This is a genomic window from Roseateles sp. 22389, assembly GCF_052044995.1.
In the GTDB taxonomy this organism is placed as follows: Bacteria; Pseudomonadota; Gammaproteobacteria; order Burkholderiales; family Burkholderiaceae_C; genus Roseateles.
Window position 1 is genome coordinate 57,672 of record NZ_JBQEOF010000005.1, and the last position, 226,538, is coordinate 284,209.

At 69.2% G+C, this 226,538-nt stretch carries 191 protein-coding genes, 1 pseudogene and 1 riboswitch (2 of these 193 cut by a window edge); of the genes and pseudogenes, 81 read left to right on the top strand and 111 right to left on the bottom strand.

All coding sequences use genetic code 11. The features are described from left to right. The 3 genes from ACTJKJ_RS08760 to ACTJKJ_RS08770 form a co-directional block, all read left to right on the top strand. On the top strand, positions 1–156 hold the end of the coding sequence (locus tag ACTJKJ_RS08760; protein ID WP_440820207.1) for a helix-turn-helix domain-containing protein. Its footprint begins 168 nt before the window's first position; only the last 156 of its 324 coding nucleotides appear in the window; its start codon lies beyond the left edge, outside the window; the stop codon is at positions 154–156. A gap of 2 nt (positions 157–158) precedes the next feature. Next, a complete protein-coding gene (locus ACTJKJ_RS08765; RefSeq protein ID WP_440820208.1) occupies positions 159–1,028 on the top strand; it encodes an ImmA/IrrE family metallo-endopeptidase in 870 nt (289 codons plus the stop codon). A 694-nt stretch (positions 1,029–1,722) separates the two neighbouring features. Then, entirely contained in the window at positions 1,723–1,902 is a 180-nt protein-coding gene (locus ACTJKJ_RS08770; RefSeq protein ID WP_440820209.1) for a hypothetical protein, read from the top strand. Between the two features lie 583 nt (positions 1,903–2,485). On the opposite strand, the gene ACTJKJ_RS08775 is transcribed toward ACTJKJ_RS08770, so the two are convergent. Together ACTJKJ_RS08775 and ACTJKJ_RS08780 are read right to left on the bottom strand one after the other, a co-directional pair. Beyond that, on the bottom strand, positions 2,486–3,037 hold the full coding sequence (locus tag ACTJKJ_RS08775) for a single-stranded DNA-binding protein (RefSeq protein ID WP_440820210.1): 552 nt from the start codon (positions 3,035–3,037) through the stop codon (positions 2,486–2,488). A gap of 223 nt (positions 3,038–3,260) precedes the next feature. Continuing rightward, positions 3,261–4,229, bottom strand: coding sequence for a GGDEF domain-containing protein (locus ACTJKJ_RS08780; protein WP_147241577.1), 969 nt, complete (start codon positions 4,227–4,229; stop codon positions 3,261–3,263). Between the two features lie 111 nt (positions 4,230–4,340). On the opposite strand from ACTJKJ_RS08780, the gene recQ reads away from it, so the two are divergent. After that, the gene (gene recQ, locus ACTJKJ_RS08785) at positions 4,341–6,209 is read left to right on the top strand and encodes a DNA helicase RecQ (RefSeq protein ID WP_147241881.1); all 1,869 of its coding nucleotides are present in this window, start codon (positions 4,341–4,343) and stop codon (positions 6,207–6,209) included. Positions 6,210–6,360: 151 nt separating this feature from the next. Here the strand turns inward: recQ and ACTJKJ_RS08790 are convergent, their stop codons facing one another. From ACTJKJ_RS08790 to ACTJKJ_RS08800, 3 genes are all read right to left on the bottom strand, one after another. Further along, positions 6,361–6,630, bottom strand: coding sequence for a hypothetical protein (locus ACTJKJ_RS08790; RefSeq protein ID WP_147241882.1), 270 nt, complete (start codon positions 6,628–6,630; stop codon positions 6,361–6,363). Between the two features lie 270 nt (positions 6,631–6,900). Continuing rightward, a complete protein-coding gene (locus ACTJKJ_RS08795) occupies positions 6,901–7,083 on the bottom strand; it encodes a hypothetical protein (protein WP_091730383.1) in 183 nt (60 codons plus the stop codon). 164 nt (positions 7,084–7,247) lie between these two features. Next, complete coding sequence (locus ACTJKJ_RS08800) at positions 7,248–9,257, bottom strand: putative bifunctional diguanylate cyclase/phosphodiesterase (RefSeq protein WP_141225399.1); 2,010 nt, start codon at positions 9,255–9,257, stop codon at positions 7,248–7,250. 292 nt (positions 9,258–9,549) lie between these two features. On the opposite strand from ACTJKJ_RS08800, the gene uvrA reads away from it, so the two are divergent. Beyond that, the gene (uvrA, locus tag ACTJKJ_RS08805) at positions 9,550–12,444 is read left to right on the top strand and encodes an excinuclease ABC subunit UvrA (protein ID WP_440820344.1); all 2,895 of its coding nucleotides are present in this window, start codon (positions 9,550–9,552) and stop codon (positions 12,442–12,444) included. A gap of 53 nt (positions 12,445–12,497) precedes the next feature. Here uvrA and ACTJKJ_RS08810 read toward each other — a convergent pair whose 3' ends face one another. Then, a complete protein-coding gene (locus tag ACTJKJ_RS08810; protein ID WP_440820211.1) occupies positions 12,498–13,286 on the bottom strand; it encodes an MHFG family PEP-CTERM protein in 789 nt (262 codons plus the stop codon). 305 nt (positions 13,287–13,591) lie between these two features. Between ACTJKJ_RS08810 and ACTJKJ_RS08815 the strand changes: the two genes are divergently transcribed. Then, a complete protein-coding gene (locus tag ACTJKJ_RS08815) occupies positions 13,592–13,969 on the top strand; it encodes a response regulator (RefSeq protein WP_175538417.1) in 378 nt (125 codons plus the stop codon). Between the two features lie 102 nt (positions 13,970–14,071). Here ACTJKJ_RS08815 and ACTJKJ_RS08820 read toward each other — a convergent pair whose 3' ends face one another. The 9 genes from ACTJKJ_RS08820 to ACTJKJ_RS08860 form a co-directional block, all read right to left on the bottom strand. Then, complete coding sequence (locus ACTJKJ_RS08820; protein WP_091730363.1) at positions 14,072–14,491, bottom strand: SWIB/MDM2 domain-containing protein; 420 nt, start codon at positions 14,489–14,491, stop codon at positions 14,072–14,074. A 296-nt stretch (positions 14,492–14,787) separates the two neighbouring features. Beyond that, the gene (locus ACTJKJ_RS08825) at positions 14,788–16,242 is read right to left on the bottom strand and encodes a sulfite reductase subunit alpha (RefSeq protein WP_440820212.1); all 1,455 of its coding nucleotides are present in this window, start codon (positions 16,240–16,242) and stop codon (positions 14,788–14,790) included. Next, positions 16,242–17,327: an FAD:protein FMN transferase gene (locus ACTJKJ_RS08830; protein ID WP_440820213.1), complete on the bottom strand. Its 1,086-nt coding sequence runs from the start codon at positions 17,325–17,327 to the stop codon at positions 16,242–16,244. The genes ACTJKJ_RS08825 and ACTJKJ_RS08830 overlap by 1 nt, the downstream gene beginning before the upstream one ends. After that, on the bottom strand, positions 17,324–18,160 hold the full coding sequence (locus ACTJKJ_RS08835) for a DUF4198 domain-containing protein (RefSeq protein ID WP_183493397.1): 837 nt from the start codon (positions 18,158–18,160) through the stop codon (positions 17,324–17,326). The genes ACTJKJ_RS08830 and ACTJKJ_RS08835 overlap by 4 nt, the downstream gene beginning before the upstream one ends. Positions 18,161–18,200: 40 nt before the next feature. Further along, the gene (locus ACTJKJ_RS08840; protein ID WP_091730350.1) at positions 18,201–18,737 is read right to left on the bottom strand and encodes a DUF2271 domain-containing protein; all 537 of its coding nucleotides are present in this window, start codon (positions 18,735–18,737) and stop codon (positions 18,201–18,203) included. Positions 18,738–18,872: 135 nt separating this feature from the next. After that, on the bottom strand, positions 18,873–19,541 hold the full coding sequence (locus tag ACTJKJ_RS08845) for a PepSY-associated TM helix domain-containing protein (protein ID WP_343602015.1): 669 nt from the start codon (positions 19,539–19,541) through the stop codon (positions 18,873–18,875). 18 nt (positions 19,542–19,559) lie between these two features. Then, positions 19,560–20,240 carry a Fe2+-dependent dioxygenase gene (locus ACTJKJ_RS08850; protein WP_297381101.1) on the bottom strand — a complete coding sequence of 227 codons (681 nt, stop codon included), beginning with the start codon at positions 20,238–20,240 and terminating at the stop codon, positions 19,560–19,562. 91 nt (positions 20,241–20,331) lie between these two features. After that, positions 20,332–22,605, bottom strand: coding sequence for a catecholate siderophore receptor Fiu (locus ACTJKJ_RS08855; RefSeq protein ID WP_297381097.1), 2,274 nt, complete (start codon positions 22,603–22,605; stop codon positions 20,332–20,334). A gap of 354 nt (positions 22,606–22,959) precedes the next feature. Continuing rightward, complete coding sequence (locus ACTJKJ_RS08860; RefSeq protein WP_297381094.1) at positions 22,960–23,949, bottom strand: TerC family protein; 990 nt, start codon at positions 23,947–23,949, stop codon at positions 22,960–22,962. A gap of 293 nt (positions 23,950–24,242) precedes the next feature. Here ACTJKJ_RS08860 and ACTJKJ_RS08865 point away from each other — a divergent pair, with 293 nt between their 5' ends. Beyond that, the gene (locus tag ACTJKJ_RS08865) at positions 24,243–24,599 is read left to right on the top strand and encodes a phage holin family protein (protein WP_091731857.1); all 357 of its coding nucleotides are present in this window, start codon (positions 24,243–24,245) and stop codon (positions 24,597–24,599) included. Between the two features lie 84 nt (positions 24,600–24,683). On the opposite strand, the gene ACTJKJ_RS08870 is transcribed toward ACTJKJ_RS08865, so the two are convergent. Continuing rightward, positions 24,684–26,255 carry a M48 family metalloprotease gene (locus ACTJKJ_RS08870; RefSeq protein ID WP_183483833.1) on the bottom strand — a complete coding sequence of 524 codons (1,572 nt, stop codon included), beginning with the start codon at positions 26,253–26,255 and terminating at the stop codon, positions 24,684–24,686. 61 nt (positions 26,256–26,316) lie between these two features. Here ACTJKJ_RS08870 and moaC point away from each other — a divergent pair, with 61 nt between their 5' ends. Further along, positions 26,317–26,799 carry a cyclic pyranopterin monophosphate synthase MoaC gene (gene moaC / locus ACTJKJ_RS08875; protein ID WP_147240520.1) on the top strand — a complete coding sequence of 161 codons (483 nt, stop codon included), beginning with the start codon at positions 26,317–26,319 and terminating at the stop codon, positions 26,797–26,799. Between the two features lie 32 nt (positions 26,800–26,831). Here moaC and ACTJKJ_RS08880 read toward each other — a convergent pair whose 3' ends face one another. The 13 genes from ACTJKJ_RS08880 to recA all read right to left on the bottom strand — a co-directional run bounded on the left by ACTJKJ_RS08880 (position 26,832) and on the right by recA (position 42,857). Then, the gene (locus ACTJKJ_RS08880) at positions 26,832–28,631 is read right to left on the bottom strand and encodes a Wzy polymerase domain-containing protein (protein WP_440820214.1); all 1,800 of its coding nucleotides are present in this window, start codon (positions 28,629–28,631) and stop codon (positions 26,832–26,834) included. Positions 28,632–28,701: 70 nt separating this feature from the next. Continuing rightward, positions 28,702–32,463, bottom strand: coding sequence for a fused MFS/spermidine synthase (locus ACTJKJ_RS08885; RefSeq protein ID WP_440820215.1), 3,762 nt, complete (start codon positions 32,461–32,463; stop codon positions 28,702–28,704). Between the two features lie 49 nt (positions 32,464–32,512). Beyond that, the gene (locus tag ACTJKJ_RS08890) at positions 32,513–33,301 is read right to left on the bottom strand and encodes a TfpX/TfpZ family type IV pilin accessory protein (RefSeq protein ID WP_440820216.1); all 789 of its coding nucleotides are present in this window, start codon (positions 33,299–33,301) and stop codon (positions 32,513–32,515) included. Between the two features lie 207 nt (positions 33,302–33,508). Continuing rightward, positions 33,509–33,931, bottom strand: coding sequence for a pilin (locus tag ACTJKJ_RS08895; RefSeq protein WP_440820217.1), 423 nt, complete (start codon positions 33,929–33,931; stop codon positions 33,509–33,511). Positions 33,932–34,198: 267 nt separating this feature from the next. Continuing rightward, positions 34,199–34,981: an MBL fold metallo-hydrolase gene (locus ACTJKJ_RS08900; protein WP_147240525.1), complete on the bottom strand. Its 783-nt coding sequence runs from the start codon at positions 34,979–34,981 to the stop codon at positions 34,199–34,201. A gap of 227 nt (positions 34,982–35,208) precedes the next feature. Continuing rightward, positions 35,209–35,865, bottom strand: a complete 657-nt coding sequence (locus tag ACTJKJ_RS08905) for an FHA domain-containing protein (protein ID WP_091730306.1) — start codon at positions 35,863–35,865, stop codon at positions 35,209–35,211. Positions 35,866–35,904: 39 nt separating this feature from the next. After that, on the bottom strand, positions 35,905–36,699 hold the full coding sequence (locus tag ACTJKJ_RS08910) for a Stp1/IreP family PP2C-type Ser/Thr phosphatase (protein ID WP_297381071.1): 795 nt from the start codon (positions 36,697–36,699) through the stop codon (positions 35,905–35,907). Next, a complete protein-coding gene (locus tag ACTJKJ_RS08915; RefSeq protein ID WP_440820218.1) occupies positions 36,696–37,652 on the bottom strand; it encodes a serine/threonine-protein kinase in 957 nt (318 codons plus the stop codon). The genes ACTJKJ_RS08910 and ACTJKJ_RS08915 overlap by 4 nt, the downstream gene beginning before the upstream one ends. A gap of 132 nt (positions 37,653–37,784) precedes the next feature. After that, the gene (locus ACTJKJ_RS08920; protein WP_091730296.1) at positions 37,785–38,516 is read right to left on the bottom strand and encodes a TerC family protein; all 732 of its coding nucleotides are present in this window, start codon (positions 38,514–38,516) and stop codon (positions 37,785–37,787) included. Positions 38,517–38,710: 194 nt separating this feature from the next. Further along, complete coding sequence (sucD, locus tag ACTJKJ_RS08925) at positions 38,711–39,604, bottom strand: succinate--CoA ligase subunit alpha (RefSeq protein WP_091730292.1); 894 nt, start codon at positions 39,602–39,604, stop codon at positions 38,711–38,713. Between the two features lie 27 nt (positions 39,605–39,631). Then, positions 39,632–40,792: an ADP-forming succinate--CoA ligase subunit beta gene (gene sucC, locus ACTJKJ_RS08930; RefSeq protein ID WP_091730289.1), complete on the bottom strand. Its 1,161-nt coding sequence runs from the start codon at positions 40,790–40,792 to the stop codon at positions 39,632–39,634. 400 nt (positions 40,793–41,192) lie between these two features. Continuing rightward, entirely contained in the window at positions 41,193–41,735 is a 543-nt protein-coding gene (locus tag ACTJKJ_RS08935; protein ID WP_440820219.1) for a regulatory protein RecX, read from the bottom strand. 78 nt (positions 41,736–41,813) lie between these two features. After that, the gene (gene recA, locus ACTJKJ_RS08940; RefSeq protein WP_091730281.1) at positions 41,814–42,857 is read right to left on the bottom strand and encodes a recombinase RecA; all 1,044 of its coding nucleotides are present in this window, start codon (positions 42,855–42,857) and stop codon (positions 41,814–41,816) included. Between the two features lie 312 nt (positions 42,858–43,169). Between recA and ACTJKJ_RS08945 the strand changes: the two genes are divergently transcribed. From ACTJKJ_RS08945 to ACTJKJ_RS08955, 3 genes are all read left to right on the top strand, one after another. After that, on the top strand, positions 43,170–43,841 hold the full coding sequence (locus ACTJKJ_RS08945; protein WP_091730277.1) for a response regulator: 672 nt from the start codon (positions 43,170–43,172) through the stop codon (positions 43,839–43,841). 53 nt (positions 43,842–43,894) lie between these two features. After that, a complete protein-coding gene (locus ACTJKJ_RS08950; protein ID WP_091730271.1) occupies positions 43,895–45,400 on the top strand; it encodes a sensor histidine kinase in 1,506 nt (501 codons plus the stop codon). 151 nt (positions 45,401–45,551) lie between these two features. Then, the gene (locus ACTJKJ_RS08955; protein WP_183483819.1) at positions 45,552–46,118 is read left to right on the top strand and encodes a Uma2 family endonuclease; all 567 of its coding nucleotides are present in this window, start codon (positions 45,552–45,554) and stop codon (positions 46,116–46,118) included. A gap of 15 nt (positions 46,119–46,133) precedes the next feature. On the opposite strand, the gene rodA is transcribed toward ACTJKJ_RS08955, so the two are convergent. From rodA to ACTJKJ_RS08980, 5 genes are read right to left on the bottom strand one after another with little or no spacing between them, the layout of a single operon-like run. Then, on the bottom strand, positions 46,134–47,288 hold the full coding sequence (rodA, locus tag ACTJKJ_RS08960; protein ID WP_091730263.1) for a rod shape-determining protein RodA: 1,155 nt from the start codon (positions 47,286–47,288) through the stop codon (positions 46,134–46,136). Further along, entirely contained in the window at positions 47,285–49,417 is a 2,133-nt protein-coding gene (gene mrdA, locus ACTJKJ_RS08965; protein WP_440820220.1) for a penicillin-binding protein 2, read from the bottom strand. The genes rodA and mrdA overlap by 4 nt, the downstream gene beginning before the upstream one ends. Before the next feature lie 22 nt (positions 49,418–49,439). Next, positions 49,440–49,961 (bottom strand): rod shape-determining protein MreD, encoded by a 522-nt coding sequence (gene mreD, locus ACTJKJ_RS08970; protein ID WP_091730257.1) that lies wholly within the window; start codon positions 49,959–49,961, stop codon positions 49,440–49,442. Beyond that, positions 49,958–50,923 (bottom strand): rod shape-determining protein MreC, encoded by a 966-nt coding sequence (gene mreC, locus ACTJKJ_RS08975; protein ID WP_297381046.1) that lies wholly within the window; start codon positions 50,921–50,923, stop codon positions 49,958–49,960. The genes mreD and mreC overlap by 4 nt, the downstream gene beginning before the upstream one ends. A 53-nt stretch (positions 50,924–50,976) precedes the next feature. After that, the gene (locus ACTJKJ_RS08980; RefSeq protein ID WP_091731851.1) at positions 50,977–52,020 is read right to left on the bottom strand and encodes a rod shape-determining protein; all 1,044 of its coding nucleotides are present in this window, start codon (positions 52,018–52,020) and stop codon (positions 50,977–50,979) included. Positions 52,021–52,381: 361 nt separating this feature from the next. Here ACTJKJ_RS08980 and gatC point away from each other — a divergent pair, with 361 nt between their 5' ends. The 3 genes and pseudogenes from gatC to gatB all read left to right on the top strand — a co-directional run bounded on the left by gatC (position 52,382) and on the right by gatB (position 55,644). Next, positions 52,382–52,681, top strand: a complete 300-nt coding sequence (gene gatC, locus ACTJKJ_RS08985; RefSeq protein WP_091730250.1) for an Asp-tRNA(Asn)/Glu-tRNA(Gln) amidotransferase subunit GatC — start codon at positions 52,382–52,384, stop codon at positions 52,679–52,681. After that, positions 52,678–54,173, top strand: a pseudogene (gene gatA, locus ACTJKJ_RS08990) (Asp-tRNA(Asn)/Glu-tRNA(Gln) amidotransferase subunit GatA). The gene gatC and the pseudogene gatA overlap by 4 nt, the downstream one beginning before the upstream one ends. A gap of 16 nt (positions 54,174–54,189) precedes the next feature. Beyond that, positions 54,190–55,644, top strand: a complete 1,455-nt coding sequence (gene gatB, locus ACTJKJ_RS08995) for an Asp-tRNA(Asn)/Glu-tRNA(Gln) amidotransferase subunit GatB (RefSeq protein WP_091730242.1) — start codon at positions 54,190–54,192, stop codon at positions 55,642–55,644. A 67-nt stretch (positions 55,645–55,711) separates the two neighbouring features. Here gatB and ACTJKJ_RS09000 read toward each other — a convergent pair whose 3' ends face one another. The 3 genes from ACTJKJ_RS09000 to ACTJKJ_RS09010 all read right to left on the bottom strand — a co-directional run bounded on the left by ACTJKJ_RS09000 (position 55,712) and on the right by ACTJKJ_RS09010 (position 59,576). Further along, positions 55,712–56,437: a hypothetical protein gene (locus tag ACTJKJ_RS09000; RefSeq protein WP_440820221.1), complete on the bottom strand. Its 726-nt coding sequence runs from the start codon at positions 56,435–56,437 to the stop codon at positions 55,712–55,714. Continuing rightward, the gene (gene pyrE / locus ACTJKJ_RS09005) at positions 56,437–57,114 is read right to left on the bottom strand and encodes an orotate phosphoribosyltransferase (RefSeq protein WP_297381033.1); all 678 of its coding nucleotides are present in this window, start codon (positions 57,112–57,114) and stop codon (positions 56,437–56,439) included. Before pyrE ends, ACTJKJ_RS09000 begins: the two co-directional genes overlap by 1 nt. Positions 57,115–57,317: 203 nt before the next feature. Further along, the gene (locus ACTJKJ_RS09010) at positions 57,318–59,576 is read right to left on the bottom strand and encodes a TonB-dependent receptor (protein WP_440820222.1); all 2,259 of its coding nucleotides are present in this window, start codon (positions 59,574–59,576) and stop codon (positions 57,318–57,320) included. Between the two features lie 341 nt (positions 59,577–59,917). Here ACTJKJ_RS09010 and ACTJKJ_RS09015 point away from each other — a divergent pair, with 341 nt between their 5' ends. Next, positions 59,918–60,703 (top strand): exodeoxyribonuclease III, encoded by a 786-nt coding sequence (locus tag ACTJKJ_RS09015; protein WP_440820223.1) that lies wholly within the window; start codon positions 59,918–59,920, stop codon positions 60,701–60,703. A gap of 64 nt (positions 60,704–60,767) precedes the next feature. Here ACTJKJ_RS09015 and ACTJKJ_RS09020 read toward each other — a convergent pair whose 3' ends face one another. From ACTJKJ_RS09020 to argS, 10 genes are all read right to left on the bottom strand, one after another. After that, positions 60,768–61,760: a Bug family tripartite tricarboxylate transporter substrate binding protein gene (locus ACTJKJ_RS09020; RefSeq protein WP_440820224.1), complete on the bottom strand. Its 993-nt coding sequence runs from the start codon at positions 61,758–61,760 to the stop codon at positions 60,768–60,770. An 82-nt stretch (positions 61,761–61,842) separates the two neighbouring features. Further along, complete coding sequence (locus ACTJKJ_RS09025) at positions 61,843–63,900, bottom strand: diguanylate cyclase domain-containing protein (RefSeq protein ID WP_440820225.1); 2,058 nt, start codon at positions 63,898–63,900, stop codon at positions 61,843–61,845. Beyond that, complete coding sequence (locus ACTJKJ_RS09030) at positions 63,897–65,927, bottom strand: diguanylate cyclase domain-containing protein (RefSeq protein WP_440820226.1); 2,031 nt, start codon at positions 65,925–65,927, stop codon at positions 63,897–63,899. The genes ACTJKJ_RS09025 and ACTJKJ_RS09030 overlap by 4 nt, the downstream gene beginning before the upstream one ends. Positions 65,928–66,141: 214 nt before the next feature. Next, positions 66,142–67,428: a solute carrier family 23 protein gene (locus tag ACTJKJ_RS09035; RefSeq protein ID WP_440820227.1), complete on the bottom strand. Its 1,287-nt coding sequence runs from the start codon at positions 67,426–67,428 to the stop codon at positions 66,142–66,144. 353 nt (positions 67,429–67,781) lie between these two features. Further along, positions 67,782–68,411: a TetR/AcrR family transcriptional regulator gene (locus ACTJKJ_RS09040; protein WP_183483796.1), complete on the bottom strand. Its 630-nt coding sequence runs from the start codon at positions 68,409–68,411 to the stop codon at positions 67,782–67,784. A gap of 67 nt (positions 68,412–68,478) precedes the next feature. After that, positions 68,479–68,739, bottom strand: a complete 261-nt coding sequence (locus tag ACTJKJ_RS09045; RefSeq protein WP_147242057.1) for a toxin-antitoxin system HicB family antitoxin — start codon at positions 68,737–68,739, stop codon at positions 68,479–68,481. 13 nt (positions 68,740–68,752) lie between these two features. Beyond that, complete coding sequence (locus ACTJKJ_RS09050; RefSeq protein WP_091730196.1) at positions 68,753–69,676, bottom strand: SPFH domain-containing protein; 924 nt, start codon at positions 69,674–69,676, stop codon at positions 68,753–68,755. A 196-nt stretch (positions 69,677–69,872) separates the two neighbouring features. Then, a complete protein-coding gene (locus tag ACTJKJ_RS09055; protein WP_175538413.1) occupies positions 69,873–70,550 on the bottom strand; it encodes a thiol:disulfide interchange protein DsbA/DsbL in 678 nt (225 codons plus the stop codon). 95 nt (positions 70,551–70,645) lie between these two features. Further along, on the bottom strand, positions 70,646–71,323 hold the full coding sequence (locus ACTJKJ_RS09060) for an SPOR domain-containing protein (RefSeq protein WP_440820228.1): 678 nt from the start codon (positions 71,321–71,323) through the stop codon (positions 70,646–70,648). Continuing rightward, complete coding sequence (argS, locus tag ACTJKJ_RS09065) at positions 71,320–73,074, bottom strand: arginine--tRNA ligase (RefSeq protein ID WP_440820229.1); 1,755 nt, start codon at positions 73,072–73,074, stop codon at positions 71,320–71,322. The genes ACTJKJ_RS09060 and argS overlap by 4 nt, the downstream gene beginning before the upstream one ends. An 85-nt stretch (positions 73,075–73,159) precedes the next feature. On the opposite strand from argS, the gene ACTJKJ_RS09070 reads away from it, so the two are divergent. Both ACTJKJ_RS09070 and ACTJKJ_RS09075 read left to right on the top strand, forming a co-directional pair. Beyond that, positions 73,160–74,542, top strand: coding sequence for a serine/threonine-protein kinase (locus ACTJKJ_RS09070; protein ID WP_297380997.1), 1,383 nt, complete (start codon positions 73,160–73,162; stop codon positions 74,540–74,542). Positions 74,543–74,707: 165 nt separating this feature from the next. Then, entirely contained in the window at positions 74,708–75,031 is a 324-nt protein-coding gene (locus ACTJKJ_RS09075; RefSeq protein WP_440820230.1) for a PsiF family protein, read from the top strand. Between the two features lie 190 nt (positions 75,032–75,221). Here ACTJKJ_RS09075 and ACTJKJ_RS09080 read toward each other — a convergent pair whose 3' ends face one another. Next, on the bottom strand, positions 75,222–75,677 hold the full coding sequence (locus ACTJKJ_RS09080; protein ID WP_183483785.1) for a DUF2214 family protein: 456 nt from the start codon (positions 75,675–75,677) through the stop codon (positions 75,222–75,224). Beyond that, positions 75,674–76,600 (bottom strand): LysR family transcriptional regulator, encoded by a 927-nt coding sequence (locus ACTJKJ_RS09085; RefSeq protein ID WP_091730169.1) that lies wholly within the window; start codon positions 76,598–76,600, stop codon positions 75,674–75,676. Before ACTJKJ_RS09085 ends, ACTJKJ_RS09080 begins: the two co-directional genes overlap by 4 nt. A gap of 221 nt (positions 76,601–76,821) precedes the next feature. Between ACTJKJ_RS09085 and ACTJKJ_RS09090 the strand changes: the two genes are divergently transcribed. Together ACTJKJ_RS09090 and ACTJKJ_RS09095 are read left to right on the top strand one after the other, a co-directional pair. Further along, on the top strand, positions 76,822–79,020 hold the full coding sequence (locus tag ACTJKJ_RS09090; protein ID WP_440820231.1) for a malate synthase G: 2,199 nt from the start codon (positions 76,822–76,824) through the stop codon (positions 79,018–79,020). A 338-nt stretch (positions 79,021–79,358) separates the two neighbouring features. Further along, on the top strand, positions 79,359–82,154 hold the full coding sequence (locus ACTJKJ_RS09095) for a TonB-dependent receptor (protein ID WP_440820232.1): 2,796 nt from the start codon (positions 79,359–79,361) through the stop codon (positions 82,152–82,154). A gap of 156 nt (positions 82,155–82,310) precedes the next feature. Here the strand turns inward: ACTJKJ_RS09095 and ACTJKJ_RS09100 are convergent, their stop codons facing one another. Both ACTJKJ_RS09100 and ACTJKJ_RS09105 read right to left on the bottom strand, forming a co-directional pair. Next, positions 82,311–84,311, bottom strand: a complete 2,001-nt coding sequence (locus ACTJKJ_RS09100) for an alpha/beta hydrolase family protein (protein WP_440820233.1) — start codon at positions 84,309–84,311, stop codon at positions 82,311–82,313. A 73-nt stretch (positions 84,312–84,384) separates the two neighbouring features. Continuing rightward, complete coding sequence (locus ACTJKJ_RS09105; protein WP_147240650.1) at positions 84,385–86,994, bottom strand: TonB-dependent receptor; 2,610 nt, start codon at positions 86,992–86,994, stop codon at positions 84,385–84,387. A gap of 623 nt (positions 86,995–87,617) precedes the next feature. Here ACTJKJ_RS09105 and ACTJKJ_RS09110 point away from each other — a divergent pair. From ACTJKJ_RS09110 to ACTJKJ_RS09135, 6 genes are all read left to right on the top strand, one after another. Then, positions 87,618–90,296 (top strand): TonB-dependent receptor plug domain-containing protein, encoded by a 2,679-nt coding sequence (locus ACTJKJ_RS09110; RefSeq protein WP_297380977.1) that lies wholly within the window; start codon positions 87,618–87,620, stop codon positions 90,294–90,296. Between the two features lie 183 nt (positions 90,297–90,479). Continuing rightward, positions 90,480–91,721: a geranylgeranyl reductase family protein gene (locus tag ACTJKJ_RS09115; protein ID WP_440820234.1), complete on the top strand. Its 1,242-nt coding sequence runs from the start codon at positions 90,480–90,482 to the stop codon at positions 91,719–91,721. A 30-nt stretch (positions 91,722–91,751) separates the two neighbouring features. Further along, the gene (locus tag ACTJKJ_RS09120; protein WP_091730145.1) at positions 91,752–92,507 is read left to right on the top strand and encodes a class II glutamine amidotransferase; all 756 of its coding nucleotides are present in this window, start codon (positions 91,752–91,754) and stop codon (positions 92,505–92,507) included. An 86-nt stretch (positions 92,508–92,593) separates the two neighbouring features. Then, a complete protein-coding gene (locus tag ACTJKJ_RS09125) occupies positions 92,594–93,733 on the top strand; it encodes a sensor histidine kinase (protein WP_440820235.1) in 1,140 nt (379 codons plus the stop codon). 66 nt (positions 93,734–93,799) lie between these two features. Continuing rightward, positions 93,800–94,612, top strand: coding sequence for a LytR/AlgR family response regulator transcription factor (locus tag ACTJKJ_RS09130; RefSeq protein ID WP_091730137.1), 813 nt, complete (start codon positions 93,800–93,802; stop codon positions 94,610–94,612). A gap of 96 nt (positions 94,613–94,708) precedes the next feature. Next, positions 94,709–96,865: an alpha/beta hydrolase domain-containing protein gene (locus ACTJKJ_RS09135; protein ID WP_440820236.1), complete on the top strand. Its 2,157-nt coding sequence runs from the start codon at positions 94,709–94,711 to the stop codon at positions 96,863–96,865. Positions 96,866–96,952: 87 nt separating this feature from the next. Here ACTJKJ_RS09135 and ACTJKJ_RS09140 read toward each other — a convergent pair whose 3' ends face one another. The 7 genes from ACTJKJ_RS09140 to ACTJKJ_RS09170 form a co-directional block, all read right to left on the bottom strand. After that, positions 96,953–98,245: an efflux transporter outer membrane subunit gene (locus ACTJKJ_RS09140; protein WP_440820237.1), complete on the bottom strand. Its 1,293-nt coding sequence runs from the start codon at positions 98,243–98,245 to the stop codon at positions 96,953–96,955. Between the two features lie 109 nt (positions 98,246–98,354). Next, a complete protein-coding gene (locus ACTJKJ_RS09145) occupies positions 98,355–101,651 on the bottom strand; it encodes an efflux RND transporter permease subunit (RefSeq protein ID WP_297380956.1) in 3,297 nt (1,098 codons plus the stop codon). 18 nt (positions 101,652–101,669) lie between these two features. Continuing rightward, a complete protein-coding gene (locus tag ACTJKJ_RS09150; RefSeq protein WP_147242349.1) occupies positions 101,670–102,863 on the bottom strand; it encodes an efflux RND transporter periplasmic adaptor subunit in 1,194 nt (397 codons plus the stop codon). Positions 102,864–103,317: 454 nt separating this feature from the next. Continuing rightward, positions 103,318–103,737, bottom strand: a complete 420-nt coding sequence (locus tag ACTJKJ_RS09155) for a type II toxin-antitoxin system PemK/MazF family toxin (RefSeq protein WP_183493363.1) — start codon at positions 103,735–103,737, stop codon at positions 103,318–103,320. 6 nt (positions 103,738–103,743) lie between these two features. After that, positions 103,744–104,013 carry a hypothetical protein gene (locus tag ACTJKJ_RS09160; protein WP_147242347.1) on the bottom strand — a complete coding sequence of 90 codons (270 nt, stop codon included), beginning with the start codon at positions 104,011–104,013 and terminating at the stop codon, positions 103,744–103,746. Between the two features lie 157 nt (positions 104,014–104,170). Next, a complete protein-coding gene (locus tag ACTJKJ_RS09165) occupies positions 104,171–105,712 on the bottom strand; it encodes a peptide MFS transporter (protein ID WP_440820238.1) in 1,542 nt (513 codons plus the stop codon). A 267-nt stretch (positions 105,713–105,979) separates the two neighbouring features. Then, positions 105,980–108,376 (bottom strand): heavy metal translocating P-type ATPase, encoded by a 2,397-nt coding sequence (locus tag ACTJKJ_RS09170; protein WP_440820239.1) that lies wholly within the window; start codon positions 108,374–108,376, stop codon positions 105,980–105,982. Positions 108,377–108,433: 57 nt separating this feature from the next. Between ACTJKJ_RS09170 and ACTJKJ_RS09175 the strand changes: the two genes are divergently transcribed. Next, positions 108,434–108,928: a Cd(II)/Pb(II)-responsive transcriptional regulator gene (locus tag ACTJKJ_RS09175; protein ID WP_440820240.1), complete on the top strand. Its 495-nt coding sequence runs from the start codon at positions 108,434–108,436 to the stop codon at positions 108,926–108,928. Here ACTJKJ_RS09175 and ACTJKJ_RS09180 read toward each other — a convergent pair. Beyond that, positions 108,861–109,778 carry a LysR family transcriptional regulator gene (locus ACTJKJ_RS09180; RefSeq protein ID WP_440820241.1) on the bottom strand — a complete coding sequence of 306 codons (918 nt, stop codon included), beginning with the start codon at positions 109,776–109,778 and terminating at the stop codon, positions 108,861–108,863. The genes ACTJKJ_RS09175 and ACTJKJ_RS09180 overlap by 68 nt on opposite strands. Before the next feature lie 146 nt (positions 109,779–109,924). On the opposite strand from ACTJKJ_RS09180, the gene ACTJKJ_RS09185 reads away from it, so the two are divergent. Further along, complete coding sequence (locus ACTJKJ_RS09185; protein WP_091730098.1) at positions 109,925–110,860, top strand: alpha/beta fold hydrolase; 936 nt, start codon at positions 109,925–109,927, stop codon at positions 110,858–110,860. A gap of 3 nt (positions 110,861–110,863) precedes the next feature. Here ACTJKJ_RS09185 and ACTJKJ_RS09190 read toward each other — a convergent pair whose 3' ends face one another. After that, positions 110,864–111,775, bottom strand: a complete 912-nt coding sequence (locus ACTJKJ_RS09190) for a LysR family transcriptional regulator (protein ID WP_343607999.1) — start codon at positions 111,773–111,775, stop codon at positions 110,864–110,866. 96 nt (positions 111,776–111,871) lie between these two features. Here ACTJKJ_RS09190 and ACTJKJ_RS09195 point away from each other — a divergent pair, with 96 nt between their 5' ends. From ACTJKJ_RS09195 to ACTJKJ_RS09210, 4 genes are all read left to right on the top strand, one after another. Next, positions 111,872–112,987 (top strand): alkene reductase, encoded by a 1,116-nt coding sequence (locus ACTJKJ_RS09195; protein WP_440820242.1) that lies wholly within the window; start codon positions 111,872–111,874, stop codon positions 112,985–112,987. Positions 112,988–113,164: 177 nt separating this feature from the next. Next, positions 113,165–114,301 carry an HD-GYP domain-containing protein gene (locus tag ACTJKJ_RS09200; protein ID WP_440820243.1) on the top strand — a complete coding sequence of 379 codons (1,137 nt, stop codon included), beginning with the start codon at positions 113,165–113,167 and terminating at the stop codon, positions 114,299–114,301. A gap of 140 nt (positions 114,302–114,441) precedes the next feature. Beyond that, on the top strand, positions 114,442–115,227 hold the full coding sequence (locus ACTJKJ_RS09205; RefSeq protein WP_440820244.1) for a hypothetical protein: 786 nt from the start codon (positions 114,442–114,444) through the stop codon (positions 115,225–115,227). 71 nt (positions 115,228–115,298) lie between these two features. Beyond that, positions 115,299–116,948 (top strand): SulP family inorganic anion transporter, encoded by a 1,650-nt coding sequence (locus tag ACTJKJ_RS09210; RefSeq protein ID WP_440820245.1) that lies wholly within the window; start codon positions 115,299–115,301, stop codon positions 116,946–116,948. 19 nt (positions 116,949–116,967) lie between these two features. On the opposite strand, the gene ACTJKJ_RS09215 is transcribed toward ACTJKJ_RS09210, so the two are convergent. Further along, positions 116,968–118,314 carry an MFS family transporter gene (locus tag ACTJKJ_RS09215; protein WP_440820246.1) on the bottom strand — a complete coding sequence of 449 codons (1,347 nt, stop codon included), beginning with the start codon at positions 118,312–118,314 and terminating at the stop codon, positions 116,968–116,970. A 78-nt stretch (positions 118,315–118,392) separates the two neighbouring features. Further along, positions 118,393–119,061, bottom strand: coding sequence for a LysE family translocator (locus tag ACTJKJ_RS09220; protein WP_297380925.1), 669 nt, complete (start codon positions 119,059–119,061; stop codon positions 118,393–118,395). A 399-nt stretch (positions 119,062–119,460) separates the two neighbouring features. On the opposite strand from ACTJKJ_RS09220, the gene ACTJKJ_RS09225 reads away from it, so the two are divergent. Both ACTJKJ_RS09225 and ACTJKJ_RS09230 read left to right on the top strand, forming a co-directional pair. Continuing rightward, positions 119,461–119,784: a DUF4148 domain-containing protein gene (locus ACTJKJ_RS09225; RefSeq protein WP_221211165.1), complete on the top strand. Its 324-nt coding sequence runs from the start codon at positions 119,461–119,463 to the stop codon at positions 119,782–119,784. Positions 119,785–120,210: 426 nt separating this feature from the next. Continuing rightward, positions 120,211–121,107: a LysR family transcriptional regulator gene (locus ACTJKJ_RS09230; RefSeq protein ID WP_440820247.1), complete on the top strand. Its 897-nt coding sequence runs from the start codon at positions 120,211–120,213 to the stop codon at positions 121,105–121,107. Between the two features lie 7 nt (positions 121,108–121,114). Here ACTJKJ_RS09230 and ACTJKJ_RS09235 read toward each other — a convergent pair whose 3' ends face one another. The 4 genes from ACTJKJ_RS09235 to asd form a co-directional block, all read right to left on the bottom strand. After that, a complete protein-coding gene (locus tag ACTJKJ_RS09235) occupies positions 121,115–121,519 on the bottom strand; it encodes a YkvA family protein (RefSeq protein ID WP_440820248.1) in 405 nt (134 codons plus the stop codon). A gap of 33 nt (positions 121,520–121,552) precedes the next feature. Continuing rightward, a complete protein-coding gene (locus tag ACTJKJ_RS09240) occupies positions 121,553–123,256 on the bottom strand; it encodes an AMP-binding protein (RefSeq protein WP_091730058.1) in 1,704 nt (567 codons plus the stop codon). A gap of 154 nt (positions 123,257–123,410) precedes the next feature. After that, positions 123,411–124,724, bottom strand: coding sequence for a tryptophan--tRNA ligase (locus ACTJKJ_RS09245; protein WP_440820249.1), 1,314 nt, complete (start codon positions 124,722–124,724; stop codon positions 123,411–123,413). 144 nt (positions 124,725–124,868) lie between these two features. Next, on the bottom strand, positions 124,869–125,717 hold the full coding sequence (gene asd, locus ACTJKJ_RS09250; RefSeq protein WP_440820250.1) for an archaetidylserine decarboxylase: 849 nt from the start codon (positions 125,715–125,717) through the stop codon (positions 124,869–124,871). 145 nt (positions 125,718–125,862) lie between these two features. Between asd and trhO the strand changes: the two genes are divergently transcribed. Next, positions 125,863–126,687 (top strand): oxygen-dependent tRNA uridine(34) hydroxylase TrhO, encoded by an 825-nt coding sequence (gene trhO, locus ACTJKJ_RS09255; protein WP_440820251.1) that lies wholly within the window; start codon positions 125,863–125,865, stop codon positions 126,685–126,687. A 200-nt stretch (positions 126,688–126,887) separates the two neighbouring features. Here the strand turns inward: trhO and ACTJKJ_RS09260 are convergent, their stop codons facing one another. Then, a complete protein-coding gene (locus ACTJKJ_RS09260) occupies positions 126,888–128,018 on the bottom strand; it encodes an RDD family protein (RefSeq protein WP_440820252.1) in 1,131 nt (376 codons plus the stop codon). A gap of 233 nt (positions 128,019–128,251) precedes the next feature. On the opposite strand from ACTJKJ_RS09260, the gene ACTJKJ_RS09265 reads away from it, so the two are divergent. The 3 genes from ACTJKJ_RS09265 to ACTJKJ_RS09275 all read left to right on the top strand — a co-directional run bounded on the left by ACTJKJ_RS09265 (position 128,252) and on the right by ACTJKJ_RS09275 (position 131,544). Next, positions 128,252–129,553: a UDP-N-acetylglucosamine 1-carboxyvinyltransferase gene (locus tag ACTJKJ_RS09265; RefSeq protein ID WP_091730040.1), complete on the top strand. Its 1,302-nt coding sequence runs from the start codon at positions 128,252–128,254 to the stop codon at positions 129,551–129,553. Beyond that, positions 129,535–130,497, top strand: coding sequence for a TIGR02285 family protein (locus ACTJKJ_RS09270; RefSeq protein WP_440820253.1), 963 nt, complete (start codon positions 129,535–129,537; stop codon positions 130,495–130,497). The genes ACTJKJ_RS09265 and ACTJKJ_RS09270 overlap by 19 nt, the downstream gene beginning before the upstream one ends. A 114-nt stretch (positions 130,498–130,611) precedes the next feature. Continuing rightward, on the top strand, positions 130,612–131,544 hold the full coding sequence (locus ACTJKJ_RS09275; protein WP_297380896.1) for a pseudouridine synthase: 933 nt from the start codon (positions 130,612–130,614) through the stop codon (positions 131,542–131,544). A gap of 199 nt (positions 131,545–131,743) precedes the next feature. Here ACTJKJ_RS09275 and ACTJKJ_RS09280 read toward each other — a convergent pair whose 3' ends face one another. Next, a complete protein-coding gene (locus tag ACTJKJ_RS09280) occupies positions 131,744–132,226 on the bottom strand; it encodes a 6,7-dimethyl-8-ribityllumazine synthase (protein ID WP_091731838.1) in 483 nt (160 codons plus the stop codon). A 107-nt stretch (positions 132,227–132,333) separates the two neighbouring features. After that, positions 132,334–132,506: riboswitch (FMN riboswitch) on the bottom strand. Positions 132,507–132,782: 276 nt separating this feature from the next. On the opposite strand from ACTJKJ_RS09280, the gene ACTJKJ_RS09285 reads away from it, so the two are divergent. Then, on the top strand, positions 132,783–134,081 hold the full coding sequence (locus ACTJKJ_RS09285; RefSeq protein ID WP_297380893.1) for a GGDEF domain-containing protein: 1,299 nt from the start codon (positions 132,783–132,785) through the stop codon (positions 134,079–134,081). Between the two features lie 89 nt (positions 134,082–134,170). Here ACTJKJ_RS09285 and ACTJKJ_RS09290 read toward each other — a convergent pair whose 3' ends face one another. Continuing rightward, complete coding sequence (locus ACTJKJ_RS09290; protein ID WP_297380890.1) at positions 134,171–134,989, bottom strand: HDOD domain-containing protein; 819 nt, start codon at positions 134,987–134,989, stop codon at positions 134,171–134,173. 155 nt (positions 134,990–135,144) lie between these two features. Continuing rightward, positions 135,145–135,906, bottom strand: a complete 762-nt coding sequence (locus tag ACTJKJ_RS09295; RefSeq protein WP_091730025.1) for a sulfite exporter TauE/SafE family protein — start codon at positions 135,904–135,906, stop codon at positions 135,145–135,147. Positions 135,907–136,523: 617 nt separating this feature from the next. Here ACTJKJ_RS09295 and ACTJKJ_RS09300 point away from each other — a divergent pair. The 4 genes from ACTJKJ_RS09300 (at position 136,524) to ACTJKJ_RS09315 (ending at position 141,302) form a co-directional block, all read left to right on the top strand. Next, positions 136,524–137,189, top strand: coding sequence for an RNA polymerase sigma factor (locus ACTJKJ_RS09300; protein ID WP_297380885.1), 666 nt, complete (start codon positions 136,524–136,526; stop codon positions 137,187–137,189). Then, positions 137,186–137,689 carry a hypothetical protein gene (locus ACTJKJ_RS09305; RefSeq protein WP_297380882.1) on the top strand — a complete coding sequence of 168 codons (504 nt, stop codon included), beginning with the start codon at positions 137,186–137,188 and terminating at the stop codon, positions 137,687–137,689. Before ACTJKJ_RS09300 ends, ACTJKJ_RS09305 begins: the two co-directional genes overlap by 4 nt. A gap of 600 nt (positions 137,690–138,289) precedes the next feature. Continuing rightward, positions 138,290–138,922 carry a hypothetical protein gene (locus ACTJKJ_RS09310; RefSeq protein ID WP_440820254.1) on the top strand — a complete coding sequence of 211 codons (633 nt, stop codon included), beginning with the start codon at positions 138,290–138,292 and terminating at the stop codon, positions 138,920–138,922. A gap of 88 nt (positions 138,923–139,010) precedes the next feature. Further along, entirely contained in the window at positions 139,011–141,302 is a 2,292-nt protein-coding gene (locus ACTJKJ_RS09315) for a DEAD/DEAH box helicase (RefSeq protein WP_440820255.1), read from the top strand. A 56-nt stretch (positions 141,303–141,358) separates the two neighbouring features. On the opposite strand, the gene ACTJKJ_RS09320 is transcribed toward ACTJKJ_RS09315, so the two are convergent. Then, on the bottom strand, positions 141,359–141,523 hold the full coding sequence (locus ACTJKJ_RS09320) for a hypothetical protein (protein WP_158238893.1): 165 nt from the start codon (positions 141,521–141,523) through the stop codon (positions 141,359–141,361). A gap of 207 nt (positions 141,524–141,730) precedes the next feature. On the opposite strand from ACTJKJ_RS09320, the gene ACTJKJ_RS09325 reads away from it, so the two are divergent. Both ACTJKJ_RS09325 and ACTJKJ_RS09330 read left to right on the top strand, forming a co-directional pair. After that, complete coding sequence (locus ACTJKJ_RS09325) at positions 141,731–142,135, top strand: thioredoxin family protein (RefSeq protein ID WP_147240300.1); 405 nt, start codon at positions 141,731–141,733, stop codon at positions 142,133–142,135. Between the two features lie 177 nt (positions 142,136–142,312). Beyond that, the gene (locus ACTJKJ_RS09330) at positions 142,313–143,689 is read left to right on the top strand and encodes a leucyl aminopeptidase family protein (RefSeq protein WP_440820256.1); all 1,377 of its coding nucleotides are present in this window, start codon (positions 142,313–142,315) and stop codon (positions 143,687–143,689) included. A 21-nt stretch (positions 143,690–143,710) separates the two neighbouring features. Here the strand turns inward: ACTJKJ_RS09330 and ACTJKJ_RS09335 are convergent, their stop codons facing one another. The 5 genes from ACTJKJ_RS09335 to ACTJKJ_RS09355 all read right to left on the bottom strand — a co-directional run bounded on the left by ACTJKJ_RS09335 (position 143,711) and on the right by ACTJKJ_RS09355 (position 150,171). Further along, entirely contained in the window at positions 143,711–145,414 is a 1,704-nt protein-coding gene (locus tag ACTJKJ_RS09335) for a GMC family oxidoreductase (RefSeq protein WP_440820257.1), read from the bottom strand. Between the two features lie 70 nt (positions 145,415–145,484). After that, on the bottom strand, positions 145,485–146,912 hold the full coding sequence (creD, locus tag ACTJKJ_RS09340; protein WP_440820258.1) for a cell envelope integrity protein CreD: 1,428 nt from the start codon (positions 146,910–146,912) through the stop codon (positions 145,485–145,487). Between the two features lie 62 nt (positions 146,913–146,974). Then, positions 146,975–148,492, bottom strand: a complete 1,518-nt coding sequence (gene creC / locus ACTJKJ_RS09345) for a two-component system sensor histidine kinase CreC (protein ID WP_343605632.1) — start codon at positions 148,490–148,492, stop codon at positions 146,975–146,977. A gap of 6 nt (positions 148,493–148,498) precedes the next feature. Further along, complete coding sequence (gene creB, locus ACTJKJ_RS09350; RefSeq protein ID WP_440820259.1) at positions 148,499–149,230, bottom strand: two-component system response regulator CreB; 732 nt, start codon at positions 149,228–149,230, stop codon at positions 148,499–148,501. An 8-nt stretch (positions 149,231–149,238) separates the two neighbouring features. Beyond that, positions 149,239–150,171, bottom strand: a complete 933-nt coding sequence (locus tag ACTJKJ_RS09355; protein WP_440820260.1) for a helical backbone metal receptor — start codon at positions 150,169–150,171, stop codon at positions 149,239–149,241. A 296-nt stretch (positions 150,172–150,467) separates the two neighbouring features. On the opposite strand from ACTJKJ_RS09355, the gene ACTJKJ_RS09360 reads away from it, so the two are divergent. Next, entirely contained in the window at positions 150,468–150,968 is a 501-nt protein-coding gene (locus ACTJKJ_RS09360) for an RNA recognition motif domain-containing protein (protein ID WP_183493338.1), read from the top strand. A gap of 140 nt (positions 150,969–151,108) precedes the next feature. On the opposite strand, the gene ACTJKJ_RS09365 is transcribed toward ACTJKJ_RS09360, so the two are convergent. Genes ACTJKJ_RS09365 through ACTJKJ_RS09390 form a run of 6 tightly spaced genes read right to left on the bottom strand, consistent with a single transcriptional unit; the run spans position 151,109 to position 156,210 of the window. Further along, positions 151,109–151,885: an SDR family oxidoreductase gene (locus ACTJKJ_RS09365; RefSeq protein WP_091729957.1), complete on the bottom strand. Its 777-nt coding sequence runs from the start codon at positions 151,883–151,885 to the stop codon at positions 151,109–151,111. Next, positions 151,882–152,589: an LPS export ABC transporter periplasmic protein LptC gene (gene lptC / locus ACTJKJ_RS09370; protein ID WP_440820261.1), complete on the bottom strand. Its 708-nt coding sequence runs from the start codon at positions 152,587–152,589 to the stop codon at positions 151,882–151,884. Before lptC ends, ACTJKJ_RS09365 begins: the two co-directional genes overlap by 4 nt. After that, entirely contained in the window at positions 152,589–153,221 is a 633-nt protein-coding gene (locus ACTJKJ_RS09375; protein ID WP_297380844.1) for a KdsC family phosphatase, read from the bottom strand. The genes lptC and ACTJKJ_RS09375 overlap by 1 nt, the downstream gene beginning before the upstream one ends. Then, positions 153,221–154,210 (bottom strand): KpsF/GutQ family sugar-phosphate isomerase, encoded by a 990-nt coding sequence (locus ACTJKJ_RS09380; RefSeq protein WP_440820262.1) that lies wholly within the window; start codon positions 154,208–154,210, stop codon positions 153,221–153,223. The genes ACTJKJ_RS09375 and ACTJKJ_RS09380 overlap by 1 nt, the downstream gene beginning before the upstream one ends. Before the next feature lie 30 nt (positions 154,211–154,240). After that, positions 154,241–155,551 (bottom strand): ATP-binding protein, encoded by a 1,311-nt coding sequence (locus tag ACTJKJ_RS09385; RefSeq protein ID WP_440820263.1) that lies wholly within the window; start codon positions 155,549–155,551, stop codon positions 154,241–154,243. Continuing rightward, a complete protein-coding gene (locus tag ACTJKJ_RS09390; protein ID WP_440820264.1) occupies positions 155,548–156,210 on the bottom strand; it encodes a response regulator transcription factor in 663 nt (220 codons plus the stop codon). Before ACTJKJ_RS09390 ends, ACTJKJ_RS09385 begins: the two co-directional genes overlap by 4 nt. A gap of 170 nt (positions 156,211–156,380) precedes the next feature. On the opposite strand from ACTJKJ_RS09390, the gene ACTJKJ_RS09395 reads away from it, so the two are divergent. Together ACTJKJ_RS09395 and ACTJKJ_RS09400 are read left to right on the top strand one after the other, a co-directional pair. Further along, the gene (locus ACTJKJ_RS09395; RefSeq protein ID WP_297380835.1) at positions 156,381–157,130 is read left to right on the top strand and encodes a phosphatase PAP2 family protein; all 750 of its coding nucleotides are present in this window, start codon (positions 156,381–156,383) and stop codon (positions 157,128–157,130) included. Between the two features lie 70 nt (positions 157,131–157,200). Then, complete coding sequence (locus tag ACTJKJ_RS09400; RefSeq protein ID WP_091729937.1) at positions 157,201–157,779, top strand: DJ-1/PfpI family protein; 579 nt, start codon at positions 157,201–157,203, stop codon at positions 157,777–157,779. A 232-nt stretch (positions 157,780–158,011) separates the two neighbouring features. On the opposite strand, the gene ACTJKJ_RS09405 is transcribed toward ACTJKJ_RS09400, so the two are convergent. After that, positions 158,012–159,283, bottom strand: coding sequence for a Glu/Leu/Phe/Val family dehydrogenase (locus tag ACTJKJ_RS09405; RefSeq protein ID WP_297380831.1), 1,272 nt, complete (start codon positions 159,281–159,283; stop codon positions 158,012–158,014). 281 nt (positions 159,284–159,564) lie between these two features. Here ACTJKJ_RS09405 and ACTJKJ_RS09410 point away from each other — a divergent pair, with 281 nt between their 5' ends. Continuing rightward, positions 159,565–161,559: a cation:proton antiporter domain-containing protein gene (locus ACTJKJ_RS09410; protein WP_440820265.1), complete on the top strand. Its 1,995-nt coding sequence runs from the start codon at positions 159,565–159,567 to the stop codon at positions 161,557–161,559. Positions 161,560–161,645: 86 nt separating this feature from the next. Here the strand turns inward: ACTJKJ_RS09410 and ACTJKJ_RS09415 are convergent, their stop codons facing one another. After that, positions 161,646–163,841 (bottom strand): acyltransferase family protein, encoded by a 2,196-nt coding sequence (locus tag ACTJKJ_RS09415; protein WP_440820266.1) that lies wholly within the window; start codon positions 163,839–163,841, stop codon positions 161,646–161,648. 189 nt (positions 163,842–164,030) lie between these two features. On the opposite strand from ACTJKJ_RS09415, the gene ACTJKJ_RS09420 reads away from it, so the two are divergent. From ACTJKJ_RS09420 to ACTJKJ_RS09435, 4 genes are all read left to right on the top strand, one after another. Next, on the top strand, positions 164,031–164,777 hold the full coding sequence (locus tag ACTJKJ_RS09420) for a histidine phosphatase family protein (protein ID WP_297380824.1): 747 nt from the start codon (positions 164,031–164,033) through the stop codon (positions 164,775–164,777). A gap of 76 nt (positions 164,778–164,853) precedes the next feature. Next, positions 164,854–166,113: an acyl-CoA dehydrogenase family protein gene (locus ACTJKJ_RS09425; RefSeq protein ID WP_297380821.1), complete on the top strand. Its 1,260-nt coding sequence runs from the start codon at positions 164,854–164,856 to the stop codon at positions 166,111–166,113. Between the two features lie 162 nt (positions 166,114–166,275). Further along, the gene (locus ACTJKJ_RS09430; protein ID WP_440820267.1) at positions 166,276–167,790 is read left to right on the top strand and encodes a diguanylate cyclase domain-containing protein; all 1,515 of its coding nucleotides are present in this window, start codon (positions 166,276–166,278) and stop codon (positions 167,788–167,790) included. 35 nt (positions 167,791–167,825) lie between these two features. Beyond that, complete coding sequence (locus tag ACTJKJ_RS09435) at positions 167,826–168,386, top strand: adenine phosphoribosyltransferase (protein WP_440820268.1); 561 nt, start codon at positions 167,826–167,828, stop codon at positions 168,384–168,386. Positions 168,387–168,398: 12 nt separating this feature from the next. Here ACTJKJ_RS09435 and mnmE read toward each other — a convergent pair whose 3' ends face one another. From mnmE to rpmH, 5 genes are all read right to left on the bottom strand, one after another. Then, positions 168,399–169,775: a tRNA uridine-5-carboxymethylaminomethyl(34) synthesis GTPase MnmE gene (gene mnmE / locus ACTJKJ_RS09440; protein ID WP_440820269.1), complete on the bottom strand. Its 1,377-nt coding sequence runs from the start codon at positions 169,773–169,775 to the stop codon at positions 168,399–168,401. Positions 169,776–170,052: 277 nt separating this feature from the next. After that, entirely contained in the window at positions 170,053–171,735 is a 1,683-nt protein-coding gene (yidC, locus tag ACTJKJ_RS09445) for a membrane protein insertase YidC (protein ID WP_440820270.1), read from the bottom strand. Continuing rightward, a complete protein-coding gene (yidD, locus tag ACTJKJ_RS09450; RefSeq protein WP_091729896.1) occupies positions 171,728–172,057 on the bottom strand; it encodes a membrane protein insertion efficiency factor YidD in 330 nt (109 codons plus the stop codon). Before yidD ends, yidC begins: the two co-directional genes overlap by 8 nt. A gap of 26 nt (positions 172,058–172,083) precedes the next feature. Then, positions 172,084–172,386, bottom strand: coding sequence for a ribonuclease P protein component (locus ACTJKJ_RS09455; RefSeq protein WP_440820271.1), 303 nt, complete (start codon positions 172,384–172,386; stop codon positions 172,084–172,086). Positions 172,387–172,619: 233 nt separating this feature from the next. Further along, complete coding sequence (gene rpmH, locus ACTJKJ_RS09460) at positions 172,620–172,754, bottom strand: 50S ribosomal protein L34 (protein WP_067065970.1); 135 nt, start codon at positions 172,752–172,754, stop codon at positions 172,620–172,622. 305 nt (positions 172,755–173,059) lie between these two features. Here rpmH and dnaA point away from each other — a divergent pair, with 305 nt between their 5' ends. The 9 genes from dnaA to ACTJKJ_RS09505 all read left to right on the top strand — a co-directional run bounded on the left by dnaA (position 173,060) and on the right by ACTJKJ_RS09505 (position 185,648). Then, the gene (gene dnaA, locus ACTJKJ_RS09465; protein WP_440820272.1) at positions 173,060–174,595 is read left to right on the top strand and encodes a chromosomal replication initiator protein DnaA; all 1,536 of its coding nucleotides are present in this window, start codon (positions 173,060–173,062) and stop codon (positions 174,593–174,595) included. A 70-nt stretch (positions 174,596–174,665) separates the two neighbouring features. Then, positions 174,666–175,790, top strand: a complete 1,125-nt coding sequence (gene dnaN, locus ACTJKJ_RS09470) for a DNA polymerase III subunit beta (protein ID WP_091729890.1) — start codon at positions 174,666–174,668, stop codon at positions 175,788–175,790. A gap of 118 nt (positions 175,791–175,908) precedes the next feature. Continuing rightward, positions 175,909–178,437 (top strand): DNA topoisomerase (ATP-hydrolyzing) subunit B, encoded by a 2,529-nt coding sequence (gene gyrB / locus ACTJKJ_RS09475; RefSeq protein ID WP_440820273.1) that lies wholly within the window; start codon positions 175,909–175,911, stop codon positions 178,435–178,437. After that, complete coding sequence (locus ACTJKJ_RS09480) at positions 178,434–178,946, top strand: hypothetical protein (protein ID WP_440820274.1); 513 nt, start codon at positions 178,434–178,436, stop codon at positions 178,944–178,946. Before gyrB ends, ACTJKJ_RS09480 begins: the two co-directional genes overlap by 4 nt. Positions 178,947–178,996: 50 nt before the next feature. Further along, the gene (locus ACTJKJ_RS09485) at positions 178,997–179,581 is read left to right on the top strand and encodes a DUF3617 domain-containing protein (RefSeq protein ID WP_183483676.1); all 585 of its coding nucleotides are present in this window, start codon (positions 178,997–178,999) and stop codon (positions 179,579–179,581) included. 112 nt (positions 179,582–179,693) lie between these two features. Next, on the top strand, positions 179,694–181,463 hold the full coding sequence (locus tag ACTJKJ_RS09490; RefSeq protein WP_440820275.1) for a hypothetical protein: 1,770 nt from the start codon (positions 179,694–179,696) through the stop codon (positions 181,461–181,463). 8 nt (positions 181,464–181,471) lie between these two features. Further along, positions 181,472–182,977, top strand: a complete 1,506-nt coding sequence (locus ACTJKJ_RS09495; RefSeq protein WP_440820276.1) for a cell wall hydrolase — start codon at positions 181,472–181,474, stop codon at positions 182,975–182,977. A gap of 9 nt (positions 182,978–182,986) precedes the next feature. Then, positions 182,987–184,843 (top strand): hypothetical protein, encoded by a 1,857-nt coding sequence (locus ACTJKJ_RS09500; RefSeq protein WP_440820277.1) that lies wholly within the window; start codon positions 182,987–182,989, stop codon positions 184,841–184,843. Then, positions 184,827–185,648, top strand: a complete 822-nt coding sequence (locus ACTJKJ_RS09505) for a M15 family metallopeptidase (protein WP_440820278.1) — start codon at positions 184,827–184,829, stop codon at positions 185,646–185,648. The genes ACTJKJ_RS09500 and ACTJKJ_RS09505 overlap by 17 nt, the downstream gene beginning before the upstream one ends. Before the next feature lie 7 nt (positions 185,649–185,655). Here ACTJKJ_RS09505 and pcaC read toward each other — a convergent pair whose 3' ends face one another. Further along, positions 185,656–186,054: a 4-carboxymuconolactone decarboxylase gene (gene pcaC, locus ACTJKJ_RS09510; protein ID WP_297380776.1), complete on the bottom strand. Its 399-nt coding sequence runs from the start codon at positions 186,052–186,054 to the stop codon at positions 185,656–185,658. A 203-nt stretch (positions 186,055–186,257) separates the two neighbouring features. On the opposite strand from pcaC, the gene ACTJKJ_RS09515 reads away from it, so the two are divergent. Together ACTJKJ_RS09515 and ACTJKJ_RS09520 are read left to right on the top strand one after the other, a co-directional pair. Next, complete coding sequence (locus ACTJKJ_RS09515) at positions 186,258–186,587, top strand: type II toxin-antitoxin system RelE/ParE family toxin (RefSeq protein ID WP_440820279.1); 330 nt, start codon at positions 186,258–186,260, stop codon at positions 186,585–186,587. Between the two features lie 4 nt (positions 186,588–186,591). Further along, entirely contained in the window at positions 186,592–187,689 is a 1,098-nt protein-coding gene (locus tag ACTJKJ_RS09520; RefSeq protein WP_440820280.1) for a helix-turn-helix domain-containing protein, read from the top strand. Between the two features lie 60 nt (positions 187,690–187,749). On the opposite strand, the gene ilvB is transcribed toward ACTJKJ_RS09520, so the two are convergent. Beyond that, on the bottom strand, positions 187,750–189,597 hold the full coding sequence (gene ilvB / locus ACTJKJ_RS09525) for a biosynthetic-type acetolactate synthase large subunit (RefSeq protein ID WP_440820281.1): 1,848 nt from the start codon (positions 189,595–189,597) through the stop codon (positions 187,750–187,752). An 89-nt stretch (positions 189,598–189,686) separates the two neighbouring features. Between ilvB and ACTJKJ_RS09530 the strand changes: the two genes are divergently transcribed. Continuing rightward, complete coding sequence (locus ACTJKJ_RS09530) at positions 189,687–190,154, top strand: Lrp/AsnC family transcriptional regulator (protein ID WP_221211160.1); 468 nt, start codon at positions 189,687–189,689, stop codon at positions 190,152–190,154. Positions 190,155–190,226: 72 nt separating this feature from the next. On the opposite strand, the gene ACTJKJ_RS09535 is transcribed toward ACTJKJ_RS09530, so the two are convergent. Further along, positions 190,227–190,973: a GntR family transcriptional regulator gene (locus ACTJKJ_RS09535; RefSeq protein WP_297380763.1), complete on the bottom strand. Its 747-nt coding sequence runs from the start codon at positions 190,971–190,973 to the stop codon at positions 190,227–190,229. Between the two features lie 332 nt (positions 190,974–191,305). Between ACTJKJ_RS09535 and ACTJKJ_RS09540 the strand changes: the two genes are divergently transcribed. Then, the gene (locus tag ACTJKJ_RS09540) at positions 191,306–191,656 is read left to right on the top strand and encodes an H-NS histone family protein (RefSeq protein WP_310732154.1); all 351 of its coding nucleotides are present in this window, start codon (positions 191,306–191,308) and stop codon (positions 191,654–191,656) included. A gap of 52 nt (positions 191,657–191,708) precedes the next feature. Here ACTJKJ_RS09540 and ACTJKJ_RS09545 read toward each other — a convergent pair whose 3' ends face one another. The 4 genes from ACTJKJ_RS09545 to ACTJKJ_RS09560 all read right to left on the bottom strand — a co-directional run bounded on the left by ACTJKJ_RS09545 (position 191,709) and on the right by ACTJKJ_RS09560 (position 198,501). Continuing rightward, positions 191,709–193,832 carry a M13 family metallopeptidase gene (locus ACTJKJ_RS09545; protein WP_440820282.1) on the bottom strand — a complete coding sequence of 708 codons (2,124 nt, stop codon included), beginning with the start codon at positions 193,830–193,832 and terminating at the stop codon, positions 191,709–191,711. 116 nt (positions 193,833–193,948) lie between these two features. Beyond that, positions 193,949–196,096, bottom strand: a complete 2,148-nt coding sequence (locus ACTJKJ_RS09550; RefSeq protein ID WP_440820283.1) for an esterase-like activity of phytase family protein — start codon at positions 196,094–196,096, stop codon at positions 193,949–193,951. Between the two features lie 235 nt (positions 196,097–196,331). After that, a complete protein-coding gene (locus ACTJKJ_RS09555) occupies positions 196,332–196,778 on the bottom strand; it encodes a BON domain-containing protein (protein WP_183483664.1) in 447 nt (148 codons plus the stop codon). A 268-nt stretch (positions 196,779–197,046) separates the two neighbouring features. Continuing rightward, entirely contained in the window at positions 197,047–198,501 is a 1,455-nt protein-coding gene (locus ACTJKJ_RS09560; RefSeq protein WP_297380749.1) for a CHASE3 domain-containing protein, read from the bottom strand. Positions 198,502–198,548: 47 nt separating this feature from the next. Here ACTJKJ_RS09560 and ACTJKJ_RS09565 point away from each other — a divergent pair, with 47 nt between their 5' ends. Beyond that, positions 198,549–199,181 (top strand): response regulator, encoded by a 633-nt coding sequence (locus ACTJKJ_RS09565; protein ID WP_091729829.1) that lies wholly within the window; start codon positions 198,549–198,551, stop codon positions 199,179–199,181. Here the strand turns inward: ACTJKJ_RS09565 and ACTJKJ_RS09570 are convergent. The 3 genes from ACTJKJ_RS09570 to ACTJKJ_RS09580 all read right to left on the bottom strand — a co-directional run bounded on the left by ACTJKJ_RS09570 (position 199,159) and on the right by ACTJKJ_RS09580 (position 200,289). Next, positions 199,159–199,590 (bottom strand): response regulator transcription factor, encoded by a 432-nt coding sequence (locus ACTJKJ_RS09570; protein WP_297380744.1) that lies wholly within the window; start codon positions 199,588–199,590, stop codon positions 199,159–199,161. The two genes, ACTJKJ_RS09565 and ACTJKJ_RS09570, sit on opposite strands and share 23 nt — an antisense overlap. Positions 199,591–199,742: 152 nt before the next feature. Continuing rightward, positions 199,743–200,060 carry a BON domain-containing protein gene (locus tag ACTJKJ_RS09575; RefSeq protein WP_091729824.1) on the bottom strand — a complete coding sequence of 106 codons (318 nt, stop codon included), beginning with the start codon at positions 200,058–200,060 and terminating at the stop codon, positions 199,743–199,745. Positions 200,061–200,094: 34 nt separating this feature from the next. After that, entirely contained in the window at positions 200,095–200,289 is a 195-nt protein-coding gene (locus tag ACTJKJ_RS09580; protein WP_091729820.1) for a hypothetical protein, read from the bottom strand. Positions 200,290–200,534: 245 nt separating this feature from the next. On the opposite strand from ACTJKJ_RS09580, the gene ACTJKJ_RS09585 reads away from it, so the two are divergent. Beyond that, positions 200,535–200,819 (top strand): hypothetical protein, encoded by a 285-nt coding sequence (locus ACTJKJ_RS09585; protein ID WP_091729815.1) that lies wholly within the window; start codon positions 200,535–200,537, stop codon positions 200,817–200,819. Positions 200,820–200,909: 90 nt separating this feature from the next. Then, the gene (locus ACTJKJ_RS09590; protein ID WP_297380740.1) at positions 200,910–201,512 is read left to right on the top strand and encodes a DUF2242 domain-containing protein; all 603 of its coding nucleotides are present in this window, start codon (positions 200,910–200,912) and stop codon (positions 201,510–201,512) included. Positions 201,513–201,548: 36 nt separating this feature from the next. On the opposite strand, the gene ACTJKJ_RS09595 is transcribed toward ACTJKJ_RS09590, so the two are convergent. Further along, positions 201,549–203,771 carry a M3 family metallopeptidase gene (locus ACTJKJ_RS09595; RefSeq protein ID WP_440820284.1) on the bottom strand — a complete coding sequence of 741 codons (2,223 nt, stop codon included), beginning with the start codon at positions 203,769–203,771 and terminating at the stop codon, positions 201,549–201,551. Positions 203,772–203,998: 227 nt separating this feature from the next. On the opposite strand from ACTJKJ_RS09595, the gene ACTJKJ_RS09600 reads away from it, so the two are divergent. From ACTJKJ_RS09600 to ACTJKJ_RS09610, 3 genes are read left to right on the top strand one after another with little or no spacing between them, the layout of a single operon-like run. Beyond that, the gene (locus tag ACTJKJ_RS09600) at positions 203,999–205,042 is read left to right on the top strand and encodes a Gfo/Idh/MocA family protein (RefSeq protein ID WP_440820285.1); all 1,044 of its coding nucleotides are present in this window, start codon (positions 203,999–204,001) and stop codon (positions 205,040–205,042) included. Between the two features lie 41 nt (positions 205,043–205,083). Further along, positions 205,084–205,644, top strand: a complete 561-nt coding sequence (locus ACTJKJ_RS09605; protein ID WP_183493317.1) for a GNAT family N-acetyltransferase — start codon at positions 205,084–205,086, stop codon at positions 205,642–205,644. A 30-nt stretch (positions 205,645–205,674) separates the two neighbouring features. After that, the gene (locus ACTJKJ_RS09610; protein WP_091729797.1) at positions 205,675–206,316 is read left to right on the top strand and encodes a glutathione S-transferase family protein; all 642 of its coding nucleotides are present in this window, start codon (positions 205,675–205,677) and stop codon (positions 206,314–206,316) included. A gap of 17 nt (positions 206,317–206,333) precedes the next feature. On the opposite strand, the gene ACTJKJ_RS09615 is transcribed toward ACTJKJ_RS09610, so the two are convergent. From ACTJKJ_RS09615 to ACTJKJ_RS09635, 5 genes are all read right to left on the bottom strand, one after another. Then, complete coding sequence (locus ACTJKJ_RS09615; RefSeq protein WP_440820286.1) at positions 206,334–206,735, bottom strand: hypothetical protein; 402 nt, start codon at positions 206,733–206,735, stop codon at positions 206,334–206,336. Between the two features lie 10 nt (positions 206,736–206,745). After that, positions 206,746–207,459, bottom strand: coding sequence for a Bax inhibitor-1/YccA family protein (locus ACTJKJ_RS09620; protein ID WP_440820287.1), 714 nt, complete (start codon positions 207,457–207,459; stop codon positions 206,746–206,748). A gap of 108 nt (positions 207,460–207,567) precedes the next feature. After that, positions 207,568–208,506, bottom strand: coding sequence for a LysR family transcriptional regulator (locus tag ACTJKJ_RS09625; RefSeq protein ID WP_297380721.1), 939 nt, complete (start codon positions 208,504–208,506; stop codon positions 207,568–207,570). Positions 208,507–208,793: 287 nt separating this feature from the next. Then, entirely contained in the window at positions 208,794–209,999 is a 1,206-nt protein-coding gene (locus tag ACTJKJ_RS09630) for a trans-sulfuration enzyme family protein (protein ID WP_297380718.1), read from the bottom strand. Beyond that, the gene (locus ACTJKJ_RS09635) at positions 209,996–211,411 is read right to left on the bottom strand and encodes a pyridoxal-phosphate dependent enzyme (RefSeq protein WP_091729777.1); all 1,416 of its coding nucleotides are present in this window, start codon (positions 211,409–211,411) and stop codon (positions 209,996–209,998) included. Before ACTJKJ_RS09635 ends, ACTJKJ_RS09630 begins: the two co-directional genes overlap by 4 nt. A 448-nt stretch (positions 211,412–211,859) precedes the next feature. Between ACTJKJ_RS09635 and ACTJKJ_RS09640 the strand changes: the two genes are divergently transcribed. Together ACTJKJ_RS09640 and ACTJKJ_RS09645 are read left to right on the top strand one after the other, a co-directional pair. Continuing rightward, a complete protein-coding gene (locus ACTJKJ_RS09640) occupies positions 211,860–212,054 on the top strand; it encodes a type II toxin-antitoxin system VapB family antitoxin (protein ID WP_221213919.1) in 195 nt (64 codons plus the stop codon). Then, on the top strand, positions 212,051–212,488 hold the full coding sequence (locus ACTJKJ_RS09645) for a type II toxin-antitoxin system VapC family toxin (RefSeq protein ID WP_440820288.1): 438 nt from the start codon (positions 212,051–212,053) through the stop codon (positions 212,486–212,488). The genes ACTJKJ_RS09640 and ACTJKJ_RS09645 overlap by 4 nt, the downstream gene beginning before the upstream one ends. Here the strand turns inward: ACTJKJ_RS09645 and ACTJKJ_RS09650 are convergent. The 4 genes from ACTJKJ_RS09650 to ACTJKJ_RS09665 all read right to left on the bottom strand — a co-directional run bounded on the left by ACTJKJ_RS09650 (position 212,463) and on the right by ACTJKJ_RS09665 (position 216,249). Further along, entirely contained in the window at positions 212,463–213,353 is an 891-nt protein-coding gene (locus ACTJKJ_RS09650; RefSeq protein WP_440820289.1) for an ABC transporter permease, read from the bottom strand. The genes ACTJKJ_RS09645 and ACTJKJ_RS09650 overlap by 26 nt on opposite strands. Positions 213,354–213,362: 9 nt before the next feature. Next, positions 213,363–214,259 (bottom strand): ABC transporter ATP-binding protein, encoded by an 897-nt coding sequence (locus ACTJKJ_RS09655; protein ID WP_440820290.1) that lies wholly within the window; start codon positions 214,257–214,259, stop codon positions 213,363–213,365. 2 nt (positions 214,260–214,261) lie between these two features. Then, a complete protein-coding gene (locus ACTJKJ_RS09660; RefSeq protein ID WP_222617131.1) occupies positions 214,262–215,245 on the bottom strand; it encodes an ABC transporter substrate-binding protein in 984 nt (327 codons plus the stop codon). A 68-nt stretch (positions 215,246–215,313) separates the two neighbouring features. Further along, positions 215,314–216,249: a TauD/TfdA dioxygenase family protein gene (locus ACTJKJ_RS09665; protein ID WP_440820291.1), complete on the bottom strand. Its 936-nt coding sequence runs from the start codon at positions 216,247–216,249 to the stop codon at positions 215,314–215,316. A 241-nt stretch (positions 216,250–216,490) separates the two neighbouring features. On the opposite strand from ACTJKJ_RS09665, the gene ACTJKJ_RS09670 reads away from it, so the two are divergent. Beyond that, entirely contained in the window at positions 216,491–217,303 is an 813-nt protein-coding gene (locus ACTJKJ_RS09670; RefSeq protein WP_091729754.1) for a glycosyl transferase, read from the top strand. Positions 217,304–217,330: 27 nt separating this feature from the next. Here ACTJKJ_RS09670 and ACTJKJ_RS09675 read toward each other — a convergent pair whose 3' ends face one another. Then, the gene (locus ACTJKJ_RS09675) at positions 217,331–217,729 is read right to left on the bottom strand and encodes a response regulator (protein ID WP_440820292.1); all 399 of its coding nucleotides are present in this window, start codon (positions 217,727–217,729) and stop codon (positions 217,331–217,333) included. Further along, positions 217,726–218,229: a GAF domain-containing protein gene (locus ACTJKJ_RS09680; RefSeq protein ID WP_147241230.1), complete on the bottom strand. Its 504-nt coding sequence runs from the start codon at positions 218,227–218,229 to the stop codon at positions 217,726–217,728. Before ACTJKJ_RS09680 ends, ACTJKJ_RS09675 begins: the two co-directional genes overlap by 4 nt. Positions 218,230–218,711: 482 nt before the next feature. On the opposite strand from ACTJKJ_RS09680, the gene ACTJKJ_RS09685 reads away from it, so the two are divergent. From ACTJKJ_RS09685 to ACTJKJ_RS09715, 7 genes are all read left to right on the top strand, one after another. Then, positions 218,712–219,764: a sulfate ABC transporter substrate-binding protein gene (locus tag ACTJKJ_RS09685; RefSeq protein ID WP_440820293.1), complete on the top strand. Its 1,053-nt coding sequence runs from the start codon at positions 218,712–218,714 to the stop codon at positions 219,762–219,764. A 64-nt stretch (positions 219,765–219,828) separates the two neighbouring features. Next, positions 219,829–220,710, top strand: coding sequence for a sulfate ABC transporter permease subunit CysT (gene cysT / locus ACTJKJ_RS09690; protein WP_091729746.1), 882 nt, complete (start codon positions 219,829–219,831; stop codon positions 220,708–220,710). A 1-nt stretch (position 220,711) separates the two neighbouring features. Then, complete coding sequence (gene cysW / locus ACTJKJ_RS09695) at positions 220,712–221,602, top strand: sulfate ABC transporter permease subunit CysW (RefSeq protein WP_297380690.1); 891 nt, start codon at positions 220,712–220,714, stop codon at positions 221,600–221,602. Then, positions 221,599–222,672: a sulfate/molybdate ABC transporter ATP-binding protein gene (locus ACTJKJ_RS09700; RefSeq protein ID WP_091729738.1), complete on the top strand. Its 1,074-nt coding sequence runs from the start codon at positions 221,599–221,601 to the stop codon at positions 222,670–222,672. Before cysW ends, ACTJKJ_RS09700 begins: the two co-directional genes overlap by 4 nt. 52 nt (positions 222,673–222,724) lie before the next feature. Then, the gene (locus ACTJKJ_RS09705) at positions 222,725–223,648 is read left to right on the top strand and encodes a CysB family HTH-type transcriptional regulator (RefSeq protein WP_297380683.1); all 924 of its coding nucleotides are present in this window, start codon (positions 222,725–222,727) and stop codon (positions 223,646–223,648) included. A gap of 187 nt (positions 223,649–223,835) precedes the next feature. Next, a complete protein-coding gene (locus ACTJKJ_RS09710; RefSeq protein WP_091729729.1) occupies positions 223,836–224,783 on the top strand; it encodes a CysB family HTH-type transcriptional regulator in 948 nt (315 codons plus the stop codon). A gap of 142 nt (positions 224,784–224,925) precedes the next feature. Further along, a protein-coding gene (locus ACTJKJ_RS09715) for a TonB-dependent receptor plug domain-containing protein (RefSeq protein ID WP_440820294.1) crosses the window boundary here: on the top strand, positions 224,926–226,538 show its 5' portion. Its footprint extends 1,201 nt past the window's final position; the window shows 1,613 of its 2,814 coding nt (coding positions 1–1,613); it begins with the start codon at positions 224,926–224,928; its stop codon lies off the right edge, out of view.

The following is a 226,538-nucleotide window of genomic DNA, read 5'->3' on the forward strand; positions in this document are numbered from 1 at the left end:
AACATCGACGTCGCGTTCTTCATGGATGACAGCATCGAGGACCTGCAAGAGGACTTGAAGGACCGTCAGTTCTTCCGGAACTACACCAAGCTCAAGCCCGAGACCAAGGAGCAGCTTCGGGTGATGATTGAGGCGTTGAAGAAGACTGGCGGCTGACAGTGGCGCCGTTGGAGCAGGTCACACCGTCGAAAGCAGCAATTCGCCTGACCCATCTTCTGGATGTGGCCTTCGATGAGTCGAGCCGCTTCCCGGTGGATGTGCCCAGCATCGCGACCGCCGTCGGGAGTCAGTTCAAGTTGGACGACGAAATCACGGTCGTGGAGGCTGCCAATCTGGAGAACTTTGAGGGCGGCCTCTTCCGCCTCGAGCCCGGTCGCTGGGCCATGCTGTACAACGAGCAGCTCAAGTCACCCGGTCGGGTTCGGTTTACGCAGGCGCACGAGCTAGGTCACTTCTTGGTTCACCGCCTCCTGCAGGACGAGTTCCATTGCTCGCAGGCAGAGGTTGCGGGCTATGAGGCGCAGCGCAAGGCAATGGAGGCCGAGGCTGATGAGTTCGCCTCGACGCTTCTGATGCCGGTGAAGCAGTTCAAGGCAAGCCTCGCCGGACAGGCCATCGACCTGGACATGCTGTCGACGGCATCAAAGAAGTTCGGCGTCTCGCTGACCTCTGCGGCACTACGGTGGATTCGGTCCACCGAGGACAGTGCTGTCCTGGTGCTGTCGTCTGATGGCTTCATGAACTGGAGCGTCTCCTCGGACAGGGCGTTAAAGAACGGCGCGTACTTCAAGACCCGCGGCCGGGTCGTTGCGGTGCCCGACGGCACCCTGACTGCTGACCAGGAGAAGGCCTCCTGTCGACTGGGCGAGAGACTGCCGTTGAAGATGTGGTTCGAGAACGCCCACCCAGACGCCGTGGTGCGCGAGATGAAACTCCACTGCGACAACTACGGCTACACGCTGTCGCTGCTGCACCTGGGGAACGGCGACAAGGTATGGGCTCCGCGCGATTGGAACAACGGTCCGTAGCTGCGGCGAATGAACCGTGCCGACCATAAGCATTGCCCAGTCTTGAAGGCATAGCAGTTGTAGAGGGCCGCGCGAGGTGAATGACAGGTGATGGCCGCTGCCGACGTTCAGGCGGTTGAAGGCGAATGACTCACCTCAGCCGAGGCTGTGTGAAAACGCTGCTCCATTGAACATGGGCGAAAAGTCGACCTCTCAGATCGGCTCAGGATCGACGATCGCACGGGCGCCAATGCTGTCGAGACCCCAGAAACAGCACGCGCGCCGAGTTTTCACACAGCCTCAGCCTGAAGCCGTCCTCAGTCAATCGGCATCAAGCGAGGCGCCAACGCTGCTGCCAGCCTCAGTCGCTCGGGTCCGGAATCTGGATGTGTTAGACCTTTGTGCGGTCACCTTCGCTGCTTAGGGGCCCAGTTCGCTGCTGGCATTGCCGAACATTGGTGTTCACGTCGTCGAACTGAGCGTTCAGCTTCGCCGAAATACGCATCAGTACCAACCATATAGGCGTAGTCGTGCTTGGCGAAGATGGCACGCACTTGAAGGCGATGTTGAAATGCGCCGACGCACGCACGTACGAGGACAAGCGGATGCGAAAATCCAGTGTCGCGCGTCCGTGACTTCGGGAGTCGGCTCCGCAGCCTTCCGCGTAAGCTTGGGGGTGACTGAACTCGTTCAAGGCACGTATTGAGAGGCCGTCATGAAACGTGTCCGTGTGGCGCCAGGAAAGTTCGTGATGATCAGCGACGAACTAGCCAAGAAGGCTGCGGAGATTCGGATGCCTACGAAGGAGGAATTCCGCGCCTTGCCGGCCGAGCCAGAAGTTGGCACTGGACTGCTGGCAGGTTCCAAGCGCCTGCACCGCCGCCGTCCGAAGTGATCCGTGGGCCTTAGCACGGTTCCCCCGCAGGGCCGCAGTTTGAATGTTGCACTGTCGGCGGCGGACCCAAGTCCGTCTTCTTTGTCAGCCCGAAGTTGTGACGGCGTCTACTCAGTGCTTTCACACGGCCTCAGCCTGAACCGGCCGTCCGGGACTTGTGACCAGGGCACGCACCCGCTACCGTCACTGGGTCGTGTTCCGTGTTTAATGGCACCATCCCAAACGCGACCTTGCCCGGCCTAGTGCCGGGCTCTTTCTTGGTTCTTCGCCGATGCGCGGGGAAGAACGAGACGCGGCCAGGTGCATTTCGACGGACGTTGAGGTTCTATGAACTCCCTCAGCTTGGCGAAACGCCAGTGTGCGGGGCCGGGNCAGGTCCGTGGACAACGCGCTGCGTTGCCCACCGACAAATTGGGAAGCTCCCTCGACTCCGAATTCGAGCCTTTTCGCTACCCACAAACACACCTAAGTGATCGAGGAGCTTCTCGGCCACAAGTGCTCGATTTGCGTGTGGGTAGAGGAAGAAGGGCCCGCTCCCTGTAAGAGGCGGGCCCCTACCCACAGAATGTGGGTCTATTGACACTCAAAACGGAATATCGTCATCCATGTCATCGAAGCCGGTCGCCGGCTTCGGCGCGGGGGCCGGGGCGCGAGGTGCCGCGGCGCGCGGGGCCGGCGCGCGCGGTGCGTCGAAGTCGCCGCTGTCGCGACCGCTGCCGCCACTGCCGCCACTGCCGCGCTCCGACGAGCGCTCACGGCTGTAGCCACCGCCGCCGCCGCCCATGTCGTCGCCGCCGCCTTCACGGCCGCCCAGCAGCTGCATCTGCTCGGCGATGATTTCCGTCGTGTAGTTGTCCTTGCCTTCCTTGTCCTGCCACTTGCGGGTCTTCAGGCGACCCTCGACATAGACCGGACGGCCCTTCTTCAGGTACTCGCCGGCGATCTCGGCCAGGCGGTCGTAGAACACCACGCGGTGCCATTCGGTCTCCTCCTGGCGTTCCCCGCCTTCACGGCTCTTCCAGTTGCGCGTCGTCGCGATGCTGACGTTGCACACCGCGCTGCCGCTGGGCGTGTAGCGGAGTTCGGGATCACGGCCCAGGTTGCCGAGGATGATGACTTTGTTGACCGAGGCCATGAGGGTTGCCTTCGCTTGCGTGTCGTTGAATGTTCGGAATGGGAAACTCGGCGCCGCCCATCGCCCGGGACATCGGGTCGGAAACAGCGGCGCAGGGGGCGGATTATGCCGTCCGCCCATTCCGCCGACGATCCCCGGGAAACGCCGATCCGCTGCCTGCTTCGCGTCAGCCGATCACCGGATTCAGGGCCGCCGTTGCCGCCGCGCCCGCCCGGGCGGGCCGTCATCCCATGCGGCGCCGGCTCTGCTTGTGCGCGTACATCGCCGCGTCGGCCTGCTGCATCAGCTCCTCCAGCGTCAGCGGTCGGTCGGCGGCCATCGCGGCGTCGCCGACGCTGAAATCCAGCGCGTAACCCCGCTGCGCACGCAGGTTGAGCGCCCCGACCTGCGTGCGCACCCGCTCCAGCGCGGGCGACATCTGCTCGGTCGCCGTGCCGCTGAGCAGCACCACGAACTCGTCGCCGCCGGTGCGCGCGATCACGTCCGAGGCACGCAGGCAGAAACGCAGGATGTCCGCAAAGGACTTCAGCGCCCAGTCGCCCTCCGCATGGCCATAGCGGTCGTTGACATGCTTGAAGTGGTCGAGGTCGAAGTACAGCATCGTCGCCGGCCACTGCTTGCGCCGGCACAGCGCCAGCACATGTCCGGCCTGCGATTCGAAGCCACGCCGGTTCGCCAGCCCGGTGAGCTCGTCCACCATCGCCATGTACATCGCCGCGAACTGCTGCTCGACCATGAAGGCCAGGTCGCGCAGCGTCGCCTGGTCGTCCGCGTCGAAGCCGCGCGGCACCCGGTCGATCAGGCACAGCGTGCCGAGGCGGTGGCCACTCGGCGCCCGCACCGGGCAGCCGGCGTAGAAGCGGATGTGCGGCGCCCCGGTCACCAGCGGGTTGTCGACGAAGCGCGGATCGGCATGGGTGTCGGGGATCAGCAGGATGTCGTCCGACAGGATGGCGTGGCCGCAGAAGCTGACGTCGCGCGGGGTCTCCGGCACGTCCAGGCCCTGCGCCGACTTGAACCACTGCCGGTCGGCGTCGACCAGGCTGACCAGCGCGATCGGCACCTCGAACAGGCGCCGCGCCATGCGCGTCAGGCGGTCGAAGCGTTCCTCGGGGTCGGTGTCCAGCACCTGCAGCACGCGCAGCGTGGCCAGCCGGGCATTCTCGTCGTCAGGCAACGGCGCAGCGATCATGAGCAGGTCTGTTCGGTGCGGAGGAGCAAGGCGCTCGGAAAGCGCCGTCCACGACGGATCGGGACCGGGTGAACGGCGGGCCCGTCGATGTGCAGGACAATCGAGGGCTCCATGAGTTCGTCCAAGCATCATCCCGTCCCGCTAGCCATCCTGCAAGAGGTGTTCGGTTACAGCGCCTTTCGCGGCCAGCAGGCGGCGATCGTCGACCACGTGAGCGCCGGCGGCGACGCGCTGGTGCTGATGCCCACCGGGGGCGGCAAGTCGCTCTGTTACCAGATCCCCGCGATCGCCCGGCAGCGCGCCGGCCATGGCGTCACCGTGGTCGTCAGTCCGCTGATCGCCCTGATGCACGACCAGGTCGGCGCGCTCGAGGAAGCGGGCGTCGAGGCCGCCTTCCTGAACTCCACGCAGACGCTCGAGGAAACCCAGCGCATCGAGCGCGAGATGCTCGCCGGGCGCCTGACGCTGCTGTACGCGGCGCCGGAGCGGGTCAACACGCCGCGCTTCATCGCGCAGATGCAATCGTTGTACGAGCGCGGCCTGCTCGCGCTGTTCGCGATCGACGAGGCGCACTGCGTGAGCCAGTGGGGCCACGACTTCCGCAGCGAATACCTGTCGCTGAGCCTGCTCCACGAGCGCTTCCCCGACATCCCGCGCATCGCGCTGACCGCGACCGCCGACGACATCACCCGCGCCGACATCATCGAGCGGCTGCAGCTCGACAGCGCGCGGATCTTCGTCGCCTCGTTCGACCGGCCCAACATCCGCTACCTGATCGTCGAGAAGGACAGCCCGCGCGAGCAGCTGCTGCGCTTCATCCAGGACGAGCACGAGGACGAGGCGGGCGTCGTCTACTGCCAGAGCCGCAAGAAGGTCGACGAGACGGCGGAGTGGCTGCGCGCGAAGGGCATCAACGCGCTGCCGTACCACGCCGGCATGGAGCAGGAGCAGCGCAAGCGCCACCAGGACCGCTTCCTGCGCGAGGACGGCATCGTGATGGTCGCCACCATCGCCTTCGGCATGGGCATCGACAAGCCCGACGTGCGTTTCGTCGCCCACCTGGACCTGCCCAAGAACATCGAGGGCTACTACCAGGAGACCGGTCGCGCCGGCCGCGACGGCGAACCGGCCCAGGCCTGGATGGCCTACGGCCTGGCGGACGTGGTGCAGCAGCGCCGCATGATCGACGAGAGCCCGTCGTCCGACGAATTCAAGCAGGTGCAGCGCGGCAAGCTCGACGCGCTGCTCGCGCTGGCCGAGGCCATCGACTGCCGCCGCGTGCGGCTGCTGGCCTACTTCGGCGAGGACAGCCAGCCCTGCGGCAACTGCGACAACTGCCTGAATCCGCCCGCGACCTGGGACGCGACCGAGGCGGCCCGCATGGCGCTGTCGTGCATCTACCGCTTCCACCAGGTCACCGGTTTCAGCTTCGGCTCCGGCCACCTCATCGACGTGCTGCGCGGCAAGGAGACCGACAAGGTCGCCCAGTACCGGCATCACGAACTGTCGACCTGGGGCGTCGGCGCCGCGCTCAGCGAGCAGCAGTGGCGCGCGGTGATCCGCCAGCTGATCGCGCTGGGCTATGCGGTGACCGAAGGCGAATACAACACGCTGTCGCTGGGCGGCGATGCCAAGGCTGTGCTGCGCGGCGAGGTGCGCATGCTGCTGCGCCAGCCCGCGGTGCCGACGCGCAAGAGCAAGTCGAGCCGCGGTGGGTCGTCGTCCAGCCGGCGCTCGGAGGCCGAGGCCGACCTGGACGCCGCGGCGCAGGCGCGCTTCGATGCGCTCAAGGCCTGGCGCGCCGAGGTGGCGCGCGAGCACGGCCTGCCGGCCTACGTGATCTTCCAGAACGTCACCCTGGCCGAGCTGGCGCGGGCGCAGCCGCGCTCGCTCGACGAGATGTCCGGCATCAGCGGCATCGGCGCGAAGAAGCTCGAGGCCTATGGCGAGGCGCTGCTGCGGGTCCTGGCCGAGGACTGAGCCGCTTGGGCCCTCGATCGCGTCACGCGATCGTCACCAGGAAAACTCACCGACAAAAAGAAGAACGCCCGGCAACTGCCGGGCGTTCTCGTGGGCGATCGCTACAGCTGGACCGTCGCGGTCGCCGCCTTGACAGCGCAACCGCCGGAGCTCAGCAGAGCTGGGTCGTGCAGCCGGCCGGCGCGGCCGAAGCCAGCTGCTGGCCGTCGGCCGCGGTGTCGCGGCGGCCGGTGATGTAGACGGTGGGCAGCTGTTCGCGCTTGGCGGTGATGACCACCGGATCCAGCGTGATGACGGCCGCGCGTTGCTCGCGCTGGTCCTGCACGTGCAGCAGGCTGACGGCGATCGCCAGCGTGGCGCCGATGCCGAAGGCAAAGGCCTTGAAGCTGGTGCGGGCGGTCTTGAAAGAGGGGGTGCTCATGTCGATCTCCTTGATGGGGTTGCGTGTGTCAGTGAAGTCAGTGTCGTCATCGCGCCCCCGTTCCGCGAGCCGCAAGCGACGAATGCGCGCGGCGACGGAGTGAACTGCGCGGAACCGCGACGAATGGATGAGCCCAAACGGTCGATCGCCGGGATGCCCCATTCCATCGGTGTTTCAAGCGATCGAGCCGTAAAAAAAGAAGCCCGCTGGTCAGGCGGGCTTCGAAATGCCGGGGGAAGCGTGGCGTCTATCGGAGCGCAAGCCGCGGGGTCATCCGCGCGGCTTGCTGGCCTGGTCGGCCTGAGGTCCCGGCATGGTCTGCTCGGCCCAGTGCAGGGGCAGGGGATGGGACGGACGCGCGGCCTCGTTCGTGTCCGCCAGCCACAAGGCGATGACGGCGGCGCTGGCCACGGCGGCCAGGGCGGTGAGGAAGGTCTTGGCGGCGTCGTTCATGGTGGTCCCCTGCGGTGCGATCCCCGTCCTGGCATTTCAACGAGGATGCACTGTGCGCCGCCACCGGCGGCAAGACCACGACGACGCGACGAATTGCCGCTATCGCGCGCCGAAATGCCGGTCGGCCGGGCGAATGGGTCCTGGGGGGCGATCCTGGCGGGGCTTCAGCCGCGCGCTGCCCGTGCTGCCCCAACCTGGGGCGGCCAGACGGCCAGGCGCGCCGCCAGCGCGGCGGCCGGCTGCGGCCGGCAATAGAAATAGCCCTGCTGCTGCCAGCAGCCCAGCGCCAGCAGCGCGTCGCGCTGCGCTTCGGTCTCGACGCCCTCCGCCACCACGTCGATGCCCAGCGCCTCGGCCATGCCCATCATGGCGCGCACCAGCGCCCGGTCGTCGGCGCTGCTGGGCAGGTCCCGGACGAAGGCCCGGTCGATCTTCAGCCGCGCCGGGCGCAGCAGCTTCAGGTAGGCGAGCGAGGAATACCCGGTCCCGAAGTCGTCCACCGACAGGCTCAGCCCCAGCTCGGACAGGCGCGCCAGGGTCTGGAGCACCGTGTCGGTGTCGGTCAGCAGCGAGCTTTCGGTCAGCTCGATCGCCAGCTCGCCGGGCGCGACCGCGTGGCGGCCCATCGCCTCAGCGATCCGCTCCGCCAGCCGGGGCTCGCGGAACTGCAGGGCGGACAGGTTGATCGAGATCGGCCCCGGATGCCGCCCCGAGGCCTTCCAGCGCGCCAGCTGCGCGCAGGCCTGCTCGATGGTGCTCCAGCCCAGGTCCAGGATCTGCCCGGTCTCCTCGGCCAGCTCGATGAACTGGCCCGGCATCACCAGCCCGCGCTGCGGATGCTGCCAGCGCATCAGCGCCTCCAGCCCCGACCAGGCGCCGGTGCGGGCATCCACGACGGCCTGGTAATGGAGCAGCAGTTCGTCGCGTTCCAGCGCCAGCTTCAATTCGCGCTCGAGCTCCATCCGCTGCACCGCCGCCGCATCCATGTCCTGCTGGAAGAAGCTGTAGCGCGAGCGCCCCAGCTGCTTGGCGCGGTACATCGCCAGGTCGGCATGGCGGACCAAGGTGTCGAAGTCGTCGCCATCGCGCGGGAACAGCGCGATGCCGACGCTGGCCGACACGCTGGCCACGCCGCCCTCGAGCTGCAGCGGCGCGTTCAGCGCCTCGATCAGGCGCTGCGCCGCGGAGGCGACGTGCTCGCTGGAATCGCGCATCAGCAGCAGGAACTCGTCGCCGCTGACGCGGCAGGCCAGGTCGGACTCGCGCACCGCCTGGCGCAGCCGCTCGCTGGCCTGCAGCAGCATGCGGTCGCCGGCGGCATGACCGAGCGAATCGTTGATCGCCTTGAACCGGTCCAGGTCGACGAACAGCAGCGCCAGATGGCTCTGCTCGCGCCGCGCGACCGCCGCCTCGTGCAGGAAGACTTCCCGGAACAGCGTCCGGTTGGGCAGGCCGGTGAGGTGGTCGTACATCGCGAGCTGATGCAGCTGCGCGTTCTTGCTCTCCATGTCCGCCAGCAGGCCGGCGATCTGCTGCCCCATCTGGTCCAGGTGCACGCCCAGCTGGCCCAGCTCGTCCTTGCGGTTCCAGCGCAGCCGCGGCACCGGCTGGCGCTCGGCGATCGCGTTGGCCAGGCGCTTGAGCCGGTCGATCGGGCGGACCATCCTCAGATAGAAGACCATCAGCACGATGCCCACGCCCACCGCCACCTGCGCGGCAACGATCAGCGCCGTCTGCCGGCGCCCCTCCTCGAGCATGCGTTCCTGCGCGGCGTCGTCGAACTGCACCCGCAGGCTGCCCAGCACCTGGCCCTCGCGCTGGATGGTCGCGGCGAGCGTGACCGTCGGCCAGCCAGGGCTGCACTTGGCGCGCACGATGTCGCGGGTGTCGACGCGCTCCTCGTTGAGCTCCACCGCGCAGACGTTGACGTCCGACAGCAGCTGGTCGAGCGCCCGCTGCACCGCCGGGCTGTCCACCGTCCACAGCGGCTCGACCAGGCCATTGGCGGCCAGCGTCAGCACGGCCGCGCGCTGGCCCTCCAGCACCGGCTCGAGACTGCGGCGGATGAACGCATCGCTGTAGGCGAGCAGCGCCAGGGCCGGCGCCGCGATCCCGACCACCACCGCGAGCAGGATCACACTGCGCAGCGACAGCGACGGCGCTTTGAACTTCATCGAGGGGGGAAGGGCAGGAGGGGGATGCGGCGATTCTGCACCCCCATGTGGCCGGAGAGCCCCCGCAAAGGCGGGGTCGCGGGGAAGGATTTCGGCATTCCTCCCGCTGCCATGCGGTGTCAGCAGGGATCGGCGCTGGAACGGGGCTGGCCCTATCATGGCGAGTTCGCCTCCAGCTGTGTCCGGCCCCATGTCCACGAAAGTCCCGCCCGCCGTCCCCGCCCCGTCCGAGCCCACGGCCGCGCCGCAGCCGGGCCCGGGCGGCCGGTATCTGGGCCAGGTGCTGGGGCGGATGGGGGACGAGCCGCCGATGATCCGCGTCCGCGGCGCCCGCACCCACAACCTCAAGAACATCGACGTCGACCTGCCGCGCAACCAGCTGGTCGTCATCACCGGGCTGTCGGGCTCGGGCAAGTCCTCGCTCGCCTTCGACACGCTGTACGCCGAGGGCCAGCGCCGCTACGTCGAGAGCCTGTCGGCCTACGCGCGCCAGTTCCTGCAGCTGATGGACAAGCCCGAGGTCGACGTGATCGAGGGCCTGTCGCCGGCGATCTCGATCGAGCAGAAGGCCACCAGCCACAACCCGCGCTCGACGGTGGGCACGGTCACCGAGATCCACGACTACCTGCGCCTGCTCTACGCGCGCGCCGGCACGCCCTTCTGCCCCGACCACCACCTGCCGCTGGAGGCCTCGAGCGTCGGCCAGATGGTCGACGCGGTGCTGGCCATGCCGGACGACTCGCGCCTGATGGTGCTGGCGCCGGTCGTGCGCGACCGCAAGGGCGAGTTCATCGAGCTCTTCCAGGACCTGCAGGCGCAGGGATATGTGCGCTTCCGCGTCGACGGGCAGACCGTCGAGGTGCCGGACCTGCCCGCGCTGAAGAAGGCGGAGAAGCACGACATCGATGTGGTCGTCGACCGCATCAAGCTGCGCCACGACAGCGCCGACCAGCTGCGCCAGCGCCTGGCGGAAAGCTTCGAGGCCGCGCTGCGCCTGGCCGACGGCCGCGCGCTGGTGCTCGACATGGACCGCGGCACCGAGTCGATCTACTCCAGCAAGTTCGCGTGCCCGATCTGCAGCTATTCGCTGCCGGAACTGGAGCCCCGGCTGTTCTCGTTCAATTCACCGGTGGGCGCCTGCCCCTCCTGCGAGGGCCTGGGCCTGGTGACCGTCTTCGATCCGGAACGCGTCGTCGCCTTCCCGACGCTGAGCCTGGCCAGCGGCGCGGTCAAGGGCTGGGACCGGCGCAACGCCTACACCTTCTCGATGCTGGAATCGGTCGCGAAGCATTACGACTTCGACATCGAACAGCCCTTCGAGGAACTGCCCGAGCTGGCGCGCCAGGTCCTGCTGCAGGGCTCCGGCGAGGACGAGATCACCTTCACCTACCAGGCCGAAGGCGCCAACGGCCGCAAGCGCAGTGTCAGGCGCTCCCATCCGTTCGAGGGCATCCTCCCCACCCTGCAGCGGCGCTTCCGCGAGACCGATTCCGCCGCGGTGCGCGAGGAACTCGCGCGCTACCAGAGCGCCAAGCCCTGCCCCCATTGCGAGGGCTCGCGCCTGAGACGCGAGGCGCGCCACGTGCTGCTGCAGCCGGCCGACGCCGCCGAGGGCGAGCGCGGCAAGCCGATCTATGAGGTCGAGCACGCGACGCTGCGCGAGGCGCTGGCCTATTTCGAATCGCTGAAGCTCAAGGGCGCGAAGGCGGAGATCGCCGACAAGGTGATCCGCGAGATCGCCTCGCGGCTGCACTTCCTCAACGACGTGGGGCTGAACTACCTGAGCCTGGACCGCAGCGCCGACACGCTGTCCGGCGGCGAGGCGCAGCGCATCCGGCTGGCGTCGCAGATCGGCTCCGGGCTGACCGGCGTGATGTACGTGCTGGACGAGCCCAGCATCGGCCTGCACCAGCGCGACAACGACCGGCTGATCGCCACGCTGCGGCGCCTGCGCGACCTGGGCAACTCGGTACTGGTCGTCGAGCACGACGAGGACGCGATCCGCGCCGCGGACCATGTGCTGGACCTGGGCCCCGGCGCCGGCGTGCATGGCGGCCGGATCATGGCGCAGGGCACGCCGGAGGAGGTCGCGGCGAATCTCGAATCGTCCACCGGCCGTTATCTCAGCGGCGTGGAGCGCATCGAGGTGCCCAAGCAGCGTCACGCGCTCAGCGACAGCGCCGATCCGCGCACGCTGAAGATCGTCAACGCGCGCGGCAACAACCTCAAGGGCGTGACCGCCGAATTCCCGGTCGGCCTGCTGACCTGCGTGACCGGCGTGTCCGGCTCGGGCAAGAGCACGCTGGTCAACGACACGCTGTACGCCGCCGTCTCGCGCAAGCTCTACCAGAGCCATGCCGAACCGGCCGAGCATGACGAGATCGAAGGCATGGACGCCTTCGACAAGGTGATCAACGTCGACCAGTCGCCGATCGGCCGCACGCCGCGCTCCAACCCGGCGACCTACACCGGCCTGTTCACCCCGATCCGCGAGCTCTTCGCCGAGATGCCGACCGCGCGCGAGCGCGGCTACGGCGCGGGCCGCTTCAGCTTCAACGTGGCCGGCGGCCGCTGCGAGTCCTGCCAGGGTGACGGCGTGCTGAAGGTGGAGATGCACTTCCTGCCCGACGTCTACGTTCCCTGCGACACCTGCGGCGGCAAGCGCTACAACCGCGAGACGCTGGAGGTGCTCTACAAGGGCAAGAACATCTCCGAGGTGCTGGGGCTGACGGTGGAAGACGCGCTCGCGTTCTTCAGCGCGGTGCCGACGCTGGCGCGCAAGCTGCAGACGCTGATGGACGTGGGCCTGGGCTACGTGAAGCTCGGCCAGAGCGCGACGACGCTGTCCGGCGGCGAGGCGCAGCGCGTCAAGCTGGCGCTGGAGCTCTCCAAGCGCGACACCGGCCGGACGCTGTACATCCTCGACGAGCCAACCACCGGCCTGCACTTCGCCGACATCGCGCTGCTGCTCAAGGTCGTGCACCAGCTGCGCGACGCGGGCAACACGATCGTGATCATCGAGCACAACCTGGACGTCATCAAAACCGCCGACTGGCTGATCGACATGGGTCCGGAGGGCGGCTCCGGTGGCGGGCGGCTGCTGGTCGCGGGCACACCCGAGGACGTCGCCGCCTGCGAGGCGAGCCACACCGGCCGCTACCTCAAGCCGCTGCTCGCGCGCGGCTGAAGCGCGCGGCTCAGGGGCGCAGTTGAGGGGGCGCGGCTGAGTCGCGCGCCAGTTCAGGCGGCGCGGCGCTTCGCCGCGATGGCCAGGGCACCCAGTCCCAGCGCGAAGAGCACCCAGGTCTGCGGTTCCGGCACCCCCGGCACGACGGGCAGGTTGCCGCCACCACCGTTGCCCGCCGGCAGCTGCGGCAGCGTGATGACGCCCGGTCCGCCGACGCCGGTGGGCGGCGGCGCCACCGGCGCCCCGCCGCCGCTGCCGCCCGGCGTGGGCGCGATCAGGCTGGTGTCCGAGGTGGCCGTGGGTGGCAGCGCGGCGGTGCGCGCGAAGCTGCCCGGATCGCCGGCACCGCCGTCGGCGGCCGCACCGGCCGCCGGGGGCTCGAACATCAGCGGTTCGTCCTCGGCCTTGGCGGTCGGGCCACCGGCCGCGGCCGGCTTCAGCGGTCCGCGCGCGATGCGGCTGACATTGCGGCACACGGTCGGGACGAGGATGCATTGGCCGTCCTCGCAATAGACCAGGCCGCGCTCCAGCGTCTGCGCCGTCCACTTCGTCCGCGTGACCGTGCGGCAGACCGAGCCGGCGCCGAAATGCATGTCGCGGATCTCGCTGCCGTACTCGTAGCGGCCGACGATGCTGTCGCGGTGGATGTCGACGATCTCGTCGTACTGGCGCGCGGCCATGCGCGCCTTGAGCTTGGCGCGGGTCGCCGCCGGGATGTCCTTGTACCGGTCCACGGCCGCGACGAGGTCGCCCATGAAGGGATTGACCCCCGGCTTGTCCCAGGAACAGTTGGGCAGCGTCACCGTGGACGCGGCCAACGCGAATGCGGCCACCAACGACATGACAGTTCTCTTTTTCGGCGGCCGCCTCCGCGAGACATCTCGTCGGGGTCAAGCCTTGCCGTTTGTGGCTCCTGTTTCCATCCGTCGCTTTGCATCACCGGATGTGACAGGAGTTGCCGCGAGTGTAGGGAGCGAAGGCCCCTCGCATCGGGCCGTCCCCCTCAGCCGGGGGTATGGCCGCGCGTGGTTTTTGTCACGGTGCTCCCGCAGATCGCACGGGCGGTGAAGAAGCGGTGACGGCATGGACAAGACGGGCCGTCCAGCCAATCGCTGGTATCGTGCGTTGTCCCCTGCCTGTCCTCGCCATGTCCTCCCCCACCGCCGCCCGCCACGTCCTCTACGTCGAGGACGACCGCATCAACATCGTGCTGATGGAGGAGGTGTTCCGCCTGATGCCCGGCTGGACGCTGGACGTGGCCGAGACCGGCGCCCAGGCGATGGAGATGCTGCCGCGCGTCATGCCCTCGCTGGTGCTGATGGACATGAACCTGCCGGACATGAATGGCCTGGAACTGATGGCGCTGGTGCGCGCGGATGCACGCCTGGCCCAGTTGCGCTGCATCGCGCTGTCGGCCGACGTGATGGACGACCAGCGCCAACGCGCTCGCGCCGCGGGCTTCCAGGATTACTGGCTCAAGCCGATCGACGTGCGCCAGCTGCGCGCCGCGCTCGAGCGGCTCTGAGGCGATCGCGCCGCGCCTCCCAACGGACCGGCGCGGACGCAAAAAAGCCCGCGCGAGGCGGGCCTTGTCCTGAACGCGGAAGAGGCCTTGCGGCCTCGGCGCTCAATCCTTCAGGTGGCTGTTGATCAGGCGGGTCATCTCGAACATGTCGGCCTTGGCCTTGCCGAAGATTTCCTTCAGCTTGGCGTCGGCGTTGATGACGCGCTTCTGCGCAGCGTCCTGCAGGTTGTGCTTCTTGATGTATTCCCAGACCTTCTTCACCACGTCGGTACGCGGCAGCGGCTTGTCGCCGACGATCGCGGCCAGCGCGGGGCTGGGGGTCAGGGCCTTCATGAAGGCGGCGTTGGGGGTGCGCTTCTTGGCGGGAGCGGCAGCCTTCTTCGCAGGAGCTGCCTTCTTCGCGGGCGCGGCCTTCTTCGCAGGTGCCGCCTTCTTCGCGGGCGCGGCGGCCTTCTTCGCCGGTGCCGCCTTCTTGGCCGGTGCCGCCTTCTTGGCGGGCGCGGCCTTCTTCGCAGTTGCCATTTCGATTCTCTCCATCAAGGGTTGTTGATGTGCCGGGCCCTGGTGAAGGTCTGACGCCTTCGGTACTCGTTGGCACCCTGCGCGGGCAATGGTACTGCGCACCTCCTGCATTGAGAAGGCTCTGGCAGGGGGAAAACGGCCTCGAAGTCAACGCCGTCCCCCGTGTTTGTCGCGAGCGCGCATCAATCTCCGCATGTCCGACACGCGCGATGCCTGCGCGCCTACGGGGTTCCCCGTGGTCGCCGTGGTCCGCGCGACGCGCGCCTCACGGCGCCGACAGCACCGGCGCGGACCGCTCAGTACACGTCGCGCCGGTAGCGCCCTTCGCGGATGAGCGCGTCGACATCGGCCTCGCCGAGCGTCTCGCGCAGCACCGCGTCGACGGCACCGGCCATGCCTTGCAGGCTGCCGCAGACGTAGATCGCCGCGCCGTCCGCGATCCATTCGCGCAGACGCGGCGCCTCGCGAGCGAGCAGGTGCTGCACATGGACGCGTTCCGCCTGGTCGCGCGAGAAGGCCCAGTCCACGCGGGCCAGCACGCCGTCGCGCTGCCAGGCCTCGATCTCGTCGCGGTAATGCGCGTCGTGCGCCGATTGCCGTTCACCAAAGAGCAACCAAGCCCTCACGGCGCCGTTCCCCGTGTTCATGCGGGTTTGCGCGCGGACCTTCAAGTGCGCCCGCAACCCCGCCAGCCCGGTGCCGTTGCCGACGAGGATCAGCGGCCGGTCGGCGTTGGCGCCGATGCGGAAGCTCGCATGCGGTCGCAGGCGCAGCGCGACGCCGCCACCGACGGCCAGGCGCTCCGTCAACCATCCCGACGCCAGGCCCGGCGAGCCGTCCTCGCGCTCGGTGCGACGCACCATCAGTTCGACGCGGCCGTCCGCGGGCAGCGAGGCGATCGTGTACTCGCGCGGTCGCCGCGCGTCGTCATCGATCGCATCGGCCGCGCCGGCCGCACGGACCGCTTCCCCGGCCACGCTCACCTGCACGAGATCGCCAGCCTCCCAGGCGGGCAGCGGCGATCCGTCCGCCGGCACCAGCTCGAGGTGGAACACCGGTCCGCCCTGGCTCCCTGGATTCAGATGGCGGCGCGCCGCCAGCCGCCAGTCGATGAACACCGGCGCCTCCCACTCGGCCAGGTCGGCGGTGCCGGCCAGGTGGCTCAAGCGCTGCCGCCACTGCGACAGCGCGTGTTCATCGGCCCGGTCGGCCTCGATGCGATCGAACATCGACCGCGCGCCGCGCTCGCGCAACCAGACGTCGAGCGCGCGGCCGAAGCCGCAGAAGTGGGTGTAGGTCGCATCGCCCAGCGCGAGCACGCCCACCTGCAGCGACGACAGGTCCAGGCCGGTAGCCGCGTCCGAGGACTGTGCCGCCATCAGGTCGCGCGCGAACGGCGCCGCGCTGTCGGGGGCGTCGCCCTCGCCGTAGGTGCTGGCGATGAAGAGCGCATGCCGCGCGCCGCGCAGCGCCTCGCGGTCCACCTCGCCGAGCGCGGCGACGCGCACCGGCATGCCGGCCAGGTGCAGCGCCCTAGCGGTCTGCCAGGCGATCTCCTCGGCCTGGCCGGTCTGGCTCGCATGCAGCACCAGCACCGGTGGGCCGGCATCGGCGGCCGGCAGCAGCGCGGCGGATTCCGCGGCCGCTTGACGTTGACGGCGGCGATGCCGCCACCACACCGCGGCGCACATCAGCAGGTAGAGCGCGAGCAGCAGCAGCGCCGCCGCGGGACGGGACAGGATCGCAGTCATCAGAGCATCAGCGCGCGCATCGCCGCGGAGAAGCGCTCCTCGAAACCACCGCCTTCGGCCGGCGGGCGGCGCCGCACGAGCCGCGCGGCCAGGCCGAGCCGGTCGGCCAGCGCGAGGCCCTCGTCGGGCCCGAGCACCATCAGCGCGGTCGACCAGCCATCGGCCGCCATCGCGCTGTCATGCACCACGGTGACCGATGCCAGGCCGTGCTCGACCGGCCGCCGCGTGCGCGGATCGATGGTGTGGGAGCGCCACTGGCCGGTGGCATCGACGAAGCACTTGCGGTAGTCGCCGGAGGTCGCGACCGACAGGCCGTGGAGCGCGATGCGCAGCGGCGCCAGGGCGCAGTCGGCGGCGGGCGGCTCGAGGTCCACCCACCAGGGTTGCCCGTCGGGCTTCAAGCCGGCGCCCCGCAGCTCCCCGCCGATCTCGACGAGGTGATCGCGCAGGCCGAGCGCGCCCAGCAGCTCCGACACGCGGTCGACGGCGAAACCCTTGGCGATCGCCGACAGATCCAGCGCGACACCGCCGGTCTGCGTCAGCGTGCGACGCGCGCCGTCCCACGGCAGCGCGTCCCAGCCGCAGTGGACGCGGGCGCAGTCCTGCGGCGACGGGGCGCGGAACGCGGGATCGTTGTGGCGCGGCGCGAGCGCCGTCTCGCCCGACGGACCGAAGCCCCACAGCGCCACGAGCGCGCCGGCGCTGGGGTCGTAGGCACCGCCGCTCGCGGCGGCGATCTTCAGCGCCGCATCGAGCACCGTCGCGAAATCGTCCGGCAAGGGACACACCGTGCCGGCGGGCGCGCGGTTGAAGCGGCTCAGGTCGGAGGCGGCGTCCCAGCCGCTCATCTGCGCGATGACCTCATCGCAGGCGCGGACGATGGCTGCCTCGATCGCGGCGAGCCGCAGCCCGCTCGGCCCGATGAAACGCACCGACCAGGTCGTGCCCATCGTCTCGCCGTCCAGCGCGTGCAGCACCTGCCCCAGCGCCGGCGGCTCGCCATCGATGCGCAGCGGGATCAGCACGCGCGGCTCGGGCGCGAGGCCCGGCGTCCGCGCGTGGGTCGTCCCGCTCGCCGGGCTCACTTGGGCAGCACCTCGAAGGTGGCGCTGACGCCGGCGCGCTGAACCGGCGCCTGGCGCGTGCCGGCCGGCGCGTTGGGGCCGCGCGCCGGGCCGGTGCTCGCGCCGAGGAAGTAGCGGCCCGGCTCGGTCCACTCGACGGTGAACTCGCCCTGGGCGTCGGTCTTGAGCTCGACCTCGCCGAACTTGTAGCGGTAGCGGTTGCCTTCACGCACCAGCTTCAGCTGCACGTCGGCGGCCGGTTTGCCGTCCAGCAGGAGACGGAAGCGCGTCTTGTCGCCATGGCTCAGGTCGGTGACCGGGCCCAGCGGCAGCAGCTCCAGGCCATCGCCCTCGGGCTTGAAGTCGACCTTGCCGGCCTCCTCCCTGCTGACGAAGGTCTGCTGGCGATTGGTCATCACCGTCAGCGCGGTGATCTCGGCGTCGGCCGGCACGTCCTTGGCGAAGCTCGCCGGCGTGCCGCGGAAGCGCTTGGTCTCGCCGCCCTGCTTGTAGCTGCCCATCATGGACTGGCTGACGTTGCTGATGCGCCAGGTGCCGTCCTGCGTCAGCTTCACGTCGAAGCTCTCGCGGTGGCGGGCGGTGCTGCGGTTCTCGGCCTCGACGGTCTTGCCGTCCGGCGCGGTGATGCGCAGCGTGTCGAGCTTGAGCGCGCGCTCGAAGTTGAAGAGGTCTTCCGAGACCGCCGCGTCGAAGGAGGCCACCGGCTCCTTGCCGTCGAAGGCGGACTTGTTGGGCAGCAGCCAGGTCATGTGGGCGTGCGCGGCCAGCGGTAGCAGCGCGGCGACGGCCAGGGCGACGGGGGCGAGGCGGGATGCGATCGAAGTCTTCGTCATGGTGGAGTGCTCCGTGTCGTGTCGGGGGACGGGATGCCGCTCAGGGCTTGACGTTCAGTTCCAGCGCGCCGAGCTCGTGCTCGCCCTGCGCCTTGGCGGTGGCCGCGGCCTTGACCGGCCAGGTCAGCGGCAGGCGCTGCACCTCGCGGCCGCCGGCCTCGCGGCTGGACTCCACGACGATGTCGTACTTGCCCGGAGGCAGCGCGGCCAGCGCCGGATGCGTGTCCAGCGAGATCGCATGCTCGCCGGGCGCGCGCGTGGCGGCGCTCACGCCGTCGGCGGGCACCGTCAGGTTGCGGCCGCCCTGGCGCCACCACTGGCGCATGTCCTTGAGCCACTTGGTGCCGGCGTTGTTCTGCTTCTTGATGTCGTACCAGACCGCCAGCTGCGCGACGGCCGGGCCGGACTCGCCGGCCTTCTCGACCCAGACGGCGATGTAGGGACGGTGGTACTCGGCCACGTTCAGGCGCGGCAGCTCGAGCTTGAGCTGGACGGTGGCAGCCCAGGCGGACGAGCCCGTGGCCAGGGTGCCCAGGGCACCGATCGTGAGGAGGGTACGACTTGCGGAGCGATTCATGGTCGATGTCTCGGTGGAGGTCGGGAGGATCCTGGCGATGGCTCGGAACGGGAAGAAGGGTGGGAAGGACAGCGGGAAGGACGGGACCGGCGCCGCGCCGTGGCGGGCGCCGGTCGGGGTCGTGTGGGGATCAGGTCAGTGGATCAGCAGCAGCGCCAGCAGCGCGGGAATGACGAGGCCCAGGCCGACCAGCGGCCAGGTGCTGGGCCGGCTGACCGCATGGAACTTCAGGATCAGCAGGCCGGTGACGGAGAACAGCAGGCAGGCGACGGCGAAGAGGTCGATGAACCAGCTCCAGGCCACGCCGGCATGGCGGCCCTTGTGCAGGTCGTTGAAGTAGGAGATCCAGCCGCGGTCGGTGTCCTCGTACTCGACCTCGCCGCTGTCCCGCGCGATACGGACCCAGGCGTCACCGCCGGGGCGCGGCATCGCGAGGTAGACCTCGTCGCGGTTCCATTCGGCCTCGCGGGCATCGATGGGCCGGCCGAGTTCCTTCGCCAGCCAGGCGCGCACGGGCGCGGGCACGGCGGCCTTGCTGTCGGCTTCTTCGGCCGAGCGCGGCTTGAGCGTCGCGGCGAGCTCGGCGGGCAGCTGCGCCGTCTTGCCGACGATCGCGGGTTTGGACTCGATGTCGGCCGCGTGGTTCAGCGTGATGCCGGTGACGGCGAACAGGATCATGCCGATCAGGCAGATCGCCGAGCTGATCCAGTGCCACTGGTGCAGCTGCTTGAGCCAGGCCGCGCGCGCGGCGGGGCCCTTGCCGGGCTTGGCGGCGGAGGAAGGGGAAGTGTCGGCCGGCGTCATCGGAACGGTCTCGCGCGCTCAGGTCTCGGCCCAGAGCCGCAGCAGGTTGTGATAGTGGCCGGTGAGGGCGGTGGTCTCGGCGTCGTCGCCGAGCCGGGCGCGCAGCTTCTGGACGGTCTGGTCGAGCTCGAACAGCATCGCCCGCTGCCAGTCCTGGCGGATCAGGCTCTGCGTCCAGAAGAAGGAGCACACCCGCGCGCCGCGCGTCACCGGCGTGACGCGATGCAGGCTGGTGCTGGCATAGACGATCAGGTCGCCCGCGGGCAGCTTGACCTCGTGGGTGCCGTAGGTGTCGACGACCTCCAGCTCGCCGCCCTCGTACTCGTCGGGCTCGCTGAGGAAGAGCGTCGAGGACACGTCGCTGCGCAGCGGCTGGTCGCTGCCCTGCTGGCGCATGATCGCGCCGTCGATGTGGAAGCCGTACTGCTCGCCGCCCTCGTAGCGGTTGAACAGCGGCGCCAGGGTGCGCAGCGGCAGCGCGGCCGAGATGAACAGCGGATGCCGCGCCAGCACCTGGCGGATGTGGGCGCCGATCTCGCGCGCGACCGGATGGTCCACCGGCAGCTGGCGGTTCTGCTTGACCTTCGCGCCCTGCTCGCCCACGGTCGCGCGGCCGTCGGTCCAGTCGGCGGCATCCAGGAGCTTGCGCATCTCGCGCACGTCCTGCTTGCTGAGCACTTCGGGGATGTGAAGCAACATGTCCGGATCGATTCGGTTCGGGGGCGGGACGGACGAACGGCCCGCCCCCGCCAAAACGGGAACGGGCCGCGCGTACGCTACCTCAATCGGCTCAGAAGCCGATGTTGGCCATCAACGTCACCGCACGCGGAGCGCCCAGCACCAGACGGCTGCCGCCGTTGTTCAGCGAGGACATGTATTCCTTGTCGAACAGGTTGGTGACGTTCAGCTGCAGGCTGAGGTTCTTGTTGACGCGGTAGGCGCCCATCACGTCCACGACGGTGAAGGCCGGCAGCGCCGCCAGGCCGTTGGCCGGCGCGGCGTTGACGGTGACGATGCGCTTCTGCTCCGCCGTGTGGCGCACGCCGCCACCGATGGTGAAGTCGTTCCACTGGTACGAGTTCCACAGCGTGGCCGACCACTTCGGCGTCCAGCGCACGCCATCGGTGGTGGTCTGCACGCCGGTGGTCGAGTTGAAGCTGCGCTGGCTCAGCGCCTTGGCGTCCATGGTCTGGAAGCCGGCGGTGATCTGCCAGAAGTTGGTGATCTGGCCGACGGCCGCCAGCTCGATGCCCTGGACGCGGGTCTTGCCGCTCTGCGTGGCGACGTTGGTCACCGCGTCGACGCTGACCTGGCCGTCGTTCTCGCTGCGGTACAGCGCGGCCGTCAGGTTCAGGCGCTTGTGCAGCAGGTCCCACTTCGTGCCGACCTCGTAGTTCTTGGTCTCCTGCGCGTCGGCGGCGGTGCCGTTCTGGCCCGAGGCGGACAGCGTCGAGTTGGCGCCCCCCGGCGGCGTCAGCGAGTTGGCGGCGGCGGCGTAGACCGTGCCGTTCTCGGACAGCTTGTACAGCGCGGCGACGTTCCAGCTGGTCACCCACTTGCCGGTGTCCAGCGCGCCGGTGGCGGCGCTGCTGTACTTGACCTTGTAGTGCTCGGTGCGCAGGCCGGCGGTGAGCTTGAGCGCGTCGGTGACCGAGATCGTGTCCAGCGCGTAGATCGCGGTGGTGGTCGTGCTGCCCGAGGTGTCGGCGGCGGCATTGCGCACCGAGCCGCCCAGGTCGACGTTCGGGTTCGGGTTGTACAGGTTGGCGACGTTGGTGCCGGCCGGGACCACGGCGGTGAAGCCGCGGTTGTCCTGGCTTTCGTACATCAGTTCGATGCCGGTGGACAGGTCATGCTTGAGGCCGCCGGTGGCCAGCGTGGTGTTGAGGCTGGTCTGGTTGGCCAGGATCTCGTTGGTCTGGTTGACGCGCTGGCGCGAGCGGCTGATCGTCCAGGTGCTGCGGTCGGCCGGATCGACCGCGACGATCGAGTTGATGCCGGTGACCAGGCGATCCATGTAGGTGCGGCCGTAGCGCGAGACGTTGCGCACCGTCATCTGGTTACCGATGTCCATCTCGAGCTTGGCGGTGACCATGTCGGCCTTGACGTCCTCGTAGTCGTGGACGCTGCCGTAGAAATTCTTGCGGTCGACCTTGGGCGCGGCCATCAGCGCGGCGGCCTGGGCGGGCGTCACCGTCGCGGACGACACCGCCGTGTAGCCGGGCCAGCCGATGGTCGGCACGCCGCCGTCCGGGCGGTTGTTCTGGCGCAGGTGCTGCGAGTACAGGAAGAAGCGGGTCGGCGTGTTCAGGCCGAACGCGATCGAGGGCGCGATGCCGTAGTTCTTGCGCTTGACCTCGTCGCGGCCGGGGACACCGTAGTCCTGCCACACCGCGTTCAGGCGCACGGCGCTGTTGTCGAAGATCTTCTGGTTGACGTCGACCGAGGCCCGCTTGCGGCTGGCGTCGCCGATCGTCACCGAGCCGTCGATGAAGTCGTCGATCTGCGGCAGCTTGGTGATCAGGTTGATGTAGCCGGCGCTGGCGGCACGGCCGGTGTCGGCGCCCGCCGGGCCCTTCACGACCTCGATCTGCTCGACGTTGAACACGTCGCGGGTCACCGCGCCCAGGTCACGGATGCCGTCGACGAAGGTCGAGGTGCTGGCGCTGAAACCGCGCATCTGGAAGGTGTCGCCGGCAGAGGTGTTGCCGTTCTCGCCCAGCTGCATCGTGATGCCGGGGGTGTTCTGCAGCGCTTCGATCAGCGAGACCGCGCCCTGCTCGCGCAGCACTTCCTTCTTGATCACCGAGATCGTCTTGGGCGTCTCCAGCAGCGGCTGGGTCAGCTTGGAGGAGGCGCTCTTGTCGGCCTTGTAGGCGGACTGGGCGGTGCCTTCGATCTTCACCTGGGGCAGGTAGGGCGCGGCGGAGGAGGACGCGGCGGTCGAGCCGGCGTCGGCGGGGGCGGGGGCTTCGGCGGCGTGGGCCAGCGGGAGGGTCAGGGAGGCGGCCAGTGCGGCCAGCGGGGCCACCGCGTGCTTGCGGCTCTTGATGTAGCGGGACATGGGGATCGAGCTCCGGGGGGAGAAGTTCTTATGGAAATCGGCTCGGCTGGCTGCGCGCTGGCGGCGTCGTCCCGACGCTTCACGGCGCACGGTGGCGGGCCCCTCCCTGATCGCGACTGGCTGGCGGTGGCGGGTGATTGAGGCCGGTTCTGGACTCAAAGGCCGCAAATGCTAAGCATTCTCATTTGTACATGTCAAAGATTTGCTGGTGAATAGCGCTTCCGCGTGGCGAACGCGCGACGCCTGGGCCTGCTCGGAATCTGCTCGGAAATGCAAAAACCCGCGAGACGCTGGCGCGTCACGCGGGTCGGAGGGGATGGCGGGCGGGGAAGCGCCCTGCCCGTCAGCGGGTCGTCAGTTCAGCGCGTCCGGCGACTCGTTCGAGCGATGCTCGGGCAGCTTGGGCGCGGTGCGCAGGCTCCAGATCATCGTGATCGCGAGGATCGCCACCACCACGCCCAGCGACAGCAGCACCGGGATCTTGATGACGTCGATCAGCATCATCTTGGCGCCGATGAACACCAGCACGACGGCCAGGCCGTAGCTCAGGAGGTGGAACTTGGACGCCATCGCCGCAAGCAGGAAGTACATCGCGCGCAAGCCGAGGATCGCGAAGATGTTGGAGCTCAGCACGATGAAGGGATCGCTGGTGATCGCGAAAATCGCCGGGATCGAGTCCACCGCGAAGATCACATCGGTCATGCCCACCAGCGCGATCACCAGCAGCATCGGCGTGGCGATGCGCTTGCCGTTCTCGAGGGTGAAGAAGCGTTCGCCGTCGAAGTTCTTGCTGACCGGCAGCACGCGACGCAGCAGCTTCAGCGCGGGGTTGTCCTCGAGGTCCGGTTCCTTGCCGGCCGCCCACCACATCTTGATGCCGGTGATCAGCAGGAAGGCGCCGAAGAGATAGAGGATCCAGTGGAACTGTGCGATCAGCCAGCCGCCGACCAGGATCATCACCGTGCGCAGCACGATGGCGCCGATGATGCCCATCATCAGCACCCGCTTCTGGTAGGCCGAAGGCACCGCGAAGTAGGTGAAGATCATCAGGAAGACAAAGATGTTGTCGACCGCCAGCGATTTCTCGATGAGATAGCCGGTGATGAACTCCAGCGCCTTGGTGTTGGCGAGCGCCGTGTCGCCGGTGCCGTCCTTGACGGCCCACCACAGCAGGCCCATGAAGGCGACGCTCAACGCCACCCACACCAGCGACCAGTTGATCGCTTCCTTGACCCCCACCTCGTGCGCGCCCTGCTTGCGCAGGACAACGAAGTCGAGAAACAGCGACACCACGACGATGCCGACGAAAACCACCCACAACCAGGTGGGCACGATCGTGCTCATGAAGACTCCTTGCAAGAACGGGGCGGACTGTACCGATCCCCAAGACACTCGCGGCGATCGAGCGACCGCCGTCCGGCCAAAAGGTCTTGCAAGACTGGCGCCAGGCCGCGTCGTTGACGGCGGTCCGGTGTCAGGTGCAGAGCCCGGCTGCCAACAAGGCAACGTACTGACGGGCGTCTGCCGCGGCCTGGGCCGCGTGGCTACTCCCCTTTCGGAAGGTTCGGATTATCTTGTGTTGTTGGCGATTTCAAGTTCGTATTTTTCTGATGATGCCTGCCGGTATGCTGAGCGGCATGAAAACGCTGACCCGTTGGCTGCTTCTGGCGGCCGCGCTGCTGCTGGTGGCGCATCTCTACCCTGGCGTCCAGGTGAAGGGCTTCGGCACCGCGCTGATCGCGGCCTTCGTGCTGGGCTTGTTCAACACGATCCTGCGACCGGTGCTGGTGCTGCTGACGCTGCCAGTCACGCTGTTGACGCTGGGGCTGTTCCTCTTCGTCATCAATGCGCTGCTCTTCTGGGCCACCGCCACCGTGCTGGACGGCTTCACCGTCGCAGGATTCGGCGCGGCGCTGATCGGCTCGCTGATCTACTCGCTGTGCGGCATGGCCATCGACGTGCTGATCGAACGGCTGTTCCCCGACAGCGAATGAGCCCACCTCGCTGGCTAAGGCACCTCCCGTCATGAAAAAGGCCGCTCATCGAGCGGCCTTCGTTCTGGCGCCTGCGAGATGCGCTCAAGGCTCCGCGCCAGGCGGCACCCCACGCGGATACATCTCCATCAGCATCTGGCGGCGCTCATAACGAAGATCGCGCAGCCTGGAGTCGATCACCGACGCCTCGAACTGGTCCGCCGAACGGGCGCGGCCCTGGCGTTCCGCCGACGCGAGGCGGTCGATCGCGCCGGTGATGTCGCCGAGTGCCGCGCGGTTCTCGCCCTGAGCCCGCAGCGAGCGCAGCGGTTGGCCGAGCTGCTGCCACAAGGTGCCGCTTTCCTGCCAGGCCAGCGCGTCCTGCGCGTGCAGCGCCAGGTGGGTCTGCAACGCCTCGGCGGCTTCCCGCTTCACTTCCGGCCGCGGGTCCGCCTGCGCCAGATCCGCGCGGATCATCAGCATCGGGCGCGAGCGCTCGTTCTTGAGCGGCTCCAGCGCCGCGAAACCAGCATCCGGCCTGCCGCGGGCGACTTCCAGTTCGGCATGCGCGTAGACGAGCAGCCGCTTCGCGCCTGGGTCGGCGCCGAGCAGGCCCGCCAGCGCGTCGGCCGTCTTCAGCGTGGCTTCGGCGCGGGAGAAGTCCCTCAGCTTGATCGACGCCAGCGCGCTGGTGTAGCGCGCGGCGAGCTGATCGATGTTCTTCTCGCCGGCTCTCGAGCCAGCGTCCAGGCCCTGGAGCACGCGCCAGGGATCGGTGCGCTGGTCCATCAGCACACGGGCGCGCGCGGCCATCAAGACATGCTCCGAGGTGCCGACCAGCTTGGTCTGCGCGGCCGTGCCCAGTCGCGCGCGCGCCTCGCCGATGCGCTCGCTGGTCAGCGGGTGACTGCGCAGGTAGGGATAAGCCCCCGAATCCATCAGGTGATAAGCCTGCTCCATGCGCTCGAACATGCTGGCCATGCCGGCGGGCTGGTAGCCCGCCTGCGTCATGACCTGGAAGCCCACCCGGTCCGCCTCGCGCTCCATGTCGCGCGAGAAGTTCAGTTGCGCTTGCGCCGCTGCCGCCTGGCTGGTGACGATCGCGGCCTGGGCGCCGTCGACGCTGCGGCTCTTCGCGGCGGCGAGGATGCCCAGCAAGAGCCCCACCGTCGCGAGCGCACTGGTCCGGGCATCGCCGACGATGCTCCGCGCGATGTGCCGCTGCGTGACGTGCGACAACTCGTGCCCCAGCACCGAGGCCAATTCGTCACGCGCCCCCGTCATGGCGATCAGCCCGAGGTGTACGCCCACGTAGCCGCCGGGCAGCGCGAACGCGTTCACCGAGCGGTCGCGCACCAGGAAGAGTTCCCAGGCGAAACGGTCGCTGGTGTCGTCGCTGATGTTGCCGAGCCGGCGCGCCGCGTTCACCAGCGGCTGCCAGGTGTTCTGCGCGTACTCGAGCAGCAGCGGATCGTCGATGTAGTCGGGGTCCGGCCGGATCTGCCGCATGACCTGGTCGCCGAGCTTCTTCTCGGCGCCGATGCTGACGTCCGCGGACACCGAGTCGCCCAGGGCGGGCAGGTTCACCTGCGCAGCGGCGCCCTGGCCGAGCAGCATCGCGCTGAGCAGCACCGCCAGGCAACGACGGCTGAAGGGAATGGGGTTCGGTCGCTTCAAGGGATCTCCAGGGCGGGAACTATGATGACGCCTCTTCGGTTTCGCGATTGTTGCCGCGCCCATGAGCTCGCCTCTGACCCATTTTGACGCCGACGGACAAGCCCACATGGTGGACGTCTCCGGCAAGGATGTCACGCACCGCGTGGCGCGCGCGGCGGGGCGCATCCGGATGAAGCCGGCGACGCTGGCTCTGATCCGCGATGGGAACGCAAAGAAGGGCGATGTGATCGGCGTCGCGCGCATTGCCGCGATCCAGGCCGCGAAGCGGACGTCGGATCTGATTCCGCTGTGCCATCCGCTGCCGATCACGCGGGTGGCTGTCGAGTTCGAACTCGATGAGGCGGCGAACGCGGTGGTCTGCACCGCGCAGGTCGAGACGCTGGGGCGCACCGGCGTCGAGATGGAGGCGCTGACCGCCGTGCAGGTGGGACTGCTGACCGTCTACGACATGTGCAAAGCCGCTGATCGGGGCATGGTCATGGAGCAGATCCGCGTGCTGGAGAAGCACGGCGGGAAGTCGGGCGACTGGACCGCCGAGGTCTGACTCCCCAGCCCCTATCCGCTTGGCTCGCCCGATCAGCGTAGTTCGCGGAAGCTGTACTCGCGCTTCGGCGCTTCGCATTGGAAGGGCTTGGCTGCGGCGCCCAGTTGCGCGACCTCGTCGCATTCGTTGAGCCACTCCTCGCTGGCGACGTTGCGGAACTCGCGCAGGCGCTGGACCAGGTAGCGCGCCTTGTCGGTCTCGCCGACCGCGTTGAGCGATTTCGCCCAGGCCATCAGCAGGCGCGTGTCGATCAGGTGATGCCCGGTCTGCCGGGCTGCGGCGAGAGCCACGGCTCCCGGCGGTTGCACCGTGGCTTCGGCGTAATCGGCTTGGAGCGCGAACAGCGGCGAACGCTGGCCAGCGGCGATGCGGTCGTCGAGCGAAGCCGCACCGGCCGGCGGCGCGTAGATGTGCACGATGCGCAGGTAGTCGATCACGACCAGCGGCACGGCGGCCGCAACCACAAGCCCGAGCGCCGCCAGCCATGGTCGGCGCTGACCGGTCGCCGGCGTCGACTCGGCGACATCCCCCCCCGCCAGACAGAGCCCATAGGCGAATGCAGCCGGAAGGAGGAAATAGGCATACCAGAGGGGGTACTCGAACTGGCTGTGGAGGCCGATCATCGCGACCAGCATGGCCGCGCAACGCGTGGCCGCGCTTCCGCGCACGGCGCGGGCGAAGCCCTTCCACAGACCCAAGGCGAGCAGGGCTAGCGTGAGCAGGCCCAGGGGCAGCCCCATCTCGACGAGCAATTGCAGTTCGAGGTTGTGGGTGTGATCGAAGAACGCGACCGGGCGGTCCGGGAACGGCGTCATCGTCCAAGCGAAGTTGAAGTCTCCCCAACCGGAGCCGGTCAGCGGGTAGCGCTGCAACAGGCCGATCGCGTTTTTCATGATCGCGATGCGCGACGGAGAACCCGCGCCTTCCTCAGACACGCGGGACTGGGCGCCGAAGGCGTGATGGCTCAGGGCGGTGTAAGCCTCGAGCAGCCCCCAGCCGATGGCGAACATGATCAGCGTCGATCCCAGCGCGATGCGCACGCGCGGGGCGAGTCGGGCATCGACCGCGCCCCAGAGGGCGAGCATCGCCACGCCGATCATGCCGGTGCGGGAGGCGCTGAGCAGCACGCAGAAGACGAAGAGAAAGAGCAGCACGTGCAGCGCGACGGTGCCGCGCAGCGCCCCCCCCAGACGACGGGCAAGCCAGCCGCCTTGCGCCAGCCACACGGACGCGACGCACGCCCACATCAGCAGGCTCGCGAGGTGATTGGGCTGGCGCATGTTGCCGACCGCGCGACCGACGAGCCCCGAGCGTGCGATGACGTTGCCGTCGGCCAGCGACGGGAAGAACATCTGGACGAGGCTGACGGCAACGCTCAGCACACCAGCGCCGACGAGGGCGACGCAGAAGAGCGTCAGCACTTGGTCTCTCTGGTTGGCCACCACGGCGCGACCGGTTTGCACGGCGAGCAACGCGCCGAGCAGCATCGCAATGCTGGTCAGCGACATGGACCAGGGGAGCCCATGGGTGAACGGTGCCGCCAAGGCGACGGCGGTCATCAGCAGCAGGGAGAGGGACACGCCGTCGTTGCGCCAGCCTGCGCGCAGGGAGCGCCCCCACGCCAGACCGGCGACCAGCAGCCCGAGACCTGCAAAGGCCATCAGCTGGTTGTAAAGCGTGGCCGACGGCGTCTGGTTGAAGGCGATCAGCGGGGCGAGCGTGACGCCAACGAGCAGGCCCAGGAGGATAAGCGGCCGGCGGGGCGGTACGACCGACTGCCCCGGATCAAAGGTGGACATATCGGCGGTACGAGTCGTCGCGGCGGGCGTCATGGGCAATTTGCGTCTTGCGGACTGACTACTTTACTGTCCTGGCGCATCAACGCCGCCGACGCCTCACTCATCAGCGGGTAGCGGCGGAAGCCGGAGCCGTCGGTATCGAAGGTGACGCGCTGAAGCGTTGCAGCACCGCCAGATTCTGTTGTTGTGAGGCCAGCGGGTCACGAACATTGGCTCGTGGCGTGCTGTACTCGAGTCGCACATTGTCGTCGGTGCTAACCCACACGGCGGGCGCTACGCCTGAACTGGCCACAAAGCGATCCACCCCATCGGGTGCGAGCAACCGGTCTCCGATCAGCGCTCGGAGTGGCCGGCCAAGGATTGTCCGAACCTCCTCAAGCTCCGCAAAGGACTCCAGCGTCTGCACCGCTTGCAGTCGAGGCATCGCGCGAGCGGGATCGTTGGTGGCGACCAAGACGCCCTGCCCACCCAACACATACAGGCTCACGAAGTGGAACGAGCTGCGCAGGCTGGCCACGACGGTTAGGATGTCCTCAGGCGTCAACCGGTGCAATTGCACCCACTGCTGTAGCACACCGTCCTCCGTCATCCTGCGCTTTGCCAGTTCATAGAACTCATGGTTGTAGAGCGAGGCGGCGCCCGCGAACCAGATAGAAGTCAGCTCGATGCTGACTACATCGTATTGATCTCGCGACAGCAACAGTAGATTGCGGCCGTCGGTCACACTGAGGTGCACGCCTGGCTGCGACGAAACCTGACGGTTGATCGCCGGAAAATGCTGGTCAGCGAGCCGCACGATATCGGCGCTGAGTTCCGCAATATCCACTCGCTTGAAACCCGCCTCGTGAAAAACGCGGCTGGTTGCCCCGGTTCCGTAGCCGATCACAAGCGCCCGCTCCCGACGCTCCTGATGCATTAGCGGCGCCATCGCGAAGCCGATCTGTGCCTGCATCTCTCCGGTGAGCCAGTCATTGCCTTGGAATTTTCCGTTGGTCAGCAGCGTCTTCAGAGGCCGGCCTTGAAGGTCGCCTTGCGCCACTGCGGTTAGGCCACCGTCAATGCTTTCTGCGTGGTCCACCACACGCCCCCAGTCCTGCGCCGCGAAATACACATTGGCACCTGAACTGAGAGTGCGGTAATCCAGCGTGGCGTCGCGGTGTTGCCAAAGGAGCCCGAGTGTTGCGACGGCGAATAGAGCGACCCAGCGTCGCGATCGTCCAGCAATGGAGGTTGTGAGCAGGATGAGTCCGAGCGCTATCGCGCAGAAAGCGATCAACAGAGCCGCATCCAAGCCGCCCCAGCGCGGCAACACAACGAATCCAAACAGCAGCACACCGACGATATTGCCCAGGGTATTGATTGCCGCCGCGGCACCGAGTCGCTTGACAGTAGCGCCAGAGGTCGCGATTTCCATCGCGAAAACGTAGGCCGCGCCGATGCACAGGGTCGGTGGCACCATGATCAGCATGCATACCATGCCGCGGATCGCTTCGCGGCTGCCGAAGCTTCGTACCGCCCCGTACTGTTGAAAACTGGCGAAATAGTCTGGGATAGCGTTCCATCCGCCAGTAGTGAGAACAATCGACGCGGCAAGGCACAGCAGGGCTGCGGCCAGGCCGGCCACAGGGGACAGTCGTCCGAGGAGTCGGCGCGCGCCTTCGCCCCCGAGCGATAGGCCCATGAGGAACGCGGCCAGCATCAACCCAAATGCATAGACGCTGTTGCCCGCCACGATCGACAGCAGGTGCACGTAGGTGACCTCCAGGCCAAGCGACAGCATGCCACCGATGCCCAGCGCCGCCATGGCCAACGTCACCTGCCGGCTGCCGAACGGCGTCTGGCTGGAGCCGGCCAGAGCGGCCGGCACGGCAGCACGGTCTGCGGCCGGCTGCTTGAGCAATTCAAGCGCGCCGAGCGCCACCATGAGGTTGAGCAAAGCGGCGATAAGCACAGTGCGCTGGATACCCACCGCCGGAATCACGAAGTAGGCCGTCAGGAGTGCGCCGAGCGCCGCGCCAATGGTGTTGCAGAAGTAGAGCCAAGCCACCCGATTGCCCAGCGAGCCGGCGGTGGCACCGAGCGCCTGAGCGAGCAACGGCAGCGTCATACCCATCAGTACCGTCGGCACGGAGAGTACTGCAGCGCCGAGCGCGATCCGCAGCACCAGCAGCTGTGGCGCGTCGGGTGGCACGCCCGCAGCCAAGGCCACGTATGCGGCCTGCGCGAGATCGAACAAGAAGGGCGATAGCACGCAGTAGCCTGCGATCGCAAGTTCGACGATGGCGTAATCGCGCAGCGGTCGATGCGAGCGTGTCGCTAGTACGCCGCCAATCAGTGCGCCGATCGACATGCCGCCGAGGAATGTCGCCAACACCGTGAAGGTCGCAGTGGCCGTGCTGCCGAAAACCAGAGCCAGCTTTTTCGCGAAGACGACCTGATACACCAATGCCGCAGCACCGGAAGTTACGAACATCAGACCGAAGCGATGCAGCCATCGACGCTGCACTTCAAGCTCCGCAGTGGCTTGGGGGCTTGGTGCTGGTTCGATGGGGGTGATCGCGTGCGCCTCGAATTGGCGTCGCCACGAGATCTGCAAGACCACGACCGCGATCGTGACGAGGAGCATACCGAAGGCGATCCATTGATGCTCCTGCAAGAAGGGCATCGCAAAGCGCATGCACAGCACCCAGACCAGCCACTGGCCAAAGCCGGCGATAACGACCCGCCGCTTGGCTGCCGACGTCCACGGAACTCCAGTCGTGACCATTGCCATTGCGCCAAGCACGAATGGGATGGCCACTATCAAGTCAATCAGATAGTGCTCGCCCAGGGCGATTGTTGCCGAGGCAACGCCCAAGGTCGCCAAGGCGCCAACAAGGCGCGGCAGCCAATGCCGCACGGTCTGCCATAACACGATGCACGCCGCCAAGGCCCAGCCGAAGTGCATCGACGGCATGCCGTTACGGGGATAAGGGGCAAGCACAAGGACCTGCTGAAGAGCAACGGGCTTGGCGATTGCAGTCGCGAAATCCACGTCACCAAAGACGTAGCGCGGGCCTGTGATGGGAAACAGGTGATAAGCGACGCAGGCGGACATCGTCATCAACAGCCATATCAGCGTCACGCTCGGCACATGGGCCCGCTTGCCTCGCAGTTGCAAGGCCACAGCGGCCAGCATCAGCGCCGGGGTGTACGTGTAGAGCGACTTGTTCAGTTCGAGCAGCCACGGCAATCCGCGGACTGTCTGCGCGATCCACGCCACGAAACTAAAACCCAGTAGTTGGTCCATGGCTAGCGCGTGCGTGTCCAAGACCTCGGGATGGGCCGCCGCGCTCAACTGGAGCGCGGAATCAGGCAAGACGATGTTGAGCAACAGCAGAATCAAGACTGCACGCAAGCGATGCCCGATCAAGTCTGCCGGCACGGAACGACCGGCGACCAGCGCACGGTGAAGGAGTAGCCCGATACATGGCACGCTGTAGGCCACCAACATATGCTCAGGTTGGGTCAGCCGGAACACCTCGGGTAGCAGGAACGCAAGCAGCGTCCCGATCACGGCGCCTCCCGCCAGCGACACCGCCATCGTGATACGGCTGGGCACCGTTCCCCAGAAGAGGATTACAAACAGCACCGCAACGCTGTTCATGACGTAGAAACGCTGGACAGCGGTGCCGAAGAGCATGTTCGGGACGATCGAGGCACCAGGCCAGCGGCAAAGTCCCAGGCTGGCCGCCAACGCGACAATCAGCAACGCGATCAATGCGGCCTTGATGGCCAGCTTTGTGTCTCGCTGGCTCGGATCGCTCACGAACGCGGCGGAGGAGAGCACCGGAGGCAACGACGCAGCGGGAAGGGAATCAGTCATTGGGACGTACAGGATCCGCGAGATCGATATCGAGCGATGGAACGGAGCTTCAGAATGCGTCGATCGGCGCGAATCCGACCGGATCGCCTGTTGTCTTGTCGATCAGCACCGACCAGTCCAAGCGGCGCGCGATCACCGGGATCGCTAACAACTGATCCGCAGAGCGGCCCGTGCGCGCGATCGCCGCGTCCACATCGGAGCGGTCTGCCAGCGACGTCAGCATCGGACCAATTGGCTTGCCCGCCTTCAGGGTCTCGCGGCGGGCGTCTGCACCCCAGGCCCGCCAGAACAACGGCCGGGCACCCAGGTCCGCCCCGGCCATCGCCATGAAAATTGCGTCGCCGCGTTCCTCCGCTGAGGGTTCGACCGTCGCCACCAACCGCGGCCCGTCCAGCGGCAAGGACCGCAAACCTTCCGGCGCGCGCGGCAACTCTTCGCTCACGACCTGCACCGCAGTGGTGACTCGGAAACGCGTCCCCTCGAGCGCCAGCGCGACCGGGCGCGCGATGTAAACCGTATGTAGGCCGTAAAAAAGCGCGGCCAATTGCAGGGCGACGATGACCGCGAGGTCTCGTTTGAGCACTTGCATCGGCTTGCGAAGATCGAAGATCGCCAGCGTGATCAATGGCCCCATGATGATGTCGACTCCCATCACAAGGAAGAGCAGTTGCTCGCCGCCGGAGATCACTCGATAGGGCCACGGGTACCAGATTAACAATACCAACGCTGCGACAATCATCGCCACTGTGATGCAACTGACCATGTGGATGGCACTGGCGCGGACACGTTGGCGCCATGCGAGGCGGGCGTCATAGGGTGGCGTCGACGACGTAGGCATGGGCAGATCCAAGAGGCGGAGGCAGAGGGCGTGACCGTCAGGTGCTCGTGTACCTCTGCGAGACGGGCGTACTGGCGGCGGCAGGATGGTAACGCGACCGTCCGGCGAGACGGTCCCGGTCGAACGCTCGCCTCCAAACGGCGAAAGGAGCCCGAAGGCTCCTTCCTCAAGGCGCTCGAGGCGCCCTCCACAGTCTACCGGGCTGGATTACTTGCAGCTGGCGGGCAGATACTTCTTGTCGACGGTACCGCCGCTGCAGGTCCAGACGACAGTTTCGGCTCCAGCAGCCAGCGGGGCCGCATTGACGATCACGGTCTTGCCCGACAGAGCGGCTTCAACAGCGCTCGCGGTCACGGTGATCTTGCTGCCATCCCAGGTCGTGCCGCCAACCACAGAGCCGGAAGTCGCCGCAGGGATGGCGATATCGTTCGTGCCGGGCATGACACCCTTGACCGACACCCATTCTTGGATGTTGGCCTTCGGCTGACCTGCTGCTGCATACAGCTCCGAAGCCTTCGCCTTAATGATGTAGTCACGATAAGCCGGCAGAGCCACGGCAGCCAGAATGCCGATGATCGCCACGACGATCATCAGTTCGATCAGGGTGAAACCTTGTTGAACGCGCTTCATAAACACTCCAAAGAGAGATTAGGGGTAGAGACGACCCCCATGAACGCAGGGGCCGTGCCAGCCGCTTTCCTTCTCCGTTCCGTGACCCACTTCACAGCCTGTCGGCCGCGGCCTGACTTCAAGTGACCATTTTTGTCAGCCACCCTGCCACGATTTGTCAGTCGCCGAGGTGCTGCCAAAGTTTGTCGGCCAAGGTACGGGACCACCCGAAACAAAGCCGCCCGCAGCGAAGATCGGTGCGGGCGGCAAGTGTGGCGGCAGCGAACGTTAGGCCAGTGTGAACTCCTGGAAGTTCTCCAGGGCAGACAAGCGATGCGTCGTACGAAGCGCCATGACTGCCTCCATCACCGCCTCCCGTTCACCGGGTTTGATGTGGGTGATGTGTACATCAATCGAACCGTCTAGCTTCGCCAGTTCATCCCGCAATGTTGTCGGGCATAGGTGCTTGCTGATGCCGGCGAGCCCGCATTCGTCGTCGCCAAACGCGCATTCGATGACCAGATGCGCGACCTTGATCTCCGACAGCCGCTGCCAGAGCGCCGGATTCGGGCCGGTGTCTCCGGTGAAGACCCAGTGACCAAGCGCTCCGCCATCCACGGCAAAACCCACCGCGGGAACCGTATGCGCAGCGCTCAGCACCTCGATGCGGCGACCATCGCCGAGATCCAACCGATCGCCCACGGCGAACTCATGGAAGGTCAACGCGGGCCGATCCGTTGACGGCAAACGGGTGAAGTCCGGCCAGATGACGCCGTTGAATACGTGGGCCCGGAGGGCTTCCAGCGTTTCTCGAAGCGCATGGACCTTCACCGGCGGGCGGCCTGCCTGGGCGCGTCGGCGTTGGACGGTGTCAGCCAGCAGGCCGATCGCCAGGACGTGGTCGAGATGCGAATGCGTGACCAGGATATGGTCGACCTTGGCCATCGCCTCCACAGTGAGCTCGGCCACGCCGCTGCCGGCGTCGATGAGCACATCGTCGTCCAGCAGGAAGGAGGTGGTCCTGTAGCCGGCCGCCAGGGCGCCGGCGCAACCGAGCACGCGAATCTTCATGCCGGGGACTGTAGAGGCAGCCTTGCGCGGCGCTAAGCGCCGAATCCGCGAATCGGGGACTTATTGCCGTCGCTTACGCGACGCCGCCGGTGTGCCGTGAAAACCTGCACGCGTGTCAGTCATCGACCGACAGTGCTGAATCATCTGGATACAGGATTGGCGGCGATCCAACGCCTGATTTGGCCGAAACGCACGTGAAAAAGGGGCTCGCGAGCCCCTTTGACGCGTCAGACCTGCACGAATTGCATCTGCGTGCCGGCCAACTCGATCACGTCTCCGTTTTTCAGCGGGACCGACTCGGCGGTCAGAGGCGCGCCGTTGACCACCGGTCTGGCGCCCCCCTCGACGTGCGCGAAGACATAACCGCTGGGCCGCTTGGTGATCGACGCCACCTGCACGCCGGGCTTGCCGACCGTCGTGACCACCTTGGTCAGCGTGACCTCACGGCCGGCTGCCGGCCCGTTGAGCACCTTGATGGCGGCGGGCGCGGTCGACACCGGCGCCGGGCCCAGGCCACCGAACGAGGACGGCAATCCAAAACCGCTGCTCGGGGCCGTGCCCGGGCGCAGGATCATCGTCTTCTCGTAGTCGGCGTTGTCCTCGACCAGATACTTGATCTTGTACTTCCCGACTTCGATCACGTCGCTGTGCGAGAGCAGCTGCTTCTTGATCGCCTTGCCGTTGATGTACGTGCCGTTGGTCGAGTTCAGATCCTCGATGAAGACATCCGCGCCAACCATCTGCAGCACGGCGTGCTCGCCGCTGACCGCCAGGTTGTCGATGACGATGTCGTTGTACGGCCGACGGCCGAGCGTGGTCTTGTCCTTGGTGACCTGCACTTCCTTGATCACCACGCCGTCGAGCGACACCACCAGCTTGCCCATGCTTGACCTCGAGTCCTGTCTTATTTGTAGCGGGCCGCCTCAACGGCGCCCATTGTTACGACTGAATGGCCACCACGCCCATGGCTTGGTGCGACTTTCCGCGCGAACCAGAACGATCGCAATATTATCCTTGCCGCCCATGTCATTGGCCGCGTCCACCAGCGCCTGCGCCGCCTCGGGCAGGTCTTCGTGGCTTTGCAACACCTGTGCCACGCTGACGTCATCGACCATGTCGGACAACCCATCGCTGCACAGCAGGATCTGGTCACCCGGCAGCAGCTCGTGTTGATGGACTTCCAGCATCACCGTGTCCTCGACACCCACGGCCCGCGTCACCAGATTCTTGTTGCTGCTGAAGACGGCTTCCTCAGGCGTCAGTAGGCCTGCATCGATCTGTTCCTGCAGCAACGAATGGTCACGCGTCAACTGAACGAGTTGCCCTTCCCGCAAGCGGTAGGCGCGCGAGTCACCGACGTGTCCAAGCAGCAGACTCTGTTCTCTGAAGACTGCCAGAACCAGCGTCGTGCCCATGCCGGCGTAGCGCGGATTCGTGTTGGCGGCATTGAAGATCGCCCGGTTGGCGTTGTCGACGCAGATGTCCATCGCACGCCGCACATCGATGTCGGTCGCATGCTGCCCGCTCTCGGCCAGCCAGCGCCCCAGTTCCGACTTGATGAAGGTCGTCAGCATCTGGCTGGCGACTTCCCCGGCGTTGTAGCCCCCCATGCCGTCGGCGAGGACCGCCAGCCCGACGCCCGGCTCCAGGGCGACCGAGTCTTCATTGTTGTCGCGCACGCGTCCGGTGTCGGTGGCGCTGAAGAACTCCAGGGTCATGTCTTGCTGGCGGGATCGGCTGGGGGAAGGGGATTGTGCACTGCGCCCTGGGACTGTAGCCGCAAAGTTCGCTCGAATGCCTGTCCCGCTGGCGGGGGGGGTGTGGCGCCCGTGCTATTGGCCAATTCGACCGGAATCTGGCTCAACACCGCCTCCAGATCCTGCGCCATCAGGTCACCGCGCTGGTAGCGCAGCTCGGGGCGTTTCTCCAGCGCGAGAGCGACGATCAGCGCCAGCGATTCCGGGATCTCCGGACGCAGGCGCCGGATGTCGGGCGCCGGCTGGTTGGTGATCTGATGCATCAGCGTGGCCATCGACTCGGACTGGTGGGGCAGATGGCCGGTCAGCAGCTGGAACAGCATCGCACCCAGCGAATACAAGTCGCTGCGCCCGTCCACCTGCAGGCCGGCCAGCTGTTCCGGCGACATGTAGGACGGCGTGCCCAGCACCAGGCCGGTCCGCGTGCGGCTGCCGTCGGCGACGCGCGCGATGCCGAAGTCCATGATCTTCACGCTGCCGGACTCGCGCTCCAGCATCACGTTCGCCGGCTTGATGTCGCGGTGCACGACGCCGTGTCCATGGGCGTAAGACAAAGCCCGCGCCAGCCGGGCGCCGAGCAGCAGCACCTCCCGCAGGGGCAGCAGCTGCCCCGCTCGCGTGTGGTGGCTGAGATCCTGCCCGACGACGTACTCCATCGCGATCCAGGTGTCGCCGGCGCATTCGCCGGCGTCCAGGACGCGAAGGATGTCGGGGTGATCCAGGTGCCGCGCCGCGCTGGCTTCCCGCATGAAGCGGTCGCGGACGTCGATCAGGTCCTCGGGCGCGAATTCGCGCTGCAAGGCCAGCCGCTTGATCGCGACCGTTGCGCCGCTGCGCCGGTCGATCGCACGGTTGACCACCGCCATCGCCCCGCGACCGAGTTCCTCGCCGATCTCGTAGTCGTCGAGCGCCACGCCTGCCGCGCGCGGCATCGGCTGCGTCGTCGGCAGGGTGTCAGGTGCGCCATGCCCGTCCTCGTCGGACGCGCCCCGGCCCAGCAATCGCTTCAGGAAGCCGGAGGCGCTCATGGCATGGCGGGCATTTCGTCAGGCTTCGGCCGGCTTGCGCGCAGCCAGCAGCTTGCCGACGATCAGCACGAACAGTGCGCCACCCACGCCCAGCGCGTAATAGACCTGCGGCAGCACTTCCGTGGTCCCGGGCTTGTCGCCCGGTTGCATCGGCACCCAGCTGTTCAGCGCCGGATCGGTGACCAGCATCGTGCCGGCGATCCAGCCCAGGAGCATCGCGCCCAGCGTGATCACGATGGGGAACTTGTCCATCAGCTTGATCACCAGCTGGCTGCCCCAGACGATGATGGGGATCGAGACCAGCAGACCGAAGATCACCAGCGGCATCTGGTGATGGGAGCCCGCGCCTTCCGCGGCACCGGCGATCGCGATGACGTTGTCCAGGCTCATCACGAAGTCCGCGATGATGACGGTCTTCACCGCGCCCCAGAGCTTGTCACTCGCTTCCATCTTCGAGTGGTCATCCTCCGCTTCCGGCATCAGCAGCTTGATGCCGATCCACAGCAGCAGCGCGCCGCCGACCAGCTTCAGGAACGGCAGCTTGAGCAGCGTGAGCGCGAAAAAGATCAGCACGACGCGCAGCACGATCGCGCCGGCGGTGCCCCACATGATGCCCTTCGTGCGAAGGTTGGGCGGCAGCTTGCGGCAGGCAAGCGCGATGACGACGGCGTTGTCGCCACCCAGCAGGATGTCGATCAGGATGATCTGGCCGACGGCGAGCCAGAACTCGGGGCTGGTGAACATGTCCATGGAGGGGAACCCGCGCCGGGCCTCGCGCAACGAGGGCCCAGTCTAAAGCGTTGGAGGGATGAACGAGAGAAGGGGCCCACTGGGCCCCTTCCTTGGTTCAGGGGGTGCGCGCGGATTGTCCCCGCCCTACCCCTGGGATCGCAGTGCGTGAAATTACGCACCAACGATCTTCCTCATCAGGTTTTTCCTGCTGCTTACAGCAGGCCCTTCAGCAGCTTGCCCATTTCAGACGGGTTGCGGGTCACGGTGAAGCCGCACTCTTCCATGATGGCCAGCTTGGCATCGGCCGTGTCGGCGCCGCCCGAGATCAGCGCGCCGGCGTGGCCCATGCGCTTTCCGGGAGGGGCGGTGACGCCGGCGATGAAGCCGACGACCGGCTTCTTCATGTTGGCCTTGCACCAGCGCGCGGCTTCCGCCTCATCCGGGCCGCCGATCTCGCCGATCATGATCACGGCGTCGGTGTCGGGGTCGTCGTTGAAGGCCTTCATCACGTCGATGTGCTTCAGGCCGTTGATCGGGTCGCCACCGATGCCGACGGCCGAGGACTGGCCCAGGCCGATCTCGGTCAGCTGCGCGACCGCTTCATAGGTCAGCGTGCCGGAGCGCGAGACCACGCCGATGCGGCCCTTGCGGTGGATGTGGCCGGGCATGATGCCGATCTTGATCTCGTCGGGCGTGATCAGGCCGGGGCAGTTCGGGCCCAGCAGCAGCGTCTTCTTGCCGCCAGCCAGTTCCTTGGCCTTCATCTTGTTGCGCACTTCCAGCATGTCGCGGACGGGGATGCCTTCCGTGATGCAGATCGCCAGGTCCAGGTCAGCCTCGACGGCTTCCCAGATCGCGGCGGCGGCGCCCGCGGGCGGCACGTAGATCACCGACACGGTCGCGCCGGTCTGGGCGGCGGCTTCCTTCACGGTGCCGTAGATGGGGATGTCCGAGAACTTCTCGCCCGCCTTCTTCGGGTTCACGCCGGCGACGAACGCGTTCTTGCCGTTGGCGTAGGCCTGGCAGCCCAGGGTGTGGAACTGACCGGTCTTGCCCGTGATGCCCTGGGTGATGACCTTGGTGTCCTTGTTGATGTAGATGCTCATGTCGTATTCCTTGGCTGGGTCTGCGGCTTACTTGACGGCGGCGACGATCTTGGTCGCGGCTTCGGCCATGGTGTCGGCGGCGATGATGGGCAGGCCGGACTCGGCCAGCATCTTCTTGCCCAGCTCCTCGTTGGTGCCCTTCATGCGGACGACCAGCGGCACATTCAGGTTGACGGCCTTGCAGGCGGTGATCACGCCTTCGGCGATGGTGTCGCACTTCATGATGCCGCCGAAGATGTTGACGAGGATGCCCTTCACCTCGGGGTTCTTCAGCATGATCTTGAAGGCCTCGGTGACCTTTTCGGCGGTGGCGCCGCCGCCGACGTCCAGGAAGTTGGCCGGCTCGCCGCCGAACAGCTTGATGGTGTCCATCGTGGCCATGGCCAGGCCGGCGCCGTTCACCAGGCAACCGATGTTGCCGTCCAGCGAGATGTAGGCCAGGTCGAACTTGGAGGCTTCGATCTCAGCCGGATCCTCTTCGTCCAGATCGCGGTAGGCGACGATTTCCGGATGACGGAACAGCGCGTTGGCGTCGAAGTTGAACTTGGCGTCCAGCGCGATCAGGTTGCCCTTGGAGTCGCAGTTCAGCGGGTTGATTTCCACCAGCGACGCGTCGGTGTCCATGTAGCACTTGTAGAGCTTGGCGAACAGGTCGACGGCCTGGTCCACCGAAGCGCCGGTCAGGCCGATGGCCGCGGCGATCTTCTTCGACTGCTCCGCGGTGATGCCGGTCAGCGGGTCGATGTACTCGGTGATGATCTTCTCGGGGGTCGAGTGGGCGACTTCCTCGATGTCCATGCCACCCTCGCTCGACGCGATGAAGGCCACCTTCTGGGTGCCGCGGTCGGTCACCAGCGAGACATACAGCTCATTCTTGATGTCCGCGCCTTCCTCGATGTACAGGCGGCGGACCTTCTGGCCGGCCGGGCCGGTCTGGTGCGTGACCAGCTGCATGCCCAGGATCTGCTCGGACAGCGCCTTCACGTCGTCCAGGCTCTTGCCCAGCTTGACGCCGCCGCCCTTGCCGCGACCGCCGGCGTGGATCTGCGCCTTGACCACCCAGACCGGGCCGCCCAGCTTCTGCGCGGCTTCGACCGCTTCTTGCACCGTGAACGCGGGAATGCCGCGCGGCACCGGCACGCCGAACTGGCGCAGGATTTCCTTGCCCTGGTACTCGTGAATCTTCATAGGGAGGTCTCGCTTGATGGATGAATCAGGAAGAGGCCGCCGATGCCGCGGACGCTCCGCGATGCCGGCGTTGAGATGGGGTTTGCAGCGCCGGATTCAGCCGGGCCTCCGCGACAAGGATCCCGTCGTCGCGGCCATAGGACCTCGCGTCGACGGTTCGGCGACGTTGCGGCGGATGGCGCTCGGGGGAGGCGGTGAAAGACATAAACCGATGCAAACACGCAAAAACACGCCCGCGGACGAACGCCGGCGGGCTGGTTTGCGAAGCCGAAAATGTAGCATGCTGCGTTGCATCAAGCCCTTGGCGCGGTTGTGCCGCGCACTGGCGTGGGCTTGTCAGCGGCTCGAAAGGTGCTCGTGACGCACGAAGTTTCAGGCGGTTTCGGCGCCTGTCACCGCTTCAAGCGTCAGGGCCGGCGGCGACGCGGCGCACCGCCTTGCGGGCGAGTTCGGATCCAAAGCCTCGCCCCATCAGGAAGCGCAGCCGTTTGGCCTCCGCCGACGCGTCCACCGGCGCTCCTTCGCCGAACTTGCGACGCAGCAACTCACAAGCGCGGTCCAGCTCTCCAGCCGCCAGCGCCGATCGCTGCTCCGCGTCGAGCGCCAACCCATGCTGGGCGAGCTCCTGCTCGATGCGGCGCTGTCCGAAGCGCTGGGAGCGCGCGTGGATGCGCGACTCGACGAATCGCGATTCGTCGAGATAGCCGTTCGCCTTGAGCCAGTCGAGGACCGCGTCCACTTCCTGGGTCAGCGTGACCGCCTGGGCTTCGGAGCCGTCTGGATCCTCGGCCTCGGAACGCCCGGCCCCCGGCCCTGGGCTCGAAGAGAGATTGCCCTCGCCGGCGGCGGCCTCGATCAGCGCAGCTTGTCGATCACGAGCAATGCGCAGCAGCTTGCGGCGCAGCTCCATCGCGCTGTGCTCACGCTGCGCGAGCAGGGCCACGGCTCTGGCCTTGAGCGACAGCGGCTGCGAGGCCGAGCCCCGCCGGCATCCGGACGGAGTCATGCCGTCGCCCGGTGCTTACTCGGCGTCGCCAGGCGCGGCGCCCAGCAGGGGGATACCCAGCGATTCGCGGATCTTGTTCTCGATCTCGACCGCCAGGTCGGGGTTCTCGCGCAGGAACTCGCGCGCGTTGTCCTTGCCCTGACCGATCTTCTCGCCGCTGTAGGCGTACCAGGCCCCCGACTTGTCGACGATCTTCGCGGTCACGCCCATGTCGATGATCTCGCCCTCGCGGCTGATGCCCTCGCCGTAGAGGATGTCGAACTCCGCCGTCTTGAACGGGGGCGCCACCTTGTTCTTCACGACCTTGACCTTGGTCTCGGAGCCGATGACTTCCTCGCCCTTCTTGATCGAGCCGATGCGACGGATGTCCAGGCGCACCGAGGCGTAGAACTTCAGCGCATTGCCGCCGGTGGTCGTTTCGGGCGAACCGAACATCACGCCGATCTTCATCCGGATCTGGTTGATGAAGATGACGGTGCAGTTGGTCTTCTTGATGGTGGCGGTCAGCTTGCGCAGCGCCTGGCTCATCAGGCGGGCCTGCAGGCCAGGCAGCGCGTCGCCCATCTCGCCTTCAAGCTCGGCCTTCGGCGTCAGCGCGGCGACCGAGTCCACGATGATCAGGTCCACCGAACCCGAACGCACCAGCGAGTCCACGATCTCCAGCGCCTGTTCGCCGGTGTCGGGCTGGCTGATCAGCAGCTCCTGCAGGTTGACGCCCAGCTTCTGCGCGTACTGCACGTCCAGGGCATGCTCGGCGTCGATGAAGGCGCACACGCCGTCCAGCTTCTGCATCTGGGCGATGACCTGCAGCGTCAGCGTGGTCTTGCCGGACGATTCCGGACCGTAGATCTCGATCACGCGGCCGCGGGGCAGGCCACCGACGCCCAGCGCGATGTCCAGGCCCAGCGAGCCGGTGGAGACGACCTGGATGTCCTCGATCTTCTCGCCTTCGGCCAGCCGCATGATCGAGCCCTTGCCGAACTGCTTTTCGATCTGGGCGAGGGCGGCCTGCAGGGCCTTGGCTTTTTCGGTGTTGGCGTTCTTCACGGGGGCGTCCATGCAATCTTCTCCTGTTGGCTGCGGCGGATTATGGCGCAATCTGTATATCTGTACAGTACTTTGTCGACCCGTGCCGCCCGTCGGTGCGGCTTCGGCGCTGTCGATGGCGGGATGTTAGGCCGCAGGTGGCTCACAGGATGAGCCAGCCGCACAACTCCCCCCGTTTTCGCCAAAGAGGGGGAAGAGCCGCCTCCCAAGCTGTCGCCCACCTGACTGGTGCCCCGCTCATCGACCTGAGGACGGCTCGGAAACGCCTAGGGAAGCGCCCCGGACCGCTCCCTAGAATGTCTCCATAACCAGAGGGGACGACACATGCGCATCTTGATCGCCGAAGACGACCAGGTCCTGGCCGATGGCCTGCTGCGCTCGTTGCGAGCCTCGGGTTGCGCCGTCGACCAGGTCGGCAGCGGCAGCGAGGCCGACGCCGCGCTGGCCTCGCATGAGTTCGACCTGCTGATCCTCGACCTGGGATTACCGAAGCTGCATGGGCTGGAAGTGCTGCGTCGGCTGCGGGCGCGCGGATCGTCCGTGCCGGTGCTGATCCTGACCGCGGCGGACAGCATCGAGGAACGCGTCAAGGGCCTGGACCTTGGCGCCGACGACTACATGGCCAAGCCCTTCTCGCTGCAGGAACTCGAGGCGCGTGTGCGCGCGTTGACGCGCCGCGGCCTGGGCACCGCCTCCAGCGTGATCCGCCATGGCCCGTTGACGTTCGACGCCACCGGCCGCGTCGCTTACATCAACGATCAGATGGTGGAACTGTCGGCGCGGGAGCTGTCGCTGCTCGAGGTGCTGCTGCAGCGCGCGGGACGGCTGGTCAGCAAGGACCAGTTGGTCGAGCGCCTGTGCGAGTGGGGCGAAGAAGTCAGCAACAACGCGATCGAGGTCTACATCCATCGGCTGCGCAAGAAGATCGAGCAGGGGCCGATCCGCATCGCGACGGTGCGCGGGCTCGGCTACTGCCTTGAAAAGATTCCGGGCTGAGGCGCGGGGCGTCCCGGAGCCCCTGGGCGCACGCTTGATCGAGGACGCGCGGCATGGCGGGTGAATCGTCCGGCCATCGCTCGCTGTTCGGCGAGATCCTGGACTGGATGCTTGCCCCGCTGCTGGTCATCTGGCCGATCAGCGTCGCGCTGACGTGGCTGGTGGCGCAGGGCATCGCGAACAAGCCCTACGACCGCGAGCTCGACGAGATGGCGCGCACGCTCGGCCTGCAGGTCGCAACGGAGCCGGGGCCCGGCGACGCCTCCACGCGACGTGGGCGGTCGCGCTACGCGCTGGCCCCAGAGGCCGCGGCGCTGCTCCGGGCGGACGAGTCCGACACGGTCTACTACCAGGTGCTGGGCCTGCGCGGCGAATTGCTAAGCGGCGACGCCCAGTTGCCGGTGCCCGAAGTCGAACCGCCCATCGTGCCGTGGGAGGTCAACCGCCGTTTCGACGAGGTCAACAACGAGGCGGTGCGGGTGTCCTACCTGTGGGTGGTGCCGGAGGGGATGGCCGGTGGCGACAAGATGATGCTGGTCCAGGTCGCGGAGACGCTGGGCAAGCGCTCGCGGCTGACCAACGAGATCATCAAAGGCGTGATCCTGCCGCAGTTCGTGATCCTGCCGCTGGCGGTGCTGCTGGTGTGGCTGGCGCTGGCGCGCGGCATCGCGCCGCTCAACGACCTGCAGCGCCGCATCCGCTCGCGGGACAGCTCCGACCTGAGCCCCATCGACGAGCAGCGCATCCCCGACGAGGTGGCCCCGCTGGTGCAGGCGATCAACGACCTGCTCGAGCGGCTCGATCAATCGATCCGCGCGCAGAAGCACTTCCTGGCCGACGCCGCGCATCAGCTCAAGACGCCGCTGGCGGGGCTGCGGACGCAGGCCGAGCTCGCCCAGCGCGAGATCGACGAGGGTCGCAGCTCGCCGTCGGAGCTGCGGCGTTCGCTCAAGCAGATCGCGGTCTCCAGCCAGCGAGCGGCCCACATGGTGAACCAGCTGCTGGCGATGGCCCGCGCCGAGGACCAGGAGCACGCCGCGCGCCGCAGCGAGGTGAACCTGGCGGTGCTGGCGATCGAGACGGTGCGCGACTTCGTGCCGCGCGCGATGGAGAAGCGGCTGGACCTCGGTTATGAGGGGCCGGAGGCCAGCCAGGCGGGCCTGCGCATCCACGGCCATCCCCTGCTGATCCGCGAGCTGATCCGCAATCTGGTGGACAACGCCTTGCTGTACACCCCCAGTGGAGGGACGGTGACCGTGCGGGTGGTCGAGGATCCGTTCGGCCAGGTCTGCGTGCTGCAGGTGGAGGACTCGGGGCCGGGCATCGCGGAGGCGGAGCGCGAGCAGGTCTTCCAGCCGTTCTACCGCGCGCTGGGCACCAATGTCGACGGCTCGGGGCTGGGCCTGGCGATCGTGCGCGAGATCGTCCAGCAGCACGACGCGGAGATCGCGGTCGACGACACGCGGGCACGCCGTCAGGCGGAGGCGGAAGGTGTGGGCCCTGGCGCGCGGTTCACGGTGCGCTTCGCCGCCCATCCGCTTGCCCAGGGCGAACGTTGAACCCGGCGGCGACGCATCCTCCACCCATCCGTCATTCGGTGCCCTGAACCTGGAGCCGGCGAGCGATCCCGCCTCAGTTCGAGCTAGCGACAACCCTTCCGGGCTTTCGAAGAATCACCGCCTCCTTCCTACTGAAGCGCAGGTGACTCCGATGGCATACCGACTTCCGGCGGCAACGACGATGCAGATGACGAGCGACGATTTCCTGGCCTGGGACTCTGGCGATGGCAGCCGATATGAATTGATCGATGGCCAGCCGGTCGTCATGGAAAGCGCGAGCGAGGGCCATCAGATCGTGGCCTGCAATCTCTATGTCGCGATGCGCCAGCATCTCCACGGCGCGCCCTGCCGGGCCATCCTGTCGCTGGAGGTGCGGTGCGACGACGGCAACTGCCTGGTCCCCGACGTGATGGTGTATTGCGACAAGGACAAGCGCCCGCGCGGCATGGAAGCCTGCCCGCTGATCGTCGAGGTGCTTTCCCGGAGTTCCGCCCGTGACGACAGGACCCGGAAGTTCGCGCGCTACCGCCGGCTGGCCGCGCTGCGCGAGTACCTGGTCGTCGACTGGGAGCAGCGCGCGACGGAAGTCCACCGCCTGGCCATCGACGGCTCCTGGCAGGTGACCCGCTACGCCGGCGGCGAGGTGGTGTACCTGGCCTCGATCGATCTCGCCCTGCCGGGCGACGTCATCTTCGCCGACCTGGAAGCGGCCGCCTGATGGCCGCCGGTCGACTCAGCGCTGCGTGCCGCCGCGACTCTTGGCGATCGACATCAGCATCCCCAGCGACAGCCCCAGCGTCACCATCGCCGTGCCGCCGTACGAGATGAACGGCAGCGGCACGCCGACCACGGGCAGGATGCCGGTCACCATGCCCATGTTCACGAAGACGTAGGTGAAGAAGCTCAGCGTGATCGCCCCGGCGAGCAAGCGGGAGAACAAGGTCGGCGCCTCGTGCGCGATGGCCAGGCCCCGCAGGATCAACGCGGTGAAGCCGAGCAGCAGCCCCAGCGCCCCGATCAAGCCGAATTCCTCGCCATAGGCGGCGAAGATGAAGTCGGTGGTCCGCTCTGGGATGAACTCGAGGTGCGTCTGCGTTCCCTTCATGAAGCCCTTGCCGGTCACGCCGCCCGAACCGATCGCGATCTCGCCCTGGATGATGTGGAAGCCCTTGCCCAGCGGATCCTTGGTCGGGTCCAGCAGCGTGCAGACCCGGTCCTTCTGGTAATCCTTCAGCACCACCCACTTCACGTCGGGCTGGCAGATCTGGTCCTCGCTGAAGACCAGCGCGGTGATGCCCGCGCCGGCCAGCACCAGCGCCGGAATGATCAGCTTCCACGACAGCCCGGCGAAGAAGATCACGTACAGGCCCGCGCCCAACACCAGCAGCGAGGTGCCCAGGTCCGGCTGCTTCGCGATCAGGCCGACCGGCACCACCAGCAGCACGAAGGCGGCGACGAAATCGGGCAGGCGCAGCTGGCCCTCGCGCTTCTGGAACCACCAGGCGAGCATCAGCGGCACCGCGATCTTCAGCATCTCGGAGGGCTGGATCACGACGCCGACGTTCAGCCAGCGCGTCGCGCCCTTCTTGCTGATGCCGAACAGCGCGACCGCCACCAGCAGCGTGACACCAACGGCGTAGAGCGGCAGCGCGAGCTGCATCAAGCGCTGCGGCGGCACCTGCGCGGTCACGAACAGCACGCCCATCGCCAGCACCATGTTCCGCGCGTGATCGACGAAACGCGTGCCATGGTCGTAGCCGGCCGAGTACATGCACATCAGCCCCAGCCCCATCAGCCAGCCCATGGCCAGCAGCAACGGGATGTCGAAACCCTGGAACAGCGGCTTCACGCGCTGCAGCAGGCTGGGTTTGCTGAAGACGGCGCTCATCGTGAGGCTCCCGGGTTGGGGCGCGGCGCGACCGGTGCGAGGCGGCGTTCCGCCGCGGAGCCCGGTATCGCGGCGGGCACGGCTGACGCCGGAGCGGCGGGTCTGGGTGTCGGTCCCGCTGGACCCGAGGCCGCCACCGGCGCGGACGCCGCGGAGGCCGAAGCGTCCGGCGCGCTGGCCGCGGCGCCCGGCAGCGGGATGTCCTCGACGCGGCGCGGCGTGCCGATCGGCGCGCCCACCTGGCCGACCCGCACCTTGGCGATGTCCTCTTCGCTCGGGTACGTGCCGGTCAACACGTAATCAAAGACGCGCCGCGCGATCGGCGCCGCGGACTCGGAGCCGAAGCCGGCGTTCTCCACGATCAGCGCCAGCGCGATCGTCGGTGCCTGGTACGGCGCGAAGGAGATGTACAGCGAGTGGTCGCGCTTGCGCTCGTCCGCCTTGATGCTGCTGTAGGTCTGTCCGGCGCGCAGGCCCACCGCCTGCGCCGTGCCGGTCTTGCCGGCGCTCTGGTACTGCGCGCCGGCGAACACCATCCGCGAGGTACCTTCCATCGTCACGTCGTGCATCGCGTTGCGGATCACGTCGACGTCGGCCTTGCGCAGCGCGAGTGGCGACAGCGCGTCGCTGGCGGTGCGCCGCTGCACGTGCTTGACCACGTCCTCGATCTCCCGCACCAGCCGCGGCCGGTAGCGTTCGCCGCCGCTGGCCAGCGTCGACATCGCGGTGGCCAGCTGCAGCATCGTGAAGTTGTTGTAGCCCTGGCCGATGCCCAGCGAGATCGTCTCGCCGGCGTACCACTTCTGCTGCTCGGGCCGCTTGTAGGCGCGGCGCTTCCACTCGGTGCTGGGCAGGATGCCGGTGACCTCGCCCAGCAGGTCGATCTCGGTCTTGCGGCCGAAGCCGAAGGGCTCCAGCTGGTCGTGGATCATGTCCACGCCCATCTCGTTGGCCAGCGAGTAGAAGTAGACGTTGGACGAGGTCACGATCGCCAGCCGCATGTCCTTCGGGCCGGCGCGGTCGCCGGTCGCGCTGCCGAAGGTCCGCCCACCGAAGCTGTAGGTCAGGTTGTCCTGCACCACCACGTTGGCCGCGCGCTTGCCGGTGTTGAGCGCCGCCATCGCCATGTAGGGCTTGAAGGTCGACCCCGGCGGATAGGTACCGCGCAGCGCCCGGTTCAGCAGCGGCTTGTCGATGTCCTCGTTGAGCTCCTTCCAGCTGTCGGCGTCGATGCCGTCGACGAACAGGTTGGGATCGAAGGTCGGCTTGGACACGAAGGCCAGCACCTCGCCGTTGCGCGGGTCCATCGCCACCAGCGCGCCGCGCCGGTCGCCATAAAGGCGCTCGACCAGCGCCTGCAGCTTGATGTCGATCGACAGGTGCAGCGTGTTGCCCGGCGTCGGCGGGCGGTTGCGCAGCCGGCGCACGGCGCGGCCGCCGGCGCTGGTCTCCATCTCCTCGAAGCCGGTCTGGCCGTGCAGCTCGCGCTCATAGGCCTGCTCCAGGCCCAGCTTGCCGATGTATTCGGTGCCGCGGTAGTTGGCGATGTCCTCTTCGGACCAGTCCTCCATCGCCTTCTTCTCGACCTGGTTGATGCGGCCGATGTAGCCCAGCAGGTGCGCGCCGACATCGCCCAGCGGATAGTTGCGGAACAGCCGCGCCTTGATGTCCACGCCGGGGAAGCGGAAGCGCTGCGCGGCGAAGCGCGCGACCTCGGTGTCGGTCAGCTTGGTGCGGATGGGCAGCGACTCGAAGTTCTTGCTCTCCTCCATCAGCCGCTTGAAGCGGCGACGGTCGCGCGGCTGGATGTCGATGACGGCGGACAGCACATCGATCGTGGCCTCCAGGTCCGGCACCTTGGACGGCGTGATCTCCAGCGTGTAGGCGGAATAGTTGCTCGCCAGCACGATGCCGTTGCGGTCGACGATCAGGCCGCGGTTCGGCACGATCGGCAGCACGGTGACGCGGTTGGTCTCGGCGCGCTCGAGCAGCGAGTCGTGCTGCGTGATCTGCAGGTAGACGAGGCGGGCGACCAGCAGGCCGAAGCAGAACAGCACGAACACCGCCGCGGCGACCAGCCGCAGCCGGAACCGGCTCAGCTCCGCCTGGAGGTTCTTGATGACCGTCATCGCGGGCCCGTCCTCGGCGCGCTCAGAGCGGGCGGTGCGCGTCGGGATCCGGCGCGCGACGCTGGGGCGCGAGCAGCAGCGCCGCGGCGATCGGCCACAGCGCCGCCTGCAGCACCGGCGCCAGCACCAGGCTCCAGCCGGGCCACATGCCGCCGACGACCAGTCGCACGATCACCGCGATCGCGGTGGCCAGCACGAACAGCGGCAGCACGTGGAGCGCCTGCGCGCCGAGCGTGAACCAGAGCAGCCGGCGATGCAGCGCGACCGCGCCGAAGGCCAGCAGGCTGTAGGCCAGCGCATGCTGGCCGAGCAGCGCGCCATGGTGGACGTCGATCATCAGGCCGAAGACGAAGGCCCAGCCCACGCCGACACGCCGGGGCTGGTGGACATTCCAGAACACCAGCACGATCGCCAGCACGTCCGGCATCCAGGGCTGGCGACCGACGGGCACCATGTCGATCAGCAGGCCGACGACCAGGCTGAAGGCGATGAACAGGGGATTGGCGGGCAGCAGCAGCTGGCTCGCGCCACGCGGCATGATCATCGGTGGCCTCCCTTGGGCGCGGACGCGGCGCGGCGCGGCCTGGCGCCGGATTCGGCGGCGGCGGCGCTCGCGGCGCTGGCCGCTTCCTGCGCGGCTTCGATGCGGGCGTCCTCCTGGCCCTGCAGCGGCTCCAGCACCAGCACGTGCCGGGCGCTGTCCGGCTGCGCGACCGGCGCCAGGCCGACGCGGGCGAAGCTGGTGTCGCCGCGGCGCTCCACCTCGGCGACCTTCGCCACCGGCAGGCCCGGCGGGTAGAGACCGTCCAGGCCGGAGGTCGCAAGCGCGTCGCCGGGCTTGATGTCGGCGTTGGCGGCGATGAAGCGCAGCTCCATCACGCCGCGTTCGCCGCCGTAGGCGACGCCGCGCTGCTGGGTGCGCGTGTTGAGGACGGGGATGGTGGCTTCGCGGTCGGTCAGCAGCGTGACCTCGGCCGACAGCGGATAGACCCGCGTCACCTGGCCGAGCACGCCCGCGTCGTTGACCACCGGCGCGCCCAGGCGCACGCCACGGTGGCTGCCGCGGTCGATGACGATGCGGCGCGAGAAGGGATCCGGCGCCTCGTAGAGCACTTCAGCGGCGAGGCCTTTCACCGGCAGCGCCTCGCGCAGGTCGAGCAGGGCGCGCAGCCGCGTGTTCTCGGCCTGCAGCTGCGCCGCGCGGCTCAGGATCACCGCCTGCGAGGCCAGTTGCTGGCGTGCCTGGTTCTCGGCCTCGGTGGCCTTTTCCATGCCGCGGGCGTAGTCGCCGGCCTGTTCCCAGGCGTCGACGGGCGCGAGCAGAGCGCGCTGCAGCGGATGCAGCGCGAGCGCGAGGCCGGCCCGTGCGGGTGCGGTCAACTGGAAGCGGGAGTCCGCCACCATGAGGAACACTGCCAGCGCGGCGCAGAAGGCCAGCTTCGTCAGCGCGGACGGGCCTTCACGGAACAGCGGTGGCGGATTGCGATCCAAGGTGCCGAGAGGCATGAAGATCTCAGCAAAGGAGATTCAACGCAAAGCGGCCCGAAGGCCGCATCGATTTACTCGTTCGTGAAGATCGAACCGAGGCGTTCCATGCGCTCCAGGGCCATGCCACAGCCGCGCACGACGCAGGTCAGCGGGTCCTCGGCCACGAGCACCGGCAGGCCGGTTTCCTCGGCCAGCAGGCGGTCCAGGTCGCGCAGCAGCGCGCCGCCGCCGGTCAGCATCATGCCGCGCTCGGCGATGTCGGCGCCCAGTTCCGGCGGGGTCTGCTCCAGCGCGTTCTTCACCGCCGAAACGATCTGGTTGAGCGGATCGGTCAGCGCTTCCAGGATCTCGTTGCTCGAGATCGTGAAGCTGCGCGGCACGCCTTCGCTCAGGTTGCGGCCCTTGACCTCCATCTCCTTGACCTCGGAGCCCGGGAAGGCCGAGCCGATGTTCTTCTTGATCGCTTCCGCGGTCGGCTCGCCGATCAACATGCCGTAGTTGCGGCGGATGTAGTTGATGATGGCCTCGTCGAACTTGTCGCCGCCGACGCGGACCGAGCCCTTGTAGACCATGCCGCCCAGCGAGATCACGCCCACTTCGGTCGTGCCGCCACCGATGTCGATGACCATCGAGCCCGACGCTTCCGACACCGGCAGGCCGGCGCCGATCGCGGCGGCCATCGGTTCCTCGATCAGGTAGACCTCCGAGGCGCCGGCGCCCAGCGCGGCGTCGCGGATCGCGCGCTTCTCGACCTGCGTGGAGCCGCAGGGGACGCAGATGATGATCCGGGGCGAGGGACGCAGCAGCTTGGTGTCGTGCACCATCTTGATGAACTGCTTGATCATCTGCTCGGTGACCACGAAGTCGGCGATCACGCCGTCCTTCATCGGGCGGATCGCCTCGATGTTGCCGGGCACCTTGCCCAGCATGGCCTTGGCTTCGTGGCCGACGGCCTGGATCGTCTTCTTGCCATTGGGACCGCCTTCATGACGGATGGCGACGACGGACGGTTCGTCCAGCACGACGCCTTTTCCGCGGACATAGATCAGCGTGTTGGCGGTGCCCAGGTCGATGGCGAGGTCGGTGGAGAAGTAGCGGCGCAGGGAGGCGAGCATGTGTGTGGGCAAGGCCAGGACAGGACGCTTCGGCACCTGGAGCCGCCAGTCCATGTCGAACCACACGCAATCGGCGGCATTCGACGGCATCAGGCGGCGTTCGTCTGCGTTCTGTCCGGGCGGCTGCGATTCGGGGCGGTTCTTGTCGGGTAACCGCGCGGACCGGCGGCGTCCGCGCGAGCGAGATTCCTTGCCATAAGCAACGAGGCTGCAGAAGCAGCCCCGGCGCCATGGAGATAAGCGGGGATAATAACTGATCACCCCTTGGTTTGGCCCGTCTGCAAGGCTTCCGTCAGCGTTCGGCGAATGTTTCGCGCGCCCGGCGGACCGCTGGTCCGGACCGGCCCTCGAGCACATTCCCATGGCACTCACCCACGACGATGTCAGCCGGATCGCCAAACTGGCCCGGCTGGAACTTTCCGGCGACGAACAGGCCGCGCTGCTGCCCCAGCTCAATGGCTTCTTCTCGATCGTCGAGCAGATGAGCGCGGTCGACACCAGCGGCGTCGATCCCCTCTACACGCCGCTGTCGGCGGTCCAGGAAGTGGCCCTGCGGCTGCGCGAGGACCGCGTCACCGAAACCGACCAGCGCGCGCTCAACCAGCGCAGCGCTCCCGCCGTCGAGGACGGCCTGTTCCTGGTCCCGAAAGTCATCGAATGACCGCCCCCCTGCATCAACTCGGCGTCGCCGAGCTCGGCCGCGCCTTGCGCGCCAAGACGGTCTCCAGCACCGAACTGACGCAACATCTGCTTGCGCGTGTTGCCGCGGCGAAGGATCTCGGCGCCTTCCTGCATGTGGACCCGGACTACGCCCTGGCCCGCGCCAAGGACGCCGACGCGCGCTTGGCCGCCGGCGAGGCCGGCGCGCTGATCGGCGTGCCGCTGGCGCACAAGGACATCTTCGTCACCCGCGACATGCCGACCACGGCCGGCTCGAAGATGCTGGCCGGCTACCTGAGCCCGTTCGACGCCACCGTGGTCGAGCGACTCAACGCCGCGGGCACCGTGTCGCTGGGCAAGCTCAACTGCGACGAGTTCGCGATGGGCTCGGCCACCGAGAACAGCGCCTACTTCAAGGCGTTGAACCCCTGGGACCGCACGCGCGTGCCGGGCGGCTCCTCGGGCGGCTCCGCGGTCGCGGTGGCCGCCGGCCTGGTGCCGGCCACGNCACGACCGGCACCGACACCGGCGGCTCGATCCGCCAGCCGGCCAGCTTCTCCGGCATCACCGGCATCAAGCCGACCTACGGCGTGTGCTCGCGCTACGGGATGATCGCGTTCGCGTCCAGCCTGGACCAGGCCGGCGTGATGGCGCGCTCCGCCGAGGACTGCGCGCTGCTGCTCTCGGCGATGAGCGGCTTCGACGAGCGCGACGCTACCAGCGTCCAGCAGCCGCCGCAGGACTTCCATGCGCGCATGCTGGCCGCGCGCGAGGGCGCGAGCGCCGCCCAGCCGCTCAAGGGCCTGCGCATCGGCCTGCCGCGGGAGTTCTTCCCGGCCGCCCTCTCGTCCGACGTGAACGGCGCCGTGCGCGCCGGCCTGGCGGAGCTGGAGAAGCTGGGCGCGACGCTGGTCGACGTCTCGCTGCCGCGCACCGAGCTGGCCATCCCGGTCTACTACATCATTGCCCCGGCCGAGGCGAGCTCCAACCTCTCTCGCTTCGACGGTGTGAAGTTCGGGCACCGCGCCAAGGACTACGGCAACCTGATCGACATGTACGAGAAGACCCGCGCCGAGGGCTTCGGCGCCGAGGTCAAGCGCCGGATCATGATCGGCAGCTACGTGCTCTCGCATGGCTACTACGACGCCTACTACCTGCAGGCGCAGAAGCTGCGTCGCATGATCGCGGACGACTTCCAGCAGGCCTTCCAGCACTGCGACCTGATCGCCGGGCCGGTGGCGCCGACGGTGGCCTGGAAGCAGGGCGAGGGCGCGGACGATCCGGTCAAGGTCTACCTGGCCGACATCTTCACGCTGCCGGGCTCGCTGGCCGGCCTGCCCGGCATGAGCGTGCCGGTGGGGCTGGGCGAGGGCGGCATGCCCGTGGGCCTGCAGCTGCTGGGCAACTACTTCCAGGAAGGCACGCTGCTGCACGCCGCCCATGCGCTGCAGCAGGCCACCGACTGGCACCGCCAGACCCCGGCGGGCGTGTAAGGACAACGAGCAAGCGATGAGCAAGAACAGCCAACTGGTGCGGGGCTACGAGGTCGTCATCGGCCTGGAGAACCACGTCCAACTCTCGACCGTCTCGAAGATCTTCAGCGGTTCGTCGACCGCCTTCGGCGCGGCGCCCAACACGCAGGCCAGCGCGGTGGACCTGGCGCTGCCGGGCACGCTGCCGGTGCTGAACCGCGGCGCCGTCGAGCGCGCGATCCGCTTCGGCCTGGCGGTCGGCGCGAAGGTGGCGCCGCTGTCCATCTTCGCCCGCAAGAACTACTTCTATCCGGACCTGCCCAAGGGCTACCAGATCAGCCAGTACGAGATCCCCGTCGTGCAGGGCGGCCAGATCGAGTTCTTCGTCGGTGACGAGAAGAAGGTCGTGAAGCTGACGCGCGCCCACCTCGAGGAGGACGCCGGCAAGAGCCTGCACGAGGACTATCACGGCCAGTCGGGCATCGACCTGAACCGCGCCGGCACACCGCTGCTGGAGATCGTGTCCGAGCCCGAGATGCGCTCCGGCGCCGAAGCCGTCGAGTACGCCAAGACGCTGCACGCGCTGGTGATGTGGCTGGGCATCTGCGACGGCAACATGCAGGAGGGCTCGTTCCGCTGCGACGTCAACGTCTCGGTCCGCAAGCCCGGCGAGCCCTTCGGCACGCGGCGCGAGATCAAGAACCTGAACAGCTTCCGCTACCTGGTCGACGCGGTGAACTACGAGGTCAACTGGCAGATCGACCAGATCGAGGACGGCCTGGAGATCCAGCAGGCAACGGTGCTCTACAACCCGGACACCGGCGAGACCCGCGCGATGCGCACCAAGGAGGACGCGGCCGACTACCGTTACTTCCCGGACCCGGACCTGCCGCCGCTGATGATCGGCGCCGACTGGGTGGAGCGCGTGCGCGGCGAGATGCCGGAGCTGCCGTCGGTGATGGCCGCGCGCTTCCAGGAGGTCGACGGCCTGCCGGCCTACGACGCGACGATGATGACGCAGAGCCTGGCGACGGCCCGCTTCTACGAGGCCGCGCGGGAGGCGTGCGGCGCGCCGAAGCTGGTCGCCAACTGGGTGATGGGCGAGATCTCGCGGCGCCTCAACACCGAGGAGCGCGCCATCGACGACGCCCCGGTGACGCCGGCGCTGCTGGCCGCGCTGATCAAGCGCATCCAGGACGGCACGATCTCCAACAACGCGGCGAAGCAGGTCTTCGAGGCGCTGTGGACCGGCGAAGGCCAGGACGTCGACGCGCTGATCGAAGCCAAGGGCCTCAAGCAGATGAGCGACACCGGCGAGCTCGAGCGCATCCTGGACGAGGTGCTGGCGGCCAACGCCAAGTCGGTCGAGGAATTCCGCGCCGGCAAGGAGAAGGCGTTCAACGCGCTGGTCGGCCAGGCGATGAAGGCGACCAAGGGCAAGGCCAATCCGGCCGCCGTGAACGAGCTGCTGAAGAAGAAGCTCGGCGCCTGATCAAGCCCCTGAAAGGCAGAACGCCGGTGGAGCGATCCACCGGCGTTCTTTTTTGGCGTCGACGCTGTCAGCGACCGCTGGCGGACGGCGCCTGCGGCGCCGCTTTTTCCAGCGAGCCCGGCGCGGCGCCGGCCCACAGCCGCTTCAGGCGGGACAGTTCATCGTCATAGAACTTGTTCACGCGGCCGATCTCGGCTTTCTGGTTCTCGATCGATTCGCGCTGCGCGGCCGCCGCGGCTTCGTTGGCCTCGAGCTGATGCTGCAGCTTGAACGGCACCCGCTTGCCCTTGTAGAACTCGGCCTCGTCCAGCAGCGGCTTGCGCTCGATGGCGAGTGCCTGCAGGCGCTTCTCGGACTGCCGCATCGCCTCGCGGACGTCGTCGAGCGCGGCCTCGCGTGCCTTCTGGTGCGCGGCCTGGTCGGCGTAGCGCTGCAGCAGGTTGCGATCGCGCCGGACCGCGTCCTGCTGCGCGGAGCGCTGCACTTCCTCGGCGCGTCGGCGCTGCTCGGCGGAGGCCTGCTCCTCGGGCGACATCGCCGGCGGCACCATCCGCCGCACCGAGCCGTCGGAATTCAGCAGGCGCTGCTCGCGCGTCTGGCACTCGGGGATCGGCCGGTCGGAGGTCAGCCGGCGGCCATCGGGCGTCGTGCAGGTGTAGATGGTCGGCGACGACGGCGCCTTGGTCTGCGCCAGGACCGGACCCGCGAGGTTACCGCCCAGCATCAGGGCGCCAACGAGCGCCGCGGGCGCGGCCGGTCGGGACAGCAGGCGGCGTGAGATGGAAGGACGCATCAGACTCCGTAGCGATCGCGGTAGGCATGGACCGCCGCCGCGTGCGCGGAGACGGCGGTACTGCTGGTCGTCTGCAGATACTGGAGCAGGTCGGACAGCCCTGCAATCGCGACCACCGGCAGCTTCAGCTGGTCGCGCACGTACTGTACCGCCGACCATGGCAGGTCCTGCCCGTTCTCGGCGGCCTTCTCCTGGCGGTCCAGCGCGATCGTCACGCCGCAGGGCGTGGCGCCCGCCGCCTGGATCATCGCGATGGATTCGCGCACCGAGGTGCCGGCCGAGATCACGTCGTCGATGATCAGCACGCGGCCCTGCACCTTGGCGCCGACCAGCGTGCCGCCCTCGCCATGGTCCTTGGCTTCCTTGCGGTTGTAGGCGAAGGGCTTGTTGTGGCCCAGGCGCGCCAGCTCGATGGCGACGGCCGCGGCCAGCGTGATGCCCTTGTAGGCGGGGCCGAAGATCATGTCGAAGGCCAGGCCCGAGTCCAGCAGCCGCTGCGCGTAGAACTGGGCCAGGCGGCCGATTTTCAGGCCGTCGTCGAACAGGCCGGCGTTGAAGAAATACGGGCTGAGGCGGCCCGCCTTGGTCTTGAACTCGCCGAAGCGCAGCACGCCGGTGTCCACGGCGAAGGCGACGAATTCCTGGGCCAGGGCGTCCTGGGGAGCGGCGGTGGTCATGGCGGGCGCGACGTCGAGACGTGACAGTGAAAGTGGGGCGGAATTGTAGGACCGGGGTCTGGCGCGGCCCGGGCGCTTCACAGGACACACTGTCGCTGGAATCCAGGCATACCAAGCAAAAAGAAGGCCCGCTCCGTCGCCAGAGCGGGCCTGCTTCTTGCAAGGCGCGCGGCCGAAGCCGCTGCGCCGCGTCGTTCAGCCGATCAGAAGATCGCCTTGAACTGCACGCCGTAGGTCCGCGGGTCGTTGATGAAGCCCGTCAGGTTGTTGAAGTCGATCACGCCGGTCACGCGGACCTGGTTCGTGATGTTGCGGACGAAGGACGCCACCTCGTACTTGCCGTTGTTCCAGACGTAGCCGACGCGCAGACCGCCTTCGGTCAGCGGCTTGCCGGTGAACTCCTTGGCTTCGTACAGCAGGAAGTTGACCTTCGAGCGATAGGCCCAGTCGGTATAGATGTAGAACTCGTTGCCCGCTGCGGTCGGGATGGAGTAACGGGCGGTCAGGTTGGCCACCCACTTCGGCGCGTTCGGCAGCACGTTGCCGTCGATGCTGTAGTTGGTCGTCGAGCCAGCCGCCAGCGGGTCCACCATCGTGCAGCCGCCGCCGCAGGCCGGCAGCGTCAGGCTCGGGTCCTTGATCTTGGTGTTGTTCAGGCTGCCGCCGACGGTGATCAGCAGCTGGTCGATCGGCAGGACTTCCAGGTTGAGCTCGACACCATTGCCTTCGGCCTTCTTCGCGTTGAGCAGGCGGTTGGCATTGCTCTGGCCGCCGACGGCGGTCAGCTGCAGGTCCTTGACCGTGTAGGTGAAGGCGCTGGCCGACAGGCGGGCGCGGCGATCCCAGAAGTCCGACTTCACGCCCACCTCGTAGGACGTGATGTTCTCCGGCGTCGCCTGCGACTGGCCGGCGAAGCGCGAGGCGCCCTGCACCGACGACGCGCGGAAGCCGGTGGCCACGCGGGCGTACAGGTTGGTTTCCTTGGTCAGCGCATAGGTGCCCGAGACGTCCCAGTTCCACTTCTTGTCGGCGGTGTTGGCCGACACGCCGGTGCTGGTGTTCAGGTCGCTGTAGCTGCTGGTGACGTTGACGTCCTTCTTGTCATGCGTGTAGCGCAGGCCGCCACGCAGCGAGAAGTCCTGGGTCACCGCGTAGTTCACCGAGCCGAACGCCGCCCACGCGGTGTTCTTCTGGTAGGTGTCGACGTAGCCGGCGGCCAGGCCGGTCGAGGTCGTGTAGTCGGTGCTGCGCGCGGTGTAGCGCTCGTCGAAGAAGTACAGGCCGCCTTGCCAGCGCAGCGGACCGGCCGCGGCGGATTCGACGCGGAACTCCTGCGTGATCTGACGGTGGCCGCTCATCGAGCTGGACGACTCGGCCGGGAAGCTGGCCTGGCCTTCCTGCGTGAACGGCTTGGTGCCGCCATAGAGGTAGCCGCCGTCCACGTCGCCGCGGCTGAACGGGCGCACCGACTCGTAGCCGGTGATCGAGTACAGGTTGATCTGGCCCAGGCCCCAGCGCAGGCGCGCGCTGCCGCCGGTGGCATGCAGGGTCTGCTCGTTGACGCCGTCGGTGTAGGACTTCTCGGGATCGAAGCCGTCGACCAGGTCGTTGGTGCCGGGCTTGATGATCGAGGCGCGGAACACGCGCGCGCTGCCCTTCAGGTCGCGGCCGTGGAAGTTGAACAGCGCGCTGAAGTCCTTGTGCGGCTGGTACAGCGCCTGCACGCGCAGGGCGCGGTCGTCATAACCTTCCATCTCGCCGGTCTTGCCGGTCGGGACCTGGTTCTTGACCCAGTCGTCGCGGTGCTGGATCTGCGCCGAGATGCGGGCGGCCCAGTCGCCGGTCAGCGGCACGTTGGCGGCGCCTTCCAGGCTCATCGTGCCGTAGTTGCCGTAGGAGACGTTCAGGTAGCCTTCCTGGCGCTGCGAGGGCTTCACCGAATCGAACTTGACCACGCCGGCCGGCGTGTTGCGGCCGTAGAGCGTGCCCTGCGGACCGGCCACCACTTCGACGGCGGCCAGGTCGAAGGCGGGGAAGCCCTTGAGGATCGGGTTCTCCTGGACCACGTCGTCATAGACCAGCGAGACCGGCTGCGAGGCGTTCAGGCGGAAGTCGGTGTTGCCGTAGCCGCGGATGTAGAAGCGCGGGAAGGCGCGGCCGAACGAGGATTCGATGTTCAGGCTGGGCACGCGGCCCGACAGGAAACGGATGTCCTGGCCGCCGGAGTTCAGCACGTCCAGCTTCTCGCCGGAAATCTTGCTGACCGCGTTCGGCACTTCCTTGATGTTCTCGACCCGGCGCTCGGCGGTGATGGTCACCGTCTCCAGCTGGCCCTTCTCCTTGGCCGGCGCGTCGGTGGCGTCCTGGGCCAGCGCGGGCCAGGCGAGCAGGGCCAGCGACACGGCCGCGGCGGCCTCGCGCAGGGCCGGGACGGCAGCGCGCTGGGTGGCGAATCGATTCATGGATGGAACTCCGGGGGAAGGATGGGGGAAACCGGGGGGAGGCCGGCGGTGTCCCGAGGGGTACTCCGGGTTCACAGCTGGCAAAAATGTGGGTGCGGGGTAGCGCGGTGGACGCGAATCTAGCAAGTTCGTCATAAACACGTCACCCCACGCACCTTGGTGGTGCGTTTTCTGTTGTCCAAAGACTGCACCCGCTCGCGTGTCGCCCGAATGGGCGTGGACGGCGCACGCCCACCGCGCCATGTGGTGCGGCCCCGAGCCTCGCGAATACGTGGGGCGGCTGCTGTCATCTTTGGCAGGCGGCTTTGCGATACTGCCGCCCTCTTCCAGGGGCCCCTTCCATGCGCTTCATCACCCTCAACCTCAATGGCATCCGCTCCGCCGCCACCAAGGGCGTGTTCGACTGGCTGCCGCCGCAGCAGGCCGACGTGGTCGGCGTCCAGGAACTGAAGGCGCAAGCCGACGTCGTCGAGTCGCAGTTCGCCGGCTACGACACCCTCAGCGGCCACTTCCATTACGCCCAGAAGAAGGGCTACTCCGGGGTGGGGCTCTACACGAAGGAAACGCCCAGCGACGTCATCGTCGGCTTCGGCAGCTCGGAGTTCGACCTGGAAGGCCGCTGGGTCGAGAAGCGCTTCGACAAGCCCGGCCGCAAGCTGAGCCTGATCAGCTGCTATTTCCCGAGCGGCTCCAGCGGCGAGGAACGCCAGGCCGCGAAGTTCCGCTTCCTCGCGGAGATGTATCCCTACCTGATGGCGCTGCGCGCCGAGCGCGAGTTCATCCTGGTGGCCGACGTCAACATCGCCCACAAGGAGATCGACCTCAGGAACTGGAAGGGCAACCAGAAGAACAGCGGCTTCCTGCCCGAGGAACGGGCCTGGATGACCAAGCTGCTAGAGCAGGACGTCGGGCTGGTGGACGTCTTCCGCGTGCTCAACGACAAGCCCGACCAATACACCTGGTGGAGCAACCGCGGCCAGGCCTGGGCGAAGAATGTGGGCTGGCGCCTGGACTACCACCTCGCCACGCCCGGCATGGCCCACCTGGCCACCCGCGAGGCCATCTACCTCGACCAGCGCTTCAGCGACCACGCGCCGCTGACGATCGATTACGACTTCAAGATCTGAAGCTCGGATCACTCCCTCTCCCCGCGCCGCGGGGAGAGGGGATGAAACCCGACATCGATAGGCGTCAATCCACTTTGGCGCCCGAGGCCTTCACCACCTTGGCCCACTTGGCGGTCTCGCTCGCGATGAGCGCGGCGAACTCCGCGCTGGTGCCGCCGCCCGGCACGGCGCCCTGCGACGCCAGGCGCTCCCGGATCGCCGGCGTCGCCAGCGCCTTCGCGGCCTCGCGCTGCACCCGCGCGACCTGATCCACCGGCTGCGCCGCCGGCGCCAGCAAGCCGAACCAGGACGAGGCCTCGAAGGCCTTGAGCTCCGGCACGCCGCTCTCCGCGATCGTGGGCAGCTCGGGCAGCGCCTCGCTGCGGCGCGCGCTCGCGACCGCGAGCGCCTTGAGCTTCCCGGACCGGATGTGCGGCAACGCCGAAGGCAGGTTGTCGAACATCAGGTCCATGTTCCCGCCCATCAGGTCCAGCAGCGCCGGCCCCGAGCCGCGATACGGGAAATGGATCATGTAGGTGGCCGTCAGGCTCTTGAACAGCTCACCCGCCAGATGGATCGACGTGCCGTTGCCGCTCGAGCACATGTTGAGCTTGCCCGGCTGGGCCCTGGCCACGCGCACCAGGTCGGCGACGCTCTGGATGCCGTATTTCTGCGCGTTGGCCGGATTCAGCACCAGCACGTTGGGCACCGCAGCGACCAGCGTGACCGGCGCGAAATCCTTGACCGGGTCGAAGGGCATCTTGGGATAGAGCGAGGCATTGATCGCGTGCGTGCCCACGGTGCCCATCAGCAGCGTGTGCCCGTCGGTCGCATGCGCCACCTCGGCCGAGCCGGTGTTGCCACCCGCGCCGGGCTTGTTCTCGACGATCACCGGCTGGCCCAGCGCCTTCTGCAGCTCGGGCGCCATCGCGCGGGCCAGCAGGTCGGTGGTGCCGGCCGGCGGAAAGGGCACGACGATGCGCAGCGGCCGCACAGGCCAGCCCTGCTGCGCGCGGGCCAGGCCCGGCAGGCAGGCCGCGGAGGACAGCGCGAGCAACGCGCGACGGTTCAGGCTCATGGAACGTCTCCTCGTGGTGATCTCGATGCGGGTCGTCGGCGGCGATGCGATCGTGATGCGGCGGGATGCCCGTCCCGCCCGGCTAGTCGGCCGACTCCACCGACGCCGTCGACTCCGGCAACCCGGGCGGCTCCGGGCCGAGGATGGTCTGCAGCTGCACCCGCTCGGAGCTGCAGGCGGCATCGAAGTCGGCCTCGATCTGGATCAGCGCCTGCGCGTCGCCGGCCTCGACGGTCACGATGCCGCGCGCGCGGTTGCGGCCCTGCGACTTGGCCGTGTAGAGCGCCATGTCCGCCCAGTTGACGGCCTGTTCCCAATGCAGGGCGAGCTGGGCCGGCGGCAGCGGGAAATGCGCGAAGCCGATCGAGCAGGTCACCCGCAGCGCGCCGGCCGCGGTCTGCACCGGCTGCTCGCCGACGATGAAGAGGATGCGCTCGGCCAGCAGCTGGAGCTGGTCCGGCGCCACGTTGCGGGCGAAGACCAGGAATTCCTCGCCCCCCCAGCGCACCACCAGGTCCTCCGCCCGCACCGCCTGCGCGATGCGCCGCGAGACCTCGACGATCACCGCGTCGCCGGCCGCGTGGCCATGGCGGTCGTTGACATGCTTGAAGTGATCGATGTCGATCATCAGCAGCGCGCCGGTGAACACGTCCTTGGCATGGCGGTCCATGACCGCGAGGAAGTGGCGCCGGTTGGCCAGGTCCGTCAGCGGGTCGCGCTCGCTCTGGGCGCGCAGCAGGCTCTGGTTGGCCTTGAGCCTGCGGTTGGCCTCGCGCACGCGCGCCAGCATCACGCCCATCAGGATCAGCGACAGCCCCAGCAGCGCCGCCAGCCCGACGCCGACGTACTGCGCCAGCCGCCGGTTGCCGAGCTCGCGGTCCTTGAGCGTCTGCTCGCGGCGCAGCAACTCCAGGTCGCGCTGCCTGGCCTCGCTGTCGTACTTGAGCCGCAGCTGCTGCAGCGCGGAGTCGCGGTTGCGCCGGGCCGTCTCCGCGCTCAGCGCGCGTTCCTCGTGATAGAGCCGCAGCGCCTCCTTCCACTGCCCGACCTTGGCGTAGGCCTCGCCGAGCTCGCGCAGCTGCAGCGCGCGGCGCACCGGATCGAAGTCGCCCTGCGCCAGCTCGAGCACCCGCGCGACCTCGCGCCGCGCCGGCTCGAACTGGCGCTGCAGCACCAGCGCGACCGACAGGTTGTGGCGCAGCGTGCGCTCGACCGTCTGGTCGTTGTAGGACTGCACCACCGGCAGCGCCAGCCGCGCCAGCTGCACCGCCTTGGCGGCCTGGTCGGTGTGGATGTAGGCGTCGAGCAGGTTGTTCTGCAGCAGCGCGACGTCGCGCCGTCCGCCCGACTGCTGGGCCAGCCGCAGCGCGTCCTCGAGCGCCGCCAGCTGCTGGTTGCGATCGCCGCGTCGCGACGCGACCATGGACTCGACCATCTTCGCCCGGCTCATCGCGGACGCATCGCCCTGCGCCATCTGCCAGGCCTGCGTCATCCACTGCTGCGCGGCCGCGGTCTCGTCGCGGACCTGGCTGTTCACCGCGAGCGAGCCCATCATCGCGCCGGTCGCGGTGTGGTCCTGCAGCGCCTGGGCCAGCGCCAGCGCGCGGCGCAGCGAGGTGTCGGCGAAGGCGTACTCGCCCCGCGCGCCCTGCGCGCGCGCGATCAGCCGCAGGGCCTGCAGCGCGACGCGCGCGTCGCAGTTGGGTGGCACCGCCTGCGCCGCCTGCGACGGGCAGGGCGGCGACAGGGCCTCGAGCGCCTGCCGCGCCATGTCGCCCGAGCGGCCGGTCTGGCCCTGTCTGTCCTGCAGCTCGGCCAGCAGCATGCGCGCCAGCGGCTGGCCGCCGGGCCGCTGCTCCAGGTCCGCCGCGATCCGCCGCACCGTCTCCGGATGCCCGGCGTAGACGGCGTTGCGGCCGAGCGCGTAGTCGAGGTGCAGGCGTTGCCCGGCATGCGCCGGATCCGCCGCCAGCGCGCGCAGCTGCTGGGCGGCCTTCTCCGGCTCGTTGTAGCCGTAGCGGTCCAGTTGCACGAGCTGCGCGTCCAGCGCGCGGTCGGGGATCGCCGCCCGCGCGGCCGCGCCGCTCAACAGCATGGCCAGCAGCGTGGCCTTCACGACGGCGGCGAGCGGGCGGATCATGCGCGCCCCTCCTGCACCGGGCCGAGCAGGCTGACCAGCTGCACCTGGCCCTGGTGCCAGGCGGCCTCGATGCGGCCGGCCAGGGCCAGCAGCTGGTCGCGGTCGCGGGCCTGCATCGCCGCCACGCCGTAGGCCTTGTTGCGACCATGCGCCTTGGCCATGTACATCACGGTATCGACCAGGTCGATCGCCCGCTCCCATTCGAGCGTCAGGTCCTGCGGCGCCATCGGGAAGCTGGCGAAGCCGATCGACGCGCTGATCGGGATGCGCAGCGGCCCGTGGTCGACCGGCTGCCCGCCGATCTGGTCGAGCAGGCGCTGGCCGAGCTGGCGCGCATCCTCGGTGGCCTCGGAGTTCACCAGGATCAGGAACTCCTCGCCGCCCCAGCGCACGACCAGGTCCTGCTCGCGCAGCACGCTGCTCAGGCGCCGCGCGACCTCGACCAGCACGGTGTCGCCGGCCGCATGGCCCCACTGGTCGTTGATGCGCTTGAAGTGGTCGATGTCGATCAGGAACAGGCTACCGCGCAGGCCGCCTTCGCGCGTGCGCTGCGCGATGGCCTGCTGGAAATGGCGCCGGTTCGCGAGGCCGGTCAGCGGGTCGCGCTCGCTCTGCACGCGCAGCGATTCGTTGGTCTGCGCGAGCGCGGCGTTGGTGCGCCGGATGCGCCGGTAGGCCAGCGCCAGCAAGGCGCCCGAGAGCAGCACGCAGCCACCGACCTCCGCCCAGAGCTTGAGCTGCAGGTCGCGGGTGCGGATCTGCTCGGCCTTGAGGCTGTTGTCCTGGTTGAGCAGCCGGATCTCGCGCTGGCGCTGCTGGTCCTCGAAGCGCGCCTGCGCCTCGAGCACCGCCTTGCGGGTCTCGTCGCGCAGCACCGCGTCGAACTCCTTGCGCGCGCGGTGGTAGGCGTCGACCGCGCCGGGCAGGTCGTCGACCTTCTCCAGGTAGCCGCCCAGCTCCAGCCAGGCCTCGGCGGTGTAGCTGCCGGCCTCGCGCTGCGCGTCCATCGTGATGGCCTGCAGCACGTCGCGCTTGCCCTCGTCCAGCCGCTTCAGCCCGATCTTGGCGATGCCCATGTTGTGGCGCGCCAGGATCTCGGTCGAGATCTCGCCGCCCTCATGCGCCAGCGCCAGGCTTTGCGTCGACAGCTCCAGCGCCCGGGCGTAGTTGCCGCTGCGCAGTTCGTAGTCGGCCAGGTTGCCCAGCGCGAGCGCCTGCAGGCCGGGCGCCTGCGCCTCGCGGGCGTATTGCAGCGCCTGCTCGCGGGCCTGCTGGCTCAGCCGCGGGTCCTCGTCCTGCGAGTGGACGATGCCCAGGATGGTGTAGACCGAGTACATCAGCACCGGATCCGGGTCCTGCTGCGCCGTCTCGAGCGCCTCGCGCGCGGCACTCAGGGCATGGTCGAACTGCTGACTGCGGAAGTAGTTGAAGGCGAGCGTGGCGTCGTTGGTGGCGGCCCGCCAGCGCGAGCCCATCGCGCGCGCCTGCTCCAGCGCCTTCAGGCCGCTTTCGACCGCCGCGTCGACCTCGCCGTAGTCCCCCTGCATGTAGGCGCGCAGCTCGGTCGCGCGCCACAGCATCCGGCGGTCGGCCTGGGCCGCGTCCATGTCGGCGAGGCCGCCCAGCAGGCGCACGCCGGCGCCCAGTTCGCCATTGGCCTTGAGCCATTGCGCCCGCGCCAGCATCAGGGCCAGTGGAATCTGCGCGCGCACCGGCGAGCTTTCCGGCCAGGCCTTCAGCGCTTCCACCGCGGCCTCGTGGCCGCTGCGGTCCCGCAGCTGGGCGAGCAGCGCGGCGCGCTGGCTCAGGGCTTCCAGCCGCTCGGCGCTGCCCGGCGCGGCACGGGATTCGATCGCCTGCAGCTCGCGCAGGTGCTCGCGCGGGTGCGCCGAGGCGATGCGTTCCTGCTGCTCGAGCTCGGCCTGCAGCGCCCGGTCCTGGACGCCGGTGGCGGAGGCCGCCGCGTCGCGGGTGTCGACGCCGCCCTGCGGCCCACAGCCGCTCAGCAGCGGCATCGCCAGGCTCAAGGCGAGCGCCAGGAGCGCGGCGGCCCATTCTGGCGCGCGCGCGCGTGGGCGTGCGCCGGCCCGGCCGGTGGCCGTCCTCGCTTGCTCCGTTGCTCGCAACACCCCAAGCATGCTCATCGTGCTGATGTCGAGTGGTAGGTCTCGTGACTTGAGCGCCGATCCCCGGGTTCCCGTGAAGCCTGCACGAGTCGGCGCCCGCGCACGCGGCGTGGGGTCAGTCCGTGCGGCCTCGCCGCAGCAGCGCATGCAGCAGGATCGCGCCGAAGGTGGCAGTTCCGATGCCACCCAGGGTAAACCCGCCCATTTTCAAGGTGAAGTCGCCGGTGCCGATCACCAGCGTGATGGCCGCCACCATCAGGTTGCGGGGGTCGCGGAAATCGACCTGGTGGTCGACCCAGATGCGGGCGCCCGCGATCGCGATCAGGCCGAACACGACGATGCTGACGCCGCCCATCACCGCGAGCGGGATGGCCTGGATCAGCGCGCCGAACTTCGGCGAGAAACCCAGCACCAGCGCCATCAGCGCGGCGAAGACGAAGACGGCGGTCGAGTAGATGCGGGTCGCGGCCATGACGCCGATGTTCTCGGCGTAGGTGGTGACGCCGGTGCCGCCGACCGCGCCGCTGGCGATGGTCGCCAGGCCGTCGCCGACGAAGGCGCGGCCCAGGAAGGGCGACATGTCGCGCCCGGTCATCGCGCCCACGGCCTTCAGGTGGCCCAGGTTCTCGGCCACCAGGATCAGCGCCACCGGCGCGATCATCAGCATCGCCGCGCCGTCGAAGACCGGCGCATGGAAGCTCGGCAGCCCGAACCACGGCGCGGCCGCGACCTTGCTGAGGTCGATGGGCGTGCCCAGCCCGAAGCCGTTGGTCAGCAGCGCGTAGATCAGGCTGGCCTGGATCAGGCCGGCCAGGATCAGCAGCCGCTGCAGCATGCCGCGCGCATGCACCGCCACCAGCGCGACGCTGAGGAAGGTCGCGGCCTGCATCCAGGCGTCGAAGGGCGTCGGCGCCATGTTCTTGATCGGGACCGCCGCCAGGTTCAGGCCGATCACCGCCACCACCGCGCCGGTCACCACCGGCGGCATCAGTCGCTCGACCCAGCCGCTGCCGGTGGCCGAGACCAGCAGGCCGATCGCCGTGTACAGCACGCCGCAGGCGACGATGCCGCCCAGCGCCAGGGGCAGGTTGGGATTGGGGCCGCTGCCGGCATACCCGGTCGCGGCGATGACGACGCCGATGAACGCGAAGCTCGAGCCCAGGTAGCTCGGCACCCGGCCACCGGTCAGGAAGAAGAACAGCAGCGTGCCCACGCCGCTCATCAGCACGGCGACGTTGGGATCGAAGCCCATCAGCAGCGGCGCCAGCACGGTGGCACCGAACATGGCGATCACATGTTGCAGGCCGAGCGCCGCGGTCTGCGGCCAGGACAGGCGTTCATCGGGGGCAATCGCCTTCTCGGGGCCGACGGTCACGGGCCGCCAGCGCATCAACCACGCCATGGACTTTCCTCAACGGGACAAGCCAGGGAGTGTAAGGAGGCCCCATCACATCGCCACTCCGGGCATATCCCGTGACCAGGCGGCCCGGCGGAGGCTTGACGGGATGGCGCATGCGATGCACGCGCCGCCGCTCAGAACAGCACCATGTCGCGGTTGTGGCGCGGCAGCATGCGCAGCAGCCGGCGCCACGACACCCAGGCGCGCCACAGCGCGCCGCCGGTCAGCAGGCTCAGGATCAGCAGGATGGTCATGGCAAGGCTCCTCGGGCTCAGGGAAGGGGAAAACGGGGCAGTTCGCACGAGCGTGCGAAATTGAGGCAGCGATTGGGCGCAGGCGGGGGCATGGCGTGTGGGTCAGCGGGAGGCTTCGACGGCCGAGGTGGGCGGCGCCGTCAGCATCGGGGCCATCAGGCGCCGATAGCTGGTCCAGGCCCGCTCGACCGCATCCGGCGTGCGCAGGAAGCGCACTTCGCGGACCAGCGCGGTGAAGAGGCCGTCCAGCTCGAAGATCAGTTGATCGAGATCCGCGTCCTCGCGCAGCTGGCCCGCGTCCTGCGCCTGGACCAGCGTGCGGCGCAGCGTCGAGCGCCAGCGCCGGACACCGTCGAGCAGGCGTTCGCGCATGGCGTCATCGCGGTCGTCGTATTCGAAGGCGCCTGCCACGTACAGGCAGTTGCCGTGCGGCCCGCCGACGCGCCCCAACCAGGCGCGCACCATCGCGTCCATGCGGGGCAGGCCGCGCGGCTCGCGCAGCGCCGGCAGGATGACCTCCTGCTGGAAGGTCTTCTCGAAGGCATCCAGCACCGCGGCCTGCAGCGCCTCCCGCGAGCCGATGCGCGAGAAGACACCGCTCTTGGACAGGTTCAGGCGCTTGGCGACCTCACCGATCGAGAGGCTGTCCAGGCCGTCGAGGCGGGCCATCTCCAGCGCGACATCGACGATGGCGCTCTGCGTCAGTTCGCTGCGGGCGGTCTTGGCTTCCATGACGCGCAAGTTAGCACGGTCGTGCGAAACCCGCCGCAGGCCCCGAATGCCACGGATGACGGCCGGGTTATTCGTCGCTGGAGTCGGCTTGTGGCGCCGTGTCGTCCATCGCCTGCCCGGTGTCCTCGGCAGCGCCGGCCGGAGGGCGTCCGCGACGCGCCGCCGGGGAAGGCGCCGGCTTGATGCCGCGGCGCTTGAGCGCCTCCCGCAGCAACAACTCGATCTGGGCGTTGGACGAGCGCAGCTCGATCGCGGCCAGCCGCTCGATCTCCTCCCATAGCGCGGGATCGAGGCGCAGCGGGAATTGCTTCTTCGCGGGACTGGCCATCTGCGCCCGCCGCTCAGTTGTAGAGCGTCCCAGCGTTCACGATGGGCTGCGTGTCCTTGTCGGAGCACAGCACCACCAGCAGGTTGGACACCATCGCCGCCTTGCGTTCGTCGTCGAGCTGGACGATCTCCCGCTCGCTCAGGCCCTTGAGCGCCTCCTCGACCATGCTGACCGCGCCGTGCACGATCTTCTTGCGGGCGCTGATGATGGCCTCGGCCTGCTGCCGGCGCAGCATCACCTGGGCGATCTCGGGGGCGTAGGCCAGGTGCGTGAGCATCGCCGTCTCGACGCTGACCCCCGCCGGCTGCAGGCGCGCCTGCAACTCCGCGATCATCGCGGCCATCACCTCGTCGGCGCCGGCGCGCAGGGTGATCTCGCGGCTGTCGAGGTCATCGCCCTCGTCGTAGGCGAATTGCGAGGCGACATGCCGGATCGCCGCCTCCGCCTGGATGCTGACGTACTGCTCGAAGTCGTCGACCTCGAACACGGCGCGGGCCGTGTCCTCGACCCGCCAGACCACGGCGGCGCTGATCTCGACCGGGTTGCCGCGCTTGTCGTTGACCTTCAGCGTCGGCGCGTCGAGGTTGCGGGCGCGCAGCGACAGGCGGCGCTTCATCATGAACAGCGGGATCGTCCAGCGCAGGCCGGGCGTGCGGTCGGTGCCGACGTAGCGGCCGAAGAGCGTCAGCACGCGGGCCTCGTTGGGCTGCTGGATGTACAGGCCGGTCAGCAAGATGACGCCGGTCACCACCAAGGCCAGCTGCGGCAGGCCGACCGCGTCATGGCCGAGCGCGGCGAAGCGCCAGATCGCGAAGGCCAGCAGGCCCAGGCCGATGAGCAGCGCGGCATAACCGTTGGCCGTGCCGGCGCGCCGCTCCAGCGGCGTCGGCGCCGCGCCGGGCGAGGGCTTGTTCTTCGGGACTGCGGTCGTGCTCATCAACAGCTCCTCCAAAAAGGTGATATCACTTTAAGCGCAACCGCCCCCGGCGCGCAAGGGCCGACGCGGAGCCACCCCCAAGAGAGGGGCCGGGCGAAGGGCCCGCAGAAAGCAGAAAGCGCCCGCGAGGGGCGCTTTCGAGAGGCGCTTCGGAGGGAGCGCAGAGCGTCCGCGCTGGCGCGGCGCCCGTGGACGCTCAGCCCTTGCGGGCCAGCGGCAGCAGGAAGTTGGCCACGGCGATGCAGCGCTGGCCCAGTTCTTCCTCGCTGACGCGCAGGCCGAAACCGGCCATCGCCGGCGAGGTCAGGAAGCGCCCGCCGATCGCGACAGTGGGCACGCCGTCGATGTTGTACTGGTCCTGCAGCTTCGTCGCCTGCTGCACGCGGGTCTGCACGGTGAAGGAGTTGTAGGTCTCCTTGAACTTGGCCGGGTCCACGCCCAGCGGCGCCAGGAACTTGGCCATCGCGTCCACGTCGGTCAGGCTCTGGCCGCCGCGATGGATGGCGTTGAAGATGGCCGGGCGCACCTGCGCCTCCTTGCCCATCGCCTCCAGCGTCACGAACATCTGCTGGTGGATCTTCACGTTCGCGCGGAAGGCCACGTGGACCTTGCGGTAGACGACATCGGCGGGCAGCTGCTTGGCCCAGGCCTCGATCGTCGGTTCGAAGACGTAGCAGTGCGGGCAGCCGTACCAGAAGAACTCGATCACCTCGATCTTGCCGGGCGTCGAGCCGGGCACCGGCTTGGCCAGGCGCTGGTACTGGCGGCCTTCGATCGGGCCGCCCTGCGCCTGGGCGGGCGCGCCGCTCAGCAGCAGGCCACCGCCCGCGGCGGTCGACAGGACCGTGAGGGTGTTGAATTCGCGACGCTTCATCTTCGATTCCTTGGTAGTTCCGCGGCGACCGGCAGCGCGGCGGCCGGCCATCCTAGAAAGTCAAACTTAGGGTGGCATTAACCACCGCCGGCGGCTCAGCGCTGGATCGCGACGAGGTTGGCCTCGACGCCGGCCCCTTCGAGCTTCTTCTGCTGCGCTTCGGCCTCGTCGCGGGTGTCGAACGGTCCCAGGCGCACGCGGAAGACGGTGCGGCCCGCCTGTTCGCGTTCCATCACCTTGGCCGAGAACCCCTGGATGGCCAGCTTGGCGCGCTGCTGCTCGGCGTCCTCCATGCGGGTGTAGGCGCCGGCCTGGACGAAGAAGCTGCCGCGCGACCCGTCGGCGCGGGCGCCGTCGGCCGTGCGCGTCTCGGCGGGACGCTGCTCGGGCCTGGCGGCCGGCGTGGGCGTCGTCTGGGCCTGCGGCTGCGCGGCGGGCGCGCGCTCGGCGGGACGGCCCTCGACGGCCGGCGCGGCCGTCGGACCGGCGGTGACCTGCGGCGCCTGCGCGGGCGGCGGCACGACCGCCGGCGTCACCACGCCCGAAGCGGCCTTCGCGCCGGCGCGGCCGGCCAGCGGCGCATTCGGATCCCAGTTGCGGTTGCGTTCGGCTTCCTGGGCGTCCTGCTCCGCGGTGCGTTGCGGCAGCTTGTTGACGAACGGCACCGGCGCCTTCGTCACGTACAGGGCCACGCCCAGCGCGATCCCAAGCCCCAGCAGCAGGCCCACGATCAGGCCCATGGCGAATCCGCCACGCTGCTTTTCTTTGCTCATTGCTGCTCCTGCGAGTCACGTTCCATCGCGTCCGGGGCCGACACCCCCAGCACCGCCAGCGCGTTGCGCATCACCTGCCGCGTCGCGGCCAGCAGCGCCAGGCGCGCGCGCGTCAGGGCCGGGTCGTCGCCCAGCACGCGTTCGGCGCCATAGTAGCTGTGCAGCGCGCCGGCCAGGTCGCGCAAGTAGAACGCCACGTCGTGCGGGGCCAGGTCTTGTGCCGCCGAGGCCAGCATGCGCGGGTAGTCCGCCAGCTTGAGCATCAGCGCGTACTCGGTCGGCGCGGTCAGCAGCGAGAGGTCGGCGCCGGCGAGCGAGGCCGCGTCGTGGCCCTGCTCCACGCCCTTGCGCAGCACCGAGCAGATCCGCGCATGCGCGTACTGCACGTAGAACACCGGGTTCTCGTCATTGGCCTTGAGCGCGAGGTCGACGTCGAAGACGAACTCGGTGTCGGCCTTGCGGCTGATGAGGAAGAAGCGCACCGCGTCGCGGCTGGTCCATTCGATCAGGTCGCGCAGCGTGACGTAGCTGCCGGCGCGCTTGGAGATCTTGACCTCCTCGCCGCCCTTCATGACCGTGACCATCTTGTGCAGCACGTAGTCCGGGAAGCCCTCGGGGATGCCCACGCCGGTGGCCTGCAGGCCGCCGCGCACCCGGGCGATCGTGCCGTGGTGGTCGGTGCCCTGGATGTTGATGCACTTGGAGAAACCACGCTTGAACTTGTTCACGTGGTAGGCGACGTCCGGCACGAAGTAGGTGTAGGTGCCATCGGACTTGCGCATCACGCGGTCCTTGTCGTCGCCGTACTCGGTGGAGCGCAGCCACAGCGCGCCGCCCTCCTCGTAGGTCTTGCCGTTGGCGATCATGCGCGCGACCGCATCCTCGACCTGGCCGCCGGTGTACAGCGAGGACTCGAGGAAGTAGTTGTCGAAGCGCAGACCGAAGGCCTGCAGGTCCAGGTCCTGCTCGTGGCGCAGGAACGCGACGGCGAACTGGCGGATCGAATCGAGGTCCTCGGCATCGCCCGACGCGGTGAACTCGCGATCGTCGGCCTTCACCGTCTCCTTGCGCAGGAAGGCGTCGGCGATGTCCTGGATGTAGTCGCCGTTGTAGAAGTTCTTGCTCTCGGGATTCTCGGGATCGGTCGGCCAGACCGGATCGCCTGGCTTGACCCCCTGGGCGCGCAGCTGCGTGCTGCGTGCGAGGGTGCCGATCTGCACGCCCGCGTCGTTGTAATAGAACTCGCGACTGACGTTCCAGCCCTGGGTCGCGAACAGCTGGCACAGCGAATCGCCCAGCGCCGCCTGGCGGGCATGGCCGACGTGCAGCGGCCCGGTCGGGTTGGCGGAGACGAACTCGACCAGCGCCGAGGTGTCGCGCCGGGGCTGGTGCCCGAAGCGCTCGGCCGCGGCGAAGACTTCGCTCACCACGGCCTGCTTGGCCACGGGCTTGAGGCGGATGTTGATGAAGCCCGGGCCGGCGATCTCCAGCGCGTCGACCCAGCGCTCGAAGGCCGGTTGCGCCTGCAGCTGGGCGATCAGCGTCGTCGCCAGTTCGCGCGGGTTCTTCTTCAGCGCCTTGGACAGCTGCATCGCGGCCGTGCAGGCGAAATCGCCATGGGAGGCTTGCTTGGGGGTCTCGAATGCGGCCACCGGCGCGGCGGCGACGAGGCCGGCGTCGACGGCCTCCTGGCTCAGGCCCTGGAGCACGGTGCCGAGGGCGGCGAGCAATTCCTGCTTGGCTTGGATCATGGCGCCGCATTTTAGGGGACCTCCCCCGTAAGAGGCCGCACGCCCCCTTGCCGGCGCCCTCCTCGTGGGGCAGGATGCCCCTCCGATGAGCGCCCCCGTCGATCCACGCCCCGCCAGCTTCACCGATTCGACGCTCGGCGGTCTGGCCGACCTGCCGGAGCAGATCGGCAAGTACCGCGTGCTGCGCCGGCTGGGCGAGGGCGCGACCAGCGATGTCTTCCTGGCGATGGACGACTTCAAGGGCCAGGAAGTCGCGATCAAGCGCATGCGCGCCTGGTCCGGCGGCGGCCCGGCCGAGGAGGACACGCTCAGCATCCGCTTCTTCGCCGCCGAGGCCGCGCTGGCCGGCCGGCTCCAGCATCCGAACGTGGTGCAGATCCTGGACGCGGTGCAGGACGGCGACCTGCCCTACCTCGTCATGGAGTACGTCCATGGCGTGACGCTCAAGCACTTCTGCCGCAACGACCGGCTGCTGCCGCTGGACCAGATCGTCGAGCTCGGCTTCAAGTGCGCGATGGCGCTGTCCTACGTGTTCCGCCAGGGCGTGGTCCACCGCGACATCAAGCCCGCCAACCTGCTGGCGGTGCTCGACAGCCAGGGCCAGGTGACCGACGTGAAGGTCAGCGACTTCGGCAGCGCGCTCAACCTCAATGCCGACATGACGCAGGTGCACCGGGTCGGCTCGCTGGCCTACATGCCGCCGGAGCAGATCGAGGGTGGCGACGTGGGCGCGCAGGCGGACATCTATTCGCTGGGCGCGGTGCTGTACCACATGGTCTGCGGCCGCCCGCCCTTCGACGCGCCCAACCAGATGGCGCTGATGCATCAGATCTACCACCAGGCGCCCCAGCCGCTGCTGGGCCAGCGCGGAGGCGTGACGCCGGAGCTGGACGCGGTCATCCAGAAGGCGCTGGCCAAGCATCCGCACGAACGCCATGCCGACTGGGAGTCCTTCGGCCAGGCGCTGTCGGAGCTGGTGGCGCGGCAGCTGGTGCCGCTGGCGCGCCTCAACGAGGTCAAGGACTCGGAGCGCTTCAACCTCCTGCGCGACCTGGAGTTCTTCGCCGGCTTCGGCGACGTCGAGCTGTGGGAAGTGGTGCGACGCGCGCGCTGGCGGCGTTATCCGCTGGACCATCTGCTGTTCAAGAAGGGCCAGGAGGGCAACACCTTCCACATCATCACGCAGGGCGAGGTGGAGGTCTGGCGCGACGGCGCGCTGGTCGCGACGCTGGGCACCGGCACCTCGGTGGGCGAGATGGCCTACCTCGCGCCAAATCCCGACCTGCGGCGCCACAGCACCGACATCCGGGTGACCCAACTTTGTACAACCGTGTCCTTCACGCCGGATTCGCTGGGACAGCTCAGCCCCGAGTGCCAGCACCGGTTCGACCGCGCATTCATCCAGGTCCTGGTCAGGCGACTCCATCTCGCGCATGAGGCGCTGGCATCTCCGCGCCGAATCATGTGAGTCAGGCGCCGACCGGTTCTTCCAGGCCGGGCTCGCATCCGCGTCAACCGACCCGAGTCAGCGCGGCTCTTGACCGGCATCAACCGCTATTGAGGGCCGCTCGCCGGTGTGCTCCACTGCCCCCAGGTCCTTCCCCAACCCCCTGTAGCCCCGTAGGAGAGAGTGATGAAACGCCTGACCCCGACCTCGCTGTTCGCCGGCGCGCTGCTGGCGCTAGCCGCCCTGGGCGCGCACGCCGCGGACGATGCCAAGAAGCCGCCATCCGAGAAGCAGCTCAAGCAGCAGCAGCTGATGAAGTCCTGCAACGCCGACGCCAAGGACAAGACTGGCGACGAACGCAAGGCCTTCATGAGCAGCTGCCTCAAGGGCGAAACCGCGCCGGCCAAGACCGCCCAGCAAACCAAGATGACGACCTGCAACGCCGAGGCCAAGGGCAAGACCGGCGACGAGCGCAAGACATTCATGAAGGAATGCCTCTCGGCCAAGTGACGCAGCGCCGCATCGGGCGCTCCGCGTTGTTGCAAATCCTCGCCATAGCGCCGCTATGGCTGCGGTTTGCGCCTAGCGGAGCATCCCGATGCGGCGTCGCGTCACTCGGCCGATTTCGCAGTTCACTTGGCCGCTTGCGGTGCGTTCATTCGGCCGATTTCAGCGGTTCTCTCGGGCGGTTGCGGTGCGTTCACTTGGTCAGCACGCCGCGCGCGAGCATCACCGCCGCGATCGGAATCAGCATCAGCAAGTGGGCCTGGATCATGACCAGGCGTCGCGTGGCGCGCACCTCGGTGTCGCTCGGCAGACCACCACCGCCGTCCAAGGCCTTGAGCCAGCGGCGGTAGGTCAAGGTCGGCTTGATGGAGATCAGGCCGATCACCACGAAGAGCCCGAACTTGAGGTGCAGCAGCGGCTGGCCCCAGTACCAGCCCAGCCCCTTCATGCCCCACCATGTCCGCGCGAAGCCCGTCAGCAGCACCGCAACCGCGGTCATGCCGTAGATCATGTCCAGCCGCGACAGCCGCCGCACCACCGCCGCGTTCATCCATTCGGTACGGCACAGCGCCGCCTGGCTCGACAGGAATACGACCAGGCTGAGGATCGCCAGGATGTGCAGGCCGGCGAGCAGGGCTTCGAGCGTCATGAGGTCTCCCAGGTGGCGGCACGCGTCCAGTAGTCGACGCTGCCGTAGTGTTCCTTCAGGAAGTCTATCCAGAGCCTCACCCGCAGCGGCAGGTGCTTGCGCTGGGGCAGCACGGCAAAGATGCCGTTCGGCGGCGCCGCGAAATCGTCCAGCACGCTGACCAGTTCACCGGCGCGCAAGGCCGCGGCCACCTCCCAGGTGCTGCGCCACGCCAGCCCGAGGCCTTGCCGACACCAGTCGTGCAACACCTGGCCGTCGCTGCAATCGAGCCGGCCGCTCGGCCGAAGATGCTGCACCTGCCCGTCCACCCGGAAGGCCCAGCCGCGCGTCTGGCTGGCATCGGAACTCAAGGTCAGGCACTCGTGCCGCATCAACTCGGACGGATGCCGCGGCGTGCCGGCACGCCGCAGGTAGGACGGCGCGGCCACGCACAGCCGTCGGTTGTCGGCCAGCCGCGTGCTGATCAGGCTGGAATCGCTGAGGTCGCCCACGCGGACGGCGCAGTCGAAACCCTCGTTGACGATGTCGACCACCCGGTCGCTGAGGTTCAGCGAGACGCTGACCTCTGGATGCCGCGCAAGAAAGGCCGGGACCAGCGGCGCGACGTGACGACGGCCAAAACCCGCCGGCGCGGTGATGCGCAGATGACCGCTGGCCTTCACGCCGCCAGCGCTGACGCTGGCTTCGGCGCTGGCGAACTCGACCAGCAGGCGCTGGCAGTCCTCCAGGAAGGCGATGCCCTCATGCGTCAGCGTCAGCTTGCGGGTCGTGCGCAGCAGCAGCTTCACGCCCAGCCGCGCCTCCAGCGCGTCGAGGCGGCGGCCCATCACCGCGGGTGCCACGCCCTCGGCCTGCGCCGCGGCCGTCAGGCTGCCCTTGGTCGCGACCAGCACGAAGGACTCGATCTGTTTGAGGCGGTCCATGGCCGGCGATTGTTGGGCCGTTGCACCGCCCCAAGCAATGAATGCTGACCCGATGCGTTGTTATTTGTGCAAAAAAGTCAGGGATCTCCGACCGGCGTCGACATGAATCGGTGCCGTGCCGCAGCCTACAGTCGGTGCGTTCCGATGGGGGACGACCGCGCGCCGGCCCGTGTCTTGCCCCCGCCTTCCGGTCGCCATTCCTTCGCATCTTGGGAGCCGCCATGAGCGCACGCAGCCAACACCACCGCCTCCAGGTCGACACCGCCCTGGCCCTTTTCATCGAGACCGAGGCGCTGCCCGGCACCGGTATCGAGCCCGCCGCGTTCTGGCAGGGCTTCGATGCGCTGGCCCATGACCTGGCGCCGAAGAACGCCGCCCTGTTGGCGGAGCGCGATCGGCTGCAGTCCGAGCTGGACGGCTGGCATCGCGCCCACCCCGGTCCGATCCGCGACATGGCGGCGTATCAGGCCTTCCTCCAGCAGATCGGCTACTTGGCGCCGCTGCCCGCCGATCCGAAGGCGACGACCGCCGACGTGGACGCGGAACTGGCGATCCAGGCCGGCCCGCAGCTGGTGGTCCCCATCCTGAACGCGCGTTACGCGCTGAACGCGGCCAACGCGCGCTGGGGCTCGCTGTACGACGCGCTCTACGGGACCGACGTCATTCCCGAAACCGACGGCGCCGAACGCGCCGGCGGCTACAACCCGGCCCGCGGCGCCAAGGTCATTGCCTTCGCGCGCCAGGTGCTGGACCAGGCCGCGCCGCTCGCGGGCGCCTCGCACGCCGACGCCACCGGCTATCGCGTCCATGGCGGCGCGCTCGCCGTCGCGCTGAAGGACGGTCGCGACGTCGGCCTGGCGGACGCGTCGCAGTTCGTCGGCTACCTGGGCGACGCCGCGTCGCCGACAGCGATCCTGCTGCGCCATCACGGCCTGCACATCGAAGTGCAGATCGATCGCGCCTCGCCGATCGGCAAGACCGACGCGGCCGGCGTGTCCGACCTGCTGATGGAGTCGGCGCTGTCGACCATCCTCGACCTGGAGGACTCGATCGCCGCCGTCGATGCCGAGGACAAGCTGCTCGCCTACCGCAACTGGCTGGGCATCCTGCGGGGCTCGCTGACCGAGGAAGTCAGCAAGGGCGGCCGCAGTTTCGTGCGCCGCCTCAACCCGGACCGCGTCTACAAGGCGGCGGACGCTGGCCAGGACGTCGTGCTGCCGGGACGTTCGCTGCTGTTCGTGCGCAATGTCGGCCACCTGATGACCAATCCGGCCATCCTGCTGGACGGCGGGCGCGAGATCCCGGAAGGGATCATGGACGCCGTCATCACGACGCTGATCGCGTTGCATGACTTGAAGCAGCTGTCGGGCTCGGGCCTGCGCAACTCGCGCCGCGGCTCGATCTACATCGTCAAGCCCAAGATGCATGGACCGGCCGAGGTCGGCTTCGCCAACGAGCTGTTCGGCCGCGTCGAGCAGTTGCTGGGCCTGCCGGCATCGACGGTGAAGCTGGGCATCATGGACGAGGAGCGCCGCACCAGCGTCAACCTCGCCGCCTGCATCGCCGCGGCGCCGAGCCGTGTCGCCTTCATCAACACCGGCTTCCTCGACCGCACCGGCGACGAGATGCACACCGCGATGCTGGCCGGTCCGATGCTGCGCAAGGGCGACATGAAGACCAGCGCCTGGATCCAGGCCTACGAGCGCAACAACGTGCTGGTGGGCCTGAGCGCCGGCTTGCGTGGGCGCGCGCAGATCGGCAAGGGCATGTGGGCGATGCCCGACCTGATGGCCGCAATGCTCGAGCAGAAGATCGCGCACCCGAAGGCCGGCGCCAACACCGCCTGGGTGCCGAGCCCGACCGCCGCCACGCTGCACGCGCTGCATTACCACCAGGTCAGCGTGGCGCAGGTGCAGCAGCAGATCGAGGCGGAAGCCGCCGGCGTCGACCGCGCCGAACTGCTGCAGCGCCTGCTCACCATCCCGGTGACGGACGCGCCGAATTGGTCCGAGGCCGAGAAGCAGCAGGAGCTGGACAACAACATCCAGGGCATCCTGGGCTACGTGGTGCGCTGGATCGACCAGGGGGTCGGCTGCTCCAAGGTGCCGGACATCAACGGTGTCGGTTTGATGGAAGACCGCGCCACGCTGCGCATCTCCAGCCAGCACGTGGCGAACTGGCTTTATCACGGCGTCGTCACGGAACAACAAGTTCGGGCGACATTCGAACGGATGGCGGCCGTGGTGGATGCGCAGAACGCCGCGGACCCGCTGTACGAGCCGATGGCCGGCCGTCCGCAGAGCATGGCGTACCAGGCGGCACTGGATCTGGTGTTCCAGGGACGGGAACAGCCCAGCGGGTACACGGAACCGCTGCTGCATGCGTGGCGGCAGCGGCGCAAGGCGGGAACGCGCGACTGACGACATAACACCGACCCAATCGTCGACTAATGCCGCGAAACGCGGTCAACGTGCGTCGTACGATAAAGTTTTTAAGCGGCCCGCGGGCCGCTTTTGCATTTTGGGTTATCGATTTCAGCAGTGAAGGGTCGCCCTGGTCCCGTGCTTTCCACCTCATTGCGATTTAGGAAAGTACTCCGCCCAAGCCACTTCAAAGCTTCAACCGTGGAAAACCCTTAGGGGCGCGACCCGGGGGTGCCTCATGTCGGGAGAAATTTAAAGTTTCTTTACCGACGCGCAGTGTTGGCCGACCACGAGTTGCCTTCACTGGAATCACTTTTGTCAATTTTGTTTCGAAGATGACCCCGAAGCCTCAACTCCGTCATGTGAGCCTCGCCGCCGCATTGCTGGCCGCCGCGATTGGCGCCGCCCATGCCCAGGAAGCCCAGCAACTCGAACGTATCGAGATTACTGGCTCCAGCATCAAACGAGTCGCTAACGAGGGCGCCCTGCCGGTGCAACTGATCACGCAGGAGGAGATCAAGGCCTCCGGTGCCAACAACGTCGCCGACCTCATCCAGCGCATCCCTGCAATGGGCGGCAACCTGACGGTAGGCGATGTCTCGATTGGATCGAACTCTGGCGGGATCGCCACGGCGTCCATCCACGGCGTCGGCGAGAGCTACACGCTGGTGCTGTTGAACGGCCGCCGCATCGCCCCCACGGGGTCGGGCAGCCGCATCAACCTGAACTCGATCCCGATGAGCGCCATCGAGCGCATCGAAGTGCTGACCGACGGCGCCTCCGCGTTGTACGGCTCCGACGCGATCGCCGGCGTCGTGAACTTCGTGCTGAAGAAGAACGTCCAGGGCGGCAACCTCACCGCCAACTACAGCAATCCCGCCGGCGCAGGCGGCACCGCCTACAACATCAGCGCCACCTATGGCCTGGGCGACCTGCAGCGCGACGGCTTCAACGTGGTTGCCACGTATCGCCGCGACGAGCAGAAGCAGATGAAGTCTGGCGATCGCAAGTTCTCCAGCACCGCCTATCTGCCGTTCTCCTTCAACGGCAAGAACTACGCGTACGACCGTACCAGCACCTCTGCCGACCCGGCGAACGCCGCCGTCGTGTTCAAGAGACTGGACGGCGAAACCACGACCTTGCCCGCTTACTCGTTCAACCCGTACCGCATGGCCAACAACGGCCAGTGCGCGCCGAACAACGTGTACAGCCTGGGAAATACGATCCCCGCCAACTCAAACGCCAAGGCGGGCACGGCGCAGTGCGCATTCGACTTCGTCAGCACCATCGACGTGTATCCCGAGTCGACTCGCGACTCGCTGTTCGTCACTGGCGAACTGAAGATCAACGACAAGGTCAAGCTGTTCTCCGACGCGGCATACAGCCGCCTGGACCTGACCGCCCGCATCGCGCCGAATCCGGTGCCGATCGCCATCGCGGCCAACTCGCCCTTGTTCACCAAGTACGTCGCTCCGTACCTGACGCCCACTCAACTGGCCCACGTCGACACCGTCACAGCGAACTACCGCGCAACTGACTTCGGCACTCGCAACTCGCAGACCATCACCGACGCCAAGCATTTCGTGGTCGGCGCGGACGCCGAGGTGGGTGCCTGGAGCGTCACCGGCGCGCTGACCTGGTCGCAGAATGCGCTCGACGAGAAGTACGTCGGTGGCTACTTCAAGGCCAAGGAGTTCGGCGACATCCTGGCCAACGGTGCCCTCGATCCGTTCGTGCCGTCCGGCAACCAGAGCGCCAGCACGCAGCAGCTGATCAAGGACTCCATCTACCACGGCACGATTCGCGAAGCATCGACGACGCTCAAGGGTGCCGACATGCGCGCTTCCGGCGAGATCTTCCAGTTGCCTGCCGGCCCGGTGCAGCTAGGTGTCGGCGCGGACTTCCGCAACTACCACTACAAGCAGACGCCGTCAGCCGACGCGGTCGCTGGTGTGATCTACAACTTCGCAGCCAACCCGCGCTATGACATGGAGCGTGACAACGTCGGCGCCTTTGCCGAGTTCGTTATCCCGGTCATCAAGAACCTCGAACTGACGGCCGCGCTGCGCTACGACAGCATCAGCAAGATCAAGGACGCCATCAACAAGCGCGACTTCGGCAAGACCGAATCGGCCACGACCTACAAGCTGTCGGCCAGCTACAAACCGACCAAGACGGTGGTGTTGCGCGGCTCGTATGGCACCGGCTTCAAGGCTCCGGACATGCTGGACATTGCCCAGCCGCTTGTGACCAATGGAGTGACTGCATCGCAGTACGACTGCCCGTTCCCCGGTGACGGTAGCGGCGCCGCGCCCTGCAAGCCGGGCAAGGCGCAGTACACGCAGTTGTCGGGCGGCAACGAGAACCTGAAGCCCGAGAAGTCCAAGCAAGCCACCCTGGGCATCCGGTTCGACCCGACGCGCAACTTCGGCGCCAGCCTGGACTATTGGCAGATCGACCTGCGCGACGCCGTGAGTGCGGTGTCCGCCAACCAGGCGTTTGCCGATCCGCAGCAGTACAGCAGCCTGTTCACGACATACAAGCTCCCGGCCGAGACCAACGCGTACTACGCCTTCATGTCGATGTCGACCAACATCGGCAAGTCGAAGTATCGCGGGCTGGACTGGCAGCTGGATGGCCGCCTGAACATCGAGGGCCTGGGCCGCCTGACCACCACGGTCAATGGCACCTACATGATTGAGGCCCAGTACACGAAGCCCGGCACGGCCAACGACTTCACCGACAGCCTCGGCAAGTACGGCGTGGATGCGCAGGTCATCTTCCGCAACACGGCACAGGCCCGCTTCGCGCTGGAGACCGGCAACGCCACCAACGCGCTGACGGTGAAATACCGCTCGGGCTACACCGACATCCTTCAGACGGTGCGAGACCTGCAGACCGGCCAGAACGTGAAGATCCAGCTGAACGTGCCGAACTACATCACGTTCGATTACCAGGGCACGTACCGCTACAACAAGGCGCTGGAGTTCCGTCTGGGCATCCAGAACCTGACCAACGAGACGCCGCCGTTCACGCTGCGCGATTCGTCCGGCCACCAAGTCGGCTATGACCCGCGCTATGCGAGCCCGCTGGGCCGCACCGTCTACGTGACGGGTAGCTACAACTTCTGATGTGATTCCGTCAGGGCCGCGCCTCTCGCTCCCTGACTGCACCATCGCCCGTCCGGTTTGCCGGGCGGGCGCCTTTTTTTGGGTTGTCCAACGCCGCCCCGCGCCCATTAAAAAGGCGCCCCGGAGGGCGCCGTCGAAAAAAGCTCAGGAGTAGGTTCAGGCCAAGTTCTTAGCCAGGAACCTCTCCACGCGGGTCCAGAAGTCGACGTTGTTGGCCTCGCGGCGCCAGCCATGAGCTTCGTCGGGATAGACGACCCATTCGACGTTCTTGTTGTGCCCTTTGAGAGCGTCGCGCATCTTCTCCCCGTTGATCAGCGGCACACGCACGTCCAACGCACCGTAGCCCATCAGCACGGGCTGCTTGATCTCGGCGGCTCGCTGCAGCGGTGACGTCTGCTTGAACTGCTCCGCATCCTTCTCCGGATCGCCGATCAGCCGTCGGCGACCAGTGTCGGGTCCGCCGTAGCGGTTGAAGTCAGTCCAGGTGACCGTGAACATGAAGTTCGGATCCGTCACCCCTACCCAATTAATCCCGCAGCGGAAGAGTTCCGGCTCCTTGGCCAAGCCCATCATCGTCAAATAGCCACCGTAGCTGGCGCCAGCGATGCAAACACGCTTGGGGTCGACCTTGCCCTGTTGGATCAACAGCCTGACGCCGTCGGTGACGTCGTCCTGCATCGCAAGACCCCACTGCTTCCAACCTGCGCGGAACAACTTGTCGCCAAATCCAGTGGATGCGCGCGGCGCGGGCATGAAGACCGCGTAGCCGCGCGACGCGAGGAACTGCACGACCGGATCCCAGTGCATATGGATCGGGCGCACCCAGGGGCCGCCGTAATGCAACACGATCAGCGGCGGCTTTCCATCACCCGCGGGCATCGTCAGTTGCGCCGGGATCTGCATGCCGTCGCGAGCGGCATAGCGAAAGAAAGTCGTTGGACGCATCTCCGGAACCTTCACCCAAGGCCGCGTGGCGCCCAGGCCCTGGAACTTGTCCTGCTTGACTTGGTAAAGGTAGTAGCGGCCCGGATCCCGATCAGAAGACGAACTGATCAACACCACGCGGTCATCCCCCGCCCCCCCCACTTGGATGGCATTGACGGTTTCTGGCAGAGCCTTGTCCACAGTCGCCTGCAGCGCCGCGCGCTCTTCATCGATCCAATAAGTCCCTGGCTCGATCGCCTCGTAGGAGATGCCTAGCAGCTTGCCTTCGCTGCGATCCCAGAGCAGGTCGATGTCGTCCGCGTCGAAGCCCTTGACCGCAAATACCGGCGTTGGATCGAGCTTTCGTGTCTTGGGATCAAAGGCGTAGAGCCCGCTGGTGTCGTTGCCGTTGTTGGCCACGACGTAGATCCGGCCGTCCGGCGCGATCGACTGCGGCTTGATGGCCTCGGCGGTGTCGTCGTCCCGATAGCTGTAGATCGCCGTCCAGGGGGCGTCTTCGGCGGCGCGGAAATGGACCGTGAAGGTCTCGTCGGTGTAGCTGACGCAGCAGCGCGGCACGCCCTTGCTGTCGATCAGCCACTGCTGGGCATTACCCGGACCTCCGACCGTCATCGGCGAGAAGCGGCCGGTGCGCGTGTTGACCCGGTACATCGTCGAGGACGACTTCCCCTTGGCTTGGTAGGAGTACGCCACCACGCGGATGTCGTCGGTCAGCTCGCCGTTTTCCACGACCCGGGAATGTACCGTCGAGCCGACGGGTAGCAGTTTGCCGCCTTCCGTCATGAAGGCGCGCTCAGCCAGAGTGACGAAACCGCTGGCATCGGCGTCGATCGCGAACAGCCCGGTGGCACCAAGCTGGTCCGCGCCGCGCTGGCGGTCGGAAATGCTGAAAAAGAGCCGAGTGTTGTTCACCCAGCCCAGACGGCCGACGTCGCCGTCGGTGAAGTCCGTGATGATCTTGACCTTGCGGGTTGCCACGTCGACGACGACGATGTTGGCGCGGCCTTTGGCCGTGATGCGGGTTCCGGCAACGAGTCGACCGTCCGGCGACAGTCGGGCGCCACTCAGCACTGGATTGCGAAAGAAGTCCTCGACCTTCATCGAGGACGCCGGCGCCTGGGCCGAGACGGCGCCCGGCAGGCCGGCCAGCGGCGCCAGCGTGACCGCCGTCACCAGGGCGCGGCGCCGGGTATTAGGTTGCATGCTTTTCATGGATCGATGAATTTGAAACGGAAAAGGGCACCGTCGCCGGTGCCCTTCGAGTGTCGGGTACGGATACCTCGGATCAGCGGAAGGTGTACTTCGCGCCCAGTTGGAAGTAACGGCCGCGGTTCGTGTACAGCTCCGCGAAGCCCATCTGCGTGTAGGTGTTGCTCAGCGCATTGGTCAAGCTCAGCGGAGGCATACGGTCGAAGATGTTCTTGACCGTGAAGCTCAGCTCCAGGCTCTTCACGCCGGAGTACACCACCTGCACGTCACCTTCCTCGTGATTACCCACCTTGCGGGTGTTCTGAGCGATCGGGAACGGACGGTCGGTATCCCAGAAGCCACCCACGGTGCGCCACTGCAGGTTGGCCGCCCAAGGCCCCATTTCGCTCTGGATGATGAAGTTGTTGCGGAAGCGCGGCGTCGCGTAGGTGCCCGAGTACTCCGCCCAGTCATCACCCGCCGAGTCGCGAGTCTTGTTGGTGAAGTAATAGGACAGGAGGTTGCGCAGCGTCACGTTGCCGACGGGCGTGGCGCCCAGGCGCCAGCGCGCATCCACGTCAACACCCGATGTCTGGCGCGCAGCGATGTTCTGCAGGTTGGTGAAGATGTTGAAGCGCGGGCCTTCCTTGTTGAACAGGCCTTGGTCGATCGCGGAGGCAATCGTCGGCGAGCTGATGTCGTTCGTCTTTTCGATCTTCCACCAGTCGATGCTGGCGTTGAAGTCCTTGGACAGCTCGAAGACAGCGCCGATGTTGAAGGTCTTGCCCTTCTCAGGCTGCAGGTTGGGGTTGGCCCCGTTTACCTGGAAGGCGTTCACCAGGCAGCTCTCCTCGCCGGTGGCCGGGTCGACGTTGACCGTCACGCCGAGCTTGCGGCACGACTCCGGATCGGTGATCGTCGTTGCGCCCTGTTCCTGCGCGCCATACAGCTGCTTCAACACCGGGGCGCGGAAGCTTCGAGTGAACGAGCCACGGAAGGCCAGCTGAGGAGACACGGTCCACTTCACGCCAAGTCGCGGGCTGGTGGCGTCGGCATTGGGGTACTTGTCATAGCGGACTGCGGCCTGCGCTTCGAGCGACTTGAAGACCGGGATCACCAGCTCGGTGTAGACAGCCTTGTAGGTACGGCTGGCGTCGACGGCAGCCTGGGCGATGCCGCCGACAACCTTGCCTGCTTGCTGCAGCGCGTCAGGCTCGTCGGACAGTTTCTCGTGGTTCAGGTTCACGCCCAGTGCGAACTGCAGTGGGCCGGCCGGCAGCGGGTACAGCTCGCCCGCGATTTGGGCATTGAAGGTCTCGAGGGTCGATTTGCCGACGCGCCGCGGGTTGACCTTCAGGCTTTCAACGAACGCAGGATCGTTGGTGGTGATCGTCGGATTCAGCAGGCCGCCACCGGTCGCATCCGCCCACAGGTCCGCGTCATAGTAGTTGTGATCCTGGTTGGTGACCTTGCTCTCGCCGCGAGACAGCGCGACCTTCCAGTCGTACTTGCGCCAGGTGCCTTCCAGACCCGTCGCCACGTTCAGGAAGTCGGACTTGCGATCGGTGATACGGGGTCCGCCCTGCATGAAGCGGCCGGCGATATACACCTTGCCGGTGCCATTGCCGTTCGCGTCCTTGATCTCATAGGGCTGCTGGTTCGCGTTGGTGATCGGAACGATGAAGTAGTCCGGCACCGGGTGTGCCTCGAAGTGGTCCTTCGAGGTCGAGAACGTCGCTTCCAGGAACGCGCGAGTGTCGTTGTTGATCTGCAGGTTGCCGATGGCCATCGCGCTGACGCGGTCCGCACCGTTATAGGCGGTCAGCAACGACTTGTTGAAGTCGTAACGGCAGATGTTGTTGGCACCAAGCGAATCGGCAGGGCAAGCCGTGTAGGGCACGCCGACAAGCGCGCCGGTGTCCGGATTGATCACGTTGCCGTAGGGCGAGAACGAGCTACGCGCGTCGGACGAGCCGAAGCGACGGAAGTCCACCGAGCTCGACAGCGAGCGATCGGCACGCAGGATCGGGTCGCGCTTGAGGATATCCAGGCCGAACAGCACGTTGTAGCGGTCGCTGCCCAGGTCACCGAAGCCGGCCGACAGGCCGGCACGCTTCTCCGCGCCGTCACCACGGCTGGAGCGGCCATAGCTGCCGCTCAGCTCGATGCCCTGGTAGTCGGTCTTGGTAATGAAGTTGATGACACCCGCGACCGCGTCAGCGCCGTACAGCGCGGAGCCGCCGTCCTTCAGGATCTGGACCTGCTCGATGGCGCCGATAGGCAACGAGTTGATGTCGAACGCAGCGCCCGCGCCCGACGAGTCGTAGAGCGCGTTGACTGGCAGGCGGCGCCCATTCAACAGAATCAAGACTTGGCTTGTGCTCAGTCCGCGCATGCCGATGTTGGCAGTCCCGGAACCGGCTGGGGAGTTCGACGCCAGTTCGCCTTGGTCGAAGATGTCGATCGAAGGGATCGACCGCAACAGTTCGTTGACCGTGGTGGCTCCGGTGCGCTCAATCTGCTTGCGCGAAAGCACTTCCACCGGCGAAACGCCTTCGACGTTCGTGCGCTTGATCGCGGAACCGACAACTTCGACGCGTTCCAGTTGTTGCGCGGCTTGATTCTCGGCCTGTTGCGCTTGCGCGAGACCAGCGAGCCCGCTCAGGAGGAGCAGAGCGGCCGCAGAGAGAGTAGTACGTTGATGCATGTGTGCTTCCCGATGTGAGCTGTGGAACCTTTGCGATCCACTGCAGACAGCACGGCGGTTGGGTCCCCGGTTGGGAGCACTCGCCGAAAGCTGTTTGAGCCAGCAATTTTTTGGCAGTCCACCTTTTCGCCCGTCGGGGAACTCTCTAGGTCACAAGCGACTTGATGTCGATTTATGCGCGGCCTCGTTGACATGACCCATGCCGTAAGTCATTGACTTTCAAAGGCTTCTCCACCGCAAAGCTAAGTAGACCCCAGCGCACGTAAAGATAAATTGCTAGAAGTTCCATCTCAGCTCGTTGGAATCAGGCAACGAAATGTGGCCAAACGCTTCGGGTTCACCCGCAGCTGAACTGACTGCAACTTCGGTGTTGCGAACGACTCGCGTCGCGGTCCAGTACGGAACGTCTCACTGAAGCAACGGTTTTTATGCAAAGTGGCTAGGGTTTTCCTGCATTTATCGCCGTTGGTAAATGCCCCTCGCCCCACCCTATTACTAAGCGCACCCCAGCAACAAAAGTACATGGAGCCTTCTGCACACTGCCTAGAGCCAGGGATACCCCCTGGCCATTTTTTGTTACGCCGCTCTGACAAGGACCGGGTAACTCATCAGGAGTTGCAGAGATGTACAAGCTAAACGCGGTGAGCCTGGCAGTAGCCGCCACCATCGCGGCCGCGACCTTCCCGGCGCTGGCCCAAAGCGACAGTTCCACGCTGGAGAAGGTCGTGGTGACGGGCTCGGCGATCAAGCGCATCGACGCTGAAACCGCCGTGCCGGTCACCGTGGTCAAGATGGACGACCTCCGCAAGTCGGGCGTGACCTCGGTCGAACAGATCATGGCCAACCTGACCTCGGTCCAGTCGTCCACCAACACGGCTCAGTCCATCGGTTCCAGCAGCGGTGGCGCGAGCTTCGCCGACATGCGCGGCATCGGCGCGGACAAGACGCTGGTGCTGCTGAACGGCCAGCGCATCGCCAACAACGCGGTCGACGGCTCGGCGCCCGACCTGAACATGATCCCGTTCGCCGCCATCGAGCGCATCGAAGTCCTGCGCGACGGCGCCTCGTCGCTGTACGGCACGGACGCGATCGGCGGCGTGATCAACTTCATCACGAAGACCAGCTTCCAGGGCATCACCGTCACCGGCGGCTATGACTCCCCGCAACACGCTGGCGGCAAGACCCGCAGCGTGAACGCCGGCTTCGGCTACGGCGACCTGGAGTCGCAGGGCTTCAACGTCTTCGGCTTCGCCAGCTACAAGAAGACCGACAACATCAACGGCTCGCAGCGCGACTTCAACAAGCGCGTGGTCGGCGGCCTGTCGTACAGCACGGATCCGGCGAACTACACGCAGGACTTCGAGCATTACTACAACCCGACCCTGCCGGACTGCTCGGGCACCCAGGTCAAGAACGTCAACGGCGAGTGCCGCATCGTCACGCCGGCCTTCGTCGACTTCCAGCCCAAGACCGAGGTGTACTCGGGCATGCTCAAGGGCAGCCTGCTGGTCAACAAGGACCTGACGCTGGGCGCCGAAGTCTTCGCCACCCGCAGCAAGGTCACCACCCTGGTGGCGCCGGTCCCGTACGGTGGCTACTACATCAACCCGGGCACGCAGTACTACCCGGGCACCAACCCCAACATCAGCCCGACCTTCGACGACGGCAGCGCCGGCGCGCCGGCCTTCGCGCCGACCTCCGCCTTCCCCAACCCGGTGAGCGTGCAGCCGGGCTTCGTCTACGTGCTGTGGCGCGACTTCCCGAACGGCCTGCGCGAGCAGATGAACCAGAACGATCAGCAGCGCCTGCTGCTGACCGCCGACGGCGCGGCGCTGGGCTGGGACTACTCGGTCGCGACCTCGTACAACCGCAACAAGGTGCAGCAGTTCCTGACCGGCGGCTACGGCGACGGCGACATGATCGGCGAAGGCCTGCTGGAGGGGGTCATCAACCCGTTCGGCGAGCAGACCGCCGCCGGCACCAAGCTGCTTCAGGATGCCGCGCTGAACGGCCGACTGCAACATGCGACGGGCACGGTGTACAACGTCAACGCGCACGCCAGCCGTGAAGTGGGCGACTGGTTCAACGCCGGCCGCGCCGCGCAGCTGGCCCTCGGCGTCGAGTTCCGCCGCGAGAAGTTCTCGTCGGTCGCCGACTCCGAGTTCGCCTCCAAGGTGGAAGTCTCGACCGGCGTGGCGCCGGACTCGCGCGCCGAAGGCTCGCGCAGGGTCTACGCGCTGTACGGCGAACTGAACCTGCCCGTCTTCAAGAGCCTGGATATCACCGGCTCGCTGCGCTACGACAAGTACAGCGACTTCGGCAGCAGCACCAACCCCAAGCTGAGCTTCCGCTTCCAGCCGATGAAGGAGCTGCTGTTCCGCGGTTCCGCCTCGACGGGTTTCCGCGCCCCGACGCTGTATGAGCTGTACGGCAACCCGGCCTTCACCAACACCGCCGGCAACTACGCCAACCCGATCACCTGCCCGGACGGCGAGACCGGTTCACAGTGCTCGGCGCAGTTCCAGGTGCTGAACTCGGGCAACGCCAACCTGAAGCCTGAGAAGTCGCAGAGCCAGACCCTGGGTGTCGTGGTCCAGCCGGCCACCAACCTGAGCCTGGGCGTGGACTTCTGGTCAGTGCGTCTGAAGGACTCGATCGGCGCGATTCCGCAGTTCGCGCTGTTCAACAACTACGCCGCCTATCCGCAGCTGCAGCAGTACTTCCACCCCAACGCCAGCGGCCAGCTGTCGGTGATCAGCAACTGCCCGGGCGCGAACTGCGGCTACGTCGACCAGACGCTGCAGAACCTCGGCAAGGTGCGCACCAACGGCCTGGACTTCAGCGGCCAGTACCGCGCGAACACCGCGGTGGGCGCGTTCGACTTCTCGCTGAACAGCACCTACGTCAACAAGTACGAGTTCCAGGACTTCAAGAACGGCTACTGGGTCTCGGCGGTGGGTCAGTACGGCGAGTCGGGCCCGGTCTTCCGTTGGCAGCACAACTTCGCGACGAACTGGCATTACAACGACTTCGGCGGCGGCTTCGTCGTGCGCTACAAGTCGGGTTATGTCGACTTCGATCCGAAGGCCCATCCGCTCGTCCCGTCGTACACGACGACCGACGTCTACGGCACGTGGTCGCCGGTCAAGGCGCTGCAGCTGACCGTGGGCGTGCGCAACCTGTTCGACCGCGATCCGCCGTTCACCAACCAGACCGACCTGTTCCAGGCCGGCGGCTGGGATTCGCGCTACGCCGACGCGACGGGCCGCGCGTACTACATCCGCGCCACCTACAACTACTGATCGCCGGCGGCCGGGACGCTCGCGTCCCGGCATTCCGCACCAGTGGCACGAACGAGAGGGGAGACCCTCTCGTTTTTTTTCGTCCGGATTCCGGTTCGGGGTCCCGTTCGGGATTCGCCTTCCTCGCGTGTTCGCCTGGCTCCCTAGAATGTGCGGTTCCTCGTCTCCGTTCGAAACGCCCACATGTCTGTCGAGTCGCCCGCGGGGCTCCCCTCCGCCTGCCAGGTCCTCATCATCGGCGCCGGCCCCGCCGGCAGCGCCGCGGCGCGCTGGCTGGCCCGGGCGGGCGTGGACGTGGTGTTCGCCGACCAGCAGCCGCTGGGCCGCGACAAGGTCTGCGGCGACGGCCTGATCCCCGACGCGCACCAGGCGCTCGAGCGCCTGGGCCTGCTGGACCGGGTGATGGCCAAGGCGCAGCGCTCGGCGCACGTGGGCTGCGTCGGACCGCGCGGCGGCCGCATCGACGTCCCCGGCCACCTCGCCGTGCTGCCGCGCAGGCAGCTCGACGAGCTCCTCAACCTCGGCGCGCAGGAGGCCGGCGCGCGCTTCCTGGCGCCGGCGCGCTTCGAGGCGGCGCTCGAGGACGCCCAGGGCCGGGTGCGCGGCGCGCGCTTCTCGATCGAGGGCCAGCCGCACGAGATCGCCGCCGACTGGGTCATCCTGGCCACCGGCGCCGTGCCCAAGGCGCTGACGGCCGCCGGCATGTGCGAGCGTCACACGCCCAGCGGCGTCGCGCTGCGCGGTTATGTCCGCGCGCCATCGATGGTCGGCGAGATCAAGGCGCTCGAGGTCGTCTGGTGCAAGCCGGTGCAGCCGGGCTACGGCTGGATCTTCCCGGCGCCCGACGGCAGCTTCAACATCGGCGTGGGCGTCACCGACAGCCATCAGGACCTGGCCGGCAAGGGCCAGAAGAAGGACGTCAACCTGCGCGCCATCTTCGACGCCTTCGTCGCGCATTACCCGCCCGCCAAGCGCCTGATGGCCGAGGGCGAGCTGATCGGCGAACTCAAGGGCGCACCGCTGCGCTGCACGCTCAAGGGCGCGCGCTGGACCCGCCCCGGCCTGCTGGTGACCGGCGAGGCGGCGGGCTCGACCTACTCCTTCACCGGCGAAGGCATCGGCAAGGCGATGGAGACCGGCCTGCTCGCCGCCGAGGCGATCCTGGCCCACGGCACCGGTGTCGACGGCTTCGACGCCAAGGTCCGCACCCAGTACGAGCAGGGCCTGCGCGCGCTGCAGCCCAAGTACGACCTCTACGAGCGCGGCAACCGCGTCAACCGCTTCCCGTGGCTGGCCGACCTGCTGATCTGGCGCGCGAAGAAGAGCCCGCGCCTGCTGCAGCGCATGAGCGGCGTGCTCAACGAGACCAGCAACCCCGGCAACCTGGTGAGCCTGAAGGGGATCACGCGGCTGTTCCTCGAATGAGCGCCGCGACCTGAGCCTGGAGAGACCGCGATGTGCCAGCTGATGGGCATGAACGCCCGCCGACCGACCGACGTCATGTTCAGCTTCGCCGGACTCGCCACGCGGGCCCATGAGCACAAGGACGGCTTCGGCATCGCCTTCTTCGAGGGCCGCGGCCTGCGGCACTTCGTCGACCACCACAGCGCGCGGGTCTCGCCGCTGGCCGAGCTGGTCAAGACCTACCCGATCCGCAGCGACGTCGTCATCGCCCACATCCGCAAGGCCACGCAGGGCGTGGTCTCGCTGGAGAACACCCACCCCTTCGTGCGCGAGCTCTGGGGCCGCTACTGGGTGTTCGCGCACAACGGCGACCTGAAGGGCTTCGCGCCCCGGCTGCACGCAGCCTTCAAGCCGGTCGGACAGACCGACAGCGAGCAGGCCTTCTGCTGGCTGATGCAGGAACTGGCGAAGGCCCACGCCAACATGCCGGCCATCGAGGAACTGAACCACACGCTGCGCGAGCTGCTGCCCCAGCTCAACCGCCACGGCACCTTCAACATGCTGCTGTCCAACGGCCAGGCGCTGTGGGCCCACGGCTCGACCAAGCTGCATTACCTGCTGCGCCAGCCGCCCTTCGGCCACGTGACGCTGCAGGACGAGGACCTGAGCGTCGACCTGTCCGCCAAGACCACCGAGGACGACCGCATCGCCATCGTCGCCACCGAACCGCTGACGCGCGGCGAAGCCTGGGTGCCGATCGAGCCCGGCACGCTGAAGGTGTTCCTGGGCGGCGAACCGCTCTGCTGAGCCCAGGCTGCGGGCCAGTCGTCCCCGCCAACCGCCATTCGCCGCATCCGGCGGCCTGCCCCGCACCCCTGGCCTAGACTCGCCCCATGACCTCGCCCAGCGCTCCCGCCGAAGCCGCCGCCGTCGTGCCGGCCAAGCCCGCCGCCGAAGCCGGCGCCGGGGTCCGCTTCGACTGGGCCTACTGGCTGTTCCCCGGCCCGCGCCGCCGCTTCTCCGAGGCCGAGATCGCGCGCTCCGGCCTGAAGGGCTGGTCCAGCGGCATCGACTGCTACGTGATGAGCAACGTGCTGGTGCTGGGACTGGTCTTCTACACGATGCTGCCGCGCCACCTGGCGCACGTGATCCTGATCGGCGGGCTGGCGATGGCGTCGCTGGGACTGGGCGTCGGACGCTGGCTGTGGCGCCAGCCCACGCGCACCCGCTTCAACGGCGCCACGCTGGCGCTCAGCATCCTGATGGTGCTGATCACGCTGGTGATGGTGAAGCTGGGGTACCGCGACGAGGCGCGCGACCTGCTGCCCTTCGCCGCCGGCGGCATGACGCTGACGGTCTCGTCCTGGTGGTTCCTGACGCTGTACCGCACGCAGCAGCTGGGCGCGCGGCTGGCCGAGCTCGACGCCCAGGACGAACGCATCGCGATGGCGCAGCGGCTGGCGACGGCGCAGATCCAGCCGCATTTCCTCTTCAACACGCTGGCCTCGCTGCAGCACTGGGTCGACACCCGCGACGACCGCGCCGGCCCGATGCTGCGCTCGCTGACGCGCTACCTGCGCGCGACGCTGCCGATGTTCGAGCAGGACCGGCTGCCGCTCGAGCAGGAACTGCAGATCGTGCGCAGCTACCTGGACATCATGCAGGCGCGGCTGGGGCAGCGGCTGAGCTGGTCGCTGGACGCGGACGCCGGGTCGGCCGCCATGATCGCCGGCGCCAGCCTGCCGCCGGGCACGCTGCTGACGCTGGCGGAGAACGCGATCACGCACGGCATCGAGCCCAGCCTGAGAGGCGGCCACATCGCCGTGCGGGTGAAGGCGGCGGACGGCCGGCTGCGGCTGGAGGTGCAGGACGGCGGCCAGGGCCTGACGCCGGGCGCCTGCGACGGCCTGGGGCTGGCCAACACGCGGGAGCGGCTGCAGGCGCAGTTCGGCCCCGAGGCCCGGCTCGGCCTGGAGCCCGCGCCGGACCAGGCGCCCGGCTGCCTGGCCTGGGTCGAGCTGCCGACCGCCTGAGCGCGGCGCGCGACACGGCGCCCCGCCTCGCGGCAGGACAAGGACACATCGAGGGGAGAACAACGCATGACGAAGATCCGCACGCTGATCGCGGACGACGAGGAAGGCCCGCGCGAGCAGCTGCGCGCCGCGCTGGCACGACTGGCGCCGGAACTGGAGATCGTGGCCGCCAGCGTCAACGGCTGCGACGCCTGGGACGACTGCCTGGAACATGAGCCGCGACTGTGCTTCCTCGACATCCGGATGCCCGGCATGTCGGGCCTGGAGGTGGCACAGCGCCTGGCGCAGCTGGCGGAGCCGCCGCGCGTCGTCTTCGTCACCGCCTATGGCGACCACGCGCTGTCGGCCTTCGAGGCCGGCGCGGTCGACTACGTGCTCAAGCCGGTGGAGGACGCCCGCCTGGAGCACTGCCTGCAGCGCCTGCGCCAGCGTCAGGCCCAGGGCGCCGCCGGGACGGACGGCGCGGACGGCGCGTCGGAAGCCGGGGCCCCGCTGCCGGCGATGCCGGCCGCGACACTCGAGCTGCTGCGCCAGCTGCTGCCGGCCCAGCGCCCCGCGATGCGCCCCATCCAGGCCAGCCAGGGCCGCGAGATCCAGTTGATCGCGCCCGACGACATCCTGTTCTTCCAGAGCGACAGCCGCTACACCCGGGTGGTCCACCGCGACGGCGAAGCCTGGATCCGCACCGCGCTCAAGGAACTGCTGAGCGACCTCGATCCCTCGGTGTTCTGGCAGGTGCACCGCTCGGTGCTGGTCAACAGCCGCTTCATCGCCAGTGCGACGCGCGTCGACGAGAACACGATGCAGTTGTCGCTGAAGGGCTGCGCGGAGAAGCTGCCGGTCTCGCGGCAGTTCCAGGGGCTGTTCAAGGGCCAGTGACGCCGGTTCGTGCGGAGGCGGGGCGCGGGAGGGGCGCCGTCGAGGTACAACGAAGGCTTCTTCCACGAGGCCCACGGCCTGACGGAGCCCACCCGCATGCGCAACGGCATCACGTCCTCGCGCGACCGGCGCGAACGCGGTCGCGATCCCCGAAACGGCACCGCGCGCGCCGCCCTGCTGCTGGCGATCGCGGCCTTGGGCGCGTCCCCGGTGCAGGCGCGCGTGACGCGCATCGTCATCGACGAGGTGACGCCGCTGATCGGCGAGCAGCGCGGCTACGAACGGCTGCGCGGTCGCGCCTTCGGCGAGCTCGACCCGGCCGACCCGCGCAACGCGGTGATCACCGACCTGCGCATGGGCGCGGACCCGGACGGCAAGGTGCGCTACGAGACGAACTGGGTGCTGACCCGCCCGGTCGGCCGCAAGGCCGCGAGCGGCTTCCTGTGGCACGACGTGCCCAACCGCGGCGGCGAGGTCCGGCTGCAGGCCGGCGAGCTGGCCGCGGGCGACATCGGCCTGCGCAGCGGCTGGCAGGCCGACAACGCCGGCAGCACCGGCGTGCCGCGCTGGCGCCCGGAGGCGGCGCGCCACCATTACGTCCGCGTGCCCATCGCCCGCGTCGACGGCGCGCCGGTGACCGGCACCGTGATGGCGCGCATCGTCAACCGCCGCGGCGCCGACTCGCAGCCGCTGCTGGTGCAGGGCAACCCGGTGCCCTACCTGCCGGTCTCGCTCGACACCTCGCGCGCCACCTTGACGATCCACACGCAGGAGACCGTCGACGGCCGCATCACCACGGCCGGCACCGTCGACCCGAAGGACTGGGCCTTCGCCCGCTGCGACGCCGGGCACCCATTCCCCGGCACCCCGGTCGACATCGATCCCACGCGCGCGCCGGACAACCTGCCGATCCACGTCTGCCTGCGCCACGGCTTCCAGGCGGACCGCGTCTACCAGCTGACCTACACGGCGGGCAACGCCTACGTGCTGGGCGTCGGCATGGCGGCGTTCCGCGACGTCGGCGCCTTCTTCCGCCATGAGAAGGCGGACGACGCCGGCACGCCCAATCCGATCGCCGGCCAGGTGCGTGGCAACGCGATCCGCGGCGTCTCCCAATCGGGAAACATGGTGCGGCAGTTCCTCTTCATGGGCCTGAACCAGGACGAGGCCGGCCGGCAGGTCCATGACGGCGCCTGGGCCATCATCGCGGGCCGCCGCGTCGCGGCGAACGCCCGCTGGGCGCAGCCCGACGGCGTGCTCGAGCTCTACCAGATGGGCAGCGAGGGCCCCCAATGGTGGGTCGACTGGCCGGACCGCGTCCGCGAGCTTCCCGCCAAGGGGCTGCTCACGCGTTGCACCGCCAGCAAGACCTGCCCCAAGGTGTTCGAGCATTTCGGCGCGGCCGAGGTCTATGCGCTGAAGCTCTCGCTCGAATGGGTGGGGTCGTCGGCCGATGTCGACATCCCGCTGGCGCCGGACGTGCGCCGCTACTACGTCGCCGGCAGCCCGCACGGCGGCGGGGTGGGCGGCTTCCGGCACGCGGGCGGGGCGACGCCGTTCAGCTGTCCGGGCAACCAGTTCGGGCAGGCGACGCTGGCGCCGAACCCGGTGCCGCATCGCGAGCTGCGCAACCTGCTGAGCGCGGCGATGCGCGACTGGGTGCTCAAGGGAACGCCGCCGCCGCCGAGCCGCTATCCGACGCTGGCGCGCGGCGAGCTGGTCGATCCGACGCGCGAGGCCATGGGCTTTCCGCCCGGCGTGCCGGGTATTCCGGACAGCGTCTTCAGGCCCGAGAACTTCGTGTTCCCGGTCTTCGATTACGACTGGGGGCCGGGCTTCGATCGCGTCGAAGCCGCGGGCGTGCCGGATCGCATCCCGCCGACGATCCGCCGCGTGCTGCCGGCCAAGGTGCCGCGGGTCGACGCCGACGGCAACGAGGTCGGCGGCCTGCCGACCGTGCTGACGATGGCGCCGCTGGGCACCTACCTGGGCTGGAACATCACGGCCAACGGCATCCACGCCGGCCAGGTGTGCAACTACGCCGGCGGCTATGTGCCGTTCGCGCGCACCCGCGCCGAGCGCGAGGCCAACGGCGATCCGCGCCTGTCACTGGAGGAGCGCTACGGCGATCACGCCGGTTATGTCGCGGCCGTGCGGAAGGCCGCGGACCGCGCGATGGCGCAAGGCTTCCTGCTGAAGGCCGACCGTGAGCGGCTGTTGAAGGAGGCAGCGGGCAGCGACGTGCTGCGGTGAGGCCGCTCACGAAGCCATCGAGACCCCTCTCCCGCGGCGCCAGAGAGCGAGAGAGAGGGGGGCGAGGGCTCCCGGCGGTCCAGCCCCTCAGCGAGCCGCCGTCTGCGCGGGCGCCTCGCCGTCGATGCCGCCGGCCAGCGCCTTGTAGACGCCCACCAGCGAGGTCGCGGCCGCCGTCTGCGACTGCGCCAGCTGGTTGCGCGCGGTCAGCAGTTCCCGTTCGGCGTCGAGCACCGCCAGGAAATCGCTGATGCCGACCTTGAAGCGCTCGCGCGCGATGTTGGCGGCGCGCTCCGCCGACACGGCCGCGTCGAACAGCGCCTGCGCCTGCTGCTGGCTGCGGTTGTAGGTCACCAGCGCGCCCTCGGTCTCCTCCAGCGCAGCGAGCACGGTGCGCTCGTAGCTGGCGAAGGCCGCTTCGTTGCGCGCATCCGCCGCCGCGATCTGCGCGCGGATGCGGCCGAAGTCGAGCAGGTTCCACACCAGCTGCGCGCCCAGGTTGTACGCATAGGCCGGCCCGTCGTTGAGGTCGCCGATGCGCGAGGCGTTCTGCCCGATCGTGCCGCCCAGCGTGATGCGCGGGAACATCGCCGAACGCGCCACGCCCACGCGCGCCGCCGCGGCCGCCACCTGCGCCTCGGCCGCGCGCACGTCGGGCCGGCGGCGCAGCAGGTCCTCGGGCGTGCCGATGCGGTCCAGCGCGATCGTCTTCAGGCCCGGCAGCGGCTTGACGTCCGACAGCTCCACGTCCAGCGCCGTCGGCGGCTGGCCGGTCAGCACCGCCAGGCGATAGCGCGTGCGCGCCAGCGCCATCTCCAGCGCCGGGATCGTCGCGGCGGTGCTCTGGACCAGCGCGCGGGCGCGCTCGGTGTCGAAGCCGGTGCCCCGGCCCGCCTCCTGGCGGCCAGCCACCAGCTTCAGCGCGCCCTGCTGCGTGTCCAGCGACTGCTGGGCCACGCGCAGCTGCTCCTGCAGGCCGCGCAGCTCGAAGTAGTTGCGCGCCACTTCCGCCGCGACGCTGACCTGCGCCGACCGCAGGCCCGCCTCGCCGGCGAGCAGGTCGGCCGCGGCGGCCCGGCGTTCGTCGGACAGGCGACCGAAGAGATCGGCTTCCCAGCGCACGTCGAAGCCGACCGAGAACGCGTTGTTGGTCTGCGGGTTGCCTTGATAGTCCGGCGCCCGCACCCGAGCCGCGCCGGCGTTCAGGTCCACCGTCGGGAACAGCTGCGCGTCGGCGAAGCGCGACAGCGCACGGGCCTCGCGCAGGTTGGCCGAGGCCACGCGCAGGTCGGTGTTGGCCTGNCACCAGGGCGTCCAGCCCGGCGTCGTTGAAGCCCTGCCAGAAGCGGCCCACCGGCGCCTGCGCCAGCGTGCCGGCATCGCCCTGCGGCGCGTTGGCGAAACCGGACGCCAGCGGCACCTCGGACTTCTTCGGCGCCGGCGCCGTCGAGCACCCGGTCAGCGCGANTCAGAGAGACTCGGAAGAACATCATGCGTGCCCCTTCGGCGAAGTGCCCTTGGGCGGGTCGGCGTCGTCGACGCCCGGGTGGAACGGGTGCGCGGCGGCATCGATCTGGTGACGCAGCTCCACCGCATGGGCGCGCTGCTTCTCGGTGCCCTTGCGCAGCAGCGAGTAGAAGACCGGCGTCAGGAAGATGCCGAACAGCGTCACACCCACCATGCCCGAGAACACCGCGATGCCCATCGCGCGGCGCATTTCGCTGCCGGCGCCCGAGCCCAGGATCAGCGGGATCACGCCGGCGCAGAACGCGATCGAGGTCATCAGGATCGGGCGCAGACGCATGCGGCAGGCGTGGATCACGGCATCGATCATGGATTCACCGCGCTCCTCGAGTTCCTTCGCGAACTCGACGATCAGGATCGCGTTCTTGCAGGCCAGGCCCACCAGCACCACCAGCGCCACCTGCGTGAAGATGTTGAGGTCCCCCGCCTGCATGAAGGGCGGGAAGTGCGACAGCCAGACCCCGAACAGCGCCGACAGGATGCACATCGGCACGATCAGGATGATCGCCAGCGGCAGCGTCCAGCTTTCATACTGCGCCGCCAGCACCAGCACCACCAGCAGCACCGAGATCGCCAGCACCGCCGCCATCGTCGGGATGGAGAAGCTGCCGGCCTTGATGTCGCGGGTGAGCCGGTCCTGGTAGGTGAGCTCGGTCCACTCGTAGGTCATGCCGCGCGGCAGGTTCTTCAGGCGCTGTTCCATCTCCGCCTCGGCCTGGCCGCTAGAGAAGCCGGGCTTCGCCGCGCCGTTGATGTCGGCGCTCGGGAAGCCGTTGTAGCGCGTCACGCGCGTCGGGCCGAAGGTCGGATCGACGTTCATCAGCGCGCCCAGCGGCACCATCTCGTTGCGCTCGTTGCGCGTCTTCAGGTCGGTGATCGCGCTGGCGTTGGCGCGGAAGGGCGCATCCGCCTGCACGATGACCTGGTAGGTCTTGCCGAAGCGGCTGAAGTCGTTGACGTACAGCGAGCCCAGGTTGATCTGCAGCGTGTCGTAGATGTCCTGCAACCTCACGCCCATCTGCTTGGCCTTGGTCCGGTCGACGTGGGCGAACAGCTGCGGGACGTTGATGTCGTAGGTCGAGAAGGGCGTGCCGATGCCGCTCTTCTGGTCGCCGTAGATCGGCCCCAGCGTGCCCCAGACGGCGCCGTAGAGCGCCTGTTCGCCCAGGCCGTTGCGGTCCTGCACCTGCACCTTGAAGCCGCCCGCGTTGCCCAGGCCGTCCACCGCCGGCGGCGGCACGACGAACATGCGCGCGCCCTGGATCTGCTGGATCGCGCCGTTGACCTTGCCCAGGATCGCGTCCTTGGACAGGTCGGCCGAGGTGCGCTTGTCGAAGTCGTCCAGGCCGAAGAACACGATGCCTTCGTTGGGCGCGGCCGAGAAGCCCGCGATCGACAGGCCCGGGAAGGCGATCGAATCACGGATGCCCGGCACCTTCAGCGCGATGTCGCTCATGCGGCGGATCACTTCGTCGGTGCGGTCCAGCGTGGCGCCGGCCGGCAGCTGCGCGATGCCGATCAGGTACTGCTTGTCCGGCGCCGGCACGAAGCCCGACGGGATGCGCGTGAACAGCAGCGCCGTCAGGCCCAGCAGCACGGCGTAGACGATCAGCGCGGCCGACTTGCGGCGCAGGATGCCGGTGACGCCGCGGCTGTAGCCCTCGCTGCGGCGCTGGAAGAAGCAGTTGAACCAGTGGAAGAACCGGCCGAACAGCTTGTCCATCACCTTCATGATGGGGTCCTTGGGCGCGTCGTGCGGGCGCAGCAGCAAGGCCGCCATCGCGGGCGACAGGGTCAGCGAGTTGAACGCCGAGATCACCGTCGAGATCGCGATCGTGACCGCGAACTGGCGATAGAACTGGCCCGACAGGCCCGGGACGAAGGTCAGCGGGATGAACACCGCGCACAGCACCAGCGCGATCGCGATGATGGGCCCGGAGACCTCCTGCATCGCCTTGATCGTCGCCGCGTGCGGCGTGAGGCCGTCCTCCAGGTTGCGCTCCACGTTCTCGACGACCACGATCGCGTCGTCGACCACGATGCCGATGGCCAGCACCAGGCCGAACAGCGTCAGCGTGTTGATCGAGTAGCCCAGCAGCAGCAGCACCGCGAAGGTGCCCACGATGGACACCGGCACCGCCAGCAGCGGGATGATGGACGCGCGCCAGGTCTGTAGGAAGATGATCACCACCAGCACGACCAGCAGCACCGCCTCGATCAGGGTGTGGATCACCTTCTCGATGGAGGTGGCGACGAAGCGCGTCGGGTCATAGACGATGTCGTAGCTGACGCCGGCCGGGAAGTTGGCCTTGAGCCGCTCCATCGTCGCGCGCACGTCCTTGGAGATGTTCAGCGCGTTGGACTGCGGGGCCTGGAAGATGCCGATACCGACCGCTTCCTTGTTGTTGAGCAGGCTGCGCAGCGCGTAGGTGCCGGGGCCCATCTCGACGCGGCCCACGTCGCGCACGCGCACCAGACCGCCGGTGGCGGTGTCGGTGCGGATGATGACGTCGGCGAACTCTTCCTCGGTGACCAGGCGGCCCTGCGTGTTGATCTGCAGCTGGAAGTCGGTGCCCTTGGGCGCCGGCGGCGCGCCGACCACGCCGGCGGCGACCTGCGTGTTCTGCTCACGGATCGCGTTGGTGACGTCGGTGGCGGTGAGGCCGCGGCCGGCGAGCTTGGCCGGATCCAGCCAGATGCGCATCGCGTAGTCGCCCGAGCCGAAGACCTGCACCGAACCCATGCCCTGCACGCGCAGCAGCTCGTCGCGCACCTGCAGCTGCGCGTAGTTGCGCAGGTACAGCGCGTCGCGCGAGTTGTCCGGGCTGACCATGTGCACCACCATGGTCAGGTTGGGGCTGGACTTCTCGGTCGTCACACCGATCTGCCGAACGATGTCGGGCAGGCGCGGCAGCGCGCGGTTGATGCGGTTCTGCACCGCCGTCTCCGCGGCTTCCGGATTGGTGCCGATCTTGAAGGTCACCGTCAGCGTCATGCCGCCGTCGGCGGTGGCCTGGCTGTCGAAGTACAGGACGTTTTCCAGGCCGTTGATCTGTTCCTCGAGCGGCGTGGCCACCGTCTCGGAGATCACGCGCGGGTTGGCGCCGGGGAACTGGGCGCGCACGACGACCTGCGGCGGCGCGACCTCGGGGTACTCGGAGATGGGCAGCCGGAAGATCGCCAGCAGGCCCACCAGGAAGATGAAGATCGAGAGGACCGACGCGAAGCGCGGCCGCTCGATGAAGAAGCGGGAGATATCCATGAACGACCTCGCGCCGGGTTACTTCGACGCGGCCGGGGCGGCGGGAGCGGCGCCTTGCGGCGGGGCGACCGCGCGGCCCTTGTCGTCGAGCTTGGCCTGCTGCGGCGTGACCGGCGCGCCGGGCATCGCATGCTGGAGGCCGTCGATGATCACCAGCTCGCCGGGCTTGATGCCCTGCACCGCGCGGTAGCCGTCGAACTGGGCGCCGACGACCACCGGCCGGGGCGCCACGATGTTGTTGGCGCCGACCACCATCACGACCTTGTTGGCCTGGTCGGTGCCGATGGCGCGGTCGGGGATCAGCGTCGCGGTGTAGCTGCCGGTGCCTTCGAGCTTGACGCGGGCGAACAGGCCGGGCGTGAAGGCGCCGTCCTTGTTGTCGAAGACGGCGCGGCCGCGGATGGTGGCGGTGGCCGGGTTCAGGCGGTTGTCGACGAAGTCCATGCGGCCTTCATGCGGGTAGCCCTGCTCGTTGGCCAGGCCGAGGTGGACCTTGCTGGCCTGCTCGCGCTTGGCGCCACCGGCGCGGGCGGCGGCGGCGTACTTCAGGAAGGTGGCCTCGCTGGCGTCGAAGTAGGCGTAGACCTTGTCGCTGGAGACGACGGTCGTGAGCACGGGCTCACCCACGTTGACCAGGTTGCCGGGCGTGACGTTGGCGCGCGAGCTGCGGCCGGTGACCGGGGCGCGGACCTGGGTGAACTCCAGGTTCAGCCGGGCCTGGGTCACCGCGGCCTCGGCGGCGCGGATGTTGGCGTCGTTGTTGCGGACGGCGGCCTTGAGCTGGTCGATCTCCTGCTGGCTGACGCCCTGGATCGAGACCAGCTTCTCGGCGCGGCCGAGGTCCGACTTGGACAGTTCGGCGGCGGTGCGCGCGGCGGCGAGCTGGGCCTCGGCGCGGGCGACCTCGGCCTGGAAGGGCCGGGGGTCGATGGTGAAGAGCGGTTCGCCCTTCTTGACCACCTGGCCCTCGCGGAAGTGCACCTTGTCGAGCGTGCCGGCGACGCGGGCGCGGATCTCCACGGTGTCGGGCGCTTCCAGGCGCGCGGTGAATTCATCGAAGTCCTGGACTTCGCGCGCGATCGCCGGGGCGACCGTCACGGGCGGGGGGCCGCCATGCTGTTGTTGTTGATCCTGTTGTTGTCCGCAGGCGGTCAGCAGCAGCGCCACGAAGGCGCCAGCGACGGCATTGCGATGGAAAGACGGTCCGACCATGCATCACTCCCGAAAACGCCGGCGGCATCTGTTGCACCGCAGCGTGCGGCGGAATGTAAGCGGTCGGTGAATGACCGCAAAGTGCCGAGGGCAATACCTGTCCCTAGCGCCCAGGGCTTGTTGAGACGTCATTGACTGCCTGGGCAAGGTTGTGCGCAAGTCTCGTCGGGATGGATGCCGGAAAACGTCAGGAGGATTGGGCAAGGATGCCGGACTCCCTCTGAAAAAGGGCGGTCGGGACGCCCGAAGGAGGAGCGCGCCTTCTAGGGATTGAAGCGCGGCGTGTTCGAAGCGGGTGCGAGCAGCCGCCGTCGTGGCGCGGGGAAACTGACCCGGAACGGTGCATCGCGGACGCTTGCGCCAGCATGACGCCCCTGTACGAAGGCATGGGCGCGAGGACGCCAAGAGATAGGTCGAACAGTCGGCAGCAGCCGTTGACCGAAGAGCGCGGAGTTCAGGACAGTCGCTTGGGCGGTCGCTTGGCCTCGTGAATCGCTGCTTGAAGCCGCCGACGGAGCGCGTCGTTGGTGAGATCCAGACGCCCTCGGCGAGGGTGAAGCGGCAACTTGCCAGGCGCCGGTGCAAACCATTCATCGTCGAAGGGCAGCGCATGCCGATTCACGAGGTCGAACTTGGTCGGCTTCACGAGACCTGTCTTCGCACTTGGCTCAACCACGAATTCGCCAGGAAACAGCATGTTCGTGCGGCGAGAGGTCGCGTACGCCACCACGACCACGCTGCCCTTCGGCTCTTCAACGGCCTCTTCGACCTGAAGAACAAGGGCCGGCCGCTCCTTGGGTCCCGGTACGCCGACGTGTTCGGGAAACCGGCACTGAACGATGTCGCCGGACTTGGGCCGCGGCGTCCAATACATGCGGCCTCACAGCAGGGTGTCCAGCACCTTGCCGCGGCGACGGGGCTCCGCCTTGGCGATCGCTTCGTGATGCTTCTTCGTGAGCGGCATGAACTTCTCCAATTCCTCTTCGTTGAACACCTCGTCCCTCAAGCGCGCGAGCGCAAACAGGACGGTCTGGGTTTCGTTGAAACCGAGCTTCTTGGCCATGGCACGCAAGGCGTCTCTCGACACCGTCGTGAGCGTGTCTTCCTTGAAGTTCAGCTTCAGCGCTTGTTGACTCGTGGCGGATGGCATGAGAGCTCCGTAGGGTATGGGGGTGCGGGATACATAAACAATAGCCAATCCTTATGTATCGCTCAAGCGGAGCGCCTTCCCTCGCGGGCAAGAAAAAACCCGGGCAAGCCCGGGTTCTTCGAGGGGGCGAACCCATCCGGGCTCGCGAGGAGCGTGCTCAATGCACCCCGTGCATCAGCTTCTTCATCCACGGGCTCAGCAGCATCAGCAGCACGCCGGCGGCGGCCGGGATGATGGTGAAGATCAGGAAGAAGGTGGACATCGAATAGGTCGACGAGATCGCGTCGATGTAGGAGCCCGTGGCGCCCGCGATCTTGTTGGCGATCGCCGCGTTGACGAACCAGACGCCGAACATCAGGCCCAGCAGCCGCGCCGGCGCCAGCTTGGAGATGTAGGACAGCCCCACCGGCGACAGGCACAACTCGCCCATCGTGTGCAGCAGGTAGGCCAGCGTCAGGAAGATCATGCTGACCTGCGCCGTCTTCGCGCCCGCCGGAATGCCCGACGCGCCATACGACAGCGCCGCGAAGCCCAGGCCCAGCAGCACCAGGCCGACACCGAACTTCACCGGACCGCTCGGGTTCCAGTGACGCTCCCACATCTTGCTGAACATCGGCGCCAGGATCACCAGGAAGAAGGAGTTCAGCACCCCGAACCAGGTGGCCGGAATCTCCGATTGCTCCATCTGGAACTCACGCCCCAGCATCCACAGCGACAGCCCCCAGATCAGCGCCAGCGCCACCACCAGCAGGCCGTTGGACAGCGCGTACTTGCCTTCGGTGCTGCGGGAAAGCTTGACCAGCAGCCAGCTCAGGATCGCCACCGGGATCAGCGTCATCAGCGAATTGACGATCTTGAACACCAGCCCGCTGGTGCCCACCAGCGCGCGGTCGGTGTAGTCCGCCGCGAAGATGGTCATCGACCCGCCGGCCTGCTCGAAGGCGAACCAGAAGAAGATCGTGAAGAACGAGAACACGCCGATCGCGATCAGGCGGTCGCGCACGATGTGCGCCGGCGTGTCGTCCTGCGGCTCGCTCGCGTCCACCATCGGCGCGTCCTTGCTCGGCGCGCCGCCGATGTCGCCGAAGATGCCCTGGCCGAACCAGAACTGCAGCGCGCCCAGGATCATGAAGATCGCCGCCAGGCCGAAGCCGTAGTGCCAGCCGATCTTCTCGCCGATGTAGCCGCACAGCGAGATGCCGAAGAACGCGCCCGCGTTCACGCCCATGTAGAACAGCGTGTAGCCGCCGTCGCGCTGGCCCTCGTTGTCCTTCGAGTACAGCTGGCCCACGATCGCCGAGATGTTCGGCTTGAACAGGCCCGTGCCCAGGATCACCAGCCCCAGGCCGACATAGAAGGTCGCCTTGGTGTCGAAGAACAGCGCGATGTGGCCGGCCGCGATGATGAAGCCGCCCAGCACCACCGAGCGCCGCGTGCCCAGCATTCGGTCCGCGATGTAGCCGCCGATGATGGGCGTCAGGTAGACCAGCATCGTGTACCAGCCGTAGAGGCTGGTGGCTTCCTCGCGGGTCCAGCCCCAGCCGCCCTTGGTCGTGGCCGAGATCAGGTACAGCACGAGCAGCGCCCGCATGCCGTAGTAGGAGAACCGTTCCCACATCTCGGTGAAGAACAGGACGAACAGGCTGTTGGGCTGGCCGAGGATGGTCTGCCGCGCTCCGGGAGTTTGAATTGTGTTCAAACGACGCTCCGTGATGGATCGCTGAGGGATCGATGACCCGGCGCTCCGGGTCACGGGAAACCGCGTTCCAGGGATCAGAACGCGTTTGCCGCTGGTCCAGGCCCCGGACCGGTCGATCCCTTGGGGCCCGCCAGCGGCAGGCGCGCCATTGTCAGCGAAAGGTCAGCTTCAACCGCCGCCTCGGGATTAGGGCTCACCCTAGGTCGCGCGGACCTTCCCCAACGCCATCGCACGGCGTCCATGCCCGGTTCACGCCGCGTCGACGGCTCAGGGGCGCTCCTCGCACAGCAGCCGCAGGCCGTTGAGCACCACCAGCAGGCTGGCGCCCGCGTCGGCCAGCACCGCCAGCCACAACGAGCCGATGCCCGCCAGCGTGAGCGCCGCCACGATCGCCTTCAGGCCCAGCGCCACGACGATGTTCTGCTTGAGCACGGTCGCCACCCGCTCGGACAGGCCGATCAGCTCCGGCAGCTTGCGCAAATCGTCCTGCATCAGCGCGATGTCGGCCGTCTCCAGCGCGGTAGCGCTGCCGGCGGCGCCCATGGCGATCGCGATGTCGGCCCGCGCGAGCGCCGGCGCGTCGTTGACGCCGTCGCCGATCATCGCGACCGGCCCCTGTTCATCGGCCATCCGCGCGATCGCGTCGAGCTTGTCCTGCGGCAGCAGCGGCGCGCGCACCGCGTCCTCCGGCAGGCCGAGCCGGCCCGCCATCGCCACCGCGCTGGCACGCTGGTCGCCGCTGAGCATCGTCAGCGCCAGGCCGCGAGCGCGCAGCGTGCGCAGCACCTCGGCGGCCTCGGGCCGTGGCGTGTCCGACAGCGCCAGCAGCGCCAGCGTCTGCGGGCCGCGCATCAGCCAGACCAGCGTGTGGCCCTGCGCCTGCAGCGAGCGGGCCGCCGATCGCGCTTCGTCATCGACGGCGCCGCGCTGCTCGGCCAGCCGCTCGTTGCCAAGGGCAAAGTCCTGCCCCTCCAGCTGCGCGGTCAGGCCCAGGCCGGGCAGGTTGCGCAGATGCTCGACCGGCTCCAGCGCCGTGCCCAGCCGCTGCGCGTGGGCCGCGACGATGGCCTGCGCCAGCGGATGCGCGCTGCCGGCGTCGAGCCGCGCGGCGAGATGCAGCGCCTGGTCGACGCTCACCGACGGGTACAGCGGCTGCACCGCCGCCAGCTGCGGCCGGCCTTCGGTCAGCGTGCCGGTCTTGTCGAAGGCCAGGGTCTTCAACTGCCGGGCGCGCTCGAGGTACAGCCCGCCCTTGATCAGGATCCCGCGCCGGGCGGCCGCGGCCAGGCCGCTGACCACGGTGACCGGCGTCGAGATCACCAGCGCGCACGGGCAGGCGATCACCAGCAGCACCAGGCCCTTGTAGACCCAGTCGCCCCAGGCGCCCAGGCCCAGCAGTGGCGGCAGCACCGCCAGCGCGACCGCCACCAGCACCACCGCCGGGGTGTAGACGCGGGCGAAGCGGTCGATGAAGGCCTGCGTCGGCGCGCGCTGCGACTGCGCCTGCTGCACGGCCGCGGCCATGCGGTCGAGCAGCGTGTGGCCCTTGTCCGCCGTCACCGCCATCTCCAGCAGGCCGTCGCCGTTGATGCTGCCGGCCAGCAGCGTGTCGCCGGGCGCCTTGTCGACGGGCATGGCCTCGCCGGTCAGCGCGGCCTCGTTCAGGCTGGAGCGGCCGCTGAGCAGCCGGCCGTCCAGCGGCACCCGCTCGCCCGGCGGCACGCGCACCCGCGCGCCGATCGCCACCTGCGCCGCCGGGACGGTGGTCCAGCGTCCGTCCTCGCCCTGGACCTGCGCGGTCTCCGGCGCGAGTTGTGTCAGCGCGCGGATCGCATCGCGGGCGCGGGCCAGGCTGAGGCTCTCCATCATCTCGGACAGGCCGAACAGCCACACCACCATCGCCGCCTCGGGCCACTGGCCCAGCACGATGGCGCCGATCACCGCCAGGCTCATCAGCAGGTGGATGTTGAGCGTCACGCTCTTGAGAGCGATCCAGCCCTTGCGCAGCGTCGGCAGGCCGCCGAGCAGCATGGTCGCCACCGCCAGCGCGATCACCAGCGGACCGGATTCGTCGAAGCCGGCGAAGGCCAGCGACTCCGCGGCGATCGCGGCCACGCCCGCCAGCGCCATGCGCCAGCGCAGCCCGGTCGAGATCGCCGGCGGCGGCGCGGGTGGCGCGGCGGCGGTGTCGACGGCCTCGGCGCTCATCCCGGCGGCCGAGATCGCGGCGCGCAGCGGGGCGTCGTCGGGCAGGCGGTGGTGGACGTCGAGCAGGCGATTGATCAGGTCGAACTCCAGGGCGACCACGCCGTCCTTGCCCTGCAGCTGCTTGCGCAGCAGGCCTTCCTCGGTCGGGCAATCCATGCCGGCGATGAAGTAGCGCTGCCGCGTCGTCCCGACCAGGGCTTCGGCCGAGACCCGCGGCGCGCGCTCGACGGCCACGTCGCCGTGGTGATGGTCGTGGTCGTGGTCATGGCTGTGACCGTGACCATGGCTGTGTCCGTGGTCATGCGCGTGAGCATGTCCGTCACCGCGTCCTTGATCGTGGCCCTGATGGGTCTGGCTCGCGGGCGCTGGCGCCGCCGGGTGACCGCAGCAGCCGCCGCAGGACGCCGCCGCGGGCTCGGGCGCGGCGGGACGGTGATCGTGTTCCTGATGTGCCATGGGGGTGGATTGGATAGTCTGTAGCCGCTCCAAGGTCAAGCGGCTATCCTGCCCGGCATGCGAATCGGCGAACTGAGCAAGTCCACCGGCGTGGACATCGAAACCATCCGCTTCTACGAGAAGAGCGGCCTGCTGCCGCCGCCCGCGCGCAGCGAGAACGGCTATCGCGACTACGCCCACGCCCATCTGGAGCGGCTCGCCTTCATCCGGCACTGCCGCGCGCTGGACATGTCACTGGCGGACGTCGCGCTGCTGCTCGACAGCCTCGGCAGCCGCGACCCCGAGGCCCTGGTGCAGGTGGATGCGCTGGTCGCCTCGCAGCTCGGCAAGGTCCGCGCCCGGCTCAAGAGCATGCAGGCGCTGGAGGCCCAGCTGGTCGCGCTGCAGAAGCGCTGCGACGCCGACCATGACCACCACGCCTGCGGCATCCTTGAGGAACTCGTGTCGGCAGCGCACGGCGAGGCCTGCGCCTGCCACCCGGAGGTCACGACGCCAGCGGCAGCGCGGCCCGCGTCAGCCGGTCCCGCAGGCGCGGCACCGCGAAATCGATGAAGGCGCGCAGCTTCAGCGGCAGGCGGCCCTGCGGCGCGTAGACCAGGTGCACCGGCCGCGGCGCGGCCTCGAAGTCCTCGAGCACCAGCCGCAGCCGCCCCGCGCGGACGTCCTCGTTCACCTGGTAGGACAGCGCCCGCACCAGCCCGGCGCCCGCGCGACCGGCGTCGAGCGCGGCATCGATGGTGTTGACGCTCACCCGAGATCGGAAGGCGCCAGTGCGCGCCACCCCGTCCTGGCGGAACGGCCAGACACCGCCGGTGGACACGCTCTCGAACGAAATCACGCGATGCCGCGCCAGTTCGTCCGGCGTGGCCGGCGCGCCGTGCGTGGCAAGGTAATCCGGCGCCGCGCAGACCACATGCCGGACCTCGCCGACCCGCGTCGCGATCAGGCCGCTGTCGGGCAGGGCGCCGATGCGCAGCGCGACATCGATCTGGTCGTCCAGGAAATGGGTGATGCGGTCGGTGAGCTTCAGGTCCACCGCGACGTCCGGATAGGCCTCCAGGAAGCCGGTCACCGTCGGCAGCAGGTGCAGGCGGCCGAACATCACCGGCGCGGTGACGATCAGGTCGCCTCGGGGCTCGGTGTATTCGCCGGCGGCGGCGCGCTCGGCCTCGTCGAGCTGCTCCAGGATGGCCTTGGCCGCTTCCACATAGGCCCGGCCCGCATCCGTCAACTCCAGCCCCTTGGCCGACCGGATCAGCAGCGCCGCGCGCAGGTGCTTCTCCAGGTCGGCCACCTTGCGGCTGAGGGTCGCCAGCGGCAGCCCGAGGCGACGGCTCGCCTTCGACAGGCTGCCGGCCTCCACCGCGGCGATCAGCATCGCCATTGCATCGAATCGATCCATCGGGTCCAGCGTGCGACAACCCTCCCGGATTTCGAGAGGTTTACTCCCGATCCTAGCGGCTTCCCGTGAAATCCGGGAAGCAAGAGACTGGGCGCCATGCCTTCCGACGCGGGTCGCCGACCCCGGGAACGGCGCCAGGAACCGTCATGAGCACCGCCCACGCCCACGTCCCCGCTCACGTCCCCGCACAAGCCTCCAACCCGGCCGCCGGAGCCTTCGCTGCCCCGGCCGCCGCGGTCTTCCACCGCCACGCCACCGTGCTGGGCCGCCAGGTCTTCTATCGCGAGGCCGGCGACCCCGCCGCCCCCACGCTGCTCCTGCTGCACGGCCTGCCGACCAGCAGCCGCATGTTCAATCCGCTGATCCCGCTGCTGGCGGACCGCTTCCACGTGATCGCGCCGGACTACATCGGCTTCGGCCATTCGGACGCGCCCTCGCCCGAGGACTTCGACTACAGCTTCGACCAGCTGGCGGCGCATGTCGCCGGCCTGGTGGACCTGCTGGGACTGAAGGCCTACACGCTCTACATGCAGGACTACGGCGGCCCGATCGGCTTCCGTCTGTTCCAGCAGCGCCCGGAGCAGGTGACCGGCTTCATCATCCAGAACGCCAACGCCTACCTGGATGGCGTGGGCGATGAGGCCAAGTCGGTGCTGCAGCCGCTGTGGGCCGGCCGCACCCCGGCGACCGAAGCGCCGGCGCGCCACCTCATCAGCCTGGAGGGAACGAAGTGGCACTGGCTGGTCGGCGCGCAGGACCCGGCGCGCATCGACCCGGACCACTGGCTCATCGACCAGGCGCTGCTGGACCGCCCCGGCATGCAGGAGGCCCACCTCGACCTGCTGGAGAACTACCGGACCAACGTGGCGCTCTACCCCGAATGGCAGGCCGCCTTCCGCCGGCATCGCCCGAAGACGCTGATCGTCTGGGGCCAGCACGATCCGATCTTCGTCCCGGCCGGCGCGCGGGCCTACCTGAAGGACCTGCCGGACGCGAAGCTGGTCTGGCTGGAAGGCGGGCACTTCGTGCTGGACGAGCATGCGCCGCGGGTGGCGGCCGAGATCCGCGCGACCTTCGGCTGAGCCTCAGCGCGGCATCGAGCGCGCGAACTCCTCCAGCCGCCGGCGCAGTTCATCCCGCAGCTGCCGCAGGGCCGGCGACAGCTGCGCGCGACCCGGCACGACGAGATGCAGCGGCGACGGGTCGCCGCGCCAGTGCGGATGGACGTGGACGAGCTGCCCGCTGGCGAGTTCCTGGGCCACGTCCGGCCACGACTTGTAGGCGATGCCCAGCCCGGCGAGCGCCCAGCGCTTGACCACCTCGCCGTCGTCGGCGACGCGCCGGCCGGCCAGCGGCAGGTTCACCGGCTCGCCGGCGATCGACACCGGCCAATGCGTGGGCACTTCGCCCGCGCGCAGGTAGCGCAGCGCCTCGTGGCGCGCCATGTCCTCGGGCGAGGTCGGCAGGCCGTGCAGCGCCAGGTAATGCGGCGCGGCGACGAGCACGCGGCGGCAATCGGGCAGCAGCGGCAGCGCGACCTGCGCGTTGCCGGCCGGTGGTCCGTAGCGCACGGCGGCATCGACCGGCCGGCGCAGCAGGTCGGTCAGCGGGTCGCCGATCTGCAGGCGCAGCGTCAGCGCCGGGTGGCGCTCCTGGAACTGCTCCAGCCACGGCAGCAGCACATGGCGGCCCAGGTCCGAGGGCACGGTCAGGTGCAGCACGCCGCTGAGCGCCTCGCGCCCGGCGAGCGCCTCGTCCCGCCCGTCGGTCAGGGCGCGCAGCGCCGCCCGCGCATGCGGCAGGTAGCGCTGGCCCTCGCCCGACAACCGCAGGCTGCGCGTGCTGCGCACGAACAGCGGAAAACCGAGCTGCTCCTCCATCCGCTTGAGCGCCGCGCTGGCCGCGGCCGGCGACCAGTCCAGCGCCTTGGCCGCCGCCGTGAGGTTGCCGAGATCGGCGATGCGCACCAGCAGTTCGAGGTCGGTGATCCGGGTCATCGTTCGATTTTCTTTGAAAAAGCTTCGACCGCCACCCGGCTCAACTGGCCGGCCATCGCTTCCAGACTGGCGACCATCAAACAACCTGGAACGACGATGACCGCTTCCCTTCTCCCTTCGACCGATCTCTTCACTCCGTTGACCCTCGGCCCGCTGACGCTGCCCAGCCGCGTCGTGATGGCGCCGATGACCCGGGCCCGCAGCTCGCAGCCCGGCAATGTGCCCAATGCGCTGATGGCCGCGTACTACGCGCAGCGCGCCAGCGCCGCGCTCATCGTCAGCGAGGCCACGCAGGTGTCGCCGCAGGGCCAGGGCTACAGCTTCACGCCGGGCATCCACAGCGAGGCACAGGTCGAGGGCTGGCGCCTGGTGACCCGCGCCGTGCACCGCGCCGGCGGCCGCATGGTGCTGCAGCTCTGGCATGTGGGCCGGATGTCGCATCCGGTCTTCCACGACGGCGGCCTGCCGGTGGCGCCGTCCGCGCTGTCGCCCGAGGCCCAGGTCTGGGTCGCCGACGAGCACGGCGTCGGCCGCATGGTCGATTGCCCGGTGCCGCAGGCGCTGACGACCGACGGCATCCGCGCCATCGTCGACGACTTCCGCCGCGCCGCCGCCAACGCGATGCGCGCCGGCTTCGACGGCGTGGAGATCCACGCCGCCAACGGCTACCTGATCGACCAGTTCCTGCGCACCACCTCCAACCATCGCGACGACGCCTACGGCGGACCGCGCGCGCATCGCCTGCGCTTCCTGCTGGAAGTCGTCGACGCGGTGGCCGCCGAGGTGGCGCCCGAGCGCATCGGCGTGCGGGTCGCGCCCTACATCACCGCCCGCAACATGGCCTGCCCGGACATCATCCCGACCATCCTCGAGGCCGCCGCCGAGCTGTCGCGCCGCGGCGTGGGCTACCTGCACCTGGCCGAGGCGGACTGGAACGACGCGCCGCAGGTGCCTGAGGACTTCCGCCGGGCGCTGCGCCGGGCCTTCGCCGGCCGGATCATCGTCGCGGGCCGCTACGACGCCCCGCGCGCCGAGACGCTGCTGGCATCGGGGCTGGTGGACCTGGTCGCGTTCGGGCGGCCGTTCATCGCCAATCCGGACCTGCCGGCCCGGCTCGCGGGCCGCCTGCCGCTGGCGAGCTTCGACGCGCAGGCGCTGTTCGGCGGAAGCGCGGCCGGCTACAGCGACTACCCCGCGATCACCGCGACCTGACCCCGCGTCCTCCCCATTCGTGACGGAGTCGGCGCTTCCCTCGCCCGGCAGGGGGAGGGGCGGCCCCCGGGCTTCAGCCCGGCGAGGGATGGACGATGTAGAGTCCGGGCCGCCCGCGTTACAACTTTCAGACATGTCGAGCGCGGCCGGTCCTCCCTCCGCTCACCGCGCCCCTTCATGCGTGTCTGTTCACTGTCATCGGTCAAGAACCGCATCGTCCTCGGCCAGCCGCTCGCCTTCAGCGTGCGCGACGCCGACCGGACCTTGCTGCTGGCGCGCGGGCAGGTCATCGCCGATGAGGCCCAGCTCCGTGCGCTGATGGGCCGCGGCGCGCTGGTGGAGGTCCACGAGCTGACCGAGGCGATGCGCCAGCCGCAGCCGACGCGCTCGCCCGCCTACCTGCGCGACCGCCTGCCCGAGGAATGGGACCGCGGCATGCAGGACGTGCGCAACGCGCTGTCCGCCGCGCCCGACCGCATGGCCGACGCGCTCGACGGCGCGACGACGCTGCTGCTCTCGCTGATCGACAGCTCGCCCGAGGTGGCGCTCGCCCAGGTGGTGCGCCAGCCCGGCACGGGCACCGGGCATTACGGCGTGACGCACTCCCTGCACGCCGCGACCGCCTGCCAGGCGGCGGCGCGCTACCTCGGCTGGGGGCCGGAGGACCAGCGCCGGGCCTTCCAGGCCGCGCTGACGATGAACCTGGGCATGCTGGACCTGCAGGCGCGGCTGTCCAGCCAGGTGTCGCCGCTGACCTCGATGCAGCGCGACGCCATCCATGAGCACCCGATCCGCAGCGTCGAGATGCTGAGCGCCGCCGGCATCGACGACCACGACTGGCTGGAAGCCGTGCTGCAGCACCACGAGACGCCGGACGGCCGCGGCTACCCGCACGGCATCGGCGACATCGGCGAGCTGGCCGAGATGCTGCGCTACGCCGACGTCTACACCGCGCGGCTGAGCAGCCGCGCCAACCGGCCGGCGATGAGCGCGGCGCAGGCCGGCCGCGAGCTCCACCAGATGGCGGCGCAGAGTCCGCTGGCGGCGGCGCTGATCAAGGCCTTCGGCATCTTCCCGCCCGGCAGCCTGGTGCGACTGGCCAGCGGCGAGGTCGGCCTGGTCGTGCGCAATGGCGAGAAGGCGCATCGCCCGATGGTGAGCGTCTTGACCAATGCCAATGGCGAGCCCCGGCACACGCCGGTGCTGCGCGACAGCAGCCGCGACGACCACGCGGTGGTCGCGCTGCTGCCGGCCAACGCCGCGCCGATCCGCCTGTCCGACGAGCGCATCGCGACGCTGATCGCCGGCGCCTGAGGCATTGCCGGCGCGGCACCGGCTCACTCTTGCTTTCGGCCCACCCCGATGGGTGGCACCTGTCGGGGGCCGCCTTCCTATGGGTGGACGCCTTGGCGCGCCCGCCCGCGCAGACTGCGACCCGTTCGATCAAACGGGGGATGCATGTGAGGCGCGAGCTGGAACTGAAGTCGGGAACGTGGCGGGCGGTGGTCGCGCCGGCCCGGGGCGGACGCCTGCGCTGGCTGGGCCAGGCGCGACCGGGCGGCCACGAGCCGTGGCTGCGACCGCTGATCACCGAGCGCGGCGCGCTGGTGGGCGGCGCGGCGGCCCGGCTCGAGGCGCCGACCGAGGTGGCCGAAGGCATGGACGCCCTGGTCCCGGACCCGATGACCTTCGACCAGCCCTGGCAGGTGACCCAGCAGTTGCCGGACCAGGTGACGCTGATGCTGCATCCCGGCCGCTCGGCGCCCGGCACCTGGGGCTTCCAGGCGAGCCAGACCCTGCGGCTGGACGAGCATCGGCTGGAGTGGTCGCTGTCGGTGCGCAACCTGAGCCGCATGCCGCTGCCGGCGCGCTTCGGCTGGCTGATGCACTTTCCCGAGGATTTCGCCGACGCCGCCTGGCTGGACGACACCATGGACCTGGTGCGCCGCATCGAGCGCGGCCGCGTCGAGCTGCGCGAGCCCTGGTGCGGCGTCGCCTCGCTGAGCGGCGCGGGCGGTCGCCTCGTGCTGGCGCGCGCGGCCGCGCCGCTGGACACGCTGCGCTTCGAGCGCCATCCGACGCGCAACTCAGTCCAGCTGGGGCTGTGGACGGCGGACGCGCCGCGGCTGGCGCTGCTGCCGCGCGGCGAGGAACTGACGCTGCGCCTGAGCCTGGACCTGCTGCTGCCGCGCCTGCCGCCACTGCCCACGGGACCATCCGCGGGGCCGCTGATCCTCTGAGCGCGGGCGGCGCCGGGCGGCCCGGCCCCTATACTGCCGCGCGCCGCGCTGCTGCCGCGGCGCCCCCGTTCATGCCGCCGTTGCCGTCCCTCGCCGCCTTGCGGCCCTACCTGCGCGACGCCTTGCGCGACGACCTCGTCGCCGCCGTGGTGGTCAGCGTGCTCCTGATTCCCCAGAGCCTGGCCTACGCGATGCTCGCGGGCCTACCGCCGCAGGTCGGCCTCTACGCCAGCCTGCTGCCGCCGCTGTTCTATGCGGCGCTGGGCTCCAGTCCCTTCCTGAACATCGGCCCGGTCGCGGTGCTGGCGCTGATGATCATGCAGACGCTGCAGCTGGCGCCGGCGGGCGTCAGCCCCAGTGAGGCCGCGCTGGTGCTGGCCGCCGAGGTCGGGCTGTTCCTCGGTGCCGCGGCGCTGCTGCGCCTGCATGCGCTGGCCGCGCTGCTGTCGGTGCCGGTGCTGCACGGCTTCGAGTCCGGCGCCACCATCGCCATCGCTGCCAGCCAGCTGCCGGTGCTGATCGGCTCGGCCGCCAGCGGCGGCACGCTGCCGGAGCTCTGGCGCTCGCTGAATGCCCACGGCTTCGACGGGCGCGGCGTCGCGGCGCTGTTCGGCGTCGTCTCGCTGCTGACGCTGGTGGCGGTGCGGCGTCTGCCCAAGGGCTTCGTCTCGCGCATCGCGCCGCTGGCGGTACTGCTGGCCGGCATCGGCATCGCCTGGGCCTGGGACCCGCAAGGCCTGCCGCGCGTCGGCGAGCTGCCGCCGCTGGCGCTGGCCTTCACGCCGCCGCGGCTCGATCCCGAGCTCTGGACCGCGATGCTGCCCGGCGCGGCGCTGATCGGGCTGCTGGGCTATGTCTCGAGCCTGGCGGTCGCGGAATCGCTGGCGCGCCGGGTCGGGCAGCGCGTCGATGCGCGGCGCGAGCTGATGGGATTGGCCGCGGCCAACCTGGCGGCGGCGGTGTCCGGCGGCATGCCGGCGGCGGCGAGCTTCTCGCGCAGCGTGCTGATGAGCGACGCGGGCAGCCGCACTCGCATGACCGGCGTCTTCGTCGCCGCGCTGATGGGCGTGGTGCTGCTGACGCTCTCCCCGCTGCTGGCCTGGGTGCCCAAGCCGGTGCTGGCGGCCAGCATCATGGTGGCGGTCCTGTCGGGGCTGAAGTTCGGCCCCTATGCCGACGCCTGGCGCTACGCGCGCGCCGAGGCGCTGCTGATGGTGGCGGTCACGCTGCTCGTGATCTTCGTCGGCATCACCGCCGCGCTGGGCCTGGGCGTGGCCGGCGCGATCGCGCTGCTGCTGCAGCGCAGCGCGCGGCCGCATGTGGCCCTGATCGGCCGCATCGCCGGCACCGAGCATTACCGCAACGTCGAGCGCCACCAGGTCGTGCTCGACCCCGAGGTGCTGGGCCTGCGCATCGACGAGAGCCTGCTGTTCCTGAACGGCCGCAGTCTCGCCGACGTCGTCCAGGCCCACCTGGACACGCACCCGACGACGAAGCGGGTGCTGCTGCAGATGTCGCCGGTCAACGCCATCGACTTCAGCGGCCTGAGCGCGCTCAAGGAGCTGCACGAGACGCTGGAGCGCCAGGGCCGCCGCCTCGACCTCAGCGAGGTCAAGGGGCCGGTGCTGGACCGGCTCAAGGTCAGCGGCTGGGAGTCCTGGTTCCGCGGCCGGCTGTACCTGTCCCACCACCTGGGCATGCAGGACCGGGAAGGGCGCTGATCGCTCGCGCCTCCCGGCGTCAATGCACGTCGTTCAGATGCCCATGCCTGCGCGGGTCCGGCATCAGGAAGCAGACGAGGAAGGCGAACAGGCACATCACCGAGACGTAGACGTAGAACGCGCTCTCGACATTCGCCGCCTTGAGGCTGAGCGCGACGTACTCCGCCGAGCCGCCGAAGATCGCGTTGCCGATCGCATACGAGAGCCCGACGCCCAGCGCGCGGATCTCGGGCGGGAACATCTCCGCCTTGATGAGGCCCCCGATGGAGGTGTACAGCGACACGATGGCCATCGCCACGACGATCAGCCCGAAGGCCGCATAGGGGCTGTGCACGCCCTTGAGCGCCGACAGCAGCGGCCAGGTGCCCAGCGCCCCGAGCAGGCCGAACCACAGCATCGAGGTGCGCCGCCCGATGCGGTCCGACAAAGCGCCGAACAGCGGCTGCATGCACATGTAGACGAACAGCGCCGCGGTCATCACGGTGCTGGCCACCTTCTTGTCCATGCCCACGCTCAGCACCAGATATTTCTGCATGTAGGTGGTGTAGGTGTAGAAGGCCAGCGACCCGCCCGCGGTGAAGCCCAGCACGATCAGGAAGGGCTTCATGTGCTTGCTGAACAGCTCGCGCATCGATCCCGCTTCCTTGCGCTCGAGTTGCTCGGCCTTGGCGGTCTCGGCCAGCGAGCGGCGCAGGTAGAAGGCGATCACCGCGGTCGCGGCGCCCGCCACGAACGGGATGCGCCAGCCCCAGGCGTGCATCTGGGCGTCGGTCAGGGTCTGCTCCAGGATCGCCACCACCAGCACCGCCAGCAGCTGGCCGCCGATCAGCGTCACGTACTGGAAGGACGCGTAGAAGCCGCGCTGTCCGCGCAGCGCCACCTCGCTCATGTAGGTGGCGCTGGTGCCGTACTCGCCCCCCACCGACAGCCCCTGGAACAGCCGCGCCAGCAGCAGCAGGGTGGGCGCCATCACGCCGATGGTCTCGTAGGTCGGCATGAAGGCGATGGCCAGCGAGCCGCCGCACATCATGAGGACCGAGATCATCATGGCCGTCTTGCGGCCCTGCTTGTCGGCGATGCGGCCGAACAGCCAGCCGCCGATCGGCCGCATCAGGAAACCGGCCGCGAACACGCCCGCGGTGTTGAGCAGCTGGACCGTCGGATCGCCCTTCGGGAAGAAGGCGTGCGCGAAATAGATCGAGGTGAAGGCGTAGACGTAGAAGTCGAACCACTCGACCAGGTTGCCGGAGGAGGCGCCGACGATCGCCAGGATGCGATCGCGTTTCTCGTGCGGCGTGTAGTGCCCGGGCTGGCCGGACGCCGGCGGCATCGCACCGCCGGTCAGGGGAGGAGTCTTGGCAGTCATGCCGGCAGACTACTCCCGCGATGGAAATCCCTCACGTCCGGTTCGGACGAACCGAACGCCACGCGCACCGCGGTCGGGCTAGCCCACCTCGGCGACCGCCAAGCGCACGCCGAAGGCCAGGAACAGCGCGCCGATGCCGCGGTTGAGCCAGCGGCCCAGCGCCTGCGCCCAGGCCTGACCGCGCGCGCGGGCACCCGCGGCGGCGCTCGACCAGGCCAGCAGGTGGCACCACACCAAGCCGTTCACGTTGAAGATCGCCCCCAGGAAGAGGAAGGCGGCGGCCTTGCTCGGCGCGTCGGCCGAGATGAACTGCGGCACGAAGGCCAGGAAGAACAGCCCGACCTTGGGGTTCAAGACATTGGTCAGGAAGCCCTGCGCGAAGATCTGGCGCAGCGGCAATGGCGCCGGCGGGGGCATGCCTTGGAGGGATCCGGGGGAGCCGCTCTCCGCCGCCGCGGCGCGACGCTTGAAGAGCATCCCCGCGCCGAGGTAGATCAGGTAGGCCGCGCCGAGCAGCTTGACCACGGTGAAGGCCGCCGCCGAAGCGGACAGCAGCGCCGACAGTCCCAGCGCCGCCGCCAGTACATGCACGCAGGTGCCGGCCCCGATGCCCAGCGCGGCGGCGGAGCCGGCGCGGAAACCCTGGGTGGCGCTGCGCGCCATGATCAGGAGCGAGTCCGGACCGGGTGTCATGTTGAGCAGCAGCCCGGAGGCGATGAACAGGCCGAGGTCGTGGGTACCGAGCATCGAAGGCGTCTCCCGAAAGGCCGACATCATGCCTGCCCCCTCGCCCTTCCCACCGGCGCGGCGGGCGCCATGCGCCATCACGCCCCTTCCGGGGGACGCCGCGCGCGCTGCGCCCGGGAATATCGGCCGCCGCCGGCGCGAATGCCGATTGTTCCGATCTTTTCAACGGAGTGTTGCAAGCGAACGGATTTAAGGGTCAACCCTTATCGCTCATAGTTCAGCCCATCGACACATCGAAACCGCTCCAGGAAATCTCCACCAGGCGACGACTGAAACCTCCGGGCAACCGGCGGAATTCAAGAGAAACCCAGTGGCATCCCAAGCGCAATCGTCGGGTCGAATCCTCCACCCCGTGCCCCTTCGCTGATCGCCCTGGGACCGAAACCGAAAGGAAAGATCATGAGCACCAAGAACATCCTCGCTTCCGTCCTGTTCGCTTCCGCCGCCCTGGTGGCCGGCAGTGCGATGGCCAACGACAACCCCCACACCCAGCCGGTCAACACCCCCAGCGCCGTGAGCCGCGCCGAAGTGCTGGCCGACCTGGAGATCTACCGCGAATCGGGCCTGGCCGCCGTCGAGCAGTCGGAGACCTACGGCTACGACAACGCCCGCCGCGACGCCGCCAAGGCGCGTTACGCCGAACTGCGCAGCTCGCCGTACTACGCGACCCTGGTGAAGAAGTTCGGTGGCAGCGCCCCGGCCACCGCCGTCGCCGGCCGCTGAGCGACTCGTTTCCTGTCCCCTCCTGAGAGAACTCGAACAATAGATTCCTGAGAGCGATTTTTGGGTCAAGGGCTTCGGCCCTGGTCGGCGGCGGTTCTCCGCACTCCACCCTCCTGTCCGTCGCCGACCGCCTATACCCCCCTCGGATGAGCCAACGCTCGCCGAGGGGGTTTTCTTTTGCTTAAGTCGGCTTTAAGTTGAATTCAGAGTGACGCACGAATCGATACTCGTGTCGATCGAGGAGATATTCAATCGATATTCGCCCCGGCGCGCTGAAGCGGGGCGCCAGAACGCGGCGCAAAAGGCCGATTCGGAGCGGAACGCGCACGACCGTGCGGATTCCCCGAGAATCGCCCGTCGGCCCGCCAGCAGTCCCCCATCTCCCGGGCCGCCAGAGCGAGGGTGTCGATGGACCGGATCGTGCAAATGCGGGCGTTCGCCCGGGTGGTGGAAACCGGCAGCTTCACCAAGGCGGCCGACTCGATGGACCTGCCCAAGGCCAGCCTGACGCGCCTGGTGCAGGCCCTGGAAGCGCGGCTGCGGGTGCAGCTGCTGACGCGCACCACCCGAAAGGTGAGCGTCACGCAGGACGGCGCGGCCTATTACGAGCGCACCATGGCCCTGCTCAGCGAGCTGGAGGCCATCGACCAGGGGATGCTCCACGACCAGAGCAAGCCCCGCGGCCGCCTGCGCGTGGACGTGACGACGCTGACCGGCTCGCGGGTGCTGATCCCGGCGCTGGCGGACTTCCATGACCGCTACCCCGACATCCAGATCGCGCTGGGCGTGAGCGACCGCGCGATCGACCTGCTGGTCGACAACGTCGATTTCGTGCTGCGCGTGGGCGCGGTGCAGGATGCCGGGCTGGTGGCCCGGCGGGTCGGGCAGATCCAGTTCTGCACCTGCGCCGCGCCGGCCTACCTCCAGAAGCACGGCACGCCGCTGGCGCCGCAGGACCTGGACCGGGAGCCGCACCAGGCGGTGGGCTACTTCTCGTCGCGCACCGGGCGGGTGTTCCCCTTCGTCTTCCATCGCGGCGACGAGCGCGTCGAGATCGAAGGCCGTCGGCGGCTGGACGTCAACGACAGCAACGCCTATGTCGCGGCCGGCCTGGCCGGCCTGGGCGTCGTGCAGCTGGCCCGGTACGCGGTGCAGAACCAGCTCGACAGCGGCGAGCTGGTGCCGCTGTTCCCCGAATGGCATCACAACGCGGTGCCGGTCTACCTGGTCTATTCGCCCAACCGCTATGTCTCGGCGCGCATGCGCGTCTTCATCGAGTGGGTGGCGGAGACGCTGGCGAATAAGGGCCTCGGGCCCGATTGACGCGAGCTCAGACGGTCCCGGCGGGCGCGCCGCCGGAGCGGCCCACCAGCCACATGACGACCAGCGCCAGCAGCAGCACCCACACCATCACGATCGCGCCGGCCACCTTGAGGTTGCGCGGCAAGCGGCCGCGCTGCGCGGCGGCGCGCTGGCGCGCCCGGGCGATCACCGCCGGCGGCATCAGGCGCAGCACCAGCCAGAAGCCCAGCGGCACCAGGATCAGGTCGTCGAGCAGGCCCAGCACCGGGATGAAATCCGGGATCAGGTCAATCGGGCTGAGCGCGTAGGCGGCGACCGCGATCGCGACGAGGCGCGCCAGCCAGGGCGCCTCGGGATCGCGGGCCGCGTAGAAGACGGTGAGCAGCTCGCCCTTGAGCAGGGCCGCCCAGCGTTTGAGGGATCCGCGTTTCATCCGCGCATCATGCCCTCATCGTGCGAGCGAGGCTCAGTCGGCCCAGATGACTTTCCGGCGCTGGCCGATCCAGTTTTCCAGGCGCGGGCCGTAGACCTCGTCGACCCGGTTGCGGCGCACCTTGAAGGTCGGCGTGATCAGGCCGTTGTCGACCGTCCACGGCGTGGCCGTCACGATCAGGCACTCGAGCTGCTCATGCGGGTCCAGGCGCGCATTGACCTTCTCCAGGTGGGCGGCCAGTTCCTGCTCGAGCGCGCCGCGGTCGCGCGCGGCGGCCTCGGGCGACAGCATCGCGATGCCCACCGGCTGCGCGAAATTGGCGCCGGTCACCGCGCAGGCCTCGATCGCGGGATGCGTCGACAGCCGGTCCTCGATCGGCGCCGGCGACACGTACTTGCCCTTGCTGGTCTTGAAGAGGTCCTTCACCCGGCCGGTGATGCGCACGCAGCCCGCCAGCGCGCCCTTGTCGGAGATCTCCGCCTTGTCGCCGGTGTGCAGCCAGCCGTCGGCGGTGAGCGTCTCGGCCGTCAGTTCGGGCTGCTTGTAGTAGCCCAGCATCAGCGCCTGGCTCTTCATCTGCAGCTCGCCGGTGATCGGATCCAGGCGCACCTGCACGCCGTCGTAGGCGGGGCCGACGCTGCCGATCTGGTCCTGGCCTGGCACGGTGATGTGGGACAGCGCCAGGTTCTCGGTCATGCCGTAGCCCTCGTTGATCGGCAGGCCCAGCGCGCGGTACCACTTCAGCAGCGCGACCGGCATCGGCGCGGCACCGCCGGCGGCAAACTTGCATTCGTCCAGGCCCAGCGCCTTGAGGATCTTCCGGCGCACCAGCTTGCCGATGATCGGCAGCTTGAGCAGCCGCTCGAGCTTGGGCTGCGGCACCTTGGCCTGCACGCCCTGCTGGAATTTGGTCCACAGCCGCGGGACCGAGAAGAAGACCGTCGGCCGGGCGCGCTGCAGGTCGGCGGCGAAGGTGTCCAGGCTCTCGGCGAAGTACACCGTCATGCCGGTGTGCAGCCAGCCGTGCTCGACCAGCGCCCGCTCGACCACATGCGCCAGCGGCAGGTAGGACAGCATGCGGTCGGACTCGGTCAGCGGGATGCGCTTCAGGCCCGAGCCGATCGCCCAGGCGAAGTTGCCGAACGAGTGCATCACGCCCTTGGGCGCGCCGGTCGTGCCGGAGGTGTAGATGATGGTGGCCAGCTCATCGGCGCCGCGGGTCGGCTTGCCCTTGAGCGGCGGCGTCTCGGCGCAGATCGCGTCCCAGTGGTCGTAGGCGTCCTGAGCGTCCTCCGGCGAGACCGGATAGGAGATGCACGGCAGCCCCAGCGGCACGCCGGGCCGCATGCCTTCCCAGCCGTCGAGCTTGCCGACGAAGAGCAGCTTGGACTCGCTGTGGCTGAGGATCTGGTGGATGGTGTCCGCGGCCAGCGTCGGGTACAGCGGCACGCTGACGTAGCCCGCCATCCAGATGGCGAGGTCGCTCATCAGCCACCAGGCGCAGTTCTTGGACAGGATGGCGACACGCGCGCCCGGTTCCCAGCCCTGCTCCAGGCCCAGCGTCTTCAGGTGGGCGGCCATGCGGCGGGCCTGGTCCGCGACCTCCTTCCAGGTGAAGTCCTTCACCACGCCGCCGCCCATCGGCTGGCGCAGCGTGACCCGGTTCGGCGTGTCGAGCTCCCAGGCGTACAGGCGTTGCAGCGCGAGGGAATCAGCCGGCAGGCGGGTCGTGGACATCGGGGGTCTCCTTGTTGTGATGGTGCTGAAACCGGACGGAATCAGCGCCGGAGACTACGCCGGCCCGCGCGAGGCAACGAGCGGGTTTCTTCGATGACCGTGATCGACTTGGCACCCTAAACCAGGGTTTCCTTTGGACACGGGGGGTAGACGCTCAGCCCTTGGCGGCCGCCGCCTCGAGTTCCGCCGCGACCAGCGCCTCGAGCGCCGGCAGCAACAGCTCGTCGCCCACTTCTCTGGACACCGGCGCGCCATCGAGCGCCGCAGCGCCTTCGCGCTTGAGCTTGGTGACCCACTGGCCGGCTTCCTTGCCCTGCGGCAGGCCGGCGCTCTGCAGCAGCAGCGTGCCGTCTGCCGCGAGGAGCTTGAAGTAGAAGAGTCCGTCGGACTCGCGGTACTGCTTGAACGCGGGGACGGTCGACTTGGCCTTGACCGCCTGCGCGACCGGAGCGGCCAGCGGCTGGAAGCGGCGCAGGCCGACGGCCTCGCGGGCACGGGCCAGCAGCGGCGCGGCGATGGCGCGGGCCTTGGCGGCGCCCTCCATCAGGATGGCCTCGATCTTCTCGGGATTGGCCATCAGCGCGTCGTAGCGCTCGCGCATCGGGCCGATCTCAGCGTCGACCAGCGCGAACAGCTGGTCCTTGGCCTCGCCCCAGGACAGGCCGCCGTGCAGCGCCGCGCGGAAGGCCTGGCGCTGCGCCGGCGTGGCGAACGCGTCGTAGATCTGGACCAGGTGCGAGCCCTCGGTCTCCTTGGGCTCGCCGGGCAGCCGCGAGTCGGTCACGATCTTGGAGATCGCCTCGCGCAGCGCTTTCGCGCCGCCTTCGAACAGCGGGATCACGTTGTCGTAGCTCTTGGACATCTTCCGGCCGTCCAGGCCCGGCAGCAGCTCCATCTCCTCGTCGATGCTGGCCTCGGGCAGCACGAACAGCTCGGCCTTGAACGTGTGGTTGAAGCGCTGCGCGACGTCGCGCGCCATCTCGATGTGCTGCGCCTGGTCCTTGCCGACCGGCACGCGATGGGCGTTGAACATCAGGATGTCCGCAGCCATCAGGATCGGATAGCTGTACAAACCCATCGTGATGCCGGCGTCCGGGTCCTCGCCCGCGGCGACGTTGGCATCCACCGAGGCCTTGTAGGCATGGGCGCGGTTCATCTGGCCCTTGGAGGTGACGCAGGTCAGCAGCCAGGTGAGTTCAGGGATCTCGGGGATGTCGCTCTGGCGGTAGAACACCACCCGGCTCGTGTCCAGGCCGGCGGCCAGCCAGGTTGCGGCGATCTGCAGGCGCGAGGCCTCGATGCGGGCCGGCTCGTCGCACTTGATCAGCGCGTGGTAGTCGGCCATGAAGAAGAAGCTCTCGACGCCGGGCTCGCGGCTGGCCGCGATGGCGCGGCGCACCGCGCCGACATAGTTGCCGAGGTGCAGGGTGCCGGTGGTCGTGATGCCGGTCAGGACACGCAGGGTCATGGGAGCTCGTCGCCGTCGTTTCGCAAAACGGCGATTGTCCCGCAAAGGCGGGTCGGCGCGGGCCCCCTCCAATGGCGATGCGTTGGGGGAGGCGCCGGGGGATGCGTGGAGGGAGCCCTTGAGGGGGATGCCGGGGGAGGCGCGTCAGCCCAGCGTCGCCATCGGCTCGCCCAGGCGCACCGCGCTGCCGGGCTGCCAATGCGCGTTGAACTGCATCGGCAGATGCTTCGGGAACAGCATCACGACGGTCGAGCCGAGCAGGAAGCGGCCCATCTCGGCGCCACGCTCGTAGCTGAAATGCTCGTTCTCGTAATGCCAGGTGCGCGGACGGCCCGGTCTTGGCGGATTGACGACGCCATGCCAGACCGTGGCCATCGAGCCGACGATGGTCGCGCCGACCAGCACCAGCACCCAGGGGCCGAACTCGCCTTCGAAGAGGCAGACCACGCGCTCGTTGCGCGCGAACAGGCCCGGCACGCCGCGCGCGGTGAGCGGGTTCACCGAGAACAGGTCGCCCGGCACATGGACCATGCGCACCAGGCGGCCGCCGCAGGGCATATGGATGCGGTGATAGTCCCGCGGGCTGAGGTAGATCGTCGCGAAATGGCCGTCGCGGAACTGCGCGGCCAGGTGCTGGTCGCCGCCCAGCAGCGCCGCCGTCGAATACTGGTGGCCCTTGGCCTGGAAGAGCTGGTCCGCGCGGATCGGGCCGAACTGGCTGATGGCACCATCGACCGGGCAGATCAGCGGCGCATCCGCCAGGGGGCGAACGCCGGGCTTGAGTGCGCGGGTGAAGAACTCATTGAAGCTGGCATACGCTGCGGGATCGGACTCGGCCGCCTCGGCCATGTTCACGCCGTAGCGGTCGATGAAGCGCCGGATCGTCCAGGTCGTGAAGCCGCCCAGTTCCGCGCTCGCCAAGCGCCCGGCCAAGCGCGTCATGGCCAGCTTGGGCATCAGGTATTGAGGCAGGACGGCAAGGCGATCGGACACAGCGGTGGGCCCCCGGAAGGGCGGGAAAAAGGGTGGCGGATTCTAGGCGGGCAAGGAACGGTCCCGCACCCGGGTTGGTCCCGGGCGGCGCACGTCCCCCGGTACCATCGCGGTTTCCCTCTTCTGCACCCCTCTGCCCCCCCCGATGGCCGCCCCCGAGCACCAGCACAGCTCGTTTTACAAGTTCGTCCGCCTGAACGACACGACCGCGCTCGCCCAGCGCCTGCGCGAGCTCAACCAGACTCTCGGAAACGCCATCGGCGGCAACCTGCTGCTGGCGCCCGAAGGCATCACCGGCGCACTCGGCGGCCCCGTGCCGGCGCTCGACGCCTACGAGGCCGCCTTGCGCGCCGAGCCACCCTTCGCCGACCTGCACTTCAAACGCAGCTTCTGCACCACGCGGCCGTTCACGCTGCTCAAGGTGCATGAAAAGCCGGAACTCGTGGCCTTCGGACTGGACGGCGTCACCGGCCTGGCCGACCCGCGCGACACCCACGTCTCGCCAAGCGAATGGCGCGAGCTGATCCGGCGAGACGACGTCGTCGTGCTCGACAACCGCAACCACTTCGAGTTCACGCTCGGCCATTTCGAAGGCGCCATCGACCCCGGCGTGCGGCACTTCCGCGACTTCCCCGCGTACGTCGAAGCGCACGCGGAAACCTGGCGTCGCGAGGGGAAGACCGTCGCGATGTACTGCACCGGCGGGATCCGCTGCGAAAAAATGTCCGGCTGGATGGCCCAGCGCGGCTTGACGGTGCGGCAGCTCGATGGGGGCATCCTCAACTACTTCGAACAGATGCCCGATGCCGAGGTGGATTGGCGCGGAGAGTGCTTCGTCTTTGACAAGCGCATCGCGATCGACACCCAGCGGAGGGAGACCGATACGACGGCGGAAGAGGTCTATGGGGACGATCCGGCCGAAGCCTGGCGGTTGGCGCGGGCGAGGCGCTTGGATCCCTCGAAAGGCTGATCGACTCCGTTGGGCCAGGCGCGGGCACTCCACGACGCGGGGGGCATCACGTCCGTGAACCCCCCGCATCGTTCCGGCCCCACAAGCACTCGCTGACGGCGGGCCTTGGCGAAGCGGCCGGGGTGGTCGCCGGCGAGGTCTTTCGTGAGCGCGGGACGGGCGCTCGCTGACGTCGGGCCTTGGCGGAGCGGCCGGGGCGGTCAGCCGGTGAGGTCTTCCGTCAGGCGCAGGCGGCGGGGGTTGCGGATGTCGATGACCGCGGTGTGGGCGGCCTTGTCGTGCAGGCCCTGGCGATTGGCGTCCCACAGGATCTGCAGGAAGCCCATGCCGCCCGTGGTGGCGCCGGCCGCGTAGCCACCGTAGCGGCGCACGCAGAGCATCGGCTTGAGCGGCTTGCCGGTGAGCTCGACGATGCGCAGGCCCATCAGCTTCTTGCCCGGCGTCTGGCCCGGCCAGATCAGCGGGAAAGCAACGAAATACGCAAAGGCCCAGGCCAGGTTCAGGCCCACCAGCTCCCACCAGTGACGCAGCTTCTCGATCGGCGAGCGCTTGGCCTCGTCCTTGAGCTTGCGGACCTCCTCCTGCAAGGCCTTGATGCGCACCCGGTCAGCCTTGCGTTGCAACTCGCGGTCGTGCTCGAGCCGCGCCAGATCCAGCTCGCCCGCGCTCGCGGCCGAGGCCGCCGCGGCGACCGCTGCCTTCACCAGGTCCTTCGTCTCGGCGCCGGCGTCCTCGGACTCGTCGTCCGAGCGGTCGTTCCGGTCAGGGGAAGCGGCGGCGACGGCCTCGCGGCGCGCCTGCTTCGTCGGCTCGTCGATGTGCTCCATCGTGCTCGAGTACAGCCCGAACGCGACCAGGCACAGCGCCGGCGCCCAGCCGAGCCAGCCGCTGTCCGCACGCAACTCGCCGCGCGAGGCGCGCTGGTGCTTGTGCCAGCGCCACGCGATCCAGCAGAAGCCCGCCAGCAGCGGCGTGTTGCCGAAGTTGGAAAGCACCGTCACCAGGGTCACGTCGACCGCCATCGCCTTGGCGCGCTGCCACGGCGAGGCCAGTGGCAGGCCCAGCAACGCGGGCGCGACGTTGAGGTCCTCAGGCGTGATCCAGTCGCGCGGGTCCTGCGGCGCCTCGCCGGTCGCAGCGCTTGGGGCGGTCGGGGCAGCGCGAGCGGGAACCGCAGCGGAGGCGACAGTTGCCGAGGCGACGGCTGCGGCCGCCGTGGTGGTAGAGGCGGTAACGGCTGCGGTGGCGGTGGTGGGGAGGGAAACGGGCGCCGGGCTGTCGGGCAGCGCGGGGGCGGCAGCCGACGGGGATGGATCGACGGGCGTGGTCATGGGCCGGCATTGTCGCGAGGGGGACCCGGCCCGCAGGCCCATGACTTCCCCTAGCGGCGACGCAGCGAGCGGGCGGAAGTTTTCCTCCGGCGCCGGAAGGGACGCGCGCTGGCGGGCGGTCCGGCCGCGTTGCAAGATGTCGCCCCATGTCCCGACCGGGCGCCGGGCCATCGAACGACCCCCGATAATTCGCGCTCGCCCACCGATTCCCACCGCGCGCTCCGCGCCAGGCCATGTCCAATCTCATCGTCCACGGCGGCTCGCCCCTGAAGGGCCGCATCGTTCCCTCGGCCAACAAGAACGCCGTCCTGCCCATCCTGTGCGCGACGCTGCTGACCCGCGAACCGGTGCGGCTGCACGGCGTGCCGGAGATCACCGACGTCAAGAAGATCCTGGAGGTCTTCCGCAATCTCGGCAGCCATGTCGCCGTGGACTTCAAGAGCGGCGTGCTGGACCTGCATCACCGGGACACCCACTTCGACGCGGCCAAGGACCACCTGCCCGAGGAGATGCGCTCGTCGATCATGCTGGTGCCGGGCCTGATGGCGCGCTTCGGCGCCGCGCGCATCGAGGACGACGTCAAGGGCTGCACGCTGGGCGCGCGCGAGATCGATCCGCACGTGGAGGTCTTCGAGCGCTTCGGCGCCAGCGTCGACCGCGCTGCCGACGGCCTGCTGCTGCAGGTCCCCGGCCAGCTCAAGGCCAACGACCACTGGACCGACTACGCGTCCGTGACCACGACCGAGAACTTCGTGCTCTGCGCCGCGCTGGCGCACGGCACCTCGACGCTGATGAACGCGGCCAGCGAGCCGCACGTGCAGGAGTTCTGCCAGTTCATGCAGATGCTGGGCGCCAGGCTCGAGGGCCTGGGCACCTCGCGCCTGACCATCCACGGCGTGAAGGAACTGGGCGGCGGCGAGTTCACCTTCGCCGAGGACTTCCACGAGATCGTGACCTTCCTCGCCCTGGGCGCCATCACCGGCGGCGACGTGAGAGTCAAGAACTCGCATCCGGAACAGTTCCCGCTGATCGACCGCACCTTCGCCAAGTTCGGCGTCCAGATCGTCCACGAGGACGGCTGGTCGCACGCGGTGGTCGACGGCAAGCTCAAGGTCAAGGAGCCCTTCACCCGCAACATCCTGCAGAAGGTGGAGGCGGCGCCCTGGCCCTACCTGCCGGTGGACCTGCTGCCCATCTTCGTCGCGCTGGGCGTCAAGGCCGAGGGCAGCGTGATGTTCTGGAACAAGGTCTACGACGGCGCGATGGGCTGGACCACGGAGCTGTCCAAGTTCGGCGCCCATGCCTTCCTCTCGGACCCGCACCGGATGGTGACCTTCGGCGGCAAGACGCTGAGCCCGGCCGAGGTCGAGAGCCCCTACATCATCCGCGTCGCGATCGCGCTGCTGATGGTGGCGGCCAGCATCCCCGGCAAGTCGGTCATCCGCAACGCGACGCCAGTCCGTCGCGCGCATCCGCAGTTCGCCGAGAACATCACCCGCCTCGGCGCCAAGGTGGAATGGGTCGACGGCGACTGATCGCCGCCTGGGCGATCCTGACGGCGGCCTGCGCCGCCGCGCAGCCGACGCCGCCGGGCGCGACACGCGGCGCGACACCGGGAGCGACAGCGGCCGCTCCCTCCGCGCCGCCCGTGCTGCGCTGGCTGGTGCAGGACATGCCGCCGCACTTCGCCTACCGCGACAAGCGGCCGCCGCAACGCGTCGAGGACCTCGGCGACGGCGAGGTCGACGGCTTCCTGCGGCTGCTCATCGAGCGCATGCCGCAGTACCGCCACGAGTTCATCGAGCTGAGCCTGCCGCGTTTCGAGGCCCAGGTGCGCCAGGGCGAGACGATCTGTTCCGTGCTGCACGTGCGCACGCCCGAGCGACTGCAGTGGCTGTACTTCACCACGCTCCATCCGCCGATGCTCTCGCGCCAGATCCACGTGGTGGTGCGCCGCGAGGACCTGGCGAAGTTCGCGTCGAACGGCCAGCCCCTGCAGCTCGCCGACCTGCTGCGCCGCACCGACCTCACCGGCCTGCTGCCGCGCGACCGCAGCTTCGGACCGCGCATCGACCGCCTGCTCGCGGAGCATCCCGAGCGGGCGCCGCGCTCGGTCGTCGCCGGCCGCGGCGCCCATCTGCTGCCGATGCTGCGCGCCCGGCGGATGGACTACACGCTCGAGTACCCGGTGACCGTCGACGACTTCAGCGCCAGCCACGCGGGACCGCCGGAGCTGGTCAAGCTGCCGCTGGTCGAGGGCCGCAGCACCCTGGTGGCCACCGCCGGCTGCAGCCGCACGCCGGACGGCCGGCGCGCGATCGAGGCCATGGACCAGGCGGTGCGCCAGCTCGCCGCCGACCCGCAGCGCGAGGCCTGGATCAAGGCCTGGCGCAAGGGCACGCCGATCGACGCCGACGACCTGCAGCGACTGAACCGCTTCCTCGACGAACGCGCGCGCGGACCCGCACAGATCGAGTGATCGCCCGATCGAACGACCGCCCTCCTCAGGTCCCCTCCCGCCCACCGACCTCGCTCGCCGGCCCCGCTCACCGGTCCCGCTCACCGCCCCCTCGACGCTTTTCGACGACCCGCCATGGCCCGCCCTCCCAAGCTCGACCTGCCGTTGCGAGACGGTGTTGCCGCGAGCGCGCTGGCCTGCCCGCCGGGGTCGTGGCCGCTGGTGCTGGACTTCCTGGCCGAGCGGCTGCCGCTGGTCGCGCGCGACGACTGGGCGGTGCGGATGGAGCGTGGCGACGTGCTGGACGACGCCGGCACGCCGCTCGCACCGAACGCACCTTACCGGGCGCAGCGGCGCCTCTACTACTGGCGCTGGCTCGCGGCGGAGCCCGAGGTCCCGGGCCAGGTGCGCGTGCTGCATCTGGACGAGCACCTGCTGGTGGCGGACAAGCCGCACTTCCTGCCGGTGACGCCGAAGGGCCGCTACGTGCAGCAGACCTTGCTGACGCGGCTACGCCGGGAGACGGGCTTGGCGGACCTGAGTCCGATCCACCGGCTTGACCGCGAGACCGCGGGGCTGACCTTGTTCTCGGTCCGGCCCGCGACGCGTGACGCCTACCAGCGCCTTTTCCGTGATCGCGATGTGGAGAAGGTCTACGAGGCGATTGCCCCGTGGCGCGACGAGGTCGCCGCGCGGCTCCCTTTCGACTATGAGAGTCGTCTCGAGGAGCATCCGGTGGACTTCATGCAGATGCGCACGGTGGCGGGCGAGCCGAACGCACGCACGCGCATTGCGCTGCTCGAGCGCCTGGCCGCGGACCGCGCCCGTTACGAGCTGCGGCCGCACAGCGGCGTGAAGCACCAGTTGCGAGCGCAGCTGTGCGCGCTGGGTCTGCCCATCGAGGGCGACCGCATCTATCCGGTGCTGCGCCCGGTCGAGGACGAGGTGGATTTCAGCCGGCCGCTGCAGTTGCTGGCGCGCGAGATCGCCTTCACCGATCCGATCAGCGGCCAGCCGCGGAAGTTCGTGACTTCCCTGAAGCTGGCCGGGTCCCCCGCGCCTGGATAAGGCCCGAGTACCACGATCTCACTGGGCCCGGACCTGGATAAGGCCCGAGCGCCTGGATCTCACTGGGCCCGGAACAGGGCTTGGGGTTCCCGGACGGGACGCCCCATGCCCTGTGATGGGCCGCGCTTGGCGACGGCACGCGAGCACCGCCAGCAGGGCGCTCAAGCGCCTCGCCCGTCTTTACGTCGAGCGCGCCCGCTCAAGCCGTCAACGCATCGAGCCGCCGCAACGCCGCCAGGGTCGCACGGCAAGCGCTCGCGAGCTCGGTGCCCTTGACCACCAGGTGCTCGTGAAAGAACCCGTGGTGCGTCGCATGCTCGTGGAAGGCCAGCGGCGTCAGCACCGCCGAGAACACCGGCACGCCGGTATCGAGCTGCACCCGCATGAGCCCGTCGATGACGGCTTGCGCGACGAAGTCGTGGCGGTAGATGCCGCCGTCGACGACCAGCGCGCAGGCGAGCACCGCATCGAACTGCCCGCCGCGGGCGAGTTTCATCGCATGCAGCGGGATCTCGAAGGCGCCGGGGACCTCGAAGGTCTCGACGCGAACGGGGCCTGAAGCCTCGAGGCCGCGGATCGCGGCCTCCCGGCATCGGCCGACCAGGTCGGCATGCCAGCTCGCGGACACGATGGCCACGCGGGGGACGGCGGAGGAGGGGGAGTGGAGGGGGGTCTGATTCATGTGAACCCTTTGCAAGGTGGAACGATGAATCAGGGCGCGCACGCACAACGCGGCCGCCCGGCGGCGCAGGCGCGAACGCTTGCGCCGGCCCGCGAGGCCGACGATGGACGCGATCTCTTTCATCCGGACTGTGACCGTCGGCCCTGGCCTCTCACCAGGTCTGCTGACCCCGGCACCGCAAGGGCGATGCTGGGCGCTCGCGGGCTCCCGGGATCGACGGCCTGACGACCGCGTCCCGGATACCGCCGGTGGGGACTTCCACCCCGCCCTGAGAACGCTGCCCCTCGCGCCTTCGGGGGAAAGCGCGGCGGGGCGGGCGGATTCTAGGCAGCGCGGCGCGGCGTCGATGTCGCCTCGGCGCAAGACCCTGAAGGGAAGGGTCGGTGGGGCGATCCTCGATCCGCCGACGGCCCGTCCGGATCGCCGCGGGGAACGCCGGGCGACGTCCCGCTTGGAGTTTCCCCGGGGAAAGCGCCGGGCGCGGCTCGGCACAATGGCTCGACGGTGACTTGACGGCGACCCGCCGCGACTCCGGTCGCGGCCCTGGCATCCACCCATGACCCACAAGGCCATCCGCATCTCGCTCGGCGCGCGCCCGCTGCTGGCGCTGCTCGCGCTGGGCCTGCTGCTGATCGTGCTGTCCAGCGGCTGGCAGCTGCGCCAGACCACGCTGCAGCGCGCCGCGGAGACCGGCGCGGAGCTGAGCGCCATCCCCCTGATGTATGCCGGCCCCCTCGCCTACAGCCTGCAGCAACGCCCCCAGAAGCCGGAAGCGGTCCATGGCCTGCTGCATCACATCCTGACCCGCCACAAGCTGCGCCGCGTGGAACTGCGCACGCCGGACGGCGAGCAGTTCCGTGCCCTGTCCGACGACGACGGCGAGCCCGGCGAGAGCGCCGAGTTCTCCCTCGCCGACACCGGCGAGCTGCGCCTGCAGGCCACCGCCGCGACCGTGCTGGATACCCTGCGACGCGATCCGCTGCTGCGCAGCACGCTCATCCACCTGGCCATCGCGACGGCGCTCGGGCTGGCCGCGGTGCTGCTGCTGGACCGCTGGGTGCTGCAGCAGTTGCGGCGGCTGTCCGAGCAGGCCAGCCGCTTCGATCCGACACTGCCGCCGCCCTCGCCGTTCTGGCCGGAAGCCCACGAGCCGCGACCGCGCGAGCTGCTGCAGCTGGAGCAGGCCATCGACCATGTCCGCACCTCGCTCGGCGACGAGCTGCATCGCGAGCAGTCGCGTGGGCGCGAGATGCGCGAGGAAATCGCGCGCCAGCATCGAGCCCTGCAGCAGGCGGAGCGGTCGCTGGAGGCCAAGCGCAGGGAGCTGGCCTCGATGGAGCGGCACGACGCGCTGACGGGCATCGCGAACCGGCGGGAGTTCGACGCGGCGCTGCGGCGCGAATTCAAGCGCGCACAGCGCGATCAGGGCCGCCTGGCCTTGGCGATCCTGGATATCGATCACCTGAAGCCGTTCAACGCGCACCACGGCCGCGGCGCCGGCGACGAGGTGCTGCGCCGCCTGGCCCGATTGCTGGCGGAGCATTTCCAGCGCGACACCGACCTGGTCGCACGCCTGGGCGGCGAGGAGTTCGCCGTGCTGCTGCCCGGCCTGGACGCCGAGGCGGCGCAGGGGCTGATGGAGACGCTGTGCGACGCGTGGCGCTCGCTCGCGGTGCCGCATGGCGCGCTCCCCGACGGTGCACCGGACGAAGGCATCGTGACCCTCAGCGCCGGCCTGGCGGCCTCGCAACCCGGCCATCCCTACCTGAGCCCGCAGGCGCTGATGCAGGCGGCCGACGAAGCCCTCTACCTGGCCAAGCACATGGGCCGCGACCGGCTCTGCCTGGCGTCCTGAACCCGTCTTCCCAAACGGAACGGCCGCCCCGGAGGGCGGCCGTCGTGGCAACGGGCGCGGCGCGACCGGAGCGGTCGGCGGCGGCGCGATCAGCGGCCGCGCGATTCCGCCTGCTGGAGCTGCTCCTCGACGCGGCGCGCGGCGCGCAGCATCAACGTCTCGTCGAGCTGCGCCTGCGGAGCGATCTCCATCACCGTCTCGTCGAGCGATTCCGGCTTGTTCATCAGCGTCCAGGCGACCAGCGAGATCGCGCCGACGCCGCGGCGCTGCATGGCCTCGGGCATCTTCAGCTCGTCCTGCACCTGCACGTGGTATCTGACGCTGGCCACGGCGGCGGGCGCCAGGCCCCAGCTCTCGCACAGGGCCGCACCCAGCGCGTCATGGCTGACGCCGAAGGCGGTGTGTTCCAGCTGGACCAGTTCCTTGTCGCTGCCGGCGGCCCGCAGCATCGCCGGGTAATGCCCGGGCGCGTGGCGGTAGAGCACCGCCTTGCCGCATTCCTCGAACAGGCCGGCCGAGTGCGCCGCCCAGGGATCGACCCCGAGCATTTGCCCCATGCGGCCCATCAGCAGGCCGCGCTTGGCGGCGCGAGACCAGACCGGTTCAAGCTCGACGGCGGGCGGGAAGGCGGCGCGCAGGCCCATCTCGAAGGTGATCGCGGCGACCTCGCGCATGCCCAGGTAGGTCAGCGCCTGATGCACCGTCTGGACCCGGCCACGCAGGCCGTAGAGCGAGGAATTCACCGCCTTCAGCACGGCGGCGGCCAGCGCCATGTCGGTTTCCACCAGGGAGGAGACGGCCTGCAGGTCGATGTCCTCGTCCGCCATCAGCAGCGAGAGCTTGACCAGCACTTCCGGCTGGGTCGGGATCTCGATATCCAGCGCACGCAGTTGAGGATCGACAGGCATGGTGAGCAGCGGTTGTTTGGTCGGATGGTAGCCCGGGCGGCGGGACGCCGGCATCCCGCCTTTGGCGGACAGCCGGTGACGAGTTGTTCACGGGGCGTTTGGCGTTCCCGGGTACGGTGTACGCCGGCGGCCGCGGCGAGGTCCGCGGCGCAGTGTCAGCGCAGGAAGGCGTCGTAACCCGTCTTGAGGATCAGCAGCGACACCACGACGACGAACATGCCGCGCACGAACCCGGCGCCCTTGGCCAGCGCCATGCGCGTGCCGACCAGGCTGCCGAGGACGTTCGCCACCGCCATCACCGCGGCGACGTGCCACCAGACGTGGCCCTTGGCCGCGAACAGCACCAGCGCCGCGAAGTTGGTCGCCGTGTTCAGCAGCTTGGCGGTCGCGGAGGCGTGCAGGAAATCGAAGCCCAGCAGGCGCACGAAGAGAAAGACGAAGAAGCTGCCGGTGCCCGGGCCGAAGAAACCGTCGTAGAAGCCAATCGTCAGGCCGATCGCGCTGGCGATGAGCGTCTGCGTCGTCGTCTCGTGACGGGGGGCATGGTGCCGGCCGAGGTCCTTCTTCGCCAGCGTGTACAGCAGCACGCCGAGCAGGATCGCCGGCAAGGCCTTGCGCAGCCCGCTCGGATCCACCTGCGTCACCGCCCAGGCGCCCGCGAAGCTGCCGACCAACGCGGCGCCCGCCGCCGGCATCAACGCCAGCCAGGGGAGCGACACGCGCTTCGCATATTGATGGGTGGCCCAGGCGGTCCCCCAGATGGCGGCGCCCTTGTTGGTGCCGAAGAGGGTGGCCGGCGCCGCATTGGGATAGACGCTGAACAGCGCGGGAACCAGGATCAACCCGCCGCCGCCCACGACGGCATCGACAAAACCGGCCAGCAGCGACGCGACGGCCGCGGTGAACAACTCGATCATGAACAGCGATTCGCAAGGGCAGGGGCAGCCTCGGTCGCCAGGCTGCGGACATGGGCCGCGAACGATCGCTGGGAACGCACAACACCGGACCCCGAAAACAAAACGGGCACCTGATTCAGGTGCCCGCGAATTGTGACAGTGTCACTGCGATTCGTTGGTGTTGGTTTGATCTGTTTGTCTCCTCAGCCCCCGTAGGCAACCCCCTTGGCGTCGGCTTGTCGCTGGCGCGGGACGGGTGTCGCGTCGAGTGGGATGGATGCTAGGACCCGGTCCCCATGCACGCACTTGGGGTTTTCACCCGGCGCATGCACCAAGATGGAACGGTTAGCCGGCCCTCACTTGCGCAAAATGGCCCCAACGAAAACGATTTGCGAACATCGCACGCCGCACTGTTCTCGCTCGTGGGCGAGGGCCGCCAGTGTGGCGCGAAGGTGTCATTTCCCTGAAACATGGGGGTGGTGCGCGCGCTGGCGGGCTGTTCTTTTTTGCGTGGCGGGAACTTTTGGAGCGGCCCGCGCAATACGGTCATGCTGCGAGACGCGGTCTCGCGCTGCCGAACTCCTTGGCGACCGCCGGTCGCCGCTCCGCCACCGACGCAACGACCACGCCGAACGCCGATGAGCTTGTGGACCCGCCTGGCCGGCCGCGCCCGCCCGAACCCCGACGCCGAGCCCGGCACCCGTTCGGCGTCGACCTCCTGCGCCACCAGCGCGGCGCTGGTGCGCCGCCTGCGCCAGGGCGATGCCAGCGCGCTGGAGCCGCTGTATCGCAGCGAGTCGCCCGGTGTCTATCGCTACGCGCTGGCCCTGTGCGGCCAGGCCGACTGGGCGGCGGACGCGATGCAGGAGGCCTTCGTGCAGTTCGCCGGCCGGCCCGAGGGCTGGGACGCGGGCCGCGGGACGCTCGGTGCCTACCTCGCCGGCATGGCCAGACATCACCTGCTGGGCCGCTGGCGAGACCGCCCGGTCGCCCATGACGAGACCGACGCCGAGACCGCCGGCGACCCGGCCGAGGCGCCCGAGCAGCAGCTGGTCCGCGCGCAGGACCATGCGCGCGTCTGGGCGGCCCTGGCGCAGCTGCCCTGGACCTTTCGCGAAGCGGTGGTGCTCGTCGACCTGCAGGAGCGCCCCTATGCCGAGGCGGCGCGCATCGCGGGCGTCGAGCTCAACACGCTGCGCAGCCGGCTGCACCGGGGCCGCGCCCGGTTGCTGGCCGCCTTGCAGGACGAGTGCCGGCCCGGCGCCGACACCGCCGCGTTCGACCGTTCATCGAAGTCCGCATGATGAAGACCACCGACCCCTCCCCACCCCGCACCGCTCGCTTGGCCGACTGGCTCTGGGCCGTCGCGCAGGACCTGAGACAACGCGCCCCGTCGCGCGAACGCGATGACGCGGTGCTCGACGCGATGCGGCGCCAGTTCGACACCCGGCAGAAGGCCGCCAAGGCCGGCCGGTGGCGCTGGGCGTTGGCGGGGCCCGCGCTCTGCGCGTCGGTGCTGGTCGCCTGCGTGTGGCTGCTGGGCTCGGCGCCACCGGGGGAGTCCGGCGCCACCGTGATGGGCAACCCCGGCAGCGGCTTCATCGTGCTGGTGTCCGCGGACCGCTGGGCTGCCTATGAAAAGGCCGGCGCGAGCACCGCCTGGCTCGTTCCCGCCGAAGTGCCGCGCGAGCGGCTGGCCCTGCTGGGCCTGCCTTACGACCCCACGGACGCCGCAGCCCCAGTGCGGGCGGAACTGCTCGTCCATGCCTCCGGCGACGTGCTCGCGATGCGCGTCATGCCCTGAACCGACCGACGTCCTCATCGCTCGACATGGATCGCCCTGCCTCTTCATTCCCGCTGCCCTGTTTCCTGGAGACCGCCATGAACACCGCCTTCCCCCCACTCGCAGCCCTCACCCTGGCGTTCGCCGCCACCGCGGTCCCCGCGCAGCCAGCGCCCGCCCCCGACGCGCGACCCGCGCCTCAACCGCATGGGTCGGCTTCGCCGCGGCCGTCGCCACCTTCTCCGCCCGCGATGCCCGCCGTCGTGCCGCCCATCCCGCCGACGCCTCCGGTCCCCGACGTCGCCGAACTGATCGCCGAGGCGGGCGTCGCCACGCACATCCTGAGCGCCGAGCGCGTCGTCAAGGGTGCGCCCTACTGCGCGCAAGCCGTGCATGAGACCGTCCAGGCCCTGGCCGACGGCAACCGCATCGTCCGGCAGCAGACCAGCCAGCTGTGCCGGGACGGCGAGGGCCGCACGCGGCAGGAGGTGGAACGCCAGGGCCGCAAGATGGTCTATCTGCGCGACGCGGTCAGCGGCGAGAACTGGCTGCTCGACCCGGAGCGCAAGACCGCCCGCTACCTGGGCGGTGGCCGCGNCGCAGCGCGAATACGGCGAACGCATGCGCGAGTACCAGGACAAGATGCGCGACTACAACGAGAAGATGCGCGAATACGGTCGCAAGATGCGCGATTGGGCGCAAGAGAACTTCGCCCATGGTGAGCCCGCGCCGCGCGGCGACACGCCCCGGCCGCCGTCGCCGCCCGCCGCGCCGCGCGTGGCGACGCCGGTGGTGATCGCGCCAGGCGAGGGCGGCCAGGAAGTCCGCGTCATCCGCGTCGAAACCCCGACGAGCCCCACCCCGCCGATGCCGCCGCTCCCCGCGGCGCTGGCACTGCGCCTGGAACCGCTGACCGTCCCCGGCGTCGACGGGCCGCTGAGCGACCTGCCGCCCAAAGAGATCGAGGGCCTCAAGGTCACCGGCGGTCGGGCCACGCGCACCATCCCCGCGGGCAAGATCGGGAACGAGAAGCCGATCGTGATCTCCCGCGAGGTGTGGACCTCGCCCGACCTCAAGGTCACCGTCAGCGCGCAAACCAGAGATCCGCGCAGTGGCGAGCAGAACTACCAGTTGCGCAACATTCGCCGCGCCGAGCCGGATGCCGCGCTGATGCAGGTCCCGGCGGACTATGCGAAGACGGGCCTGCCCAAGCCGCGAGCGCCCAAGGACGCCAGGGAGCGCAAGGAAGGCTAGGCGGCCGGTCCGACTCGCGCGTCGCGGCGGGCACCGACAATCGCGCCCGATGACCGCACCGCCCGTTCCGCTCCCGCCGAAATTGACCTTGCAGACCCTGAGCCGCGGCGACGGCCTGCTCGGGATGCGGCCGCACGGCAAGCTCGGGCCGCGCGGCGATCGCGTGACGCTGCTGCGGCTGGAACGCTGGCCGGCGGATCCGGCCGCGCTCGAGCAGTGGCAGGCGCTGCCCCTGCATGCGGTCGACGTGGAGATGCTGCAGTGGCGGGACGCCTCGTTCGGCCATGGCCTGACGCCCTGCTGGACGCTGGAACAGGAGGATCTGTTTCCCGATTTCGCCGCCGACGAATTGCCGCGTCTGCGCGGTCTCGGCTGGGAGATCGAGTGTCTGCCCGGCTTCGCGCATCACAGCGTCGCGATCGATGCCTGGTCGCTGGAGGTCCAGCCCGCGGATGAGGGGCCGGATCAAGGCCTCCGGCCCGACGCGTCCGGCCAGGCCAACCGGCTGCCCGGCCTGGCGCTGTCGCGCCGCAAAGGATCCTGGCTGCTGAGCCTGGGGGTGACCGTACAGGGGACTCGCGTCGATCTGGCGCCGATGATCTGGGATCTGCTGCGCAAGGACCGCCGCTGGCTCTACGCCGAGGCGATCGCCGGCATCGACGACGACGCGATCGTGGGCCTGAAGGCGCCGGGCGGACGTCGCCTGCACACGACCGCTGCGCCGCTCAAGCGACTGATGCTCAGCCTCCTGGACGTGCTGGTCGCGCAGCGCTCGAGGCGCGGGCCGGTGGCGCTTACCGCTTGGGAGGCCGCGAGGCTGGCGGCGCTCGACACGCCGGACAGCCGTTGGCAGGTCTACGGCGCCGACGAGTTGCGCACGATGTGGCAACGCCTGCGCGATGCCGGCCCGCCGCCCGTGCCGGCGGAGCCGCCCGGGCTGGGGATCACGCTGCGCCCGTACCAGTTGCAGGGCCTGGCGTGGCTGCAGTACCTGGCGCGCCAGCAGTTGGGCGGCATCCTGGCCGACGACATGGGCCTGGGCAAGACGGCGCAGGCGCTCGCGCACCTGTGGGTCGAGAAGCAGGCCGGGCGGCTGACGGCGCCGGCGCTGGTCGTCGCTCCGACCTCGCTGATCTTCAATTGGACGCAGGAAGCGGCGCGCGTCGCGCCGGGCCTGCGGGTGGCCGCGCTGGCCGATCCGGCGGAGCGCGGCGAGGTGCTCAAGCGCCTGGACGAGATCGACCTGCTGCTGTGCAGCTACGGCCTGACCTGGCGCGAAGTGCGGGCGCTGACCCGGCCGACGTTCTCGGTGCTGGTGCTGGACGAGGCTCAGGCGGTCAAGAACCCGCGCTCGCGCGCCGCACGGGCCCTGCGGCGGCTGCGGGCCGGGCAGCGGATCGTGCTCACCGGCACGCCGCTCGAGAACCACCTCGGCGAGCTCTGGACCCAGTTCGACTTCCTGATGCCGGGCTACCTCGGCGAGTCGCGCTCCTTCGCCCGCCACTGGCGCAAGCCGATCGAGCAGACCGGGGATGCCCGCCGCGCGCGGGAGCTCGCGAGCCGCGTGCGGCCATTCATCCTGCGCCGGCTGAAGGAAGAGGTCGCGCGGGACCTCCCCCCGATGACGGTCCTGACCCAACGCATCCCGCTGCAGGGGCGGCAACGTCAGTTGTACGAAAGCGTCCGGATCGGCGCCGACCACCTGGTGCGACGGCTGCTGAAGGAGTCCGACATCTTCGGCTCCGGCTTGATGTCGGTGCTGGACGCCATGTTGAAGCTGCGCCAGGTCTGCTGCGACCCGCGGCTGGTGCCGGGCATCGAGATGGCCCCGGGGATGGAGACGGCCAAGCTCGCCTGGCTCCGGGAGAAGGTGCCCGAGATGATCGCCCAGGGGCGGACGATCCTGGTGTTCTCCCAGTTCACCGGCATGTTGGCGCTGATCGAGGACGCGATGCGCGACGCGGGCGTGCCGCTGATGAAGCTCACCGGCGACACCCCCGAAGGGCGGCGGGGCGAGGTGGTCCGGCGCTTCCAGGCGGGGGAGGCCCCGCTGATGCTGGTCAGCCTGAAGGCGGGCGGCGTCGGGCTGACGCTGACGGCCGCCGATACCGTCATCCAGGTCGATCCGTGGTGGAACCCGGCGGTCGACGCCCAGGCCCATGCGCGGGCGCATCGGATCGGCCAGTCGCGGCCGGTGTTCGTCCACCAGCTGGTGATCGAAGGCTCGATCGAGGAGCGGATGCTCGAACTGCAGGCCCGCAAGCGCGCGCTGGCTGACGGCCTGTTGGGCCGGGATGGCGGGGAAGGTCTGGAGAAATTCAGCGCCGACGAGATTGATCGGCTGCTGGCGCCGCTGCAGTCACCGGAGGACGAGGACTGAGCGGCGGCTGTGGCGGCGGAAGCGCCCCGGACCAGGGGCGGCTTCCGCGCCGGGGATCAGCGCTTGCGGTCGAAGCGCAGGGCGCGCGCGACGCTGCGGCGGTCGCAGCCCAGGCTGGCAACTTCGAAGGCCTCGTGCTTGCGGCCCTTGTCGTGGTTCGCCAGTTCCGGCATCGGAAGGCGGCGCGGCTGGGATTCGGTACGGGTCTGGAACTTCATCATGGTCGGGGACCTCTGGCTTTTCAGCGTCGGGAAGCGGGGGATGACCGCTTTGTGCCAGCTAACGCAAGCCTTTGGGACTGCGTTGACAGCGCCCTCACAAATCTGAACAAAGCTCGCGCCATCGTCACGCATGACGCACCAATCAGGTGCATAGGACGCAATTCGAACGCGATCGCGTCTGGCGCTTTCCCGCTAAGCTCGCCTCCCATGTCCGCCGTGTCGCCGTCCCCCTCGTCTCCCCCGTCGGCCCCCTCGTCCGAACTGCTGGTCGCCTGCCTGTGCGCCGCCTGGTGCCGCACCTGCGACACCTATCGGGATGATTTCGCGAGCTTGCGCCAACTGCATCCCGGCGCCCGTTTCCTCTGGGTCGACATCGAGGACGACGCCGAACTGGTCGACGACCTGGAAGTCGAGACCTTCCCCACGCTGCTGATCGGACAGGGCGAACGGCTGTGTTTCATCGGCCCGGTGCTTCCCGGCCCGGGCGCGGCGCAACGTCTGATCCAGGCAGCCGAGGACAACCCGGCGATGTCCGCAGCCAGCCCAAGCGCGCCGGCCGGCACCACCGCCGCGGCGCAGGCCTTGCTGTCGCGCCTGCGGCAGTCCTGCTGATCGCCCTTCCCCTCACCGGTTCCTGACGACGACCCGACTTGGGGCGACGCTCGTCGGCAGCGTGCCCCCGGACGGCGGCATGACCCCCCTCCACCGAGGGAAGCGCGAGCGAGAATGCGCCACCGCCAACCCCCAAAGGCCGGCCTCCCGCGCGACCCGCGACGGACCGGTGCATCGATGAACGTCCAATTCAAGAACTCGGTGGCCCGCGCCACGCCCATCCTGGCGCTCGATCGCGCCACCTACCAGGCCCTCGGCCCCAAGCTGCCCAAGCGCACCCAGCAATGGCTGGCGACGCTCGGCTTCTCGGCGGCGCCGGACACTTTCGCGCTGGTGCCGGGCGAGGACGGCAAGCTGGCCCAGGTCTTCGCCGGCGTGGCCCATGCCGCCCATCCGTTCGCGCTGTCCGCGCTGCCGCTGGCGCTGCCCGAGGGCAACTACACGCTGTCGCCGGAGGGCCTGGCGCTGCAGGACGAGGCCGCGGCGCTGTCCTGGGAGCTGGGCTGCTACCAGTTCGACCTCTACAAGCCGCGCAAGCGCGAGCCGGCGCAGCTGCTGATCAAGAGCAGCGCGGACGGCCAGCGCGGCCTGGCCATCGCGACCGCGATCTCCGCCGTGCGCGACCTGGTCAACACCCCGGCCGAGCACATGGGCCCGGAGGAGCTGTCGAAGGCCGCCGCCGTGGTGGGCAAGCAGCATGGCGCCAAGTTCAAGGAAATCGTCGGCGACGACCTGCTGAAGAAGAACTTCCCCGCCATCCACGCGGTCGGCCGCGCCAGCACCCGCGCGCCGCGCCTGGTCGAGCTGAACTGGGGCAGCGACAAGCATCCGCGGCTGACGCTGGTGGGCAAGGGCGTGTGCTTCGACACCGGCGGCCTGGACATCAAGCCGGCCGACGGCATGCGCCAGATGAAGAAGGACATGGGCGGCGCGGCCAACGCGCTGGGCCTGGCCACGCTGATCATGGCGCTGAAGCTGCCGGTGCGCCTGCAGGTGCTCATCCCGGCGGTGGAGAACTCGATCAGCGGCAATGCCTACCGGCCCGGCGACGTGATCAAGACGCGCGCCGGCCTGCACATCGAGATCGGCAACACCGATGCCGAAGGCCGCGTGATCCTGTGCGACGCCCTCGCCTACGCGGCCGAGTTCAAGCCCGAGCTGATCATCGACCTGGCGACGCTGACCGGCGCCGCGCGCGTCGCGCTGGGCGCGCAGTTGCCGGCGCTTTTCGCCAGGCACATGGACACCGCCCGCGACCTGGTCGACCTGGGCCTCAAGATGGACGACCCGCTGTGGCACCTGCCGCTGTGGGCGCCCTACAAGGAAGGCATCACCTCCAGCATCGCCGACATCGTGAACACCGGTCGCAGCCCGCTGGCCGGCGCGATCAACGCCGCGCTGTTCCTCGAGGCCTTCATCCCGGCCGAGCAGGACTGGCTGCATGTCGACCTCTTCGCCTGGAACGACATCGCGCGTCCCGGCCGCCCGGTCGGCGGCGAGGCCCAGACCCTCCGCACGCTGCTGGCCTATCTGGAAGAGCGCTTCAGCGGCTGACCGCCGCTCCCTCCCCGTCGGTCATTCCCCGGCGCGCAGCCAGGCGGCGGCGCGCTCCGCGATCATCAGCGTCGGCGAATTCGTGTTGCCGCTGGTGATCGTCGGCATCACGCTGGCATCGATGACGCGCAGGCCGCTCACGCCGCGCACGCGCAGGCGGCTGTCGACGACCGCGCCGTCGTCGTCGCCGCGCCCCATGCGGCAGGTGCCGACGGGATGGAAGATCGTCGTCGCGATGTCTCCCGCCAGCCGCGCCAGTTCCTCGTCCGTCTGGAACTGCACGCCGGGCTTGTATTCGCTGGGCCGGTAGCGCGCCAGCGCCGGCTGTTCGACGATGCGTCGCGTCAGTCGCAGGCTGCGCGCGGCGACCTCGCGGTCCTCGGCGGTGCTGAGGTAGTTGGGCGCGATCAGGGGCGCATCGGCCGCATCGGCGCTGCGGATCGCGACGCTGCCGCGGCTGCTGGGATTGAGGTTGCAGACGCTGGCCGTGAACGCGTTGAAGCCATGCAGCGGCTCGCCGAAGGCCTCCAGCGACAGCGGCTGCACGTGGTACTGCAGGTCGGGCCAGGCCTTGTCCGGACCGCTCCGGGCGAACGCGCCCAGTTGCGAAGGCGCCATGCTCATCGGCCCGGTGCGGCGCAGCGCGTACTCGAGCCCGATGCGCGCCTTGCCGAACCAGCTCGACGCCAGCGTGTTGAGCGTGCTGACGCCCTCGACCTGGAACACCGCGCGGATCTGCAGGTGATCCTGCAGGTTGCCACCGACGCCCGGCAGGTCGCGCACGACCTCGATGCCGTGCCGCTGGAGCAGCGCGGCCGGGCCCAGTCCCGACAGCTGCAGCAGCTGCGGCGAGCCGATCGCGCCCGCGGCGAGCAGCACCTGGCCGCCCGGGTTGAGGCGGATCTCCTCCAGCCCCTGGGGCGTGCGCACGAGCACGCCCTCGCAGCGCGGCGCGCCGTCGACCTGCTCGAGCAGCAGCCGCTGCGCCTGCGTGCCGGTCCACATCTCGAAGTTGGGGCGGCGATAGCAGGTCGGTCGCAGGAAGGCCTTGGCCGTGTTCCAGCGCCAGCCGGCGCGCTGGTTGACCTCGAAGTAGCCGACGCCCTCGTTGTTGCCGCGATTGAAGTCCGGCGTCGCCGGGATGCCGGCCTCCTGCGCGGCCGCGGCGAACGCGTCCAGCACCGCCCAGCGCAGCCGCTGCTTCTCCACGCGCCATTCGCCGCCGTGGCCATGCAGGGCGGGATCGAACCCCGGCGGCCGCTCGGCGCCGTCGTCCAGCCGCCAATGGTCCTCGTGCTGGCGGAAGTAGGGCAGCACCGCGTCCCAGCGCCAGGCGTCGTCGCCGGAGGCGGCGGCCCAGCCGTCGTAGTCGCGGGCCTGGCCGCGCATGTAGATCATCCCGTTGATGCTGGAGCAGCCGCCCAGCACCTTGCCGCGCGGGTAACGCAGGCTGCGGCCGTTCAGGCCGGCGTCGGGCTCGGTCTTGAAGAGCCAGTCGGTGCGCGGGTTCCCGATGCAGTACAGGTAGCCGACGGGAATGTGGATCCAGTGGTAGTCGTCGCGGCCGCCGGCCTCGAGCAGCAGCACGCGTTTGGCGGGGTCGGCCGACAGCCGGTTGGCCAGCAGGCAGCCGGCGGTGCCGGCGCCCACGATGATGAAGTCGAAGCGGCCCGAGGCCGCCTCGCGGACCGTCGCCGGTCCGCCCGCAGGGTTGTCTCCGCCCATGTCTCTCTTGTCGTCCAGGGTCCGTGGAGACCCATGCTGACCGAGCCGCGGGCGGGCGGCAACCGCGTTGTCACGGAGTGTCCGCGGGCGCGACCTCCGGCGGATCCGCAGTGCGCCCGCCCAGCGCGTACCAGTCGATGCGCCGCGTCAGCGCCATCACCGCGGCCAGCACCGCGAAGAGCAGGGTCGCGCCGACCAGCAGCGAGGCCGTCTCCAGGCTGAGCAGCACGTACAGCGCGCCGTAGAGCACCGCGACCAGCGCGCCGAAGCCCAGGCCGCGCCAGGCCGCCCCGAGCATCGAAGCCCCGTAGAAGGCCAGCAGCCCGACGGCCGCGCCGGCCGCCAGCACATAGGAGACCGGGAAGCTCAGGTGCTCCGACAGGCTCAGCAGCAGCAGGAAGAACAGCGTCATCGCCAGGCCGACCATCAGGTACTGCACCGGATGCACGCGGCGGCCGGACAGCAGCTCCAGCAAGCCGACGCTGACGAAGGTCAGCACGATGAACATCAGGCCGTACTTGATGGCGCGGTCGCTCATCACATACGGGTTGACCGGGTCGATCATCGAGAAGGCCAGCGTGTCCGCCACGACCTCGGCGCGGCCCTCCTGCGCGGCGACCCGGGCCGGCGCATACGCGGCGGGGCCGGCATCGGGATCCCGCGCCACGCCGGGCAGCGCGAAGCCGGCGAGCACGTCGCGCGGCGCGGTCGTGGCGAGCTCGGTGACCTGCCATTGCGCCTCGAAGCCGCTGTCGTCGATCCGCCGGGACAGCGGCAGGAAGCGGCCGCCGAAGCTGGGATGCGGCCAGTTCGAGCGCAGCTTCACCTGCGTCGCGGACGCGGCCGGCACGATGCCGAAGTCGGTCATGCCGATCAGCTTGATGGCCACCGTCAAGCTCAGCGGCTGGTCCAGCGCGGAGTCCGGCAGCACGGCGTGCAGGCCATGCGGATAGCTGCCGTGGCGGGTGCCAGGGCGCACCGCCAGGGCCTCCGTGCCGCGCTTGAGCGTCACCGCGCGCAGGCCGCGCGCGTCGCTGACGGCGACCATCACGCGCGGGTCCTCGCAGCTCAACCGGCCCTTGTGCTCGGCCACCGGCACCAGCGCGCCGAGCGAAGCCCAGCGTGCCTGCAGCGCGACCTCGCCCGCGTAGCCGTTCACCTTGAACAGGCCGCGCTGGCGCTGTTCCTGGTTCAGCGTGCCGTCGACGGCCAGTTCTGCCGGCACCGCCGACAGCACGAAGTCGCGCCGCTCGGCGGTGCGTGTCTGGTCCTTGCCGGCCCCACTGACGTTCTCCCACTCCTCGGTGCAGCTGCGCTGCAGCACCGGCCCGAGCAGCACCTGCGGCCCGGCCTGCGCCAGCGCCACGCTGGCCTCGGCGGCGCGCTGGCGCTGCTGGCGCTCGTCGACCAGCCAGCCGATGCGCATCAGCACCATCAGCAACAGCAGCGTCACGCCGCCCAGGATCAGCAGCTTCCACCACAGCGCCTTGCTCTGCATTCGTCCTCTCCTTGCCCGCGGGCCATCCAGGGAAGGCGGCAGTCTCGGCAGCCGGGGTGAGCTCAGGACGAAGTTTGTGTGGCGGCCGTGAAGTGGGGGAAGGACAGCCGCACGCGCAGGCCGGGCTCGGCCGGCTCGAAGCGCAGGTCGCCACGGTGCAGGCCGGCGATCTGGCGCACGATCGCCAGGCCCAGGCCGGAGCCCTTGCGCAGGCTGCCCGGTCGCGCCGTCGAGAAGAAGCGCTCGCCCAGCTGCGCGAACGCGGCGCTCGGCACGCCGGGCCCCTGGTCGCGGAGCTCGAAGAAGGCGCGGCGGCCGCCCGCCCCGGACGCGGGCTCGATGCCGACCTGCAGCGTCAGCTCGGCGCCGGCGGGCGAGAAGTCGATCGCGTTGGCCAGCAGGTTGCTGATGGCGAGCATCAGCATCTCGGCGTCGGCCTGCAGCTCGACCTCGTCGCGGCGCAGCCAGCGCACCGTCAGCGCCTGCTGCGCCAGGCGGTCGTCGAGTTGCGCGAGCACCTCGTCGACCGTGGCCGCCAGCGCCACCGGCCGCGGATGCGCCGGCCCGCGCCGCAACTCCAGCGTCGACAGCGCCAGCAGCCGCTCGACCAGTTCCGTCATGCGCTCGCTTTGCGAGACCACCTGCGCGGCGAAGCGCTGGCGGTCCGGCGCCGGCAGGTCGTCCTGCAGCAGCTCGCCGGCCCCGCGCAGCGCCGCCAGCGGGCTCTTGAGCTCGTGCGTGAGCGCGCGCGCCATGTGCTCGAGGCGCTCGCGCCCATCGAGCCGCTCCCGCATCGCGTCCATCGCATGAGCCAGGTCGCCGAGTTCGCCGGGCACCTTGGGCGGCGCCTGGCGCTCGCCCATCTGCACTTCCTGGGCGTAGCGGCGCAGGCGCCGCACCGTGACGATCATCCAGGCCGTCACCGCCACGCCCACCGCCAGCGATACGGCCAGCAGCGACAGTCCCGCGATCCAGATGCGGCGCTCGGCGCGGTAGATGATCTGCTGCACCGCGGCGGCCGGCTTGGCGACGGTGACCACGCCGATCGTGCGGCCGTCCAGGCGCACCGGCGCGGCCACGTACATCACCGGGCTGCCCTGCGCGTCCTTGCCGTTGCCCAGGTCGCCGGCGTTGCCGTAGGGCGTGAGCTGTTCCGGCGTCGTCCGGGCGCCGTATTCGCCGCGCAGCGTGCGGGCGACGTCATTCCAGGCCGAGTAGTCCTGCCCGACCGCCGGCGCGGGACTGGTGTCCAGCACCACGCGGCCGGCGGCGTCGGTGACATAGATGCGGAAATCCAGCGTGCGCTTGCGGGCGCTGAGGATGCGGGCGTCCACCGGCCGCTCCGCGTAGTCCTTCACCCGTTGCGCGAAAGCGGTGCCCACCAGGTCGCCGCCCGGCGGCATCGCGGCCAGTTCATCGCGGGCCAGCGCCGCCACCAGGTTGGCGGTGTCCACCATCATGTCTTCCATCACCTCGCGCACGCTGGGCTTGAACTCGCCCAGCACCACGCGCAGCAGGATGAAGGCGCTCAGGCCCGCCACCAGGAAGAAGCCGAGGAACAGCCGCAGGCCCAGGCGCATGCGCCGTCACTCCAGCGAGTAGCCCATGCCGCGGTGCGTGCGGATGGGGTCCAGCTCCGGGCGCACCTGGCGCAGCTTGGCGCGCAACGTCTTGATGTGGGTGTCGACGGTGCGGTCGCCGCTGTCGGCGTCCAGGCCCCAGACGGCATCGAGCAGGCTCTCGCGGCTGTGGATGCGGCCGGGCGCCTTCAGCAGGCGCAGCAGCAGGCCGAGCTCGCGGCGCGTCAACGGCAGCAGCTCGCCATGGAAGCGCACGCGGGAGCCCTCGGCCTCGACGAGGAAACCGGCCACGGCCGGCGCGCTCGGCTCCGCCGGGGCCTGGGCCCGCCGCAGCAGCGCCCGCACCCGCGCCACCAGCTCCCGGTTGCTGAAGGGCTTGGCGAGGTAGTCATCCGCGCCGAGTTCCAGCCCCAGCACCTTGTCGCTCTCCTCGCTGCGCGCGCTCAGCATCAGCACCGGCAGGCGCCCGAGCGGGCCCTGGCGCAGTTCGCGGCACAGGTCCAGGCCGTTGCCGTCGGGCAGGCCCACGTCCAGGATCGCCAGGTCCGGCGGCGTCGTGGACAGCGCGGCGCGGGCCTCGTGCAGCCAGCCGCAGGCGCGGACGCGGTAGCCCTCGCGTTCCAGCACGAAGCTGACCGTCTGGGCGATGGCGGGGTCGTCCTCCAGCAGCAGGACCTGGCCGGCGAACGGCGCGGGCGGCAGGGCAGGCGGGGACGGGACGGGCACGGTCGAACTCATGGGCGCGATCATCGCGGAGCGGCGGACAGTCCGCGAAGGTAACGCAGCCCCTCGGCGGCGCGCGGGCCGTACCAGCTGACCAGCTCGCCATCGACGAGGCGCACCCTGGCGTTCGGGCAGAGCGCCTGGGCTTCGGCCAGGTGCTGGGCGCCGAACCGGTAGGGCTCGGAACTGAGCAGGAGTTCGTCGACGCCGGCCAGCCAGGGCTCGTCGCCCCTCAGCACCGGATAGCGCGCCGCGCCGTGCTCGCCGCCCTCGACCGGGGGCCAGGTCGACCAGCCTACCTCCGCGAGCATGCGGGAGATATAGGTGTCGCGGGCGACCGTCATCCAGGGGTCGCGCCAGATCAGATAGAGGACGCGCGGCGCCGGCCGCCCCTCGCCGGATGTCCGCAGGGCCAGGCAGGCCGCCAGTTCCTCCCGCAGGGCGTCGGCCAGCCGGTTCGCCCGGTCACGGAGATCGGGGACATGCGGGAGCGAACTTGTCCCTGTCGCACTTTCTTCCGAGCCTTGGAGATTTCTGCCGGTGAGTTCAGACCTGACCCTCCAATCGGCGGCAAAAACCTCCACCATCTCCACCATCTGGGTGACCAAGGTCAGGTTGTCAGCGGGTGCGCAGGGATGCGTCACCACCACATGGGGGACGAATTCGCGCAAGGCCTGGACCGTCTCGAGCCGGTTTTCATCAACGTTCACGATGACATGACTCGGGGCCAACGTCCGCAGCTTGCGGAGATTGACGTCCTTGGTTCCACCGATCTTTGATATTGCTGACACCGCCGGCGCGGGATGAATGCAAAAACCGGTGCGACCGACCACCCAAGGCCCCAGTCCGAGGGCGAACAGCAGTTCGGTCACCGACGGAACCAGCGAGACGATGCGCAGCTCGGGCGTGAGCGGGACGGGTGTGGACGGCGGGCGCTGGAGGGCGATGGGCGTCACCTTGTGCGATCAGGGGGTGGGTTCACCCGCATAGTGGAAAACACCGAGCGCCGGCGGGGGGTCTCGGGAGCCGGTTTTGCCCCGATGTAAAGCCGGGGGCGAGGGATTTCCAGCGCTTCCGACACTGCTCGGGGTTTGCGCGCATAAGCCGAAAAACAACAACCGGCTTGACGCGTTGCGAACCGCCAATCCTGTCACACATAATCGGATCGCCTGAATGCAGCGCCTTCGTATGAGTGGTTCACGATGGGTTGAAGCAGCACATTGGGTTATTTGGTTTTGAAAGGGCTTCCCCCATGGGAAACAAGCTATACGTGGGCAACCTCGCTTACAGCGTGCGAGATGAGTCGCTCCAGGAGGCATTCTCGCAATTCGGCACCGTCATCTCCGCCAAGGTCATGATGGACCGCGAGACCGGCCGTTCCAAGGGCTTCGGCTTCGTGGAAATGTCGACCGACGACGAAGCGCAATCCGCCATCAACGGCATGAACGGTCAGGCCCTGGAAGGCCGCGCGATCGTGGTCAACGTGGCGCGTCCGCGTGAAGACCGTCCGGGCGGCGGCTTCGGTGGCGGCGGCGGCGGTGGTCGCGGCGGCTTCGGTGGCGGCGGCGGCAGCCGTGGCGGCTACGGCGGCGGCGGCGGTGGTGGCGGCTACGGTGGTGGCGGCGGCGGCGGTGGTCGCGGCGGCTACGGCGGTGGCGGCGGCAGCCGCGGCGGCTACGGCGGCGGTGGTGGCGGCGGCGGCTACGGTGGTGGCGGCGGCGGCAGCTACGGCGGCGGTCGCGGCGGCTACTGAGCCACGGCGGGGTTGATCCCCGCCTCGCAATGAACAAGGCGCTCCTCGGAGCGCCTTTTCTTTTGCCCGCATGGAAGAGGATCGCGGGGATCCTCGTCGGCCCACTTGGTGGGCGCGAGCGCCCCGAAGGGCGCTGCCGCTCAGCGCTCGCCCTGCCGATGCTTGCGCGGACGCCCCGCCAGCAGCCGGTCGAAGACCGCGCCCGGCAGCAGGCGCATCGCGTGCGCCACGAGCCCCATCTGCCAGGGAATGAAGCGCACCCGGGCGCCGGCCTCGATCGCGGCGTAGGCCTTGCGCGCGAAGTCGTCCGGCTGCATCAGGAAAGGCATGCTGTAGCGGTTCTCGCGCGTCAGCGGCGTATCGACATACCCCGGTGCGATCGTCACGACCTTCACGCCATCGGGCCGGCATTCGCCGCGCAGGCTCTCGCAATAGCTGAACACCGCCGCCTTGCTGGAGCAATACGCCCCGTGCCCCGGCAGTCCCCGGATGCCCGCGACGCTGGCGATGCCCACCAGCGTGCCGCCGCGGCGCTCGCGCATCGGGCCGACGAAGGGATGGAAGGTCGCCGCCAGGCCGATGTTGTTGGTCGCGTAGACGCGCTGCATCACGGCCAGGTCCTCATGGATCGCCGTGTCCATGCCGATGCTGATGCCCGCGTTGGCGATCACCACATCGGGCAGGCCCTGCTCGGCGATGCAGCGGCGACCGGTGGCGGTGATGGCCTCGATGTCGCTGACGTCGGCGCGGTAGACCCGCCAGCGCGACGGCGCCAGGCCTTGCTGCTCCGCCCAGGCGCTGAGTTCCTCGACGCGGCGCGCGACCAGCGCGAGGTTCCAGCCCTCGCGGTAGTACTGGAGCGCGAGCGCCTGGCCGATGCCGCTCGAGGCACCGGTGATGTAGACGAGTCGGTTCATGGCTTGCGGGCGGAGGTCGGCGCCGAGGCCTTGGCGGCCGGTGCCGCGGCGCGCGCGCCGGGTCGGGCGGCGAAGGTGGCGCGGCCACCGCCGCTGAAGCTCAGGCGCCCGGTGAGCTGGTCGTAGACGAAGCTCTTCACCTGCATCTCGCCGCCCATGCCGATGACGCGCGCCGGCAGGTGCGAGCGGATCTGCTGCTGCGGGACGAAGGCATGGAGGAACTCGCCATACAGCTCCAGGTCGGGCGGTTGCGACGGATCGCCGTCCGGATAACGCTTGACCTTCACGTCCCCGAGCAGCTGCACCTCGCTGCCGTCACCGTTGGACAAGCCGCGCTGCGCGTCGGCGACCAACAGTTCGCCCTGCTTGCCGTAGGCGCGCAGCTGCGGCGCGTCGATCTCCAGCGTGTCGTTGTCGGGGTAATGCCGCATCTCGGTGCCGATGATGCGTCCGGTCAACCGGCCGTCGCTGCTGAAGCGCTCGACCTCGAAGCCGTTCATCCGGTAGTCGGGCTCGTGCTTGGGCGCGGCCTTCTCGCGCGGCGTCTCCAGCTGCGGCGTGTTCTTGATCAGCCACCAGGTGAAACCGGCCAGCATCGCCATCAGCAGCAGCGGCACGTAGCTGGCCAGCATCGACTGCAGGCGCCACAGCAAGGGCTGGACGCGGCGCCGCGGCGAGGTCGGCGGCGGAGCGAGCGCCGCCATCAGTGGCCGCTCCCGTCCAGGGTCTCGAGGTGGCCGTGCAGCAGCCGGGCGTACTGGCCGGCGGCCATCAGCAGCAGGTCGCAGAACTCACGGGCGGCGCCATGGCCGCCGGCGGCGGCGGTGACGTGATGGGCGGCCGCCTTCACCTCGGCATGCGCCTGGGCCGGCGCGCAGGCGAAGCCGGCGCGCACCATCAGCGGCAGGTCGGGCCAGTCGTCCCCGATCACGGCCACCTGCTCCCAGCGCAGGCCGAGCTGGTCGAGCAACGGCTGCGCGGCGGCCAGCTTGTTCTTGGCGCCATAAACGGCGTGCGGCAGGCCGAGGTCGGCGACCCGCCGCCGCACCGCCGGCGAATCGCGGCCGGTGATGACGATCGGCACGATGCCGCCCTGCGCGAGCAGCTTCATCCCGTGGCCGTCCAGCGTCGCGAAGGCCTTGAACTCCTCGCCCTGCGCGCTGAGGTAGATGCGGCCGTCGGTCAGCACGCCGTCGACATCGAAGATCGCGGCCCGCAGTCCGAGCGCCGGGCCCTGCGCCTTGAGCAGCAGTTCCGGCGGAAAGGCCAGCGCGGGCTGGAGCTCGCGCACGACCGGCGCATCCGCGTCCGCGGGAGTCAGGGAGGAAGCGCTCATCAGATCACCTTCGCGCGCATCAGGTCGTTGATGCTGATCGCGCCGACCAGGCGCTGTTCGTCGTCCACGGCCAGCACCAGCGTGATGCGGGCCTGCTCCATCAGGTCGGCCGCGTCGACGGCCAGCGCGTCGGCGGCCACGGTGCGCGGATTCGGATGCATGACCTGGCCGGCCGTCAGGCCGCGCAGGTCGCCGCCGCGCTCGATCAGTCGGCGCAGGTCGCCGTCGGTGAAGATGCCGCCGGCCTTGCCGTCGGCGCCCACCAGCACCGCGCAGCCCAGGCCCTTGTCGGACATCACCCGCATCATGTCGAGCAGCGGCAGCTCGGCCTTCACGCGCGGCAGCGCGTCGCCGCCGCGCATCAGGTCGCGCACATGGGTCAGCAGGCGCCGGCCGAGCGAACCGCCCGGATGGGAGCGGGCGAAGTCCTCGGCGCGGAAACCGCGCGCGTCCAGCAGCGCCACGGCCAGGGCGTCGCCCAGCGCGATCTGCGCGGTGGTGCTGGCGGTCGGCGCGAGGTTCAGCGGGCAGGCCTCCTGCGCCACGCGCGAGTCGATCACGAAGTCCGCATGCTTGGCCAGCGACGACGACAGCCCGCCGGTCATGCCGATCAGCGTCACGCCCTGGCGCTTGAGCACCGGGATGATGGCGTTGAGCTCGTCGCTTTCGCCGGAATTCGACAGCGCCAGCACGATGTCGCCGGGCGTGACCATGCCGAGGTCGCCATGGCTGGCCTCGCCGGGATGGACGAAGAACGCCGGCGTGCCGGTGGAGGCCAGGGTGGCGGCGATCTTGCGGCCGACGTGGCCGCTCTTGCCCATGCCCATCACGACGACGCGACCGGAGCAATCCAGGATCTTGCGGACCACCTGTTCGAACGATTCGCCCAGGCGGGGACCGAGCGCGAGCAGCGCGTCGGCCTCGACTTGCAAGGCCGCGCGGGCCACGTCGAGCGCGCGGGAATGGGTGAGGGCGGCGTGGGTCGTCATAAGGGCGAAAGTGTAGCCGCCGGGGTCGATTCAGTCCGGCGCCGGCCCCAGTCTGAGGGCCACGCCGAAGCCCGCTTCCATGGCCGGCAGCCGCAGGTCGCCGCCGTGGGCGCGGGCCACGAGGTCGGCCATCATGAGGCCCAGGCCCATGCGCCCCTCGTACTGCTGCCGCTCCAGCGCGTCGTTGAGGTCCACGCGCTGCCAGTCGGCCACGCCCTCGCCGTTATCGGTGAGCTCCAGCGTCATCCCCCCGTCCAGCTGGGCCTTCAGGCGCAGCCGTACCTGCGAGGCCCCGTGGCGCCAGGCGTTGTCGATCAGGTTGATCAGCGCGGCGGCCAGCAGGTCCGGATCGGCGTCGATGCCGGCCTCCGGCGGCAGGTCCAGCACCAGGCCGTCGGGCAGGGGCAGGAGCTGCATCAGCTCGACCAGGTCCAGGCGCTGCCAGCGCAGGCTCATGCCGGTGCGGAACAGCGTCAGCAGCGCGGTCACCACGCGGCGCAGCCGGTCGCCCGCCTCGCGGGTGCGCTGCAGCCGGGCGCGCGACTCGGGCGGCGCCTCGCGCAGCGCCATCGCGAGCTGGGCGTCCATGCCCGCGAGCGGCGTGCGTAGCGCATGCGCCGCATGCGCGCTGAAGGCGCGCTCGTTGGCGACGCGCTGGGCCAGGCGCTGGCCCAGGTCGAGCACCGCGGCGCGGATCTCCGCCAGCTCGCTGCGCGGCTGCTCCGGCAGCAGTTGCCGGGTGTCGAGCGGGTCGTAGCCGCCCAGCGCGGCGGACAACTCGCCCAGCGGCGCGAGCTCGGCGCGTGCGCGCCGGTTCATCCACACCATGCACAGCCCGCCCACCAGCAGCGCGGACAAGGCGCTGGCCAGCCCGACGCGGCTGCGCACCTCCTTCCGCTCGGCGCTGGTCTGCGCCACCATCAGCCAGCCGGGGCCGGCCGCCGTCGGCAGCGGGCGCACGTGCACGCGCCAGTCGTCGCCATCGCTGCCGTCGTCCTGCCAGTCGCTGAAGCCCGGCGGCAGCTTCCAGGCCTTGATCGGCGCGAGCGGCGAGCGATGCAGCAAGGCACCGTCCGGCGCCACCAGCTGCCAGGCGAAATGGGTGCTGAGGTCGTCGTTGTCGGCGATCTGGGCCGGCATGGCCTGGCTCTGGCGCAGCAGCTGGCCCAGCACCTGCGAGGACGCCTGCAGCGTCTCGTCGAGCAGCTCGTCGACCTCCTCCTGCACGACCAGCCAGACGCTGACGCCGGCCACCACCGCCCAGAACGCCGAGATCAGCAGCAGCTGACGCGCCAAGCGGCCGGCGATGGACGGGCGGCGCGGCCCCGGCGTGCCGCTCACGGCGCCTCCCGGCCGAGCCGGTAGCCCAGGCCGCGGACGGTCTCGATGAGCTCGCGGCCGAGCTTGCGGCGCAGGCTCGACACATGGACCTCCAGCGCGTTGCTCAGCACCTCGGCGTCGTCGCCCAGCACCTCCAGCTCCAGGTCGCGCTTCGGATAGAGCCGGCCGCCGCGCTGCACCAGCGCCTCCAGCACGGCCCACTCGCGCGCGGTGAGCTCGACCGGCTGCCCATCCCGCGTAGCCCGCTTGGCGGCCAGGTCCAGCACCACGTCGCCATGGCGGCGCTGCGAGCTGCTCGCGCCCGCATGGCGGCGGCTGACGGCGCGCAAGCGGGCCGCCAGTTCCTCGGGCGCGAAGGGCTTGACCAGGTAGTCGTCGGCGCCGCTGTCCAGGCCCTGCAGCCGGTCGGCGAGCAGGTCGCGCGCGGTCAGCATCAGCGCAGGGATCGACACGCCGCGCTGGCGCAGGCCGCGCAGCCAGTCCAGGCCGGAGCCGTCCGGGAGCTGCCAGTCGACCAGCAGCGCATCGAACTCCTCATGCTGGCGCGGCAGCAGTTCGGCCAGGCGGCGGGCCCAGGTCACGGCATGGCCTTCGTCGCGCAGGAAATCGCGCAGGGCCTCGCCGAGCAATTCGTCGTCTTCGAGCAGCAGGAGTCGCATGGGCGTGCGGCGGGCAGCCGCGGGAAAGGAGGCCGTCGGGCCGAAAACGATACCAGCGGCCACCGGTCGGTCCGGCCGCGGCGCGCACTGTGCGGACTGTCGCAGAACTTCAGCCGGCCTTCAGCTTGGCTTCAGTCGAACTTCAGGGGGGGCGTGCCCACTGCAAGGCCGTGAACACGCCTCCCCTCTCCCCCCTGCCGCTGGGCGCCGGATCGGCGTCCGCGCCCGTCCTTTCCCCCGTCGGCGCGCTGCGCCTGCCGGACCTGCGCCGCGGCTGGCTGGTCGCGCTGGCGGGGCTCGCCGCGCTGCTGCTCTGGGACGCGGCCGGCTGGGACCTGGCCGTGGTGCGGCTCTTCGCCGATGCGCACGGCTTCGCGCTGCGCGACCACTGGCTCACCTCGGGCCTGCTGCACCAGGGCGGGCGCTGGGTGGCGACCGGCCTGGCGCTCATGTTGCTCATCAACGCGCTGCGGCCGCTGTGGCCGGGGCTGACGCGGCGCGAACGCTGGGGCGCCGTCGCGCTGACGGCGGTCAGCCTGGTGCTGATCCCGCTGATGAAGCAGGGCAGCAGCACCAGTTGCCCGTGGGACCTGGCCGAATTCGGCGGCGTCGCGCATTACGTGTCGCACTGGCGCTTCGGTGTCGGCGACGGCGGACCGGGGCACTGCTTCCCATCGGGTCATGCGAGTTCCGCCTTCGCCTTCTTCAGCCTCTTCTTCATGCTGCGCCGCGCCTATCCGCGGCAGGCGCGGATCGCACTGGGCGCGGTGCTCGTGATGGGCACGCTGTATGGCCTGGCGCAGATGGCGCGCGGCGCGCATTACCCCAGCCACACGATGTGGACCGCCTGGATCTGCTGGACGCTCGCGGTCGCTGCCGCGCCGGCGCTGCGAGCCCGCGACGCCGACGCGGGTACATGAGGGATTCATCGACCTGACGGCCCTGGCCTCCCAGAATCGGCGCTCCCTCAACCGACTCTGGAGAGATGCGATGGGCAAGAAGCTGCTGCTGCTGGCGGGCGACTACGTCGAGGACTACGAGTTGATGGTGCCGTTCCAGGCGCTGCAGGCGGTGGGACACCGGGTCGATGCCGTCTGTCCGGGAAAGAAGGCCGGCGATTTCGTGCTCACCGCCATCCATGACTTCGAGGGCGCGCAGACCTACTCGGAGAAGCCGGGCCACCGCTTCACGCTGAACGCCAGCTTCGACGCGATCAAGCCGCAGGACTACGACGGACTGGTGATTCCGGGTGGCCGGGCCCCCGAGTACCTGCGCACGATGCCTGGCGTCCTGCCGCTCGTGCAGCACTTCTCCCAGGCCGACAAGCCGATCGCCGCGATCTGTCACGGCGCGCAGCTGCTGGCCGCCGCCGGCATCATCCGTGGCCGCAAGGTATCGGCCTACCCCGCGTGCGCCGCGGAAGTGGAGCTGGCTGGCGCCAGTTATGCCGACATCCCGGTCGACCAGGCGGTGACCGACGGCAAGCTGGTCACGGCGCCAGCCTGGCCCGCGCACCCCGCCTGGATCGCACAGTTCCTGCAGGTGCTCGGCACGAAGATCAGCCACTGACTTCCTCCCCCGAAGTCCCCGCTCGCAAAACCGTCGAAGGACGGAGGTGATGGGGGACGGCAGGGCGTGGGGTTTTGGCGCTCGCCGCCAAGGCCCCATGCCCTGGCGGCCAACGCCCGGGTCTGCGCATGAACTCCACCTGCGCCCTCCGCCGACCCATGAAAAATGGGCCCACATGGGGCCCATCCGCTCCGTAACCGCGAGAAACCCGCGGCTGGTCGATGAGGAGGGATCAGGGGTAAAGGCCGCGCTCTTCACGGGCCTGCAGCACGCGCGTGCAGGCCACGGTGAACGCCGCCGTCCGCAGCGGGATCTTGTGCTGTTCGGCCGTATCCCAGATGCCCTTGAACGCGCCGACCAGGATCTTGTCCAGGCGGACGTTGATCTCGTCCTCGGTCCAGAAGAACGACGAGAAGTCCTGCACCCACTCGAAGTAGGAAACGGTCACGCCGCCCGCGTTGGCGATCACGTCGGGGACGACGATGATGCCGCGGTCCGCCAGCACGGCGTCGCCGTCGGGCGTGGTCGGGCCGTTGGCGCCTTCCAGCACCAGGCGGGTCTGGACGCGCTTGGCGCGCTCGCCCGACAGCTGGCCTTCCAGCGCGGCGGGGATCAGCACGTCGGACTTCACGTCCCAGAAGTTCTCGTTGTCGATGCGGTCCGCGCCCTTGAAGCCGGCGACGCCGCCGGTGTGGCCGACGTGCTCCAGCAGCGAGGCCATGTCCATGCCGTTGTCGTTCTGGATGGTGCCGGTGTGGTCTTGCACGGCCACGACGATCGCGCCGTTGGCGGCGAACATCTTGGCGGCGACCGAGCCCACGTTGCCGAAGCCCTGCACCGCGACGCGGGCGCCTTCCATGTTGATGTTGAGGCGGCGCATCGCCTCGCGGCCGACGACGAACACGCCGCGGCCGGTGGCGGCCACGCGGCCCAGCGAGCCGCCCAGCGGGATCGGCTTGCCGGTGACGACGCCGGTGGCGGTGGCGCCGACGTTCATCGAATAGGTGTCCATCATCCAGGCCATGATCTGGCCGTTGGTGTTGACGTCAGGCGCGGGGATGTCCTGGGTCGGGCCGATGATGATGCCGATCTCGCTGGTGTAGCGGCGGGTGACCTTTTCCAGTTCCTTCAGCGACAGCGTCTTGGGGTCCAGGCGGATGCCGCCCTTGGCGCCGCCGTAGGGCAGGTTCACCGCGGCGTTCTTGACCGTCATCCAGGCCGACAGCGCCATCACTTCTTCCAGCGTGACGTCCGGGTGGTAGCGCACGCCGCCCTTGCCGGGACCGCGGGTCAGCGAGTGCTGGACGCGGTAGCCCTCGTAGTGGGCGATGGTGCCGTTGTCGAGTTCGATGGGGATGTCCACGATCAGCGCGCGCTTGGGGCGGCGCAGCGTTTCCACCCAGCGGGCCAGCTTGCCCAGGTAGGGCTCGACGGCGTCGATCTGGGACAGGTAGGTGCCCCAGGGACTGTTGCGCGTGGGGGAAACGAAACTCAGGTTGGGCATGAAATGCTCCGTAACTTTTCGGTGGCGCGAACGGTACCCCGAAGCCCTGCGCGTCCGCCACGTCCGGCAAAGCCGAGTACACATGCGGGCATGCGCCCGATGCATAAGGCGGGTAGTTTGCGCCTGACGCGTGACCAAAGCCAGTCCCGTCCCGCGGCGGCGGACCGCGCGTCGCGACCCGCGCCCGCATGGCTGGGGCGCCGCTCGCCGGCCCTATGGCGAGGCCTGTCCTTGCTGCATCCGGGGCCGCCCGGGGCCGGGGGGCCAGTACCATCGCCGCCATGCTTTCCGCGCTGGACCTGACCCTCATCTACCTGATCGCCGCCGTGCTGGGCGTCGTGGTGTGCCGCTCGCTGAAGCTGCCGCCGATCCTGGGCTACCTGGTGGTGGGCGTGCTGATCGGTCCGAACGCGCTGGCGCTGGCCAGCGACGTCCCCGGCGTGCAGCACCTGGCCGAGTTCGGCGTCGTGTTCCTGATGTTCGCGATCGGCCTGGAGTTCAACCTGCCCAAGCTGCACAGCATGCGCGCGATGGTGTTCGGGCTGGGGTTGCTGCAGGTGGTGGTGACGATCGGCGGCACCATGGCGGGCAACCTCTTCCTGCGCTGGTTCTTCGGCCTGATGGGCTGGCCCTGGGACCTGGGCTGGCAGGGCTCGCTGGTGCTCGGGTCCGCGATGGCGATGAGCTCCACCGCCATCGTCGTGAAGCTGATGGCCGAGCGGCTGGAGCTCGAGAGCGAGCATGGCCGGCGCGTGATCGGCGTGCTGCTGTTCCAGGATCTGGCCGTGGTCCCGCTGCTGGTGCTGATCCCGGCGCTGGGCGGCAGCGGCACGCAGATGATCGAGTCGCTGGGCTGGGCCGCGCTGAAGGCGACGCTGCTGCTGGTGCTGCTGCTGACCGGCGGCCAGCACCTGATGCGCCGCTGGCTGACGCTGGTGGCGCGGCGCAAGAGCCAGGAGCTCTTCATGCTCAACCTGCTGCTGGTGACGCTGGGCCTGGCCTGGCTGACCGAGCATGCGGGGCTGTCGCTGGCGCTGGGCGCGTTCGTCGCCGGCATGCTGATCGCGGAGACCGAATACAAGCACCAGGTGGAGCTGGACATCCGGCCCTTCCACGACGTGCTGCTGGGGCTGTTCTTCATCACCATCGGGATGCGACTGGACTGGCAGACGCTGGTCTTCCAGTGGCCGCTGGTCATCATCCTGACCCTGGTGCCGACGACGGCGAAGTTCGTGCTCGTGGCCGGGCTGGCGAAGCTGTTCCGCGCGCCGACCGGCGTGGCGCTGCGCACCGGCCTCTACCTGGCGCAGGCGGGGGAGTTCGGCTTCGTGCTGCTGACACTGGGCGCGCAGCACAACCTGATCGCCGCGCAATGGGTCAGCCCGGTGCTGGCGGCGATGGTGCTGTCAATGCTGATGACGCCGCTGATCATCGAGCACAGCAACCGCATCGTGATGAAGCTGTCGGCCAGCGACTGGCTGCTGCAGTCGGTGCAGCTGACGACGATCGCGAAGAAGTCGATCAAGACCGATGCCCACGTGATCATCTGCGGCTACGGCCGCAGCGGGCAGAACCTGGCGACGCTGCTGGAGGCGGAGCACATCCCCTACATGGCGCTGGACCTGGATCCGGACCGGGTGCGGCAGGCGGCTGCGGCCGGCAAGAGCGTGGTGTTCGGCGACGCGGCGCGGCTGCCCAGCCTCATCGCCGCGGGCCTGACGCGCGCGAGCGCCGTCGTCATCTCGTACCACGACACGCCGTCGGCGCTGAAGGTGCTGCACGAGGTGCGCGGGCATGCGCCGCATGTGCCGGTGGTGGTCCGGACGATCGACGACACCGACCTGGAGAAGCTGCGCGCCGCCGGCGCCACCGAGGTGGTGCCGGAAGCGATCGAAGGGTCGCTGATGCTGGCCAGCCACGCGCTGGCGCTGGTCGGCGTGCCGATGCGGCGGGTGCTGCGCANGCGCGATGCGCGGGACCGGCGCTATGGGCTGCTGCGCGGCTACTTCCACGGGGCGGACGACGACACCTCGGAGGAGCGCGACCAGGCGCGGCTGCAGTCGATCAGCTTGCCGATGGCGAGCGCGCTGGAAGGCCGCACGCTGGGGGAGCTCGGGCTGGCGGGATGGGGCGTCAGCGTGCTCTCGGTGCGCCGTCCCAACGGCGCGGTCAAGGACGCGAGCGACGACCTGGTGCTGCAGGGCGGGGACACGCTGGTCATCTCCGGCACGCCCGAGGCGCTCGCGCGCGCCGAGCACGGGTTGCTGGTCGGCTGACGCCGCCCCGCGCGGGATCTGCCACTCCCGGAACTCCCTCTCCCCCGCGAGGGGGAGAGGGTGGGGGTGAGGGGTCGGCGCATTTCTCAGTGTCCGAGCACTGCGACGAGCCCCCTCACCCTACCCTCTCCCCCTTCCGGGGGCGAGGGACATGCATGGCCGACATCGAGCCGATCGGGCAACCCCTCGGCGAGGGAACGTTCGCCCACGGCTTCCGACATCACGGCCGGCATCAGCAGTCTCGAGCCCTCGCGGCTGAGGTGGCCCTGGTCGCGGTAGAGCGGCACGCCGTCGCGCTCGACTTGGCAGCTCGTGCCGTCGCATAGCAGCGGCTCGAAGCGCAGCACCGGCAGCCGCGCATCCGCCTTCGCGAGCGCCTCGATGAACGCATGCTCGGAGGCGCGCCGCTTTTCGTCGTCCTTCACATCGATCACGCAGCCCGGCGTGGCGCCGATGGTCCAGCGACGCGCCTGCCGGCGCTCCAGGCAGCCGGCGATGTCGAACGGCGCCGAGGGCGGCGGCGCCACCACCATCACCCGCTTGCCCATCGCCCTCAGACGCTTCACCGTCTCGGCCATGTCCACCAGCAGAGCCTCGCGCATCGCGCGCTCGCCGCGCACCCGTCCGTCGTCCGACGCATCGCCGCGCGTGCGCTGCAACTCGTACTTCGACGCATCCAGGTACTGCGTGAGCAAGCTGGACAGCACCACGGTCTCGATTTCCGGATGCCGCGCCAGCCAGCGCAGCACCGATGCGTTGAAGGCCTGACACTGCTCGATCCACGGTGAAGCGAAGCTATTGCCGCGGCCCACCCCCGGCCGGACCGGCGTCAGCCCGGGGAACGGGCCGCAGGAGGACTTCGTCGCCTGCACCAGCCCCTGGTCGCTGGCCACCCGCACCAGCCCCGGCACCAGATGCATCGCGTAGGAATCGCCCCAGACCATCCAGCGCGCGCCCGGCCGCGAGCGGCAGTCCTCGCGGCCGTCGAAGGGCTCCTCGGCATCGCAGTTGGCCGACAGGCCGTAGTTGGGCTTGCGCAGCTCGACGAAGTCGATCGCGCCCGGCGCCGGCTTGTGCAGCGCCAGCACGATGCCTCCCAGCGCCAGCGCCGCCGTGCCGCTGCCCAGGATCCAGGCCCCGCGAGGCCCGGTCAGCGCGGCCTTGGCCGGCCGTTCGACGCCACGGTACAGCAGCCACGCCAGCGGGAACGACAGCAGCACCGCGCCGATGCGCCAGGCCATCAGCGCCTGCGGATCGGCTTTCAACCCGACCCAGGCGTTGTGCAGGATCGCGATCAGCGGCCAGTGGACGAGGTACAGCGCATACGACCAGTCGCCGATGCGGATCAGCGGCGCCACCACGCGCGGCCAGCGTTGCGGCTCGCGCAGCAGCAGGACCAGGGTCGCCAGGCCGACGACCAGCGCCGCCGGCCCCGGGTGCGCGGGGCCGAAGAGCTGCGGCGCCGCGGGGACGACAAGCAGCAGCGCCCATGATGGCAGCGTGAGCGCCCTCAGGACACGCTGCCAGCGCAGGGCGCGCACGTCGACCACGTCGGCCGAGGACTTCGCCGTCGACATCGCCATCGCCGTCGGCGCCGACACGGACGTCATCAGCGCGCCGATCGATCCCAGGCCCAGCTCCCAGGCCCGCGTGGGCAGCAGGTAGAACGCACCGCCGGCGTCGATGGGCTGCCACCACGCCAGCAGCGCCAGGCTGCCGAGCGTCACCGCGATGGCCATCGCCGTCCGCAGCCGGGCGGGACTGAAGACCAGCAGCGCGGGCAGCACGAGGTAGTACTGCTCCTCCAGCGCCAGCGACCAGAAGTGCAGCAGCGGCTTGAGGTCGGAGGCGCCCTCGAAGTAGCCGGTCTGCTTCCACAGCACGAGGTTGTTGGCGAAGCCCAGCGCGCCCAGCAACTGGCCGACGAAGTCGATCTGCTCGCGGCGGTTGAGCGCCCACGGCACGACGAGCAGCGTCGCGCCGAGCACCACGTAGGCCGCCGGCAGCAGACGCCGCGCGCGCCGGCCGTAGAAGGCGCGGAAGGAGAAGTCGCCGCGCCGCGGCGCGCGCTGGATCAGGCCGGTGATCAGGTAGCCGGAGATGACGAAGAAGATGTCGACGCCGAGGTAGCCGCCCGACGCGCCGGGGATCTGCGCGTGATACAGCAGCACCCACAGCACGGCGACCGCGCGCAGTGCCTGGATGTCGTCGCGCAGCGGCGGCTCGCCGGCCGCGTGCGGGCCCGGCGGGCGATGAAGATGGGGCGGAGCAGAGCTTGTCACCAAGGCGTCAGGACGGAGGCGGGGAACGAAAGCGGCACGGGTGCGCCGCTGCACGGCACGGCACGGCACGGCACGGCACGGCACGGCACGGCACGGCACGGCACGGCACGGCCGCGAATTGTGGCCCGGCCCGCGAGCCTGCCGCCTGCGTGACAGTGCGGCCTGCGTCGTTGCGCCACACTGCCGCCCATGTTGGACACCCAGCCCCGCAGCCCGCAACGCCGCCGCGTCTACCTGATGCGGCATGGCGCGGTGACCTACTTCGATGGCACGACCGGGCGCCCGGTGCTGCCCGAGCAGGTGCGGCTGAACGACGACGGCATCGCGCAGGCGCAGGCCGCCGGCGAAGCCTTCCGCGCGGCCGGCGTGCGATTCGATCGCGTGATCGTGTCGGGCCTGCCGCGCACCGTCGAGACCGCCGACCTGGTGCTGCGCCACGCCGGCCAGGGCGAGCTCTCGCCGCAGGTCTGGCCCGAGTGGCAGGAGATCCGCGGCGGCCGCCTCGGCGAGATCCCCACCGATGAACTCGCGCGCACCTTCACCGGCCTGCAGCGCAGCCCGGTCCCGGAATCGCAGCGCTTCCTCAACGGCGAGAGCGTCGGCGAGCTGCTTGATCGCGTGCTCGGCGGCGTCGCCCGCCTGCAGGCCGATCCCGACTGGGACTGCGCGCTGCTGGTGCTGCACGGCGTCGTCAACGCCGCGATCCTGTCGCATGCGGTGAGCGGCGGCCAGCGCCTGATGCTGGGCAGCTGGGTCCAGTCGCCGGCCTGCATCAACGTGCTGGACGTCGCGCCGCCGATCGGCGACGCGCCCGGCGACTGGCTGCTGCGCGTCTGCAATTTCGCGCCCTCGCATCCGCTGCATGCGGACGAACGGTCCACCACGATGGAGGCGCTGTACGCGCAGTACCTCCGCTATCGCGGCCAGCGCGGCTGACGCGCGCTGCGCCGACCCGCCGCGCGCCTCACGGCCTCACGAACGCATCAAGAACGCCTCACCGGGAGACTCCCCCATGAACTTCGACTACAGCCCCAAGGTTGAACAGCTGCGCGAGCGCCTGCTGGCGTTCTTCGACCAGCACATCTATCCCAACGAGCATCGCTACCATGCCGAGATCGAGGCCAACCGCCGCGCCGGCAACGCCTGGATCCCGACGAAGGTGATCGAGGAGCTCAAGCCCAAGGCGCGCGCCGCCGGGCTCTGGAACCTGTTCCTGCCGCGCTCGGCGCGCGCGCCGGAAGGGTTGTCCAACCTCGAGTACGCGCCGCTGTGCGAGATCATGGGCCGCGTGTACTGGGCGCCGGAGGTCTTCAACTGCTCGGCACCCGACACCGGCAACATGGAGACGCTGGAGCGCTACGCCAGCGAGGCGCTCAAGGACCGCTGGCTGGAGCCGCTGCTGCGCGGCGAGATCCGCTCCGCCTTCCTGATGACCGAGCCCGACGTGGCCTCGTCCGACGCGACCAACATCCAGTGCCGCATCGAGCGGGACGGCGACGAGTACGTCATCAACGGGACGAAGTGGTGGTCGTCGGGCGCCGGCGATCCGCGTTGTGCGCTCTACATCGTGATGGGCAAGACCAACCCGGACGCCGGCCGCCATGAGCAGCAGTCCATGGTGCTGGTGCCGGCGAACACGCCCGGCATCACGGTCAAGCGCCACCTCAGCGTCTTCGGCTACGACGACGCGCCGCACGGCCACATGGAGATCGAGCTCAAGAACGTGCGCGTGCCGGTGGAGAACATCCTGCTGGGCGAGGGCCGCGGCTTCGAGATCGCGCAGGGGCGCCTGGGCCCGGGACGGATCCACCACTGCATGCGCTCGATCGGCGCGGCGGAACGGGCGCTGGAGCTGATGTGCAAGCGGGCGATCTCCCGGGTCGCCTTCGGCAAGACGATCGCGCAGCAGACGGTGACGCAGGAGCGCATCGCCGAGGCGCGCTGCAGCATCGAGCAGGCGCGGCTGCTGACGCTGAAGGCGGCCTACATGATGGACACCGTCGGCAACAAGGTCGCCAAGGCGGAGATCGCGATGATCAAGATCGTCGCGCCGACGATGGCGCTGAAGGTGATCGACTGGGCGATGCAGGTCCACGGCGGCATGGGCGTCAGCGACGACACCCCGCTGGCCTACATGTGGGCGGGCCAGCGCACGCTGCGCTTCGCGGACGGCCCGGACGAGGTGCACCGCAACTCGCTGGCGAAGCTGGAACTGGCGCGCCACATGAGCCTGCCGAACGCGGGCGACATGCCGGTCACCCGCGGCGGCTGACCCGTCCCCGTACACCGTCGCTCACAAAGCGTGGCACCCCACCAACGAGGGGACGTCGCCCGAACCCGCTTCTCCCCCCGTGGAGCGGTATTCATCGCGGAGCGGGCTGGCTAGGATCAGCCACCCTTTTCCATGGCGTCGCCGCCGGCGCCGCGCTCCGCGATGAACCGATCCGCCGAAGTCCGCACCTGGCCGCTGCTGGCGTTCGCGCTGCTGGTGGGCCTGCAGGCCATCGTGCTGACGGTCACCCTCGGCGGCGACGCGGTCGACGGCTGGCTGGCGTGGGTGGGCGTGGCCTCGCTGGCGCTGACGGTGCTGCTGGCGGTGGCGGTCGTGTCGACGCTGGCGCGCACGCAGGCCCGCGCCCGGCTGGCGCAGCGCACGATGGAGGAAGCGATCGACGCGCTGCCGGCCAGCGTCGAGATCTTCGACGCCGAGGACCGCCTGATCGCCTACAACCGCCGCCTGGTCGAGATCTACCCGCACATGCTGCGGCACTTCCAGCGCAAGAGCACCTTCGAGGACCTGGTGCGGGAGTCCCTGGCACGCGGCGGCATCCCGGAGGCGCGCGGCCGCGAACCCGAATGGCTGGAGGAACGCCGCCAGGCGCGCGGCAAGCAGGTGTCGCCGCTGCTGCAGCGGGTGCATGACGACATGTGGCTGCGCATCTACGAATCCCGCACGCCATCCGGCGGCATCGTCGGCGTGCGCATGGACGTGACCGACCTGATCCACGAGCAGCAGCGCCTGGCGGCGAGCCGGGCGCAACTGCGCGCCACGATCGAGTCGGCCGCCAACGGCATCCTGACGCTGGACTCCGGCGGCCATGTGCTCGAGGCCAACCCGAGCTGCGAGTCGCTGTTCGGCTTCACCGCCTCGGAGCTGCAGGGCGTCCACCTGGGCATGCTGCTGGGCGCCGCGTCGGCGGCGACGGGTGGTGCGGGCGCGACGCAGGAGACGCTGCTGGATCCGCGCTCGCTGCTGGGCCAGCCCCGCGAGTTCACCGCCCGTCACCGCAGCGGCGAGGCGCTGCACCTGCAGCTGGCGATCGCCGAGGTCCGGACCGACACGATCCACCTCTACGTCTGCATCGTCACCGACCTGACCGAGCGCAAGCGCCAGGAGGAGCGGCTGCGCCGCGCCAACGAGCTGCTGGCCCGGCAGTCCACCACCGACGGGCTGACTGGCGTCGGCAACCGGCGGCTGTTCGACCAGCTGCTGCAGACGGAGTGGCAGCGCGCGACTCGCGCGGGCCGGCCGCTGGCGCTGCTGATGGTCGACATCGACCATTTCAAGCAATACAACGACTGCTACGGCCATGTCTCCGGCGACGACTGCCTGCGGCGCGTCGCGACGCTGCTGCGCAGCTGCGCCGGACGCGGCGGTGAATCGGTGTGCCGCTACGGCGGCGAGGAATTCGCGGTGCTGCTGGTCGACACGGACCTGGCCGGCGCGCAGGTGGTGGCGCAGCGCTGCCTGGACAGCGTGCGGCTGGCCGCGATCGAGCATGTGGGCTCGCCGGTGCGGCGCTCGGTGAGCCTGTCGATCGGCGTGGCGGCATTGATCCCGCGCAGCGGCGAAGAGGCCCAGCGCCTGATCCAGACGGCGGACGCCGCGCTCTACGAAGCCAAGCAGGCCGGCCGCGCGCGCCTGATCTGCCAGCAGCAGACGGCCTGACCCCGCCGAGCCCGGCCGGCGCGACAATCGCGCCCATGCCGCACACCGAACTCACCCCTGACCCGATCGCCTTCCTGAGGCAGCAGATCCGCACCGTGCCGGACTGGCCGGAGCCGGGCGTGCAGTTCCGCGATATCACGCCGCTGCTGGCGAACCCGCGGGCCTTCCGCGTGCTCATCGACCAGTTCGTGCATCGCTACTTCGACCTGCGGCCCGATGCGATCGCGGGGCTGGATGCGCGGGGGTTCATCATCGGCTCGGTGCTGGCCTATGAGCTGAACGTCGGTTTCGTGCCCATCCGCAAGAAAGGCAAGCTGCCCTTCACGACGGTGCAGGAGACCTATGAGCTGGAGTACGGCAGCGCGACGGTGGAGATGCACACCGACGCGGTGAAGGCCGGTGATCGGGTGCTGCTGATCGACGACCTGATCGCCACCGGCGGCACGATGATGGCCGGCAAGCGGCTGCTGGAGCGGCTGGGCGCCGAGGTCATCGAGGGCGCGGCGATCGTGGACCTGCCGGAGCTGGGCGGCTCGAAGCGGTTGCGGGGGGGCGGGTTGAAGGTGTTCTCGCTGGTGGCGTTCGAGGGGCATTGAGCGCCTCGGCGCTCACTTGCCGATGCAGAACCTGCTGAAGATCTCCCCCAGCAGGTCGTCGGCGGTGAACGCGCCGGTGATCTCGCCGAGCGCGTCATGCGCCAGGCGCAACTCCTCCGCCATCAGGTCCAGCGCCGGCGGCTCGGTCTCGGCCTGGGCCAACGCCAGCCCGACGTGCTCCTGGGTGCGGCGCAGTGCCTGCACGTGGCGCTCGCGCGCGATGAACAGGCCCTCCGGCACCGCGTGCCAGCCGACCTGCTCCAGCAGGCGTCGGCGCAAGGCGTCCAGGCCCTCGCCCGTCTTCGCCGACAAGGTCAGCGCGTCCGCCGGCAAGCCCGCCGGCGCATGCGCGTCGGCCTTGTTGTAGATCTGCAGGATCCGCGCCGGATCGACGCTCGTCAGGCGGCCGCGGATCTCGGCGTCCTCGGCCTCGTAGTCGGCGTGGCCGACGCGCGTCAGGTCGTGCAGGAACAGCACCACGTCCGCATCCGCGATCGCGTCCCAGCTGCGGGCCACGCCGATGCGCTCCACCTCGTCCTCGGTGTCGCGCAGGCCGGCCGTGTCGCTGATGTGCAGCGGCACGCCCTCGATCTGGATGGTCTGGCTCAGCTTGTCCCGCGTCGTGCCCGGGATCGGCGTCACGATCGCCAGCTCGGCGCCGGCCAACGCGTTCAGCAGCGAGCTCTTGCCGACATTCGGCTGCCCCGCCAGCACGACCTTGATGCCCTCGCGCAGGATCGCGCCCTGGCGGCTGCGATCGAGCAGCGCCTCCACCCGCTGCAGCAACCGGCGCAGCTTGCCCAGCGCATCGGCCTGCTCGAGGAAATCGATCTCCTCCTCGGGGAAGTCCAGCGTGGCTTCGACCAGCATCCGCAGCTGGATCAAGCCGTCGCGCAGCCCGCCGACCTCGCCGCTGAGCGCGCCGGCCAGCGCCCGACCGGCGCTGCGCGCGGCGGCTTCGGTGCTGGCGTCGATCAGGTCGGCGACGGCCTCGGCTTGCGCCAAGTCCAGCTTGCCGTTGAGGAAGGCGCGGCGCGTGAACTCGCCCGGCTCGGCCAGCCGCATCCGCAGCGCGGGATCGGCCTCCAGGCAGCGCGCCAGCAGCAGTTGCAGCACCACCGGGCCGCCGTGGGCCTGCAGTTCCAGCACATGCTCGCCGGTGTAGGAATGCGGCGCCGGGAAGAGCAGCGCCAGGCCGTGGTCGATCGCCTCGCCCTGGGCGCTACGGAAAGGCAGGTAGGTCGCCTCGCGAGGCTTGAGCGCACGGCCACAGATCGCCGTCACCAGCGGGGCCAGGTCTTGTGGCGCGGACACCCGCACGATGCCGACGGCCCCGCGTCCGGGCGCGGTGGCGATGGCGGCGATGGGATCCTGGTGTCGCGACAGCATGGGCGCGATTGTCTCGCAGCGTCCGGGCACCAAGAACAACGGCGATGGGCCGCCAGGCCGCATCGCCGTCATCGTGGATGGCGCGGGGCAGGCCTCGTCGCCGCCTCTCGTGAGCCGGCGTCTTGCGCCTCCGGTCCCCCACCGTCCCGAGTCAGGTGGAGAAGCGATCCCCGCATGGACTCGATTAAGCGCCTGCGCGCGGACGAAAAAAAGCCCCCGGGGTGCGGGGGCTCCTGCGATCGGCGTGAGGAATTGGCGAATCCCCCGCCGCCGTCGATCACTTCTTCGAGCCGCTGACGCCGATCTGCTTGTTGATCATCCATTGCTGGGCGATCGACAGGATGTTGTTCACCAGCCAGTACAGCACCAGACCCGACGGGAAGAAGAAGAACATCACGCTGAAGGCCAGCGGCATGATCCACATCATCTTGGCCTGGACCGGGTCGGCCGGCTGCGGGTTCAGCCAGACCTGCAGCAGGCTGGAGGCCGTCATCAGCAGCGGCAGCGGGCCGATCGGCGCGCCGAACAGGTGGCCGAACAGGCTGTCGGGCTTGGACAGGTCGTGGATCCACATCACCCACGGCGCGCCGCGCATCTCGACGCTGGACAGCAGCACCCAGTACAGCGCGATGAAGAACGGCATCTGCAGGAAGATCGGCAGGCAGCTGCCCAGCGGATTGATCTTCTCTTCCTTGTAGATCCGCATCATCTCCTGCTGCATCTGCTGCGGCTTGTCCTTCAGGCGCTCGCGCATCTCCTGGATGCGGGGATTCACCGCCTTCATCTTGGCCATGCTGCGATACGCGCTGGCGTTCAGGCCGTAGAACGCGACCTTCAGCAGCACGACCAGCAGGATGATCGCCCAGCCCCAGTTGCCCAGCAGCGTGTGCAGGACGTCCAGCAGCCAGAACAGCGGCTTGGACAGGATCTTGAAGATGCCGTAGTCCTTCACCAGCTCCAGGCCCGGGGCCAGCACTTCCAGCTTCTTCTCTTCCTGCGGGCCGACGTACAGCAGGTTGTCCAACTTGGCCGACGCGCCCGGCGCCACGGCCGGGAAGTTCATCACCATGCCGGCGGTGTACAGGTCCTGGTTGAGCGGACGGACGTTGAACTCGCGCGGGCCGGCTTCGTTGCGGATCCAGGCGCTGACGAAGTAGTGCTGGACCATCGCGACCCAGCCGTCATCGGCGTTCTTCTCGTACTCGGCCTTGCCCTTCTTGAGGTCGTCGAACGCGAGCTTGTGGTACTTCGCCTTGTCGGTGTAGATCGCCGGGCCGGAGAACGAGGTCGGCGCGAAGGACGGACCGGTGTGCTCGACATGGCCGTCACGCACCAGCTGCAGGTACAGCTGCGGCGTGACCGCGGCCGCGCCGGTGTTGGTGACCTCGTGGTTCACCGCGATGGCGTAGTCGCCCCGCTTGAAGGTGTAGGTCTTGGCCAGCTTCACGCCGCCCTGTTCGCCTTCCAGCCGCACGACCAGGGTGTCCTGGCCGTCCTTGAGCTCCTTGGGGCCGTCGACCAGCGTCAGCACCGTCTGGTCGCTGGGCGCGTTCGGCACGTTCAGCAGGCCGGAACGGGCGCTGTAGTTGCGCATCGGATCCAGCACGACGACGTGGCCGCTGGGGTTGGTGTCGTCGGCGTGCTTGAGCAGCTCGACGCGCACCAGGCTGCCGCCGCGGGTGTCGATGGTGGCCTTGACCACGTCGGTGGTGAAGGTGACCAGCTCGTTCTTGACGACGGGCGCGACCGGCGCGCCAGCGGTGGAACCGGAAGCAGCCGCGGCGGCCGGCAGCGCGGCGGCGGAAGCAGCCGAGGCCGGGGCGGCGGGCGCGGTGGCGACCTTGGCCGGCGCCGGATGGAACAGCGACGGCTGGCCGTTGTGCCGCTGCCACCCGTCCCACAGAAGGACCAGCGACATCGTGAACACCACCCACAAGATGGTGCGGCGAATATCAGTCATGGGAAGCTTTTGGATTGGCGGTTGAAGAGGCTGACCCCGGGCGGCATCTGGAGGGACGCTCGGTGAACCGGGTGAACAGGCGGGGCGGATTGTCGGGCACGGGATCGTGTCCGCCCAGACAGAAAGGGTTGCAACGCAGGACCCGTCCGACCGCAAGGTAGGTGCCGGCGGCGGCGCCGTGGCGGCGCAGGGACTGCATCGCGTAGTTCGAGCAACTCGGGCTGTAGCGGCAGCCCGCGCGCAACCAGGCGCTGAACAGCAGCTGGTAGCCGCGCACCAGCCCCATCAGCAGTCGCGTCGGCAGGCCGGGGCGGTCGTCCATGGTCGCTGTTCCGAACCGCGATCCGGTCAGCCGGCGGCGCCCGGGGGCGGTGGCGCGAGCTTGCGGGTCAGCTGCAGCAGCTCCGCGCGCGCGGCGGCGCGCAGCGTATCGGAAGAGGCGCTGGGGTACTGCTTGCGGTCGAAGGGCATGCGCAGCCGCACCACCCAGAGGCCGGGCGGCAGCGTCGGCAGGTCGCCGAACACGGCGCGGATCTGGCGCTTGAGCAGCGCCCGCGTCACGGCGCGCTTCGCGTGCCGCTTGGGCACGACGTAGCCCAGCCAAGCCCGGTCGGGCGCGGCTGGAACCGATTCAACGGGGGTGGGCGCCACGTTCGCGGAGGACCGTTCATCCACAGCTTGGGGATGAATCGGTGCATCACCTGTGGACAAGTCAGCCGTTCCTGTGGATGGACGGCGCTTCGGCAGCGAGGGGCTGGCGGCCAGGTGATGCACGGCGAAGTGCGCGCTACGCGCGCGGCTGGGGGTGCCCAGCACGCGCTCGAAATCGGCCGATCGCACGATGCGGCCGATCACGGTGCTGTCGGAGTCGTCTTGCGCTTCGCTCAGACGGCCAGGCGCTTGCGGCCCTTGGCGCGGCGAGCGGCGATGACGGCCTTGCCGCCACGCGTCTTCATGCGGACCAGGAAGCCGTGGGTGCGGGCGCGACGGGTCTTGGAGCCTTGATAAGTGCGTTTCATGTTCAACCTCTTGGAAATCTTCGGTACTTCCCGTCGCCTCGCGCCACCTTGGCGCCGCGGACGGTGGCGACGGTGGACATCTCGGATGGATGTCGCAAGCCGCTCGAAAAGCGGAGGCCCACGCAGCAACGTCCGGGCGTCCGGAAAACCCGCGATTACAGCAAAGATTTGCATCAGGGTCAATCCGGAGGCTGGCAGGCACGGGGATTACCAGCACTTGACCGGGGCAAAAAATCTGTGGATAACCCTGGCTTCGCGGTCTCGCATCGGTACAATCCGGCCGCTCGAAGAATAAGTTTTCCACAATGAGCGCAGACTTGTCAGGGGCGGCCTTGTGGCAGCGCGGCTGCGAACGCCTGGCCGCCGAACTGCCTGAGCAGCAATTCAATACCTGGATCCGTCCGCTGCCCCCGGCAGAGGTCGCCCAGCAGGAAGAGAACGGCCACGAGGCCGTCCTGGTGTCCCTCCGCGTCCCCAACCGATTCAAGCTGGACTGGATCCGCAGCCAGTACGCCGGCCGCATCGAGGCCATCCTGACCGAGCTCGCCGGCAAGCCGGCACGCCTGGAACTGTCGCTGGCGCCGCGCGAGGCGATCGCGCCGCTGCCGCGCACGCAGCCGTCCAGCATGACCATGGGCCAGGTGTTGAACCAGCACGGCCTGGGCGTGCCCGCCGCCGGCCGGCCGGTCGTGCCGACGTCGGCCGCCGCCCGTCCGGCGGCCGCGCCCGTGGCCGCCCAGCCGACCGCGCCCGCGGCGCCGGCCACCGCCGCCAGCCTGATCCAGCCGGGCGCGACGCCCAACGTCCCGCCCAGCGCCACCCGCCACCGCATCAACACCAGCCTGACCTTCGACACGCTGGTCCCCGGCCGCGCCAACCAGATGGCGCGCACCGCGGCCCTGCACGTCGCCGGCGCGCCGGGCCAGATGTACAACCCGCTGTTCATCTACGGCGGTGTCGGCCTGGGCAAGACCCACCTGATCCACGCCGTCGGCAACGCGCTGCTCAAGGACCGCCCCGACGCCCGCGTGCTCTACCTGCACGCCGAGCAGTTCATCTCGGACGTCGTCAAGAACTACCAGCGCAAGACCTTCGACGAGCTCAAGGCCAAGTACCACTCGCTGGACCTGCTGCTGATCGACGACGTGCAGTTCTTCGCCGGCAAGGACCGCACGCAGGAAGAGTTCTTCAATGCGTTCGAGGCGCTACTGGCCAAGCGGGCGCACATCATCATGACCTCGGACACCTATCCGAAGGGCCTGGTGGACATCGACGAGCGCCTGACCAGCCGCTTCGACGCCGGCCTGACCGTCGCGATCGAGCCGCCCGAGCTGGAGATGCGGGTCGCCATCCTGATCAAGAAGGCCGAGGCCGAAAGCGCGCCGATGCCGGAGGACGTGGCCTTCTTCATCGCGAAGAACGTGCGCGCCAACGTGCGCGAACTCGAGGGCGCGCTGCGCAAGGTGCTGGCCTACAGCCGCTTCTCGCACAAGGAAATCAACATCCAGCTCGCGCGCGAGGCGCTCAAGGACCTGCTCTCGATCCAGAACCGGCAGATCTCGGTCGAGAACATCCAGAAGACGGTGGCCGACTTCTACAAGATCAAGGTCGCGGACATGTACTCGAAGAAGCGCCCGGCCAGCATCGCCCGGCCGCGCCAGATCGCGATGTACCTGGCCAAGGAGCTGACGCAGAAGAGCCTGCCGGAGATCGGCGAGCTGTTCGGCGGCCGCGACCATACGACGGTGCTGCATGCGGTCCGCAAGATCGGCGGCGAGCGTCAGAAGAACACCGAGTTGAACCAGCAGTTGCATGTGCTGGAGCAAACGCTGAAGGGATGAGGCAAAACGCCTTCGCCTTCAGCGAAAATGCCGCGTTCGCCCGAACAGCCAACAGTGGAGAGAGGTTGACATGATCGTGTTGAAAGACAGCCAGGACAAAGTGCTTGCCGCGCTGCAGGCGGTGTCCGGCATCGTGGAACGGCGCCACACCCTGCCCATCCTGGCCAACGTGCTGGTCCGGAAGCAGGGCAAGCAGGTGGAGCTGACCACGAGCGACCTGGAAATCCAGGTGCGCACCACGGTCGAGTTCGAGGGCGACGACGGGGACTTCTCCACCACCATCGGCGCCCGCAAGCTGATCGACATCCTGCGCTCGATGCCGTCGGACCAGACGGTGAGCCTGACGTCCAACCAGAACAAGATGACGCTGCAGGGCGGCAAGAGCCGCTTCACGCTGCAGACGCTGCCGGCCGACGATTTCCCGCTGGTGCAGGAAGCGGCCGACTTCGGTCCCGCGTTCAGCGTGCCGCAGAAGACGCTCAAGGGCCTGATCAACCAGGTCCACTTCGCGATGGCGGTGCATGACATCCGCTACTACCTGAACGGCATCCTGTTCGTGGCCGAGGGCAAGACCCTGACGCTGGTCGCGACGGACGGGCACAGACTGGCGCTGGCCCAGGCCGAGACGGACACCGAGATGCCCAAGCAGGAAGTCATCCTGCCCCGCAAGACGGTGCTGGAACTGATGCGCCTGCTCAAGGACGGCGGCAAGGGCGACGACGAGAGCGCCCCGATCGAGATGCGCTTCGCCGGCAACCAGGCCAAGTTCAGCTTCAGCGGCATGGAGTTCGTGACCAAGCTGGTCGAGGGCAAGTTCCCGGACTACAACCGCGTCATCCCGAAGAACCACCGTTTCCACGTGATCCTGGGCCGCCAGCCGCTGCTGGCCGCGCTGCAGCGCGCCGCGATCCTGACCAGCGAGAAGTTCAAGGCGGTGCGCCTGTCCTTCGAGCCGGGCCTGCTGTCGATCGCCTCGAGCAACGCCGAGCAGGAAGAGGCCAAGGAAGAACTCGAGATCGACTACGGCGGCGACCAGATCGAGACCGGCTTCAACGTGACCTACCTGATGGACGTGCTGGCCAACATGTCGCAGGACATGGTGCGGGTGGACCTGAACGACAGCTCGTCCAGCGCGCTGCTCAGCATCCCCGAACACACCGGCTTCAAGTACGTCGTCATGCCGATGAGGATCTAAGGTCGTTGCGCAACCTTCGCTCCCCGGAGCGGGAACGTTGCGCACCCCCTGCCCCCGCCAGGCGGGGGTTCCAGCCAGTTTTTTCAGCGGCCGCCGCGGCGGCCTGAGTACCCCTCCGATGACCGATAACAGCACTCCTGAGAACACCCCGGCTCCCGCGCCTCAAAACGACGGCGTGGGGTACGGCGAGTCCAGCATCCAGATCCTGGAAGGCCTGGAGGCGGTGCGCAAGCGCCCCGGCATGTACATCGGCGACACCTCGGACGGCACCGGCCTGCACCACCTGGTGTTCGAGGTGGTCGACAACTCGATCGACGAGGCGCTGGCCGGCTACTGCGACGACATCGTCATCACCATCCACACCGATAACTCGATCTCCGTCATCGACAACGGCCGCGGCATCCCGACCGGCGTGAAGATGGACGACAAGCACGAGCCCAAGCGCTCGGCGGCCGAGATCGCGCTGACCGAGCTGCACGCCGGCGGCAAGTTCAACCAGAACAGCTACAAGGTCTCGGGCGGCCTGCACGGCGTGGGCGTGTCCTGCGTGAACGCGCTGTCCAAGACGCTGCGCCTGACGGTGCGCCGCGAAGGCAAGGTCCACCAGCTGGAGTTCAAGAAGGGCGTGCCGCAGGACCGCCTGATCGAGGTCCGCGACGGTTTCGAGACCAGCCCGATGAAGATCGTCGGCGAGACCGACAAGCGCGGCACGGAAGTCCACTTCCTGCCAGACACGGAGATCTTCACGCAGAACTCCGAGTTCCATTACGACATCCTGGCCAAGCGCCTGCGCGAGCTCTCGTTCCTGAACAACGGCGTGAAGATCCGCCTGGTCGACGAGCGCAACAACAAGGAAGACAACTTCGCCTTCGCCGGCGGCGTGCGCGGCTTCGTCGAGTTCATCAACAAGGGCAAGACGGCGCTGCACCCCAACATCTTCCACGCCCAGGGCGACAAGATGTCGGAGCAGAACACCAACATCGGGGTCGAGGTCTCGATGCAGTGGAACGACGGCTTCAATGAAAGCGTCCTGTGCTTCACCAACAACATCCCGCAGCGCGACGGCGGCACCCACCTGACGGGTCTGCGCGCGGCGATGACGCGGGTGATCAACAAGTACATCGAGGACAACGAACTGGCCAAGAAGGCCAAGGTCGACGTCACCGGCGACGACATGCGCGAAGGTCTGGCCTGCGTGGTCAGCGTCAAGGTGCCGGAGCCCAAGTTCAGCTCGCAGACCAAGGACAAGCTGGTGTCGAGCGAGGTGCGCGGCCCGGTGGAGGAAATCGTCGCGAGCAAGCTGGGCGACTGGCTGCTGGAGAACCCGACCGACGCCAAGATCATCTGCGGCAAGATCGTCGAGGCGGCGCGGGCGCGTGAAGCGGCGCGCAAGGCACGCGAGATGACGCGGCGCAAGGGCGTGCTGGACGGCATGGGCCTGCCGGGCAAGCTGGCGGACTGCCAGGAGAAGGATCCCGCGCTGTGCGAGATCTACATCGTGGAGGGTGACTCCGCCGGTGGCTCCGCGAAGCAGGGCCGCGACCGCAAGTTCCAGGCGATCCTGCCGCTGCGCGGCAAGATCCTGAACGTCGAGAAGGCGCGCTACGAGAAGCTGCTGACCAGCAATGAAATCATCACGCTGATCACGGCGCTGGGCACCGGCATCGGCCGCGGCGCGGGCAGCGACGACTTCAATCCGGACAAGCTGCGCTACCACCGCATCATCATCATGACCGACGCGGACGTGGACGGTGCGCACATCCGGACGCTGCTGCTGACCTTCTTCTACCGGCAGATGCCGGAGCTGGTGGAGCGCGGTCACATCTACATCGCGCAGCCGCCGTTGTACAAGGTCAAGGTCGGCAAGCACGAGCAGTACCTGAAGGACGGCCACGAGCTGGACGGCTTCCTGCTGAAGGTCGCGCTGAACGATGCCGAGCTGCACACCGCCGGCGTGGGCGCGGGCCCGGTGCTCAAGGGCGAGGATCTGGAGACCAAGGCGCGCCAGTACGTGGCGGCGCAGAACGTGATCGAGCGCCTGTCCGCCTGGATGGACGGCGAGGCGCTGCACCTGCTGGCGTCGGGCCTGTCGCTGAACCTGGACACGAAGGATGCGGCGGAGATCTCCGCGACGGCGCTGGCCTCGGCGCTGCACGACGCGGTGGTGACGGCCGAGACGGATCCGCGCACCGACAAGCAGCTGCTGCGCATCAGCCGTCGTCATCACGGCAACGTGCGCTCGAGCATCATCACGGCGGACTTCGTGCACGGCGCGGACTATGAAGTCCTGGCCGAGGCCGGCAAGACTTTCAAGGGCCTGGTGGGCGAGGAAGCCGTGATCCGCAAGGGCGAAGGCGAGAAGGCCAAGGAAAGCAAGGTGACGGACTTCCGCGGCGCGATGGCCTGGCTGATGACGCAGGCGGAATCGAGCGTGGGCCGGCAGCGCTACAAGGGCCTGGGCGAGATGAACCCCGAGCAGCTGTGGGAAACGACGATGGACCCGACGGTGCGCCGCCTGCTGCGCGTGCAGATCGAGGACGCGATCGAGGCGGACCGGGTGTTCACGATGCTGATGGGCGACGAGGTGGAGCCGCGCCGGGAGTTCATCGAGACGAATGCGCTGCGCGCGGCCAACATCGACGTGTGATCACCCGTTCCCGCCTCGCTCCCCCTGTCGCCGGCCTGCTCCTCGCCATCGCCGGCCTGCCCGCGCTCGGGCAATCGGAGCCGCATTCCCCTCCGGTCTATCCACCCGATTGGATCGACCTGCCGGCCGCGCCAATGGTGCTCGAGCTCAAGCCGGTGCGCGGCGAGCTCGCCCTGGTGCTGACCAACCGCGCCTCGCGGGGCATCGTCGCTGTCGAGCTCGGTTGCGTCCGCGAGCGCGGCACCGGCCACGAGGTGCTCAGCGAGTTCGCCGGCGTTTCGATCAGCGACGGCAGCATCGCGCCGGCGCATCACGTCGACATGAGCCATGAATTCGACCGGCCGCGTGATCAGTCACCGGCCCGTCCGATGCGCTGCCCGCAATCCCACGCCGCCGTCACGCGGGTCACTTTCGAGGACGGCACGGCATGGCATGCCGGTCCACCGGCCGACATGACCTCGGTCACACCCGCCCCCTTTGAAGGGGGCAAGCCGCCTCGACAGCGGTAGCCGCGCCCGTGGAGACTGCGCCTCGTCGTCCGATTCCACGAGGCTCACGCATGCGCGCTTCCCGCTTCCGTCTCTCTTCCGCCGCCGCTTCGGCGCTCGCCCTGTCGCTGGGCCTGCTGACGCTGTCGGCGCCCGCCCAAGCCCAATCCATCAGCGTCAAGCCCGGCCTGTGGGCCAGCGCGAGCGTCAACACGCTCAACGGCCGGAAGATGCCCACGATCTTCGACATCAACGGCGCCCTGACGCCGCAGCAGAAGAGCAGCCTCGCCGCCGCGATGGCCAAGGTCGGCCTGCCCACCGGCGGCAGCCCGCATCTGGACTGCCAGCAGAGCCCCGAGTTCGCCCTGCCCAAGCCGCAGAGCGTCGACGACTGCACCACGCAAGTGAAGCCCGGCGATGCCACCAGCGGCACCTTCACGATGAGCTGCAAGAGCGCGACGGCCAGCGGCATGGGCAACGGCTCCTACCAGGTCACCGACAAGTCCAGCGCCACCGTCAAGGTGACGTTCAAGGGCACGACCGCGCAGGGCATGCCGATCACCTATGAATCGACGTCGGTGCACAAGTGGATCGGCAGCGACTGCAGCGCACCGCCGCCCGGCATCGACCCGTCGCTGATGGAGCTGATGCGCTGATCTCCCGGCGGGGCGCCTGACCCGCCCCGCGAAGCGGGGGGCGGTCCTCAAGCTTGAGGATGACGCCCACCGCCGGTGGCCCCGATCCTGCCTCCCCCAGGAGGGTCCCACCGTGAACAGCCTTGACCGCTGCTTGCGCCGGGCAACGCTGCCGGTGCTCGTGCTGATCGCCGGCTGCAGCACCGCGCTGCAGCCGCAGATCTTTTCCAAGCATCTGACGGCGTCGAAGAACGTGTCGGGCGAATACACGCTCGACAAGAACGACGAGCCCAAGACCTTCGAGGAGGTCTACAAGGAGGTCGCCCTGGTCCGCGGCCGCTACGTCTCGGCGGTCAGCGACCTGTCCAACGCCAGTCCGCAGCTGTCCGCCTGGCTGCTGGGTCTGTCCGCCGCAGGCGCCGCCGTGGCGCTCGGAGACGGCAGCGCGCGCACCGTCGCGGGCATCGCCGGTGTCGGCGCCGCGAGCTACGCAGCCGGCAACCTCTTCATCGTGCGCGCGCGCATCGATGTCTATCGCGCCGGCGCCGAGGCGCTCCAATGCGGCCTCAACGCGGCGGCTCCGTTCCGGAACAAGGCCCGCCTCGTCGGCGAGCCCGACGATCCGGATTACAAGGACACCCTCTATGGCCTGAAGGCCGCCGTGGCGCGACGCAGCGACGAGCTGCGCGTGGCGATGCGCCAGTCCCAGGAGGTGGACCAGCCCGAACTCAGGATCGTCCCGGCGCGGACGCGCAGCTGCCCGCGCCCCAGGCCGGCCTGCCCGGCGGCGCCCGCTGGCGCGACCGCCGAGGAACTGAAGCTGTTGAACCGGTCCGCCTGCCTGCGCGAGCAGGCGACATGGGATCGCGACTGTGTCTCGACGTCGGAACGGACCGAGACCCTCCCCGCAGCCCCGGAGGCCATCCAGACCATGAAGGAGGCCCGCGCCAGCCTGGAAGACGGCAACCGGGCCCGGCGGCGCGCGGATCGGGCGATCGACCTGATCGAAGGCGCGGCCTCGGACCTGTGGGCCCGCGCCGTGGCCGTGCAGCTCAAGGTCAGCGAGGAAGTCGACAAGACGATCCCCAATCAGACGGCCGTGCTGGCCGCCATCAAGGCCGCGGGACCGGTGGCCGGTGCGCTGGAAGACGGCTTCAAGCGCGCCGGGGTCGCCGGAGCGTCGACGCCCGCATCGGCCCCTGGCGGCGCGTCGGCCACCGGCGAGTCGCAGGGAACGGCCCGGCAGGTCCGCGCGCTGAGCGCCGGCGACCGCGCCCGTCTCCGAGACCTCGCGCAGCTCACGCTGGAGTTGCAGGAGGCGACATCGAGCCTCGACGAGATCGCGGCGAACGTCGCCGGCAGTGGCGCCGCGAAGGCGCGCAAGGCCATCGCGGCCTGCACGATGAAGATCAACAACACCACCCTGCGGGTCTCGCCCGACGCGACCAGCCTGCCGCTCGAGCTCGGCAAGACGCAGCCCTTCTTCGTCAGCAGCACCGGCGGCGTGCCCTCGGCCGACGTGGAGGTGGACGGCAAGGCGACTTCGCTGCCGGTCCAGGTGCAGGGCGGGCAGTTCCGCGTCGACTACACGGCCAAGGACGTCAAGGCCGGCGACACCGCGCTGCTGACGATCCGCGACGGCAGCGCCGAGCATGCGGTCAGCCTGTCCATCATCGAGGCGACCGGCACATCGCCGACGCCGCCGACCACGACCGGCGCGCGCCGGAAACTGCCCGCCATCGATGCCGACACGCAGCGGAAGATGGGCCTGACGCCGCCCGCGAGCGAGACGGAGCTCTACGCCGCCATCGACCGCTGCCAGGCCAAGGGCGCGGCCCCGAAGACCGGCGAGTGGGACGACGCCACGCAGAAGGCCGCGGGGCGCGGCGACTGCAAGCCGTGAGCGGGACGATGGCCGCCCATGCCGCTCCCTTGCTCGCCGTGCGGACCGCCCTCGGCGCGCTGATGACGTCGCGTCGCGAGGACGAGGCACTGGCCGCCCGGCTCGGGCTGTCGGCGGACGCGGCGCGCGCGCTTCACTGGTGGCGCCTGCCGCTGGCGGGCGGCCAGGGGCCGCGGCGCCTGACCCTGGCCTTCGGCGATGACTGTCCGGGACGGCAGCTGCCGCGCGCGCTCCGCTCGCCGCTGACCGGCGAGACGATGCCCGTCGACGCGGTCCGCGGCGGACGGTCCGGCCACGCCCAGGCCGCCTGGGTCCGCGCCGAGAACGCCTCCAACCGCTTCCTCGAAGGCACGCTGACCGCCGTGCTGCGCCGGACTGCGCGCCCGTCCAGCCTGCTGGCGCTGACCTCGGGCCACGTGCTGGCCGCGGCCCGGCCGAGCGCCCGCGGCGACGACGTGACGCTGTGGCTGGACGGCGAACCGGACGCGGCCCCGATCAACGGGCGCCTCTTCGACTGGCAGCCCAATTTCCAGGCGCTGCCGGTCACCTGCGCCGTGGACGCCGCGCTCGTGGAGGTGTCTGCCGCGGCGCTGCGGCCGCTCGCCGGTCGCGGCGCGGAGTGGCCGGTGGGCACCGCCTCGGCGCTGGCCGACGACCAGCTGTTCATCCGCACCCGAGGCCGCGCGATCGGCGGCCAGGCCCCGCATCTGTTCGGCGCCAGCCTGTGCATCGCCGGCGACGAGTCCCGCCCCTACCTGCTCGATGGCGCGCTGTGCTGGACGCCCGACGAGGCCACGCTCGGCGGCGACAGCGGCGCGCCGATCTGGAACAGCCGCGACGAGCTGGTCGGCCTGCATGCCGGCGTCGCCCCCGATGGCGTGGGCCTGCGCTGCGCGATCGCCGTTCCCATCGCGCCGGTGCTGGCATGGGCGGGCGCCGAACTCGTGCGCCGGGATGAGCCGCTGGTCCGGGCCGGGCCCCTGGCGACGCCGGCGGCGCCCGTACCCGCGCCGATGGCCGGACCGGGTCCGGCGTCGGTCCCAGGGAGCTCGACCGCGATGCCCGCCGCAGCCAGCCCGGCCGGGCAGGACGTCGTCATCCTGGCCCGTACCGTCTGGGGCGAGGCCCGCGGCGAGCGCGGCCAGATCGACGGGATGGAGGCCGTCGCCCACGTGGTGCTGAACCGCGTCCGGCGCGCGACCTATTGGGGCCGTGATGTCGTCGAGGTCTGCCGCAAGCCCTGGCAGTTCAGCTGCTGGAACCGCAACGATCCCAACCTGCCGCAGCTGCTCGCGGTGGACGCCACCAACGCGCGCTTCGCCCAGGCGCTCGCGATCGCGCGGCGGCTGATGGCCCAGGAACAGGACCGTCCGCAGGAACGGCTGCGCGGCGACCCGACGGCCGGCGCCACCCATTACCACGCCGCGCGGCTGGCGCCGCCGCCCCGGTGGGCCGCCGGCCATCGGCCCTGCGCGCGCATCGGCGCGCACCTGTTCTTCAACGACATTCCGTGAGGTCGAACGATGGACACCCGGATGATCGACGTCGTGATCGGAGTGGCGCTGGTGTTCGCGATCACCAGCCTGCTCGCGACGGCCCTGCAGGAGCTCTGGTCGTCCTTCCGGTCGCTGCGTGGCAAGTACATGGAACGCGCGGTGGTCTCCTTCTTCGGCGACGACCCCGTCTTCGCCAAGGGCCTGCTCGCGCATCCGCTGATCGTCGCGCTCTCGAAGGCCACCCGCGCGGAGGACCGCAAGCCGTCCTACATCAACGCGGACGCCGTCATCAGCTCCCTGATCGCGCTGCTCTGCGACAAGCACCTGGCCGGGTTGCGTCCGGCCACGCCGGCAGAATTCGTGGCCACCGTCACGGACGCCTCGCAGCGCGCCGGTGGCGCCTCGTCGGGCGCCCTGCCCAACCCGGCCTTCGTCGACGCGATGCGCGGGCTCGCCATGGGCGTGGAGCAGGACTGGCCCGCCTTCGAAGCCCGGCTCGCGGCCTGGTACGACGCCGTCGGCGAGCGCTCGATCGGCTGGTTCAAGCGCCATACGCAGGTAACGCTGTTCGTCTTCGGCTTCCTCGCCGCGATGGTCGCCAACATCAACCCCATCCTGATCTCCGCGCGACTCTGGCAGGACGAGGCGCTGCGCAAGGCCACGCTGACCGTCGCGCAGGAGGTCGCCACCAATTACAACCAGCAGGTGTCCGCGGCGGACAAGCCGACCGTCACGCCGCCCGCAGCGCCGGTCAGCGCGCCCGCCGCCGCGCCGGCGATCCCCGCGGCATCGCCCCCCGCGGCTGCAGCGGCCTCGAAGACACCGGGCCTGCCGGCTCCGGCACTCGCGCGGGCCCAGGCGTCGCTGCAGCCCCTGAATGCCGCCTTGCTCAAGCGGCTCGCGGACACCAGCGACGCGCAGGTCCGCGCGCCGCTCGAGACGCTGCTGCGTGCCGCGATCACGCTGCGTGGCGCGCTCAACGCGACCCCGCCCGATGCGCAGGCCATCGCCCGATCGAGCGCCGCGCTGGAGCAGGCCTTCGCGCCCGGCGAGCCGCATGCCGAGCTGCGCGCGCTGTTCGAGCCGGTACGGCTGGCCCTCGTCACGCCTGCGGCGGCGGCTACGGTTGGGCCGGGCGCCGCCTCGGCGCCGGTGGCGCTCGCCCGTCTCGTCAAGCCGACGGGCAAGGAGATCCCGCGCCAGTGCGAGCGCTTCGGGGACGACGTGGCGGCCAAGTCCTATTGCACGCGCCTGGCGGAACTGGACACGCTGCAGAGCATCGGCCTGCCGCTGGGCTGGACGGGATCCGCCTGGCCGACCTATTTCGACGAGGCCTGCGATCCCGCCGGGAAGGCGGTCCCCTGCCACCTCGGCGACCGGATCGGCGATGGCGGCTGGTGGGGCAACCTGCTGATCGCGCTGCTGGGCTGGAGCATGACGGCGGTGGCCTGCACCCTGGGCGGACCGTTCTGGTTCGACCTGCTGAACCGGCTGGTCAAGCTGCGCGCCGCCGGCACGAAGGCGCAGGAAACGCCCGCAGCCGCCAATGCCGCGAGTGCCGCGGAGCCTCCCAAGTCGATGCTGGCCCGCACGCCCACCACCGCCGCGCCCGGTGCGACGCAAGAAGCGCCCCCGGAAGCGATGAGCGACGCGCTCAACGACGCCGAGCGCGGCCTGTCGCCGCAGGAGGTCGAGCGGGTGCAGCGGGGCCTGGGCCTCACCGGCGCCGAGGTGACGGCGCTCTTCGATGGCCGCACGCGCGCCGCGATCAAGACCTGGCAGGGCGAGCGCGGGCAGGCGCAGACGGCCGAGCTGACCTTGGTCCAGATCCAGGAACTGCTCGGCCTGGCTCCCGGGAGCAATGACGATGACTACCTCGCCTAAGCCGGTCGCGACGCCGCTCGCACCGCCGCGCCGCGTGCGCATCGAGCAGAAGCTGAACCTGCGCGGCGGGCCGGCGGTCGGTTTCGCCCGCATCGGCCGACTCGAGCCGGGGGACACCCTGATGGTCGATCGCGTCATCGACGGCGAGGCCTACCTGGGACGGCGCGCCTGGTATGGCGTCGAAGGGCGCGAGCACTACTTCTGGTCGGGCGCCGCCCAGTTCGAGGACGCCGCCACGCCGGTGCCGGCGGCGCCGGCCGGCGCGGTCGCGCCCGACGTGCACCGGCGGGGCAACGGCACGATCCTGCCGCTCTCGCAGGCGGAGCTGGCCGGCACCTTCGGCGCCTTCCAGTCGACGCCGGGCGCGCAGCGCGGCTCGATCGTCATCACGCCGGCGGCCTGGGTGACGCAGCACATCGCGCCCTTCAGCCATCCGGTGCTCGCGGCGCTCGGCCATTCGGCGGTGAGCCTGCACCGGCTGGCCCATCCGCACTTCCAGGCCGTGTTCGACCGCATCGACGCGCTCGGACTGGGCTCGCTCATCCAGACCTTCGATGGCGGCTGGGTGCCCCGCCACAAGAACTGGGATCCGGGCAATCCGGACCTCAGCTCCCACAGCTGGGGCGTCGCGATCGACCTGAACGCGCGCTGGAACGGCGCCGGCCATCCCCCCGCGTCGCCCGGCCAGCAAGGCGACCTCACCCCGCTGGTGCCGCTCTTCGCCGCCCAAGGCTTCGCGTGGGGCGGCCACTTCAGCAGCAACGTCGACGGCATGCACTTCGAGCTGGCCCGCCGCAATCCCTGACCGCGGCTCAGCCGTCGATCTCCTTGAAGACCTCGGCGGCCGAGCGGAACGCATCGATCGCCGCCGGCACGCCGCAGTAGATCGCCGTCTGCAGGAAGACCTCCTTGATCTCCTCGCGCGTGAGCCCGTTGTTGAGCGCGCCGCGCACGTGGATCTTGAGTTCATGAGGCCGGTTCAGCGCGGTCAGCATCGCCAGGTTCAGCAGCGAGCGCGAGCGCCGGTCCAGCCCCGGCCGGTTCCAGACATCGCCCCAGCAGTACTGGGTCACCAGTTCCTGCATGTCGATGGTGAAGTCGGTGGCGTTCTGGATCGACGCATCGACGTAGGCATCGCCCAGCACCTCGCGACGCGTGGCGAGGCCTTCATCGAATAGCGCCTGGTTCTTCGGGGCGTAGGGACGAGTCATGGGCAGCTCCTGTCAACGGAAGACCAGCCGGTCCGGCCGGCGATGGGAGGCAATGTAGCCCGGTGCCGCCCCTGCGATGCCCAATGGGCCCGCACGCTGCCGGATGTGGGACGCATCCGACACCCGCATGCCGCGTTCCACCTTGGCTCATTTACCTGTCTGGTAAAGTCTCACGTCTCTTTTGCGGCGCGGGGAGCTGCTTCTTGGAGATCAGGTTCAAGGACAAGCGGCTGCGCGAGTTGTGCGAGAAGGCCTCCGCTGCAAGGACGAAGCTCGGGGAGCTCGTCGCCAGAAAGCTTCGCACGCGGCTCGCAGAGCTGGAGGCTGCCGCCTGCGTCGGTGACCTTGTGGCCGGCCGTCCGCACCCGTTGATGGGAGATCGCGCGGGCCAGTTCGCCCTTGACCTGGCCGCCGGCTGGCGGCTGGTGTTTGCGTCCGCGGACGAGCCGATCCCTCGGCGCGCCGACAGCTCCATCGATTGGCCAACCGTGACCATCGTCTGTATCGAATTCATTGGGGACTACCATGGCTGACTCTGTGTTCGCGCCCGACTGGGTGTCGCCGCCCGGGGACACCATCCTGGACCTGCTCGAGGAGCGCGGCTGGACGCAGCTGCAACTGGCCGACCGGCTCGGCTTCTCCCTGAAACACGTCAATCAACTGATCAAGGGCAAGGTCCCTCTGTCAGAAGACGCGGCCGTGCGGCTTCACACCGTTCTGGGCGGCTCGGTCGGCTTCTGGCTGAAACGGGAGGCCCACTATCGCGAGCGCATCGCGCTTCAGGACGCCGCCGAGCGGAACGCCACGATGGTGTCCTGGCTGGACCGCTTTCCGATCAAGGAACTCATGGCGGTCGGCGTCCTGGACAAGCGTCGGCTGGATGCGAAGTCCAAGCCGGCCCTGGTGGGCGAAATGCTGTCCTTTTTCGGCGTCGCCAGTCCTCAGCAATGGGAGCGCCAGTACGGCGAAATGCAACTGGCCTTCCGTCGCAGCCGGCAGGACCAGGCCGATGTCGGCGCGATCTCGGCGTGGCTGCGCATGGGCGAGCGTCTCGCGGAAAGGCAGGAGGGACCGCGCTACGACGAGGCCCGCTTCCGCGCCGCGCTCGACGGCATTCGCGCGCTGACGCTTCAATCGTCCGGCGACTTCCTGGAGGCCATGCAGCGTCTGCTGCAGGACGCGGGCGTGGCCTTCGTGCTGGTGCCCGCGCTCCCGCGCACCCATGTGTCAGGCGTCGCGCGATGGCTGAGCCCGAGCCGGCCCTTGATCCAGCTGTCGCTCTACGGCAAGACCAACGACAAGTTCTGGTTCAGCTTCTTCCATGAAGCGGCCCACCTGCTGCTGCATGGCCAGCAGAAGTCGACGGTCTTCCTGGACGATCCGACCAAGTCGGGCAGCAATTCCAGAGAGGAGCGGGAAGCGGATGCCTTCGCTTGCGATGCACTGATCCCGCCGGCGCTCGCCCGCGAGCTTCCGAACATCGCTGGCACGCGCGCGGCGGTGCGGGCCTTCGCGAAGCGCGCCGGCATTCACCCTGGCATCGTGGTCGGCCGGATGCAGCACGACGGCCTGCTCGACCTGGCCTGGCTGAATGACCTCAAGGTCAGTTTTCGGTGGGAGGCCGGTACCGACTGACGGCCCCCGTCCCGCGACACCGGCGCCTCCGTGCCGCGGCGGTTGGGCCGGACGTCGTCTTCACCGCGCCAGCATCACCTCGTGATGCCCCTTCCCCGCCGGAATCATCGGGAAGCAGTTCTCCACCGGCGCGACGGCCACGTCGAGGAAATACGGGCCGTCGCTCGCCAGGCACCCGGCCAGCGCCGCATCGAGCGCATCCCGCCGCGTGACCCGCGCCGCCTCCCAGCCGAAGCCTTTTGCCACCGCGACGAAGTCCGGCATGCAGGCGTTGTAGCTGTGGCTGTAGCGCTCGCCGTGATGCAGCTCCTGCCACTGCCGCACCATGCCCATGTGGCCGTTGTTGCACAGCACGACCTTGACCCCCGCGCGATGCTGCCGCGCCGTGGCCATCTCCTGCAGGTTCATCAGGATCGACGCATCACCGCTGACGCACACGACCAGCCGCCCGGGATGCGCCACCTGCGCGCCGATCGCCGCCGGCAGGCCGTAGCCCATCGTACCGGCGCCGCCCGAGGTGAGCCAGCGCCGCGGGCGCTCGAAGGCCAGGTGCTGCGCCGCCCACATCTGATGCTGGCCGACGTCCGTCGACACGATCGCGTCCCGGCCGGCGAGCTGTGCCTGCAGCCGCGCTATCAGCGCCTGCGGCGCGATGACCTCCGGCGTGTCCTCGAAGGCCAGCGATCGGCGCGAGCGCCAGTCCTGGATCCGCGCCCACCAGTCGGCCAAGCGCTCCGGCGGCATCGGGCGTCGCTCCAGCGCGCGGCGCAGGCGCGGCAGCAGCGTTCGCGCGTCCCCGCACAGGGCGAGGTCGGCGCGCCGGACCTTGTCGATGGACGCGGGGTCGATGTCGAGGTGGATCACGCGCGCGCCGGGCGCGAAGGCATCGAGCCGGCCGGTCACCCGATCGTCGAAGCGCGCGCCGGCGCAGACGATGAGGTCGGCGTGATGCATCGCCAGGTTGGCCTCCAGCGTCCCGTGCATGCCCAGCATGCCCAGCCAGTGCGGCGACGACGCCGGCACCGCGCCCAGCCCCATCAGCGTCAGCGTGCAGGGCGCGCCGGCCAGCGCCACCGCGGCCGCGAACGCGGCGCAGGCCTCGTCGCCAGCGTTGACCAAGCCGCCACCGCCGTAGAACACCGGCCGGCGCGCGGTGGCGATCCAGTCTGCGGCCGTTTCCACCGCACGCACGTCGACGATGGGCGAGACGGGCAGCGCCAGCGGCCGCTCGTGTGCGGTCCGCGCGGTGGGCCTGGCATCAAGCCACTCATCGGGCCGCACCGGCGCGAGCTGCACATCCTTCGGCACGTCCAGCAGCACCGGGCCCGGACGGCCACCCCGCGCGATCTCGACGGCCTTGCGCACCAGCGCCGCGACGTCGCCACCGGGCCGCAACTGCGCATTCCACTTGGTCACCGGCCGCGAGATGCCCAGCGCATCGCACTCCTGGAAGGCGTCGGTGCCGATCGCCGCGCTGTTCACCTGGCCGCTGATGCACAGCACCGGCACCGAGTCGCACAGCGCGTCCAGCAGGCCCGTCGTCGTGTTGCTCATGCCGGGGCCCGAGGTCACCAGCACGACGCCCAGCCGGCCGGTGCTGCGCGCATACCCCTCGGCCGCATGCACGGCCGCCTGTTCATGGCGGACCAGGATGTGGCGCAGGCGCGGCTCGCCGTGCAGCGCGTCGTACAGCGGCAGCACCGCGCCGCCGGGATAACCGAACACGGTGTCCACGCCGCGGGCCACCAGCGTGTCCAGCAGCGTCTGGGCGCCGTTGCGCGGTGGCACGTTCCCGAGCGGGGCGACAGGGCCGGCGCTGGCCGGCGATGAAGGGGAGGAGGGAGAACAAGGCGCGTCGATGACCGCGCCATGGGCGCTGACCTGGGCGCCGTCGAACCTGGCATTCATGCGTTCAGTGTCCCGGCACTGGCCCGGAAAGGGTTGCCGTTCTTGCCTCATAGAATCCGCCGCACAGCAAATCTTCCTTTTGAAGCGCGATGGATCAGCAAATCAAGCTCGACAAGTTCGACCGCGCCATCCTGCGTGCGCTGCAGCGCAACGCGCGCGCCAGCCTGCAGGAGGTCAGCGAGGAGGTCGGCCTGACCACCTCGCCCTGCTGGACGCGCATCAAGCGGCTGGAGGAATCCGGCGTGATCGAGGGCTACACCGTCAAGGTGAACGCCGAGAAGATCGGGCGGCCCGAGCAGCTGATCGTGCAGCTCACCCTGAACAAGCACACCGACGCGGCGATGGCGGAATTCGCCCGCCACCTCGAGGCCATCCCCGAGGTCATCGATGCCTACCTGGTCTCCGGCGATTACGACTACGTGCTGCGCCTGTCCGTGCGCGACACCCGCGACTACGAACGCCTGCTGCGCGAGAAGCTCTACAAGATCCCCGGCGTGCGCCACAGCAAGTCCAGCTTCGTGCTGCGCTGCCTGAAGGCGAGCTCCCTGCCCCTGTGAACGGCGCCCCATGAACAACACCGCGCCGAATGGTGGGCTGCGGCGGTCAAGGCGACCTCCGATCGAGGCCGCTCAGTCGGCGTCCGGCGCCTCACTCGAGGTCGAACCCGGCGCGAACGACGCGCCCTCGACCCGCGCCGGCAGCTCGGGCAACCGCAGCAGACGCAGCATGTAGGTCCGCGCGGCCGCGACATGGCGGCGCATCGCCTCGCCCGCAGTGACCGGGTCGGCCTGCCGGATCGCCTCGACCATCGCCCGGTCCTGGACGGCCAGCACGTCCAGCTCCGACGCCCACAAGGCCATGCGCGAGCGCCGGACGGCCTCCAGCAGCCGCCCGCGCGAGGCCTGCATCCCCAGCGCCTGCGCATTGCCGCCCCAGCGCGCGAGTTCCTCCTGCAGCGTCTCATCGGCCGCCAGCAGCTCCCGCGCACGGCCATCTCGGGCGGCCTCCTCCACCGCGCGCACGAGCGCCTCGATCTGCGGCCCCTGCGCCGCCTCGCGGGCCTCGGGCCGCCCGCAGGCCTGGGCCAGCAGCATCGTGTGCAGCGCTTCGCGCACGTCGAAATACTCCTCGATGAAGCGCGCGTCCACCGCTCGCACCACCGCGCCCTTGTTCATCCGCATGTCCACCATGCCGTCCCCCTGCAACTGCAGCAGCGCCTCCCGCACCGGCACGTTGCTGACCTGGTAATGCGCGCTCAGCTCGTGCAGCGTCAGGTGCTGGCCCAGGCGCCAGCAGCCGTCCTCGATGTCGGCGCGGATCTGGTCGCGCAGGCGCAGGTAGGTCGGCGCATTGATCGGGTGTGTGGATCGAACCATCGCGGCACTCCGTCCAGCAATTGCGGTGAATGAACGATTCACTCTAAGGAGCGCGCTCCCTGTCCATTCCCGGCGAATCGCGTCGCCGCCCACGTTCTTGCCGAAGCGCAATGAACCGATGTCTCATCCCGGCATGGACTGCGCAATCGACATGTATGTCGTCCGGCGCCCTACTGGAATCAGTCGAGTCACCCCGTGTCAATGGGACAGGCTGTGTCGTTTCCGCATCGCTCGCGCGCAGGGCGCTACAGTCGCGCCCGGGAGGTCAGCGACATAGAGGCAGATGCCCAGGTCAATTCACCCCGAATGGAGTCAGCCGAATGGCGAAATCCTTGAAACAAGTCCTGAGTCAGATCGAGAAACTTCAGAAGGAAGCCGAGGCGCTGCGCGCGAAGGAAATCTCCGGCGTGGTCGCGCGGATCCGCGAGGCCATCGACCACTACGGCCTGACCCCCGAGGAACTGTTCGGCGCGACCCTGCAGCGTCCGCGCGCCGGCCGCAAGGCCGCCGCGAAACCCGCCCGCGCGGCCACCACCGCCAAGCGCAAGGCGCCGCGCGGCGCCGGCACGCCGAAGTACCACGATGGCGCTGGTCGCACCTGGACCGGCGTCGGCAAGCGTCCCACCTGGTTCAAGGACGCGCTGGCCGCCGGCAAGACGGCCGAGGACCTGCTGATCGGTTGACGTCAGCGGCCCGGGTCGGCGGGCCCTCGCGCCGCGAGGCCCGCCGGGCCCGTCACCAGATGCGGCAGCGTTCGGCGTCGGGCTTGACCATCTTCTGGCCCGGCTTGCAGTGGAAGGCCCGCTCGAACTCCGGCATGTTCACCGCGACCCCGTTGATCCGGTAGCGCCCCGGCGAATGCGGGTCGGTCAGCGCATGCACGCGCGCGTACTCCGGCCGCGCGTGGCTGCAGTCCCACTGCGCGAAGCCGACGAAGAAGCGCTGCTCCGGCGTCAGGCCGTCGCGGTCCGCCGGCGGCGGCGACATGTCCGCGATCTGCGCCTTCCAGGCCGCATGCGCCAGCACCAGGCCGCCCAGGTCGGCCAGGTCCTCGCCCAGCGTCAGCTTGCTGTTGATGCGGATGTCGTCGACGACCACGTACTGCGCGTATTGCCTGGTCACGCAGGCGGCGCGCTGCTCGAAGGCCTTGCCGTCCTTCTTCGTCCACCAGTCGCGCAGGTTGCCCTTGGCATCGAACTGCCGGCCCTCGTCGTCGAAGCCGTGGATCAGCTCATGGCCGATCGTCCCGCCGGTGTTGCCGTAATTCGGCGCGTCATCCAGCTTGGGATCGAACAGCGGCGGCTGCAGCACGCCGGCCGGGAAGTTGATGTCGTTCATCTGCGCGTCGTAATACGCGTTGACCGTCTGCGGCGTCATGCCCCATTCGCCGCGGTCCAGCGGCTTGCCGATCTTGGCCAGCTGGCGCTTGAGCTCGAAGGCATTGCCCCGCATCACATTGCCGGCGAAATCGTCGCGCGCGACGCTCAGCGCGCCGTAATCGCGCCAGCGGTCCGGATAACCGACCTTGTTGACGATCGCATGCAGCTTCTCCTGGGCGCGCTGCTTCGTGGTCTCGCTCATCCAGCTCAGCGACCGGATGCGCGCGGCCATCGCGTCCTCGATCTGCTTCGTCATCGTCAGCGTCTTGTCCTTCAGGTCGGGACTGAAGTTGCGGGCGACGAACTCCTGGCCCAGCGCCTCGCCGAGCTGCGCGTCGACCAGCTCGACGCAGCGCTTCCAGCGCGCCTTGTTCTGCGGCACGCCCTGCAGCGTCTGGCCGAAGAACTCGAAGTTGGCCTGCACCGCGGCGCCGGAGAGCGTCGGCGCCTGGCTGCTGACCAGCTGCCAGCGCAGGTAATGGCGCCACTGCGCCAGGTCGCGCTGGCGCAGTTCCCTGGCCATCGCCTTGAAGAAGGCCGGCTCGGTCACGTTGTAGGCCGCCTGCGGGTCCAGGCCCAGCGCGCGCTGGTAGGCCGCCCAGTCGAAGCCGGGCGTGAGCGCCTGCAGCCCGGCCGCCTTCATCGGATGGAAGCCCTTGTAGGGATCGCGCTTGTCGACGCGGCTCAGCGAGGCGCGCGCCAGCGCGGTCTCCAGGGCCATCACCTGCCGTGCCTGCGTGCGCGCCGCCTCCGGCGCGTCGCCGAGCAGCTCGAAACTGCGCGCGACATGCGCGACGAACTGGTCCCGCAGGGTGCGGGATTTCTCGTCGGCCTTGAAGTAGTACTCGCGGTCCGGGAGGCTCAGCCCACCGGCGTAGGCGAAGGCGATGACCCGCGTCGAGTCGGCCATGTCCTGGCCTGAGCTGAAGTGGAACAGCACGCGCTCGTTGTTGGTCGCCAGGTGCAGCGCGGCCAGCAGGGCCGGCAGATCGCGGCGGTCCTTCAGCGCGTCGATGCGCGACAGCAGCGGCCGCAGCGGCGCCAGCGCGTGGCGCTCGGCCGCCGCTTCGTCCATGCAGGCGGCGAAGTAGTCGCCCATGCGCGCCTGGTTGGCGCTGCGTGCCGGATCGGCGGCCGAGAGCTTGTCCAGGATGCCCCAGAGGTAGCGCTGGTTCTCGTTGGCCATCTTGGCGTAGACCGACCAGCGCGCCTGGTCCGGCGGGATCGGGTTGGCCGCCATCCAGCCGCCGCAGGCGTACTGGTAGAGGTCGTCGCAGGGATCGGCGTTGCGATCCATCGCCGCGGTGTCCAGGCTCGGCGTGTAGGGCAGCTGGTCGAGCGGCGCTTCGGGCGCGGCGGCGGGCGCGGATGCGGCCGCGCCGGGCGCGGGCGTCGCGGCCTGGGCGAAGGGGGCGGCGCCAAGGGAAACGGCCGCGACAAGCGCGGCCGCCGTGGTGCGGGCGAGGGGGTGACGGGTCATGCGCGACAGCCTGGAGTTCTTGCTGGCGGGCATTCTCCGTCAGCGTCCCGCGGCCGCCGAGGTGCCGGAGGACACCTCGGGTAGACCCGACCGCGAAGGGCCGGGCCGCCGGCCGGTCAGGGCGCCACGTAGCTGCTCAGCGCCTTCGGGAACTTGAACAGCCACAGGTGGGTGAGGCGGTCGACCTCGTTGCCGCGGGTCACGCGCGCGGTGGTCGCGCCGGCCGCGCAGCTGCCGTCCTGGACGATCACGCCGTTGGCGTCGACGCTGCACTCGGTCGGATCGCCGGCCAGCGGCTTGCCCTTGGCGTCCACCAGCGTCGACATCAGGCCGAAGTCGTTGTCGTTGATCAGCGCCAGCGTGTTGCCGTCGACGACCGCCAGGCCCTCGGCCTTCTCGGCCTTCCAGCCGGCGGCGTTCAGGTCCAGCAGCACCGTCTTCTTCAGCTTCACGACCTGGGCCCAGGTCACCGCCGAGGCGGTCACGCCATCGATGCTGTTGCGCTCGAGCTCGGTCCCGATGGCGGCGATGTCGGTCGCCGCGGCCGGCAGCTCCACCAGCATCAGGAAGTTGCGCACCGCGCCGGTCGAGTCGGCGCCCTGCTCGATGACGATGAACCTGCCGTTGCCCAGCGAGACCAGGTCGCCGAGCTTGGCGCTGCCGGTGCGGTTGCGGTCCCACTTCTCGCCCTTGGCGGCGAGCGGGTAGCTGAGCGGATAGGCGTAGAGCCGCGAGGTCTCGGTCTTGGGATCGAACTCGATCCAGCGCGCGAACTGGGCGAAGTCGCGCACCTTGACCTTGTCGGTGGTCTTGCCGTCCTGGTCCAGGTCGGCACTGTCGACGACCTCGAGGCTCTTGCCGGCGGCGTCCACCGGATCGATCGGGCTCTGCAGGAAGCCATGCAGCCGGCCGGTGGCCGCGTCCATCGTCAGGCCTTCCATGCCACGGTTGGGGCGGCGATGCTTCAGCACCTCGGGCAGGCTGCCGGCGGTCGTGCCGGGCGCGTAGCGCTTGACGACCTGGAAGCTGGCCGCGTCGATCTTCACGATGAAGGGGCCGTACTCGTCCGAAGTCCAGAACACCTTGTTGGCAGCGTCGTGGACCAGCGTCTCGCTGTCCAGGCCGTTCGCGTCGAAGTTGCCCTTGGTCTGGTCGAACTTCAGGGTGTCGGCCAGCGGCACCTCGGCGCTGTTGCCGACGGCGCCGAAGGGCAGCGGGCGGCCAGTGACCTTCGAGCCATCCGGGTTCTTCAGCGGATTCAGGCTGGCGATGACGGCGCCGTCCTTGCCCAGCGTGATCACGCCGATCGACGGCGCGAAGCTCGGCGCGGGGAACATCTTGGTCGTCGCGACCGCGCCGGTGTCCGGGCGCGGCGCACTCGGGCTGTCGCCGTTGGGGCCGCGGTCGGTGATGCCCCAGAACTCCAGCGCGCCATCCGCGTTCTTGCCCTTGTAGGCCAGGCCCGAGCCGACCGCCGGATAGAAGCCCTTGGGGAAGTCCTTCTTCGCGTCGGCGTTGCTGCCCTCGTAGGGCACGTACTGGTTGTCGGCGGCGCGGATCTGGAACTTGGTGATCGCGACGGCGCCGCCGGCGCTGTCCTGGGTGGCGCTGCTGGTCTCGGTCTTGCCGAGCAGCGTGGCCATCGTCGATTCGTAGTGGTCGACCGCGGCGGCGCGGCGGCTGGCGCTCATCGCGCGGCCGGCGTAGGGCTGGCCGTAGACGTCGTTCTGCCCGGCCGGCAGCAGCGCGGCGAAGGCCTTGTCGAAGTCGGCCGCGGCCAGGGTGAAGTCCAGCGCCTGGGTCAGCGCGTCGTGCACTGCGGCCGTGATGCGGATGCCGTTGGTGGGATCGTCGTCCTCGTCCAGCGCCTGCAGAAAGACGAGGCGGTTCTGCAGCTTGACGTCGCCCAGCGCGCTGGTGCCGGCGAGGTCCGCCGCGGCGACGGTCGCCGCGCAGGCGGCGCTGCCCACCACGACGCCGCCGACGCTGAAGCTCACCGTGTCGCCCGCCTTGCAGGTGAAGACGCCGTTCGCGCCGGTCTTGCCGGAGATCGCCGACGGCGTGGCCTGGTAGCTGACGCCCTCCACCGGCGCATCGACGAGCCGGCCCTGCGTCGGCTGGACGACGGCCGGGATGTCGTAGCCGTCGTTGTCCTTGGTGTTGCAGGCGCTCAGCGCCGCGATCGCGGCCAGGCTCATCAGGGTCCGGCCCAGCCGGCTCGGGCGGCACAGGCGGGGAACGGAACGGACGGTCGTCTTCTTCATGTCGATCTTTCGTGGCTCGAGGACGCCGCGGCCCGGTCTCCCTCGACGGGCCGGGTGGCGACAGGGCGGCACGCTAGGCAGCGCGGATGACAACCCCGTGAAGCGCGTTAACGAATCGTCACGAATACGACAGGAAACCGGGAATACCCCGGGCGAAGGCCGACAGCAGAAAGCCCCGGCACCGCGTCGGGCGACGCGGGCCGGGGCCCCGGTCAGACGGCTGCAGAGGAGGAGATCAGCCGTTGACCTTGATGCGGTTGTTGACCGACTGGACGCCCTTGGCGGCCAGGGCCATCGAGCCGGCGCGGTCGCGCGCGGCCAGGTCGGGCGCGGTGCCGTCCAGGGTCACGTGGCCCTTCTCGGTCTCGACCTTCACGTCGAGCGCGCTGAGCTTGGGGTCGCCCGCCAGCGCGGTCTTGATGGACGTGGTGATCTGGGCGTCGTCGACGGCGGCGCCGACCTTGTCGGCGGTCCGGTCCATCTTGTTGCCCATGTTGTCCATGGCCTGACGGGTGTCCTGCTTCGCTTCCTCGGACTTCTGCTCCATCTTGGAGATGCCGTCGTCCAGGCGCTGGCCGGCGGTGCGACCGTCGTCCTCACGACCGCAGGCGGTCAGGGCGACGGCGGCCACCACGGCGGGCAGCAGCAGGGCGAGTTGGCTGGGGCGGGAAGAGTGCTTCATGGCGAGGCTCCTTTCGGGGATATCGCGGTGTCGCGGAAATTCCGCGGAGGGCCGCGGATCCATGACCTCACTCTAGGCAGGCGCCCGGCGCCACCGGGTCGGCGGCGACCGGAAGCGGTGGTCGCCGAGCGTCCCGGGCGCTCGTAGGAGCCCGCCTACAGCCCCCGCCCGCCACGCCCCTCAAGAAAACTCCCTCTACCCGCTTGCGGGGAGAGGGCAGGGGTGAGGGGACGTCCAAGTACGACAGTGGTGCCGGCCCCATGGCCGCCTACAGCCCGCCGCCCGCAGGCGAGGCGCCGCCCTCCGCGGGCATCCCCGCCATCCCAGGAATCGGAAAGTCGATGCGCGGAATCTCCGGCTCGTCGCGCTTGAGCGGCAGCCAGGCGCAGACCTCGGTGCCCTGCCCCGGCGCGCTGCGCAGGCGCAGCTGGCCGCGCTCGGCCTCGACGCGGAAACGCATGCCCAGCAGCCCGTGCGAGCCCAGCGTGAGCCGGTCCGGCTCGAAGCCCTGGCCGTTGTCGGAAACCACGACCATGGCCTGCGCGTATTCGCGCTTGAGCGTCACCTCGACCTCGGTGGCCCGGGCGTACTTGGCGGTGTTGGTCAGCGCCTCCTGCACCAGCCGGAAGGCCGTCAGCTGCGCGCTGGGCGGCAGCTCGACCGCGGGATCCAGGCTCATGCGGATCGGCACGCCGAGCCGCTCGGACGTCTCGCGGCACAGGATCTCCAGCGCCGGCACCAGGCCGAGCTGGTCCAGCGTCGACGGCCGCAGGTCCTCGATGATGCGGCGCTTGAGCGCGATGCCGCTGTTGAGCGTCTCCGTCAGGTGGTTGAGCCGCTGCATCAGGTCGGGTGCCCCGGCCTGCAGCTTGGGCCGCAGCCGCGCGACGTCGAGCTTGGCCGCGGTCAGCAGCGCGCCGAGCTCGTCATGCAGGTCGCGGGCGAGGCGGGCGCGCTCGTCCTCGCGCGCGGTCTGCAGGTGGCGGGCCAGCTGGGTGAGCTCGGCGGTGCGGCGCGCCACCTCGACCTCCAGCCGGTCGCGCTCGGCGCGCACTTCCTGCGCCTGCTCGGCGCGCTGGTCGTCGAGCGCGCGGCTCTTGCGCACGAACAGCACGAACACGATCAGGCTCAGCAGCGTCATGCCGGCCACGCCGATGCGGCTGAGCATCAGCGTGTCGTAGACCTGGCCGGTGCCCAGCGCGATGCGGCGGTTCTCGTCGGCCAGCAGCTCGGCCGAGCGACGGCGGATCTGCTCCATCTGGTCGCGGCCGATGTCGGTCATCATGAGCTCCCGGCCGGCCGCCTCGCGCCCGCCCTCGTAGAGCTTGAGCACCTCCTGCAGCTCGCTGAGCTTGGCGCCGACGGCGCTGGCGATCTCCTTGCTGCGGCGCTCGGCATCCTCGGCGCCGACCTGCGCGTACATCCGCTGCAGCGCGCTGAGCCCCTGCGAGGCGTCCTCCGCGGCGAAGCGGTAGGGGTCCAGGTATTCCGGCCGGCGGGTGATCAGGTATCCCCGTTGCCCTGACTCGGCGTCTGTCACGCGGGCCATCAGCCGGAGCAGTTCCATCCGGGCCCGGCCCAGCGTGTCCAGGCGGTCCATCTGCGACACGGCGCCGAAGTAGGCCAGCTCGCTGATCAGGATCATCAACAGGGCCACGAACACGCCCAGCGGCATCGCCCAGGTCTTGCGACCCAGGTTCGTGACGGTGTCCTTCAGGCTCATCCTCTACACTCCCCGAGCGATTTCGCTCGCTTGACCATCGCCTCACCATGATCCGAATCGCCATCGTCGACGACCACGCGATTGTCCGCGCCGGGCTGCGGCAATTCCTCTCCGAACAGGTCGACCTGCGCGTCACCGGCGAAGCCAGTTCCGGCCGCGAGGCCCTGGACCTGGCCCGCGCCGGCGAAGTCGACGTGATGCTGATGGACCTCTCGCTGCCCGACCAGAGCGGCGTCGAGACCCTGGCCGCCATCAAGGCCCGCAAGCCCGAGCTGCCGGTGCTGATCCTCAGCGGCTTCCCCGAGACCCACTACGCGACCACGCTGCTGCGCCAGGGCGCCAGCGGCTACCTGAACAAGGAATGCGACCCCGAGGAGATCGCCACCGCGATCCGCACCGTGTTCCGCGGTCGCAAGTACATCACGCCGGCCGTGGCCGAGCTGCTGGCCGAGGGCCTGGGCGCGCCGGCCGACCAGGCGCCGCACGAGTCCCTGTCCGAGCGCGAGCTGCAGGTCTTCCTGCGCCTGGCCCGCGGCGAGACCGTCGGCCACATCGCCGACGGCATGTCGCTGAGCGTGAAGACGGTCTCGACCTACCGCTCGCGCGTGCTGGAGAAGCTCGCGCTGAACACCAACAGCGAGCTGACGTATTACGCCCTCAAGAACGGGCTGATCGAGTAGCCGCATCGCGATGGGCCGCATCGGCCAGGCCGCCGCAGTAGGCGAGCAGGTCCTCGAGCTCGGCTGACTTGTCGAACACCTTGTCGGCGCCCAGCGCGAAGCAGCGCTGGCGCATGTCCGGCGTCGCGTAGTTGCTCAGCACCACGCGACGCGCCTGCGGCATCCGCTCGCCGGCGGCGCGCAGCACGTTCAGCCCGGTGCCCTGGGCCAGGAAGATGTCGATGATCAGCAGGTCGCAGCCGGGATGGCTCTCCGACAGCCAGTCCAGCGCGCCGCGCTCGTCCTCCGCGTGACCGAGCACGCGCAGGTCCACCATCTCCTCGAGCGTCGCCACCAGGTTCTCCCGGATGACGGCGTTGTCCTCGACGAGGAAGCAGGTGAGGGCGGCGCTGGCGGGCTGGGACTCCATGGCGGGACTCGTGTACTTCTCGGAACCACAAGCGGGTGCGCGCGAACGGACGGNCACAGCGCCCGGGGCGGTCGGTCAGGCCGCCACCGGGCGCGTGTCGGTCGCGCGTCAGCGCGTCAGGCTGGGCCTCCGCGGCCCGATCGGTCACCCGATCAGTTGCGGATGGCGATCTCGTTCTTGACGCGCTTCACGCCCTTGACCTCGCGCGCCAGGCGCTCGGCATCGGCCTTCTCGGTGGCGCTCTTGGCGAAGCCCGACAGCATCACCTCGCCCTGCAGCGTCTCGACGTGGATGGAGCTGGCGTCCACGGTCTTGGCCTCGACGAACTTGGACTTCACCGCGGTGGTGACGGCGGCATCGTCGACGTACTCGCCGACCGAGGATTGGCCGCGGGTGACGGCGCAGCCCGGCAGCATCGTGATGGCGCCCACAGCGGTGGCCAGGGCGAGAACGGTGGCTCGAATCATCATGTTGATCTCCTTGGATTGATGACAGGGCTCGGACTCACGCGGCGTGGCGGTCTGTCGACACGACGGCAGGGGCCGGCTCGGCGAACGTCGCGGGGGCGTGGTCCATCAGGTAGGGCAGGGCCGCTTCCAGTCCCAGGACCGGTTCGTGGTCGCCGACGGCGGTCCACTGGACCTGGCAGGCGATCTCATGAACATGCAGGGCGAGGGAATGGTGGTCGGCGATACCCATCTGTCGGCTCCTTGTGCACTCCGCGGTGCGCTGGAATTGACTCTACGTATGCCGAACAGCCGGCCCTGTCGTCCGCATCCGCGATGTTTTGTAGGACAAGCGGAGATCGCCGGCGAATGGCGCACGCGCCGTTCGGATCGAAGGTAGCGAGGGCGATCACCGCCTGCGGGATGAGGCAATGTCCTACAGGGCGTCGCGGGCGACCCCGACACCCATGGGCATGCGGCCTGCCTACGATCGCGGCCATGGAAACGCTGGAAATTGTGAATGCCGAACTGCTGTTGTCGACCCCGCTGACGGTGGTCGTGCGGGCGCGGCTGGACTTCATTGAAGCCGACGGCCACGAGACGCAACGCGAACTGGCCCTGGTGATCCCGCGCAGCCGCTGCGACGGCGACCGCCCGCTATGGCCGGCGCTGATGTCCGCGGCCAGCGAGCACTGGCACCGCTGCCCCGGCAGCGCGCGCCGCCTGCAGGTCTGCATCGACGGCGAATGGGAGACGCTGCTGACCTCGCAGCTGGCCCACTGAGCCCGGGGTCGCACAGCGGTGCGGTGATGACGGGGCGTCGTCAGCCCGGACACGGATAATCCGCCGCTGGCCGATCACGGCCCGACGACGATGATCCGACGCCTCACTTCCGATTCCCTTCGCCCCTGGGCCATGGCGGCCCTGGCGGCCGCGCTGCTGGCCGGCTGCGGCGCCTTCGGGCCGGGCAGCGCCGCGCGCAAGAACTCCGTCTACCAGAACGAGCGCTTCGCGGCGGACGAGACCTTCTCGCGCCTGTTCGACGCCAGCGTCAACGACACCTGCGAGGCCGCGCGGCGCGCGCTGCTGAGCCAGGGCTACGTGATCAACACCGCGACGCCGGACTCGATCGCCGGCACGAAGCGCTTCCAGCCCGAGGGCGAGGTGCACGTGGAGATCAGCTTCACCATCGTCTGCGTGCCCGAGGGCGGCAGCGGCAAGCTGGCCACCGCCTACGTGTCGGCGCTGCAGGACCGCTACAACGTCAAGCGCAGCGCCAACTCCACCAGCTTGGGCGTGAGCGCGATCGGCTCGATCTCGGTGCCGCTGTCGTCGACCTCGGAATCACTGGTCAAGGTCGCGTCCGAGACCATCCCGGCCGGACAGTTCTACGACCGCTTCTTCGCGCTGATGCAGCGGCTGATCACGCAGCAGGGGGTCGAGGACACGAAGGACCTCGACAAGACCGGCGGCTGACGACGGGCGCCCGCTCGCGGCGGGCGCCGCCTGCGATCAGGGCTGCGCCGCCTGCTGCGGCGACCCGGCGGTACGGGTCTTCTCGATCACCAGTCCGCGGCGCTCGAGCAGCGGCTGGATCTGCGGCTCGTGGCCGACGACGCCGCGGAACAGCGTCAGCGCGTCCTGGCTGCCGCCCTGCGACAGCAGCTTGGCGCGGAAGGTGTCGCCCAGCTCGCGCTTGAGGCCGCCATTGGCCTTGAACCACTGCACCGTGTTGGCGTCCAGCACCTCCGACCACACGTAGGCGTAGTAACCGGCCGCGTAGCCGCCCATGATGTGGCTGAAGTAGGGCGTGCGGTAGCGCGGCGGCACCGCGTCGTAGTCGTAGCCCTCCTCGCGCAGCGCCTGGGCCTCGAAGGCCATCACGCCGTCGGCCGCCGGGATCCGGTCCAGCGGCAGCTGGTGCCAGCGCTGGTCCAGGCTCGCGGCGCTCAGGTACTCGGTCGAGGCGAAACCCTGGTTGAACTGCTTGGCCGCCAGCACCTTGTCCAGCAACGCGCGCGGCATCGGCTCGCCGGTCTTGTAGTGCTTCGCGTAGTTCGCCAGCACGCTCGGCCAGTCCGCCCACATCTCGTTGACCTGCGACGGGTACTCGACGAAGTCGCGCGGCACCTTGGTGCCGGCCATGCTCGGGTACTTCACGTTGGAGAACATGCCGTGCAGCGCATGCCCGAACTCGTGGAACAGCGTCGTCACCTCGTCCCAGGTCAGCAGCGTGGGCTTGCCGTCGGCCGGCTTCGGGATGTTGAGGTGATTCGCCACCACCGGCTTCTGGTTCATCAGCCCGCTCTGGTCGACGTAGGCATTCATCCACGCGCCACCGCGCTTGGAGGGCCGCGCGTACAGGTCGGCCAGGAAGATCGCCAGCTGCGAGCCGTCCGCGTTGAAGACGTCGTAGACCAGCACGTCGGGGTGGTAGACCGGCAGGTCGCGGCGCTCCTTGAACTTGAGGCCGTAGAGTTGCCCCGCCGCGTAGAACACGCCGTTCTCCAGCACGTTCCTCATCTCGAGGTAGGGCTTGAGCTGCGACTCGTCGAAGCCGTACTTCTCGGCCCGCAGCTTCTCGCTGTAGAAGCTCCAGTCCCAGGCGGCCAGCTTGAACGAGGGCTGATGACGCGCAGCCTGCTCGCGGTCGATCACGGCCTGCAGCTCGGCGCCCTCGCGCCGGGCCGCACCGACCGCCGACGGCGCCAGTTGGCGCAGCATGCCGTTGACGGCTTGCTGGGTCTTGGCCGTCTCATCCTTGAGCACGAAGTCGGCATGCGTGGCGAAGCCCAGCAGCTGCGCCCGCTCGGCCCGCAGCGTGACCACGCGCGAGACCAGCGCGGTGTTGTCGAAGGCATTGCCGCGCGAGCCGCGCGCCACCGAGGCCTCGTACACCCGCTGGCGCAGCGCGCGGTTCTCCAGCTGCGCCAGCACCGGCTGGCCGGTCGTGTTCAGCAGCGCGATCAGGTACTTGCCGTCCAGGCCGCGGGCCTTGGCGGCCGCCGCGGCGGCGGAGACCTGCTCCTCGTCCAGGCCCTTGAGTTCCTCCAGGCTGTCGACGACGACCGCCGAGTCGTTCACTTCCGCCAGGACGTTCTGGTTGAAGCGCGCCCCCAGCTGCGCCATCTCGGCGTTGATCGCCTTCATGCGGGCCTTGCCGTCCTCGTCCAGCTTCGCGCCGGCGCGCAGGAACTGCTGGTACTGGCGTTCGATCAGGCGCTGCTCCTGCGCGCCCAGGCCCAGCGCGGCGCGGCGCTGGTACAGCGCCTCGATGCGGGCGAAGAGCCTGGGGTTGAGCTGGATCGCATCGCGGTGCGCGGCCAGGCGGGTGGCGTAGTCCGCCTGCAGCTTCAGCCGCGCGGGGTTGGCGTCGGCGCCGGTGAGGCTCATCAGCAGCGTGGTCGCGCGGCCCAGCGTGCGGCCGCCGCGTTCGAGCGCCACGATGGTGTTGTCGAAGGTCGGCGCGGCCGGGTTGTCGGCGATCGCGGCCACCTCGGCCAGCTGCTCCGCCATGCCCTGGTCGAGCGCGGGGCCGATGTCGGCATCGGGAATGCGGTCGAACGGCGGGTACTGCAGCGGCAGCGGACTCGGCGCCAGCAGCAGGTTGGCGGACGGCGCGCCGGTGGCGGCCGACGCCACGGCGGAGGCCGGGGCCGTGGCGGGCGCGACGGTCTGCGCCAGGACGGGCGCGGCGAGGGCCACGGTGGCGGCCAGGACGAAGGGAATCCTCATGGGAGACGGCCTGCGTGGGTCACAGGCATTCGTGTTGTGCGAGGCCGCCACCTTAGCCGATGACCCTGCCGGGAACGAAGGGCATGGGCGTCGTCCGCCCCCGTGACGAACCCTGCCCCGGGACAACCCTGAGGCCTTCCGCGGCAAGACGTCACGACGGCGTTGGCGATTAGCATGTCGGCTCCCTTGCCGCACATCGCGGGACCGGCCCGCTTCCCCACCGACCCATGTCCGACTCCACCTTCCAGTGGGCCGTGATCGGCCCGGGCGCGATCGCCCATCGCTTCGCCGATGCCGTCGCGCGCCTCGACGGCTGCCGCCTGCATGCGGTCTGCGGCCGCGATGCCCATCGCGCGCAGCAGTTCGCCGACCGCTGGTCGGCGCCGGGAGAACCCGCCGTGCTCGCCCACACCGATCCGGCGGTGCTGCTGGCCGATCCGTCCATCGACGGCGTCTACGTGGCCACGCCTCATGGCCAGCACTACGAGCCCGTCCTGGCCGCGCTGCGCGCCGGCAAGGCGGTGCTGTGCGAGAAGTCGCTGGTGCCCAACCAGGAGATGGGCCGCCGCCTGGTCGAGGCCGCGCGCACGCACCGGAGCTTTCTGATGGAAGCCGTCTGGACGCGTTTCCTGCCGGCCTACCAGGAACTCGCGACCTGGCTGCGCGATGGCCGCCTCGGCGCGCTGCACGGGCTGCAATCGAGCTTCTGCTTCCCCGCGCCCTACGACCCCGACAGCCGCATCTTCAGCCCGGCGCTGGCCGGCGGCGCGCTGCTGGACGTCGGCATCTACAACCTGACCGCCACGCGCTGGGTGCTGCAGCACGCGCTCGGCGAGGTGCCGCCGCTGGTGGACCTGCAGGTGCGGGCCAGGCTCGCGCCGACCGGCGTGGATGCGCGGCTGGCGGTGGCGCTGGACTTCGGCGACGGCCTGGTGTCGCAGTTCCATTGCGCGGTGGACACCTTCGCGCCCAACACGATGCAGGTGCTCGGCGCGGCCGGCGCCATCGTGCTGCCGGAGACCTTCTGGGAAGCGACGCGTCTGCAGTGGCTGCCGGCGCGCGGCACGGCCGAGACGATCGAGCGCCCCTTCGAGATCAACGGCTTCGAGAACGAGATCCGCGAGGCGATGCGCTGCGCCCGCGCCGGCGAGATCGAAAGCCCGGTGGTCCCGCATGCGGAGACGCTGGCGGTGCTCGGGTGGATGGACCGCATCCGCGCGCTGGCCGGCGTGCGCTACCCCTTCGACGACGACTTCCCGCCGCCGCGCTGACGCGGCCGGAGGACCACAGGAACAGCCAGCAGCGAGGCCTCATGGAGACACGACCCGGCGCCTTTTCCGACTCGATCCCCGTGCCGCTTCCCGACAGCCCGGCGCTGCGGATCGAGCGCGCGGCGCCCGACGACCTGCCGCGCATCGAGAACCTGATGCAGTTCTACAACTACGACCTCAGCGAGTGGACGCCGGTGGCGTTCGCGCCCGAGGGGCGCTACCAGCTGCGGCCCAAGGCGCCGTACTGGGCGCAGCCGGACGTGCATCCGTTCCTGATCTGGGTCGGCGACGAACTGGCCGGTTTCGCGGTGGTCGACCGCGACTGCGAGGACAGCCAGTCCGACCACAACATGGGCTACTTCTTCCTCGCGCGGGGCTACCGCGGCCACGGCCTGGCGGCGCGCGCGGCCGGCGAGGTGCTGGCGCGCTTCCCGGGCCGCTGGGAGGTCTACCACCTGATGGCCAACACGCCCGCCGCGCAGTTCTGGCCCGGCGTCATCCGTGGCCGCGCCGCCGGCGAGATCGATCGCGAGGTCCGCACCCTCCACGGCGACGAGTGCTGCCTCTACCGCTTCACCGTGGCGCTGCCCGCCGGCGCCTGAGCCCTCCACGTCCCTCACGAAAGTTCCGCCATGCAGCTCATCGGCATGCTCGACTCCCCCTACGTCCGCCGCGCCGCGATCGCGATGCAGCTGCTGGGCCTGCACTTCGAGCACCGCTCGCTGTCGGTGTTCCGCACCTTCGACGAATTCAGCCGCATCAACCCGGTCGTCAAGGCGCCGACCTTCGTCTGCGACGACGGCACGGTGCTGATGGATTCGACGCTGATCCTGCAGTACGCGCAGTCGCTGTCGCCGGGACGGGCGCTGCTGCCGCCCAGCGATCCGGCGCTCAAGCGCGCGCTGCGGCTGATCGGCCTGGCGCTGGCGGCGACCGACAAGAGCGTGCAGGCGGTGTACGAGCAGCAGCTGCGCCCGGACGACAAGCAGCATGCGCCCTGGCTCGAGCGGGTGGGCGCCCAGCTGCGCGCCGCGCTGCTGGAGCTTGAGGCGGAGATGGGCAAGGCGCCGCTCTCGGCCGAGCGCGACGCGATCGGCCTGGCGGGCATCACGATCGGGGTGATGTGGGAATTCGTCCGGCAGATGACGCCGGAGCTGCTGCCGCCGGCGGAGCGGCTGCAGACGCTGATCGCCTATGCGACCGAGGTCGAGCAGCTGCCCGAGTTCCGCGCCGCGCCTCATGGCGACGGCCTCGTCCAGCCCTGCGGGGGCTGAACGAGGCCGGGGACGCGTCAGCGTGTCGCCGCGGCGGTGCCGCCGCCGGTGCGCGGCAGGCTCTTGATCAGGTGATTGAGCAGCAGCGCGATCACGATCAGCACCGTCAGCCCGAAGGCCCAGGTGATCCACACCACCGGCACCAGCCAGCCGATCGCCGTCCCGGCCATCGGGGCGCCGGTGCCGGCCATCTCCATCAGCCAGCGCACGAAGGACTGGAGCATCTCGAGCAGGCCGGTGTCGAGGAAGGGCTCGGCCCAGGCGGGGAACTTGAACTCGACCGCGGCCTTGCCCAGCTCGGTGGCGCGGCCGGTGGAGAGCGCCTCCACCGTCCAGCGCACCAGGCTCGCCGCCGCCCAGGCCAATCCGCTCCAGACCAGCGCGAACACGCCGGTCAACGACCACAACAAGGTTTTCATCGCCGCGCCGTCAGTCGTCGCTGGAGCCGGCGAAGCCGAAGATGCTCAGCAGGCTGGTGAACAGGTTGAACAGCGAGACGAACAGGCTGACCGTGGCCATCACGTAGTTCCGCTCGCCGCCGTTCACGATCATGCTGGTGTGGAACAGGATCATGCCCACCGACAGCAGCGCCACGACGCCCGAGACCACCATCGCCAGCATCGGCAGCTGGAAGAACAGGTTGGCCAGCGACGCCAGGATCGCGATGATCATGCCGGCGAACAGGAAGCCGCCCATGAAGCTGAAGTCCTTCCTGGTCGCCAGCACATAGGCCGACAGCACCAGGAAGGTCGCGCCGGTGGTGCCCAGCGCCAGGGCGATCGTGTTGGCGCCGCCGGGCAGGTTCAGGATGGCGCTCAGCAGCGGGCCCAGGGTGTAGCCCATGAAGCCGGTCAGCGCGAAGACCAGCGGCACCGACGCGGCGGAGTGCTGCGTCTTGTGGATCACGAACAGCAGGCCGAAGTAGCCGATGAGCGTCAGGATCATGCCCGGGGCGGGCAGCTTGAACGCCACCGCGGCCGCCGCCACCGCGCCGCTGAACAGCAGCGTCATCGACAGCAGCGCATAGGTGTTGCGCAGCACGCGCGCCACGTCGGCGCGCTGGGTGAAGACCGAATCGCCGCCGCTGGCGGTGGCGGGCGTCCAGGCCGAGGGGGACGCCGGATGTCGTTGGTAGTCGCTCATGACTGGTTCTCCTGGATCCGAGTGAGCCGTTGGACGGAACGCGCGCTCTCGCGCGCACGAGGTGCGGACCTTAGCGTCGCATTCACTTCGGATAAACCTGCTTCAATCTCATTCTGCTGAAGCAATTTCCGATTCGCTATCCATCACCGGTTCCTGCATGCCGCGACGCTGCAGCAGTTTCGAGACCAGCGGATGGTTCTGGCCGCGGCGGGAGTAGATGCCGTGGACGTCCTCGACGACCTCGGTCTGGCCCAGCAGGTGCAGGCCGGCCATCATCGACAGGTCGTCCGCGCCGAGTCGGCTGACCGGGAAGACGCCCAGGCCGCGCGCGGCGAAGACGCTCATCAGCGCGCTGTCCTCGAACTCGCCGACGATCTGCGGCCGGATGTGGTGCTGCTCGAACCAGCGCTCCAGGCCCGCGCGCAGCGAGGCGTGGCGCGTCGGCAGCAGCACCGGCAGCGTCTCCAGCACGTGAGGGAAGCCCTTGTTCGGCGCGCGACGGGCGCGCTCGACCAGTTCCGCGGGGCCGTACCAGTCGACCGAGGTGCTGGCCAGCAGCTGGCTGGTGATGCGCAGCGTCGGATTCACGGGCGCAGGCTGGTCGGTCAGCACCAGGTCCAGGTGGTGCAGAGCCAGCTCGCCGATCAGCTGGTCGACCTCGCCCTCATGGCAGACGAGGCGCAGGTTCGGCGTGTCCAGGACCGGCGCCAGCAGGGCATGGGCGGCCAGCTTGGACAGGCCGTCGGACAAGCCCACCGACAGGCGCTGCACGCGCTGCGTGGCCGCCTCGTGGACCTCGTGCGGCACCATCTGGCCGATCTGGAAGATCTCCTCGGCGCGGGCGAAGGCGGCCTGGCCGGCCTCGGTCAGCACCAGGCCGCGGCCTTCGGGCTTGAGCAGCTGATGGCCCAGCGAGCGCTCGAGCTCCCGCACCTGCGCGCTGATCGTCTGCACCGCCATGCCGAGGCGGTCCGCCGCCCGGGCGAAGCCGCCCTCCTTGGCGACGACCCAGAAGTAGTGCAGATGGCGGTAGTTGAGGGCAGACATGAGAGGGCCTCCGAGAAAAACGAAGCCGGATCATAAATAACTTCGCTTAAACGGAAGTTAAGAAAGACTTGTCGAAGGTTTTTCCGACGAGCCAACAAATCCGGTGCGCGTGGATTCGCCACTTGGCGGCGCAACGCTTCGCGCGTTTGACGCGCGCATCTTCACGCATTCTTCACGCCACGCTTCGATTCTTGTGCGGCCAGCAGTTCGGAAAAGCAGAACGCGCCGGCGGCCTCCCGGCCCCGGCGCGTTCGTCCGCCGCGGAATTCCCGCGGATCGTTGGTCGGTCAGACCGCGTCCAGGCCCGCCTTCAGGTCATCGCGCAGGTCCTCGAGGTCCTCGATGCCGGCGGAGATCCGCACCAGCGAATCGGTGATGCCCAGCCGCGCCCGCGTCTCCACCGGGATCGACGCATGCGTCATCAGCGCCGGCAGCGAGATCAGGCTCTCGACGCCACCCAGGCTCTCGGCCAGCGAGAAGATCCGCACCCGCTCCAGGAAGCGGCGCGCGCCGGCCAGGTCGGTGTCGAGCTGGACGCTGATCATCCCGCCGCCGCCGCGCATCTGGCGCTGGGCCAGCGCCTGCTGCGGATGGCTCTCCAGGCCCGGATAGTGGACACGGCGCACCTTGGGCTGGCCTTCCAGCCAGCGGGCGAGTGCCAGCGCGCTCTCGTTGTGGCGCGCCATGCGCAGCGCCAGCGTCTTGAGCCCGCGCAGCGCGAGGAAGCTGTCGAAGGGGCCGGCGACCGAGCCCACCGCGTTGTGCAGGAACTCGAGCTGCTCGCGCAGCGCCGCCTGGCGCTGCTCGCCCCCGACCACGACCACGCCGGAGATGACGTCGCTGTGCCCGTTGAGGTACTTCGTCGCCGAATGCATCACCGCGTCGAAGCCCAGTTCCAGCGGACGCTGCGCCCAGGGGCTGGCGAAGGTGTTGTCGGCGATGGCCAGCGCGCCGTGCTCGCGCGCGATCTTCGCGACGGCGGCCAGGTCGGTCAGCTTCAGCAGCGGGTTGCTGGGCGTCTCGATCCAGATCATCTTCGTCTCGGGCCGCAGCGCGGCGCGGACGTTCTCCGGGTCGCTGCTGTCGACGTAGCTCACCTGCAGGCCGGCGCTGCGCTTGCGCACGCGCTCGAACAGCCGGTAGCTGCCGCCATAGAGGTCGTCGCCCGCGACGATGTGCGAGCCCGCGTCCAGCGTGTCCAGCACCGTCGCCATCGCGGCCAGGCCGGACGAGAACGCGTAGCCCTGCACGCCGCCCTCCAGGTTGGCGATCGCGCGCTCATAGGCCTGGCGGGTCGGGTTGTGGGTGCGGCCGTATTCGTAGCCCTGGTGGACGCCGGGGCTCTGTTGGCGGTAGGTCGAGGTCGCGTAGATCGGCGGCATCACCGCCCCGGTCAGCGGATCGGGGCGTTGGCCGCCATGGATCGCGCGCGTGTCGAAGCGCAGGTCGGCGTCGGCCGGATGGTCGTTGTCTTTCTCGGGGGAATGGCTCATGACAAGCCCTTTCGCAGGTGGTTCAACAGGTCGAAGCGGGTGACGAGGCCGTGGAAGCCGCGATCGTCGGCGATCACGGCCACCAGGCCCTTGCGCAGCTGCGCGATCAGGTCGGACAGCGGCGCGCCCGGCGGCAGCGTCTGCACATCATGGCTCATCGCGCTGTCGACGCTGTCCTTGAAGTGGCGCGCGTCCATGTGCATCTGCGCGAGCAGGTCGGACTCGTCCAGCAGGCCCACCAGCTTCCCGTCCTTGAGCACCGGCAGCTGCGAGACCTCGGCCTGGCGCATGCGCGAGAAGGCGGTGGCCAGCGTGTCCTCGGGGCTGACGCTGATGACGGCGCCGTCTTCCGGCCGCCGCGCGATCAGGTCGCGCAGGTCGCCCTTGCTCTCGCGTTTGAGCAGGCCCTGGTCGAACATCCACGGGTCGTTGTAGACCTTGGAGAGATAGCGGGTGCCCGTGTCGCAGACCAGCGTCACCACGCGCTTGGGCGTGGTCTGCGCGCGGCAGTACTTCAGCGCCGCGGCCAGCAGCGTGCCGGTGGACGAGCCCGCCAGGATGCCCTCGGCGCGGTACAGGTCGCGCGCGGTGGCGAAGCTCTCCTCGTCGGTGATCGCGTAGGCGTGGCGCACGCCGCTCAGGTCCGCGATCGGCGGCACGAAGTCCTCGCCGATGCCCTCGACGGCCCAGGAGCCGGCCTCGCCGAAGCTGCCGGTCTCGATGAAGTCCTTGAGGATGGAGCCGGCCGGATCGGCCAGCACCACGTCCAGGCCCGGCCGGACCTTGGCGAAGAAGCGCGACAGGCCGGTGATCGTGCCGCCGGAGCCGACGCCGCAGACCAGCGCGTCGATCCGGTGGCCGACCTGCTGCCAGATCTCCGGACCGGTGGTGGTCTCGTGCGCGAGCGGGTTGTTGGGGTTGTTGAACTGGTCGGCGTACCAGGCGCCGGGGAGGTCCCGGACCAGGCGCGCGGCGCGGTCCTGGTAGTAGTCGGGGTGGCCCTTGCCGACGTCGGAGCGGGTGATGTGCACCTCGGCGCCGAGCGCCTTGAGCTGCAGCACCTTCTCGGCCGACATCTTGTCCGGCACGACCAGCACGACCCGGTAGCCCTTCGCCCGCGCGACCAGCGCGAGCCCGAGCCCGGTATTGCCGGCCGTGGCCTCGACGACGGTGCCACCGGGCGGGAGCAGGCCGTCGCGTTCGGCCGCCTCGATCATCGACAGGCCGATGCGGTCCTTGATCGAGCCGCCGGGGTTCTGCGATTCCAGCTTCAGGAAGAGCTGGCAGGGGCCGGTGTCGAGCCGGTTCACCGGCACCAGCGGCGTGTTGCCGATCAGGTCCAGCACGGCGGGGCGGTCGGGCCGCTCGATCGCTGGCGACGCGGTGGGGGAAGAGGTCTCCTTGGCACTCATGGGCGCTCCTTGTGATCCTGGTGGGATGGTCGGGCGACGCGTCCGGCGGGGTGGTACCGGACGCGGGCAAACCGCGCAGCCTATCCGCCGGGAGCGGGTCGCTCCAAGCGCGGTTGTCGCCGCAGCTTATCCGCTTCGCTTCGTTCCCGGCGTGGCGCCGCGTCCCTACCCTTCATCCATGTCGTCCAGCATGAGGAAGCCCAAGACCCAGCCATGAACTGACCCTTGTCATCCGATGCGAGCAGCGCCCCGGCTTCGGCCGGGGCGTTTGTTTTTGGGGGCGGCACCACTGGAGTCGGTGGGCCGGTCCGGCAGCGGCATAGGAACAGGCCACTGACGGCGGGGGCGAGGCGGGGCAAGCTGGCGCCTTCGCAATCCGATGCGCGTGTCGAGTCACTGATCCGGCTTCAGTGATGCCGCCTCGGAGCGACTCGTGAAAAGGAAGATCATGCTTGACCAAGCCCTCTATCAACGCGCCCTCGAGCTCTCCGACACACCCATGAGCCCCCAGGAGATGGTGACCTTGGCGATGAAGACCTACATCGCCATCCAAGCGGCGCATCGATTGGCCGATCTTGGCGGATGCGCGCCGGACATGGAGGACATCCCTCGCCGTCGCTGGGATCCGGAGGTTCCCGAATGACCACCTGCATCGTTGTCGATTCCTCGATCTGGATCGAGCACTTCCGCCGCAGCAATCCACGATTGCTTGAGCTCCTCAAGGACCATCGCGTGGTCACTCATGAGCTTCTCATTGGTGAGCTGCGTTGCGGCACACCGCCCGTACCGCGATCGGCCACCTTGCAGCTTCTTGCGAACCTGCTCCAGATCGAATCCGTCGATGTCGACGAAGTTCTGACGGTGGTCGAAGAACGGAAGATGTACGGCTCCGGCTGCGGTCTGGTCGACATGGCCGTCCTGGTGGCCACGCTCAGGACGCCGGAGGCCAGGCTCTGGTCGAAGGACAAGAAGATGCAACGCCTGGCGACGCTGCTCGGTATTCCGCTGATGGAGGGAGAGCCCGCCCCGAGATCCATCCGGATCGCTGGGTTCAGCGCTGCATGCCCCACCGCCTGACCGTCACGCGCTCGATCGTGCTGAACACCAGCCGCTCGACCAGCCATCCGATCAGGATCACCAGCGCGAGTCCCGCGAAGACGCGATCGGTCATCAGCTCGTTGCGGTTCTGGAAGATGTACCAGCCCAGGCCGCCCTGGCCCGAGGAGGCGCCGAAGAACAGCTCCGCGGCGATCAGCGTCCGCCACGCGAAAGCCCAGCCCACGCGCAACCCCGACAGGATGGCCGGCAGCGCCGCAGGCAGCAGGATCTGCGCGACATAGCGCGGTCCCCTGAGGCCATAGTTGCGGCCCGCCATGCGCAGCGTCTCGGGCACCGCCGCGAACCCCGCCGAAGCCGCCAGCGCCAGCGGCCACAGCACCGCATGGACCAGCACGAAGATCAGGCTCCCCGAGCCCAGTCCGAACCACAGCAGCGCCAGCGGCAGCAGCGCGATCGCGGGCAGCGGATTGAACATCGCCGTCAGGCTGGACAGCAGGTCCCGGCCCCAGCGCGACGAGGTGGCCAGCGCCGTCAAACCCAGCGCGAGCGCCACGCCCAGCGCATAACCCTGCAGCAGCAGCCTCAGCGAGATGAACGCCCGCTGCAGCAACTCCCCGCTGGCGAGCCCCTCCCACAGGGCGCTCGCGGCTGCGGTGAAGGTCGGCAGCAGCAGGTCGTTGCCGGCGGCGCGCGCGGCGATCTCCCACAACGCGGCCAGCAGCGCCAGCAGCGCGGCCTGGCGCCAGGCGCTCGAGTCCAGCGCGCGCCGCCACAGCGGCACGGGCATCGCCTCGACCGGCGGAGCATCGGTCAGCGCGAATTCGCGCTCGGCGCGCGCGGGAGGATCCAGCAGCCGAGATGTCGGCAACGCGGTCACGGTCATCGCGCCTCCTCAAGTCAGGGCCGCGGCCCGTTCAGCAGCCACCGGCTCGCTGATCGCATCGACCGCCTCCCGGTCGCCGAACAGCAGTCGTTCGATGCGATTGGCCTGTGCGGCCCGCTGCGCCGGCGTGAGCCCTTGCGCATTCAACTCCGCCCGCACCCGTCCCGGATGCGGCGACAGCACCAGCACCCGGTGCCCGACGATCAAGGCCTCCTCGATCGAATGGGTCACGAAGAGCAAGGTGAAGCGCTCCTGCTCCCACAGCGCCAGCAGCTCGTCCTGCATGCGACGCCGCGTCAGCGCATCCAGCGCGGCGAAGGGCTCGTCCATCAACAGCACGCGCGGCTTCATCGCCAGCGCGCGGGCGATCGCGACGCGCTGCTTCATGCCGCCGGACAGCTGATGCGGATAGGCCGACGCGAAGTCCGCCAAGCCCACGCGGGCGAGCCAGTCCCGCGCTTGCTCCAGCGCCGCCTTGCGCGGCAGCGAACCCGAGGCGATCAGCGGGAACGCGACGTTTTCCAGCACCGTCTTCCAGGGCGGCAACTGGTCGAATTCCTGGAACACCGCGATGCGGTCCGGCCCGGGTCCGTCGATCGGTCGGCCGTCGACCAGGATCCGGCCCTCGGCCGGCGCGATGAAGCCGCCGACCGCCTTCAGGAGCGAGGACTTCCCGCAGCCCGACGCGCCAAGCAGCACGAAGCGCTCCGACGGCATCACGTCGAAACCGACGCGATGGGTCGCGCGGATCGGGCCGCGCTCGCCGCGGTATTCGAGGCTGACGCCTTCCACCCTCAGCCGCGCCTGCTGCGCCAGCGGCGCGCCCGCCGCCTGGCCGCCGGCCTCGCAGGCCTCGCAGCCAGGCCGGGTGTCGATCGCGTCGAGCCGCTCCAGCACCGCGCTCATGCTCAGCTCCCCGCCGCGTTGTGCGGATCGTCGAAGAAGTAATCCTGCGCGGAGGCCGGCTTGTTCTTGATCGCGCCGATCCGATGCATGAAGGACGCCAGCGCGAAGGTGTTCTGCGGGGTGATCTTGAACTGCACCTCCGGGTTCTTGATCACCTTCAGCAGCAGGTCCTTGGGCACCTTGGAGTTCTCGTTGCGGATGTAGATGTCGGCCGCGCGCTCGGGGTGCTTCGCGATGAAGTCCGCCGCCTCGGCCAGCGCGCCGACGAAGGCCTTGTAGGTCTTCGGGTTGTCGCGCCGGAACTTCTCCGTCGTGTACAGCACCGTGGCCGACGCCGGCCCGCCCAGCACCTCGTAGCTGCTGAGCACCACATGCACGTTGGGATTGCCCGCCAGGCCCTGCTCCTGGAACGGCGGGTTGCCGAAGTGGGCGTTGATCTCGGTGCCGCCCTTGATCAGCGCCGCGGTCGCTTCCGGATGCGGCAAGGCGACCTGCAAACGGTCCAGCCGGTTGAACTGCGCGTCGCCCCAGCGCCTGGCCGAGGCCAGCTGCAGGATGCGCGACTGCACCGACACGCCCACCGCCGGCAGCGCGATGCGGTCCTTGTCGCTGAAGTCGTCGATGCTCTTGACGGCGGGATTGCTGCTGGTCAGGTAGTACGGGAAGTTGCCCAGCGAGGCGATGCCGCGCACGTTCTGCCGCCCCTGCGTCTTGTCCCACAGCGTCAGCAGCGGGCCGACGCCCGCGCCGGCGATGTCGATGCTGCCGGACAGCAGCGCCTCGTTGATCGCCGGTCCGCCGGACAGCTGCACGCGCTCGACCTGGATGTCGACGCCGGCGGCCTTGCCGTGCTTCTCGATCAGCTGCTGGTCCTGGGCGACGTTGAGCAGCAGGTAGACGATGCCGAACTGCTCAGCGATGCGGAGCTTGCCTTCCGCCTGCGAGGCGGTGCCGGCCAGCGCGAGCGCCAGTCCGAGGGCGGCCATCAGGGGTTTCTTGAATGAAGAGGTCATGGCAGGGAAGTGGAGGCGGGTGAAGCACGCGAAGGGGTGGGTCATCCCACCGGAACGTCGCCCTCGATGGTGGTGCGGTGGAGGTGGCGGCGCAGGGAATCCGGACAGCCCGCGGCCAGGTGCAGCAGCGAGCGGTTGTCCCAGAACACCAGGTCGTGCGCCTGCCAACGGTGGCGGTAGACGATGCTTTCCCGGCTGCTGTGCCGGAAGAGCTGCGCCAGCAGGTCGCGGCTTTCGTCCTCGGGCAGGTCCAGGATGCGCGTCGTGAAGTGCTCGCTGACGAAGAGCGCGCGTCGGCCGGTCTCCGGGTGGATGCGCACGACCGGCTGCGACACCGGCTTGACCTCGGCGATCTGCGCCGGCGTCAGCTTCGGGCGCCAGGGATTGCGCGCCCGCAGTTCCTCGTACTTCGCCAGGTAGCTGTGCTCCGCCCGCTTGCCGGCGATCGCGGTCTTCAGCGCCAGCGGCAGGCCGTCATAGGCGAGATGCTGGTTCGCGAACAGCGTGTCGCCGCCCTGCGCAGGCAGTTCCTGCGCGTGCAGCAGCGAGCCCAGGCTGGGACGCTCCTTATAGGACAGGTCCGAATGCCAGTACTGGCCGGCGTCGCCCAGCCCGACCGGCTGACCCTGCGCATCGCGGAGGTTGGACACCTGCAGGATCTCCGGGTGGCCCGGCAGCTGGAAGTTGCGCAGCACATGGATCTGCAAGGGCCCCCAGCGCCGGCTGAAGGCGATGTGCTGCGCGGGCGTGATCCGCTGGTCGCGGAAGACGAGGACGTGGTGGTCCAGGTGCGCGCGGTGCAGTCGCGCGAAGTCGGCGTCGTTCAGCGGCCGAGCCAGGTCGAGCCCCAGCACCTCCGCGCCAAGCGGCGCGTCGAAGGCCTGGATCTCGAAGGCCTGCGAGGGCGCATCGGCGTCTTCCACGAACGCGGCGGGCCGCGGCGGCGGGACGGTCAGGGGCGGGGCGAGGGCTGTCATGGGCGCCGACTCTAGGCAGCGCGCTTCCTCGCCGGAACGAAGGTCCTGGCATGTCCAACTGCGCCCATCGCATATCGAAGCCAGTCCGGCGGCGGGTGCGTCAGGCGCCCGGTGGGGCGCCCGATGTCCAGCGTCATCGAGACGGAAAGCCCCGTTTGCAATCCAGTTACAGGCAGCTGCGTATAGTGTCGTCCTTCCCTATCTGGGTGAGACCACAACCAAAATGAGCCATCGCTCCCCCATGAAACAAGTCATCTGCGTCAAGTGGGGCACCGCTTACGGCCCGGAATACGTCAACCGCCTCTACGGCATGCTGCGCCGGCATGTGACCGGCGATTTCCGCCTGGTCTGCCTGACCGACAACGCCGAGGGCCTGCGCCCGGAGGTGGACGCCTACCCGCTGGAGGAACTCGGCTGCGAATGGCCGAAGAAGTCCCTGGGCAAGTGGCGCAAGCTGGTGATGTGGAGCGCCGACCTGGGCCAGAAGACCGGCCTGTCCGGCCCGGTGCTGTTCATCGACCTGGATTCGGTGATCGTCGACAACATCGACGGCTACTTCACCCACGGCCATCCCGACGACGTGGTGCTGGCCCGCAACTGGGCCAAGCCGATGCAGCGCCTGGGGCAGACCTCGGTGTTCCGCTTCCCGGTCGGCAAGTACCCGCACATCATCGAGAAATTCCGCGCCGACCCCCAGGCCGTGGCCGACAAGCATGGCTTCGAGCAGCACTGGGTGACCGCGTCGGTGCCCGGCGGCATCAAGTTCTGGCCGCACCTGTGGACGCGCCATTTCCGCCTGCATTGCCTGCCGGCCTTCCCGCTGCGCTACTTCAAGCCGGCCAAGCTGCCGGCCGGCGCGCGCATCGTGACCTTCCCGGGCGGGCCGAACCCGGCCGACGTCATGCTGGGCCGCTGGAACACCCAGGACCCGCCGCACGAGAAGCCGTGGGACCACTTCCGCGCCGCCTTCGCCGGCGGCGTCAAGCACCGCTGGCGCCACCTGCGCAGCTACGTGCTGCCCACCCCCTGGCTCACCCAGCATTGGGTGGAGTGACCCCCACCAGGGGTGTGCCCGCGGCCCTCACTGGGCCGGTTCGGGGCGAGCCAGGTCCTGGATGACCTCCAGCGCGGTCTTGACCTTGAAGGGCTTGAGCATGATGCGGCGCACCTGCAGCTCCTTGTAGAGCTGCGCGGTGGACAGGTCGCAGGCCTCGGCGGTCAAGGCCACCGGGGTGGACGGCGGGCAGCGCAGGGCGCCGGCGCGCACGCTCTGCAGCAGCGCGAGCGCGTCCAGCCCCTGGCCGATGTCCAGCAGCAGGCCGTCCATCGACTGGTGCTCCAGCAGGCGCTGCGCCGCCTCCAGGCTGCTGGACTCATGCACCTGCGCGATGCCCAGCTGCCGCGCGACCATCGCGACCGTGCGGCGGAACAGCGAATGCGGGTCGACCAGCAGCAGCTGGGGCAGCGCGGCGGCGCTCATGAACCCGACTCCGCGGCCTTCCCGAGCAACTCGGACACCACCACGTCGCGCAGGCTCATGAGGATGGCCAGGTCGGTGTCGTCCAGCGTGCGGCGGCGCCGATCGATCAGGCACAGGGTGCCGACACGGACGCCAGGGCGGATCTCCAGCGGCGCGCCGGCGTAGAAGCGGATGTGCGGCGGCCCCAGCACCATCGGGTTGTCCGCGAAACGCGGATCCTGGGTGGCGTCGGACACGACCATCACCTCCGACACGTGGATGGCATGGCCGCAGAAGCTGCTGCGTCGGTCGGTCTCGCACACCGCCAGCCCGAAGCGGGCCTTGAACCACTGGCGGTCGTCGTCGACCAGGCTGATCAGCGCGATCGGCACGCCGAATTCCTCGGCGGCGAACTCGACGATGCGGTCGAAGCGCTCCTCGGGCGGCGTGTCCAGGATCAGCAGCTCGCGCAGCGCCTGGATCCGCTCCGCTTCGTTCGCGGGGATCGGGGCAGTCATCATGGAGGCGGTTCCTCGCTCTTGCGGTGGGGTTCGTGCCCCCTGCGCAGCCTAGCCGACTCCCCCACCGCTCGCCACCGCCCTCGTCCACCGGAGGGAGGACAGCACGGCACGTCGCAGGCGGCCGGTGCCCGCCCATATGAGCCGGCCGACGCTGCTCACTTGCATTCCGCATTGGCGACGACGGCCGACCCGCACCAGACTCCGTTCCACGGGGCGCGCCCATGTCGCCCCCGCCGGCGGCGGCAGTAGGGCCGCCGGGAAGGCATGGTGAAAGCCCAGGTCGCGACCGGGCGCCGCCCTCGGGGTCTTGGGGGAGGCGCTTCCGGCGGAGCCCGATCGCGGTCCTGGCGCCTTTCATGCCGTCGTGATCGCATATTCGATATGCGAGATAAGCAAATGCTCAAACAATCGTTCCTGGAATAAAGGCTGTTTGGCAAGCTTCGCAGCCCGACCTTCAACGTCGCCGGCCCCGCCTGCTTGCCATGTTCCAGAACAACGCCCATCCGTCCCGCTCCCTGTTCTCCGCCACGCGCCGCCGGGCGCTGCTGCTGGCCGCCGCGACGCCGCTGCTGGGCGTGCCGATGCTGGCCTCGGCCGAGCAGCCGACGACGCTGCTGAACGTCTCCTACGACGTGGCGCGCGAGCTCTACAAGCAGATCAATCCGGCCTTCGTCGCCGCGTACAAGGCCAAGACCGGCCAGACCATCACGGTGAACCAGTCGCACGGCGGCTCGTCCAAGCAGATCGGCTCGGTGATCGGCGGGCTGGAGGCGGACGTGGTCACGATGAACCAGGCCACCGACGTCGACACGCTGGCCGAGAAGGGCCTGACCGGCGCCGACTGGCGCAGCAAGTTCCCCAACGGGGCCGCGCCCTACAGCTCGACCATGCTGTTCCTGGTGCGCAAGGGCAATCCCAAGGGCATCAAGGACTGGGCCGACCTGGCCCGTCCCGGCATCTCGGTGATCATTCCCAACCCCAAGGTGACCGGCAACGGCCGCTACGGCTACCTGGCCGCCTGGGGCAGCGTCATCGCCAAGGGCGGCAGCGACGCGCAGGCCCGGGACTTCGTCTCCAAGGTGCTGGCCAACGTGCCGGTGCTCGACGGCGGTGGCCGCGGCGCCACCACCACCTTCACCCAGCGCGGCATCGGCGACGTGCTGCTGACCTTCGAGTCCGAGGCCGAGCTCATCGAGAACGAATTCGGCAAGGGCAACTTCGAGGTCGTCGCGCCCAGCATCTCGGTCGAGGCCGACGCGCCGGTGGCCATCGTCGACAAGGTCGTCGCCAAGAAGGGCTCGGCCGCGCTGGCCAAGGCCTACCTGGACTTCCTGTGGACGCCCGAGGGTCAGGAAATCATTGCCCAGAACAACTTCCGCCCGCGCGACCCGGCGATCTTCAAGAAGCACGAGAAGCGCTTCGCGCCGATCAAGCTGTTCAGCGTCGACCAGACGCTGGGCGGCTGGGCCAAGGTCGGCAAGACGCACTTCGCCGACGGCGGCACCTACGACCAGATCATGGCCGCGCGCCGCTGACCGGTGCCCCCGCGTCCGCTTGCTCCGTCCGCCCGTCCACGCCGACTCCTGACCGACTGATCCGATGAACACCGCCGTGCTCCCCGCGACGCAGGCCGCCCCGGCGCCCGCCCGCAAGCGACGCCGCGTGCTGCCCGGCTTCGCGCCGACGCTGGGCTTCACGCTCTTCTATCTCTCGCTGCTGGTGCTGATCCCGCTGTGCGCGGTCTTCCTGAAGTCCGCCGGCCATGGCGTCGAGGCCTTCTGGGCCGCGGCCACCTCGCCGCGCGTGCTGGCGTCCTACCGCCTGAGCTTCGGCGCGGCGCTGCTGGGCGCCTTCATCAACGTGATCTTCGGCTTCATCCTGGCGTGGTCGCTGGTGCGCTACGACTTCTGGGGCAAGAAGCTGGTGGACGCGCTCATCGACCTGCCCTTCGCCCTGCCCACCGCCGTGGCCGGCATCGCGCTGACCGCGCTGTACGCGCCCAACGGCTGGATGGGCCAGTGGCTGGAGCCGCTGGGCATCAAGGTCGCCTTCACGCCGCTGGGCGTGCTGGTGGCGCTGATCTTCATCGGCCTGCCCTTCGTCGTGCGCACGGTGCAGCCGGTGCTGGAGGACCTGGACACCGAGCTCGAGGAAGCCGCCGCCTCGCTGGGCGCGCACCGCTGGCAGGCCTTCCGCCTGGTGGTGCTGCCGATGCTGACGCCGGCGCTGCTGACCGGCTTCGCGCTGGCCTTCGCGCGGGCCGTGGGCGAATACGGCTCGGTCATCTTCATCGCCGGCAACATGCCGATGGTCAGCGAGATCACGCCGCTGATGATCATCACCAAGCTCGAGCAGTACGACTACGTCGGCGCCACCGCGATCGCGGTGGTGATGCTGGTGTTCTCGTTCGTGCTGCTGCTGGGCATCAACGGATTGCAGGCCTGGAGCCTGCGCCGCAACGGACTCGACGGGAAGCGCTGACATGGCCGGATCCGCTGCATCGCTCGGCCGGGCCCGCTCGGCCGGTCACTATCAAGGGAACCCCGCCACCGCGGAAAAGCGCTGGGTGCGCTACACGCTGCTGACGCTGGGGCTGGCCTTCTTCGCGCTGTTCCTGCTGCTGCCGCTGGCCGCCGTCTTCACCGAGGCGCTGCGCAAGGGCTGGGACACCTACCTGGCTTCGCTGATCGAGCCCGACGCCGTCTCCGCGATCAAGCTCACGCTGATCGCCGCCGTCATCTCGGTGCCGCTGAACATCGTCTTCGGCGTCAGCGCCGCCTGGGCGATCACCAAGCACGACTTCCGCGGCAAGCAGCTGCTGATCACGCTGATCGACCTGCCGTTCTCGGTCTCGCCGGTGGTGGCGGGCCTGATCTACGTACTGATCTTCGGCGCGCAGGGCTGGTTCGGGCCCTGGCTGTCGGAGCACGACATCAAGATCATCTTCGCCGTCCCCGGCATCGTGCTGGCCACCGTGTTCGTGACCTTCCCCTTCGTCGCGCGCGAGCTGATCCCGCTGATGCAGGCGCAGGGCCGCGATGAAGAAGAGGCCGCCACCGTGCTGGGCGCGAGCGGCTGGCGCACCTTCTGGCATGTGACGCTGCCCAACATCAAGTGGGGCCTGCTCTACGGCGTGATCCTGTGCAACGCGCGCGCCTTCGGCGAGTTCGGCGCGGTGTCGGTGGTCTCCGGCCACATCCGCGGCCAGACCAACACGCTGCCGCTGCAGGTCGAGATCCTCTACAACGAATACCAATTCGCCGCGGCCTTCGCCGTCGCGTCGCTGCTCGCGCTGCTGGCGCTGGTCACGCTCGGACTCAAGCAGTTCGTCGAGTGGCAGGCCTCGCGCAATGTGATCAAGGAAGAAGCATGAGCATCCAGGTCCGCAACATCCACAAGTCCTTCGGCAGCTTCACCGCGCTGGGCGACGTCAGCCTGGACTTCCCCACCGGCGAGCTGACCGCGCTGCTGGGCCCCTCGGGCTGCGGCAAGACCACGCTGCTGCGCATCATCGCGGGCCTGGAGACCGCCGACCGCGGCCAGGTGCTGCTCGACGGCGCCGACGCCTCCGACACCCACGTGCGCGAGCGCGAGGTCGGTTTCGTGTTCCAGCACTACGCGCTGTTCCGCCACATGACGGTGTTCGACAACGTCGCCTTCGGCCTGCGCGTGAAGCCGCGCAAGCAGCGCCCGCCCGAGTCGGAGATCAAGCGCAAGGTCCACGAGCTGCTGCAGCTGGTGCAGCTGGACTGGCTGGCCGATCGTTATCCGCCGCAGCTGTCCGGCGGCCAGCGCCAGCGCATCGCGCTGGCACGCGCGCTGGCCGTCGAGCCGCGCGTGCTGCTGCTGGACGAGCCCTTCGGCGCGCTCGACGCGAAAGTCCGCAAGGAGCTGCGCCGCTGGCTGCGTCGCCTGCACGACGAGCTGCACATCACCAGCATCTTCGTCACGCACGACCAGGAAGAGGCGCTGGAAGTCGCCGACCGCGTCGTGCTGATGGACCACGGCCGCGTGGAGCAGGTCGGCTCGCCGACCGAGGTCTACCAGCGTCCGGCCACGCCCTTCGTCTACGGCTTCCTCGGCGCGGTCAACCGCTTCGAAGGCCGCGTGGACAGCGGCATCGTGCGCGTCGGCGACCAGACGCTGGCGCAGGGCGCGGCCGCAGCGATCGAAGGTGCCCAGCAGGGCCTGGTGCAGGCCTACGCGCGCCCGCACGAGCTCGTGATCATCCCGACGCAGGACGCACCTGGCCTGCCCGCCACCGTCGAGCGCGTGCTGGCCTTCGGCGCCGCCGCGCGCGTGGAACTGCGCGGCGCCTCGGGCGAGCACCTGGAAGCCGAACTCAGCCGCGAACAGGCCGAGGCGCTGCAACTGGCCTCGGGCCAGCGCGTCCGCCTGCAGGCCTCGCGCCTGAGCCTGTTCGGCATCGATCAGGCTGCTTGATCGCCCTCGATCAGCGAGCCGCAGAGCGCGCGATCCCTCGAGTCCTCCGACCATGAATCTCCAACAGCTCCGCATCGTCCGGGAGGCGGTGCAGCAGAACTTCAACCTGACCGAGGTGGCGGCCGCGCTGTTCACCTCGCAGTCGGGCGTCAGCAAGCACATCAAGGACCTGGAGGACGAACTCGGCGTCGAGCTCTTCCAGCGCCGCGGCAAGCGGCTGCTCGGGCTGACCGAGCCGGGCAAGGAACTGGCGGTCGTCGTCGACCGCATGCTGCAAGACGTGCGCAACATCAAGCGGCTGGCGCAGCAGTTCAGCAGCGCCGATCAAGGCCAGCTGACCATCGCCACCACGCACACGCAGGCGCGCTACGCGCTGCCGCAGGTGGTGGCGCGCTTCAAGGCGGCCTACCCGCGCGTGCACCTGGTGCTGCACCAGGGCAGTCCGCAGGAGATCGTCTCGCTGCTGCAGTCGGGCGAGGCGGACATCGGCATCGCCACCGAGGCGCTCGGCAAGGACGACGCCTTCGTCACCTTCCCGTTCTACGAATGGCGCCATGCGGTGGTCGTGCCCGAGGGCCATGCGCTCACGCGCCAGCCGCTGACGCTGGAGGCGCTGGCCGAGCAGCCGCTGATCACCTATCACGAGGGCTACACCGGCCGGGCCCGCATCGACGCGAGCTTCGCCGCCGCCGGCCTGGCGCCCGACGTGGTCATGTCGGCGCTCGATGCGGACGTCATCAAGACCTACGTGCAGATCGGACTGGGCGTGGGCGTCATCGCGGCGATGGCCTTCGAGCCGGGGCGCGACTCGGGCCTGCAGCTGATCGACGCGAGCCACCTGTTCCCGCCCAACACGACGCGCATCGCGCTCAAGCGCGGCCACTACCTGCGCGGCTTCGCCTATCGCTTCCTGCAGGAATGCGTGGCCGAGCTGACCGAGGATGCGGTCCGCGAGGCGATGGATCCCGACGCCTGAGGCTGGAGCGCAGGCGCGTCGTGCCTGCATTGCTCATGCGGGCGCCGCGGGATTGCTTATCGGAATTTGTTGGAGGACATCGGCGGCGCGGATTCGAATAATCAATCCGCATAAGCAAGCCGCTTTCGCGACGTTCATCGAATGCCGTCGAGGCCGGCGAGCCATCCCCCCGATGTGACTGCCGACGATGAACTTCCAGCAACTCCGATCCGTCCGCGAGGCCCAGCGCCGCAACTTCAACCTGACCGAGGTGGCGCAGGCGCTGCACACCTCGCAGCCCGGCGTGAGCCGGCAGATCCGCGAGCTCGAGGACGAGCTCGGCATCGACATCTTCGTGCGCGCCGGCAAGCGCCTGACCGGCCTGACCGAGCCGGGCCGCAACGTGATGCCCATCGTCGAGCGGCTGCTGCGCGAGGCCGAGAACCTGCGCCGCGCCGGCGAGGACTTCGCCCGCGCCGACAGCGGGCATCTGCGCATCGCCGCCACGCACAGCCAGGCGCGTTACGCACTGCCGCCGGCGGTGCGAGATTTCCGCGAGTCCCATCCCGAGGTCAGCCTGCAGTTCACGCAGGGCTCGCCGCAGCAGGTCGCGCGCCTCTTGATCGACGGCGAGGCCGACATCGGCATCGCGACCGAAGCGCTGGCGCTGCATCCGCAGCTGCTGACGCTGCCGTGCTACCGCTGGACCCACACGGTGCTGGTGCCGCCGGGCCATCCGCTGGAGGCCGAGGCCAGCGCCGGCACGCCGCTGACCCTGGAGCGCCTGGCGGAGTTCCCGGTCATCACCTACGAGACCGGCTACACCGGCCGCTCGCACATCGACGACGCCTTCGCGGCGGCCGGGCTCGACCTCAACGTCGTGCTGGTGGCGATGGACGCGGACGTGATCAAGACCTACGTCGAGCTCGGGCTGGGCGTGGGCATCGTCGCGGCGATCGCCTACGACGAGGAGCGCGACCGCCATCTGCGCGCGATCGATGCGCGCCACCTCTTCGCCGACAACCTGACGCGGCTCGCGGTGCGACGCGATGCCTACCTGCGCGACTATGTCTACGCCTTCATCGAGACCTTCGCGCCCCCGCTGACGCGTGACCTGGTCGAGCAGGCGCGGGTGTCGCCCAACGGGTCGGACTGATGGCCGGACTGATGGCCGGAAGAATTTCCGCATGTGCTTAGCCGGACCGCACAACAAAGCAAAGCAGAAACGATTGCTTCATCGATGCGAGGGCGCTTCCTAGAGTGACGGGTTCACCTGTTCACTCCCACGAGGAAGTCTCTTGAAGCCCTTCGTCGAGCACGCGGCCCGCCGCACCGGATCGGCCGCCACGCTGGCCGCCGCCCTGGCGGCCGCATCTCCCATCGCCGTCCTTTCCATCGCTGTCCTTCCCGTCGGCAGCGTTCACGCTCAGGTCCCGGCCGCGGCGCCCGCCCAGGACACCAGTCCGACCAGGGATCCCAGGGACTCCAAGGCGGTCAACGATGCGAAGGACGCGCCGCTGCCGTCGGTCGTCGTCACGGGCTCGCGCATCTCGCGCGTCAACAGCGAAGGGCCGAGCCCGGTCACCGTCATCAAGTCGGAGGACCTGGACCGGCTCGGCTACAAGAACGTCTCCGACGCGCTGAGCGGCCTGACCGAAAACACCGGCTTCACGCAGGGCGAGGATTTCGGCAACACCTTCACGCCGGCGGCCAATGCGATCAGCCTGCGCGGCCTGGGGCCCAACCACACGCTGGTGCTGGTCAACGGCCGACGCGTCGCCGACTACCCGACCGCCTACGAGGGCTCGGTCAACTTCGTCAACATCGCCAACATCCCGTCCGCGCTGATCGACCGCATCGAGGTGCTCAGTGGCGGCGCGTCCTCGGTCTACGGCTCGGACGCGATCGCCGGCGTGGTCAACATCGTGCTGAAGAAGCGGGTCGAGGGCGTCTCGGTGAACCTGCGCGCCGGCGGCACGCAGCGCGGCGGCGGCGAGAACGCCCGCGCCCAGGTCACCGGCGGCTTCGACGGCGGCCGGCTGCAGGGCGTGTGGGGCCTCGAGCTCAGCGGCCGCGAGCCGATCTGGAGCCGGCAGCGCGACTTCATGGCCGACACCACCCTGAGCGGCGCGGCGCCGACGGTGGTCTTCGGCCGTCGCAACGCGACCGGCGGCGCTTACCTCACGCCCAGCGACGGCTGCGCCGCGGCCAGCGGGCTCTTCGAGGGCTCGGTCGCGCCTTATCAAGCCAGGAACGGCACCTACTGCGGCAGCGGTCGCGCCTCGCCGACCTACTGGACCACGCAGACCGGCAACCGCAGCGCGCAAGCGGCCGGGGGCCTGACCTGGCAGCTCGATGGCGGGCTGGAGCTGTTCGCGGAAGGCCAGTTCGGCTGGGCGCGGACCGAGAACAACACCCGCGGTCCGAGCTGGACCTCGGACGCCGCCGGCAAGGGCTATTTCCGCAATGCCGCGACCAACCAGCTGGAGATCTGGACCCGGCGCTTCGCGCCCGAAGAACTGGGCGGCGTGGACCGCTTCAACCGCCAGTGGCGCGACGCGACGCACAACGTGGCGGTCGGCGCGCGCGGGGAGCTCACCGGCAGCTGGACCTTCGAGGTCGCGGCCAACAGCTCCTACTACCTCAACCGCACCACGACCCCGCGCCTGACGGCCGGCATCGAGTCCCTGCTGCTCGGCCCGCGCATCGGGACGGACGCGGACGGCGTGGCGATCTACTCGGCCGATCCGGCGCGGCTGTTCCGCCCGCTCACGCCGCAGGAGATCGACAGCGTCAGCGACCGCAGCTGGACGCGCAACGCGAGCTGGAACCAGCAGCTGAGCGCCTCTGCGAGCGGCGAGTGGTTCCGGCTGCCCGGTGGTCCGGTGCGGGCCGCGGTGGTGGCGGAGGC

Excerpts from the sequence above, each read along its gene's own strand:
- pcaC (WP_297380776.1), bottom strand. The coding sequence starts at position 186,054 with ATGACTCGTCCCTACGCCCCGAAGAACCAGGCGCTATTCGATGAAGGC.
- ACTJKJ_RS09090 (WP_440820231.1), top strand. The coding sequence starts at position 76,822 with ATGAGCGCACGCAGCCAACACCACCGCCTCCAGGTCGACACCGCCCTG.
- ACTJKJ_RS09390 (WP_440820264.1), bottom strand. The coding sequence starts at position 156,210 with ATGCGACTCCTGCTGCTCGAAGACGACGAATTGCTCGGCGAGGCCCTG.
- recQ (WP_147241881.1), top strand. The coding sequence starts at position 4,341 with ATGAGTTCGTCCAAGCATCATCCCGTCCCGCTAGCCATCCTGCAAGAG.
- ACTJKJ_RS09360 (WP_183493338.1), top strand. The coding sequence starts at position 150,468 with ATGGGAAACAAGCTATACGTGGGCAACCTCGCTTACAGCGTGCGAGAT.
- ACTJKJ_RS09295 (WP_091730025.1), bottom strand. The coding sequence starts at position 135,906 with ATGATCGAGTTGTTCACCGCGGCCGTCGCGTCGCTGCTGGCCGGTTTT.
- ACTJKJ_RS09655 (WP_440820290.1), bottom strand. The coding sequence starts at position 214,259 with ATGAGCGCGGTGCTGGAGCGGCTCGACGCGATCGACACCCGGCCTGGC.
- ACTJKJ_RS09205 (WP_440820244.1), top strand. The coding sequence starts at position 114,442 with ATGCATGTGAGGCGCGAGCTGGAACTGAAGTCGGGAACGTGGCGGGCG.
- ACTJKJ_RS09365 (WP_091729957.1), bottom strand. The coding sequence starts at position 151,885 with ATGAACCGACTCGTCTACATCACCGGTGCCTCGAGCGGCATCGGCCAG.
- sucD (WP_091730292.1), bottom strand. The coding sequence starts at position 39,604 with ATGAGCATCTACATCAACAAGGACACCAAGGTCATCACCCAGGGCATC.
- ACTJKJ_RS09615 (WP_440820286.1), bottom strand. The coding sequence starts at position 206,735 with ATGAAAACCTTGTTGTGGTCGTTGACCGGCGTGTTCGCGCTGGTCTGG.
- ACTJKJ_RS09530 (WP_221211160.1), top strand. The coding sequence starts at position 189,687 with ATGGATCAGCAAATCAAGCTCGACAAGTTCGACCGCGCCATCCTGCGT.
- ACTJKJ_RS08920 (WP_091730296.1), bottom strand. The coding sequence starts at position 38,516 with ATGGACATGTTCACCAGCCCCGAGTTCTGGCTCGCCGTCGGCCAGATC.
- gyrB (WP_440820273.1), top strand. The coding sequence starts at position 175,909 with ATGACCGATAACAGCACTCCTGAGAACACCCCGGCTCCCGCGCCTCAA.
- creB (WP_440820259.1), bottom strand. The coding sequence starts at position 149,230 with ATGAGTTCGACCGTGCCCGTCCCGTCCCCGCCTGCCCTGCCGCCCGCG.
- ACTJKJ_RS09535 (WP_297380763.1), bottom strand. The coding sequence starts at position 190,973 with ATGGTTCGATCCACACACCCGATCAATGCGCCGACCTACCTGCGCCTG.
- ACTJKJ_RS09195 (WP_440820242.1), top strand. The coding sequence starts at position 111,872 with ATGACCGCTTCCCTTCTCCCTTCGACCGATCTCTTCACTCCGTTGACC.
- ACTJKJ_RS08885 (WP_440820215.1), bottom strand. The coding sequence starts at position 32,463 with ATGACTGATTCCCTTCCCGCTGCGTCGTTGCCTCCGGTGCTCTCCTCC.
- ACTJKJ_RS09160 (WP_147242347.1), bottom strand. The coding sequence starts at position 104,013 with ATGCCATCCGCCACGAGTCAACAAGCGCTGAAGCTGAACTTCAAGGAA.
- cysW (WP_297380690.1), top strand. The coding sequence starts at position 220,712 with ATGGCCGGATCCGCTGCATCGCTCGGCCGGGCCCGCTCGGCCGGTCAC.
- ACTJKJ_RS08860 (WP_297381094.1), bottom strand. The coding sequence starts at position 23,949 with ATGAGCACGATCGTGCCCACCTGGTTGTGGGTGGTTTTCGTCGGCATC.
- ACTJKJ_RS09545 (WP_440820282.1), bottom strand. The coding sequence starts at position 193,832 with ATGACCCGTCACCCCCTCGCCCGCACCACGGCGGCCGCGCTTGTCGCG.
- ACTJKJ_RS09045 (WP_147242057.1), bottom strand. The coding sequence starts at position 68,739 with ATGGCCAGTCCCGCGAAGAAGCAATTCCCGCTGCGCCTCGATCCCGCG.
- lptC (WP_440820261.1), bottom strand. The coding sequence starts at position 152,589 with ATGGCGGCGCTCGCTCCGCCGCCGACCTCGCCGCGGCGCCGCGTCCAG.
- ACTJKJ_RS09080 (WP_183483785.1), bottom strand. The coding sequence starts at position 75,677 with ATGACGCTCGAAGCCCTGCTCGCCGGCCTGCACATCCTGGCGATCCTC.
- ACTJKJ_RS09635 (WP_091729777.1), bottom strand. The coding sequence starts at position 211,411 with ATGAGTGCCAAGGAGACCTCTTCCCCCACCGCGTCGCCAGCGATCGAG.
- ACTJKJ_RS08780 (WP_147241577.1), bottom strand. The coding sequence starts at position 4,229 with ATGATCGCTGCGCCGTTGCCTGACGACGAGAATGCCCGGCTGGCCACG.
- ACTJKJ_RS08850 (WP_297381101.1), bottom strand. The coding sequence starts at position 20,240 with ATGTTGCTTCACATCCCCGAAGTGCTCAGCAAGCAGGACGTGCGCGAG.
- ACTJKJ_RS08790 (WP_147241882.1), bottom strand. The coding sequence starts at position 6,630 with ATGAGCACCCCCTCTTTCAAGACCGCCCGCACCAGCTTCAAGGCCTTT.
- ACTJKJ_RS09000 (WP_440820221.1), bottom strand. The coding sequence starts at position 56,437 with ATGCGTCCTTCCATCTCACGCCGCCTGCTGTCCCGACCGGCCGCGCCC.
- ACTJKJ_RS09335 (WP_440820257.1), bottom strand. The coding sequence starts at position 145,414 with ATGGGCGGAGACAACCCTGCGGGCGGACCGGCGACGGTCCGCGAGGCG.
- rodA (WP_091730263.1), bottom strand. The coding sequence starts at position 47,288 with ATGAGCGCCGTCTTCAGCAAACCCAGCCTGCTGCAGCGCGTGAAGCCG.
- ACTJKJ_RS08910 (WP_297381071.1), bottom strand. The coding sequence starts at position 36,699 with ATGACCCTGGAGTTCTTCAGCGCCACCGACACCGGACGCGTGCGCGAC.
- ACTJKJ_RS09435 (WP_440820268.1), top strand. The coding sequence starts at position 167,826 with ATGCCGCACACCGAACTCACCCCTGACCCGATCGCCTTCCTGAGGCAG.
- ACTJKJ_RS09185 (WP_091730098.1), top strand. The coding sequence starts at position 109,925 with ATGAGCACCGCCCACGCCCACGTCCCCGCTCACGTCCCCGCACAAGCC.
- ACTJKJ_RS08950 (WP_091730271.1), top strand. The coding sequence starts at position 43,895 with ATGGCGGGTGAATCGTCCGGCCATCGCTCGCTGTTCGGCGAGATCCTG.
- ACTJKJ_RS09055 (WP_175538413.1), bottom strand. The coding sequence starts at position 70,550 with ATGAAGCGTCGCGAATTCAACACCCTCACGGTCCTGTCGACCGCCGCG.
- ACTJKJ_RS09430 (WP_440820267.1), top strand. The coding sequence starts at position 166,276 with ATGAACCGATCCGCCGAAGTCCGCACCTGGCCGCTGCTGGCGTTCGCG.
- ilvB (WP_440820281.1), bottom strand. The coding sequence starts at position 189,597 with ATGAATGCCAGGTTCGACGGCGCCCAGGTCAGCGCCCATGGCGCGGTC.
- ACTJKJ_RS09660 (WP_222617131.1), bottom strand. The coding sequence starts at position 215,245 with ATGGCCGCCCTCGGACTGGCGCTCGCGCTGGCCGGCACCGCCTCGCAG.
- ACTJKJ_RS09145 (WP_297380956.1), bottom strand. The coding sequence starts at position 101,651 with ATGGATATCTCCCGCTTCTTCATCGAGCGGCCGCGCTTCGCGTCGGTC.
- ACTJKJ_RS09620 (WP_440820287.1), bottom strand. The coding sequence starts at position 207,459 with ATGAGCGACTACCAACGACATCCGGCGTCCCCCTCGGCCTGGACGCCC.
- ACTJKJ_RS09275 (WP_297380896.1), top strand. The coding sequence starts at position 130,612 with ATGGCCCGCCCTCCCAAGCTCGACCTGCCGTTGCGAGACGGTGTTGCC.
- ACTJKJ_RS08775 (WP_440820210.1), bottom strand. The coding sequence starts at position 3,037 with ATGGCCTCGGTCAACAAAGTCATCATCCTCGGCAACCTGGGCCGTGAT.
- ACTJKJ_RS09710 (WP_091729729.1), top strand. The coding sequence starts at position 223,836 with ATGAACTTCCAGCAACTCCGATCCGTCCGCGAGGCCCAGCGCCGCAAC.
- ACTJKJ_RS09060 (WP_440820228.1), bottom strand. The coding sequence starts at position 71,323 with ATGAGCAAAGAAAAGCAGCGTGGCGGATTCGCCATGGGCCTGATCGTG.
- ACTJKJ_RS08945 (WP_091730277.1), top strand. The coding sequence starts at position 43,170 with ATGCGCATCTTGATCGCCGAAGACGACCAGGTCCTGGCCGATGGCCTG.
- ACTJKJ_RS09495 (WP_440820276.1), top strand. The coding sequence starts at position 181,472 with ATGGCCGCCCATGCCGCTCCCTTGCTCGCCGTGCGGACCGCCCTCGGC.
- ACTJKJ_RS09200 (WP_440820243.1), top strand. The coding sequence starts at position 113,165 with ATGCGTGTCTGTTCACTGTCATCGGTCAAGAACCGCATCGTCCTCGGC.
- ACTJKJ_RS08900 (WP_147240525.1), bottom strand. The coding sequence starts at position 34,981 with ATGAAGATTCGCGTGCTCGGTTGCGCCGGCGCCCTGGCGGCCGGCTAC.
- ACTJKJ_RS09400 (WP_091729937.1), top strand. The coding sequence starts at position 157,201 with ATGGGCAAGAAGCTGCTGCTGCTGGCGGGCGACTACGTCGAGGACTAC.
- creC (WP_343605632.1), bottom strand. The coding sequence starts at position 148,492 with ATGCGCCTGGGCCTGCGGCTGTTCCTCGGCTTCTTCCTGGTGGCGGGC.
- ACTJKJ_RS09565 (WP_091729829.1), top strand. The coding sequence starts at position 198,549 with ATGATCCGAATCGCCATCGTCGACGACCACGCGATTGTCCGCGCCGGG.
- ACTJKJ_RS09120 (WP_091730145.1), top strand. The coding sequence starts at position 91,752 with ATGTGCCAGCTGATGGGCATGAACGCCCGCCGACCGACCGACGTCATG.
- ACTJKJ_RS09560 (WP_297380749.1), bottom strand. The coding sequence starts at position 198,501 with ATGAGCCTGAAGGACACCGTCACGAACCTGGGTCGCAAGACCTGGGCG.
- ACTJKJ_RS08800 (WP_141225399.1), bottom strand. The coding sequence starts at position 9,257 with ATGAAGTTCAAAGCGCCGTCGCTGTCGCTGCGCAGTGTGATCCTGCTC.
- ACTJKJ_RS09110 (WP_297380977.1), top strand. The coding sequence starts at position 87,618 with ATGTACAAGCTAAACGCGGTGAGCCTGGCAGTAGCCGCCACCATCGCG.
- ACTJKJ_RS09115 (WP_440820234.1), top strand. The coding sequence starts at position 90,480 with ATGTCTGTCGAGTCGCCCGCGGGGCTCCCCTCCGCCTGCCAGGTCCTC.
- ACTJKJ_RS08905 (WP_091730306.1), bottom strand. The coding sequence starts at position 35,865 with ATGGGCAAGCTGGTGGTGTCGCTCGACGGCGTGGTGATCAAGGAAGTG.
- ACTJKJ_RS08770 (WP_440820209.1), top strand. The coding sequence starts at position 1,723 with ATGAAACGTGTCCGTGTGGCGCCAGGAAAGTTCGTGATGATCAGCGAC.
- ACTJKJ_RS08895 (WP_440820217.1), bottom strand. The coding sequence starts at position 33,931 with ATGAAGCGCGTTCAACAAGGTTTCACCCTGATCGAACTGATGATCGTC.
- ACTJKJ_RS09125 (WP_440820235.1), top strand. The coding sequence starts at position 92,594 with ATGACCTCGCCCAGCGCTCCCGCCGAAGCCGCCGCCGTCGTGCCGGCC.
- ACTJKJ_RS09215 (WP_440820246.1), bottom strand. The coding sequence starts at position 118,314 with ATGACTGCCAAGACTCCTCCCCTGACCGGCGGTGCGATGCCGCCGGCG.
- ACTJKJ_RS09595 (WP_440820284.1), bottom strand. The coding sequence starts at position 203,771 with ATGAGGATTCCCTTCGTCCTGGCCGCCACCGTGGCCCTCGCCGCGCCC.
- ACTJKJ_RS09240 (WP_091730058.1), bottom strand. The coding sequence starts at position 123,256 with ATGTCCACGACCCGCCTGCCGGCTGATTCCCTCGCGCTGCAACGCCTG.
- ACTJKJ_RS08980 (WP_091731851.1), bottom strand. The coding sequence starts at position 52,020 with ATGCTCGCCTCCCTGCGCCGCTACTTCTCCACCGACCTCGCCATCGAC.
- ACTJKJ_RS09575 (WP_091729824.1), bottom strand. The coding sequence starts at position 200,060 with ATGATGATTCGAGCCACCGTTCTCGCCCTGGCCACCGCTGTGGGCGCC.
- ACTJKJ_RS09675 (WP_440820292.1), bottom strand. The coding sequence starts at position 217,729 with ATGAGCGCCGCCGCGCTGCCCCAGCTGCTGCTGGTCGACCCGCATTCG.
- ACTJKJ_RS09665 (WP_440820291.1), bottom strand. The coding sequence starts at position 216,249 with ATGACAGCCCTCGCCCCGCCCCTGACCGTCCCGCCGCCGCGGCCCGCC.
- ACTJKJ_RS09190 (WP_343607999.1), bottom strand. The coding sequence starts at position 111,775 with ATGACCCGGATCACCGACCTCGAACTGCTGGTGCGCATCGCCGATCTC.
- ACTJKJ_RS09310 (WP_440820254.1), top strand. The coding sequence starts at position 138,290 with ATGCGCGAGTACCAGGACAAGATGCGCGACTACAACGAGAAGATGCGC.
- ACTJKJ_RS08865 (WP_091731857.1), top strand. The coding sequence starts at position 24,243 with ATGAAAACGCTGACCCGTTGGCTGCTTCTGGCGGCCGCGCTGCTGCTG.
- yidC (WP_440820270.1), bottom strand. The coding sequence starts at position 171,735 with ATGACTGATATTCGCCGCACCATCTTGTGGGTGGTGTTCACGATGTCG.
- ACTJKJ_RS09135 (WP_440820236.1), top strand. The coding sequence starts at position 94,709 with ATGCGCAACGGCATCACGTCCTCGCGCGACCGGCGCGAACGCGGTCGC.
- ACTJKJ_RS09025 (WP_440820225.1), bottom strand. The coding sequence starts at position 63,900 with ATGATCCGCCCGCTCGCCGCCGTCGTGAAGGCCACGCTGCTGGCCATG.
- ACTJKJ_RS09485 (WP_183483676.1), top strand. The coding sequence starts at position 178,997 with ATGCGCGCTTCCCGCTTCCGTCTCTCTTCCGCCGCCGCTTCGGCGCTC.
- ACTJKJ_RS09095 (WP_440820232.1), top strand. The coding sequence starts at position 79,359 with ATGACCCCGAAGCCTCAACTCCGTCATGTGAGCCTCGCCGCCGCATTG.
- ACTJKJ_RS09290 (WP_297380890.1), bottom strand. The coding sequence starts at position 134,989 with ATGCCTGTCGATCCTCAACTGCGTGCGCTGGATATCGAGATCCCGACC.
- trhO (WP_440820251.1), top strand. The coding sequence starts at position 125,863 with ATGGCCGCCCCCGAGCACCAGCACAGCTCGTTTTACAAGTTCGTCCGC.
- ACTJKJ_RS09020 (WP_440820224.1), bottom strand. The coding sequence starts at position 61,760 with ATGAGCCTGAACCGTCGCGCGTTGCTCGCGCTGTCCTCCGCGGCCTGC.
- ACTJKJ_RS09645 (WP_440820288.1), top strand. The coding sequence starts at position 212,051 with ATGACCACCTGCATCGTTGTCGATTCCTCGATCTGGATCGAGCACTTC.
- ACTJKJ_RS08795 (WP_091730383.1), bottom strand. The coding sequence starts at position 7,083 with ATGAACGACGCCGCCAAGACCTTCCTCACCGCCCTGGCCGCCGTGGCC.
- ACTJKJ_RS09405 (WP_297380831.1), bottom strand. The coding sequence starts at position 159,283 with ATGCCCAACCTGAGTTTCGTTTCCCCCACGCGCAACAGTCCCTGGGGC.
- ACTJKJ_RS09425 (WP_297380821.1), top strand. The coding sequence starts at position 164,854 with ATGAACTTCGACTACAGCCCCAAGGTTGAACAGCTGCGCGAGCGCCTG.
- ACTJKJ_RS09630 (WP_297380718.1), bottom strand. The coding sequence starts at position 209,999 with ATGAGCCATTCCCCCGAGAAAGACAACGACCATCCGGCCGACGCCGAC.
- ACTJKJ_RS08955 (WP_183483819.1), top strand. The coding sequence starts at position 45,552 with ATGGCATACCGACTTCCGGCGGCAACGACGATGCAGATGACGAGCGAC.
- ACTJKJ_RS08840 (WP_091730350.1), bottom strand. The coding sequence starts at position 18,737 with ATGAATCGCTCCGCAAGTCGTACCCTCCTCACGATCGGTGCCCTGGGC.
- ACTJKJ_RS09040 (WP_183483796.1), bottom strand. The coding sequence starts at position 68,411 with ATGGAAGCCAAGACCGCCCGCAGCGAACTGACGCAGAGCGCCATCGTC.
- ACTJKJ_RS09580 (WP_091729820.1), bottom strand. The coding sequence starts at position 200,289 with ATGGGTATCGCCGACCACCATTCCCTCGCCCTGCATGTTCATGAGATC.
- ACTJKJ_RS09235 (WP_440820248.1), bottom strand. The coding sequence starts at position 121,519 with ATGAAACGCGGATCCCTCAAACGCTGGGCGGCCCTGCTCAAGGGCGAG.
- ACTJKJ_RS08855 (WP_297381097.1), bottom strand. The coding sequence starts at position 22,605 with ATGTCCCGCTACATCAAGAGCCGCAAGCACGCGGTGGCCCCGCTGGCC.
- ACTJKJ_RS09590 (WP_297380740.1), top strand. The coding sequence starts at position 200,910 with ATGATCCGACGCCTCACTTCCGATTCCCTTCGCCCCTGGGCCATGGCG.
- ACTJKJ_RS09685 (WP_440820293.1), top strand. The coding sequence starts at position 218,712 with ATGTTCCAGAACAACGCCCATCCGTCCCGCTCCCTGTTCTCCGCCACG.
- ACTJKJ_RS09175 (WP_440820240.1), top strand. The coding sequence starts at position 108,434 with ATGCGAATCGGCGAACTGAGCAAGTCCACCGGCGTGGACATCGAAACC.
- ACTJKJ_RS09155 (WP_183493363.1), bottom strand. The coding sequence starts at position 103,737 with ATGTATTGGACGCCGCGGCCCAAGTCCGGCGACATCGTTCAGTGCCGG.
- ACTJKJ_RS09085 (WP_091730169.1), bottom strand. The coding sequence starts at position 76,600 with ATGGACCGCCTCAAACAGATCGAGTCCTTCGTGCTGGTCGCGACCAAG.
- creD (WP_440820258.1), bottom strand. The coding sequence starts at position 146,912 with ATGCAGAGCAAGGCGCTGTGGTGGAAGCTGCTGATCCTGGGCGGCGTG.
- ACTJKJ_RS08880 (WP_440820214.1), bottom strand. The coding sequence starts at position 28,631 with ATGACGCCCGCCGCGACGACTCGTACCGCCGATATGTCCACCTTTGAT.
- ACTJKJ_RS09555 (WP_183483664.1), bottom strand. The coding sequence starts at position 196,778 with ATGAAGCACTCTTCCCGCCCCAGCCAACTCGCCCTGCTGCTGCCCGCC.
- ACTJKJ_RS09670 (WP_091729754.1), top strand. The coding sequence starts at position 216,491 with ATGAAACAAGTCATCTGCGTCAAGTGGGGCACCGCTTACGGCCCGGAA.
- dnaN (WP_091729890.1), top strand. The coding sequence starts at position 174,666 with ATGATCGTGTTGAAAGACAGCCAGGACAAAGTGCTTGCCGCGCTGCAG.
- ACTJKJ_RS09680 (WP_147241230.1), bottom strand. The coding sequence starts at position 218,229 with ATGATGACTGCCCCGATCCCCGCGAACGAAGCGGAGCGGATCCAGGCG.
- ACTJKJ_RS09220 (WP_297380925.1), bottom strand. The coding sequence starts at position 119,061 with ATGCTCGGTACCCACGACCTCGGCCTGTTCATCGCCTCCGGGCTGCTG.
- ACTJKJ_RS08835 (WP_183493397.1), bottom strand. The coding sequence starts at position 18,160 with ATGACGAAGACTTCGATCGCATCCCGCCTCGCCCCCGTCGCCCTGGCC.
- rpmH (WP_067065970.1), bottom strand. The coding sequence starts at position 172,754 with ATGAAACGCACTTATCAAGGCTCCAAGACCCGTCGCGCCCGCACCCAC.
- uvrA (WP_440820344.1), top strand. The coding sequence starts at position 9,550 with ATGGGGGACGAGCCGCCGATGATCCGCGTCCGCGGCGCCCGCACCCAC.
- ACTJKJ_RS09610 (WP_091729797.1), top strand. The coding sequence starts at position 205,675 with ATGCAGCTCATCGGCATGCTCGACTCCCCCTACGTCCGCCGCGCCGCG.
- ACTJKJ_RS09280 (WP_091731838.1), bottom strand. The coding sequence starts at position 132,226 with ATGAATCAGACCCCCCTCCACTCCCCCTCCTCCGCCGTCCCCCGCGTG.
- ACTJKJ_RS09380 (WP_440820262.1), bottom strand. The coding sequence starts at position 154,210 with ATGACGACCCACGCCGCCCTCACCCATTCCCGCGCGCTCGACGTGGCC.
- ACTJKJ_RS09330 (WP_440820256.1), top strand. The coding sequence starts at position 142,313 with ATGAACGTCCAATTCAAGAACTCGGTGGCCCGCGCCACGCCCATCCTG.
- ACTJKJ_RS09640 (WP_221213919.1), top strand. The coding sequence starts at position 211,860 with ATGCTTGACCAAGCCCTCTATCAACGCGCCCTCGAGCTCTCCGACACA.
- ACTJKJ_RS09105 (WP_147240650.1), bottom strand. The coding sequence starts at position 86,994 with ATGCATCAACGTACTACTCTCTCTGCGGCCGCTCTGCTCCTCCTGAGC.
- ACTJKJ_RS08820 (WP_091730363.1), bottom strand. The coding sequence starts at position 14,491 with ATGGCAACTGCGAAGAAGGCCGCGCCCGCCAAGAAGGCGGCACCGGCC.
- ACTJKJ_RS09070 (WP_297380997.1), top strand. The coding sequence starts at position 73,160 with ATGAGCGCCCCCGTCGATCCACGCCCCGCCAGCTTCACCGATTCGACG.
- ACTJKJ_RS09245 (WP_440820249.1), bottom strand. The coding sequence starts at position 124,724 with ATGACCCTGCGTGTCCTGACCGGCATCACGACCACCGGCACCCTGCAC.
- dnaA (WP_440820272.1), top strand. The coding sequence starts at position 173,060 with ATGAGCGCAGACTTGTCAGGGGCGGCCTTGTGGCAGCGCGGCTGCGAA.
- ACTJKJ_RS09270 (WP_440820253.1), top strand. The coding sequence starts at position 129,535 with ATGGGTCGACGGCGACTGATCGCCGCCTGGGCGATCCTGACGGCGGCC.
- ACTJKJ_RS09585 (WP_091729815.1), top strand. The coding sequence starts at position 200,535 with ATGGAAACGCTGGAAATTGTGAATGCCGAACTGCTGTTGTCGACCCCG.
- ACTJKJ_RS09705 (WP_297380683.1), top strand. The coding sequence starts at position 222,725 with ATGAATCTCCAACAGCTCCGCATCGTCCGGGAGGCGGTGCAGCAGAAC.
- ACTJKJ_RS09010 (WP_440820222.1), bottom strand. The coding sequence starts at position 59,576 with ATGAATCGATTCGCCACCCAGCGCGCTGCCGTCCCGGCCCTGCGCGAG.
- ACTJKJ_RS08890 (WP_440820216.1), bottom strand. The coding sequence starts at position 33,301 with ATGCCTACGTCGTCGACGCCACCCTATGACGCCCGCCTCGCATGGCGC.
- ACTJKJ_RS09050 (WP_091730196.1), bottom strand. The coding sequence starts at position 69,676 with ATGAGCACGACCGCAGTCCCGAAGAACAAGCCCTCGCCCGGCGCGGCG.
- ACTJKJ_RS09650 (WP_440820289.1), bottom strand. The coding sequence starts at position 213,353 with ATGACCGTGACCGCGTTGCCGACATCTCGGCTGCTGGATCCTCCCGCG.
- ACTJKJ_RS09600 (WP_440820285.1), top strand. The coding sequence starts at position 203,999 with ATGTCCGACTCCACCTTCCAGTGGGCCGTGATCGGCCCGGGCGCGATC.
- ACTJKJ_RS09700 (WP_091729738.1), top strand. The coding sequence starts at position 221,599 with ATGAGCATCCAGGTCCGCAACATCCACAAGTCCTTCGGCAGCTTCACC.
- recA (WP_091730281.1), bottom strand. The coding sequence starts at position 42,857 with ATGGACGCCCCCGTGAAGAACGCCAACACCGAAAAAGCCAAGGCCCTG.
- sucC (WP_091730289.1), bottom strand. The coding sequence starts at position 40,792 with ATGAAGATTCACGAGTACCAGGGCAAGGAAATCCTGCGCCAGTTCGGC.
- ACTJKJ_RS09570 (WP_297380744.1), bottom strand. The coding sequence starts at position 199,590 with ATGGAGTCCCAGCCCGCCAGCGCCGCCCTCACCTGCTTCCTCGTCGAG.
- ACTJKJ_RS09375 (WP_297380844.1), bottom strand. The coding sequence starts at position 153,221 with ATGAGCGCTTCCTCCCTGACTCCCGCGGACGCGGATGCGCCGGTCGTG.
- ACTJKJ_RS09170 (WP_440820239.1), bottom strand. The coding sequence starts at position 108,376 with ATGGCACATCAGGAACACGATCACCGTCCCGCCGCGCCCGAGCCCGCG.
- ACTJKJ_RS09100 (WP_440820233.1), bottom strand. The coding sequence starts at position 84,311 with ATGAAAAGCATGCAACCTAATACCCGGCGCCGCGCCCTGGTGACGGCG.
- moaC (WP_147240520.1), top strand. The coding sequence starts at position 26,317 with ATGAGCTCGCCTCTGACCCATTTTGACGCCGACGGACAAGCCCACATG.
- ACTJKJ_RS09325 (WP_147240300.1), top strand. The coding sequence starts at position 141,731 with ATGTCCGCCGTGTCGCCGTCCCCCTCGTCTCCCCCGTCGGCCCCCTCG.
- ACTJKJ_RS09180 (WP_440820241.1), bottom strand. The coding sequence starts at position 109,778 with ATGGATCGATTCGATGCAATGGCGATGCTGATCGCCGCGGTGGAGGCC.
- ACTJKJ_RS08810 (WP_440820211.1), bottom strand. The coding sequence starts at position 13,286 with ATGTCGTTGGTGGCCGCATTCGCGTTGGCCGCGTCCACGGTGACGCTG.
- mreD (WP_091730257.1), bottom strand. The coding sequence starts at position 49,961 with ATGATCATGCCGCGTGGCGCGAGCCAGCTGCTGCTGCCCGCCAATCCC.
- ACTJKJ_RS09210 (WP_440820245.1), top strand. The coding sequence starts at position 115,299 with ATGCCGCCGTTGCCGTCCCTCGCCGCCTTGCGGCCCTACCTGCGCGAC.
- ACTJKJ_RS08845 (WP_343602015.1), bottom strand. The coding sequence starts at position 19,541 with ATGACGCCGGCCGACACTTCCCCTTCCTCCGCCGCCAAGCCCGGCAAG.
- ACTJKJ_RS09300 (WP_297380885.1), top strand. The coding sequence starts at position 136,524 with ATGAGCTTGTGGACCCGCCTGGCCGGCCGCGCCCGCCCGAACCCCGAC.
- pyrE (WP_297381033.1), bottom strand. The coding sequence starts at position 57,114 with ATGACCACCGCCGCTCCCCAGGACGCCCTGGCCCAGGAATTCGTCGCC.
- ACTJKJ_RS09625 (WP_297380721.1), bottom strand. The coding sequence starts at position 208,506 with ATGTCTGCCCTCAACTACCGCCATCTGCACTACTTCTGGGTCGTCGCC.
- ACTJKJ_RS09305 (WP_297380882.1), top strand. The coding sequence starts at position 137,186 with ATGATGAAGACCACCGACCCCTCCCCACCCCGCACCGCTCGCTTGGCC.
- ACTJKJ_RS09285 (WP_297380893.1), top strand. The coding sequence starts at position 132,783 with ATGACCCACAAGGCCATCCGCATCTCGCTCGGCGCGCGCCCGCTGCTG.
- ACTJKJ_RS09420 (WP_297380824.1), top strand. The coding sequence starts at position 164,031 with ATGTTGGACACCCAGCCCCGCAGCCCGCAACGCCGCCGCGTCTACCTG.
- mreC (WP_297381046.1), bottom strand. The coding sequence starts at position 50,923 with ATGCCTCTCGGCACCTTGGATCGCAATCCGCCACCGCTGTTCCGTGAA.
- ACTJKJ_RS09605 (WP_183493317.1), top strand. The coding sequence starts at position 205,084 with ATGGAGACACGACCCGGCGCCTTTTCCGACTCGATCCCCGTGCCGCTT.
- ACTJKJ_RS09075 (WP_440820230.1), top strand. The coding sequence starts at position 74,708 with ATGAAACGCCTGACCCCGACCTCGCTGTTCGCCGGCGCGCTGCTGGCG.
- mrdA (WP_440820220.1), bottom strand. The coding sequence starts at position 49,417 with ATGACGGTCATCAAGAACCTCCAGGCGGAGCTGAGCCGGTTCCGGCTG.
- gatB (WP_091730242.1), top strand. The coding sequence starts at position 54,190 with ATGAGCAAGAACAGCCAACTGGTGCGGGGCTACGAGGTCGTCATCGGC.
- cysT (WP_091729746.1), top strand. The coding sequence starts at position 219,829 with ATGAACACCGCCGTGCTCCCCGCGACGCAGGCCGCCCCGGCGCCCGCC.
- ACTJKJ_RS09505 (WP_440820278.1), top strand. The coding sequence starts at position 184,827 with ATGACTACCTCGCCTAAGCCGGTCGCGACGCCGCTCGCACCGCCGCGC.
- ACTJKJ_RS08815 (WP_175538417.1), top strand. The coding sequence starts at position 13,592 with ATGTCCTCCCCCACCGCCGCCCGCCACGTCCTCTACGTCGAGGACGAC.
- ACTJKJ_RS08825 (WP_440820212.1), bottom strand. The coding sequence starts at position 16,242 with ATGACTGCGATCCTGTCCCGTCCCGCGGCGGCGCTGCTGCTGCTCGCG.
- ACTJKJ_RS09130 (WP_091730137.1), top strand. The coding sequence starts at position 93,800 with ATGACGAAGATCCGCACGCTGATCGCGGACGACGAGGAAGGCCCGCGC.
- ACTJKJ_RS09265 (WP_091730040.1), top strand. The coding sequence starts at position 128,252 with ATGTCCAATCTCATCGTCCACGGCGGCTCGCCCCTGAAGGGCCGCATC.
- ACTJKJ_RS09150 (WP_147242349.1), bottom strand. The coding sequence starts at position 102,863 with ATGGTCGGACCGTCTTTCCATCGCAATGCCGTCGCTGGCGCCTTCGTG.
- mnmE (WP_440820269.1), bottom strand. The coding sequence starts at position 169,775 with ATGCTGTCGCGACACCAGGATCCCATCGCCGCCATCGCCACCGCGCCC.
- gatC (WP_091730250.1), top strand. The coding sequence starts at position 52,382 with ATGGCACTCACCCACGACGATGTCAGCCGGATCGCCAAACTGGCCCGG.
- ACTJKJ_RS09015 (WP_440820223.1), top strand. The coding sequence starts at position 59,918 with ATGCGCTTCATCACCCTCAACCTCAATGGCATCCGCTCCGCCGCCACC.
- argS (WP_440820229.1), bottom strand. The coding sequence starts at position 73,074 with ATGATCCAAGCCAAGCAGGAATTGCTCGCCGCCCTCGGCACCGTGCTC.
- ACTJKJ_RS09320 (WP_158238893.1), bottom strand. The coding sequence starts at position 141,523 with ATGATGAAGTTCCAGACCCGTACCGAATCCCAGCCGCGCCGCCTTCCG.
- ACTJKJ_RS09230 (WP_440820247.1), top strand. The coding sequence starts at position 120,211 with ATGCGGGCGTTCGCCCGGGTGGTGGAAACCGGCAGCTTCACCAAGGCG.
- ACTJKJ_RS09225 (WP_221211165.1), top strand. The coding sequence starts at position 119,461 with ATGAGCACCAAGAACATCCTCGCTTCCGTCCTGTTCGCTTCCGCCGCC.
- ACTJKJ_RS09260 (WP_440820252.1), bottom strand. The coding sequence starts at position 128,018 with ATGACCACGCCCGTCGATCCATCCCCGTCGGCTGCCGCCCCCGCGCTG.
- ACTJKJ_RS09500 (WP_440820277.1), top strand. The coding sequence starts at position 182,987 with ATGGACACCCGGATGATCGACGTCGTGATCGGAGTGGCGCTGGTGTTC.
- ACTJKJ_RS09035 (WP_440820227.1), bottom strand. The coding sequence starts at position 67,428 with ATGGCGTGGTTGATGCGCTGGCGGCCCGTGACCGTCGGCCCCGAGAAG.
- ACTJKJ_RS09550 (WP_440820283.1), bottom strand. The coding sequence starts at position 196,096 with ATGAAGAAGACGACCGTCCGTTCCGTTCCCCGCCTGTGCCGCCCGAGC.
- yidD (WP_091729896.1), bottom strand. The coding sequence starts at position 172,057 with ATGGACGACCGCCCCGGCCTGCCGACGCGACTGCTGATGGGGCTGGTG.